This window comes from Pantoea sp. MHSD4 (assembly GCF_021043305.1).
GTDB lineage: Bacteria > Pseudomonadota > Gammaproteobacteria > Enterobacterales > Enterobacteriaceae > Pantoea > Pantoea eucalypti.
The window spans coordinates 1-230,686 of record NZ_JAJNDH010000003.1 but is presented as its reverse complement, the minus strand read 5'-3'; the positions used below and the strand labels follow the sequence as shown (position 1 = coordinate 230,686).

Genomic DNA, 230,686 nt, shown 5'->3' with positions numbered 1-230,686 from the left:
TAGACGGCAAACACCGGTTTAACAGGCAAAAATAGCGCCAGCAACATGCCGTCCAGAAACGACATATGGTTCGGTGTGATCAATACCTTCTGCTTATGCAGTTCGGCGACGTCGCCCCGCAGTTCGACCCGCCATAACAGGCGAAATATCAGGCGTAAAAGTGTGAAAGCCATGCCAGCTCCTTAGCATCGTGAAAAATAGCCCTCACGATGCAGGATTTGACGCGGTTCGACAACCGAATTATCGGCAATCTGATGCGGCTTCAGGGAGCCTGCCAGCCACCGCCCAGCGCGGCAATCAGCGCGACGCTGCTCACCCACTGCGTGGTCGCAAGCGTCAGCAAACTCTGCTGTGCGCTCAGGCTGCTGTTCTCAGTGGTCGCCACATCCAGGTAGTCAATCATGCCCGCCTCATACTGCAGGCGCGTCACCCGCGCCGAAGTCTGGGCCGCGTCGGTGGCGCGCTGCTGCGCGGCGATTTCGCCCTGCAGCGTGTTCAGCTCCACCAGCTTATCTTCCACCTCCTGCATCGCGGTCAGCACCGTCTGACGATAGGTGGCCACGCTGGCATCCCAGCTTGCCCGCGCCTGATCGACCTTCGCCGAGGTCGCACCCGCGTCGAGCAATGTACCGCTTAGCGCCGGTCCCAGTGACCAGACGCGGTCCGGCAGCGAGAAGAGCGAATGCAGCACGGAGGCGCTGACACCACCACTCGCGCTCAGAGTCAGGTCAGGATAGTAACCGGCTACCGCCACACCGATGGCGGCATTGGCGGCGGCCATATTACGTTCGGCATACGCGATATCGGGACGGCGCTGTAACAGCTCGCCCGGCAGGGCTGCCGGAATCGCGGGTAATGTGGCCGTCAGTGGCGCAGCGGGCAGACTGAAGTCGGCCGGAGCTTTGCCAATCAGCAGCGCAATGGCGTGCTCCATCTGCGCACGCTGCCACTGATAATCCTGCGCCGAGGCGCTGGCGCTCTCCCGTTGCAGCTGCGCCTGGGCCAGCGTGGCACGCGACGCGGTGCCCGCCTGATACTGGCTGGTGATCACGTTCAGATAGTGCTGATAAGCATCAACGCTCTGCTGATAGAGCGCGATTTTCTGATCCATGATGCGCAGCTGGAAATAGTCCTGCGCCAGCTCAGACTGGGCGCTCAGGGTGATGTTGGCCAGTTCTGCCGCGCTGGCCGAAGCACTGGCGCGGTTCTCCTCCAGCGTGCGCCGCAGTTTACCCCACAGATCCAGCTCCCAGTTGGCACTCAATTCCGCCTGATGGCTGCTGCTGGTGGTGCGAACGCTGCTGTTGGTGGCATGGCTGCCGCTGCGCGTTACGCTGCCATCATAGTCCAGCGAGGGAAACAGCGCTGCACGTGACTCAGCCGCCAGAGCCTGCGCCTGCCGGTACTGCGCGGCATAGGTTGCTACGTTCTGATTCGACACGCTGACCTGGCTCAACAGCCCGCTCAGCGTAGCGTCATGGTAAACCGTCCACCACTCGCCTTTGCTTTGCGCATCCAGCGGTGTCGCCGGCTGCCAGCCTCGGGCCTCTTTATAGTGAACCGGCATCGCTACAGACGGGCGCTGATAGTCAGGACCCACGCTACAGCCGCACAGCAGCATCACAACAAACGGGATGAGAGGTTTCATGGATCAGGATTCCGCAGGGCGCAAACGACGCCATTGACGTTGAGTGGCACGGCCCAGACGATCGAGCCAAAGATAAACAACCGGCGTGGTGAACAGTGTCAGCAGCTGGCTAAGCGCCAGCCCACCTGCAATCGCTATCCCCAGCGGACTGCGCAGGTCGGCATCACCGCCGCTGCCCAGCGCCAGCGGCAAGGCGCCAAAAAAGGCGGCCAGTGTGGTCATCATGATTGGCCGGAAGCGCATCAGGCACGCCTGGGTGATCGCCTGCTGCGGCGACATGCCCAACCGCCGCTCCGCATCAATGGCGAAATCAATCATCATGATGGCGTTCTTTTTCACGATGCCGATCAACAGGATGATGCCAATCAGCGCGATCACCGTGAGCTGCGTGTTGGTCAGCAGCAGCAGCAGCATCGCTCCGACGCCCGCTGACGGCAGCGTCGAGAGAATGGTCAGCGGATGGATATAGCTCTCATAGAGCACGCCGAGCACGATGTAGACCGCCGCCAGCGCCGCCAGAATCAGCCACGGCATGGTGGCGGTCAGCTGTGAAAAGGCCGCGGCGGTACCGGCAAAACCGGCATGAATGGTCGAGGGCAGGCCCAGCTTCGCCATCGCCTGTTTAATCAGTAACTGCGCCTGCTCCAGCGAAACGCCATCATTGAGGTTAAATGCCACCGTGCTGGTGGCAGACTGGCCCTGATGCGCTACCGACAGCGGCGCGTTGCCACCGCTGAAACGGACAAAGGCGGAGAGCGGCACGCGATCACCGCTGTCGTTAATCACATAGAGTTGATGTAGCGTCGCCGGATTCGCGGTGTCGCTGTCCTGCAGCGACATCACCACGTGATACTGATTCAGAGTGTGATAGAGCGTGGCGATCTGCCGCTGGCTGAAGGCATTATTCAGCAGTGTATCCAGCATTTTCACGTTGACGCCCAGTCGGGTGGCGCGGTCGCGGTCAATCGTCAGCTCCACCTCCTGACCGCCGGTCTGCGAGTCGGAATCTACGCTGTTAAGCTGGGGAATGGCTGCCAGCGCCGCCTGCACTTTCGGCGTCCAGACCCGCAGCAGCGCAAGATCGTCCGCCTGCAGGCTGTATTGATACGTCGCGTTAGCGCTACGTCCGCCAATGTGCAGATCCTGCGCCGCCATCAGGAACATCTGCGCCCCGGCGATATGGCTGGTTTTGCGCGTCAGTCGGTTAGCCACTTCAGTAGCCGTGGCATCGCGCTGGCTAAAATCCTTAAGCCGCACAAAGAAGTTGGCGCTGTTGCGGGAGCCAAACATCCCGCTGCCCATAGACGACATCACACTCTCGACCGCCGGATCTTTCTGAATGATCTTTGTAAACATCAGCATTTTCGGCTTCATCGCCTGGAATGAGATGTTCTGATCGGCACGCAGCGCGCCCATCAGCAGCCCGGTGTCCTGATTGGGGAAAAAGCCCTTTTGCACCACGGTAAAGAGAAAAACGTTCAGCAGCACGGTCAGCAGCAGGCTGAGCAGCGTCAGCTTCTGATGGCGCATCACCCAGGCCAGCCCGCGTCCGTAGGCAGCCAGCAGGCGGTTCAGCTGATTTTCAATAAACTGATAAAGCGGATGTGGTCGCTGGCTGACGGGCGGTTTGGGCTTTAGCAGGCGTGCGCAGAGCATCGGTGTCAGGCTGAGTGAGACGAACAGCGAGATCAGCAGCGACACGGTGAGCGTTACGGCGAATTCGCGGAACAGCCGTCCAACAATGCTGCCCATCAGCAGGATCGGGATAAACACCGCAATCAGCGACACGGTCATCGACAGCACGGTGAAGCTCACCTCCTGCGCCCCGCGCAGCGCCGCCCGCAGCGGACTCAGCCCACGCTCAATATGGCGAGTGATATTCTCCAGCACCACAATCGCATCATCCACCACGAAGCCAGTGGAGACGATCAGCGCCATCAGCGACAGGTTATCCAGGCTGTAACCCAGCAGGTACATCACCGCGCAGGTGCCGATCAGCGACACCGGCAGCGCCAGCGCCGGAATGATCACCGCCTGCAGATTGCGCAGGAAAATAAACACCACCGCAATCACCAGCAGCACCGCGATCAGCAGCGTCTCTTCGGTGTCATACAGTGAGGCGCGCACGCCGGGCGAACGGTCAACCACCACTTTCAGCTGGCTGTCAGCGGGCAGACTTTTTTCCAGCAGCGGCAATTGCGCTTTGATCGCGTCGATGGTTTCGAGCATGTTCGCGCCCGCCTGACGTTTAATGCCGATCATCACCGCAGGCGTGGCATTGAGGAATCCCGCCTGATAACGATCTTCCACCGAGTCATAGACCGTGGCGACGTCGCGCAGCCGCACCGCTTTGCCCTGCTGCCAGGTGATGATCAGATCGCGGTAGCTGGCGGCCTTTTCCAGCTGTCCGTTGCTGTCCACCAGCCACGACTGGTCACTGCTCTGCAAAATTCCTTTGGGCAGATTGGTGGTGCTGTTGGCGACAGCGGCGCGCACCGTCTCCAGCGAGATGCCGTAATGCGTCAGCTTCAGCGGCTGCAGATCGATGCGCACCGCGGGTAAAGCGCTGCCCATCAGCGAGACTTCGCCGACGCCCTGCACCTGCCCCATTACCTGTTCGATTTTGCTCTCTGCCAGGTCATAAAGCTCGCCGGGCGAGCGGGTGGCGGAGGTCAGCGCCAGCATGACAATTGGCGCATCTGACGGGTTGGCTTTGCGATAAGTGGGCAGCGAGGCCATCGCGCTCGGCAGCAGGCTGCGCGCCGCGTTGATCGCCGCCTGTACGTCGCGTGCCGCGCCATTGATATCGCGGTCCAGATCAAACTGCAGGATGACCGTGCTGGAGCCCTGCGAACTGCTGGAGGTCATCTCACTAATACCGGCAATCTGCCCCAGCGAACGCTCCAGCGGCGTCGCGACGGTGGCGGCCATCGTTTCCGGGCTGGCCCCCGCCAGGCTGGCGCTGACCATGATGGTCGGGAAATCGACCTGCGGCAGCGGTGCCACCGGCAGCAGCCGGTAGCCCAGCGCGCCGAGCAACAGTATCGCCAGCGTCAGCAACAGCGTCGCCACCGGACGAAAGATAAACAGCCGGGTCAGATTCATTGCCCGCTCCGCGCCTGCTGCTGACGGCGTTTCACCCAGGCATTGCCGCGCTGCGCCAGCCCATCAAACAGCAGGTAGATCACCGGCGTGGAGAAGAGCGTCAGCACCTGACTGACAATCAGCCCGCCGACAATCACCAGCCCCAGCGGCTGCCGCAGCTCTGCGCCCGAGCCGGAGGCCAGCATCAGCGGTAACGCGCCGAGCAACGCCGCCATGGTCGTCATCAGGATCGGGCGGAAGCGCAGCAGACAGGCCTGATGAATCGCGTCACGCGGGCTGAGATGCTGCTTGTGTTCTGCCTCCAGCGCGAAGTCGATCATCATGATGGCGTTCTTTTTCACGATACCGATGAGCAGGATGACCCCAATCAGCGCAATCAGGCTGAACTCCGTGCCTGCCAGCAACAGCGTCAGCAGCGCGCCCACCGCCGCCGACGGCAGCGTTGAGAGAATGGTGACCGGATGGATAAAGCTCTCGTAGAGGATGCCGAGTACCACATACATAGTGATCAGCGCCGCCAGAATCAGCCACAGCGTGTTGCCGGTGGCACTCTGGAACGCCGAGGTTTCGCCCTGGTAACGCAGCGTGGTGCTCTCTGGCAGGTGCAACTGCTGCCGCACGTCGGCGATCGCCCGCTGCCCATCCTCCAGCGAGTAGCCCGGATTAAGGTTGAAGGAGATCATCACCGCCGGAAACTGATTCAGCCGCATGTGCATCAGCGAGCCGGTGCGCTGATGAATAGTGGCGATAGCGGTAAGTTTCACCATGCCGCTGCTGGCCGTGTCGCTATCAGAAGCTGAGCTGGACGTCGACGTTGATGAAGACGTTGATGTTGATGACGAAGCCGTGGATGAAGCCGTGCTGGTAGATGATGACGAGCTGCTGCCGGAAGAGGGCTGCAGATAAACATCATCAAACGACGCCGGACCCTGCTGGTAAGCCGGAGCGACTTCCAGCACCACCCGATACTGATTCGACTGGGTGAAAATAGTCGAGACCAGACGCTGACCAAAAGCGTTATAGAGCGCGGTGTCCACGTCCGACGCAGTAATACCAAAGCGCGCCGCTTTATCGCGGTTCAGCTCAACGTATGAGACGCGCCCCTGATCCTGCAGGTTACTTACCACGCCATTAAATTCGGGCCGCTGCTGCAACGCTGCCACCATTTTTGACGACCCGCTGACCAGATTCTCACTGTCGGCGTCGTCCAGGGTGAACTGATACTGACTCGGCGAGACCTGGTCGTTGACGGTGAGATCCTGCGCCGGTTGCAGATAGAGCCGGATACCTGGCACATCGGCGGTCGCCTGTTGCAGTTGTTTAATCACCTCATCCGCTTTCACATCACGCGAGCCAAATGGCTTAAGGTTGATCTGTAACCGTCCGCTGTTGAGGCTGGTGTTGGTGCCGTCGATGCCAATCGTCGATGAGACGCTTTCCACCGCCGGGTTTTTCAGAATCAGAGCCGACAATGCCTGCTGCCGCGTGGCCATCGCTTTAAATGAGACATCCTGTGAGGCGACAGTAATGCCCTGAATCAGCCCGGTATCCTGGGTCGGAAAGAAGCCCTTCGGCACCATCATATAGAGCAGCGCGGTCAGCCCGAAGGTCGCCAGCGCCACCAGCAGCGTCAGTTTCTGATGGTTAAGTACCACGGTCAGCAGCCGGTCATAGCCGCGCACCAGCGCATCGAAAAGTTCGCCGCCCTTGCGGGAAAAAGTTGACTGCTGTTCGGGCGGAATGTGGCGCAGCAGATACGCACACAGCATTGGCGTCAGAGTCAGCGACACCAGCATCGACACCAGAATCGCCACCGCCAGCGTGATCGCGAACTCCCGAAACAGTCGCCCGACCACATCACCCATAAACAGCAGCGGGATCAGTACGGCAATCAGTGAAAAGGTGAGCGAGATGATGGTGAAGCCAATCTGCTGTGAGCCCTTCAGCGCAGCCTCCATCGGCGACTCGCCCTGCTCCAGCCGCCGGGAAATGTTCTCGACCACCACGATGGCGTCATCAATAACAAAACCGGTGGCGATAGTCAGCGCCATCAGCGACAGGTTATTCAGGCTGAAGCCTGCCAGATACATCACACCAAAGGTGCCGATCAGCGACAGCGGCACCGCCACGCTGGGGATCAGCGTAGCGGCCACGTTGCGCAGGAACAGGAAGGTCACCATCACCACCAGCGCAATCGACAGCATCAGCTCAAACTGCACATCACTGATCGAGGCGCGGATGGTCTGAGTGCGGTCGGAGAGAATCGTCATCTTCACCCCGTCCGGCAGCGCCGCCTGCAGCGCGGGGAGCTGCGCCTTGATGTTGTCCACCACCTGAATTACGTTTGCGCCCGGCTGGCGCTGCACGCTAATCACAATCGCCGGCTGGTTGTTGGCCCACGCTGACTGGAAGCTGTTCTCCGGGCCCTGTTCAATATGGGCGATATCTTTCAGGCGCAGCGCCGCGCCATTTTCATAGGTGAGAATCAGGTTGCCGTACGCGTCGGCGGTGCGCAGCTGGTCGTTGGCATCGATGGTGACCGAATGATATTTCCCGTCAAAGCCGCCTTTGGAGCCATTAACGTTGCTGTTGCCAATCAGCGTATTCACCGCCTCCAGCGTCAGATGATGCGCCGCCAGCGCCTGAGGATTCATCTGCGCCCGAATCGCGGGCTGATGTCCGCCTGCCAGCGTCACCATCCCGACACCGGAGATCTGCGACAGCTTCAGTGCTACCCGGGTATTGACCAGATCCTGCACCTCGGTCAGCGGCAGCGTGCTGGAGCTCGCCGCCAGCGTCACCACCGCACTGTCCGCCGGGTTAACCTTTTTATAGGTCGGCGGATTGGGCAGATTGTCGGGCAGCAGGTTATTCGCCGCATTGATCGCCGCCTGCACCTCCTGCTCGGCGACATCCAGCGACAGATCGAGGCTGAACTTCAGGGTAATGATCGACGCGCCGCTGGCGCTGGTGGAGCTCATCTGGCTCAGCCCGGCCATCTGCCCTAACTGGCGCTCCAGCGGCGACGTGACCGACGACGCCATGACATCCGGGCTGGCGCCCGGATAGAGCGTGGTGACCTGAATGGTCGGATAGTCGACCTGAGGCAGCGCCGAGGTCGACAGAAATTTATAGGCAAAAATGCCAGAGATCAGCACGCCGACCATCAGCAGAATGGTGGCGACCGGACGCAGGATAAACAGGCGAGACGGGTTCATTTCGACACGGCACCGGCAGCAGGTGTCTCATCGGCCAGCGTGACTTTGCTTCCGCCGGTGAGGCGATCGATCCCTTCTGTCACCAGCCGATCGCCTGGCGAAACGCCGCTGAGGATCGCCTGCTGATCGTCGCCGAACGTGGGGCCGGTGGTGACCGCTTTGCGCGTGACGGTGTGATCCTGATTGATCACAAAGACAAAGCTGCCGTCGCTGCTCAACTGCAGCGCCTGCGCCGGGATCACCGTCGCGCCTTTCAGCACCCGGAGCTGCAGCCGCAGATTGACAAACTGGTTAGCAAACAGCGACTCATCCTGGTTGGCGAACACCGCCTTCAGCGCCACGGTGCCGGTGGCGGTGTCGATCTGGTTGCTGATGAACTTTACTTCGCCGCTGGCGAGCTGATGCTGGTTGTCCTGATCAAACAGCGTGGCGGGCAGGCTCTGGCCCTGATGCAGGACGCTGACCAGCGCCGGGATATCGCTTTGCGGCACGCTAAAGGTCACGGCGGCGGGCTGCATCTGGGTGATCGTCACCAGGCCCGTGCTGCTGGCGCTCTGAACCATGTTGCCGGGGTCGATCTGACGCAAACCGACGCGCCCGCTGATCGGGGCGGTGATGCGGGCATATTCAATGCTCAGCTTCGCACTGGCGATCTGCGCCTGATCGGCGGCGACCGCACCGCGATACTGCCCGACGGTGGCAATCTGGCTGTCCAGATCCTGACGCGCCAGCGCGTCCTGTGCCGCCAGTTTGCGGTAGCGCGCCAGCGTCAGTTCGGCGCTGTTCAGCAGCGCCTGATTTTCGCTGAGTTCGCCCTGATACTGGTTCAGCGTCGCCTGATAGCTGCGCGGATCGATCTGCGCCAGCAACTGCCCGGCACTGACCTTCTGCCCTTCGGTAAAGAAAACCTGCTCCAGCTGGCCGTCAACGCGGCTGGTCACCGTCACGCTGGCGTTGGGGATCACCGTGCCGAGCGCATTGAGCCACACCGGCACATCCGCCGTGCTGGCCATACCGCTGTGAACCAGCGTCGCCCCGCCGCCCATCATGCCATGCGCGCCATGCCTGCCCGGCGGCATCCCCTCACCCGGCCCATGACCCGCCGTCAGCAGACGCCAGATAACGCCCGCGACAATCGCAACCACCAGCAACAGGAGCAGCCATTTGAGCCCAAAAGTACGCCCGGGGCGAGAAAGGTGAGTCATCGTCAAACTCTTCAGGTAAGCAGAAAAAGAAATCCCGGAACATGCGGAATGCGGCAGTGTGAACCGGCTGAGGCGAGCAAAAAAACGCCAGGGTTCACGGCGGCCATTATCGGTGAAAGCCGACGCGCCTTTCTATTGGCAAACTGTCAGGGTTTCGTTAAGAACGATGATGATTTAACGGCGGTTATACAGCGGGGAAGAGAGCGTCCGGCGAGCAGGCAAAAAAAACCCACGCATCTGCGTGGGTTGGTGTAATAACAGGAATCTCACTGCCGAAGCGGTGTTGTTTTCACACCCATCAATACCTCTGGGACTGCTATCCTCGCACTGATTGACCGCGCGGGGACAGCGAGAAAACGCAACCGAATTCGGGGAAGTGCAACGAGGTGTGAATATCTTTCACGTCTCGCTTACACTCTGATTACACTAAGATTTATCCGAAGTATTGGTCGCCGGTTTCGTGTAAATGGCATCTGGCGCAATGTTCATGTGTTTCAGCACCGGCCCCATAATATTACCGAACACCGGTGCGGCAACCGAGCCACCGAAGTGATCGCCTGCCGTTGGATGGTTGATCATCACCACCAGCGCCACTTCAGGATGGCTGGCTGGCGCAATACCGGCGGTGTAGTTGACGTAGCCGCCATCATACTTGCCGCTGGTGCCCATTTTTTCCGCCGTACCGGTTTTGGTCGCCAGACGATAACCCGGCACCGCGGCTTTCAGCCCGGTTCCGCCCGGCAGGACGTCACTCTCCAGCATATGCACCACCTCTTTCACCGTTTCCGGGTTGGCAACCTGCCGCCCCATGACCGGTGGCGTAACGCGGGTGATCGACAGCGGACGGTAAACGCCATAAGAGCCGAGCGTGGCGTATTCACGGGCAATCTGCAGCGGCGTGACACGCAGGCCGTAGCCAAAGGAGAAAGTGGCCCGCTCGATATCGGCCCAGCGGGTACGGTGCAGCGGGAAGTAGCCGACGCTTTCGCCGGTCAGCCCTAATCCGGTGGGTTTACCCAGGCCAAACGCCTGATAGGTATTCACCAGCGCTTCCGCAGGCATCGCCAGCGCGAGGTGTGATACGCCAATGTCACTCGATTTCTGCAGAATGCCCGTCATGGTCAGGCGCGGCCAGTGACCGACGTCGCGGATCAGGTGGCCGTTCACGCTATAAGGCGTGGTATCGATGACGGAATCCGGGCGCACCAGGTGGCGCTCCAGCGCCTCCATGACCACTAACGGCTTAACAGTCGATCCCGGCTCATAGCTGTCATTGATGGCCGAGTTACGCATCTGCGCCGGGGTCGCCCCTTCGTAGTTATTAGGGTTGAACGACGGATAGGAGGCCATCGCCAGAATCTCGCCGGTGTCAATTTTCACCAGCACGGCGGCGCCTGAATCCGCCTTGTTGATCAGCACGCCGTCACGCAGTTTGCTGTAAAGCGTGTACTGGTCATATTTGTCGATGCTGAGCTGCACCGTTGGCGGCTGAGTCGGCGGCTGATAGTTGATCATGGCGATGATATTGCCCGCCGCATCCTGACGATAGACCTCTTTGCCCGGTTCGCCCTGCAACACTTTATCAAAGCCTTTTTCCAGGCCATTAAGACCCACGTTATCCGCTCCCACAATGCCGAGCAGCGGCGCAGAGGCCTCGCTCATCGGATAGAAACGGCTGTCGTCGTAGACTTCGCTGATGCCTTTCAGCTTCAGTTCTTTAATATCTTTCGCGATGCCCAGTTCAACTTTACGGCCCAGATAGAGGAAGCGACGTTTCGGGTTAGCAGTGATCTGCGCCGCCAGCTCTTCAGGACGGGTGTTAAGCGCCGCCGCAAGATAGGCCCATTTAGCGCTGGTGAAATCGGGGTTACTCTCAAGCACACGCTGCGGATCGGCAATGACATCGCGCGATGGCACGCTAAGCGCCAGCGCTTCACCGTTACGATCCAGCAGGGTACCGCGGCTGGTCGGCAGCGTGACGGTACGCAGCGATCGCTGATCGGCTTCGTGCTCCAGCATCGGCTGATTCAGGAACTGCAGGTCCGCGACGCGCGCCAGCAGCACCACCAGACAGGTCGTGACACCCAGGCAGATCAGCCGAAAACGAAAAGGGTTAAATGGCGCTTTTATCTGGTCTTTTCCCAGTAGTTTTTTAATCCGGGGCATGGCATTCCGCTGCGCAAAATAAAGAGAAAGAGGCTGGTGCCAGCAGTTATAAAGAAAGCGCTGGCTGTATAACAGGAAAACTGTGTATCAGTTCGTTATCGGCCGCAGATTTTGGGCAAAAAAAACCTGCGCATCTGCGCAGGTTGGTGTAATCAAGAAAATCTATTGATGTTCACCCATCAATACCTCTGGGACCCTGAATGTAGCAAGAGGGATTAATCGGCTGCTATCTCTCAAACGCAACAGTTACCCGCAAAATGTAACCAGCCATGAGATCCTTACGCTATTGTGCAATCCTGATGTTTTTTGATTTCCACCAGGCAACTCATGGCGTTTGGTCCCTGCGTCAGCGACGAGGTTCCGATATCAAGCGTCAGCACATTGGGGTTACCCGCGCGATCGTGCGGCTGCCACGCCTTGCCAAAACCAGGGTCAAACCAGGCACCGGTGGAGATAATGACCACGCCCTGCGTCACACCCTCGGTGATCCGCACGCCCGCCAGCATCACGCCGCGTGCGTTGCTCACCTCAATCTCGTCGCCCTCCACCAGACCGCGCGCTGCGGCATCCTGCGGATGCATGTAGAGCGTTTCGTGTCCGGCGGTTTTATTGCCCTGCACCGTTTCGGTGGCATCCAGCTGGCTGTGTAACCGGTCCGAAGGCTGAATTGAGATCATGTGCAGCGGATAGTCGTGGCTGACCGGCGAGCCGAGCCACTCCTGCGGCTCACGCCACTCCGGATGACCGGCAAAATCGTCAAGCTGGTAGTCCGCAATGGTCTGGCTGAAAAGCTCGATTTTGCCGCTGGCGGTTTTAATCGGATTCGCCTGCGCATCGGCGCGGAACGCCTCCATAAACTGATAGGGCTTGCCGCCTTCCGGAATTTCCACAAAGCCGCGCTGCCAGAACGCATCAAATTCGGGGAAATCGATGCCTTTGCGCTGATGCGCGGTCGCACACTGCTGATAAAGATGGGCGATCCACTGCATCTCATTGCGCCCTTCGGTGAAGGTGTCGCGATAGCCGAGGCGCTCGGCCAGGTCCGCAAAAATATCGAAGTCGTTGCGCGCCTGGTGCTGCGGTTTGATCGCCTGATGCATCGCCAGCACAAAGCGATCGCGTGAGGAGCCACCGATATCATTGCGCTCCAGCGTGGTGGTGGCAGGCAGCACGATGTCCGCCATCTGCGCAGCAGGCGTCCAGACGATATCCTGCACCACCACCGTATCGGGCCGTTGCCACCCCTCCACCAGCCGGTTCAGCTGCTGGTGATGATGGAACGGATTGCCGCCCGCCCAGTGCACCATGTGAATGTCAGGATAGTGCAGCGTTTCGCCCTGGAAGCGGTACGGCTGGCCTGGATTGAGCAGCATATCGCTGATGCGCGCCACCGGAATCGACAGCCCGGACGGATTGGGGCCGGTGCTCATCATCGGGGCTGGCCCCTCCTGACGCGGGTTGCCAACGCTGTTCATTGAACCGTGACCAAAGGAGAAACCTGCGCCCGGCAGGCCTGGCTGGCCGAGCATCGACGACAGCGCAATCATCATCCAGTAAGGCTGTTCGCCGCGATGGGCGCGCTGAACGGAATAGGAGCAGGTCATAAAGCTGCGCTTGCCGGTCAGCTGCTGCGCCAGCTGCACAATTCTATCCGCTGGAATGCCGGTGATACGACTGGCCCAGCCAGCGGTTTTCGCCACGCCGTCGGTTTCACCCAGCAGATAGGCTCGCAACTGCGGCCAGCCGGTGCAGTGGCTGGCGAGAAACGCTTCGTCAACCGCGCCGCGCTGGGTGATTTCATAGCCCAGCGCCAGCATCAGCGCCACGTCGGTATTGGGGCGAATCGGGATCCACTCGGCGTTAACGAATTCCGGGCAGTCATCGCGCATCGGGCTGATGTTGATTACCGGCGTCCCTTTGGCCGCCAGCTGCATCAGCGCCGGTTTCAGGCTGTGCTGCCCTGCGCCACCCGAGGCAACCTGGGCGTTTTTCAGCGCCAGCCCACCAAAAGCGACAAAAATTTCGGCGTGTTCCACCACCTGCGGCCATTCGGTGACGCGCCCGGTCAGCGGCATATACGTGCCGATTACATAGGGCAGGAAGAACTGCGCGGCACCCCAGCTGTAGTTGCCCTGCTGATCGACGCCACCGCCACCCTGAAAGTAGAAACGACGAACCAGGGTGCGGGCGTGATTAACGCGTCCAGCCGATGACCAGCCGTAGGAGCCGTTGAAAATGCCCGATGCACCGTAACGCTCGCGCACGCGGCGATTCTCCTCCGCCACCAGGTCCAGCGCGGTTTCCCAGTCGACGGCGACAAAATCTTCCCGGCCACGCAGCGTGCGATCGCTCTTTTCGCGTGACTTTAGCCACGACCGACGCACCATCGGCTGGCGAATGCGTTTGTCGGAGTAGACCAGTTCAGGAATGGTGTGGATCATCGGTGACGGATCGGCATCGGCGAAGAAGGGTTCGCAGCCAATCAGGCGATCGTTTTCAGTGACGGCGGTAAAGGCGCCCCAGTGAGCCAGATGTGGCACTTTGGTTTTCATCGTTGTTTTTCACGGTAGCCAGGTGGGAGATTGAGCATAACACGGGGCGGCGGCTGAGCAGAAGATGTGCCTGAGTGCCCGATTTCGCCCCTTTTTGCGACGACGCTGACATTCTGTCGGGTTGATGTGTCCGCCCTTTTCCGTAACACTGATGTGATGTGTAAACGTTTTCCCCAAAGCAGGTCAACGCATGGCTACCATAAAGGATGTTGCGCGACTGGCGGGCGTTTCTGTCGCCACAGTCTCACGTGTAATCAATAATTCTCCCAAAGCCAGCGACAGCTCCCGACAGGCCGTAGGCCAGGCGATGGAGCAGCTTCAGTATCACCCGAATGCCAACGCACGCGCGCTGGCGCAACAATCGACCGAAACGCTCGGCCTGATTGTCGGTGACGTCTCCGATCCCTTTTTTGGCGCGATGGTTAAAGCCGTGGATGAGGTGGCAGGCGATACCGGTAACTTTTTGCTGATTGGTAACGGTTACCATAATGAGCAAAAAGAGCGGCAGGCGATTGAACAGCTGATGCGTCATCGCTGCGCGGCGCTGGTGGTTCACGCCAAGAAAATTCCCGACGCAGAGCTGGAAGTGCTGATGAAGCAGGTGCCCGGTATGGTGCTGCTGAACCGGCTGATAAAAGGCTTTGAAAAGCGCTGTATTGCGCTTGACGATCGCTACGGTGCCTGGCTTGCCACCCGTCATCTGATCCAGCTCGGCCATCAGAATATCGCCTTTATCTGTTCGACCCACACCATCTCTGATGCCGAAGATCGCCTGCAGGGTTACTACGATGCGCTGAAAGAGCACGGCCTGCCGTGCAGCGACCGGCTGGTCACCTGGGGCGAACCGGATGAAGTCGGCGGTGAGCAGGCGATGACGGAACTGCTGGGGCGCGGCAGGAACTTTACCGCTGTCGCCTGTTACAACGACTCCATGGCGGCAGGTGCACTGGCAGTGCTGAGCGATAACGGTGTTCGCGTGCCGGAAGAGATGTCACTGATCGGCTTTGATGATGTGCTGGTGTCGCGCTATGTGCGACCGCGCCTCACCACCGTCCGCTATCCGATTGTCACCATGGCGCAGCAGGCAGCCCAGCTTGCGCTGGCACTGGCTAACGATCTGCCGCTGCCAGAAGTCACCCACATGTTCAGCCCGACGCTGGTGCGTCGCCATTCAGTCAGCGGCCCGGCCTGATGCCACGGTGGCCGGTTCCGCACCGGCCACCGCATTTACTGAAAGGCGCGCAACAGCGTCTCCAGCGGCCTGACCAGCGCAATCACCGTTTCATCCTGCACCTGCGCAGCGGCATCGAGTGTCGCATGCATCTCCGCCACTTCGCTGGCACCAAACGCCTGATTGCGGACGTAAGCATTCACCAGCGCGAGGCCCATGGTGCTCAGCACCTCAATCTGCTGCACGCTGTGTGCCAGCGGCTTCAGCGTCGCGCTACCGTTGATGATCGGCATTACCGCAGTCGTGTTGGCCTGCCAGCGCTGCAGCGGCGCACGAACTGCGGAGGCAGCGGCCGGGTTATTACGGTTGGCGATTAACACGGCGACATGCTGCGCCAGCTGGCGCACCGCCTCACTCTCGGCAGGCAGCACATCCGCCAGCCGGTTTAACGGCTCGTGATAGTCGTAATGGCCCGCCTGAAACTTCAGATGCTGGCGGGTGTAGTACTGCGCCGGTTCCAGCACCTCAGCCAGTATTTGCAGTGGGGCAATATCGTGCCCGTTGGCCAGCCGCATCATCTGCTGCTCCGTCTGGGCTTGCTGCAGCGTTCCCACCGATACAGTGCTCCAGCGATCCATCGCTGACAGCCGCGAATACATTGAATCCATGTTCGTGACATCCTCTGCCGACCATAACCGCTCAGCCACCACAAAGGCGCGCGGCCACAATTTGGTATCAATAATCTGGCTGTTGATGTTTTCCGCCCACAGCGCTGCCTCACCACCCAGCAGATTGTGCTGCACCTGTTCTGGCGTGGGCAGCACGGGCGCGATGCCCGCCGGCGGCTGCATCAGGCGCTGACCGCTGGTGGGATAACGGACGTTGCCTACCAGCACATAGCCTTTGAGGGACGGCTGCTGCAGCGTGAACACCGGCTGGAACGGTCCCATCCAGCTATCCACGCTGAACTGCACCTGCTGCGTCGAGAGCCAGTTGATCTCACGAACCATCCGCCGGGACTTGCCGTCGAAGTCGATAAAACCGCGCCAGCCCGACTCGCCCTGAATGAGCGTAAAGCTGCCCTTCACCGGGCTGCCTTTGAGGCGCGGCATCGTGAATGACCAGCTCTGCGCCTGATCGCCGGGCCGCAGACGATCCAGGCCGTTGAGCCCGCGCGGCGTGACCTCATTGCGGTAGTGGTAGCTGGCAGGCTGGGGCTGATCGAGGTAGAACCCGGTGGAGAGAATGCCGCGCGTGTTCTCTTTTGCCAGCGCACTCAGCGTATCCTGGCCCTGCCACGACTGGATCAGAATGCTGCGCGGCAGATCGGGATGGGCGATCTCATCCCAGCCCACCATCTGACGGTGATGGGCTTCCAGGATCTTTTCCACCCGCTGATTGAAGTACGCCTGAAGCGCATGCGCATCTTTCAGATTGTGATCGCGCATGAACTGCTGAATCGCGGGTGAGTCGTTCCACTGGGTGGGATCGACTTCATCGCCGCCGATGTGCAGCCAGGGATCGGGGAAGATCGCCGCCATCTCACCCACCAGCGTGTCGATCACCTGATAAACCTGTTCGTTACTGGGATCGAGCAGCGGTTTAAAGACGCCCCAGCCGCGCTCCATCTGATAATTTCCCGGTCTGCTTATCAGCTCCGGCATCGCCACCGCCAGCGCTGAGGCGTGTCCCGGCATATCCAGCTCAGGCACCACACGCACCCCACGCTCGGTGGCATATTTCACAATCTCCCGCATCTGCTGCTGACTGTAGTAGTTGCCATCGCTGGCTTTCTGCTGCAGCTGGGGATAGTGGCTGGAGGCAAAGCGCCAGCCCTGATCGTCAGTGAGATGCCAGTGAAAGACGTTCATCCGCGCGGCGGCCAGGCCGTCGATCTGACGTTTAAGTGTCTCTACCGGCATAAAGTGGCGCGCTGTGTCGATCAGCACACCACGCCACGGAAAGCGGGGATGATCGTGGATGGTCACGTAAGGAATCGTCGTGCCCTGTGCACCGTTCTGGATAAGTTGCAGCAGGGTTTCCATACCGCGCATCGCGCCAAAACGGCTGGGTGAAGTTAACAGGACGCCGTCGCCATCGACCTGCAACTGATAGCTCTCATCGCTGTCGGGCAGTGGCAGCGGGTCCACCGCCTTTGCAATGACGATACGTATAGTCGGCGCGGCCACCGGCTGGGATGCAGGCAACAGCGGCCAGCCCGTCTGGTTACTGATTCGCGCCAGCCAGCGCGCTTCAGCACCTGCCAGATGATCACCTGAGATTTGCAGCGTCAGTTGCGGCGTCAGGGTAAGTGCACCGCCACTGGCGGGCTGCTCCACCTGCTGCGGCCAGGGCATCAGTGGCAGCGGACTGGCCAGGACGAGTGGACAAAAGGCTGAAAGCAGGAGCAGAGAACGGGGTAACCACATTGGCGGGCATCCTTGTGACGTCAACGTTTTAACAGGGCATAACGTTGATTAAAGTTGCTGCACGCCAATACGCCAGTTAATCACCCGGAAACCTGATCTCAAAACCTGATTCTTACCTCAGTCGGCATGCCCTGCCGCGTTGAATCTTCCTTGTTTCAGGTCAAAACAGAATGCAATAATTCGCAGCAATCACTACATGTAGGGGATAGAATCCATCAAACACCTATATGTAGTTTACGGAGAGAGAAATGGCGACGGTGGTCATCAAGCGTGATGGATGTCGGACGGGTTTTGATGCGCAGCGTATTGAGCAGGCCGTCGCGGCGGCGGCACAGGCAGCAGAGGTCGATGACCTGGCCTGGTGCACGCAGGTCGCTGAGCAGGTTGCCCTGCGGCTGGCCGATCGTCCGGAAGTGGATATCCGGGAGATTCAGTGTGCAGTGGAAGAAACGCTGATGGCGGGCCCATACCCGCAGCTGGCGCGCGCTTACATTGAATACCGGCACGATCGCGATGTCGCTCGCGATCGTCAGAGCCAGTTACATCACGCCATTCGCGGCCTGGTCGATCAGACCAACGCGGCGCTGCTGAATGAAAATGCCAACAAAGACAGCAAAGTGATCCCGACGCAGCGCGATCTGCTGGCCGGGATCGTGGCAAAGCACTACGCGCAGCAGCAGATCCTGCCGCGCGATGTGGTGCTGGCGCACGAGCGCGGCGAGATCCACTATCACGATCTCGACTACTCGCCCTTCTTCCCGATGTTCAACTGCATGCTGATCGATCTGAAAGGTATGCTGACCAACGGCTTCAAAATGGGCAATGCTGAGATCGAGCCGCCTAAATCGATCGCCACCGCCACCGCCGTCACGGCGCAGATCATCGCCCAGGTCGCCAGCCACATTTACGGTGGCACCACCATAAACCGCATTGATGAAGTGCTCGCTCCGTTTGTTGAGCAGAGCTATACCCGGCATCTGGCGATTGCTGAGCAGTGGCAGATTCCACAGGCAGAAGAGTATGCACGCCAGCGTACGGAGAAAGAGTGCTACGACGCTTTTCAGTCGCTGGAGTATGAGGTGAATACCCTGCACACCGCCAATGGCCAGACGCCGTTTGTCACCTTTGGTTTTGGTCTGGGGACTGACTGGGCAGCGCGGCTGATTCAGCAGTCAATTCTGCGCAACCGACTGGCGGGGTTGGGTAAAAATCGCAAAACAGCGGTGTTTCCAAAACTGGTGTTCAGCATTCGCGAGGGCGTTAACCGCCGGGCGGGCGACGTTAACTACGACATCAAGCAACTGGCGCTGGAGTGTGCCAGCAAGCGGATGTATCCCGACATCCTCAATTACGATCAGGTTGTGAAAGTGACCGGCTCATTTAAAACGCCAATGGGCTGCCGCAGCTTCCTGGGCGTTTATGAAGAGAATGGCGAGCAGATTCATGAAGGGCGCAATAATATCGGCGTGATCAGCCTGAATCTGCCGCGCATTGCGCTGGAAGCAGGCGGCGATGAGGCGCGTTTCTGGAGGCTGCTCGATGCGCGCCTGCTGCTGGCTAAGCGGGCGCTCATGACGCGGGTGGCGCGGCTGGAGAAAACCAAAGCACGCGTCGCGCCCATCCTCTACATGGAAGGCGCCTGTGGCGTCCGGCTGAATGCGGATGATGAAGTCGGTCCTATTTTCCGAAACGGCCGTGCATCGCTGTCGCTGGGCTATATCGGCCTGCACGAAACCCTGAATGCACTCAGCGGCGGTCATAAACACCCTTACGATGACGCGGCGCTGCGTGCTAAAGGTGTGGAGATTATCGCCTGTATGCGTGATGCCACCGAGCGCTGGAAAGAGGAAACCAGCTACGGTTTTAGCCTTTACAGCACGCCGAGCGAGAATCTGTGCGACCGCTTTTGCCGTCTTGATGCCGCGCAGTTTGGCCTGGTGCCGGGCGTCACCGACAAGGGCTACTACACCAACAGCTTCCATCTCGACGTTGAGAAGAAGGTCAATCCTTACGACAAAATCGACTTTGAAGCACCCTATCCGCCGCTGTCGAATGGCGGATTCATCTGTTACGGCGAATACCCGAATGTGCAGCACAATCTCAAAGCGCTGGAGGATGTCTGGGATTACAGCTATGACCGCGTGCCCTATTACGGCACTAACACACCGATTGATGAATGCTACGAGTGCGGCTTCAACGGCGAGTTCACCTGTACCAGCCGCGGCTTTACCTGCCCGAACTGCGGCAACCACGATCCGGCGCGCGTCTCTGTCACCCGACGGGTCTGTGGCTATCTGGGCAGTCCGGATGCACGGCCGTTTAACGCCGGTAAGCAGCAGGAAGTGCAGCGTCGGGTAAAACATCTTGAAGAGGGACCGCTGGGATGATGCATATCCATCGCTACTATGATGTCGATATTATTAATGGTCCCGGCACCCGCTGCACACTGTTTGTCGCCGGTTGCGAACATCAGTGTCGCGGCTGCTACAACCAGAGCACCTGGCGGCTCGACTCCGGCGTGCCCTTTACACTTGAGATGGAGGAGCAACTGCTGGCGGATTTGCAGGATACGCGCATTCCGCGCCAGGGATTGTCGCTGAGCGGCGGCGATCCGCTGCATCCGCAAAACGTGCCGCACATCCGCCGTCTGGTAAAACGGGTGCGGCAGGCGTGCCCCGATAAAGATATCTGGCTCTGGACCGGTTACCGGATGCAGGAGCTGAACAGCGCGCAGCGCGCTGTGCTGGACTATCTCGACGTACTGATCGATGGTCGCTTTGTCGAAGAAGAGAAAGATGCCACGCTGCAATGGCGCGGCAGTCGTAATCAGATTATCTGGCCGTTACGCTGAGTGACGCGGGATATCGCCTGACTCAATGACAGTGACACTCTCACCTCCCTGGGTGAAAGCCTGCTGGTGCAGACAGCGCGCGACGTCGCGCGCATGCACGGCGCGCCAGTTACCCGGCAGCAGCGCGAAAACCGGCCCCGCGAGGCTTTCACCGCCGCGCTTCTGCTTGCGCTCTCCCAGCAGCAGTGAAGGCCGCACCAGCGTCAGGCGCGGCCAGCCCTGATGACGCAGCGCATTCTCCATTTCACCTTTAACACGATTATATAAAAACGGTGAGTGACGACTGGCGCCGTGCGCGCTGACCACCATCATCTGCTTCGCCCCTAAGCGTAATCCGCACAATGCACTGTCCACGACCAGAGTGTAATCGACGTGGATGAATGCCTGTTTGCTGCCCGCCTGCTTACGCGTGGTGCCAAGACAGCAGAACACCGTATCCAGTGAACAGTCCAGCGGCCCCAGCACATCGGTGAGATCGGCTTCAACCGGGTTCACGACTTTCTGCATCACAGGCAGTGGCCGTCGGGTTGGCGCGATGATTTCATCGACGCGCGGATCCTGAATCAGTAAGCGCAGCAGATGCGACCCGACTAAGCCGGTTGCACCGGTCAGTAATACGCGATTCATCTCAGATTCGTCCTTATTTCACTGCGTATAGGTTAAAAGATAGCTGATCTTCACGGGCTGGCTTGCGTTCTGACTCTCAGCGACCAGACTTACAGCGTTATCCGGAAAGCGCGCCTCGCGCTCCACAAATTTCAGGAGGAAAAAGATGAGCAAGAAAGTTGCGGTTTTAATTACCGATGAATTTGAAGACTCAGAATTTACTTCACCTGCGGAAGTGTATAAACGCGCTGGTTTTGAGGTGGTTACCATTGAGAAACAAGCCGGTAATGTTGTTAAAGGCAAGCAAGGCGAAGCGGAAGTGACCATCGATCGCAGCATCGATGACGTCAGCCCGGCTGAATTTGACGCCCTGCTTCTGCCAGGCGGTCACTCGCCTGACGCCCTGCGCGGCGACGATCGTTTCGTGGCCTTTACCAAAGAGTTTGTTGCCAGCGGCAAGCCCATTTTTGCCATTTGCCACGGGCCACAGTTGCTGATCAGCGCGAATGGCGTTCGCGGTCGCAAGATGACCACGGTTAAAGCCGTTGCCATTGACCTGATCAATGCCGGTGCTGACTTCCATGATAAAGAAGTGGTGGTAGACGGCGATAAGCTGGTCACCAGCCGCACGCCGCACGATTTACCGGCCTTTAATCGTGAATCCCTGCGGATCCTCGAAGCGCTGTAAACCCGATACGCCCTTTTCAGCTGAAAGGGGCGTTTCTATTTTTCCCGCACCCAGGCAATTTTCTTGCCGAATCCCAGCGCATTATCCGTCATTTTCACCTCATCCAGCTCAATCTCCCACAGCGGTGCCGACACTTTGCGTGAGACCGGAAAACGTTTCTGGTAAGCGGCTCTGGCAATCTGCTCTGTGGCCTCCTCCAGCCTTTTAATCCGGCCACGATACTGCACCCCTTTTATCAGCAACACACTTCTGGGCTGACCATTAACGGTGCCCGCCACCTGCGGATTCTGCACCATCAACTCGCCATGGCGGGTATCGGGTTCGGTCATGATCCAGAAGACCATGCGCGTCTCATCAAAGACGTAATAGCAGTTAGCGCACCACAGCTGATCGTCGGCGGTACAGCAGAGTGAAAGCACATGCTGCTTTCTGAGGTAGCGAACCAGATGGGCGTGATCGGACAAGATAAACTCCTGGCGGTGCACCAGAGCGTGAAGCGCGCTACACTGCCCGGCACCTTTTTTTGGGAAATGATTGCGATGAGTCAGCAGTGGCAACTCTACATCGTCCGCACGGCGAAAGGGATTCTGTACACCGGCATCACCACGGATGTGGTGCGCCGGGTCGCTCAGCACCAGAGCGGGCGTGGCGCACGTGCGCTACGCGGCAAAGGTCCGCTGGACCTGGTGTTTCACTGTGCAGCGGGCGATCGTGCCAGCGCCTCCAGACTGGAGTATCAGGTTAAGCAACTGCCCCGCCAACAGAAATTACTGCTGGTGGCGGCTCAGCCGATCAGTCTGGAGAGCTGGCTGAGTATTACGGCTGGCGATTAAAGGGTTCGGCGTAGTCGATCTGCCCTTCCGCGCCGTCATAAGCATTCTCCGCCAGACGGTAGACCTGGAATGCGGCCTCTGTTCCCGGCCAGCGACTGCGCAGACCGTAACGTGCCGCCGGTTCAAAACCAAAACGGTTGAACAGCGCCGGATCGCCCAGCACGACGACCGCGCTGTAGCCAAATTCATTGAGCGTATCCAGCCCCTCATAAATCAGCTTGCTGGCCAGACCCTGGCCGCGTAGCGTCTCATCGACGGCCAGCGGTGCCAGAGCCACCCAGCCGCGATCTTCACCCTGAACGCTGACCGGACTGAATGCGGCATAACCCAGCACCTGTCCTTCCTCATCAGTGGCGACCACGCCGAGCGTCAGCAGACCATCTTCACGCAGCGCCTGAGTCAGTTCCGCTTCTGCCGGGGTGCTGAAGCAGCGTTTGAGCAATGCGTCGATGCCCGCGGCATCAACACCAATTTCGCTACGGATCAACATGCGGCACCCGCGCGCGCCCGTGCGGCCTTCGCGTCCTGTTTCATACCGGCATCGATAAATTTCGCCATCTGTTCAATTGCCGTGCGTAACGCGGTGGGCATAGCCTCAGGTTCAATAGCATCCATTACGTTCTTCACCTCAAGTCCCAGTTCAGTGTCACCTTCAATCACCAACCGGCGTTGAAAGAACAGCATATCGGGATCTGCTTTACGTGCTGCCACCAGCAACAGATCATTGGCATTGCCCCGAAACCAGACATCCGCTTCGGACTGTTGCAATACCGCCAGTCGGCCGTCCTGCAGCGTGGTGATCCAGTGCAGATTGAGATCGGCAATCTCGATACCCAGCAGGCGACCGTTCAGAAAGTCTAACTCACCTTCAGCCAAAGCATGGCGAAATTGCCAGTTTAAGAGTTGTTGCAGAATCAACTGTTTGACCGGAAATGGGGTGAGTGCTGCGGGTAACCCTAAGATTTTAGGGCCGTTTTTTACAAAATGGGCATGTATCCGCTCTAACACTTTCGTCACTCCCTTTAGAAAATTTTACGTATATTGCCATATCCTTTTCTGCGCGCCTCCTCTGAGATCAATAAAAACGGCTGCGGTGGCAAGGAAAAAAGTGCCGCAAGGGCCGATGAACTGGAATTTCACTGCCCCAAATCAAAACACTGCCCGGATCAGATGCCTAGACTCGACGCCCATCGCATGTTGAGAGGAACATCTATGGAACTGCTCTGTCCGGCAGGAAATTTACCCGCCGTCCGCACCGCCACAGAGAATGGGGCTGATGCAGTCTATGTGGGACTGAAAGATGACACCAATGCCCGTCACTTTGCGGGCCTGAATTTCACCGATAAAAAGCTGGCTGAAGCGGCGCGCTATCTGCATCAGCATCGGCGCAAACTGCATGTGGCAATTAACACGTTTGCCCATCCGGATGGTATGGGGCGCTGGCAGCGGGCAATCGATGTAGCGGCGCAAAACGGCGCCGATGCGCTGATCCTGGCCGATATCGCCACGCTGGAATATGCCGCGAAGCACTATCCGCAGGTTGAACGTCATCTCTCTGTCCAGGCTTCCGCGACCAATCTGGAGGCAATTCGCTTTTACCATCGCCACTTCAATCTGCAACGTGTCGTGCTGCCGCGCGTGCTGTCGATTCATCAGGTTAAACAGCTGGCGCGCAGCACGCCGGTGCCGCTGGAGGTGTTCGCCTTTGGCAGCCTGTGCATTATGGCCGAAGGCCGCTGCTACCTCTCCTCCTGGCTGACTGGCGAATCACCTAACAGCGCGGGCGCCTGTTCCCCGGCGAAATTTGTGCGCTGGCAGCAGACGCCAAAGGGCATGGAGTCACGTCTCAATGAAGTGCTGATTGATCGCTACGCGCCGGATGAAAGTGCAGGTTACCCGACGCTATGTAAAGGGCGTTATGAGGTTAACAATCAGCGTTATCACGTGCTGGAAGAACCCACCAGCCTCAACACTCTGGAGCTGCTGCCGGAACTGCTGCGGGCAGGCATCGCCTCAGTGAAAATCGAAGGCCGTCAGCGCAGTCCCGCCTATGTTGCTGACGTGGCGCGCGTCTGGCGTCAGGCCATCGATCGCTGCAAAGCGCAGCCGGAACAGTTTGACGTCGCGCCGCAGTGGATGCAGACGCTGGGCGACCTCTCCGAAGGCACGCAAACCACGCTGGGTGCTTATCACCGTGAATGGCAATAAGGAGTCATGATGCAATATGCCCTTGGGCCGGTGCTCTGGTACTGGCCAACCGATACGCTGGAAGATTTCTATCAACAGGCTGTCCGCAGTCGCGCAGATATTATCTATCTCGGCGAAGCGGTGTGCAGTAAACGCCGCGCCACGCCCTATGCGCGCTGGATGGATCTGGCCCGCGAAGTCGCGGCCAGCGGCAAACAGGTAGTGCTGAGCACGCTGGCATTGCTGCAGTCACCCTCTGAGCTGAAAGAGCTGCAGCGTTACGTTGAGAACGGCGAGTTTCTGATTGAAGCTAATGATATCGGCGCGGTCAATATGGCCGCTGAACGTCACCTGCCTTTTGTCGCGGGCCCGACGCTGAATGTCTATAACGCTGACACGCTACAACTGCTGGTCAAAGAGGGCATGACGCGCTGGTGTATGCCGGTGGAGATGTCCCGTGACTGGCTGCTACAGCTGCTGGAGCAGTGCGAGAGACGAGGTATCCGGCAGCAATTTGAGGTGGAGGTGCTGGGCTACGGTCATCTGCCGCTGGCGCTCTCGGCGCGCTGCTTCACCGCCCGCTCGGAAAACCGCGCGAAAGATGACTGCGAAACCTGCTGCATCAACTATCCAGCAGGCCGTCGCGTTAACTCTCAGGAGGGACAGCAGGTGTTCGTCCTCAATGGCATTCAGACCATGAGCGGCTACTGCTATAACCTGGGTAACGATCTGGCCGGTATGCGCGATCGGGTTGATTGTGTCCGGCTCTCGCCGCAGGGTGTCACGACGCTGGCGGAGATCGACCGTTTCCGCGCCAATGAAAACGGCCAGGCACCGTTAATGGTCGCGAAAGGCAGCGATTGTAACGGTTACTGGCGCAAACTGGCGGGTATGACGCTGGTCTCCTGAGTAAAAGCACATACCGGCTATATTGCTGCACAGGTTAGCAGTTTTAATAGAAGGAATGATGCGTAATACTTAATGGTGCAGGCCTTCACTTAATGCCTGCGCCATTCAACGGGAGTAGTCATGTCTGATAAAAAACCTCTTCGCCTGTCCGTACTGGATCTTGCGCCGATTCCACAGGGCGCGACCGCACGGGATGCGTTCCATAATTCACTGGCGCTGGCGCGTCAGGCGGAAAAACTGGGTTTCGAACGCTACTGGCTGGCTGAACATCACAACATGACAGGGATTGCCAGCGCCGCGACGTCAGTGCTGATTGGCTATCTGGCGGCGAATACCGAGACCCTGAGGCTGGGATCCGGCGGGATCATGCTGCCTAACCATGCGCCGCTGGTCATCGGCGAGCAGTTTGGCACGCTGGCTTCCCTTTATCCTGGGCGTATTGATCTCGGCTTAGGTCGTGCGCCAGGTTCTGACCAGCGCACCATGATGGCGCTGCGCCGTCATCAGGCCAACATGCACATCGACACCTTTCCCGAAGATGTCGCTGAACTGATTAACTGGTTCGATGCTGACGCGGATGCGCAGCTGCCAGTGCAACCCGTACCCGGTCTGGGTCTGAAAATTCCGGTCTGGCTGCTCGGCTCCAGTCTTTACAGCGCACAGTTGTCAGCAAAAATGGGCCTGCCGTTTGCGTTTGCCTCCCACTTTGCGCCTGACCAGCTGTTCCAGGCCCTGCACGTCTATCGCGAGAACTTCAAGCCATCGACGCGTCTCGATAAGCCTTACGCCATGGTCTGCATTAATGTGGTCGCCGCTGATAATGAGCGTGATGCGCGTTTCCTGTTTACCTCAATGCAGCAGCAGTTTATTAACCTGCGCCGCGGCAAACCGGGCCCGCTACCGGCACCGGTTGAAAACATGGATAACCTCTGGTCACCGTCAGAACAATATGGTGTTCAGCAGGCGCTCAGCATGTCACTGGTCGGCGATATTGATAAGGTGCGTCATGGGCTGGCCTCACTGATGCGTGAAACCCAGGCGGATGAGATTATGGTCAACGGCCAGATTTTTGACCGCGATGCGCGCCTCAAATCCTTTGCCATTGCGATGGAAGCGGCAAACAGCCTCTAATCAGTTTTGCGGTGGGCGGCGGGTCTCCGTGCTCACCGCCAGTTCACGGCTGTCCCTCGCCGGTGATTGCCCATACAGGCGGCGATACTCCCGGCTGAACTGTGACGCGCTCTGATACCCCACCCGATAACCTGCCGTACCGGCATCCAGCTTTTCTACCAACATTAAACGCCGTGCCTCATTCAGCCGAAGCTGTTTCTGGTATTGCATCGGCGTCATGGCAGTGACGGCTTTGAAGTGATGATGCAGTGAAGAGATACTCATGCCGACATTGCTGGCAAGCTGATCGATTTTCAGCGGCTGATGAAAATTCTCCCGCAGCCAGCGTGCAGCCTGTGCCACCCGACTGCCCGGCCGCTCAGCCAGCGCCATGTTTAAAATTCGCGAGCCTTCTGGCCCGGTCAGCAACCGGTAGAAAATCTCCTGCTCAATGAGCGGAGCCAGAGCATCAATATCTTCGGGATGGTCTAGCAGGCGTACCAGTCGAATGACCGCATCCACCAGCAAAGGTGAGACTTTATGTACGGTGACGCCGCGTTCATCAGGTGCGATCGCCAGCGGCAGCGCGGGAGGAAACTTTTCAAGATAGCGCCTCAGCCGGGATTCATTGATGGCAATACCAATCCCCAGATTCGGCTTTTCCGGCGTGGCGACAGTCACACAGGCGCGTACCGGCATATCGAGTGTCACCAGCAGCAGATCACCCGGCCCATAGTGCAGCACCTCATCACCCATATGCAGCGCTTTACTGCCCTGCGCCACCAGCGCAAAACTGGCCCATTGAGCAAAGTGCATGGGCTCAGTGGGCGCTGAAACCCGGCCAAAAAACAAGCAATCGATGGCACTGGAATGCCGGCCATCCTCCGGCGCATGACGGGCAATTAACTGTGCCAGCGCCTGCCACTTATCACTCTCTGTCACTCTGTTCTTCCCCCTCCTGCTCGCTGTGCTGATATTACCTGACCTCCGGCCAAATACCTGTTGCGATAAGGCACTTTTGCAGGATTGTGCAAAAAGCTTGCAGGATTGCGCTACCCGCTTCTCAGCACCAGCGCGCATAGTCTTTCGACGCAATCATTACGGCGGAGAATGACATAATGAAAGCACTGCAGAACAAAATCGCACTGGTGACCGGTGCCTCGAAAGGCATAGGTGCGGCGATTGCTATCGCCTTTGCCGCAGCGGGCGCACGCGTCGTGGTCAATTATCGTCAGGATGAAGTCGGGGCCGCTGACGTAGTCAGCGATATCATCACCCTGGGCAGTGAAGCCGTGGCAGTTCAGGCAGATATCTCTCGCCTGCGGGATGTGGAACGACTGTTCGCCACCACCGCAGACTGTTTCGGCGCACCTGATATTGTGGTGAACAATGCAGGCAGCTTTCATCACGGCGAGTTTGAGGCGCTGACACAGGAGGAGATGCAGCAGCAAATTAACGTTAACCTGCTCGGCACGCTGATGGTCTGTCAGCAGGCGATTCGCCACTTCCCCGCGCACGGCGGCAGCATTATTAACCTCAGCGCCCTTAACAGTAAAAACAGCACGCCGGGCTCCGTACTCTGGGCAGCCACCAAAGGTGCGGTGGATACCCTGACTCAGGGACTGGCGCGCGAGCTGGGTGCCAGGAACATACGGGTTAACGCCCTGGCGCCTGGCATGATCCTGACTGAGGGATTACTGGCAGCGAAGAGGATGAGTCCGCAGCTCAAAGCGCAGCTGCTGGCGGCTACGCCGTTGGGGCGTTTTGGTCTGCCAGAGGATGTCGCGCAGGTGGCGCTTTTTCTGGCCTCTGAGGAGTCCGCCTATGTCAGCGGAGAGCGCGTCATGATTAGCGGCGGTGCCTGACGGGCATAAAAAAAGGGAAGCCAGTGGCTTCCCTTTTTACTACGACGCTAAGTCGTTATGCATCACGACGACGTGGAGCGGCAGCTGCGCCTTCTTCACGACGTGGACCACGGCTACCTTCACGGTTAAATGTACGTCCACCGCCTTCACGACCACCTTCACGGCGTTCAGAAGAGAAGCGACGACCACCTTCACGGTTAGCTGCGCCCGGACCGCCAGCACCTGGACCACGACGCTCACCGCCAGCTGGACGACGATCACCACGGCCTTCGTTTGGCTGTGCATCACCCAGCAGCTGCATATTCATCGGTTTGTTCAGAATACGCGTACGGGTGAAGTGCTGCAGCACATCGCCTGGCATGCCTTTCGGCAGCTCGATAGTTGAGTGGGTGCCAAACAGCTTGATGTTACCGATATAGCGGCTGCTGATGTCGCCTTCGTTAGCGATAGCGCCAACAATGTGACGAACTTCAACACCATCATCGCGGCCTACTTCAATGCGGTACAGCTGCATTTCACCAACGTCACGACGTTCGCGACGTGGACGGTCGCCATCACGGCTTTCGCGGTTTTCACGCGGAGCACGATCGCCACGCGCTTCACGGCTGTCACGACGGCCATCACGCTCGTCACGATCGCGGTATTCGCGACGTGCAGGACGTGGTGCTTCTGGTGGCAGAATCAGAGGACGTTCGCCCTGTGCCATCTTCAGCAGTGCAGCTGCCAGAGTTTCCAGATCCATTTCATCTTCTGGCTGCATTTTAGCCAGCAGAGCACGGTACTGATCCAGATCGCTGCTTTCCAGCTGCTGCTGTACTTTCGCGGCAAATTTAGCCAGACGACGCTCACCCAGCAGTTCTGCGTTAGGCAGTTCAACTTCAGGAATGGTCAGCTTCATCGTACGTTCGATGTTACGCAGCAGACGACGCTCGCGGTTCTCAACGAACAGCAGCGCACGGCCAGCACGACCGGCACGACCGGTACGGCCGATACGGTGAACGTAAGACTCTGAATCCATCGGGATGTCGTAGTTCACAACCAGGCTGATGCGCTCAACGTCCAGGCCACGGGCCGCAACGTCGGTTGCAATCAGGATGTCGAGACGACCATTTTTCAGGCGTTCCAGCGTCTGCTCACGCAGTGCCTGGTTCATGTCACCGTTCAGCGCGGCGCTGTTATAGCCACTACGCTCCAGCGCTTCTGCCACTTCAAGCGTCGCGTTTTTAGTACGCACGAAGATAATAGCAGCATCAAAGTCTTCAGCTTCCAGGAAGCGAACCAGTGCATCGGTCTTACGACCATAAGCAGTCCAGTAGCTCTGGCTGATATCAGGACGCGTGGTCAGGCTTGACTGAATACGCACTTCCTGTGGATCTTTCATGAAGCGTTTAGTGATACGACGAATCGCTTCCGGCATAGTTGCAGAGAACAGCGCAGTCTGATGATCCGCTGGAATCTGTGCCATGATGGTTTCAACGTCTTCGATGAAGCCCATACGCAGCATTTCATCAGCTTCATCCAGCACCAGACCACGCAGGTTAGACAGGTCTAACGTACCGCGTTTCAGGTGGTCAAGCAGACGACCAGGCGTACCTACAACAACCTGTGGACCCTGACGCAGTGCGCGCAGCTGCACGTCATAACGCTGGCCGCCGTAAAGGGCGACGACGTTCAGGCCACGCATGTGTTTAGAGAATTCGGTAACTGCTTCAGCAACCTGTACCGCCAGTTCGCGGGTAGGTGCCAGCACCAGGATCTGTGGCGCTTTAACAGTAGGATCAATGTTGTGTAACAGCGGCAGAGAGAAAGCCGCAGTTTTACCACTCCCGGTCTGCGCCATGCCTAACACGTCACGGCCCGCCAGCAGGTGAGGAATACACTCAGCCTGGATTGGGGATGGCTTTACGTAGCCCATGCCATTCAGTGATTCAAGGATGTCGGCGTTCAGGCCAAGGTCAGCAAAAGTGGTTTGAATATCAGTCATGTAGTACACGTGCCTCTTAGATTGCGGCGGCCAGTCTACATAACTCGTCGTGAAAACTTTCAGTCATTTTCATCAAAAAGTGTGAACCGGCTCAAATTAAAAGTTTTGACGAACAGAAAAGCCTTCATCCTTTAAGATGATGACTTAACAGGTTTTACAGGCAAATTAAGTTCGTCAGCTATTGCTGGTCAGATTCTGATAAATCGTCTTGTGCCTGGCCGAGTTGCGCCAGTTCCAACAATGCGTATCGGTGTTCAACAAAGTTATTGACGTTGTTGGCCACCGCCAGTTTGAACAACGCTTTCGCGTCGTCCTTCTCCCCCAGACTTAGGTAGTACTTACCTAAATAGAAGTTGGTTTCACTGAGATGTTCAGCGAGCGAGGTGTTATCCGTTGCGTCCGCCTTGAGACTTTCCATCAACGTTTTCTCGTTGATATCTCCAAGGTAGAACTCGACAATATTCCATCCCCATTGATCTTTCGCCGCTTTGTCGTAACGCTGTTGAAGCGCCACTTTTGCCTTGTCAGCATCCATCTCACGTTCAACGAGATAGAGCCACAGACTGCGGAAAGGATCGTTAGGATCGTCTTGATAAAACGCCAGCAGATCATCTTGCGCTAACTTGTATCGACCGCCGTAATAGAGGGCGATACCACGGTTTAAATGCGCATAGTTGTAAGTTGGATCAAGCTCAAGTACAGAATCAAACGCGTCATAGGCGGCATCAAAGTTGCCCGCCTGCGTTAAATATATGCCTAAGTAGTTAAACACTTCGGGCATATCTGGTCTTATAGACAGCGCTTGCGAAAAATCGTTCCGCGCTAATGCCCGCAGACCTAAACTATCATACAACACTCCGCGCTCATATAACAGCTGTGCGCGTTCATCATCGGTGAGAGCGCGACTGGCAAGAATTTGTTCCATGCGCGCCAGTATCACTTCCTGCTGCAGTGTGGGCTGTAAAGGCACTGCAAGAACTTCGTTCTTACGCCAATTGGAGTTGCTGCATCCTGCCAGCGTCAAAGCTGTCGCAACAAAACACCAGCGCAGAAAAGGCTTCATTTCCCACTCCCGAATACAAACATTGGGATAACCATCCTGTCATCCGCCTGCTGTGCACAAGGATTCCCGCCCTCGCGATGATACAAACGCCCCTCTCTGCCAGGCAAAGAGGGGCAAACCAGCAACGTCTTATTCCGCGTCAGGTGTAATCACCGCTGCAGCTTCTTCAGTCTGCGGCTTAGATTCTGTCGCTTCTTTGATGCTCAGACGTACGCGGCCCTGGCGATCAACTTCCATCACCTTAACCGGCACTTCCTGACCCATCTGCAGATAATCAGTCACTTTCTCAACGCGCTTATCAGCGATTTGTGAAATGTGAACCAGACCTTCTTTACCACCACCGATAGCGACGAAGGCACCGAAGTCAACGATGCGGGTCACTTTACCACTGTAAACGCGGCCCACTTCGATTTCTGCAGTGATCTCTTCGATACGACGAATCGCTTCTTTCGCTTTCAGACCATCGGTCGCAGCAATTTTAACGGTGCCGTCATCTTCAATTTCAATCGTTGTGCCGGTCTCTTCGGTCAGTGCACGAATCACTGAGCCGCCTTTACCAATCACATCTTTGATCTTGTCAGAGCTGATTTTGATGGTGTAGATGCGTGGAGCAAATTCAGAAATCTCGGTACGCGGTGTGCTGATAGCCTGTTCCATAACGCCGAGGATGTGCAGACGCGCACCCTTAGCCTGGTTCAGCGCTTCCTGCATGATTTCACGCGTGATGCCTTCGATTTTGATGTCCATCTGCAGCGCGGTGATACCTTCACGGCTACCGGCTACTTTGAAGTCCATGTCGCCCAGGTGATCTTCATCGCCCAGGATGTCAGACAGAACCACAAACTTCTCATCTTCTTTCACCAGACCCATTGCGATACCCGCAACGGCGGCTTTGATTGGCACACCTGCATCCATCAGCGCCAGTGAAGCACCACAGACAGAGGCCATTGAAGAAGAACCGTTAGATTCGGTGATTTCAGACACTACACGCACGGTGTAAGGGAAATCTTCCGCTTTTGGCATAACGGCTAACACGCCACGTTTCGCCAGACGACCGTGACCAATTTCACGGCGCTTAGGCGAACCTACCATGCCGGTTTCGCCGACAGAGTACGGAGGGAAGTTGTAATGGAACAGGAAGCTGTCGGTACGCTCGCCCATCAGCTCATCCAGGTTCTGCGCATCGCGGGTTGTACCCAGCGTGGCCGTAACCAGCGCCTGCGTCTCACCACGGGTGAACAGTGATGAACCATGGGTACGTGGCAATACGCCAGTACGCACGTCCAGACCGCGGATCATATCTTTTTCACGGCCATCGATACGTGGCTCGCCATTCAGGATACGGGTACGAACGACGGTTTTTTCGAGGCTATGCACGATATCGCCGATTTCTGAACCATCCAGCGTTTCATCTTCAGCCAGCAGAGCAGCAATGGTTTCGTCTTTAATGACGCCAACCTGCGTGTAACGCTCCTGCTTGTCAGTGATGCGGTAAGCATCGCTGATGCGCGCTTCTGCCAGGGCAGCAACACGAGAAATCAGTGCGGTGTTAGCCGCTTCTGGCTGCCAGTCCCAGCGTGGTTTGCCAGCTTCTGCAACCAGGGCATTGATGTTTTCGATAACAATCTGCTGCTGATCGTGGCCAAAGACCACAGCGCCCAGCATCTGCTCTTCTGACAGGATCTCAGCTTCAGATTCAACCATCAGAACGGCATTCTGCGTACCCGCAACAACCAGATCCAGACGAGACTGTTTCAGCTCATCTGCAGTTGGGTTCAGAACATATTGATCGTTAATATACCCTACGCGCGCTGCACCGATTGGGCCATTGAACGGCAGACCTGACAGCGCCAGCGCGGCAGAAGCACCCATCATCGCAACGATGTCCGGGTGAACCTGTGGGTTAACAGAAACCACGGTTGCAATAACCTGGACTTCATTAACAAAGCCTTCCGGGAACAGTGGACGAATCGGGCGGTCAATCAGACGCGAAATCAGCGTTTCGCCTTCGCTTGGACGGCCTTCACGACGGAAGAAGCTGCCTGGGATACGACCAGCAGCGTAAGTACGCTCCTGATAGTTTACGGTCAGTGGAAAGAAGTCCTGACCTGGTTTAGATTTTTTCTGACCTACAACAGTGACGAACACTGCAGTATCGTCCATGCTCACCATTACAGCGGCAGTCGCCTGGCGAGCCATCATGCCGGTTTCCAGCGTGACGGTATGTTGACCATATTGGAATTTGCGTACGATCGGATTCAGCAAAGTCAAAGTCCTTAACTTCGGGGCATGGCTATCTGTAGCCCGCCATTGATTACCAATCTTCAGCTGCATCCTCGCGACTAATGACAACCCTCGACCGCCTCTGCGGTAAAGCCTCTCATTAGCCGCGCGAAATTCTGCAAACTAAAGATCACACTAAGCAACAATACATCAGTTTGGACCGGATTGCTGCCGATTGCTCGAAAAAAGGGGCCATAAAGGCCCCCTCTTCACGAAACTCGCACAAATCTGATCGTAAGCTGCACACAGTGCAAAAAACCACATAATGCCCCGACGATCAGATTTTTCAGACTTAGCGACGCAGACCGAGACTTTCGATCAGGCTGCTGTAGCGTGCAACGTCTTTACGCTTCAGGTAGTCCAGCAGCTTACGACGCTGAGATACCATGCGCAGCAGACCGCGGCGGCTGTGGTGGTCTTTTTTGTGCTCAGAGAAGTGACCCTGCAGATGGGTAATCTGCGCGGTCAACAGGGCAACCTGAACTTCGGTTGAACCGCTGTCGTTAGCACCACGGCCATATTTAGCAACGATCTCTGCTTTAGCTTCTACGCTTAGAGACATAATAAACTCCGGTAATAAATGAATGTATGGGTGCCGATCTCTAATTCAGCATCCCGCTTTAAAGCCGCACTATTCTACTCTGCGCCTGATAGCAACGCAAATGCCCCATCAGCGAAAAGTGGCCGCACGACTTAATCCTGATACTCAACCACTAAACGACGCGGCGCAAGACGCCCATCAGCGGCAATTTCTGCCATGCCGATAAACTTACGCGCTTCGCCTTCTGATACCCTGACCAGTCCCTGTGCAGGCGCATTACTCGCCTGTACTGGCTGTCCCAGACGGAACAAATCTGCCACGGCAGTCGGGATATTCACTTCAGGGAAATCAGAGGCCGGGCTGTCCATTGGCAGCAGCAGCGGATCAAGCTGCGATTCCAGTGAGATGCCAGCGTCAGTGGCTTCCGCCAGCAGGGTATTGAGCTGCTCCAGCGTCACCATCCTTTCATAGGGATAACGGGCAACCTGCACACGACGCAGCATGGTGACATGCGCACCGCATCCCAGCTTTTCACCCAGATCATCAATGATGGTGCGGATATAGGTGCCTTTGGAGCAGTGAATTTCCAGCTCCAGCTCATTATCCTGCCAGCGAATAAACTGCAGCTCATAGACCGTAATCGGACGCGGTTCACGCTCGATCACAATGCCCTGACGCGCATACTCATACAGCGGACGACCCTGATGCTTCAGCGCCGAAAACATTGAGGGCACCTGCAGCGTATCGCCGCGGAAGCTCTCCAGGGCGCTATCGAGTTCGGCCTGACTGAAGCTGACCGGACGCGTCTGCACGATGTTGCCATCGGCGTCTGACGTGTCAGTCCTCTCGCCCAGTCGGGCTATCACACGGTAGCGTTTGTCGGAATCCAGCAGATATTGAGAAAACTTGGTTGCTTCACCCAGGCAAATTGGCAACATGCCAGTGGCCAGGGGATCAAGCGCGCCGGTATGTCCTGCGCGATTAGCGTTGAAGATACGCTTTACTTTCTGCAGGACATCATTCGACGAGACGCCTTGTGGCTTATCCAGCAACAACACGCCATGGACGTCGCGACCGCGACGACGCGGACGACTCATTACGCCTCCTCGTCATCGCCAGTGGCGTCAGGACCACGACGTTCAGCATCATTCTTCACAACGCTGGTGACGAGATTGGACATACGCATCCCTTCAACTAACGAGTTATCGTAGAAGAAGGTCAGCTCAGGCACGATGCGCAGACGCATCGCTTTACCCAGCAGAATGCGAATATAACCTGACGCTTCTTTCAGCGCTTTCAGGCCATGTTTAATGGCATCTTCATCTTTGTCGTTGAGGAAAGTGACGAACACTTTTGCGTAGGCAAGATCGCGTGACACTTCAACGCCAGACACCGTGACCATCATGCCGAGACGTGGATCTTTAATCTCACGCTGCAGGATCATCGCAATCTCTTTTTGCAGCTCTTGTGAAACGCGCTGCGGGCGACCAAATTCTTTCGCCATCATTATTTCTCCCAAATAATTCGGGAGGCCAGAGGCCTCCCAAATTGCAACACATCAGCAGTCTATTACTCGATGGTGCGTTTAATTTCGATGATTTCAAACACTTCGATCATATCGCCAACGCGAACGTCGTTGTAGTTCTTCACGCCGATACCGCACTCCATGCCGTTACGCACTTCGTTGACGTCATCTTTAAAGCGACGCAGAGATTCCAGCTCGCCTTCGTAAATCACCACGTTGTCACGCAGGACACGGATTGGATTGTGACGTTTGATGTTACCTTCCGTCACCATACAACCGGCAATGGCGCCAAACTTCGGTGATTTGAATACGTCGCGGACCGCAGCCAGACCAATGATCTGCTGTTTGTACTCTGGTGCCAGCATACCGCTCATCGCCGCTTTAACTTCGTCAATCAGGTTATAGATGACAGAGTAGTAGCGCAGATCCAGGCTTTCTGCGTCAATGACGCGACGCGCAGAGGCATCGGCACGAACGTTGAAGCCAAGCAGAATGGCGTTAGAAGCAGCCGCCAGGGTCGCATCGGTTTCGGTAATCCCGCCGACGCCTGAACCCACAATCTTCACCTTCACTTCATCGGTGGAGAGTTTCTGCAGAGAATCAGAGATGGCTTCGACAGAACCCTGAACGTCAGCTTTCAGAACGATGTTCAGTTCAGATACTTCGCCTTCGGTCATGTTAGCAAACATGTTCTCGAGCTTAGATTTCTGCTGGCGAGCCAGTTTAACTTCGCGGAATTTGCCCTGACGATAGAGTGCAACTTCGCGTGCTTTCTTCTCGTCACGTACCACAGTCGCTTCATCACCCGCAGCCGGCACACCGGACAGGCCCAGAATCTCAACCGGGATAGACGGACCCGCTTCCATGACTTCGCGACCCAGCTCGTCACGCATTGCACGAACACGGCCATATTCGAAACCACAAAGAACGATGTCGCCTTTATTCAGCGTACCTTCACGTACCAGCACGGTGGCAACCGGACCACGACCTTTGTCGAGGAACGATTCAATCACCACGCCGCTCGCCATACCTTCACGGATAGCGGTCAGTTCCAGAACTTCCGCCTGCAGCAGGATAGCGTTTAACAGATCATCAATGCCGGTACCCGCTTTCGCAGAGACATTCACGAACATGTTTTCGCCGCCCCACTCTTCCGGAATGATACCGTACTGAGTCAGTTCGTTTTTAACACGATCCGGATCCGCTTCTGGCTTATCGCACTTGTTCACGGCAACCACAACCGGCACTTTCGCGGCTTTGGCGTGCTGAATAGCTTCAACAGTCTGTGGCATTACGCCATCGTCTGCTGCAACCACCAGGATAACGATGTCGGTAGCCTGCGCACCACGTGCACGCATCGCGGTAAACGCGGCGTGGCCCGGGGTATCCAGGAAGGTGACCATACCGTTGTCAGTTTCAACGTGGTAAGCACCGATGTGCTGTGTAATGCCGCCCGCTTCGCCAGAGGCGATTTTAGTGGAGCGGATATAGTCCAGCAGAGACGTTTTACCGTGGTCGACGTGGCCCATGATGGTGACAACCGGCGCACGAGACTCCTGCGCAGCATCGGTATCACGATCGTCCATTACCGCTTCTTCCAGCTCGTTTTCACGACGCAGGGTTACTTTGTGGCCCATCTCTTCGGCAACGAGCTGTGCAGTTTCCTGATCGATCACCTGGTTGATAGTCGCCATTGCGCCCATCTTCATCATCGCTTTGATGACCAGAGAACCTTTCACTGCCATTTTGTTAGCCAGTTCGGCTACGGTAATGGTTTCGCCAATCACAACATCACGGTTAACAGCCTGCGCTGGCTTGTTGAAGCCCTGCTGCAGTGCGCTAGGTTTGCGATGCTTGCCGCCTTTACCACCACGAACCTGCGCACGCGCTTCTTCACGGTCAGTTTTGGCTTCAGAGTGTTTGTTGCCTTTTTTCGCCGGACGCGCAGCTTTAGCAGTCGTCCGCGCACGCGCACGACCTGCTTCAACCTGACGGTCGTTTTCATCTTCCGCCTGACGGGCATGGGTAGAAGTGGTGACGTGATAGTCGCCTTTATCCTCTTCTTCCGGTTTTTCCCATTCAGCTGATTTCTCTTCAGCCAGACGGCGGGCTTCTTCGGCTACGAGGCGGGCAGCCTCTTCCAGCTTACGGCGCGCTTCTTCTTCAGCTTTACGCTTCAGTTCAGCAGCTTCTGCTTCGCGACGGGCTTTGTCTGATTGCGCAGCCTTTGTCACTTCGTCGGTAGGTTGATTTGTCACTTTGTCATTTTCCGCTGCTGCACGTTTGGCCTTATCAGCGGCTTCGCGCCTTGCTTTGTCTTCGGCTTCACGTTGCGCTTTCTGTTCAGCTTCGCGACGGGCTTTTTCTTCAGCCTCGCGTTGCGCCTGCTCTTCCGCTTCACGCTGCGCCTCGGCTTCAGCTTCTGCCTGAGCTTGCTCAGACTCTGCATCACCTTTCACATAGGTACGCTTTTTGCGGACTTCAATTTGCACCGACTTACTTTTACCCCCGGTGCCTGGAATATTCAAGGTGCTGCGCGTTTTACGCTGCAATGTCAGCTTAGCTGAACCGACCTGACCGTGTTCACGGTTCAGATGAGATAGTAAGGTTTCTTTCTCTTGCTGGCTCACCGCGTCATTTTCAGACTTAGGGATACCCGCATCAGCAAATTGCTGTACCAGGCGATCGACCGGAGTCTGAATTTCTGCGGCCAGCGATTTTACGGTTACATCTGTCATGCTGTTCCTTCCTGTTATTACGCGTCATCGCCGAACCAGCAGATATTACGTGCGGCCATAATCAGCGCGCCGGCTTGTTCATCAGACAGGCCTTCAATATCCGTCAGATCGTCAACACCTTGCTCAGCGAGATCTTCCAGCGTGCAAACGCCTTTCGACGCCAGGCGGAACGCCAGCGCACGATCGAGGCCTTCAAGATTCAGAAGATCCTCAGCGGGCTCCTGATTTCCAAGACTCTCTTCTTTCGCCAGTGCCAGGGTGGTTAACGCATTTTTTGCTCGTTCACGCAGGGCTTCAATGGTCTCTTCGTCGAGGCCGTCGACTTCCAGCAGCTCGTTGATTGGCACGTATGCCAGCTCTTCCAGCGAGGAGAAGCCCTCTTCCACCAGTACGGTGGCGAACTCTTCGTCGATGTCGAGATGTTTAGTGAACATATCGATCGCTGCATGTGCTTCAGCCTGATGCTTAGCCTGCAGATCATCGACGGTCATCACGTTCAGCTCCCAGCCACTCAGCTGCGAAGCGAGACGCACGTTTTGGCCGTTACGGCCGATCGCCTGAGCCAGATTGCCAGCTTCTACGGCGATATCCATGGTGTGATTATCTTCATCAACCACGATTGACGCCACATCGGCCGGAGCCATGGCGTTGATAACAAACTGTGCCGGGTTATCGTCCCACAGCACGATATCAATACGCTCGCCACCCAGTTCACTGGAAACTGCCTGAACACGCGCGCCGCGCATGCCCACACAGGCACCGACCGGATCGATACGTTTGTCGTTGGTTTTGACTGCAATTTTAGCGCGCGAACCCGGATCACGGGCGGCTGCTTTAATTTCAATCAGTTCTTCGCCAATTTCTGGCACCTCGATCCGGAACAGTTCAATCAGCATTTCGGGTTTGGAACGCGTGACGAACAGCTGCGCGCCACGCGCTTCCGGACGTACAGAGTAGAGTACGCCACGAATACGATCGCCCGGGCGGAAGTTTTCACGCGGCAGCATATCTTCGCGCAGAATGACTGCTTCGGCATTGCTGCCTAAATCGAGGGAAATGTTGTCGCGGTTAACTTTTTTCACCACACCGGTGATGATTTCGCCTTCCTGCTCACGGAACTGATCAACCACCATTGCGCGCTCAGCTTCGCGCACTTTTTGCACGATAACCTGCTTAGCAGTCTGGGTGGTGATACGGTCAAAGGTGACCGATTCAATCTGATCTTCGACATATTCGCCCAGATTGAATGCTTCATCTTCGAAGCGGGCCGCATCCAGCGTGATCTCGCGCGTCGGCTGTGTTACCTCTTCAACGATTTCCCAGCGGCGGAAAGTATCGAAATCGCCACTGCGGCGATCAATGCTGACGCGTACCTCAATTTCCTGCTCGTACTTTTTCTTGGTCGCAGTCGCCAGCGCGCTCTCCAGCGCTTCGAAGATTTTCTCACGCGGCAGGGCTTTTTCGTTAGAAACGGCTTCTACAACAGCTAAGATCTCTTTGTTCATCCTGGTTAGCCTCAATCCGGACTTTTAAAAGTGGGGGACCAGGTTCGCTTTCTGAATATTACTCAGCGCGAACACTTCATCGCTACCCTCAACGTGCACCGTGATCATCTCGCCATCAACTGACTTGATGGTTCCCTGCCATTTACGGCGGTTCTGAACGGCCATACGCAACACCAGGCTCACTTCTTCACCCATAAAGCGGGTGTAGTGTTCAGCGGTGAACAGAGGACGATCGAGTCCCGGTGAAGAGACTTCAAGGTTGTAAGGAACAGTAATAGGATCTTCAACATCCATTACCGCACTTACCTGGTGGCTGACATCGGCGCAATCATCGACATTGATGCCATCTTCACTATCAATATAGATGCGCAGGATAGATGTGCGACTACGAACGAATTCAATTCCAACCAGTTCGTAACCCAGCGCTTCTACGGGAGCCGATACCAACTCTGTCAATTTTTGCTCTAATGTGGACAAGCCCACCCCCAAGACATAAAAAAAGGGCCTATAGCCCAGTATTACGATTCGCTAATAACAAAAAACCCCGAATATTCGGGGCTTTTAATCACTGGACCCTGTATGCCGCAATGCGGCCCGGACTCCATCCAAAGAATTTTCTTTCAAAAAATAGCCGTGAATGCGTCCGTCGATGCATACAGTATATTTGAAAAAGAACTCAAAGGGAAAGTGGTTGCGGGGGCCGGATTTGAACCGACGACCTTCGGGTTATGAGCCCGACGAGCTACCAGGCTGCTCCACCCCGCGTCCGAAAACGTGGCGAATAATACGCCAGACCTGCAAAAAATGCAAGTGATACTACGATTTGGTACCGAGGACGGGACTTGAACCCGTAAGCCCAATCGGGCACTACCACCTCAAGGTAGCGTGTCTACCAATTCCACCACCACGGCACTGCACTGACCACAACGATTCGTTGTGCTGACGACCTTACTTAGGAATATCGCTGCCCGGTGTAACCGGTTGAGCTGGCTTTTCAGTCTGTTGAGAAGACTGCGCCGGCGCAGAAAGATTTTCCCACTCACTTCCTTTTGACGCTTTATTGCTGTTCAGATTACCCAGAACCAGGCTGATGATGAAGAACAATGCCGCTAAAATGCCAGTAGTACGGGTCATGAAATTACCTGAACCCGACGAACCAAACACTGTACCGGATGCGCCTGCACCGAATGAGGCTCCCATATCAGCGCCTTTGCCTTGCTGCAGCATGATCATACCCACGAGGGCGATAGCTACAATAAGGAAAACAACTAAAAGAGCTTCGTACATATTCAACCTGTTCCTTGCACGATAATCGTACAGTTAAAGCTTCACCAGTATTGATGGGGAGTCTCGTCATCACCCATCAGAAGCGGGTGTGAATACTAACCAAAGGCGCATATCTCTGCAAGTGCAATTTTTACTACCCGAACTGATTGCAGAAAAAAGCGCCATCCCGGTGATTTTACAGGCAGTTCCACACTCTGCAGACTGCCTGTTGCGGTTTTAAACGGCCTTGACCTGATCGGCGATGCGATTCGCCAGTTCGGTGACCTGCGCCTCATTTTCGCCTTCGACCATCACACGAATCAATGGCTCGGTGCCGGACTTACGCAGCAGAACACGTCCGCGACCTGCCAGCGCTTTTTCCACTTCCGCGGTCACGGTTTTGACGGCATCGCTTTGCAGCGGATCATGTTCACCTGAAAAGCGCACGTTGACCAGAACCTGCGGCAGCATTTTCATACCACTGCAGAGATCGTGCAGGCTCATGTGGTTGCGCACCATTGCAGTAAGTACTTGCAAACTTGCAACGATACCGTCGCCGGTCGTGGTTTTATCGAGCAGGATCACATGACCGGAGTTCTCAGCACCGAGACGCCAGCCCTTCTCCTGCATCTTCTCCAGCACATAACGGTCACCCACTTTGGCGCGGGTAAACGGAATGCCAAGCTGCTTCAGCGCTAACTCCAGTCCCATGTTACTCATCAGCGTACCCACTACACCGCCGCGTAACTGTCCCTGGCGCAATGCTTCACGTGCAATGATATAGAGGATCTGGTCACCATCCACTTTGTCGCCCAGATGGTCAATCATCATGATACGGTCGCCGTCGCCGTCGTAGGCCAGACCAATATCAGCTTTCTCGGCCAGCACACGCTGCTGCAGCAGTTTGAGATCGGTTGCACCGCACTCTTTATTAATGTTCATGCCATCTGGCTGGACACCAATAGCAATGACGGTCGCACCCAGTTCACGCAATACATTCGGCGCGATGTGGTAGGTGGCACCATTGGCACAGTCGACCACAATCTTCAGGCCATTCAGATTCAGTTCGCTGGGGAATGTCCCTTTGCAAAACTCAATGTAACGCCCTGCGGCATCCACGATGCGGCTGGCACGGCCTAACTGCGCTGATTCAACACAGGTAATCGGCTTTTCCATCTCCAGCTCAATCGCTTCTTCAACGTCATCAGGCAATTTGGTGCCTTCGGAGGAAAAGAACTTAATCCCGTTGTCGTCAAACGGGTTGTGCGACGCCGAAATCACAATGCCCGCCTCTGCGCGGAAGGTGCGGGTCAGATAGGCGATGGCGGGCGTCGGCATTGGGCCGGTAAACGCCGCTGTCAGGCCTGCCGCAGCGAGGCCTGCTTCCAGCGCGGACTCCAGCATGTAGCCAGAGATACGGGTATCTTTACCAATAATGATCTTCTTAGAACCATGGCGCGCCAGCACTTTACCTGCGGCCCAGCCGAGCTTCAGGACAAAATCGGGGGTAATGGGGGTTTCACCGACTTTGCCGCGAATGCCGTCTGTACCGAAATATTTACGATTACTCATGATACTCCTTTTGCTCTTCGGGTCGCTTCGACCACGCGCATCGCTTCGGCCGTCTCTTTTACGTCATGCGCGCGAATAATCTGCGCGCCCTGCATGGCAGCAATCACCGCGCAGCTCAGGCTGCCGGTTAAACGCTGTGATGGGCCGACATTTAACAGCTGACCAATCATTGATTTACGCGACATCCCAACCAGCAGCGGCAGACCGAAGTGGTGAAAATCGCCCAGATGAGCCAGCAGTTCATAATTGTGGCTGAGATTTTTACCGAAACCGAAGCCCGGGTCGAGTATCAGCCGCTTTTTTTTAATTCCCGCCGCTTCACAGCGTGCAATCTGCTGAGCGAAGTAAGTGTCCACTTCGCTTAAGATGTTTTCGTAAACCGGTGCCTGCTGCATGGTGCGCGGCTCGCCCTGCATATGCATTAAACAGACGGGAAGTCCGGTAGCGGCTGCAGCATCGAGCGCGCCTGGTTCAGTGAGTGAACGAACGTCATTAATGATGTGAGCACCCACTCGCGCAGCTTCCCGGATAACCTCGGCTTTAGAGGTGTCCACTGAGATCCAGACTTCGAAACGCTGGGCGATGGCTTCGACCACCGGAATCACCCGCTCCAGCTCTTCCTCCACACTCACTTCATCAGCGCCAGGACGGGTTGATTCACCGCCCACATCGATAATGGTGGCACCTGCATTAACCATCTCATTGGTATGCGTCAGCGCATCAACCAGCGCGTTATGTTTACCACCATCTGAAAAGGAGTCCGGCGTGACATTCAGAATGCCCATCACATGAGGAAAAGATAAATCGAGATGGGAATCACGGGCAAACAACTTCATGGTGAAAACTCCTTGCTGATCAATATCTGGATGTAAAAAACCCCGGACCAGCCGGGGTTTTGTCTGACGATGTTGCGTCTTATTTGTTGTACTGCTCTGACATGGTATTGCCTGGGTTTGGCGTACGCGGTTCATCAACCGGACGTGGCGCCTTTGGCGTACCGTTGCTGTCTGAGTTGCTGCCTGGATCTTCCCAGCCTGCTGGCGGACGCACTTCGCGGCGTGCCATCAGATCGTCGATCTGCGGTGCATCAATGGTTTCATACTTCATCAGCGCGTCTTTCATCGCGTGAAGGATGTCCATGTTCTCACCCAGAATGCGGCGAGCACGCTGGTAGTTGCTGTCGATCAGGTGTTTGACTTCCTGGTCGATGATGCGGGCAGTTTCATCAGACATGTGTTTCGCTTTCGCGACAGAACGTCCAAGGAACACTTCACCCTCTTCTTCTGCATACAGCAACGGACCCAGTTTTTCAGAGAAGCCCCACTGCGTCACCATGTTACGTGCCAGGTTAGTCGCGACTTTGATGTCGTTAGACGCACCGGTAGAAACACGTTCTGCACCGTAGATGATCTCTTCTGCCAGACGACCGCCGTAAAGCGTTGAAATCTGGCTTTCCAGTTTCTGACGGCTGGCGCTGATCGCGTCGCCTTCAGGCAGGAAGAAGGTCACACCCAGCGCACGGCCGCGCGGGATAATCGTAACTTTATGGACCGGATCATGCTCTGGTACCAGGCGACCAATAATCGCGTGGCCGGCTTCGTGGTAAGCCGTTGACTCTTTCTGCGATTCCGTCATCACCATGGAGCGACGTTCCGCACCCATCATGATTTTATCTTTCGCTTTCTCGAACTCAACCATCGACACCACACGCTTGTTTGAACGGGCGGCGAACAGCGCTGCTTCGTTGACAAGGTTGGCCAGATCGGCACCGGAGAAGCCTGGGGTACCACGTGCAATGATCGCTGCATCAATATCAGTAGCCAGTGGCACACGACGCATATGCACTTTCAGGATCTGCTCACGACCGCGTACATCGGGCAGGCCTACAACAACCTGACGGTCAAAGCGGCCCGGACGCAGCAGCGCAGGGTCCAGTACGTCAGGACGGTTAGTCGCGGCGATAACGATAATACCTTCGTTACCTTCGAAACCATCCATCTCAACCAGCATCTGGTTCAGCGTCTGCTCACGTTCATCATGACCACCGCCTAAACCGGCGCCACGCTGACGACCAACGGCATCGATTTCATCGATGAAGATGATGCACGGTGCCGCTTTCTTAGCCTGTTCGAACATGTCGCGCACACGGGATGCACCAACACCGACAAACATTTCCACAAAGTCAGAACCGGAGATAGTGAAGAAAGGCACCTTCGCTTCGCCAGCAATCGCTTTGGCGAGCAAGGTTTTACCGGTACCCGGTGGCCCCACCATCAGAACGCCTTTTGGAATTTTACCGCCCAGCTTCTGGAAACGGCTCGGCTCACGCAGATATTCCACCAGCTCAGCCACTTCATCTTTCGCTTCGTCACAACCTGCGACGTCAGCGAAAGTGGTTTTAATCTGGTCTTCCGTCAACATGCGGGCTTTGCTTTTGCCGAAGGACATCGCGCCCTTTCCGCCACCGCCCTGCATCTGACGCATAAAGAAGATCCACACACCGATCAGCAGCAGCATCGGGAACCACGAAATGAAGATTGAAGCCAGCAGGCTTGGTTCTTCCGGCGGTTCGCCAACCACTTTGACGTTTTTGGTCAAGAGGTTATCGAGCAACTTAGGATCATTGACAGGAATGTAGGTGGTATATTTATTGCTGTCTTTTTTGACAACGTTAATTTCACGCCCGTTAATGCGTGCCTCGCGGACCTGATCCTGGTTCACTTCCGACAGGAAGGTTGAATAATCAACCCGACGGCCATTCGACTCGCTGGGCCCAAAGCTCTGGAATACTGACATCAGCACGACCGCGATGACTAACCAGAGAATCAGGTTTTTCGCCATGTCACTCAAGGGATTAACCTCATATTACATCGGTGTTAACAGATAGCGTAGGGTACTATAGTTCCTGCATACATGGAATCGCAGCAACGCTGCGGACTTCTCCAGCAATTTGGTTATAGTTTGCGCCCAGTCGCCACAATGTACACTTCACGTGAACGAGAACGTGAAGCGTCCGGCTTACGAATTTTTACTTTCGTAAACAGGGAGCGAATTTCCCGCAGGTATTCATCGAAGCCATCTCCCTGAAACACTTTCACTACAAAACTGCCGCCAGGTGCCAGGATATCCCGACACATCTCCAGCGCCAGCTCCACTAAATACATCGACCGGGGAATATCTACGGCAGGTGTACCACTCATATTCGGCGCCATGTCGGACATGACAACCTGAACTTTCTGATCGCCAACGCGCTCAAGCAGCGCATTGATCACCGATTCTTCACGAAAATCGCCCTGAAGGAAATCGACACCGACTATTGGATCCATTGGCAGGATATCACAGGCAATGACGCGCCCTTTGTTCCCGATTTGCTGTACCACATATTGCGACCAGCCACCGGGTGCGGCACCCAGATCTACCACGGTCATACCGGGTTTGAACAGCTTGTCACCCTGTTGTATTTCATCAAGTTTAAACCAGGCGCGCGAGCGCAACCCTTTTTTATGCGCCTGGAGCACATATTTATCGCTAAAGTGTTCCTGAAGCCAGCGGCCGGAGCTGGCTGAACGCTTTTTACCCGTCATATTATTTCCAACTAAATCGTCATCGTAGCGATAAACCTGCACGCAATGGGTTGCGTCGATTTGGTGATATACCCGAGATGGCGGTAGAATGAACCGTTTTCAATCCCTGAGTAAGTAAAAAACTACGATGAATCTAAGTACCAAACAAAAACAGCACCTCAAGGGCCTCGCCCATCCACTCAAGCCAGTGGTTATGCTGGGTGGCAACGGCCTGACTGAAGGCGTGCTGGCCGAAATCGAGCAGGCTCTGGCGCATCACGAACTGATCAAGGTAAAAATCGCCTCAGAAGATCGTGAAACGAAACAGCTGATCGTTGAGGCTATCGTGCGTGAGACCGGTGCCAGCAACGTACAGGTGATCGGCAAAACGCTGGTGCTGTATCGCCCCTCTAAAGAGAGCAAAATTTCTCTGCCACGTTAAGTGGGCAAAGAAAGTGACATGCTCTTACCTCAGATAAAAGGCCGCGATGCGGCCTTTTTCTTTTCTTTACATTGTGCTTTAACGCTTTTCAAAGCGTAGCAACATCTTAAAGGTATTCCACCTTCAGGATTTCGTACTCAACGTCGCCGCCTGGGGTTTTAACAATAGCCACATCATCGGCCTCTTTTCCCACCAGGCCACGCGCCATTGGCGAATTGACCGAAATCAGATTTTGCTTAAAGTCCGCTTCGTCATCGCCCACGATACGATAAGTCGACTCTTCGTCGGTCTCGACATTCAGTACGGTCACCGTTGCGCCGAAAATTACGCGGCCAGTTTTAGGCATCTGGGTGACGTCGATCACCTGCGCATTGGAGAGTTTGGCTTCAATCTCCTGAATACGCCCTTCACAAAAACCCTGCTCTTCACGCGCAGCATGGTATTCCGCGTTCTCTTTTAAATCGCCGTGTTCGCGTGCGTCAGCGATAGAGGCGATAATGCGCGGGCGCTTCACGGTTTTCAGCTCGTTCAGCTCTTCGCGCAATCTTTCAGCGCCTCTTAACGTCATCGGAATCTGATTCATTTAAGCTCCTCGCCCTCTTTCCTGTTAACGATGTCATCCTGACCGGTGACTGCAGAAAAAAGCGTTCTGCGGCACATTAGCCCGTTTTTGCAAATAAAAGAATCCTGACCCGGAGATGCTTCCAGGCCAGAAAAGAGTTTTGCAATTTGATACGTATTTTACCCCAGAGTTCACTGCGGGTCATCGTTTACTTTGCACCGTCCGGCAACGTAGTATTGACGCCCTCACCTGCCAGTTACCGCGAGATTATGCGATTTTCACGACTTGTTACCGGATTAAGCTGTGCATTTATGCTGCAGGCACACGCAGCGCCAGTTGATGAATACATGCAGTACCTGCCAGATGGTGCCAATCTGGCGCTGATGGTCCAGAAAGTGGGTGCTTCAACACCGATCATTGATTATCACGGAAAACAGATGGCCCTGCCCGCCAGTACCATGAAAGTGGTGACGGCGCTGGCGGCATTACTGGAACTGGGTGGCGATTTCCGTTTTCAGACCACTTTTGAGACTCGCGGCGCCATTATAGATGGCACCCTGAACGGCGATTTAGTCGCACGTTTCGGCGGTGATCCCACTTTAACCCGTCAGGATCTGCGCAACATGGTCGCGGCGATTAAGAAGCAGGGTATTAACCATATCAAAGGCAATCTGGTTATCGACACGTCCGTGTTTGCCAGTCACGACATGGCGCCGGGCTGGCCGTGGAACGATATGACTCAGTGCTTCAGCGCCCCGCCGGGTGCAGCGATTGTTGATAAGAACTGTTTCTCGGTATCGCTCTACAGCGCGAATACGCCGGGTGAAAATGCCTTTGTTCGCATCGCCTCCTATTATCCGGCGCATATGTACAGCCAGGTCCGCACCATCGGCCGCAACAGCGGCGAAGGGCAATATTGTGAACTGGATGTGGTGCCGGGCGAGTTGAACCGCTACACGCTGACTGGCTGTATGCGTCAGCGTGCCGAACCGCTGCCGCTGGCCTTTGCCGTGCAGGATGGTGCGGCCTGGGCTGGCGAGATTCTCAAGGCGGAACTGCGGTCGTCAGAGATTGATTACAGCGGGCATCTGGTGCGTCAGACGCAGGTCACGGAGCCAGGCACCGTACTGGCATCGACCCAGTCCGCGCCGCTGCATACGCTGCTGCACACCATGCTGAAGAAGTCAGACAACATGATTGCCGACACGGTGTTCCGCACTATTGGTCATCACTACTTCAACGTACCAGGAACCTTCCGTGCCGGGCAGGATGCGGTTCGTCGTATCCTGAAAGCGAAAGCCAACGTCGATATGGGCAACAGCATCCAGGTCGATGGTTCCGGCCTGTCGCGCCACGACCTGATTTCGCCGCAAACCATGATGCAGGTGTTGCAGTTCATTGCGAAGAATGACAACACGCTGGATTATATTTCGATGCTGCCGCTGGCTGGCTATGATGGCACGCTGCAATATCGGGGCGGACTGCATGAAGCAGGACTGGATGGCAAAGTCTCGGCGAAAACCGGTTCACTGCAGGGCGTCTATAACCTGGCGGGCTTTATCACTACCTCCAGTGGCGCGCGGGTGGCGTTCGTTCAGTTCCTTTCCGGGTATGCGGTACCGCCGGAAGATCAACGTACCCGTCGTATTCCCCTGGTGCGTTTCGAGAGCCGACTCTACCGCGATATCAATCAGAACAACTGATTACGCAGTAATAAAAACGCAGCAGGTGATCAACCTGCTGCGTTTTTTTATGGCTGAACGCTTCAGAAGCAGATATCAGCGTCGCCCTGAAGAGCAGGCTCCAGAAAGAACAATGCCCCCTTTCATTCCTGAAAGGGGGCATCCTATATCACGCTGTAGCAGACGCGCGGTTAACGCTGATAGATGATTTCAACACCTTCGTCGTCTTCATCATCCCAGTCGTCATCCCACTCTTCATCTTCCACTTCGACCGTGTTTTCAATGGTTTCTTTGTGGTAATCGTCCCACATAAACTCCACTTTTTCCGGCTGTTTCTCTTCAAGCTCGGCTTCTTTCGGGTTGGCATTGATGAAGCTCATCACGTCCCAGCAGAGTTCGTTGACACCAGTACGGCTTGCGGCAGAGATCAGGTAATACTTATCTTCCCAGCCCAGCGCTTCAGCAACGGCTTTTGCCCGTGACTGCGCTTCTTCTTCGCTAATCAGATCAATCTTGTTGAAGACCAGCCAGCGTGGCTTGTTGAACAGCTTCTCGCTGTACTTTTCGAGCTCGCCGAGAATAATGCGGGCATTTTCAACCGGATCGCTTTCATCGATCGGATCGATGTCGATCAGGTGCAGCAATACGCGGCAACGCTCAAGGTGTTTCAGGAAGCGGATACCGAGGCCAGCACCGTCTGCTGCGCCTTCAATCAGGCCAGGAATATCAGCCACGACGAAGCTCTGCTCGCTGTCCATACGGACTACGCCCAGGCTCGGCACAAGCGTGGTAAATGGATAGTCCGCCACTTTTGGTTTGGCAGCTGAAACAGCACGGATAAAGGTTGATTTACCGGCGTTCGGTAAGCCCAGCATCCCAACATCTGCCAGCAGCATCAGCTCCAGCTGCAGGTCACGTTTTTCACCTGGAGTACCCATCGTTTTCTGACGAGGACTGCGGTTCACTGAGGATTTGAAGCGCGTGTTGCCCAGACCATGCCAGCCGCCCTTGCCGACCATCAGTTTCTGGCCGTGACGCGTCATGTCACCGAGTGTCTCACCGGTACCCTGATCGATAACCCGGGTGCCGACCGGCACTTTAACTTCGATATCTTTACCGCGTTTGCCTGTACAGTCGCGGCTCTGGCCGTTCTGTCCGCGCTCTGCCCGGAAAGATTTTTCGAAACGATAATCGATAAGGGTATTGAGGTTTTCATCAGCGATCAGATAAACATCACCGCCGTCACCGCCATCACCGCCATCAGGGCCGCCTCTCGGGATATATTTTTCGCGGCGGAAGCTCACGCAACCATTACCGCCATCACCGGCGACGACCAAAATTGTCGCTTCATCTACAAACTTCATTTTCTATCTCCGTCACACAATCGTCTGCAGCACTCTGCAGACGGGTCCGCCAGGGTCTTCTGCGCTGACCAGCGGCGGATAAATCAGGATTGGCTTTCGCCAGTGCGTACACAAAGTGTACAGCAAACTTTTGTGATGCGTCGCTTTTACCGCAACAGACCGCAGAATGTAAAAAGCCCCGCAGGAGCTGCGGGGCCTTCAATTCGTGCGTTCAGACGTTAAACGTCTGCGTCACGACAACCTTACTCAGCAACGATGCTGATGTATTTACGGTTGTTCGGACCTTTAACTTCGAACTGTACTTTACCGTCTGCGGTAGCAAACAGGGTGTGGTCACGACCACAACCTACATTGGTACCGGCGTGGAATTTGGTGCCACGCTGACGAACGATGATGCTACCTGCCAGAACAGATTCGCCACCGAAACGCTTTACACCCAGACGTTTTGCATTGGAGTCACGACCATTTCGAGTCGAACCACCAGCCTTTTTATGTGCCATTTGTCAGATCTCCTCTTACGCCGTGATACCAGTGATTTTCACATCAGTGAACCACTGGCGATGGCCTGCTTGCTTACGGTAGTGCTTACGACGACGAAACTTAACAATCTTAATTTTCTCGCCACGACCGTGAGCAACAACTTCTGCCTTGATCATTCCGCCTGAAACCAGTGGCGCGCCGATTTTCACGTCTTCGCCATTAGCAATCATCAGAACCTGGTCAAACTCAATCGTTTCACCGGTTGCGATGTCCAGCTTTTCCAGGCGAACGGTCTGACCTTCGCTAACTCGGTGTTGTTTACCACCACTTTGGAAAACCGCGTACATATAAAACTCCGCTTCTGCGCTTGCCTTTTAGTTCATCAGGCGGCGCGCTAAATATTCACAATAGGGCGCGAATTCTACGCAAAACTCCAGAAGAAGACAAGAGCACTTTGCACACTCTTGCAGAAAAAAAACACAGGCTGAATGCAACCGTTTCTCAGGCACAAAATTCAAGTACAATCAGTAACAGATTACCTGAACGCTGGCTGAGTAAACCACTTACCATGGCAGAGATAACGAGTCATAGCTGAAAAGACGAATGAACTTAGAACAGATTAATGAATTAACCGCACAGGATATGGCTGCCGTTAACCAGACCATCCTCGACCAGCTGAATTCAGATGTCTCGCTCATCAACCAGTTGGGCTATTACATCATCAGTGGTGGGGGCAAGCGTATCCGTCCCATGATTGCCGTGCTCTCCGCACGTGCCATGGGCTACAAGGGCGACCTGCACGTGACCAATGCGGCGCTGATCGAATTTATCCACACCGCCACGCTGCTGCATGACGATGTCGTGGATGAATCCGATATGCGTCGTGGCAAAGCGACCGCTAACGCGGCGTTTGGCAATGCGGCAAGCGTGCTGGTCGGTGACTTTATTTATACCCGCGCCTTCCAGATGATGACCAGCATGGGTTCGCTGCGTATCCTGGCGCTGATGTCAGAGGCAGTAAACGTCATTGCTGAAGGTGAAGTCCTGCAGCTGATGAACGTCAATGATCCCGACATCACTGAAGAGAGCTACATGCGCGTCATTTACAGCAAGACAGCGCGTCTGTTTGAAGCCGCCTCGCAGGCTTCTGCAATTCTGGCTGAAGCCACACCTGAAGAGGAAAAAGCCCTGCAGGATTATGGGCGCTATCTGGGTACGGCTTTCCAGTTAATTGACGACTTACTGGATTACAGTGCTGATGGTGAAACGCTGGGTAAAAATACTGGCGATGACCTGAGTGAAGGCAAACCCACCCTGCCACTGCTGCATGCGATGCAGCACGGCTCGCCTGAACAGGCGAAGATGATCCGTGAAGCCATTGAACAGGGAAATGGCCGCCATCTGCTGGAACCCGTACTGGAAGCGATGAATCAGTGTGGTTCTCTGGAGTGGACGCGCAGTCGTGCCGAACAGGAAGCGGATAAAGCCATTGAAGCCCTGAGAATTCTGCCGGAATCGCCATGGCGCAGTGCCCTGGAGTCGCTGGCGCACATGTCAGTTCAGCGCGATTTTTGATCCCTCACGGAGCCTTCCGGGCTCCGTTTTCATCTCATCCGTCCCCATTATTCTTATTTCCTGCAAGCATTTGCACACCTTTTGCGAGTCATCCCACAGACCCGGCGCTGGATCTAAAAATAACTGGAAATTAATGGAAACTTTTTGCTATAAAACCCCTGTTCTTTCCAGATGGCACTAAAAAGGAAAGCCAACGTCCTGCTGGACGACGCAATGACAAGGAAAAGGAGAACAGGTTATGGAAAAAATAAAGGAAGACTGGCATCCGGCTGACATTATCGCGGCGCTGCACAAACGCGGTATGACGCTGGCAGCACTATCACGCGCATCGGGTCTGAGTTCGTCAACACTGGCTAATGCGCTGACGCGCCCGTGGCCCAAAGGAGAATGGCTGATCGCCGACGCGCTAACGATTCACCCGAGTGAGATCTGGCCCAGTCGATATTATGATCCCCACACCCACCGCCTGCTGGATCGCAGAAAACGTATCCGGACGCCTGCAGCGCATTCCGACAGCAACTGAGACCGCAGGCTATTTTCAGGCGAAAAAAAAACCAGCCCTGAAGGGGGCTGGCTTTTTGAGTGCATCAGCAGACTTACTCTTCGCTGACACGCTCGATGTTCGCGCCCATTGCTTTCAGTTTATCTTCGATGTGCTCATAGCCACGATCGATGTGATAAATGCGATCAACGAACGTCGTGCCTTCCGCAATACAACCCGCCAGAACCAGGCTGGCAGAAGCACGCAGATCGGTCGCCATCACCTGCGCACCTGACAGGGTTTCAACCCCATGACAGATTGCCGTGTTGCTCTCAATCTCAGCATGTCCGCCCATGCGAATCAGTTCAGGGATATGCATAAAACGGTTTTCGAAAATGGTTTCGGTAATCAGACCCGTGCCTTCCGCAACCATGTTTAACAGGGTGAACTGTGCCTGCATATCTGTCGGGAACCCCGGATGCGGAGCGGTGCGCACGTTAACCGCTTTTGGTCGCTTGCCGTGCATGTCCAGACTGATCCAGTCTTCACCGGTTTCAATATCGGCACCCGCATCACGCAGCTTAGCCAATACAGCATCCATGGTATCTGGCTGGGTTTTGTGGCACATCACTTTGCCGCCTGAAATGGCAGCAGCCACCAGGAAGGTACCGGTTTCGATACGATCGGGCAGAACGCGATAAACACCGCCACCCAGACGCTCAACGCCTTCAATGGTGATTTTGTCGCTACCTGCGCCACTGATTTTGGCACCCAGGGTGTTAAGGAAGTTGGCGGTATCGACAATTTCCGGCTCACGTGCCGCATTCTCAATCACAGTGGTGCCCGTCGCCAGCGTCGCTGCACTCATGATAGTGACCGTTGCGCCAACGCTGATTTTGTCCATGACAATCAGCGCGCCTTTCAGGCGTCCATTGACTGAGGCTTTAACGTAGCCCTCTTCCAGTTTGATCTCAGCACCCAGCTGTTCCAGACCGGTGATATGCAGATCAACCGGACGCGCGCCGATAGCGCAGCCACCCGGCAGAGAAACCTGACCCTGACCAAAACGCGCCACCAGCGGACCCAGCGCCCAGATTGAGGCACGCATGGTTTTGACCAGGTCATAAGGCGCACAAAACACATCTACCGCACTGGCATCGACATGCACAGAACCGTTGCGTTCGACCTTCGCACCCAGCTGGCTCAGCAGTTTCATGGTGGTATCAATGTCGCGCAGCTTTGGCACGTTCTTAATCTCTACCGGCTCTTCAGCCAGCAGGGCAGCAAACAGAATAGGAAGTGCGGCGTTCTTTGCCCCGGAAATGGTGACTTCACCACTTAAACGGGTGGGGCCTTGCACACGAAATTTTTCCATCAACACGGCTCTCGATTAACTAGCTAAAAATTGGACTCGCTCACGGCGAGTTCACCACGCAGAAGGATCAGAAACCGTTGAGTTTACGGTCACGTGCCCATTCAGCGGGAGTATAAGTTTTGATAGAGACAGCATGCATGCGGTTATCCGCGATGAATTCCATCAGCGGCGCATAGACAGCCTGCTGCTTTTTCACGCGGCTCAGTTCGCCAAACAGTTCGCCTACGGCGATCACCTGAAAATGGCTGCCATCGTTGCTCATCACATGAACTTCGTCTAAAGGCAATGCGGCCATCAGCACGGCCTGAATTTCACTGTTTTCCATTGGGCTTAACTTCACTTAATAATAATAAGGCTGACATAGTAGAGGAAAGCGGCTGACTCTTAAATACGCAAAAGCCCCTGCTGGAAACAGGGGCTTAGCATAACAACCGGAAATCAGGCGCTTTTATCCGCAGAAACAATAATCTGTTGCAGATTGTAAAGGGTAATCAGCGAGCGCAGTTTGTCACTGATGCCTGTAAAGCATGGGGTTATACCCTGTGCACGCGCGATTTCCCGCAAGTGCACCAGCAGGGCGAGACCGGAAGAGTCCACCCGCTCCAGCCCCGCGACGTCGATAGTATCGACATCTTTGATCAGCGTCTCGCGTTGCTGCCACAGGCTCATCAGCGTGTCGCGATCCAGTTCGCCTTTAAGTAATAGCGTGCTGGCTTCCCGCTCCCAGCGTAACGATTCGTGCATTATTGTTGTTTATCCAGCGTGATCGGCTGTGCCGCAGAAGACTTCAGTTGTGCCGTCAGACCATCAATACCTTTGGTACGCAACAAATCGCTCCACTCATTTTGTTTCGTGGTGATCATGCTGACGCCTTCGGCGATCATGTCATAAGCCTGCCATTTCCCGCTCTGGCTATTTTTACGCCACTGGAAATCGAGGCGTACCGGCGGACGTCCATTTGGGTCAATAATGGTGACACGAATAGCGACAATCTGGGCGTCGCCTAACGGCTGTTCGGGCTGAATCTGGTAGCTCTGGCCGTTATAGAGTGCCAGTGCCTGACCATACGCCTGCGCCAGGTAATCACCAAAGGCGCTGAAATAGGCTTCACGCTGAGCAGGTGTTGAGTCACGATAGTAGCGTCCCAGCACTAACGCGCCTGCATATTTAATCTGCACATATGGCAGGAGCTCCTGACGCACAATCTCACGCAGGTAGTTGGGATCCTGCTTGATTTTCGGCTGCTCATTTTTCAGACGGGTGAATGTCTTCTGCGCCGCTTCGTTCATCAGCTTGTAAGGATTGCTCTGATCGGCTGCGGTCGCCGTCAGCGGTACCGCTACCACCAGCATGGCAATCATCAATAAACGTTTAAACATGGTAAACCCTCTTCTTTAAGGTTGAGCCGGTGCCGCAGGCGCAGCACTGTCGCCTTCCTGCGCGTCTTTGGAGTCAGTTTTTTGTTTGTTATCGCCGCTCTTATAAAGGAACTGGCCAATCAGGTCTTCGAGCACCATGGCTGACTTCGTATCACGCAGCGTATCGCCATCTTTCAGCATCGCCGAGCCGAGCTCAGGATCGTCAAAGCCTAAGTTCAGCGCCAGGAACTGCTCACCCAGCAGGCCCTGAGTACGGACAGCCAGCGAGCTGGTATCTGAAATTTTATTCGCATACTGATCGCTGATCTCCATGGTGACACGCGGCAGCAGCGTTTTCGGCTCAAGCGCTATTTCTGTCACCCGGCCAATGACCACACCACCAATTTTGACCGGCGAACTGGCTTTCAGGCCGCCGATATTGTCAAAGGTCGCGTAGAGTTTCCACGTCGGCTCTGTGCCCATCGACTTTAAATCGGCGACGCGCAGACAGAGAAACAATGCGGCGATCAACGCCATAATCATAAAAATGCCAACCCAGATTTCGCTTTTTTTGCTTTGCATTGCATCAATTCCCAAACATCAGTGCTGTCAGCACAAAATCCAACCCGAGCACCGCCAGTGAAGCATGTACTACGGTACGCGTTGTCGCGCGACTGATCCCTTCAGAAGTGGGAATCGCGTCATAGCCATTAAAAAGAGCAATCCAGGTGACCGTTACGGCAAAGACGGCGCTTTTGATGATGCAGTTAACGATATCGGTTCGGAAATCGACCGCGTTCTGCATAGCTGACCAGAAGAAACCGGGATCGATCCCCTTCCAGCTCACGCCAACCAGTGCACCGCCTGCAATACCGACCGCAGTGAAGATCATGGTCAGTAGCGGCATGCTGATAAAACCGGCCCAGAAGCGCGGCGAGACTACCCGGCGCAACGGATCCACCGCCATCATCTCCATACTGGAGAGCTGTTCAGTGGCTTTCATCAGGCCGATTTCAGCCGTCAGTGCCGATCCTGCCCGTCCGGCAAACAGCAGCGCGGTAACAACCGGCCCCAGTTCACGCAGCAAGGAGAGCGCCACCAGCATACCCAGACTGGTTTCTGCACCATAGGTGTTCAGCACCAGATAGCCCTGCAGTCCGAGTACCATGCCGATAAACAGACCTGAAACCACAATAATCAGTAACGACAGTACGCCAACACTATAGAGTTGTTTGATCAGTAGCGGCGTATGTCTGCGGAACGCGGGTTTTCCCACCAGCGCGTGAAACAGCATTAATCCTGCGCGTCCAAAACTGGCGCACGTTTCAATTCCCTGACGACCGAATGACGCCAGCGCCTTCAAGACCATCTGTTTAGTTACTCCCTGAGCCGGTTAAATCAGCGAGATAGTCGCCGGCAGGAAAACGGAAGGGAACCGGACCATCCGCATGGCCATCAATAAACTGGCGCACGCGCGGGTCATTATTCTCTCGCAGTTCCGGCGTGGTGCCGTGTGCGATAATTTTTTGTCCGGCCACGATATAGGCATAGTCCGCAATACTCAGTACTTCCGGTACGTCGTGCGAGACCACAATACAGGTCAGGCCCAGAGCATGGTTAAGTTCGTCGATTAATTTTACCAGCACGCCCATGGTAATGGGATCCTGTCCGACAAAAGGTTCGTCGAACATGATCAGCTCCGGCTCAAGCGCAATTGCACGCGCCAGTGCCACACGGCGTGCCATCCCGCCCGACAGCTCAGCTGGTTTCAGCTGGGCAGCACCGCGCAGACCCACCGCTTCCAGCTTCATTAATACGGTGCTGTGCAGAATCGGTGCAGGCAGACGGGTATGTTCACGCAGCGGCCAGGCCACATTTTCATAGACCGTTAAGTCAGTAAACAGGGCACCAGACTGGAACAGCATGCTCATTTTCTTGCGCGCTTCGTACAATTTAGCGCGTGACAATGACGGAATGTTTTCGCCACGGAAAAAGATTTCACCGCTGGTTGGCTGAAGTTGCCCCCCAATCAGGCGTAGCAGAGTGGTTTTTCCTATCCCCGATGGCCCCATTATCGCCGTGACTTTCCCTTTCGGCACGGTCAGCGAAATGTCGTCGAAGATAGTGCGATCTCCGCGCGAAAAACTCACGCCACGAACCTCAACCAGATTCGTTTGCTGCTGGATCATTATTACCTCTTGTAAGGATCGGGCGTAAACATGGGGTACGATGGTAGCCTGTTCGGTCCTGATTCACGATAGCTTTACAGAAACTTACCGCTAAGATTTGGCGAAAATGGTCATTAAATTTACTTTTGCCGTTCAGGCGGTCAAAATCAGCGCCTGTCTCGCCAAACAGAACCTTAAACCGGTCGGGAAAAGCATTGCCGGCCCGGGTTTTTACGCAAGGATTTTTCATGTTCTTAGCTTCTGCACTGCTGATTATCGGTTTGCTTTTACTGGCATATGGTGCCGATCGTCTGGTGTTTAGCGCCTCAATATTGTGTCGATCTTTTGGCATCCCGCCACTGATTATCGGCATGACCGTTGTCAGCATCGGCACCTCGCTGCCCGAGATGATCCTCTCCTTTTCAGCGGCGCAGCATGGCCAGATGGATCTTGCTGTGGGTACCGCGCTCGGCTCGAATATTACCAACATTTTACTGATCCTCGGTGCCGCTGCGCTCATGCACCCGCTTTACGTCCATTCTAATCTGATACGCCGCGAACTTCCGTTAATGTTGCTGGTTACCCTGCTCAGCGGATTCATGCTGTTTGACAATCAGCTTAGTCGACTGGATGGAATTGGCCTGATCGCCATAGCCGCTATTTATCTGATGGTGGTGATTCGCATTGCACGGAAAGCGGAACAGGACAATAACGACACCCTGACCCGCGAACAGCTGGCCGAACTGCCTCGCGAAGAGAGCGGAAATACAGTGGCCTTTCTCTGGCTGGCCGTCGCGCTGATTATACTGCCGATGTCGACGCGGATGGTGATCGATAATGCGACCGCTTTTGCCGACTACTTTGGCGTCAGTGAACTGGTCATGGGCCTGACGCTTATCGCCGTGGGAACCAGCCTGCCTGAGCTGGCAACGGTCATTGCTGGCGCGCTGAAAGGTGAAGATGATATCGCAATCGGCAATCTGATCGGCGCCAACATTTATAATATTGCCATCGTGCTGGGCCTGCCGGCGCTGATTCATCCTGGCAGCATCGACTATCACGCTTTTGCCCGTGATTATTGGGTGATGCTGGGCGTCAGCGTGCTGTTCGCCCTGCTTTGCCTGCTTCGTCGCCGTCGGGTTGGTCGCACGGCAGGCTTAATTTTACTCTGTGGTTTCTTCGTCTGGGTGACGCTGCTCTGGATGCAGCCGGCATTTATGGACGGTTAACAAGGACAGACTCACTATGTCATATCAGCAACCAACAGCATTTGATTTTCAGCAGGCGGGAAAAACTGTCCTGCGCATCGAGCGTGAAGGACTGGAACAACTCGATCAATATATCAATGACGATTTCGCCCGCGCCTGCGCCCTCATTTATGCCTGTCAGGGAAAAGTGGTGGTCATGGGCATGGGCAAGTCTGGCCATATCGGCAAAAAAATGGCGGCGACCTTTGCCAGTACCGGCACGCCCGCCTTTTTTGTGCATCCGGCTGAAGCCAGCCATGGCGATCTGGGGATGGTGAGCAAAAATGATGTGGTCATCGCCATCTCTAACAGCGGTGAGTCCAGCGAAATTCTTGCGCTGATCCCAGTGTTAAAACGTCAGCATATTTCGCTGATCTGCATCACCGGACGGCCTGACAGCGCGATGGGACGGGTTGCCGATGTGCATCTTTGTGTTCATGTTCCGCAGGAAGCGTGTCCGCTGGGTCTGGCGCCCACCTCCAGCACGACGGCCACGCTGGTGATGGGTGACGCGCTTGCGGTTTCGCTGCTGGAAGCGCGTGGATTCACGGCGGAAGACTTTGCCCTCTCCCATCCTGGCGGTGCGCTGGGCCGCAAGTTGCTGCTGCATGTGGCTGATATCATGCACAGCGGCGATGAGCTGCCGCACGTCACGCGGGATGCTTCACTGCGCGATGCGCTGCTGGAAATTACGCGCAAAAACCTGGGACTGACGGTGATCGTCGACGGTCTGATGAAAATTGAAGGCATCTTTACCGATGGCGACCTGCGCCGCATTTTTGATATGGGCATCGATTTTCAGCGCGCCACCATTGGCGAAGTGATGACGCCGGGTGGCATCCGCGTCCGGCCAAATATGCTGGCGGTTGAAGCCCTGAACCTGATGCAGACCAAAAACATTACCTCGATTCTGGTGGCCGATGACGACCGTCTGCTCGGTGTGGTACATATGCATGACATGCTGCGCGCTGGCGTAGTCTGAACAGGAAGAGAAAATGCAACAGGCAACTCCCCCGATTGAAACCTGCTATGGCCCGGTCAGCGCTGATGTTATGGCACGCGCCAGCAACATTCGTCTGCTGATCTGCGACGTCGACGGCGTGATGTCCGACGGGGTGATCTACATGGGAAATAATGGCGAAGAGCTGAAGGCATTCAACGTGCGGGACGGTTATGGTGTGCGGTGTTTGCTGACCTCTGATGTAGAAGTGGCTATTATTACCGGCCGTAATGCCCGTCTGATGGAAGATCGCTGCAAAACGCTCGGCATCCGTCATCTTTATCAGGGACAATCGGATAAGCTTTTGGCCTATCGTGAACTTCTGGATAAACTGTCTCTTTCCGACGACCAGGTCGCCTATATTGGTGACGATCTGATTGACTGGCCGGTTATGGCGAAGGTGGGATTAAGTGTGGCAGTGGCGGATGCACACCCGATCCTGTTGCCACGCGCCCACTACGTCACGCGGATCGCCGGTGGACGCGGCGCGGTACGCGAAGTATGTGACCTGATATTAATGGCGCAGAACAAATTTGAGGATGCCAAAGGGCAATCAGTATGAGTAAAAGCAGGCGTTGGATAACGCTGATTCTGACCTTGATTGCACTGGTTTTGATCGGCTGGAATCTTACTAACCAGGATGACAATGGCACGCCCGTCGGGCCCGACAGTCAGTCGCCGACCTACACCAGTGCTGATTCACACACTGTGGTTTATAACCCGCAGGGCGCGCTGTCATATAAACTGGTCTCAGACAAAGTGACCTATTTCTCGGATGACGAGCTGAGCTGGTTCGAAAATCCGGTGATGACCACTTATGATGAGAATAAAATCCCTACCTGGACGTTACGCGCCGATAAAGCAAAGCTCACCAAAGATCGTATGCTTTATCTGTATGGCCATGTTGAGCTGAATACGCTGACGCAGGATTCTCAGCTTGAGCGCATTAAAACTGATAACGCACAGATCAACCTTGTCACTCAGGATGTTACCTCTGATGATCAGGTAACATTGTATGGACGCAGTTTTAACTCCACCGGCATGAAAATGCGCGGCAATTTACGGACAAAAAACGCCGAGTTAATCGAGAAGGTCAAAACCTCATATGAAATTCAAAATGAACAAAAATAGCCTGAAGCTTTTACTGGCCAGCATGTTGCTGGCAACCAGCGTTCCGGCGCTTGCCCTGACCGGTGACTCGGATAAGCCCGTCAACATTGACTCGCAGAATCAGGCACTCGATTTGCAGGGCAATGTCGCGACCTTTACCGGCAATGTCATCGTGACGCAGGGTTCAATCAAAATCACGGCGGATAAAGTCGTGGTGACCCGTCCCGGTGGCGACAGCAAGAAAACCATCGTTGATGCCTACGGCAACCCCGCTACGTTCTATCAGATGCAGGACAGCGGCAAGCCGGTTCAGGGCCATGCCTCAAAGCTGCACTACGAACTGGCTAACGACTTCGTTGAACTGACCGGCAATGCGTTCATTGAGCAGCAGGACAGCAACATCAAAGGCGATCGTATTACCTATCTGGTAAAAGAGCAGAAAATGCAGGCTTACAGCCAGGGCCAGAACAAGCGCGTCACTACCGTCCTGGTGCCGTCGCAACTTCAGGATAAAGGTTCGTCCAACAGCGGAAAGAAGAGTAACTGATAGCTATGGCCACATTAATCGCAGAAAACCTGGCGAAGGCATATAAAGGCCGTCGCGTGGTAGAAGATGTCAGTCTGCAGGTAAAGTCCGGCGAGATTGTCGGCCTGCTGGGTCCGAACGGCGCCGGTAAGACCACCACCTTTTACATGGTGGTCGGTATTGTCCCGCGTGACGCTGGCCGTATCATTATTGATGATGAAGATATCAGTATCCTGCCGCTGCATGCCCGAGCGCGTCGTGGCATCGGCTATCTGCCGCAGGAGGCCTCCATTTTCCGTCGCCTCAGCGTCTACGATAACCTGATGGCGGTACTGCAGATTCGTGATGATCTGACAGAAGAGCAACGCCAGGATCGCGCCCGTGAGCTGATGGAAGAGTTTCACATCGAGCACCTGCGCGACAGCATGGGTCAGGCGCTGTCGGGTGGTGAGCGACGTCGTGTTGAGATCGCACGCGCACTGGCCGCTAATCCTAAATTTATCCTGCTGGATGAGCCTTTTGCCGGTGTTGACCCGATCTCCGTTATCGACATCAAGAAAATCATTGAGCATCTGCGTGACAGCGGCCTCGGCGTGCTGATTACCGACCATAACGTGCGTGAAACCTTAGCGGTCTGTGAGCGGGCTTATATTGTCAGCCAGGGACACCTGATTGCGCATGGCACACCCAATGAAATTCTTGCGGATGAGCAGGTTAAGCGGGTTTATTTGGGTGAAGAGTTCAGACTCTGATAAGGTGTCGTTAATACCGATGTTTACCTGGGAACTACCATCCTGTCTATGAAGCAAGGTCTACAACTCAGGTTCAGCCAACAGCTGGCAATGACTCCACAGTTGCAACAGGCGATTCGTCTGCTGCAACTCTCTACGCTTGAACTCCAGCAGGAGTTACAGCTTGCACTCGAAAGCAATCCGCTGCTTGAGCAGACTGATCTGCATGAAGAGATCGACTCCAGGGAATCGCCGGAGTCTGAGGCGCTGGATACACGCGAAGCGCTTGAGCAGAAAGAGATGCCCGATGAACTGCCGCTGGATGCCACCTGGGATGAGATCTACACGGCGGGCACGCCTTCCGGCACTGGCACCGATTATCAGGATGATGAATTACCGGTTTATCAGGGTGAAACGACACAGTCACTGCAGGACTACCTGATGTGGCAGGTTGGATTGACGCCTTTCAGTGATACCGATCGCGCTATTGCCACCTCTATCGTCGATGCTATCGATGACACCGGATATCTCACCGTTTCGCTTGAGGAGATCCTGGACAGTATCGGCAACGATGATCTCGAAGTGGATGAAGTTGAGGCGGTGCTGAAACGCATCCAGCGTTTTGACCCGATGGGTGTTGGTGCGCGCGACCTGCGTGACTGTCTGCTGGTGCAGCTGTCGCAATATGCGCCTGACACACCGATGCTGGCAGAAGCACGCCTGATCGTCAGCGAGCATCTCGACCTGCTGGCCAATCACGATTTCCGTAGCCTGATGCGAGTGACGCGCCTCAAAGAGGATGTACTGAAAGAAGCGATGGTGCTGATTCAGTCGCTGGACCCGCGTCCGGGTCAGTCGATCAATACCAGCGAGCCAGAATATGTCATTCCCGATGTCCTGGTGCGTAAAGTTGGCAGTCGCTGGACGGTTGAACTCAATGCCGACAGCTTGCCACGCCTCAAGATCAATCAGCACTATGCGGCAATGGGCAGTTCAGCGCGCAACGACAGCGACAGTCAGTTTATCCGCAGTAATCTGCAGGAAGCCCGCTGGCTGATTAAGAGTCTGGAAAGCCGCAATGATACGCTGCTGAAAGTAACGCGCTGCATTGTTGAACAACAGCAGGCGTTTTTCGAGCAGGGTGAAGAATTTATGCGTCCGATGGTGCTGGCAGATATCGCCCAGGCTGTTGAGATGCATGAATCGACCATTTCTCGCGTGACTACGCAGAAGTATCTGCACAGTCCCCGTGGCATTTTTGAACTAAAGTACTTTTTCTCCAGTCATGTGAATACGGAAGGTGGAGGCGAAGCCTCCTCAACCGCGATTCGTGCGCTGGTGAAAAAATTAATTTCGGCGGAAAATCCAGCCAAACCCTTGAGCGACAGTAAACTGACCTCAATGTTATCTGATCAGGGGATTATGGTGGCACGGCGTACCGTCGCCAAATATCGTGAGTCTTTATCCATCCCGCCATCGAACCAGCGTAAACAACTGGTTTGAAAGAAATGAGAAGGAAGACCTATGCAGCTGAACCTGACCGGGCAACATGTTGAAATCACACCGCCTCTGCGTGAGTTCGTCAACGGGAAATTTGCCAAACTGGAACACTATTTTGAACATATCAATCAGGTCTATATTGTCCTGAAAGTTGAGAAAGTCACTCAGGTGGCTGATGCAACACTTCACGTGAATGGTGGCGAGCTGCACGCTACATCGGAAGCGGAAGATATGTATGCGGCAATTGATGGGCTGATCGACAAGCTGGCCCGTCAGCTGACCAAACACAAAGATAAACTGAAAAAACACTAATCTTCACGCTAGCAACGCGCGCCTGGCGCGCAGAGCCGACAGGATGGGGCGGATAATCCGCCCCGTTTTGTCATCTGAGTAAGCGCAGCTTGTCTCAGAGGTAATGACGCGCTGGCGGCGAATGGCCTGGTGAACACGCAAGTGAAATGATAATGAACAACGATCTTACACTGGAATTGAGCACAGTGCTTTCGCCAGACTGCACCCGCAGCGGCGTACACTGCCAGAGCAAAAAACGTGCGCTGGAAATCATCAGCGAACTGGCCGCTAAGCAGCTCAACCTGCCGCACCAGACGCTTTTCGAAGCGATCCTGACCCGCGAACGCATGGGCAGTACCGGTATTGGCAATGGGATCGCAATCCCTCACGGCAAGCTGGAAGAGGATACGCTGCGCGCGGTTGGGGTCTTTATCAGCCTCGAACAGCCGATTGCATTTGATGCCGTCGACAACCAGCCGGTCGATCTGTTGTTTGCTTTACTGGTCCCGGCCGACCAGTGCAAAACACACCTGCACACCCTGTCACTGGTGGCGAAACGTCTGGCAGATAAAACGGTCTGCCGTCGTCTGCGCGCTGCCCAAAGTGATGAAGAGCTCTACGCCATTATTACGGAAATCCAGACAGAGCAGTAACACGTCTTTACCGGCCAGGTGCCGGTTTTAAAACGGGAGAAAAGGTCATGGTGCTGATGATCGTTAGCGGTCGTTCAGGCTCGGGGAAGTCAGTGGCGCTCCGTGCGCTGGAAGATATGGGGTTCTACTGTGTTGATAACCTGCCGGTCGTGCTACTGCCCGAGTTAGCTAACTCGCTGGCGGAGCGTAATATTTCGGCAGCAGTCAGCATTGATGTGCGTAACATGCCAGAATCTCCGGAAATTTTTGAAACCGCGCTGAATAACCTGCCTGACTCATTTTCACCTCAGCTGCTGTTCCTGGACGCCGATCGTAATACGCTGATTCGTCGGTACAGCGATACGCGCCGTCTGCATCCCCTTTCCAGCAAGAATCTGTCGCTGGAGAGCGCGATTGACGAAGAGAGCGATCTGCTGGAGCCATTGCGTTCGCGGGCCGATCTCATCATCGACACCTCAGAGATGTCAGTGCACGAGCTGGCCGAGATGCTGCGTACCCGCCTGCTGGGTAAACGTGAACGTGAGCTGACCATGGTGTTTGAATCCTTTGGCTTCAAACATGGCATCCCTATTGACGCTGACTATGTGTTTGACGTGCGCTTTCTGCCCAATCCCCATTGGGATCCCAAGCTGCGGCCGATGACTGGCCTCGATCGCCCGGTGGCGGCCTTTCTTGATCGCCATACAGAAGTGCATAACTTTATCTACCAGACGCGCAGCTACCTTGAACTCTGGTTGCCGATGCTGGAAACCAACAACCGTAGCTATCTTACCGTAGCGATTGGCTGCACTGGTGGCAAACACCGCTCAGTCTATATCGCTGAACAGCTTGCGGATTACTTCCGTTCGCGTGGTAAGAATGTACAGTCACGCCATCGTACGCTGGAAAAGCGCAAATCATGACCGTCAGACAAACTGTAGAAATTAAAAATAAGCTGGGCATGCACGCCCGTCCGGCAATGAAGTTATTTGAGCTGGTGCAGAGCTTTGATGCCGAAGTGTTGCTGCGCAATGAAGCGGGCACGGAAGCTGAAGCCAGCAGCGTGATTGCGCTGCTGATGCTCGACTCAGCCAAAGGCGGACACATCGAAATTGAAGCCAGCGGGCCGGAGGAAGTCCCGGCGCTGGCTGCGGTCATTGAGCTATTTGAAGCGGGTTTCGACGAAGATTAAGGCCTAGTCGAGTTTGTTACGCTGTAAAAAACCTTCTCCGCCAAGCTGGCGCATCTGACGCAGTATCCACTGTTGCCGTTCTCTGACATAACCTGAGGGGGCAGCAGCACGATAACGAATCGGATTGGGCAAAACCGCCGCCAGCAAAGCAGCATCTGCTGCCGTAAGCCGGCTGGCAGGTTTATGGAAATAGTGCTGTGAAGCCGCTTCAACGCCAAAGATACCCGGCCCGAACTCCGCGATATTGAGATAGACGGTCAGAATGCGTCGCTTAGTCCAGGCCGTCTCAATCCCGACTGTCAAACCCGCCTCCAGACCTTTGCGGATCCAGCTGCGGCCATCCCAGAGAAACAGATTTTTCGCCGTCTGTTGTGACAGCGTGGACGCTCCGCGCATCCGGCTGTCGCTGTTATCCAGTACAGATTCAATTGCCGCAACATCGAAGCCCCAATGCTCAGGAAACTTTTGATCTTCTGAGGCGATAACCGCCAGTCCCATCCAGGGCGACATTTCGTCATGGCCGACCCAGTCTGAATGGGCGACATAACTAAAATCACCGTATAACCAGGCACCTATCTGTCGTTCAGCCATCACGGCTGAAAACGGCACCGGCAGGAATGAAAAGAGTAAAATACCTGCCAGCCATGCGCCCAGCCATACCAATACGATTCGACCAACAATCCGTCTGATACGCTGTCCGACGCTTCCTTTATGCTTGTTCATGCAATCTTCCCACACTTGTTCCAGACGTTAATCAATCACTCATGTAATCACTGCCACTAACACAGGCTTTTTACGATTATCGCTGAAAACGGGACGACAGTTTCCAGACTTTATTCAATCATTTTGCATCAAAATGCTGCAACAGTTCGAAATAGTTCAAGGACTTCCGTAAAAAAGGAATCGGTTCCATTGCTTACCTTTGCTTAGGCGCTTTCCAGATAAACAGTTAATAAAGAGTAATAAGCGCCGGATTGAATCATTCGCTACATTTAACTATTATTTTTTTCTTAATCAGATGCAGTTTAAACCTTAATCAGAATCTTCGTTATAACGCTCAAATAAACAGCGCTTAACTGACTCCCTCCTGGCCATTATGGCACTGTTGGCTTCCTTTAAAGCCTCAGGTGTGCAGACGGGAAAAGGAGAAAGTTTTAGATTCTTTTTAATCATTCCAAATCGTTTTGGATAATTCGTATCATTTCAGGCTGTGTGCTTGCAATATCAGCGCGTTAGCCACACTGGAGAGGTGAATGTTAACGCGGCTTCACTTTACTGCAGCGCAGACTCTGCGTCCCAGTCTGACAGCCTTAAAACTACACGAAAAAGAGCAAATATGGTCAAAACACCATCAATACAGCGTGTAAAATGATTCCTTACTTGACTGTGTTGGCAAATTAATGTTTTCTGTATTTAAACGCTGCTCAATATCACAAATTTTAATGAATCTTGTCGCACGAGAAGATGAATTTGCTAAGGTGATAACAGTGTTAACCAATACCCTGCGGCTGCATTAATTATTCATATCATAGCGGTCGCAATGATTTCCCTGGTGTTGGCGCAGTATTCGCGCACCCCGGCCTCGGCTGGGGTCATTTTTTTCCGGGATATCACTTCTCCTGCTCTGATACCCAGTCACGCAGTACCTGCACATCATGTCGCCACTCCTGTTTCAACTCATCGATCCATTCAACAACATTGTCCCACCATGCCGGTAACTCCGGACTCTGAATCTGTTTCGCCAGCATCTGCAAACGCTGCAGCCCTACTGAACCCGCCGCACCTTTAATTTTGTGGCCTTCTTCAGCAATCCCTTTCTGATCTCGGGCCATCAGATTGGATTCCAGAACCGCAAGATAGTCTGGCATCATTTTTTCAAACATCGTCAGACTTTGGGTTATCAGACCGGGGCCGACCAGTTCGATATACTGTTCGAGCATGGCAACATCCAGCAGCATCCGACTTTTGTCGTCGCTGACATCAAGCGTTTCTTCTTCCGCTTCTGCCTGATAATTCCAGTACTTTTTAATCATCGCAGTCAGTGCTGGCACCGCAAGAGGCTTGCTAAGCACGTCATCCATGCCTGCGTCGAAGTACTCTTTTTTGTCTTTGAGAACATTGGCGGTAAGTGCAACCAGCGGTGGCAGATGTGTTCCCTGATACTGCTGGCGAATCGCACGCGAGACATCCAGCCCGGTCATATCAGGCAATTGAATATCCAGCAGCACCAGATCAAACTCCAGCGGGTCAAACATCGCCAGCGCCTCACTGCCGGTCATGGCGACCTCAACGCTACAGCCCAGCTTTTCCAGTACTGAGCGCGCCACAATCACGTTGAGCTCAATATCTTCGACTAACAGTACGTGCAGTGCAGGCAGTGGCAGGCTGTCATCCACACCTTCGTCCTCCACCTCTTCAGCAATACGCGGGGCTTTGATTTCAACGGTGAAGCATGAACCTTGTCCTGGTGCACTGTGAACCCGGATATCCCCGCCCATCGCCTGCGCCAGTCGGCGTGATACCGCCAGCCCGATACCGGTACCAGTTGCGGGTTTGCCGCCATGCTGGTCTTTAACCTGATAGTACATGGCAAAAATCTTGTCCTGCTCGTCCTGGCGAATCCCCATGCCGGAGTCCTGCACCTCGAAGCGCAGCGTCTCGTCCTGCTCATAGGTGACCCGCACGACAATTTCACCCTGTTGGGTAAATTTCACTGCGTTACCAATCAGGTTCCACAGAATCTGGCGCAAGCGGGTCCCGTCGGTGGAAATCATATGCGGCAGTGGCAGTTGCGGCGCGAGCACAAATTTCAGCCCTTTTGGCTGTGCCAGCAGGCCGGAAAGATTTTCCAAATCGGCCAGGAAGCCGGTGAAATCAAGCGGCTGATTATCCAGTTGCACTTTACGGCGTTCGATTTTGTCCACCTCAATGACATCATTAAAGATGTTGCCCAGCGTGATAGCAGAGACGTGGATGGTTTTCAGGTATTTCAGCTGTTCCTGATTAAGGTCGGTATCCAGCAGAATACGGCTCAGGCCAACAATGCCATTAAGCGGCGTACGAAGCTCGTGGCTGATCGTAGAGATAAAGGTGGTCTTCTCCCGGCTGGCGTTCTCTAACGCGTCCTGATAGCGCTTACGCTCGGTTATATCGCGGCCAAAACCCATTAGCCCGCTGCGCTTACCCACCCGGTCGTAATAAGGCACTTTACGGATCTCGAAACAGGCTTTGCGCCCGTCGGGATATTGCAGCCACTGTTCATAGGTCAGCGAGACGTTGTGGCGGAATACTTTTTCATCTGTTTCAAGCACCTTCGTTGCCGCTTCATCATCGTAGATATCACGTGGAGTCAGGCCGATCAGCTGCTTTTCGCTTTTGCCGGTCAGTAATTCCATTGCACGGTTACAGCCGGAGAACTGTTTATCGATGTTGCGATAGAAAACCAGGTCTGGCGAAGCATCCAGGAATGAGCGCAGGAAGGAAGATTGCTGCTCCAGCTCAATCTGTGCCTGCTCACGACGCGTCACCTCTTCACGCAACTTGTCCATCACCTGCTCACGAGCCAGCTCCGCCTTTTTACGGTCGCTGATCTCCTGATTCAGCTGCGTAATGGTCTCTTTCATCTGCTGATTGAGTTCCAGATCACGTGTGCGCATCTCTTCCAGCTTGTCCACCAGCCTGGCCAGTCGTTGTCGTGACTCTTCAAGCTGATCGACCACGACGGACAGGAAATAGACTGCCCAGGGCGTAATCAGCAGCCCGAAGAAGACCGAACGCACCACGTCAATACTCTCAACATGGCCCCGCAGCACCATCGTGACCGCCATCTGGACAATCATCGCCAGCACCACCAGCGCAGACGCCAGCAGCAGCGAAAACCTCACCAAACCCAGCTTGACCATTAAATCAACGTAGTACTGCGCCAACAGACGAATTTGTTTCATAACAACTCCCCGGATGAGAAACAGCCTCATAATAGCGCAGTTACCCTGCTGACGTCGCAGCACGTCGCAGGGAGAAGCGGGATAAAACGCCCTGTTATGGTGCATCCGCGCGGCCGATCGGCGACGTTAAGGACAAAGCGGTTAAAACCCTTGACTGACTGTGCCAAATGAATAATCTGTAAGGCCGCCAGCGAATCACCGATTTCTCTGTCCGGCCTTTTTTCAATATCCTGGCAGCCTCCTGCTGCGCAGGCACACCTTTCATATATGCATACTCATTCATCTTTAATGATGTTTTACGCACGCTCATCCTGATTAATTTTTCTTATAACCAATGGCTGTTTCATTCAAATAGTCGGACATAAGAAAAACAGATACATGCTATGCATCAACGGTGTTGAACAGCATTTAATGCTGTCTAACACCCCGTCACCAGCATGGTGCAGAGATCTGATGCCTGCACTACAGTGAGTCAGTTCACATTTATCGGCCGATCGACGGGTGCCAAAGTGATACATTTTAAACCATAAAAATCATTTAATTCATAAAGTTATATACATTAAACACCTGATTACCCCGTCTGACCACGCCATTTGACCTCATTACGCTTTCCCGATAAGTTGGAAATCCGCTGAAAGCTTTCCAGACGGGCCATTGTCTCGGCATATCTATGCAACAAGAAGACTCCCGCGTGGTTTAAGTCATCTCCTTTAAGAGACCGGAAATCAGAGAGCAGCTCAATTAAGGACGTTTTACCGATGTCTGGAGAGAAATGCTCAGGGCTATGACGCGCGCTCGACAGAGCATGGCGATGAAAATGATAGCGCCCCAGTGCGCCCAGACCCTGAATCAGTGCAGGTAATGTCAAAGCAGTTTAAGGAGACCCTCAATGTCCACTAAAAAACCTCAATCCTATGGCTTGTATGATCCGACAGCAGGCAGTGACAGCTGTGGTGTAGGTTTCATTACGCGTAAGGACGGCGAGCAGACCCACGAGATTCTGCAGATGGCACACAGCGCTCTGTGTACCGTGCCTCACCGCGGCGGTATGTCCGCGGAAGGCGTCGGCGATGGCGCGGGGGTCAACGTTGATCTGTCGCTGCACTTCTTCCGCAAAATTACCGGCCAGCCGCTGGAAGCGGGTCGCTTTGGTGTCGGCAACTTCTTCGTGCCAAAAGATGCCGGGCTGCGCGCGAATGCCGAACGTCTGGTGGATGAGGCACTCAGCAGCTTTGGCCTGCCGGTGATCATGAAACGCGACATGCCGCTCGACAGTAGCGTGACGCGCCCGGCCGCCGTGCAGTTTCAGCTACCGATTTTGCAGTGGATTTTCACTGCGCCAGAGGACGTGGTCGACCAGAACGACTTCGAAAAACGTATCTACCGCGCCCTGCTGACCATTGAAGCCCGTGCGTTTACCGAAAGCGAATTTGGCGGTCTTTATCCGCTGTCGCTGTCATCACGCACCCAGGTGTTTAAAGCCCGTCTGAATTCCAATGAAGTGATCCCTTACTTCAAAGATCTGACCGATCCGGACCATCAGGTACGCGGGCTGTTCTTCCATACCCGCTTCTCCACTAACACCGATCCGCATACCACCATGGCACAACCGTTCCGCCTGATGGCGCATAACGGTGAACTGAACACTGACCGCAAAAACCGCATCGCCGAGTCGGCGCTGGCGCTGGCGCGTGGCAAGAAAATCGTCCGGCCAAAAGGCCAGTCTGACAGTTCGCGTCTGGATCAGAGCATCCACAGCCGTCTGATGGAAGATAACCTCGATCTGATCACGGCCGTTGTCTCGATGATGCCGCCCGCCTGGGAAAACGACAGTTCACTGCCGACAGAAGTGCGCGACATGCTGGAGTATTTCTCGCTGTATGAAGAGAAGAACGACGGCCCTGCAGCATTAATCTTTGGCAATGGCGAAGTCATTGGTGCTCGTCTGGACCGTCTTGGCCTGCGTCCACTGCGTTCAGTCGAAACGGCTGAGTATATCGGTGCAATGTCAGAAGCCGGACAGATCGCGTTTCCACCTGAAAGCGTGTTGCGTCGTGGCCGAATCGAAGCGGGCGGCATGCTCTATTTCGATCATCGTGAAAAACGCAGCTACACCACGCTGCAGGCGCTGGAAAAACTGGCTGCAGAGAAAGATTATTCTGCGTTGCTTCGCGAAGCGCGCGTCGGTCTTGACGATCTGCCTGAGATCCCGGCAGAACAGCAGGGTTCACCGTTGCGTTATCGTGGCGACCTGAAAACCTATCAGCGCTTTGTTGCCTACTACTACAACCAGGAAAGCTTCAAGTTCATGATGGACCCGATGCTGAACACTGGCGCAGAGAAGATCTCTGCGATGGGTTACGGTAACGCCATCAATGGCTTATCCGATCATGAAGGCGGCATGGCGCACTACTTCTCTCAGCGCTTTGCTCAGGTGACCAACCCACCGCTGGACTCTATCCGCGAAGTGGACGGTATGACGCTGCGCGTCGCGCTGGGCGCAAAACCGCATCTGGGCCGCAGCAAAGGCCGTCAGATTGTGGTGCCGAGCCCCATCCTCAGCCACCTTGATATGCTGCGTTTACGTGAGCAGAAAATCGCGCCTTATGCCCGCTTTGAAATGCTCTATGAGCCCGTGATCGGTAAAGATTTGCTGAGCACCACGGCTAACGCGAATGCGCTGGAAAAAGCGATTGATGACCTGGCGCAACAGGTAGTGGATTTTGCCCGCTCTCAGGGTGGCATTGCCGTACTGACCGATCGCCACATCTCGTCGAAACACGCTGCAATCCCGATGTTGCTGGTGGTATCCGCCATTAACCAGCGTCTGGTGCAGGAAGGCCTGCGTCTGGATGTTTCTCTGGTGGTGGAGAGCGGCCAGAGCATCTCTTCGCACCACATTGCCGCCACACTTGGTTTCGGCGCTTCCGCTATCTACCCACTGGGCGTACAGATGCGCGCAGAGGAGAAATTTGGTGAAGGTGAAGAAGGCAACAAAGCCTTTAAACGCTATGCCAAAGCGGCTGAAAAAGCGCTGATGAAAACCATGGGCAAAGTGGGCCTCTGTACCGTTGAGAGCTACAGCAGCGGCGAGTTCTTTGAGCCAAACTTCCTCAACACCGATGATCCGGTGTTGAAAAAGTATTTCCCGAATATCAGAACACCGGTGGGTGGCGCAGGCTTCGCAGCAATCGCGGCGATGGCAGTAGACTGGCACCAGAGCGCACTGAAGATTCAGGGTGAATCTGAAGTGCCATTGCTGGGCCTGTTTAAAGAGCGTGCAGAAGGCGCGGGGCACTCTTACGGCACCATCGCCGTACGTACTTTCATCGACATGACTGAAGAGCCGATTCGCTTTGCCGACAAAGCGCGCGAAGAGGACAACTTTATCCGCCTGATGACGCTGGCAAAACTGGATAACGCGTTTGGCATCAAGCCCGAAACGTTCAAAGACAGCAGCTTCGAGCGCATCCCGGATGACGTCATCAACAATTTTGCCATTACTGCCGATTATCGTCAGTTCTCAAGCCTGATGTACGAAGAGCGTAAACGTCGTCCGGCGGCCCTGCGCGACATCCTGACCTTCCCGGCTGATTTGACACACATCGACAGCGAAGCGGAGTTCCGTCGCAAACTGGGACGCTACTCACTGACCAACAACGGCTTTGCGATTCGCGGCATGGTGTGTGAAGCGGTGGATGGCAGCCTGAATCACTTCATGCTGCGTCTGACCGATGCCATTGAAGGGCTGAAGCCAGAGAGTGAGCGCCTGCAGAACCTGTCACGCGCCCTGAAGTTCCGCTTCGGCGATGATATTGAGAGCAGCGAAGTGGTTGAAGGGGGTCTGAAAGTGACCGCGTACGGTAAAGCGGCTGATTATCTGTCACGTATCTTCACCACCCTGCCCTCACTGCCCCTGAGCGACGTACAGCCAGCCTGTGAAATTACCCGTACCTTTGCCTCCGGCGCGATGAGCCACGGTGCGCTGGTCGCGCCTGCTCATGAAGCGGTTGCACACGGCACAAATATGGTCGGCGGCATGAGTAACTGCGGTGAAGGCGGTGAGCACTACTCCCGCCATGGCACTATTCGTGCCTCCCGTATCAAACAGCTGGCTTCCGGTCGTTTCGGCGTCTGGGCTGCCTATCTGGCAGATCCAATGCTGGAAGAGCTGGAGATCAAAATTGGTCAGGGTGCGAAGCCTGGCGAAGGCGGACAGTTACCGGCAGCCAAAGTCACGGTAGAGATTGCGGCTGCGCGTGGCGGCACGCCTGGCGTTGAGCTGGTTTCTCCACCGCCACACCATGACACCTACTCCATCGAAGATCTGGCGCAGTTAATCCACGACTGTAAAGCCGCGCGGGTGCGCGTTATCGTCAAACTGGTCTCGTCTGAAGGCATCGGCACCATCGCGGTTGGCGTAGCCAAAGCCGGTGCAGATGTGATTAACGTGGCGGGTAACACCGGCGGTACCGGCGCAGCGTCTGTCACCAGTCTGAAATACACTGGACGTGTAGCCGAAATCGGCATCGCTGAAGTCCACCAGGCGCTGTGCGCCAATGGTCTGCGCGATAAAGTCCTGCTGCGCTGCTCTGGCGCGCAACAAACCGGCAGCGATGTCGTGAAATCTGCCCTGCTGGGCGGCGACAGTTTCGAGTTCGGCACGACCGCGCTGATGATGCTGAAATGCGTGATGGCGAAGAACTGTAATGTGAAGTGCCCGGCTGGCTTAACCACCAATGCCGAAGCCTTTGATGGCGATCCACGTCAGCTGGCGCAGTACTTCCTCAACGTGGCGCATGAAGTGCGTGAGATCCTGGCACGTATGGGTCTGCGTTCTTTGCGTGAAGCGCGCGGTCGCTCTGACCTGCTGCACCTGATGGATCACCCGCTGGAAGTGGGCAAACTCGACTTACGCGCCATGCTCACCGTGGTGCCTGAACTGAAAATCGACAAGCCGGTTTATCTGGAAAAAGATTTTGAACTGGATGATGGCTGGATTGAGCAGCTGAAACTGTCGCTGGTGGAGCAGGGAAATCCTGACGTCGCACTGGGCGATGGCATCGTGCTGAATAACCGCAACAAAAGTGTCGGTGGTCAGCTGGCTATCGATATCGAACGCATGCTGAACCATCAGTTGAGCGCGGAGCAGTTAAACCTGATGCCTGCTGTCATGACTGACGATCGCGGTCGCCGCTATCTGGCGCCTGAGAGCGTAAAAATTTCCACAACCGGCTCTGCCGGCCAGTCATTTGGCGCATTCTGCAACGATGGCATGCAGCTGGCCCACTATGGCACCTGTAATGATGGTGTCGGCAAAGGACAGTGTGGCGGCGAACTGATTGTGATGTCGCCGGGTGGCGGCGCGCAGGATGCTGATGGCAACGTGCTGATTGGTAACTTTGCGCTGTTCGGTGCAACCGGCGGACGTCTGTTCGTACAGGGCCAGGCCGGTGACCGCTTCGCGGTGCGTAACTCAGGTGCAACCGCCGTCGTTGAAGGCGTGGGTGACTTCTGCTGTGAATATATGACCAACGGCGCCATTCTTAACCTGGGCACCTTTGGTAAAGGATTTGGCAACGGCATGAGTGGCGGCTTTGCCTACCAGTACGATCCCTACGGATCGCTGGCAAGCCACGCTGCCGGGGACTCTGTGCGGTTTGGCTCCATTGCCGATCAGGATGAGATGGCGCAGGTGCACAAGCAGGCGGTACTGACCATGCTCAACTGGCATCTTGAGGCAACGAAATCGCCACGTGCTGCCTGGCTGCTGGAAAACTGGGAAACAGAGTGTCATCACTTTGTTTATGTGATGCCACGTTCGCTGCTGCTCTATCAGGATGGCGGTGAGATCCTGAAAGCCAAGAGCCGTAAAGATCTGCTCGAAGAGCTATCAACGGCGCTGGCAGGCCATCAGGTTGCCAAGTTTAAAGCCGCGTGGCGTCAGGGTAAAACCATCGCCAACGGTGCCGTACCAGCCTATGGCGCGACCGATACGCAGGAGATGTTTGTCCTGCTGAACAACTACACCGTGCTGAGCTTTGCCCAGCAACTGGCACTGGCAAAATTGCCGAAAGGCACGCCGGTTGAAGATCCGGCGGTAGAAAAAGCGGTGCGTAATCTGCTGATGACAGAAGACTTTTCGCTGGTCAGTAAGCTGCAGCGTCATGCCCGTTCCGCCATCGAGAGTTACAGCGATGACGAACTGGCGAGTCTGATTGGGACCAAACGCATGTCAGATTATAAAGCGGCGCTGACGCAACGTAACATCCGCTCCATGGACAGCCTGGCAACCTACGGCTGGATCATGTATCAGGATGCCTGTAACCGGGAAGTGCTGGGTCATCTGCCTGACTTTGAAGAGCTGTTTGCACGTGCGGCATTGCCGGAAATCGCTGCTGCGGTGGGTAAACTCTCCTGACAGTGATACTGATCAGGCTGAACTGAATATTATTAATTGATCATTGCCCGGATTAATCGTTGTACCGGACAGATGCCGAACCGCTCTCCCCTGCTGCAAAATCTGCGGCACGGGAAAGCGGAACGGCTGTCACACCGGACAACGCCACTGATATCGGGCGAGAACGGGATTGAGTAAACGTACCCATGAAAATTCCTTATATTCCAGAAGATGCACCTTTTAATGGCGATCAGAAGTACTGGCTGGCTGGCTTTCTTGCGGGGCTTCACTCCCGTTTGCTGGTGTTAGAAGACAAACAGCAACCTGCCGCAGGTACGGGTGCAGCCGCGACCACGCAACTGCACATTCTGTATGGCTCGCAGACCGGCAATGCCGAAGCGCTGGCGCAGACCGCAGCAAAATCTGCCCGCGCGAAAGGGCTGGTTCCGGTGGTTCAGGCGCTGGGCGATGTCGATCTTGATGTGTTCGCCACCATGCGCCATGTGCTGATTGTTACCTCGACCTATGGCGAAGGGGAAATGCCGGACAACGCACAGCTATTCTGGGATGCGATTTCTGCCAGTACCGCACCGCGTCTGGAGCAGATGCATTTTGCCGTGCTGGCGATTGGCGATACCGGTTACGACGGCTTCTGTCAGGCGGGCAAGTTCATTGATATGCGCCTTGAGCAGCTGGGCGCGAAACGCGTGGTTGATCGTATCGATTGTGATATTGATTATGAAGAGCCTTCCAGCGAATGGCTGAACAGCTCAATGCCACAGTTTGCTGCCAGCGCGGGCAGCAGCGGCACCGTGCTGGAGAGTGCACCTGAAGCGCCTGTGATTCCTGGCAGCAATAAATCGAATCCGTATGCCGCCGCACTGATCACCAACAAGCGTTTGTCAGGCGAGCAGTCAGCAAAAGATATCCGTCATTTCGAATTCGACCTGTCGGACAGCGGTCTGAAGTATGAAGCGGGCGATGCGCTGGGCGTGATTCCGGTCAATGAACCGTCGCTGGTCAGCCTGCTCCTGACTCAGCTTAATGCTGATTACCAGACACCGGTGCCCGGCTTCGACCGCAGCCTCGGCGACCTGCTGACCTACCAGTTTGAGATTTCAGAGCCGTCGCGCAAGTTGATCGAATGGGTCGGACAGAACACCACCAACCAGGAACTGCGTCATGTGTTACAGCATGATGATAAAGATGCGCTGGGCGTGTGGCTGTGGGGCAAAGATACGCTCGACCTGCTGCAACTTGAACTGACGCGCTCGCTGGCGGTACCTGAATTCGTCGCTCTGCTGCGTCCGTTGCAGCATCGTGCTTACTCCATTTCGTCCAGTTCTAAAGCCCATCCTAACCAGGTGCATCTGACTGTTGCCTCAGTGCGTTATCACAGCGGCGGCCGTAATCGCGGTGGCGTCTGCTCCACCTATCTGGCCGAGCGTGTGCGTCGTGGCGAGAAACCCGCCATTTTTATTTCACCCAATAAATCGTTCCGCGTGCCGGCTAACAACAGCGCACCGCTGATCATGGTGGGACCCGGTACCGGCATCGCCCCATTCCGGGCCTTCCTGCAGGAGCGTCAGGCAACCGGCGCGCAGGGAAAAAACTGGCTGTTCTTCGGCGATCAGCATCAGGAACATGACTTTATCTATCAGGATGAATTACTTGCCTGGCGGGATAATGGCTTGCTGACCCGCCTGGATCTGGCGTTCTCACGCGATCAGGAGAAGAAGATCTACGTGCAGAGCCGGATGCTTGAGCAGGGTGCAGAACTCTATGCCTGGCTGCAGGAAGGGGCTTACTTCTACGTCTGCGGCGATGCATCGCGCATGGCGAAGGATGTGGATAACGCGCTGTATGAAGTGGTTCGCCAGTTTGGTGGGCTCTCCACCGAGCGCGCTGCAGACTACGTGGATCAGCTGAAGAAAGAGAAACGCTACCTGCGCGACGTCTACTGATAGCAAAGGTGTGCTGAAAGAAATCCGGCTTGCGCAGGCAGCCGGATTTTTTTTATCTCTTTTTTATGAATAACAGGCAAAAAAATACCCGTCGGATGGACGGGTATTCACGGCTATTTCACTACACGGAGTGAAGGGCGTCCGCCACGAGGCGGTGGATCGTCGTCAGGCGGTGTCTCGTCATCGCGGGCATCGTCAGGACGATCGCCATCAATCACGGACATCATGGTCTCTTCCTGACCCTCTGACGTCTCCTGCGTACCCAGCTCGTAAGCAGGTTCAGGCTCAAACATCGTCCCGGCACCGTTTTCACGCGCGTAGATTGCCAGAATCGCCGCCATCGGCACATTAACCTGGCGAGGAACACCACCAAAGCGCGCATTGAACGACACCTGATCATTCGCCAAATCAAGGTTACCCACCGCGCGTGGCGCGATGTTCAGGACAATCTGACCATCACGCGCATACTCCAGCGGCACCTGCACACCGGGCAGATTAATATCGACCACGAGGTGCGGCGTCAGCTGATTGTCGAGCAACCAGTCATAGAAGGCGCGAAGCAGGTAGGGACGACGTGCAGTAAGTTGCGACATTTCCATACGTTAAGCCCGGGCTTGCAGGCGCATTTCACGTTCAGCTTCAGTTAATGAAGCAAGGAAAGAGTCACGCTCAAATACGCGGTTCATGTAGCCTTTCAGCTCTTTTGAACCTGAGCCAATCAAATCGATGCCCATTGACGGCAAACGCCATAACAGCGGTGCCAGGTAGCAATCGACCAGACTGAACTCTTCGCTCATGAAGTAAGGGGTACGACCAAACAGGGGTGCGATAGCCAGCAGCTCTTCACGCAGTTGCTTGCGTGCTGCTTCAGCTTCCTGACCCGTGCTGTTCTCAACTTTCCGCATCAGGCTATACCAGTCCTGCTCGATGCGATGCATCATCAGGCGGCTATCACCACGGGCAACCGGATAAACCGGCATCAGTGGCGGATGCGGGAAGCGCTCATCTAAGTATTCCATGATGATGCGTGATTCATACAGCGTCAGCTCACGATCTACCAGCGTCGGTACCGTGCGATACGGATTGAGGTCAATCAGATCCTGCGGCAGGTTATCCATTTCGACCTGCTCGATCTCTACGCTGACACCCTTCTCCGCCAGGACGATACGTACCTGATGGCTGAAAATGTCAGTAGGACCAGAAAACAGCGTCATTACCGAACGTTTGTTGGCAGCGACAGCCATGAAAACCTCCAAGTTTGTTCACAAAAAGATACTGCAAATAGCCAACCACACGGCGACTCACTTGCTTATCGAACTCGCACGCAACCTGGTTAGCCGCGCCGTAGATACTGACGCCCCGACAGTGGGAAGGCGCATAACGCACCGGCCTGCGGGCGCAAAGTGACACAGAGTTTACCAGATTTTAGGCTACTTGTGGGCGTGGAATGAATGTTTGCAGGTAAATTGAGCGCGACGTTACGGTTTTCGCCGGGAGTTGAGGGGACGGCAGCAAATAAAAAACCCGCCGAAGCGGGTTTTTTGAGCCAATTGTCGCAGCCGGAGCTGCAAACAATTAACGCTTGGAGAACTGAGGACGACGACGTGCTTTACGCAGGCCGACTTTCTTACGTTCAACCTGACGCGCATCACGAGTAACGAAGCCTGCTTTACGCAGTTCGCCACGCAGTGATTCGTCGTATTCCATCAGAGCGCGGGTGATACCGTGACGGATCGCACCAGCCTGACCAGAAATACCGCCACCTTTAACAGTGACATACAGATCGAATTTACCAACCAGGTCCAGCAGCTCAAGCGGCTGACGAACTACCATGCGGGCAGTTTCGCGACCGAAGTACTGTTCCAGAGAACGTTGGTTAATTACGATGTTACCGCTACCCGGCTTAATGAATACGCGAGCGGTAGAGCTTTTGCGGCGACCAGTGCCGTAGTTTTGAGTTTCAGCCATTGCCTTTAATCCCGATTAAATGTCAAGAACTTGCGGTTGCTGTGCCGCATGGGTGTGCTCGTTGCCTGCGTAAACTTTCAGTTTACGATACATAGCACGACCCAGCGGGCCCTTCGGCAGCATGCCTTTAACCGCGATCTCAATCACACGCTCAGGACGGCGAGCAATCATCTCTTCAAAGGTCGCCTGTTTGATACCACCGATGTGACCAGTGTGGTGATAGTAGATCTTGTCAGTACGCTTGTTGCCGGTTACAGCAACTTTTTCTGCGTTCAGAACGATGATGTAATCACCAGTATCAACGTGCGGAGTGTATTCCGCTTTATGCTTACCACGCAGACGGCGCGCCAGTTCAGTCGCCAGGCGACCCAAAGTTTTGCCCGTTGCGTCAACTACAAACCAGTCACGTTGGACGGTTTCTGGTTTAGCTGTAAAAGTTTTCATCGAAAAGCTTACCCAAATTAAGTTACACGTTGGTGAAATCCCAAACGCTTAAGTAAACGAATGAGGCTCACACGACCATTTTGACCAGCAAGCCACCCCTTCGGATAGAGTTACTGGAACACAGAGGATTTGGGAAAAAAATCCTTTGCTGTAACGTGGGGTCGCAAGATTATAGAGAAGTCGGTTACAAAAATCGAACCCTATTTCGGTATTTATCCTGTTTATTCTCACGGCAGGTGCGGCAAACGCAGATACTCTTCGCTCTGCATCTCCTGAAGCCGGGATAAACAGCGCTGATATTCGAATTTCAGCCGCGTGCCCTGATAAATCTCGGTCAGTGACGTCTCCGCCGCGACTACCAGCTTCACATGACGTTCATAGAACTCATCGACCAGCGCCAGGAAACGGCGCGCCTGATCTTCGGTTTTATAGATCATTACCGGCACGTCATACAGCAGCACGCTGTGAAAACGGCGCGACAGCGCAATATAGTCATGCTGACTACGCCCTTCACCGCACAGGGTCTTGAAGTTAATCGCCAGCACGCCTTCGCTGACACCCAGTGTCGGCATCTGGCGGTGATTAATCTCCAGCACCGGCGCCGCTTCTGGCTGGCTGCCCGACAGCGCTTTAAACATCCGCGTCATTTCAGCGTGCGTTTCCGGGTTCAGCGGATAGTTCCACAAGTGTGCGGAGGTCAGCGTGCGCAACCGATAGTCGATACCGGCATCCACGTTCATCACATCACAGTGGCGTTTTATCTGCTCAATGGCTGGCAGGAAGCGTGCACGCTGCAGACCATTGCGATAGAGATCGTCGGGCGGAATGTTCGAGGTGGCCACCAGTGCGATACCGCGTTCAAACAGCGCTTCCATCAGCGTGCCCAGCAGCATCGCATCTGTGATATCAGAGACAAAAAACTCATCAAAACAGAGGATGTCCGTTTCGGCTTTAAATTTGTCCGCGATAATCAGCAAGGGATCGCTCTGACCCTGGAGCTGCGTCAGCTCTTCATGCACCCGCAACATAAAGCGGTGAAAGTGCAGGCGCAGTTTTCGGTCGCCAGGAATAGACTGAAAAAAGAGATCCATGACCCAGGTCTTACCGCGCCCGACACCGCCCCACATATAGAGTCCACGTACCGGTTGCGGCGTCTCGTTTTTTTCTTTGCCGATCAATTTTGACAGGCGACCCAGCAGGCCAGATGCGGCTGGCGCGGCAGATTGTTGCCGGGCAACCAGCGCCTGCTGCAGCGCGTCTAAACGGGTAATTGCTTCGCGTTGTACGTCATCGGGCCTGAATTCGCCCTGCGACAGCGCCTGCTCATAGCGTGCAAGCGGAGTTGAGGTTTGCATTGTTGTTTCAAAGTCCCTGAATGGTGTCTGATTCATACCACGGTTGCTGAAAAAAAGGCCGTTCTACACTAAGCCATGCTGCTCCAGAGTTCCACATCCATAAGATTAACGGGTATAGTGACTATTATTGAAATGGTGCAATGCCCTACGGAACAATGGAAATAACACGGGAGTCATTATGACCTGGGAATACGGGCTAATTGGTTTAGTGGTAGGTATTATTGTCGGCGCAGTCGCCATGCGTTTTGGCAACAAAAAGCTGCGTGAGCAGCGCAGCATGCAGTATGAGCTGGAAAAATCGAAAGCGGAGCTGGCTGATTATCGCGAAGAACTGACCAACCACTTCGCGCAGAGCGCGGAGCTGCTGGACAACATGGCGCGTGATTATCGTCAGCTCTATCAGCACATGGCAAAAGGCTCCAATGACCTGCTGCCAAATCTGCCTGGGCAGAAAAATCCGTTTGCGTATCAGCTGACTGAAGCTGAAGCGGATAACGATCAGGTCCCGGTGCAGATGCCGCGCGACTACTCTGAAGGCGCATCGGGTTTACTGCGTGGCGAGCGCCCTGCCCGCGACTAATCTTTTTGGGGCGCAGCCTGTCTGCGCCCACTGAATTTGCGAACCCTGACCGCAAACGACTGTCACATTGATTAATTCCTCCCACCTTTTGCAGCGAGAGCGTTGTAGCAATGAAAAAACAAGCACGCCTGTTTAGCGCATTAGCCCTGAGTATTGGGATGAGTCTTGCCGCCGCGCCAGACGCGATGGCAACGCTGCCAGCACAAATTGCGGGCCAGCCGCTGCCGAGTCTGGCGCCGATGCTGGAGAAAGTGTTACCCGCCGTGGTCAGTGTTCACGTGGAAGGCACCGATTCAGGTGCACAGGCTCAGGATATTCCTGAACCGCTTAAGCGCTTTTTCGGCCAGATGCCTGGCGGGAATAGCCAGCCTCAACCGTTTGAAGGTCTGGGATCTGGCGTCATTATTGATGCCGCCAAAGGTTACGTACTGACCAACAATCATGTGGTTAACGGTGCTGATAAGATCAGCGTACAGCTTGGCGACGGCAGCGAATATGACGCCAAACTGATCGGCCATGATGAGCAGACCGATATCGCGCTGATTCAGATTCAGGGCGCGAAAAACCTTACGCAGGTGAAAGTTGCGGATTCTGATCAGCTGAAAGTGGGCGACTTCGCGGTGGCGATCGGTAACCCGTTTGGTCTGGGACAGACCGCCACGTCCGGGATTATCTCTGCGCTGGGCCGTAGCGGCCTGAACCTGGAAGGGCTGGAAAACTTTATTCAGACCGATGCTGCGATTAACCGCGGTAACTCAGGCGGTGCGCTGGTCAATCTTAACGGCGAGCTGATCGGTATCAATACCGCTATTCTCGCCTCCAGCGGCGGAAACATCGGTATCGGCTTCGCCATTCCCAGTGATATGGCGATGAACCTCGCGCAGCAGCTGATCAAGTTCGGTGAAGTGAAGCGTGGTCAGCTGGGTATTAAAGGCACTGAAATGACGGCCGATATGGCGAAGGCCTTTAATGTCGATGCGCAGCGCGGTGCCTTTGTTTCTGAAGTCTTACCGCAGTCTGCCGCACAGAAAGCGGGCGTGAAGTCAGGCGATATTATTACGTCCATCAACGATAAGCCGATTACCAGCTTCGCTGAGTTGCGCGTAAAAGTCGGCACCACACCGCCAGGCGAACAGGTCAAACTTGGCCTGCTGCGTGAAGGGAAACCGTTAACGGTTACCGTCACGCTGGAGCAGAGCGCCCAGACTACCGCGAGCGCACAGCTGATGTCCCCTGCGCTTCAGGGCGCAACCCTGAGTGATGGACAGACGAAAACCGGGGATAAAGGCGTGAAGGTCGATACCATCGAGAAAGGCACACCCGCTGAGCAGGTGGGTCTGCAGAAAGATGATGTGATTATCGGTGTTAACCGCAACCGGGTTCAGACCATTGCTGAAATGCGTAAAATACTGGAGGGTAAACCGCCGGTGCTGGCTCTGAATGTAGTGCGTGGCGATGAAAGTATCTATCTGTTGTTGAGATAAACCTCGCATTACGGCGGACACAAGCACGTGTGTGTCCGCCGCTCTCATGCTATTCTCCCCTGCGATCTCCCCTGGCGTGATTTAACACCATGTTTCTTAAACTCTTGCGTGCCGTGGTGCTGGGCCTGATTGTGGCGGGTATTTTGCTCGCAGCACTGCCTGCACTGCGTATGGGCAGCGACGCCCTTTATAACCACGAAAATATTACCGACGAAACGCCCTTTAGCTTCAATCAAGGGGTGCGACGCGCCGTGCCTGCTGTCGTGAATGTTTACAATCGCAGCGCCCACACCAACAACAATCGTGGGATCACTACCCTGGGTTCAGGGGTGATCATGAATGTTAAAGGCTACATCCTTACCAACAAGCATGTTATCAACAATGCTGATCAGATCATCGTGGCGCTGCAGGATGGCCGCTTCTTTGAAGCGACGCTGGTGGGTTCCGATGGAATGACCGACCTGGCGGTTCTCAAGATTACGGCCTCCGGCCTGCCGGTTATCCCGATTAATCCAAACCGTCAGCCGCACATTGGTGATGTGGTGATGGCGATCGGCAATCCTTACAACCTCGGTCAGACGGTGACGCAGGGCATTATCAGCGCCACGGGCCGCGTAGGTCTGAGTTCGTCAGGCCGACAGAACTTCCTGCAGACCGATGCCTCAATCAACCAGGGTAACTCCGGCGGTGCGCTGATTAACTCGCTCGGCGAGCTGATGGGTATTAATACCCTGACCTTTGATAAGAGCAATGATGGTGAAACACCGGAAGGAATTGGTTTCGCCATTCCAACGGTCTTAGCCTCAAAAATCATGGATAAGCTGATTCGTGATGGTCGGGTCATCCGCGGCTATATCGGCATTACCGGGCGTGAGTTACCGCCGCTGCATGGACAGGGCAGCAATCTGGATCGGGTTCAGGGCATCATTGTCAGTGTGGTCACACCAGACGGGCCCGCAGATAAAGCCGGGATTCAGGCCAACGATGTGCTGCTCAGTGTAAACGGCAAGCCGGCCATTTCCGCACAGGAGACGATGGATCAGGTGGCAGAAATTCGCCCGGGTTCAGTGATTGAGGTGCAGGTGCTGCGCAACGATCAGAAACTGACGCTGCCGGTGACCATTCAGGAATTCCCGGACAATAGTAACTAGCTAAAACCGGAGCCAGGTCAGGGATGGCCCAGCTGATCGCAAAGAAGGCCGCCATCCATGGCGGTCGGCCTCGCCATCCTGGCTCGGACGCTTTGCTCTTCATCCGGGCCAACCCTTCCCCACTATTCCGTCACCGTTTGTGAATAACCGATTAGCAGCGATCCACCGGAAACGCGATTACGTCACTCAATGACTCCGCTTTCAACGCCAGCATGATCAGGCGATCAATACCCAGCGCGACCCCCGAACAGGCTGGCATACCATGCGCCAGTGCATCCAGCAGATAAGTATCAATAGGATGTACAGGCAGGCCACGCGCCGCTCGACGCCGGTTATCCTGTTCGAAGCGCTGACGCTGCTCACGGCTATCGGTCAGTTCACGAAAACCGTTCGCCAGCTCAATGCCCTTGTAATAGACCTCGAAGCGCTCAGCCACACGGTGATCTTCAGTACTGATCTCCGCCAGTGCTGCCTGGCTGGCCGGGAAATGATAAACGAAGCAGGGTTTATCCTGACCAATCTTCGGTTCCACGCCCAGCATAAACAGCAGCATCAGTAAGGTATCGCGATCTTCTTCTGCGCGCGCCAGCTCGCCTTCACCCAGCTTCTCAGCCGCTTCACGTAACTGCGCTTTATCCGCAGACAGCGGGTCCAGCTCCAGATGACGGATAAACGCCTGCTGATAAGAGAGCGACTCTGCGCTGTCACACTCCAGCACCTGCTGCATCAGATCGTCGACTTCATTCATCAGGCGGTACATGTCGTAATGCGGACGATACCACTCCAGCATGGTGAATTCGGGGTTGTGGTGACGTCCCGCCTCTTCATTGCGGAAGCTGCGCGCCATCTGGTAAATCGGGCCACTGCCTGCCGCCAGCAGGCGCTTCATATGATATTCCGGGCTGGTCATCAGCCAGAGATCGCGCCCCTGCGCCGCGCCAGGCCCGACAAAACGCGTCTGGAATGGCACCAGATGGATATCGGTAATCGTTGCCTGACTCATCGCCGGCGTATCCACTTCCAGCACGCCGCGATCGGCAAAGAAACGACGCACTTCAGCTAAAATAGCGGCGCGTTTTAACAAATTGGCGATGGATGCGCTTGGTTGCCAGCTTGCCGTTTCGCTCATGGTGATGACTCCTGATACAAATTAGGGTGGGAAGTCTACCTGCAATGCATGTGGCAAACAATCTCGCGCCCATGCTGCCAATAACAGCGTTTCAGCTTCTATACTTAAGCGGTTAAATCACAAAGGAATCCCACTATGTCTCCATGGAAAACAGTTGTTGCCAGCCTGAGTGCTTTTCTCTCAGTCGCCTGCAGTACTACGCCGCCAAAAAACGTCACGGTCATAGATAACTTCGACAGCCAGCGCTACCTTGGTCAGTGGTATGAGATTGCCCGCCTTAATCACCCTTTTGAGCGCGGCCTTGAACAGGTAACGGCAAACTACAGCCCACGTGAAGATGGCGGTCTGAAAGTGATCAATCGTGGCTACAACGTTAAAAAGCAGCGCTGGCAGGAGAGCGTGGGCAAAGCCTATTTCACTGGTGAGCCACAGCGTGCATCCCTGAAGGTCTCTTTCTTTGGCCCCTTCTATGGCGGCTACAACGTTATCGCACTGGATCCCGATTATCGCTATGCGATGGTGTGCGGCCCGAATCGCCACTATCTCTGGATACTGTCACGCACACCGCAGCTGGAGCCGGGCGTTAAAGAGAAACTGGTTGAACAGGCACGTCAGAACGGTTTCCCGGTGGAAGAGTTAATCTGGGTAAAACAGAAATAGTGCAAAAGCTGGCAAGCCGGTACGAAAAGCATTTCGTACCGGTTGGAATAACAGGTTACTTCGTGCTGTTCTGAATCGCCTGGCCACCCGCTTCGACATCTTCACCGACGCCACGTGTTGTATTACACGCCGTCAGCAGAGAAGAGAGCACCAGTACAGAGAAGATTGCGGCAATACTTTTCTTTAACATAACAATGTCCTTTTTGATGGATGTAAAGTACAGCGCTTTAAGCATAGCCGGATTTACGGCAGTTGCTGCTGGCGCGACTCTAAAAAAGACAATCCGTTAGGTCATTTTGCCGCACGGGAAATAGCACCACCTAAGTGGGAGACGTCTTCGCCAAAACCGTGGAATGTGTTGCAGGCGCTTAACGCAGAAGAGACCAGCAACGCGAACGCGATTAATTTTGCCAGCTTGATCATTTTTTTCTCTCAGACAAGAAAAAGGCGCATCCGGAGATGCGCCTGCGAATCTTATTTCACGCGTGACACGTATTCGCCAGAGCGGGTGTCAACTTTGACCACTTCGCCCTCTTGCACGAACAATGGCACTTTCACCACGGCGCCGGTAGACAGCTTGGCTGGCTTGCCGCCAGTACCCGCAGTATCACCTTTCAGGCCGGGATCGGTTTCGATAACTTCAGCTTCGATAAAGTTCGGCGGCTGAACGGCGATCGGGCGACCGTTCCACAGCGTAACGATACACTCAGCGTTATCCTGCAGCCATTTCGCTGCATCGTTTACCGTTTTCTCTTCAACCTGGAACTGCTCAAAGCTTTCCGGGTGCATGAAGTGATAGAACTCACCGTCGTTGTACAGGTAGTTCAGGTTGGTATCTACAACGTCTGCGCCTTCGGCGGAGTCGGTAGATTTAAAAGTTTTCTCAACGCGAGAACCCGTCAGCAGGCGACGCATTTTAACGCGTGCGAATGCCTGACCTTTACCCGGTTTAACGAACTCACTGGATTCGATGGCATACGGCTCGCCTTCGAACATGATTTTAAGACCGGGACGGAAATCGTTGCTAGAATAAGTCGCCATGAAGGCCCTCTACGAAAATTGACACTGGTACTAAGCCAAAAAAATGGCACACATTGTAACCCTAAAAACACCTTCCAGAGAAGATTGGTTGCAGCAACTTGCGGATGTTGTCACCGAACCTGATGAATTACTGCGGATTTTAGCCCTGGATCAGCACACCGAGCTGGCTGAAGGTGCGGATGCGCGGCGTCTTTTCGCCTTACGGGTACCGCATGCGTTCATCCGCCGGATGAAAAAAGGCGATGCGCACGACCCACTGCTGCTTCAGGTACTGACCCGTCGCCAGGAATTCATCGATGCGCCAGGTTATAGCACCGATCCGCTCGATGAACAAAGCAACGTTGTGCCTGGATTGCTGCATAAATACCGAAACCGGGCATTATTGCTGGTAAAAGGCGGTTGTGCCGTTAACTGCCGCTACTGCTTCCGCCGTCATTTTCCCTATCAGGATAATCCCGGCAATAAGCGTAGCTGGCAGGCTGCACTGGACTATATCGCCGAACATCCCGAGCTGGATGAGATCATTTTTTCCGGCGGCGATCCTCTGATGGCCAAAGATCATGAGCTCGCCTGGCTGATCGCCGCGCTGGAACAGATCCCGCATCTCAAACGTCTGCGCATTCACAGCCGCTTACCGGTCGTTATACCAGCGCGTATTACCGATCAGCTCTGTCAGATGCTAAGCGATACCCGTCTGCAGGTGATTATGGTGACGCATATTAACCATGCGCAGGAGATTGATGAGGCGCTGCGTGAGTCGATGACCAGGCTGAAGCGTGCCGGTGTGACCCTGCTGAATCAGAGCGTGCTGCTGCGTGGCATCAATGATAATGCCCAGACGCTGGCTACTCTGAGCAATGCGCTGTTTGATGCCGGTATTCTGCCCTACTATCTGCACGTGCTGGACAAAGTCCAGGGCGCCGCGCATTTCTTTGTCTCAGACGACGAGGCACGCCAGCTGGTTCGGTCCCTGCTCTCACAGGTCTCCGGCTATCTGGTGCCAAAGCTGGCGCGTGAAATTGGCGGTGAGCCGAGTAAAACACCGTTAGATTTGCAGTTACGTCAGGAATAAAAACGGCCAGCACAAGGCTGGCCGGTTGAATACGGTAGGATGCCCGACTCACATTATGGGCACTTATAAACCTGGCCAGTCATTTTGCTGTCGAGTGGCGCGAACGCGGACAACAGATTCTGCGTCGGGCTGGTGGCACCATAAATCACGTTGCCGCCCATCTCGGCTGCACGATTGCGCAGATCATTGGCCGCACCACGCAGTGCGCTGGTTTCACCGCCTGCACCGCTCAGCCAGTTGCTCTGTGAGCCGGTGATATTGCCCAGAAGCTGACAGTTATTGCCAGGCTGCTGATCGGTAAACGTCACACGCTGCCCCGCTGAAGAGAGTTGCGTAGAGCTGCTGCAGCCCGCCAGCAATAACGCGCCAGCCGTCAGTCCGAGCAAGAGGTTAATCCGCATTGTAATCCCCATTTATTATCATCAGAGTCGGGTGGCAGCGTAGCAGAAAAAGATCTCTTTTTTCTGAACATTCATTGCCTTAATCCCGTTATATCATCTTCATATTTCATACTGTATTCAGGCCAGCAGAGTGGCGCGTCCCGGTAACTTACGATAATAAGTCCATCCGGCGAGGCGGCAGCAGTCAGCGTGCAGACAGCGGAAGATATCAAGAGGAAAGACGAACGATTGCGACATTACTTATACTATTTTCCCGCCCAAAAGAAAAACCCCCGACCGTTTCCGATCGGGGGTTCTGTGATGACTTAAGCAGTCAACGGCAATTACATCATGCCGCCCATACCGCCCATGCCACCCATACCGCCAGCGCCGCCGCCTAAATCAGGTGCGTCGCCTTTAGGCATGTCAGTGACCATACATTCGGTGGTGATCATCAGACCTGCAACTGAGGCCGCGTACTGCAGAGCAGAACGGGTCACTTTGGTTGGGTCCAGGATACCGAAGTCGATCATGTTGCCATACTCTTCAGTCTGCGCGTTGTAACCGTAGTTACCGTCGCCCGCTTTCACGTTGTTAGCAACAACAGATGGCTCTTCACCGGCGTTAGACACGATCTGACGCAGTGGAGATTCCATCGCGCGCAGCGCAACTTTGATACCGACGTTCTGATCTTCGTTCTGACCACGCAGATCCGCCAGCTGTGCTGCAACGCGAACCAGCGCCACACCACCACCTGCAACCACGCCTTCTTCTACAGCAGCACGGGTTGCGTGCAGCGCATCTTCAACGCGGGCTTTCTTCTCTTTCATTTCAACTTCAGTTGCTGCGCCTACTTTCAGAACGGCTACGCCGCCTGCCAGTTTCGCTACGCGCTCCTGCAGTTTTTCTTTGTCGTAGTCAGAGGTTGCTTCTTCGATCTGCTGACGAATCTGGGTGACACGGCCCTGGATTGTCGCTTCTTCACCCACACCGTCGATGATGGTGGTGGTGTCTTTGTTAATCACAACGCGTTTAGCCTGGCCCAGATCTTCCAGAGCCGCTTTTTCCAGCTCCATACCGATCTCTTCAGAGATCACGGTACCACCGGTCAGGATAGCGATATCCTGCAGCATCGCTTTACGACGGTCGCCGAAGCCTGGTGCTTTCACAGCAGCCACTTTCACGATGCCACGCATGGTGTTAACCACCAGCGTTGCCAGCGCTTCGCCTTCAACATCTTCCGCGATGATCAGCAGTGGTTTGCCTGCTTTCGCAACGGCTTCCAGCACTGGCAGCATTTCACGGATGTTAGAAATTTTCTTGTCAGCCAGCAGGATGAACGGAGATTCCAGTTCAATCGCACCGGTTTCTGGCTTGTTGATGAAGTAAGGAGAGAGGTAGCCGCGATCAAACTGCATACCTTCAACCACATCCAGCTCATCCTGCAGGCCGGTGCCTTCTTCAACGGTGATCACGCCTTCTTTACCGACTTTTTCCATCGCCTGAGCAATCAGCTGGCCTACAGTTTCATCGGAGTTAGCAGAGATGGTACCCACCTGCGCAATGGCTTTAGAGTCTGAGCAAGGCACAGACAGCGCTTTCAGTTTCTCAACTGCAGCGATAACCGCCTGGTCGATACCGCGCTTCAGATCCATCGGGTTCATACCCGCTGCGACCGCTTTCAGGCCTTCGGTGATGATAGACTGAGCCAGTACGGTTGCAGTGGTGGTACCGTCGCCTGCAGCGTCGTTCGCTTTAGAGGCCACTTCTTTCACCATCTGCGCGCCCATGTTCTCGAACTTGTCTTCCAGCTCGATTTCACGTGCCACAGAAACACCATCTTTAGTGATGGTCGGTGCACCAAAAGATTTATCCAGAACCACGTTACGGCCTTTCGGGCCCAGGGTAACTTTTACTGCATCTGCCAGTACGTTCACGCCACGCAGCATTTTTACGCGTGCGTCATTACCGAATTTTACGTCTTTAGCTGCCATCTTTAAATATCCCTTAAATTCGTTTCGTTCAGTGAATTACGCGTAAAAATTACGCTTCAACAACGGCCAGAATGTCGCTCTCAGAGATGATAAGCACCTCTTCGTTGTCGATTTTCTCGGTTTTAGCACCGTAACCTTCATTGAAGATCACGACGTCACCAACCTTCACGTCCAGCGGCTTAACGTCGCCACTCTCAAGGATGCGACCATTGCCGACAGCCAGAACTTCACCACGGGTGGATTTACCGGCTGCAGAACCGGTCAGCACGATGCCGCCAGCTGATTTAGCTTCAACTTCTTTACGCTTGACGATGACGCGATCGTGCAATGGACGAATTTTCATTTGATAGCTCTCCTTTGAGAAGTCCAATCATTCAGTTTTGGGGTTGAACACCGGGCTGCATGGCTTCCGGCCTCGTGACCAGAGAGATAGGGCCGCCACCACCCACTTTCAAGGGGGCGGACAACAAATTTTTTTATCCGGATGTGATAAGTGGTGACTTTTTAAACAGATGATGGGGTAAATAAAAAACGCAACCCGGAGGTTGCGCTTTCAGAGGCTTAAACTGCGGTTAACGATCCTTGTGATCGTCATGGTGCTCAAGGCGATCGCTATTTTTACGCTCGAACTCGCCATCCATGGTATAGCCGCTGTCAGGGCCAGCACCCGGTCCGCGCCAGACGCGCAGATGGGGCATCAGTTTCAGCGTCAGATGCTTCTGCACCGGTGGCAGCAACAGCAACAGACCCAGCAGATCAGTGAAGAAGCCAGGCAACAGCAGCAGGAAGCCCGCGATGATCAGTGACACGCTTTTGATCATCTCACTGGCCGGGCTTTCATTACGCGCCAGCTTCTCCTGCATCAGCATAAAGTTCTTCATGCCCTGATTTTTGACCAGCGACACTCCGATGCACGAGGTGAACACCACCAGAAGCATGGTAAGCAGCACGCCCATGACGTGTGCCACCTGAATGAAGAGTGAAATCTCAATCCAGGCCAGAATAAAAAAGACTAATAACGGTATCCAGCGCACCGTACTCTCCTGTAAGTAGGGGCTGAACGGCAGCGTGCCGGTCAGCAGAAAGCATTCATCCTGAGGATGATAAGAAAAGAGATGGGCACCCGCGCCGCCATTTTCAACCGATCGTATCAAATTTATCCTGCGGGGTTAATTTTGTAACCAACTTCACATATCGTTAACCAGACTGCAGCATTAAGTGATCTGCATGCGTGCTTTTCTTAAGCATCAGAATATGATCGCACACGCCCCTTTGAAGACGGATAATATGTCGGCACGGGCACACCACGACAAAATAAACACATCCTTTGTGATGGTTAGCGGCAACAATAAGAAGGTTATCATGGCGAACAACATTCGTATCGAAGAAGACCTGTTAGGCATGCGCGAAGTTCCGGCGGATGCCTACTATGGCGTTCATACTCTGCGTGCGATTGAGAACTTTTATATCAGCAACAGCAAAATCAGTGACATTCCTGAATTTGTCCGTGGCATGGTGATGGTCAAAAAAGCAGCGGCGATGGCCAATAAAGAGCTGCAGACTATTCCGCGCAACATTGCCGATACCATCATTAAAGCCTGCGACGAAGTGCTGAACAACGGCCGCTGTATGGACCAGTTCCCTGTTGATGTCTATCAGGGCGGTGCCGGAACCTCGGTCAACATGAACACCAATGAGGTGCTGGCGAACATCGGCCTGGAGCTGATGGGCCACCAGAAAGGGGAATATCAGTACCTCAACCCCAACGATCATGTGAACAAATGCCAGTCTACCAACGACGCCTATCCAACCGGTTTCCGCATCGCGGTCTACAGCTCGCTGCTGAAACTGCTTGATGGCATCAGCCAGCTGGCCGAAGGCTTCCAGCACAAAGCTGATGAATTCCAGACCATCCTGAAAATGGGCCGCACCCAGCTACAGGATGCCGTGCCGATGACTCTCGGTCAGGAGTTTCACGCGTTCAGCGTACTGCTGAACGAAGAAACCAAAAGTATTCTGCGCACCGCTGAACTGCTGCTGGAAGTGAACCTGGGCGCGACTGCCATCGGTACCCGTCTCAATACGCCGGATGGCTATCAGCATCTGGCTGTACAGCGTCTGGCGGAAGTCAGCAACCTGCCAGTAGTACCGGCGGAAGATCTGATTGAAGCCACCTCTGACTGCGGCGCTTATGTGATGGTCCATTCGTCACTCAAACGTCTGGCCGTGAAGCTCTCCAAAATCTGTAACGACCTGCGCCTGCTCTCATCCGGTCCGCGCGCGGGTCTGAACGAAATCAACCTGCCAGAGCTGCAGGCGGGCTCCTCCATCATGCCAGCCAAGGTCAATCCGGTGGTGCCGGAAGTGGTAAACCAGGTTTGCTTTAAAGTGATTGGCAATGACATCACCGTCACGATGGCCTCTGAAGCGGGCCAGCTGCAGCTCAACGTGATGGAGCCAGTTATTGGCCAGGCGCTGTTTGAGTCAATCAGCATCCTGACTAACGCCTGCTACAACCTGCTGGAGAAGTGCGTCAACGGCATTACCGCCAACCGCGCGGTGTGCGAAGCCTATGTCTTTAACTCGATTGGTATCGTCACTTACCTCAACCCTTACATCGGCCACCACAATGGCGACATCGTCGGCAAAATCTGTGCGGAAACCGGTAAAAGCGTGCGCGAGGTCGTGCTGGAGCGTGGTCTGCTGACGGAAAGTGAACTGGACGATATCTTCTCGGTACAGAACCTGATGTACCCGGTTTATAAAGCCAAACGTTATACCGATGAAAACGAACAGTAAGGCTTAACCGACGCTGGTTAACCAAAGGCACACCGCGATCAAAACGGTGTGCCTTTTTTTTTGGTACACAGCACACCCCGGTTTTACCGATTTAATGTTCAGGAGTGATTCATGTTTGTGGTTGAGCTGATTATCGTCTTGATGGCGATCTGGTTGGGCGCACGTCTTGGCGGCATTGGCATTGGCTTTGCTGGCGGGATGGGCGTGTTGATCCTGACGCTGGGATTTGGCATGGCACCCGGCGCTATCCCGTTCGATGTGATTGAAATCATCATGGCGGTGATCGCGGCTATCGCTGCGATGCAGGTGGCCGGCGGCATGGATTATCTCGTCAGCCTGGCTGAACGCCTGCTGCGGCGTCATCCGCGCCATGTCACGCTGCTGGCCCCGCTGGTCACCTACCTGATGACGCTGCTGGCCGGTACGGGTCATACTGCGTTCTCGACGCTGCCAGTGATTGCGGAAGTGGCGAAGGAGCAAGGCGTACGCCCTTCCCGGCCGCTGTCGATTGCAGTAGTGGCTTCACAAATAGCGATTACTGCGTCACCGATTTCAGCCGCCGTGGTCTTCTTCGCCACACTGCTTGAACCGCGCGGTATCGGCTATATCACCCTGCTGGCGATTGCCATCCCCTCAACCATGGTGGGTCTCTTCCTGGCCGCGCTGGTGACTAACTTCTTAGGCCGTGAGCTGAAAGATGATGAGGTTTATCAGGCCCGCCTCGCCAAAGGTGAAGTCACGCTGCGCGGCGCCAGCCGTTACCAGGCAAAACCGGGCGCGAAAAAATCGGTGCTGCTGTTTCTGACTGGCATTGTGGCTGTGGTGCTCTATGCCACCGCAACCAGCGCCAGCGTCGGGTTAATCGTCAATCCACCGCTGCCGCGCAATGAAGCGATTGTGGTGTTTATGCTGACCATCGCCACACTCATCAGCCTGACCTGCAAACTCGACACCAGTGAGATCCTCAGTGCCAGCACCTTTAAATCCGGCATGAGCGCCTGTATCTGCGTAATGGGCGTCGCCTGGCTGGGTGATACCTTTGTAAAAGCGCATCTGGCCGAGATTCAGATGCTGGCAGGTGATACGCTAAAAACCTATCCATGGATGCTGGCACTGGTGCTCTTCTTCGCTTCGATGCTGCTCTATTCGCAGGCCGCCACCACCAAAGCCCTGATGCCCGCCGCGCTGCTGCTGGGCGTGACGCCGCTGACGGCCATCGCCTCCTTCGCCGCCGTTTCGGCGCTGTTTGTGCTGCCGACCTACCCGACCCTGCTGGCCGCCGTTGAGATGGATGACACGGGCTCAACCCGGATTGGCAAGTTTGTCTTTAACCATGCCTTTATCATTCCAGGGGTAATTGCCATTGCGCTGTCGGTGCTCTCTGGCTTCGTCTTCGGTGGGTTGTTGTTATAGCCCGCTCATCGTGTTACGGATGGAGCGTGCTATCATCGCCGCTCTTTTAAACAGGAGTCTCAGGATGAATGCTGTCGTTATCCTCTGCACTGCGCCTGATCAGGCCACGGCAGACCATCTTGCCGCCTTAGCGCTGGAGGCCAGACTGGCAGCCTGCGTGACACTGCTGCCGGGTGCCACATCCTGGTATCTCTGGCAGGGCAAAATGGAGAAGAGCAGCGAAATCCAGATGCTGCTGAAGTGCGACAGCGATCATCAGCAGGCGCTGTGTGAATTGCTTAAAGAAGCACACCCTTACGATGTCCCCGAATTGCTGGCGCTGCCGGTTCAACATGGAGATAGTGAATACTTGTCATGGCTGCACGCATCTCTCGCTTAATTACGCTTCTGCTGACGCTGTTTATCTGTCTGCAGGCGCACGCATCCCTCTTTTCTAATCCGGCGACCAGCCGCTTTGTGCCCGTTGATCAGGCGTTTACGTTTGACTTCGACCAGCAGGGCGCTCAGCTTAATCTGCACTGGAAAGTGAAATCGGGCTATTACCTCTATCGCCAGCAAATCCACATCACGCCGCAGAACGCGACCCTCGCGCCGCTGACGCTACCGGCTGGTCAGCCGCATGAGGATGAATTCTTTGGCAAAAGTGAGATCTATCCGCAGGACCTGACGCTGCCTGTGATACTGCAACAGGCGGGCACCGGTGCCACACTCAGCGTGACATATCAGGGTTGTGCCGCCGCCGGGTTCTGTTATCCCCCCGAGACGCGCAGCGTACCGGTGAGTGCGGTAGCAGCCAGCAGCGCACCTGCGCCGGTCAGTGCACAGCCCACGCCCGCTAATCCGCTGCCCTTTTCCCCGCTCTGGGCGCTGCTGATCGGCATCGGCGTGGCATTTACGCCCTGTGTGCTGCCGATGTATCCGCTGATCTCCGGCATTATCCTGGGCGGAAATCGCCACTATTCGCTGGGCCGGCTATTTGCGCTGGCGATGGTTTATGTTCAGGGAATGGCGCTGACCTATACGCTGCTGGGCCTGGTGGTCGCGGCCGCGGGCCTGCGCTTCCAGGCCGCGTTGCAGCACCCATATGTGCTGTTGACGCTCTCCGTGCTGTTTATCGTGCTGGCCCTGTCGATGTTCGGCCTGTTTACGCTGCAACTGCCCTCGAGCCTGCAAACCCGTCTGACACTGTGGAGCAATCGTCAGCAGGGGGGATCGCTGCCCGGCGTCTTTCTGATGGGCGCGCTGGCCGGCTTGATCTGCTCGCCCTGCACCACTGCCCCGCTTAGCGCTATTTTGCTTTATATCGCGCAGAGCGGAAATCTTTGGGCCGGTGCCGGGACGCTGTGGCTCTACGCGGTCGGCATGGGATTACCGCTGATCGCTGTAACCCTGTCTGGAAATCGACTGCTGCCGAAAAGCGGTCCGTGGATGCAAACCGTCAAAGAGGGCTTTGGTTTTGTCATCCTGGCGTTGCCAGTCTTCCTGCTTGAGCGGGTACTGGGCGACGTGTGGGGATTGCGACTCTGGAGTCTGCTTGGCGTGGCGTTCTTTGGCTGGGCGTTCAGCGTCAGCCTGCGTGCCAGCAGCGGTAAGTGGCGCGTGGTGCAGATTGTCATGCTGGCTGCGGCGTTAATCAGCGCACGTCCGTTACAGGACTGGGCATTTGGCGGTCAGGCGGTACAGCATGCTGTGGCACCGCTGCCGTTCCAGTCCCTCCAGACGCCGCAACAACTCGATAGCGCGCTGCAGCAGGCACATGGTCGCATCACTATGGTCGATCTCTACGCAGACTGGTGCGTCGCCTGCAAGGAGTTTGAAAAATATACCTTTAGTGATAGCGCCGTGCGCGATAGCCTGAGCAAGGTACAGCTACTACAGGCTAACGTCACAGCCAACAGCGCCAGCGACAACGCGCTGTTGCAGCACCTTCGGGTGCTGGGCTTACCGACCATTTTGTTCTTTGATGCGCAGGGCCGTGAAATCCCCGACTCGCGCATCACCGGGTTTCTCAATGCCGCCGATTTCCAGGCGCATTTGCAGAAACTTACCCCATAAACAACACTGGACAGGTCATTGCCCGGCGAAATTGCCGGGCCTGCATACCAGAGGAGAGTCACTTGCAGCGTGAACAGATACTCGAGCATGCATTGAATGTGCTTGAACAGAACGGCCTCGCCGCCACCCTCTCATTGGAAACCCTGGCGGGAGAGACTGAATTAACGCTTGATCGGCTTCAGCAGTTCTGGCCCGATCGCGACGCGCTGCTTTATGATGCGCTCCGCTATCACGGCCAGCAGATTGAAACCTGGCGCCGTCAGATTCTGCTGGATGAATCTCTGTCGCCGGATCAGAAACTGATGGCACGCTATGAAGTCCTGAGTGAGCAGGTCAGCAAAGGCCGTTTCCCGGGCTGCCTGTTTATCGCCGCCTGTAGCTTCTACCCTCAGCCCGATCAGCCCATCCATCAACTGGCCGAGCAGCAAAAACGCGGCTCATGGCAGTTCACCCATGACATTCTGGTGCAACAGGAGCTGGATAACCCAGGTATGGTGGCCGATCAGATGGAACTGATCCTTGAAGGTTGTCTGAGCAGGCTACTGGTGAAGCGTAATGTGCAGGATGTCGCCACCGCTCAGCGGCTGGCGGAGGATGTCTACAGCATCGCGCTGTGCCGCAAAAATGGCGCGCTGGCCTGAGGTTTTACCCGCTTTGACTGAAATTCAGGCAATCAGTCACGTTTCCTGGGGTTTTTTAGTGAAAGCCGTTGACGACCCGCGGCCTTTACGGTTTAATGCGCCCCGTTGCCCGAATAGCTCAGTCGGTAGAGCAGGGGATTGAAAATCCCCGTGTCCCTGGTTCGATTCCGGGTTCGGGCACCACAATTTAAAGAAACCCGCCTCTGGCGGGTTTTTTGCGTTCTGGAGCGAACCCGTTATCGAAGGTTCGATACACTCGCCACATCCTGTGGCTCGCCCTACGGGTCGCGCAGGCGCGCGATGCAAAAATGCTCCGGGCATTTTTGTCCGGGTTCGGGCACCAAAATTTAAAGAAACCCGCCTCTGGCGGGTTTTTTGCGTTCTGAAGCGAACCCGTTATCGAAGGTTCGATATACTCGCCACATCCTGTGGCTCGCCCTACGGGTCGCGCAGGCGCGCGATGCAAAAATGCTCCCGGCATTTTTATCCGGGTTCGGGCACCAAAATTTAAAGAAACCCGCCTCTGGCGGGTTTTTTGCGTTCTGGAGCGCCAGATTCTACACCTCAGCAATACTTTTTTATGCCACTCATCTTCGCTAAAGCCGATCCGCATTTCGTGCCTGACTCCGTTTGATGGTCAGTGATCTCTGGTGGTGGGTCAGATCGCCCGCCATATTTCTTTGGGTAAACGGATGAATTAACGAGTTTCTCCCGCGCTTACTCTTTAGCGGTCTGTTTAATTGCCGCATAGCGGGCTATCAATTGTTTCAGGTGCATCTCCAGTTGAACTCTGGCTGTGACAGGCAAGGGTAAAACGGCAGGATTTGCGGACAACTCGCGCAGTTGCTCCTCAGCCGGTATGGATCGATTAAATGACTGCATTGAGGAAAAGACCACTGACTTCAGCTCACTCACCGTCATATATTTTCCCTTCTTCTCATCCAGCCCGTTTAGCCTGTCACTCAATTTCTGTAGCGTCGTCATGTTCGCTGAGTGCACTGACAAGTTTCTGGCGCTCCGGGTCACTCAGCGATCGGAAACTGCCGAGAAATCCCAGTATCATGACGCGCTGGAAGCAGGTCACGACAGCATGGTCAGGATCGGGCTCACGCAGCACATCCCGCATCCGATCACAGAGCGTATCGCCAGCGTCCATGGTGCCAAGGAAATGTCCCTGCAGGGGAATGTCATACCACTGCACACAGGCATCATCCTCCACACCGCGACCTTTGACTGCCTCATCAAGCAGCGCACACTGCGCAGTGAGAATATGCTGACAGCTGACTTCATCGAGTTCCTTCGCTTTCAGCGCCTGCTGCACCCGTTCGACATCAGCAATGCAGTACTCCCACAACAGGCGTCCCTCTCCCTCCTGGAATATCGGACCGTGACACAGGCTAATCACCTGCAACCAGGTATTCTGCAGCAGGGCATCAATATCAATGGACGCGGACACGCCACGTTTACGCTTACTCATGTTCTCAGTACCGCAAAGAGTTCAAGTTCAGGCTCGCCGAGCATGCCCGGAACGTAAAACATGCAGGTGCCGCCCTGAAGCATTTCAATAGCCAGAGGATGAGAGACATCAAGGCTGAAATACTGGTTTTCCAGACGCAGTGGAATGGCGGCAGGCACATGGCGCAGTGGCGTCAGCGGTACGCCTGTCCGTGATGAATTGACGATACTCCTGACGTGATCGGGACTGCCGGCCTTGCACTGGCGCGGGAACTGTTCCTGCAACCGGGCCACCGGCATGGGTGAACGCACGGAGAGATAGTAATCAGCCCCTTCGCGCAGCCGTGGGTCATGCAGCCGGGCCTGCCAGAAGTGAAGCCGGGCATCATGCTCAAGCTCAATAGCCACCACCCGCGACGGCAGACTGGCCTCAAGCAGATCGCCCAGTAAATCAAACAGTGGCGGGAAGACGTTATTCAGCTGCTCATGCTGCCAGACCGGAATGGCACTGACCTGGTGTTCCAGCGAGAAGGTCAGAAGACTTCCCGCAAGCCGCGCCAGCTCCGGATACAGACGTTCAGCCGGGCTTTGCGGGTGACGCTGAAACTGACCGAGTACCGGTTCAGCGCTGTTCAGGGCATTGAGCAGCCAGAAAAGGGAGACGTCAGCCACGGCAAAATCGGCCATGCGTTCGTTACTTTCACGACGCAAATTCATCAGGCGACTCAGACGAGCACGCAGTTGCGTCATCAGCTGCTCCAGCTGAGTCACCAGCCAGCGGCTGCCCTGCAGAGCCAGCAGGGGCGGAAGCCAGGTGTCATCAAGTGCCCAGCCTCCCTGCGAATCCTGCTGGAGACGGGCAACCGGACAGGTCAGGTAATCGCTGTTGTTCTGATGGGCGAAACGCAGCGTCAGCACTGGCTGCATCACCGCAATCTGACGGGTGTCTTCCCCGAATATATTCCGGACATCCCGCCAGCACTGGCGGTAGCGCACCGGACGCTCGGCCACCTCATCAGGTTTAAGGCAGTTACCGCCATTCGCGCGCATCAGCGGAAGAGCCAGAACGACCACCACGTCCTGTGATTCATCCTCAAGTGCCAGTACCGGTGGCAGATCGTCAGCATTATCCGTGTCGATAAGCGTGCCGTCCGGGAACCGAAGGTGCAGATGGCGGGCCTGCAGTCGGCCCAGCCTCAGCGTTTCTGATTCAAAAGCGACATTTATCACGCCCCAGGGGTGTGATAACCCCATTCGGGCGATACCTTCGGCAGACCAGGCCGCATACGCGACCTGTTGCTGGAAGTGCTGGGGAGAGACCATCACGCCTCTTCCCCATAACGGCTGTTCCGTTCTCATTGGCTTCCTGCCTTAGCTTACGATTTTGCCTTCGGCATCCGGGAAACCAGTGACAGGTTGACGTCCATCCCTTCCACCTGAAAATGCGGCACCGCATACAGCTTCACGCGGAAGAAGCCCGGGTTATCCTCAATGTCTTCCACCACCACTTTCGCATCGCGCAGCGGGTGTGAGGCCTGCAGCTCGTCGCCCGGATCGGTCATCTCCGTGACCAGACTGCGAACCCAGGTATTGAGCTCCAGCTCCAGCAGCCGGCGGTCTTTGGTGGTGCCGATGTTTTCGCGCTGGATCAGCTTCAGGTAGTGGGCAATACGCGACAGCAGGAAGATGTACGGCAGACGGGCATTGATGCGGCTGTTGGCCGTCGCATCGGCGGTGTCATACAGGGCCGGCTTCTGCGTGGAGTTTGCCGAGAAGAAGCAGGAGTAATCGCGGTTCTTATAGTAAGAGAGCGGAATGAAGCCCAGGTTTGCGAACTCAAATTCGCGGGTTTCCGGGATCATCACCTCTGACGGGATCTTCACCTGATTACCCGTACCCAGATCGTACAGATGAATCGGCAGGTCCTGAACGGCGCCCCCGGCCTGCGGGCCACGGATCTGCACACACCAGCCGTTGCTGATGAAGCTGCGCACCATGTTGGACGCAAAGGCAAACGCGGCGCTGGTCCACAGGTATTTGTCGTGATCCGGGCCTTTCACTTCCTCCACGTAGCTGAAGCTGCGCACCGGCACGGTGTCCGGGCCGTACGGCAGCCGGCCCAGCACGCGCGGCATCACCAGACCGATGTAGCGGGCATCGTCCGTCTCGCGGAACGATTTCCACTTGATGTATTCGGCGCGGTCAAAGTAGTTGCCGATGTCCCTGATGGACGCCACCTCCTCCATGCTCTCTTTCAGGAAGAATTTCGGGCCGGCAGAGCCGATAAACGGCATGTGCGCGGCGGCAGACACTTTGGAAATACTGCGCAGCAGGGCGACATCCTGCGCAGACGCATCAAATTCGTAAGCGGAAATCAGCGCGGCAACCGGCTCCCCGCCCGGCGTGTCATACTCATCGATATAGGTGTGTTTATAGAGGCCGCTCTGGATGATTTCCGGGCTGTCTTCGAAGTCCTGACGCAGGTCTTCTTTGGACATATCCAGCAGCTCAATCTTCACGTTCTGGCGAAAATCGGTTTTGTCGACAAGGGATTTGACGCCGCGCCACAGGCTCTCTGTTGCCTGAAAGGCCTCATGGTGCATGACGGCGTCAAGCTGGCGGCTAATCTGCCAGTCCAGCTCCGCGATATGGTGGTCAATCAGGTGTTTGTCGAGTTTTTCAACCTTTGAGCCCGCCTTGGTCAGGCACTCCAGAAAAACCTGCATGCCCGCCGTCAGCCGCTCGTCCGCCGTGGCCTCCGACATCGCCTGCGCGTCCTGCCAGGTGTCCAGCGCACTCAGCGCGGCGACCGGCGTCAGATTGATTTTTTCAAACAGCGAGGCATAAATCCCGCCGGCTGCAGGACGTTCCTGCACCACACCTTCGCCAGCCGCGGCACTGCCGTTTTGTACAGACATCAGCATCTTCCTTATTAATCCGTTAAATCGTTATGGCTGTTCAGGGGCCAGGGCTGAAAGTTCGGCTCTGAGCTCTGCGCTTAGCGTCGGGTCGAGCAGGATGTTTTCCAGTGCTTTGCGGAACGTCTGGTTGTCCAGCAGGTTCGCCTTTAAATCACGCAGTAAACTTCGCATGGAAAGCATGGCTTTCAGCTGGGGAATCTGGCAGGAGACCTGCTCCGGGGTGAAATCCTTCATGCTACGGAAGGTCAGGCTGATGTTGTCTTCGCTGCCGTCACCGGCCAGCGTGTTTTTAACCGTCAGGTTTACTTTCGGGGAATATTCAGAAAGCACGGCGTCAAAGTTATTTTTATTCAGGTTAATTTTTTTGCGCTCGGACAGGGGCGCAGACGCCTGACCGTTACTGAAGTCGCCCGCCACCAGTAATTTCAGCGGGAGCTCGGTTTTTTTGCCTGCGCCTCCCGTGTGCAAATCAAGTTTTAAATTAATGCGCGCTTTGGGTATTTCGGACTGAAAGGAAGAGTCAGACATGGTTGTCCCTGTTCTATGAATTGACAGAAGCGGTCAGTGCCAGTGAGAAATAAACGGAAAAGTAAGACCCGGCCAGAACAGCTTCACGTTTCACGTCATCCGACGTAAATCAGAAATCCGGAATTAAAAGCGGGCGTATTCCCTTCACCAGCATGTCGACACGGTATTTCTGAGTCATTTGTCTGAAATGAAAAAATTCAGATAAAACCCAGTAGACGGAGTGTAGGAACGTTGAATGCCTGAGCGTAAACGGAAATATGTAACAGAATATTACCGATGCTGATTTTAACAAGCCCGAATCATCATGATGATTTATAAGAATTTTCCTGCGAATCCCGATAAGGTCTTACAGAATAAGGGTGTGCAGTAAGCGGCTGATTTACATTAATCACTAAGCAGTACGATTTTCCATCAGTTGCGCGAAATATCTGATTTATGGCTTTATTCAATAAACGGGAAGCAGGAGAAGATAAATATTTAAAAAAACAAACAGCATTTACTGTGTTTCAATAAAAATTAATCGCTTGGTTAAATCGGTGTTATTTATTTTGCTGAACTAAAATGACAACGCTGGTTAACAGATTGTTTCCGGAATAGTGAAATGACGCGTGCAATGACACGATATGAATGAGGGGGAAATAGAAATCACGTCTGCGACCTGCACATGTTAGCCGCTGCTGAATAAACATGAGCAGGAACAACAATCGTTCGGATGCAGACAGAGTGAGTCAGACAATGATGAGATGTGCAGCGTTTAACAGAATTATTTAATGCTCCGGCGGTCATGCGTCCAGGTACTATATCTCTGCACAGGTAATCGGATTTCTGGAACTCCTCATGCTCTGCTGCTTACTTTTCCTGTCAGTCATCGTTCCGGGCTTTAAGTAAATTAACCGGCCAATACGGGCTGTCTGGCCCGGATCCAACCGGTTTATGCTCAGTCACAGGAGATAGCGCTTAACTTTATACCGCAGCCGTAAAGTCTGCTCGCTCACGTTATATTCGCTTCAGCACGCCACCCACACCGCTCCGGCATCCGCTGATTTCACGCATTGCGCCACCCAGCGCACGCCCGCTAATCCGGCATGCACATCGGGATACCAGAAATCCTCAAGGAAGGCAGAGTCGTGGCGATCGGTCGCATCCATAGCCAGTGCGAAGCGGCGATAAAGATTCGACCAGGCTTCAAATAATCCCTCGGAGTGCCCTCCGCCAATGCGGTCCTCTTCCAGCGCGCGCGGGCTGAGATAGCCCATGCCGCGCTCCAGAATCCGCACGGGTTCGCCCTGCACTTCGTATCGCAGCTGGTTTGGCTGCTCATCCCACCACTCCAGACTGGCTTTCGATCCAACCACGCGGATCTTCTGCCCATGCATCGATCCGGCATTTACCGCCGACGCCCAGAGCGTGCCGACCGCGCCGTTGTCATACTCCATCATCACAAAGGCGTTATCCTCCAGTGGTGCACGCGACGTGACAAAGCTCTGGCGGGAACAGAGCAGACGCGTCACTTTTAACTGCGGCAACATCGTTTCAGCGATAAATAGCGGATGCGTCGCCAGATCGCCTAACACGTAACTCGGGCCAACAAAACGCGGATCGACCCGCCAGCGGGTGCTTTCACTCTGTAGCTCCACCGCTTCATTATGGAAGCCATGAGCAAACTGCATATTCACGATGCGGATCTCTCCCAGGGCCCCTTCGGCAATCATCTCTCTGGCCTGATGAACCAACTGATGCCCGGCATAACCATAAGTGACGCCAATAATTTTCTGCTTCTCACGACTTAGCTGCTCCAGCTCATCGGCCTCTTCGACCGTAAAACAGAGCGGCTTCTCGCATACAACATGTAGCCCGGCATTGAGTGCCGCCCGACAGATGGCGAAATGGGTATTGTTAGGTGTGGCGATCGACACCGCTTCTATGCCATCTTCGCGCCCTGCTTCCCCGGCGAACAGGCTGGCATAATCAGGATAACAGCGTTCAGGTGCCACACCCAGCGCCTGACCGAACTCGCGCCCACGTACCGCATCAAGATCAAACGCGCCCGCCAGCAGCACAAAGTTACCGTCACGCTGTGCCGCCGAACGATGGATATAACCAATCTGACTGGTGCCGCCGCCACCGATCATGCCCCAGCGAAGTGAGCGATTAGCCGCTTTTTTACCGTTAATCATGCTGTTGTCCTCAGAATCCGGTTGATCGGAGATAGTCCAGGCTGGCTTTAACATCCCGCAGGCTGGTGTCGGCATGGCGCGGATCACGCTCCTGTTCGATGGTGATCCAGCCCTGATAATTACGCTCAGTCAGCAGCCTACGCACCGCCGGATAGTCGATTGCGCCCTGCCCGAGCGGACACATCACGCCCTGTGCGCAGGCGGTGAAAAAGTCGAGTCCGCGAGAGCGCGCGTCACGCCAGATCTGCTGATTGACGTCTTTAAAATGAAGGTAATCGATGCGCGACCAGTACTGTTCCAGCGACGCCACCGGATCCATGCCGGCGTAATAGAGATGGCCCGTATCCAGGCATAAACCAGCGACCTCATGCGGAATGTCAGAGACCAGCTGCGCCAGCTCATCGGCAAACTCTATGCAGCCACCCGCATGCGGATGGATCACTGGCCGCACGCCATACTCCTGCCAGGCAATCTCGCTCAGAATAGTGATGTGCTGCATCATGCACTGCCAGTCATCCGCGGAAAGGCGTGGCGCTTTTTCTGACTGACCCGCATATTTCGCCCGCTCCGGATTGCCGAAGTCGATGATCACCAGATAAGGCGCGCTGGCTCCAGGTGTTCTGGCGGCTGTCGGCACGCTGGCGAGCGTGCGACACAAATTGTGAGTCAGCGTCACCAGCGCCGGAAAATGCGCCTCACTGACTAAATCATCAAAAATCGTCCCCGCCACCAGCGAAAGCGAGTGGGCATTAAGCTGCCGGGTCAGCTCATCGGCATTCACTGGCAGATAACCCCAGGGGCCGAGTTCGATGCTGGGGTAGCCAGCCTGCGCGGCCTCGGTCAGGACTTTGTGAAACGGCGGTAGCCAGGGATTAGCGGGATCATCCACGCCCCAGCTACAGGGCGCATTAGCAATATGAAAGGTCATGATATCTGCCTGTGCAGTGAGAACTGCGGGCAGTATCAAATAAAAATTTCATCCTGGACAACAATGAAAGCTTCATTTTTTGATAGAGATCGCGTTTAAAAATTGCGATAAATGATAGATTACTATCAAATATAGGCTAACCTGCTCTTTTTACAGGTTTTCACGCGTCACGATCTCAAACGGCACGGTGACCTGCGCAAAATGGTCGTGCTGCTCCGATCGGCTGTGGAGACAAGTATGTATGACCGCCTCTGCCATGGCATCAAGGCGATGACGCAGCATCAGCGTGATGGTGCCGTCAATCAGCGCCAGTTCATCACCCGGCAGCGGACCGTGGCACAGCAGATCGATCTCCCGGCGCCCGCTCTCACGCAGCGCCCGCACCACACCCTCTATGCCGCCGCAGGGCGCATAAATCATCACCAGATCATCATGGGTCTCCAGCAGTTGGCGGGTTGCCTGATAGCCACCCTCTGACGACTCAAAAGTCTTTAACGGTTCCAGTACCCGCTGACTGATGCCCGACTCACGCAGATAGGAGCGAAAACTGATCTCGCTGCTCTCCTGGCAGGTAAAGCGGTGATCGCCCAGCAGTACTCCGACGCATCCCGGCTTACGCAGCAGATGCTGCGCCATCCATGCGGCAGTGCGCCCCGCTTTTTGATTATCAATGCCGATAAACCCCGCATGCTCACAGGGCGAGAAATCGGAGAATAGCGCGTAAACCCGAACACCCAGTCGTGACACATCCTGAATGGCATGACGAATCAGCGGATGATCCAGCGCCACCAGCGCAATCACATCACTGCACTGAGCCAGCTGACGCAGCGACTGCGCCACCGCGTCCACTTCGTGAATGTCATGCCAGCAGAATTCAGGCTCGCGGCCCTGTGGCTGATGCATCTTAAGCTGCTGTTTCAGCGCTTCGCCCAGTTGCTGATAAAATGAATAGCGGGCAGGCAGCAGGATAAAGCTCACGCGCAGTGGAGCCTCAGCCAGCGTCGGGATGGCCTGACTGTGTGCCTGCGTCAGGCGATAACCCAGCTCGCGCGCCGCCGCCAGCACCTTCTGCTCAGTCAAGCTGCGAACCGGCGCACGGCGGTTCAGCACCCGGTCTACCGTCGCCACACCCACGCCCGCCGCCTGCGCGATCGCGGTCATCGTCACTTTAGACATTATCCTTCTCCCTGCTGCTATCGGTAGCGTTAGCTGACGGCTACGCTTTTAGATTCTGTTAAATAAGCCATCAACACTTTATCGTGACACGGCCATTTCCTCTCATTTTTTTGATAGAAAATCAGTGCTAACCTTGATCACCCTCGCAAAATGAAACATTCATTTCTTTCTGCATTCTCTTCAAAACATCTATTTGCTAAAACGGATAAAAATCCCACACCGATTCGGTTGATGGGATCACATCATTAAAAGGTTAGAGCGACGACGGCGGGCTTTCTATAGTGGAGTCCTGAGCACCACCTGCCCGTACGTAAAAAAGGAAAAGCTATGTTCCCTTCAACGCTTCCGGCTCCACGCATAACGGATGCCAGCCAGGTTCCGCGTCTGCGCTGGGGCATTATCGGGCCGGGCTGGATAGCCGATCATTTTGCCCATGCTCTGCGTCGGCATACCCGGCAGCAGATCACGGCAGTCGCCGCACGTGACCCGGTAAAAGCACAGACCTTTGCTGCCAAATGGGCAATCGGCCATGCCACAGGCAGCCTGGATGCGCTGCTGGCGCGGGAGGATGTTGATGCGGTCTATATCGCTACGCCTCACAACCACCATTTCCCCGACGGTCTGCGCGCGATTGCCGCCGGAAAGTCTCTGCTGATTGAAAAGCCGCTGGCGCTGAATGCGCAGCAGGCAACGCAGCTTAAACAGGCCGCCGCTGCCGCGAACCTGCTCTGCATGGAGGCGATGTGGTGCAACTTCACGCCGAAGTATGACGTCATCCGTCAGTTGCTGGAGGATGGCGTACCCGGTGAGGTCCACACCCTGATTGCCGATCATGGTGAGTTTTTCACGCCGGATCATCGCATTTTCAATGCCGATCTGGCGGGCGGCCCAATGCTTGACCTCGGCAGTTATCTGGTGGCGCTGAGTGTGTTTGTGGGCGGCGGTGCGCCTGAAACGATCGTCGCCCGTGGTCAGCCCGTCCCGAATGGCCGCGTTAATGGTCAGACGTCGATGCTGTTTACCCATCGGCACGGCATGCAGTCGGTACTGAATACCACGCTGTTCAGCAACACGCCAGGCGGTGCGGTGATCGCCGGTCGCGACGCCACGCTGGAGCTGACGGGCCAGTTCTATGCGCCTGGTAACTTCACCCTGACCTCCAGCGACCGGCGTCACTGCCTGCAATGGCAGGAACCCACTAACCGCTATGAACAGCTCAGCCATGAAATTAACCACTTCGCCTGGTGTATCGGCCAGAACCTGACCGACTCCCCTGTCCATTCGCTTGACCAGGCGATTATCACCCTGGCTGCGATGGACAACGTCAGGCAGCAGATTGGCATCACCTTCAATGAAGAACAGCAACTTTAATGTGCCCGGAGCAGAAAGATGAAAATCGCTTTTGATGTGGATGTAATCAAAGATTTAGGCATCACCCGTATGGTTCATCAGGTAGCCGACTGGGGATACAAATATATCGAACAGTCGCCACATCCGCAGATCAACCCGTTTTATAAACATCCTAAAGCCAGCCGTGAAATCATCACCGAGTATAAAAATGCGTTAAGCGCCACCGGGCTGGAGATCTCCTCGTTTATCGTTGTTTACCGCTGGTCAGGTCCGGATGAGCTGCGCCGTCAGGCAGCGGTGAAGAACTGGAAGCGGATGATTGAGATTGCGGTTGAGATGGGTGTGCAGGTGATTAACACCGAACTCTCCGGCACCCCTAACGAACCGGAAATCTGTGAAGAGATGTTCTATCGCTCGATGGAAGAGCTGTTGCCGATCATCGAACGTGAAGGCATCCGCGTCGAAATTCAGGCGCATCCGTGGGATTTCTGCGAAGAGAACAACGAAACCGTGGATATCGTGAAGTCGTTCCGCAGCGATAACGTAAAGTATATCTACAGCGCGCCACACACTTTCTTCTATGACAAAGGCAAAGGGGATGTGAAACCGATGCTGGAGTACGCGGGTGACGATCTGTCGCACATGCTGATCGCCGATACCATGAACCATACAAAACACTGTCGCTATATCGTTAACCCGCCAGGCGTGGATGCCACCATCCACCAGCATGTTGGCGTGGGCGAAGGCGAAGTGGACTTCGATACCCTGTTCAAAACGCTGCGCGACACCGGCTTTGCTACCCGCACCCATAAAGTCGGCGGTGAACCGATCATCGCAGCGTCTCTGTTTGGCTATCCGGAAAAGATGAAAGTTCAGGCGATTGAAACCCGCGAACTGATTGAGCGCGAACTGCTGTAACCGACCTGCCGTGCAGTCATGGCTGGCTGCACGGTAATGTCTGTTCAGGACAACAAACGCCCCGCCTGACACACTTTTATTCACTTTTCTCTGATGCCGCGACCCGCCTGAGCTCGCCCCGTTTTAGCACACCCTCGCACAGCCAGCAGAGTTAAACCCCCTTTGCAGCACCTGCTACACTCCAGACCAATACCACACCATAAGGCGAACTTTCATTATGTCGGAAAATGCATATCAGCCCGCAAAAGTCTGGACCTGGGACCCTGAAGCCAAAGGTAACGGCGCGAAAACTAATCGTCCGTTTGCAGGTCCCACCCATGAAAAAGCGTTGCCGGTCGGTAAACATCCTTTACAGCTCTATTCGCTCGGCACGCCTAACGGCCAGAAAGTCACCATCCTGCTGGAAGAGCTGCTGGCACTTAACGTCAACGATGCTGAATATGATGCCTGGCTGATCCGTATCGGCGAAGGTGATCAGTTCTCCAGCGGTTTTGTCGATGTGAACCCGAACTCGAAAATCCCTGCGCTGAGCGACCACTCCGCAACGCCGCCGATTCGGGTATTTGAATCCGGCAATATCCTGCTCTATCTGGCGGAAAAGTTTGGCTACTTCCTGCCGAAAGATATCGCTGGCCGTACTGAAACCCTGAACTGGCTGTTCTGGCTGCAGGGCTCAGCGCCTTATCTCGGCGGCGGTTTCGGTCATTTCTATCACTACGCGCCAGAAAAAATTGAGTACGCCATCAACCGCTTCACACTGGAAGCGAAGCGTCAGTTTGATGTGCTGGATCGTCGGCTGGCTGATAACCGCTATCTGGCGGGTGATGACTACACCATCGCTGACATCGCCACCTGGCCGTGGTACGGCAACATGGTGCTGAATGACCAGTATGGCGCAGCCGAATTCCTGGATGTGCAGTCCTATAAAAATGTGGTTCGCTGGGCGAAAGAGATCGCACAGCGTCCTGCCGTTATTCGTGGCCGCAAGGTCAACCGCGTCATGGGCGACCCGGCCGATCAGCTGCATGAGCGTCATGATGCGGCTGACTTCGATACCAAAACCCAGGATAAAAAAGCGTAAGGAGAGACCTGTGAGTGCATACGTTGTATTTATTCGTGATAACACCCTGAACCAGGACGAAATGGCGATCTACGCCGAGAAAGCGGGCCAGGCGCGCGGCGATCATCAGATCAACCCTCTCGCCTTTTATGGCGAGCTGGAAACGCTGGAAGGTCAGGAAGCAGAAGGTGTGGTAATTCTGGAATTCGCGAGCCGTGAAGAAGCACATGCATGGTATGACAGCCCGGAATATCAGGCTGCCAAAGCGCACCGTCTGAAAGGCGCGAACTATCGCGTGGTGCTGGTCGAGGGTGTAGCTAAGTAAGACTTCAGGCGGCAGCGATGCCGCCTTTTTTATTGCAGCGTGATACGCGCCACGCCATCCAGAAGCTGATGGCTGTGGTCGTCATTGAAGCCCTGCTTCAGAGTCACATACAGTGTCTGGCCGTCCGGTGAGACCAGCAGGCTTTCTGGATGCCCCTCAAACGACCAGCTGTTTTTCACTTCATACGTGGTGCCATCCAGCTGCAGCACCTTCTTCGATTCGCGCTGGCTGATATAAATCTCATTGCGCTTACCGTTAAACTTAATCCCCACTGAATCGCCTGGATCAAGGCGCTGAATCACCTTGCCGCTGCGCTCATCAAACACCAGGGTATTTTTCTCTTTGGCGTTATCCGTGACAAACAGGCGACCGGTTGCCGGATCTTCTGCCATATTCAGGAACTGAGTGTCCTGCCCATCACCTGCCGTCAGGCGCTGCTCGATTTTGTGATTGCGCGGATTGATCACCAGGATTTCACCGCTGCCGTTCGCCGCATAAATGCGATCGCTGACTGGCGAGAAGATAATGCCTGTAACACCTTTGCCAGCATTTTTAATCCGGGCTTTCAGCGTCAGGGTTTTCGCATCAACGACCCAGATCACGCCAGGTTCGTCTGCGCCGCCGACATAGAGCAGCCCGTCATGCAGAAAGATCTCGCGGGTTTTCACCGGCGATCCTTTCTCATTCTTCTCGTCAAACATCAGGCGCTTCAGCACGTTGCCGGTATCGGGATCGATCTTAGCGATGCCACCATCCACTGATTGGGTGGTGTAAAGCGCGCTGCCATCCTGTCCACTGCTCAGACCCGCATTTTTCAGATCGTAATGCCCCGCCCCGGTGCTTTGCAGCGTGGTGCCATCAAGACGATAGATCATACCGCCACTGATATCCTTGCCCTCGGGCGCACTGGCCACATAGAGCGTATTTTTGGCGGGCAGATACGCCATCTCATATAATCCGTCGCCCAGCTCGCGCTGAATCAGATTGTCGGGGCTGGAGGGCTGCATCACCATCAGCGCATTGCCATCCACTTTTTTCGCTCTCATCTGGCACGCCGTCAGGCTGAAGGTGGTGACTATCGCCAGTGCGAGTGCCGCTTTACGCGAGCTGAACAACGCTTTCATAGTTAACTCCCCTATCCATCTGCTGCTCCCGGCAGGCCGCAACACAGCGGGCAGGCAGGGAAGAAAAAGAATGAGAATCATACGCATCACTAAAAAGGGTGTAAACGCAACGGCACCCTGAAGCAACCGAATCAGCTTAATGCGGTATATTTATTGTCCACAGGCGCTTTTCTGTGCCCGTCAATCAATTTATAACCTCGACTAATCAACAACCTGAAGATTATTCTGCAAAAACGCCACAAACGCGGTAATACGAGCCGGAAGCTGGCGTTGCGCCTGCCAGACCGCAAAGATATCACCATCAGGTGCCTGCCAGTCCGGTAGCACCGGCAACAATTCGCCCACAGCCAGGCTGTGTTGCGCATCCCACCAGGAACGCAGCAGAATGCCATGTCCATCCATCGCCAGCCGCATCGCTACTTCACCATCGTTGGTGATCAGGCTGCCGCGCACTTTCTGGCTGATGCTCTGTTCACCGCAGGTCAGCCGCCACAGGGTAAAATCGCTGTCGTGCTGACGCAGTAAAATGCAGTTGTGCTGCGCCAGATCGCGCACAGTGGCAGGCAGGCCGTGCCGGGCAGCATAGGCGGGCGAACAGCAGAGGATACGCGGATTGGTTCGCAGCTTACGTGCCACCAGCCGCGAGTCAGGCGGCTCCCCAACGCGGATATCGATATCCATGTGCGCATCAAGAAAATTTAGCGGCTGGCTGCTGAGTTGTAACGACAGTGAGAGCTGCGGATGCAGCGCGGCAAAAGCCGAGACGCAGGGCGCGATATGGCGACGGCCAAAACCAAAGGAGGCGTTGATGTTGAGGGTGCCGCGCAGCTGGGCTGTTTCACCGCTGACCGCCTCTTCCAGCGCCGCAAGCTGATCCAGCAGCGGACGCGCGCCCGCCAGATAACGGCGGCCTTCCGGCGTCAGTTCCAGCCGGCGTGTGGTGCGGCGCAGCAATTGCACACCAAGGCGCTGCTCCAGCTGGCTCAGACGTTTGCTTACCGCTGCCAGTGACAGGCCCAGTTCGCGCGCCGCCGCAGTCAGACTATCCAGCGCGGCCAGGCGAACAAAGAAGGCTAAGTCATCAGTGGAGGTGCGGGATTCTCTACTTTGATTCAACAATGGATTGCCTTTCAGGCTCATTATTTCCCCGGAATCGACAGTTATACTGCGTACACAATTCGAACATCAACCGGAAAGGTGCCCTGTGACTGATAAAATCTACTCTATTGCTGTGATCCCTGGCGATGGCATCGGCAAAGAAGTGATGCCGGAAGGCGTCCGTGTAATGAATGCGGCTGCTGAGAAATTTAACATTCCGCTGCGCTGGGAGTGGTTCGATTACGCCAGCGCTGACTACTGGCAGCAGCATGGCAAAATGCTGCCTGACGACTGGTTTCCGCAACTGAAAGCCTTTGACGCGATTTATTTTGGCGCGGTCGGCTGGCCCGATGTGGTGCCCGACCATGTTTCACTGTGGGGCTCGCTGCTACAGTTCCGCCGTGAGTTCGACCAGTACGTCAATCTGCGTCCGGTGCGACTGATGCCAGGGGTGAAAGCGCCGCTGGCAAACCGTCAGCCTGGCGACATCGACTTCTATGTGGTGCGTGAAAACACCGAAGGTGAATACTCCAGCGTGGGTGGCACCATGTTCCCTGGCACCGACCGTGAAGTGGTGATTCAGGAGACGGTGATGACGCGCACTGGTGTTGATCGCATCCTGAAGTTTGCTTATCAGCTGGCGCAGAGCCGGCCGAAGAAGCACCTGACCTCCGCCACCAAATCCAACGGCATCGCTATCACCATGCCTTACTGGGACAGCCGCGTCGAAGCGATGTCCGGCCAGTTCCCCGAGGTTCGCGTCGACAAGTATCATATTGATATTCTTACCGCCAACTTCGTGCTGCACCCGGACTGGTTTGATGTAGTGGTGGCCAGCAACCTGTTTGGGGATATCCTCTCCGATCTCGGCCCGGCCTGTACCGGCACCATTGGCATTGCGCCCTCCGCCAATATTAACCCGGAAGGCCTGTTTCCCAGCCTGTTTGAGCCGGTTCACGGTTCTGCGCCGGATATCGCAGGCAAAGGCATCGCCAATCCTATCGGGCAGATCTGGTGTGGGGCGATGATGCTGGAGCATCTCGGCTACAAAGCGGCGGGTGATGCGGTGTTAAATGCAATTGAACGTACGCTGGCGGCGGGAGAGCATCTGACGCGCGACCTCGGCGGCAACGCCAGCACCGAAGAGCTCGGCGCGGTCATCGCCGCCGCGCTGTAAATCAGTCCGGCAACTGCACCACGCATTCAGCATGCCAGCCTGGCGGTAACGGCGCGGGCCTGTTGATCACCAGGTTGTGCAGTTGCAGGTTCTCTACCCCGCGCGCAAACAGGCCCGGCAAACCGCCGGGATAGCGCTCTACGCCAAAGGCTTCACCGGTTTTCGGGTCAAGTTTGTAGGCGTTATCCAGCCCCATGCCGGTCGGTGAGTCGGGGTTACAGGGTGGTCGCACGTCATAGTGTCCCTGCGTCATCGGCGACACGGTCTGCCGCATCTGAAGCTGGCTGATAACCACATCGCGTATCCAGCCCGGTTCTGCCGCATGCAGATTAATCGCCCCTTCCGCCACGCCCGTCATGTTGCTGAACTGCACCTGCTCCACGACGCCAGGCGTGATGGCGGGATCGCGATGGCGCACAGAAATATGCAGCGGATCGGCTTTGCCCCAGTGACAGGGCGGCGCATGGTGACAGGCAAAGGTCAGGTTACTGAACAGCAGACGCCGCATTGCACCGCCGTCACGCGACAGAATGCCGATACCCCGGTTGGAATCAAAAATGGTGCAGCCGGTCACCGTGACATCTTCCACATCATCCCAGGTTTCGGTGCCGATTTTAAAGGCACAGCTGTAACTGCGAAGCAGGCAGTTGGTGATCATAATCTGCCGCGCCGGACGCCGCAGCGCAGCCGGTTTGTGGGTGGTTTTAATGCAGATAGCGTCATCAGCGGCACTGAGGTAGCTGTTGCTGACAAACACCGCCTCGCATCCGTCAATATCCAGCGCATCGGTATTCGGCATAGTCATCGCGTTGTCGATAGTGAGATGGTCGATATGCACATGGCGACAGCTCACCAGATGCACCGTCCACATTGGCGCCTGCACGATGGTAAAGGCGGTCAGCGTCACCTGCTCGCAATCTTCAAACACGATAATGCGCGGCCGGTCAGGACGCGGCAGGCGATAACCCTGCTCATCCCGCTCAGCGGCGAACCAGGCTTCACCCTCGCCATCGATGCGGCCAGTGCCGCTGATAGTGATATTGCGCTGGCCCAGCGCATAGAGCAGCACGTTATGGGACTTCTCAGCACAGCTGAGTGCCTGCACCGCCTGGTAGTCAGCCAGCCGCGGACTGGCGATCAGCACCGCACCCGCTTCCAGGTGCAGTTCAAAATCAGATGGCAGATTCAGGCAGCCGCTGCGATAACGCCCGGCAGGCAGGGTAAGACGCCCCCCGCCGGCCGCCGCAATCTGATCCATGGCGCGCTGCAGCACGGCCGTGTCCGGGGTTTCGCCATCGGCGACAGGATGAAAATCAGCAAGGGAAAGGTGCATCATGCGTCTCCCGCAGGATTGAGGAGGAGAAATTCCAGCACGACACGGCGCGGGAAACCTTTGTCTGGTCGCCAGTACGCCGTTTCGTGCGGGATATCACAAATTACTTCACGGCCCCTTCAGTGACGCCGCTGATAAACTTGCGCTGGAAAATCAGGAACACCACGATCAGCGGCATAATCACAATCATTGCGCCCGCCATCAGCACCGGAATGTCGATGGTGTTTTTGTTCTGGAAAAACATCATGCCAATCGGCAGCGTGCGCAGCTCATCCTTGTTGACCAGAATCAGTGGGATCAGAAACTCGTTCCAGGTCCAGATAAACAGCAGCAGCCCCAGCGTCGACAGCGTTGGCCAGATTGCCGGCACCAGAATGCCCCACAGAATTTTGACCCGCGACGCCCCATCCATCACCGCCGCTTCTACCAGCTCTTTCGGCACCTGCTGAAACGCGCTGGCGATCATCAGCGTGGTAAAGGGCAGCGACAGGGCAATCTGCGGCAGGATCAGCGCCAGATAGGTGTTGGTGAGCCCCATCCAGCGCAGCTCGTGATAGAGCGGAATGATAAAGGCTTCACTCGGCAGCACCATCCCCAGGGCCAGCATCGCCCCAATCACTTTTTTACCGGGGATCTTCAGCCAGGCGAAACCAAAACCAGCCAGAATACCCAGCAGCACGCTGAACAGTACGACCGGAATCACCACCAGCACCGAGTTGAGGAAGTAGACGTTAAAGTGTCCCTGCTGCCACGCGGTCACGTAGTTTTTGAAATTCAGCGAGGCTGGCAGCGTGAAGATGCCCTGAAACAGCTCCATCTGGGTTTTAAACGAGGTCATCAGCGCCATCAGAAACGGCAGAATCGTCATCAGCGCCACGATCCAGATCAGCGCGCGTGAAATCACCGGCGTGCTTCGCATCAGTAACGCTCCTTTAAGGCCAGATGAATCAGATAGTTGATCCCTAAAACAATAATCATGCTGAACACCGCCACCGACGAGGCGTAGCCAAAATAGTGCAGGTCAAAGCCCTGCTTATACATAAAGATGTTGGTGACCATGGTGGAGGTGCCAGGGCCGCCCTGCGTCATCACATAGACCAGGTCAAAGGCTTTCAGGCTGGCGATCACCGTCAGCAGCAGCGCAATCCGCAGCTCGGGCCGCAGGCCGGGCAACGTAATACGCATAAATTTCTGACGGCGCGATGAGCCATCCAGATCGGCGGCTTCCAGCAGTGAGGGATCCATACGCTGCAGGCCTGCCATAAACAGCACCAGACAGAAGCCGAAGAAGTACCAGGTCGCGACCAGACCGACAGCGGGCAGCGCCCAGGTAAAATCACCCAGCCAGGAGAGCGCCAGCTGGGGCAATCCGATCGCGCGTAATATCTGGTCGATGGGGCCAAACGCCGGGTTATAGAGCCAGCGCCATACTACACCCAGCACCGCCATTGGCATGATATAGGGCAGGAAGAAGAGAATGCGCAGCACGCTACGTTCGTTATTGTTGCGCGTGTCATACAGAAAGCTGCAGAGCAGCAGGCCGACGCCAATCGGCAACAGGGTATAGAACAGCATCAGGATGGCGTTATTGCCCAGCGCAATCCAGAACACCGGATCGCTGAACATCCGCATGTAGTTGCTGATGCCACTAAACACCGGCAGTGAGGTGCCGTCCCATTCGGTAAAACTGATGCCCAGCGAGGCCAGCAGCGGGAACAGCAGAAACACCGCATAGACCAGCACCGCAGGCAGAACATAGAGGAAATTACGCCAGCTGCTTAAATTCAACATAACCCTACTCGTGGTTCAGAACGATGCTCAGGCCCGGCTGTTCGCCGGGCCTCCGGCTTAATGCTTCAGGGTTTTCAGGTAACGCTGATAGTTGTTATCAAAATTCACCACCATCTGATCGGGGGTCTGACGACCCGCCAGCAGCAGCTGGACGTTCTGATTCAGCTCGGCGTTCATGGTCGGTGTTGCCCAGTCCACGTAGTGGCCTAAACCGTCGTAGTCGTTGAGCGTCAGCCAGACCTGATATGCTTCCGCCAGCAGCGGATTATCCGCTGGCATTTTGGCCGCTTTGTTCGTGCTGGCCGGCAGGAAGCCCACTTTCAGCCAGCGGTTCGCCATGGCATCAGAGACCATATAGTTGATGAACTTCGCTGCACCCTCCTGCTGATCTTTGCCTTTGGCGGTGCTGGTAATTGAGAACGCCAGATCGGTCCCGCCCACCATCAGCGGCTGTTTCACGCCTTCACCGGCAGGCATCGCGGCGAAGTGAATATCTTTGTTGTCTTTAAACTGGCCGAGATACCAGGTGCCGCTGACCAGGAACGCAGCCTGACCGTTCTGGAACAGCGTCGCCGCATCGTCGTGACCAATGCCCTGGAAGCCAGGGAAGAAGTAGCCTTTGTCGGTCCAGCTCTTCATCATCGTGGCGGCATTGACCAGCTTGCTGTCTTTGAAGGTGCCGCCCACATCGTAAATCAGATTATCCAGCGTCTTGCGGTCATGGCTTTCAATCTGCGCCTGCCATAGCGTGCTAAGCAGTTGCTGGCCCATGTTGCCATCCAGCAGGCCGAGCATCATCGGCGCGGTGCCCTGCTGTTTCAGCTTCGCCATGGCACTCTCCAGCTCAGCCAGCGTTTTCGGCACCGCAATGCCCGCTTTGTCCAGCACCGCTTTGTTGTAATAGAGCCCGACCATTTCGCCCAGGCTGGCGATGCCATACAGCTTGCCGCTACCAAACTCGCCGCTGTCTGACCAGCGGTTACGTTTCAGAATCGAGTCCGGGAAGCGGGTAGTCCAGCCGTCGCTGGCGGCATAGCTATCGAGCGGCAGCAACAGCTTATCTTTAACCAGCGAACCCATATCGCCGCCGCCCTGGTTGACCTGGGCGATCTGCGGGCCATCACCGGCAGTCAGTGCCAGCTTCAGCGGAATACGGGTATCTTCAAAGGAGTGAACCGAGCGGTTAATCACGATGCCGGGATTCTGCTGTGAGAACTCTTTAATCCCTTCATCCACCGCAGCGGTCTGCTCAGGGTAGTTGTAGATATCCCACTCATTCAGAGTGACAGCAGCGTGGGCGGCATGAGAGACGCTGCCCGCCAGCAGGCCCGCTACCAGCAGCCGACCCACATTGCGAATTCGGAACGAACGAACGGAAGAAACAGACATTATGCTCACCTTCTTCAGACCAGGGTCGGCATCCTTTCATCTCACCGCCTGACATCCTGCAGGCTGCAGCCGCACACAAACGCACTCACTCATACTTACTTTAATAAAAAAATAAAGTCAAACAGCCTGCCGACCGAATTGTCAGGCTGTGAGCACGCGCAAATAATCAGCGACATGGCGCGAAAATCAGCACGCCGCGCTGGCTTTTACGCCATTAACCGTGGCGGCACGTCGCCAGCCGCTTTTTCTGCAGCAGGAGATGCCAGAGGAATAATCGCAAAATAACGTCCTGATAAAACATATGAAAATCCTATCACGCTCACACTTTTCTCTTTTGACCGGCCGTGAATCTGCCGCCAGCCGCCCTGTTCCGGGCGTGTTGGCGATCACAGTTGTGCATCCCGATGCCGGTAAACATTGCCGAACCGCCTGCGTTAGTGCGATAAGGTAATTATTCTATCTTGAAAACTAAGTCCACTTTCATTAACGTAACTTTTACCTGCGGAGCTGTTCAATCCCTGACCGGTTCCCTCACTCACGAGAACTCACCATGGCGAATCAAGGTGTCATTCGTCCGGCCACACCGGCGGACTACCCGGCGCTCTACCGCATCTGCCTGGAAACAGCCGATGCGGGCGGCGATGCCCGCGCGCTCTACTCCGATCCTGACTATCCCGGCCAGCGTTTTGCCGTGCCCTATGCGCATTTTGCGCCGGACTTTGCTTTTGTACTGGAGCAGGACGGTGAGGTGCAGGGTTACGTGGTCGCCGCGCCGGATACCCGCGCGTTTGAAGCGCAGCTTCAGGCCGAATGGTGGCCGCAGTTGCAGGAGAAATATCGCGATCGCAGCGCCAGTGCCCCGCTCGACAGCAAAGTGCTCGATTCGATACGCCATCCCGACCAGGCCGCTGAGATCCTGGTGACGCAGTGGCCTGCTCATCTGCATATCAACCTGCTGCCGGCGGCACAGAAAGGCGGCTGGGGTCGCCGGATGATTGAGCATGAACTGGCGGCGCTCCGCGCTGCTGGCGTCAGTGGTGTTCATCTTGGCGTCAGCCTGCAGAACGAGCAGGTTTGTGCCTTCTATGCGCGCATGGGGTTTACCCCAATCATGCGCAGCAATGCCATCTACATGGGCCAGTTACTCTGAGTGAGGTAGCCGATGACCAGCCTGCGCTTGCAGAATGTGAAGAAGTCGTATGAACACGTCAATGTCATTCATGGCATCGATCTGACGATAAACAGTGGCGAATTTGTCGTGTTTGTTGGGCCATCTGGCTGCGGCAAGTCGACGCTGCTGCGGATGATCGCCGGGCTGGAGGAGATCAGCAGCGGGCAGTTGCTGATTGAGGAGCAGGACATGACACAGCAGCCCGCCACTGAGCGCGGCATTGCTATGGTGTTTCAGTCTTATGCGCTCTACCCCAACATGACGGTGCGCGGCAACCTGGCGTATCCGCTGGAGGTAATGAAAAAGTCCAAAGCGGAGATTAACGAGGCGATAGCCCAGACGGCCGCCCGCCTGCATCTCACCGAACTGCTCGACCGCCTGCCGCGTGCGCTCTCTGGCGGACAGCGGCAGCGCGTGGCAATTGGCCGGGCGATTATCCGTCATCCGCGCATCTTCCTGTTTGATGAGCCACTCTCTAACCTTGATGCAGAGCTGCGCCTGCAGATGCGCATTGAGATTGCCCGGCTGCACGCCTCGCTTGGCAACACCATGATTTATGTCACCCACGATCAGCTGGAGGCAATGACGCTGGCTGACCGCATCGTGGTGCTGCGTCAGGGCCGCATTGAGCAGGTCGGTGCACCGCTGACGCTTTATCACGACCCGGATAATCTGTTTGTCGCCGGTTTTATCGGCTCACCAAAAATGAACTTTCTGCGGGCGGAAATCAGCGCCACGGGTGCGGGGGAAGTGCAACTGCGGGTGCCGGAACTGAAGATTGAGGGGCTGGTGCTGAAAATCGCCGCCGACTGCCGCGAGGGACAAACCGTCACGCTGGGCATTCGTCCTGAACATTTCCAGCCTGCCGCGCAGACGCCGGACGCATTGCGCTTTCACGGCGAGCTGGCTTATGGCGAGATGCTGGGTCACACCAACTATCTCTACCTGGATATCGGGCGTGAACAGATGCTGGTCGTGGAAGAGCGCGAGGCGACGACGCGCGAGCTCGGAACCCAGGTTGAACTGGGCTTTTCTGCCGCGCACTGCCTGCTGTTTGATGAGCAGGGACTGCGCCTGCGCTAAGAACGCGTGGAAACAAAAACGGGCGCCGCAGTGTCCGTTTTTTTATTTGAGAGATCACTCAGGTGACCGGCTCTTCATCGGCCTGCGCTGCCAGCAGATCAAGCAGCCGGTTGACGGCAAAACCCGCCGCACCCAGCGCCCACATCCGGTTCGATTCCGTCAGGAACTGCAGCGGCGTCATCTGTGGCGTCAGTTTAAGCCGGTAGGCCTGGAAGCTCTGAGTGATGTGATCGAGCAGAATGCGCGACGCCATGTGCGGCTCCATCGCCAGATAAACCACATCCGGATCGTAGGCCACTGACAGGTTCGCCAGCGAAATGCCCAGCTCACGTCCTGCTTCTTCCAGCACCGCCAGTACCTCAGGCGCAGGACGCTGATCCAGCGCCTGCAACGTGAGGCCTTCCACCGGTTCCTGCGCTGCAAGCCGCTGCAGAATGGCACGCGATGAGGCGACATCCTCCAGCAGACGCAGCGAGCCGTCCCCCACCAGCCCATTGCCAATCTCGCCCGCTTTGCCGTGACGACCACGGTAGAGTTGACGATTCAGGATGATGCCCGCACCAATCCCTTTGCCATAGGTGGCGATCACCGCCGACTGTGCATTGCCAAGCTGACCAAACACCAGCGCCGCCATTGCCATCGCGTTGGCGTCGTTCTCGATAAATACCGGCAGTGAGAAACGTTCTTCCAACAGACGCGCAATCGGGACGTTGTCCCAGTCGAGCACTTTAGAGCGGATGCAGTAGCCATTTTCAGCATCCACCAGACCCGACAGTGCCAGACCAATCGCACCGACCCGCTTCTCCTCCACGCCGCGCAGGAATTTCGCCAGCGCATCGCCAAGCTGGCGGGGTGTCAGCGTGCCAGTGGGCATCTGCTGTTCGCCCAGCAGATTGCCGCTGAGATCGGTCATGACGATAAGATTACGTTCCGCATTGAGCTGAATGCCAATCACGCTGGCGCGATCGGGATTGAGGCCCAGCAGGGTTTTTGGCCGCCCCATCGATACGCGACGCAGCCCCAGCTCCTGCACAATCTCCTGCGCCAGCAGGCGATTAGTGGCCTGCGACACGGTCGACATGCTGAGTCCGCTTCGGACTTTCAGGTCTGACTGGCTGATCGGCGCATTTTCAACAATCAACCGCAGAATGCGCGCGGTTACGTTGGGAGCGGTCATAAGTTCCTCGGGTTATCTGGCGGAAGAGGCTCCGCCAGCGTCAGATCGGTAATCGGACAGGCGCCAGCTGCTGCGCCAGTATCAGCGCGCCGCTCAGGGCATCGCCCTGCGGCGTCACCAGCCGGGCCTGAATATCGTCGTCCAGCCAGCGCTGAATCGGCGTGGCCAGGCCACCCATCAGCGCCACCCGCCCGCTGCTCAGCGCAATCAGACGGCGCACCATCAGGCCGATATCGGCGGCAGTCTGATGCAGCAGATCCTGAGCGTGGCGGTCGCCCGCGTCGGCGGATGCAAAAATTCGCGGCACTACGCGGGCCCAGTCTGCAGGCGTCGCTGAGCGCGTCCAGAGCAGCATGGTTTCCGGGCTGTCGTCAAACTGCGTCATCAGCTGCTGTGTAAAGGCGCTCTGTGGAATGATCGCCTCATGGGCCAGCAGCGCCAGACGCAGCGCACGACGACCCAGCTCAGCACCCGATCCCTGATCAGAGAGAGCAAAGCCCCAGCCACCCAGCAATGTAAACTGCTCGCCATCCCACGCGGCTCCCTGACTGCCGGTGCCGATAATAAAGACAGCGCCCGGTGCGCCGGAATGTGCGCCCGCACAGGCGATTTCCACATCGCTGACCACCTGTAACGCCGCACAGGCAGGCTGCCAGCTGGCAAGCCTTGCCTGCACCGAGGCGACATTGGCCCCCGCTAATCCGGCAACCAGCGCGGTCTGCGCCAGAGCCTCCGGGGCTAATCCCGCCTGTGACAATATCCGGTCAATCAGTTGCCCGACGCAGGTCAGCGCCGCGTCGTAATCTGACCAGACGTTAGCTGGACCGCCAGTGGCTTCCGCCAGCACACGGCCCTGCAGGTCGGTTAACCGCGCACGACACTGTGTACCGCCGCCATCAATGCCAAGGAGATAGTGTGGTTGCACGCGCTTCCTTCCCTGATTAAGGGTTATAGCCATAATGAGCGAACGATAGGATAAAAAAACTTAAATCGCAATAACAAATAAATATGGCAAAAACATATCGACACTTTTCCCTTATCTTACATGGTTATAACAAAAATCACCCTCGCAAAATGCGCAGCACGTTATTGACATTAGTTTTTCTGTCGTAATAAGTTGGTGGTCAGATTATCAACAGGCGCGTCCGGACACAGGCGGGCTATGCATCATCCGATTTCAGGAGCAGGGGTTTAACATGAAAGTAGGCATTATCGGTCTCGGCTTTCGTCTGTCCCACGTGATCAAAGAGTTCAGCAAAGCCGACGACGCCTTCTCGGTAGTGGGTTATTACGATCCGGCACCCGCCGGACTGCCTAATCTGCACAGCTTTGGTATCGCGCCCGGCCAGTCCTTTGCGTCCATCGACGCGCTGCTTGAACACGGCGGAATGGATGTGGTGCTGGTTGGCTCACCCAACTTCCTGCATCTGGAACATGTGGGTCAGGCGCTGGCGGCGGGCTACACCGTGTTTACCGAAAAGCCGGTGGTGATTAATGAAGAGCAGACCATGGAGATGGCGAAACTGGTGCGCCAGTATGGCGAGGCACGCATTCTGGTTGGTCTGGTGCTGCGTTACTCCCCGCTCTATCACGATCTGCTGGCGGCACGCGATGCCGGTCAGTTGGGTGAGATCACCTCGATCGAGGCGACAGAACATATCAAGCCTTACCACGGCGCATTCTTCCAGCGCGACTGGCGACGTCTGGAGAAGTACGCCGGTCCCTACATTCTGGAAAAGTGTTGCCACGACATTGACCTCTACCAGGGGCTGTTACAGGAGCGCCCGATCCGCGTCGCCAGCTTTGGTGGCCGGAAATCCTTTACCCCCGCGCATGCGCCGCAGGGTGCGATCACCGCGGAGTCAGAGCTCTACCACGTGAAACCCAGCGGCTGGTCGAGCACCGATGCCGTCTTCGACAGCGACGCGGATATCGTCGACTACCAGACTGCCCTGATTGAGTACGAAGGCGGCGCAACACTCGCCTTCCACGCAAACCTGAACGTGCCGGATGAGTTCCGCCGTTTCTGTGTCATGGGCACTGACGGCATGGCGGAAGGCGACTTCGTACGAAACTACTTCCGTGTACATAACGCGCGCAGCGGTGAGAAAGAGGTCGACACCGCCTACAGCGGCAACGCTTATGATGGCCACTATGGCGCAGATGCGCTGATGGCCGAAGAGATTGTTAAACATATTAAACAGGGAACACCGCTGAAAGTTTCAGTCGTGGACGCGCTGGAAGCGGGCCTCACCGCCATAAAAATCGATGAGGCGCGTAAAACCCGCAGCGTAGTGGATATGCGTGAAAGCTGGCTAACATTTGACGCCAACCTGGGAAAAACCGGGGCCTGATAGCCCCATCCTGCGGGTCAGCCTCCCCCTCTGATCCCGGGATTTGAATGGCAGTATGACTGGTAACTTCCTGTACTGGCCTTCGGGCCAGTTACAACCTTTGTACTGAGCCAGCTAATAAAACCTGCGCCAGCGACCACGCACTCACCGCACAAATCCCCACAACCAGCCAAACAAACCGCTCCTCAGCCCGAGGAAACTTACGCACTTATAGTGATGGGAGCATACGCCTGTAGCAAAGCATCGCGCCGCCCGGATAAAAACGCCGGGAGCGTTTTTGAACAACGCAACGCGTTGGACCGGCAACGGGCGCACCTCAGGGATGTGGTGCGTAATCGCCCGCGCTGAGCCTGCAAGGGATGGCGCTTTTGCGTCTTTGCGAAAGGCGTATGTTCCCTGAGCGTGCACCGCAGACCATAACCGCACACATCTCCTCAGCCAACCCAACCCGCTACAACGCTAGTCCTGAACCGGATCCACCTCATTCTCAAGCTTCTGACGCCGCCGCAGATGCGGAAACAACTTCATCCACAACGCCACCACAATCAGCGTACCGATGCCGCCAATTGCTGCCGCAGGTGCTGCGCCCACCCAGGCGGCCAGCAACCCCGACTCAAATTCACCCAGCTGATTCGAGGTATTAATAAATATCGCGTTAACCGCATTCACCCGCCCGCGCATGGTATCCGGCGTATCCAGCTGCACCAGCGCACCGCGAATCACCATACTCACCATATCAAAGCCGCCGAGGGCGCAAAGCGCCAGCAGTGACAGCCAGAGTTGCGTGGAAAGCGCGAATAGCAGGGTCGCAACGCCAAAGCCTGCTACTGAGCCAAACATAATCATCCCGACATGTTTTTCCAGTTTATGACGGCTCAGCCAGATACCCACCAGCAACGCCCCCACCGATGGCGCACCGCGCAACATCCCCAGCCCCCAGGGCCCGGTGTGCAGAATATCTTTGGCAAAAATCGGCAGCAGCGCCGTCGCGCCGCCCAGTAACACCGCGAACAGATCGAGTGAAATCACCCCAAGCACATCTTTACGGTCACGGATAAAGTGAATACCGGCAAACAGATTCTTTAAATTCATTGGCAAACGGGCCTGCACCGGGCGCTCATAGCGCAGCAGACTCACCAGCGTCAGCGAAATCAGATAAAAGAGTCCGGAAACGCCATACACCACATGCGGGCCAGCAACATAAAGCAGCCCGCCAAGCGTTGGCCCGACAATCACAGCCGCCTGCCCGCCAACTGAATTCATCGCCATAGCACGTGCCAGAATCGAAGGAGGCACCAGTGAGGGCAACATCGAAGACATCGCCGGCCACTCCAGCGCTTTTGCCACCGCAATCATAAAGACCAGCCCCCAAAGCGCGGTCTTATCGGCAGTATGAAATAAGGTAAGCACCACTAATGCCAGCAGTGCGACAAATTCCACCAGTTGGCCGAACAGGACGATGCGCCGCCGGTCATACTGATCCGCCAGATGACCCGCTGGCAGCGCCAGCAACACCGACGGCAGAAACTGCATCAGGCCAATCATCCCTAACGCCATTGCGCTGTTGGTCAGCGCATAGATCTGCCAGCTGATCGCCACCGAGAACATCTGAAAACCAAATGATGAGCAGGTGCGCGCTAGCCAGAAGGCGACAAAAGTCCGATGTCGCCACAGCGACTCTTCCGCTGCGGATGCCATAAATCCCATGTCTTATCCCAAATCAGGTGAGAAAACCCGCGTCGTTGCGCGGTGTTATTGGTGTAAATGTTGACGATACCCGGTTAACAGACCCGGATGAGAGCGCAGGGTCTTCGGCTCCAGCCCTGTCTTACTGCGCAATACACTGCATTACTTTGCAGTAACGGTGTGTCAGCCCCATCCTGATTATTAACAACCTATTGATACCGACCATTGAATATATTCCAGCACATCATCAGATACCAAAGGAATTATCATCTCACTGTTAATAGGTATATTTACTTTCTAATCCAACAAAAGGGTGATTTGGATTATGCAGTTGATCTATATTTATTCACGCGTTTAAAAAAATGCGATTTTTTATATGCTTAATTATCAATAAATCCTTTTTATTGCATTTCGTAGAGATAATGAAAAACAGTTTATATAACCCTTATGTTACTGAACCTATTCATCACGTTAAGCGTAATGTCACAGGCATTTGCTATAGCGTGCCTTATCTTGAGCAAAACCAGGACCGCGGAAATATACTTAATACAAACAACATTGTTTCATTGCACAACAAAATTGCAAGTGAAGAAGCATTAATGATTGTTCCGGTTGGCGATATTCGTTTGCAGGAAATGATCGCGATTCCGGACGCCTATGCACATTTACAAAATGAGCGCGTCCGGATTGGAATAAATTATTCCAGCTTAGCTGCGAACAGTGCGTCACTGCTTGAATTAACAACGAAATTTGATTTCTGGCTTTATGATTTTGCACCGCCGGGAGCAGACTGGCGACTACTTGAATCCTTTCCTTTTTCAGGTATTGTTTTAACTGAATCGTTCTTCAGTGATAATTACGAAAAATTTACCTTTCCCTTTTTTATGGCGACATTCCGTGAAAAAGGTGCAGAGGTCATCGTGCGATGTCATACGCCGCCTTTAACCGCTGAACAGTTTACTGAGATAAACATCAGCGGCTGGCAACAGCAACGCTCGGATGGCGATCTTATTAGCGGCTGATTCATAAATCCTGCCTTCCGGCGTTAAGGGCACATGGCGGTGCGCTTAACGTCCTTTAATCCCTCATAAAATGTCGTATTACTCCAATTGTTAAGCGCTTTAAGCTAAAAAAATCAAACCTCGATCTAATTTTGCTATAACATTTAACACAAAGGGACCGTCTGTCTTATCGGAAGAGATACTCAAGAACACCTTTAATCATTTGTACTTGATAACTGGAAACAGCCTATCTGGTTGTTTTCGTGTGTTTTATGGCAACGAAACGAGGTCGATATTATGGGGAAAAACTCCTCATCTTTTGGCGTAATTCGTTTCCTGACAGTACTGTTCGCAGTGCTGACGGGCGCGTTTATGCTGATTGGCGGTGGCTGGTTAGCCGCCATTGGTGGTTCCTGGTATTACGTTTTCGGCGGTGTGATTATGCTTATCACCGCTTATCTGCTTTCCCGTCGCAAAAGCACCGCGCTGGTTCTTTATGCGCTGCTGCTGATCGGCACCCTGATTTGGGGCGTGTGGGAAGTGGGTACCGACTTCTGGGCACTGGCACCACGCACTGATGTGCTGGTGATCTTCGGTGTCTGGCTGATCCTGCCGTTTGTTTATCGCAGCTTCAATGCCGGCAGCAAAGCGGCACTGGGTTCGATGGCTGTCGCGCTGATTGCCAGTGCCATCGTGCTGGCTTATGCGGTATTCAACGATCCGCAGGTTATCAACGGGTCTGTACCAGAAACCGCTGACAACGCTCCGCAGGCTACGCCGCTGAGCAACATCCCGGATGCTGACTGGCCCGCGTATGCGCGCGATCAGCAGGGAACCCGTTTCTCGCCGCTGAAGCAGATTAATCACCAGAACGTGAAAGAGTTGCAGGTTGCCTGGCAGTTCCAGACAGGCGACATGAAAACCCCTAACGATCCGGGTGAAATCACCGACGAAGTGACCCCGATTAAAATCCGCGACACGCTTTATCTCTGTTCGCCACACCAGATTCTGTTTGCGCTGGATGCGGCAACCGGTAAGCAGAAGTGGAAGTTCGATCCGGGCATGAAGGTGAACCCGACCTTCCAGCACGTGACCTGTCGCGGTGTCTCTTACCACGAAGTGCCCGCAGCAGCCGATGCCGCGAACACTCAGCCTGCTATCTGCTCACGTCGTATTTATCTGCCTGTGAACGATGGCCGTCTGTTTGCGCTGGACGCAGAGACTGGCGAACGCTGCCCGTCCTTTGGTGTCAACGGCGAGCTGGATCTCCAGCATAAACAGCCTGTCACCACAGCGGGTATGTACGAGCCAACTTCTCCGCCGGTGATTACCAATACCACCATCGTGATGGCGGGTGCGGTTACCGATAACTTCTCGACTCGCGAGCCATCAGGCGTGATTCGTGGCTTTGATGTGAATACCGGCAAACTGCTGTGGGTATTTGATCCGGGCGCGAAAGACCCGAATGCTATTCCGGCTGATGAACACACCTTCACCATGAACTCTCCTAACTCATGGGCCCCGGCAGTTTACGATCCGAAACTGGATACCGTTTACCTGCCAATGGGTGTGACCACGCCGGATATCTGGGGCGGCAACCGCAAGCCAGAGCAGGAACGTTATGCGAGCAGCGTACTGGCCCTGAACGCCACGACCGGTAAGCTGGTCTGGTCTTATCAGACCGTGCATCACGACCTGTGGGATATGGATCTGCCGTCTCAGCCGACACTGGCTGATATCACCGATAAAGATGGCAACACCGTACCGGTTGTTTACGCGCCAGCGAAAACCGGCAATATCTTTGTGCTGGATCGTCGCACCGGCAAGCCAGTAGTTCCCGCGCCAGAAACGCCAGTGCCACAGGGTGCCGCTAAAGGCGACCACGTTGCTGCCACTCAGCCCTACTCTGAGCTGACCTTCCGTCCGAAACAGAACCTGACGGACAAGGACATGTGGGGCGCGACGATGTTCGACCAGCTGGTGTGCCGCGTGATCTTCAAGCGTCTGCGCTATGAAGGTCCGTTCACACCGCCATCTGAGCAGGGCACGCTGGTCTTCCCGGGTAACCTCGGTATGTTCGAATGGGGCGGCATCGCAGTCGATCCTAATCGTCAGATCGCAATTGCTAACCCAATGGCGCTGCCGTTTGTCTCTAAGCTGGTTCCACGTGGCCCGGGCAACCCGATTGAGCCGCCGAAAGGCGCTGAGGGTGGTTCAGGTACGGAAACCGGTATTCAGCCACAGTATGGCGTGCCGTATGGCGTCGAGCTGAACCCGTTCCTGTCACCGTTTGGTCTGCCTTGCAAACAGCCTGCCTGGGGTTATGTCTCCGCGGTGGATCTGAAGACCAACAACGTGGTCTGGAAACAGCGTATCGGTACCGTTCGCGACAGCGCACCGGTTCCGCTGCCGTTCAAAATGGGTATGCCAATGCTGGGTGGTCCTGTCACCACCGCAGGTAAGGTGTTCTTCATTGGTGCGACCGCAGATAACTACCTGCGTGCTTTCAGCACCGACACCGGCGAGCTGTTATGGCAGGCACGTCTTCCAGCAGGCGGTCAGGCGACGCCGATGACCTATGAAGTGAATGGCAAGCAGTACGTTGTCATCGCGGCGGGTGGTCATGGCTCATTTGGTACCAAGCTGGGTGACTATGTGATTGCCTACGCATTACCTGATCAGAAGTAATTCACTGGAAAGTGAATAACAAAAGGCGGACTCCGGTCCGCCTTTTTTGATCGCGCTATTTCTGCATTCCGCGCCAGTTAAGCCACGCGCAAAATAACATTACTCCGCAGGTTGCCAGAAACACGGGTCGCATCCCAAACGCACCGGCGATCACCCCACCAAACAGCGGGCCGCTCACCTGGCCGATATATTGCGCCGAGGTCGAAAACCCCAGCATCCGCCCCAGCTGTGAGGCCGGCACGTTATGGCGAATAATTGCCGTGATGCACGGCATCAATCCGCCCAGGGCCATCCCCATCAGAAAACGTAATAACACCAGTTGCCAGGCTGCCGTGATAAATGCCTGTGGAATCAGCAGCAGCCCGCTGATTACCAGACCGCCAGTCAGTACCCGCCAGTGCCCCACCCGATCGGCCAGACGACCCAGTCGGGGTGCCGCCAGGATCGTGCCCAGCGCCGCAGCAGACATCACCAGTCCGGCTACCACTGTGACCTGATGGTCACCCCGCACAAACTCGCCCACATAGAGCGTGATAATCGGCTCAATCGACATGCTGGCGAAAATCAGCAACATGCCGGAGAGCCACATCAGCCGCACCAGATTGTGGTTAACCGGCTGCTCTGCAGGCAGCTGTTGCGGATTGCCGCGCGACGTCGCCGCAGCACGTGGCAACTCTCTGAGTAAAAAGGTGGTGGCGAGGAAAGCGAGAAAAATTACCGCGCCCGTCAGCCAGAAAGTCTGACGGATGCCAATCAGCGGCGGCAAGACGCCCCCAAGCAGCGGCCCGACCACGTTGCCCGCCATAATGCCCGAGGAGAGGATGCCCAGCGCCCAGCCGGTCTGCGCTTTAGGGGTTTGCGCTGCCACCAGAATGGTCGATCCCGATGCGTAGCCGCCCAGCAGCCCCGCCAGCAGGCGCAGCGCCACCAGTTGCCACGGCGCCGTCGCCATGCCAATCAGCGACATCGCAATCGCCATTCCGAGACTGGCCCGAATCAGCATCAGTTTACGACCATAACGATCAGCCAGCCGGCCCCACAACGGTGCCGTCAGCGCGGCGCTGAAAAAGGTTGCGCCATAGGCCAGGCCGGACCAGCGGGCAATAGCCGCAGGCTGCTCAACACCCAGTTGCTGAATATAGAGCGGCAGAAACGGCAGCAGCAGCGTCATCGCCACGATAGTGGTAAAAGAGCCAGCGACGCAGACTGCTAAATTCCGTTTCCAGTGTTGAAACTCTGCCGTTTCGGGTAACTGTTGCATGGTGATATCCGTTGAATGATCAGGGATACAGGCTAACCGGAGTCGCACAGCAACAACAGTCCTGGCAGAATAGTTACTCTATGGCGCTGATTGTTGTCAGCAGGCAACAATCAACCTGGATTTAGGGCCTCAACCAGTGCATCACACAGTAGCGTCACCGGTGACACCGGGTCGGGATGGTCGTGAAGCAGGAGATAGCTTTGCAGGCGATCCATCTGCCACTCCGGCAGCAGCTGCTGGATATCCCCACGCGCCATCGCCTCCTGCGCCATGTAGGAAGGCAAATAGGCGATGCCACTGCCCGCCAGCGCGGCATTAAGCAGCGCCATGCTGTTGTTGGCGCGAAAACGACTGCGCACGTCCAGCGCCAGTCGCTGTTTATCCCGGCGGAACGGCAGCGCGGCGGTGTGTGCCGGACCATGGAACATCAGCAGGTCGTGGCGCGGCAGCATTTCGGGGTGGGTGATGGCGGGCCGCTGCGCCAGATAAGCGGGCGCGGCATAGAGTCCCCAGTCGATATCGCTCAATACCCGGAAATTGCCCTGCTGCGGGGATCGGGATCGGATCACAATCGCCAGATCCGTCTGATCGTCCAGCCGATCATGATTGCGATCGGTCAGATCAAGATCAACGTTGATATGCAGATGACGACGCAGAAAACGGTTCAGAACAGGAACGACACACTGGCAGCCGAAGGTGACGGGTGCCTGAAGTCGGATATGGCCGGCGGGCTGCTGATGCAACTGCTGCACAAAGGCTTCGGCACGCTGCACTTCAGCCAGCATTCGCACACAGTAGGGATAGTATGCCTGGCCCATCTCGGTGAGTGCCAGCCGCCGCGTAGTGCGCTGCAATAACCGGATACCGAGCCGCAACTCCAGCCGGGCGATCTCCCGACTGACATGGGATTTGGACCAGCCCAGTGCGCGGGCCGCTTCACTGAAACTCTGTAATTCTACTACCCGAGCAAATACCAGCATGGCGGTTAAATTCGCGCCGTTTTCCATGTTTCCCGACTCCGAAAATAAAGGGATGCTGGCAACAAACTAACACGTTCAGGCTGGGACGCTGTGGCGGGCGGGAAAAAAAGCGAGGCAGAGGCAGGAGGAGAATGGTGCAGAGCGCGGGCCGACCTTCCCGTCTGCTGGCTGTGACGGGAAGATCTTATCAGGCATCAGCTGGCCATCGCCAGGGGGAACAGCAGCCGATCCGGCTCGACGCGACGCTGACGGCGCAACTGGCCCGGCGTCATCATGAAATAGTTTTTAAAGGTGCGGGTGTAGGCCTGCTGGGTATCGAAGCCGTAGTTCATCGCCACCTGCAGTATCGCTTCGTTGCTGCTCAGCAACGTGAGCGCAGACTCGGTCAGGCGGCGCTGACGGATATATTCTGCCAGTGAAAAACCAGTATGCTGTCGAAACAGGCGTTGCAGATGCCAGCGCGAATAGCCTGAGCGGCGCGCCACTTCATCCAGGTGCAGATCGTGTCCTAAGTTATTCTCAATCCAGTCCAGCAAACTCCGAATAAACTCGCGCTGATTCATGGTTCCTCCTGTCGATTCTGATGTGCAGTGGAACCACTTTACTTGTTTAAATTTATCCCTTAATTAGCAGAAAATTAGCGCAGAATTAGCAAGGACGGAAACGGGTGCCGCATTGCGCGGCCAGACGCGACTCCAGCAAAACGTTAAGGCCGGCAGACTGCCAAAATAATTTGTGCTGAGGCAAGGGCGAATCCCCAAGAGCTGACATCAGTCAGTGAATGGGGTGAGCAAAAGCAGCCAGTGCCGCCACAGTGCGAAGTATGACGGCTGCGGTCCGCCAAAATAATTCGTGCTGTAGCAAGGCGGCCAGACGCAGCCGTCCCAGAGAGCTGACATCAGTCAGTGACCTGGGCGGTAAGTCGCAGCCAACGCCGCCATAGTGCGAAGTATGACGGCGGAAGGATAATTCTGGCCTAACAATTAGTGAGTAAACTCTCTCTTATCTTTATGAAGGAGATCAGCCATGCGCGTGTTACTGGTTGAAGATGATGAAATGATCGGCGCTAACCTGCAGCAGGCACTGCAGGGCGCGGGCTGGTCGGTGGATTGGGTGCGCGATGGCGTCTATGCCCAGAACGCCTGGAGCGAAGGCGGCTACAGCTGCGTGCTGCTCGATCTCGGCTTACCACGGGATGATGGCCTGCAGGTCCTGCGCCGGGCGCGCGGGCGCGGCGACGCGACGCCAGTACTCATTCTTACTGCACGCGACACGGTGGCGCAGCGGATTCAGGGACTCGACAGCGGTGCTGACGACTACCTGCTTAAACCGTTCGATTTACAGGAAGTCATGGCCCGGATGCGCGCCATTACCCGACGCAGCCACGGCGCGGCAGATTCCGTATTGGGCAGCGGCGATGTGCAGCTGGATATGATGACCCGTGAAGTGCTCTACAAAGGCCAGCGTGAGCAGCTTACGGCGCGCGAATATGCCCTGCTCTACGCCCTGCTGGAGCGGCCGGGCGCTATTCTGTCACGCGAGCAGCTGGAAAACCGTATCTATGGCTGGGGCGATGAAGTCAGCAGCAACGCGGTGGATGTGTTGATCCACGGGATGCGCCGCAAGCTGGATAACGACGTGATCCGCAACGTGCGCGGTCTGGGCTGGCGGGTGCCGGCAATATGAAACCTTTTCGCTTTATGCGCTCACTGCGCAACAAATTACTCTCTACGCTGCTGATTATTCATCTGCTGATGATCGGTGGCGTCACCTGGTATTTCTTCAGCTGCTACGGCGATATGGTCGGCACCATGAAGGACGATCAGCTGGCCAAAATCGCGGATGCCTGGTCCACCAATAAACAGATGCCCGCCCTGATGCCGATGCTTATTGCGCCTGACAAGGCGAAAAGCGCCTTTGTGGTGCAGCTATGGGACGATCAGGGCCAGTTGCGCGCCAGCTCATGGCCGGAGCTGCAGGCCCCGCTGCAAAACCAGCGTGGCTATCGCGACGTCCATATCGGTCAGTGCGACGACTGTGAATGGCGCATCTATACCCGGCCCGGCTTGCCTGGCAGTGAGATTAAAACCATTCAGGTGATGCACAATCTCAGCTACATGAAGGCATTGATGGTCAAACGGGCGCTGTCAGCGATCATTCCAATGATCCTGATGATGCCGCTGTCGCTGCTGGTGATCTGGCTGGTCGTACGCAAGATCACCCGTGATCTGCAGGTCGCTTCGCGTCAGATTGCCGCGCAGGAGACGCATCATCCGCACAACGTCTCACCGGAAGGTTTACCGGATGAGATCCTGCCGCTGGTGGCCGCCTATAACTCGCTGCTGAGTAAACTGCGTGAGGCCTGGTCGTCACAGCGTCAGTTTTTGGAAGATGCCGCTCATGAACTGCGCACGCCGGTAACGGCCGTGACGTTACAGCTGGAAAACCTGCGTCAGCATATTCAGCCAGGCGAAGCGAGCCGGCAGTTCAGCCAGCTGGAAGCGGGCGTGACACGTACCCGTCACCTGGTCACGCAATTACTCAATGTCTCACGCCAGGATGACCAGAGCGTGGTCGCCAGCGTTGAGCATATCGAACTGGAAGATCTGCTGAAAGAGAGCATTGAGCAGCTGATGGTCGTGGCGGATAAACGCGGCATCGATATCGGCTTTAATGGCTCCACGCAGTACCGTCTGCAGGCCAGCCGTTCCGAGCTGCGAAGCCTGTTCGATAATCTGATTGGTAACGCCATGCTACACACCCCGGAAGGTAGCCTGGTCGATGTACTGCTGCATCGGGTTGCCGGAAAGACCGTGGTCGATATTGTGGATAACGGGCCGGGCATGCCGGAATCCTTTATCGAGCGCGCATTTGATCGCTTTACCCGTTCGCCTGATGTTAAAGCTCAGGGTAGCGGCCTGGGATTATCCATTGTGCGCAACGTCGCTCAAAAGCATCAGATTCACGTCGCCCTTTCTAATTGCCTCTCGCCACAGGGTGCAATTTGTGGTTTGCAGGTTCGCGTTACACTTCCCTGATTCCCGCTGTTTGATCACGAACCAGACAACGTAAACGGTTGCCTGGTTCCGTTCGATCCACGCCGTTATTGTGAAGCTCATCACATTTTAGCTGAATTGTAATGCAACACTTTTTGACAAACGTGAGCAAAATCTATTTTCTATCGATCTGTTACAGGCACGCTACGCGGGCTGAAGAACTGGCTGTTATTTGCTGTGAAACCCTCATTCCCATCAAGGGACCGATTTTTCTCTGACTGCGTCTGCTGTGCGGCGGTCAAAAGCATGTGGCTGATAATAATGAAATATAAAACGTTGATAGCAGGTGCCGTGCTGGCATGTTCATTGAGTGGTGCTGCGCAGGCAGCGGAAAGCGATCCGCAGTATGTCTCCGACTGGTGGCATCAGAGCGTAAACGTGGTCGGTAGTTACCACACGCGTTTCGGACCGCAGTTTAACAACGACGTTTATCTGGAATATGAAGCGTTTGCCAGGAAAGACTGGTTTGATTTCTACGGCTATCTCGACGTGCCTAACTTCTTCGGCGTGGGCAACAGCAATGCCAATGGCGTGTTCGACCACGGTTCACCGATGTTTATGGAGATTGAACCACGCTTCTCTATCGACAAGCTGACCGGCACCAGCCTGGCCTTTGGCCCGTTCAAAGAGTGGTATTTCGCCAACAACTACATTTACGACATGGGCCGTAACAGCGATAACCGCCAGAACACCTGGTACATGGGTCTGGGCACCGATATCGATACGCACAGCGATGTCGGCCTGTCGCTGAACGTCTATGCCAAATATCAGTGGGAAAACTACGGCGCGGCGAACGAAAACAGCTGGGATGGCTATCGCTTTAAGGTGAAATACTTCGTGCCAATCACCACGCTGTGGGGTGGTAACCTGGGCTATGTGGGCTTCACCAACTTCGACTGGGGTTCCGATCTCAATGAGAAAGGCGGTTCATCACGCACCAGCAACTCTATTGCCTCCAGCCACATTCTGTCCCTGGGTTACGATCACTGGCACTTCTCTGCGGTGGCGCGTTACTTCCATAACGGCGGACAGTGGGCGGATGGCCAGGAGCTGAACTTCGGCAAGGGTCCGTTTGAAGTGAAATCGACCGGCTGGGGTTACTACCTGGTGGCGGGTTATAACTTCTGATAATAGCGGGCGGTTGCAACAACCGCCCGTTTAGTCGGTGAGCTGGCCCAGGACATCACGCATCAGGGCCAGCTTTTCAGCTGCAGGCTAATCTGATAAGCACTGCATCTGCTCTGCATTTAATTCTGCGGCTTCTCAACATTAATGCGCCATGGAATGTTGAATTTATCAATGAACATCGCGAATCCGTTCGACCAGAACGTCTCCTGCCATGGCGTCGTCACTTTGCCGCCTGCCGATAATTTCTCAAACCAGGCTTTGCCCTTTTCAACATCATGGGTAGAGAGGCTGACCGCGTAACCCGCATGCTCTGACGCTGGAGGCTGTTCGGTATTGCCATCGCTGAGCATCAGCTCACCGTCACCAATGCGTAATTGCGCATGCATGATCTTTTCTGGCGGCTGTGGCGCTGCGGACTCATCGCCGACCTGCTCACCCTGATCCGGCATATCACCGAATTTCATTTTAGAGAGTAACTCTCCACCGGTTGCCTGCAGGTAAAAGTCGATAGCCTCTTCACAACGGCCATAGAGAAACAGATAAGGACTAACTTGCATCGTAACCTCTATTTGTCGGTTGGATTTTTTCAGTACCTTAACAGTGTAGACGATCGACTTTACGTACTGATTTTACTGACAATAACGGCGAAAGAGTTGTGCCATATAACTGCTCATTGGGGTCAGCGTCGTGTCTTTGCGCTGAATCAGATAGAAGATCGCTTTCGGCAAAGGGTCATCGAGCGACAGTGCCACAAGCGAACGGCCCAGAATGGGATCGTCAATCACGTCGACCGACAGAATACTGATGAAATCACTTTGTGCCACCAGGCTGGTGCAGGCCATAAAGGTTTCACAGGTCACCACGATTTTAGGTGCCATGCCGCGCTCGCCAAACAGATCGTGCAGCAAGCGATAGTAACTGCCTTTCGGGGTTGGCATCGTCCAGTCTGCCTGCTGTAATTCTGCCAGAGAACGGGCTTTCTCCAGCGGATGGCCTTTGCGCACCACCACTTTGTACTCGCGTTCCATTACCCGCTCATACATCAGCTCCTGATCGAGATGGCTCTGGTCATACGTATTGATAGTGAAATCAAGCGCTCCCTGACGCAGCTCATGCACCATTGAGACCAGCTGGCCTTCAACAATGCGCACCTTCACGAGTGGGTATTCGCGATGAAACTGGTTTATCACCTGCGGCATGATGGTGCGGGCCACGCTGCCACCCACGCCAATATTCACCTGACCGCCGCCCAGCCCCAATCGCTGCTGGATATCCTCTTCGGCGACCCGCAGCTCTGCCAGTACCAGGCTGGCATGACGAAAAAAGTTATCACCGATATCGGTCAGCACGACACCCTGCTGACGGCGGATAAACAGCTTTGCCCCCAACTCGCGCTCCAGCTCCTGAATCGCTTTGGTTAACGCCGGTTGCGACAGCCCGGAAAGTCGGCTTGCCGCCCGGATACTGCCCTGTCGCGCCACGTCAGTGAAAGCGCGCAGCTGATGAAGTTTGAGATTGGCAGACATAGTTTTTCGATAACCGTTGTTTATCAGTCACAAGATATTCGCATCTTATGCCGCCCAACTCCATTGTGTAGATTCGATGCAGTGCATAAAAAATCAACAACGAGGAGAGAGCCGATGAGACCCCTTTCAGAGCACGTCTGCGCCCTGCTGCCAAAGCTGCAACAGTGGCGTCGCGACTTCCATCACTACGCCGAATCGGGCTGGCTGGAGTTCCGCACCGCGACGTTAGTCGCAGAAGAACTGCATAAGCTCGGTTATCAACTGAAGCTGGGCCGTGAAGTGATCGACGCCGATGCGCGGATGGGCTTACCTGACGAAGCCGTACTGAAGCAGCAGGAGGCGCGCGCGCTAAAGCAGGGCGCGCTACCGCAGTGGATCAGCCACTTCTCCGGCGGATTCTGCGGCATTGTGGCGACACTTGAGACCGGTCGCCCCGGTCCGGTGATGGGCTTTCGCGTCGATATGGATGCACTGGATCTCAATGAAAGCCAGGCCGGCGATCATCTGCCACAGCGTGAAGGGTTCGCCTCCTGCAACGCCGGCATGATGCACGCCTGCGCCCATGACGGTCACACCACCATTAGTCTGGGCCTCGCTTCCGTGCTGATGGCGATGAAAGATGAACTCAGCGGCACAATTAAACTGATCTTCCAGCCCGCCGAAGAGGGTGTGCGTGGTGCCAAAGCGATGGTCGCGGCGGGCGCAGTCGATGACGTTGATCGTTTCACCGCAATTCATATCGGTACCGGCGTGCCGGCAGGCGAAGTGGTATGCGGCAGCGACAGCTTCCTGGCTACTACCAAGCTGGATGTTCACTTCACCGGCGTCGGTGCTCATGCGGGCGGTCGCCCGGAAGAGGGGCGCAACGCCCTGCTGGCTGCCGCACAGGCGACGCTGGCGCTGCATGGCTTAACACAGCACAGCGGCGGCGTGGCGCGGGTTAACGTTGGCGTGCTACAGGCAGGAACCGGCCGCAATGTGGTGGCCGACTGCGCCCTGCTGAAAGTCGAAACCCGTGGCGTCACTAATCAGGTGAATGACGATATTTATCAGCAGGCGCTGCGAGTGATTGCCGGTGCAGCCGCGATGTATGGCGTTGAGCAGCAGGTTTCATTAATGGGTGCTGCACGCAGCTGTACCCCGACACAGCCGTGGGTCGATTTTATCCATCAGCAGGCAGATGCACTCGGCATATTCGACTCTGTGGTCGATCGTAAAGCGCAGGCGGCAGGTTCGGAGGATGCCACTTACATGATGGAGCGCGTAAAGCAGCGTGGCGGTCAGGCCTCTTACGTCATTTTTGGCTGTGAACTGGCGGCGGGTCACCACAATGCGAAATTCGACTTTGATGAGCGGGTCATGCCAGACGCCATCACGTTGCTGGCAACGCTGGCGCTGAATCAGGCACAGTTCGGAGGATCACAATGATTGAAGCATTTATTGCCGGGTATATCGATCGCCATCAGCTCCGCTTCAGCACGCTCAGTGACGCCATCTGGGACACGCCGGAAACCCGTTTTGCCGAAACCCGATCCTCTGCTCTGCTGGCTGACGCGCTGGAAAAAGAAGGATTCACTGTGGAACGCGGTGTGGGTGGCATCGACACCGCCTTTATCGCCAGCGTGGGCAGCGGCAAGCCGGTGCTCGCTATCCTCGGCGAGTTCGATGCGCTGGCTGGTCTGAGCCAGCAGTCGGGCTGTGCACGGCCGCAGCCGCTGGAGGCTAACGGCAACGGACACGGCTGCGGCCACAACCTGCTCGGTACAGCAGGTGTAGCCGCGGTGTGCGCCGTAAAAGCCTGGATGGAACAGCATCACACGGGCGGCACGGTTCGCTTTTACGGTTGCCCTGGCGAAGAAGGCGGATCGGGCAAAACTTTTATGGTGCGCGAAGGGCTGTTTGACGACGTTGATGCCGCGGTGACCTGGCATCCTGAAGGCTTCAGCGGCATGTTCAATTTGCGCACGCTCGCCAATATCCAGGCGGCGTTCAGCTTTAAAGGCATCGCGGCGCACGCGGCCAACTCTCCCCACCTGGGCCGCAGCGCGCTGGATGCCGTCACGCTGATGAATACCGGTGCCAACTTTCTGCGCGAGCATATCGTGCAGGAAGCGCGTCTGCACTACGCCATCACCAATAGCGGTGGCGTTTCACCGAATGTGGTGCAGGCCGATGCAGAGGTGCTTTACCTGATTCGCGCCCCGGAACTGCCGCAGGCGCAGGCGATCTACGAACGGGTGATTAACATCGCCAGGGGCGCTGCACTGATGACCGACACCACGCTGACCGTGCGTTTTGACAAAGCCTGTTCAGACTACGTGCCTAATCGTGCACTTGAAGCGGTCATGGAGCGCTATTTGCATCAGTTTGGTTTGCCCGACTACAGCGACGAAGAGCGCGCGTTTGCGGCGGAACTGCGTGCCACTCTGACCGATGACGATCTGCGCAACGCCCGGCTCAATGCCGCCCGTACGGGTGGCGAAGCCGGTCATGCCTGGGCTGCGCAACTGGGCAATAAGCTGTTCATGGATGAGGTCGCGCCCTATGCGGTTACGCGTGAGCTGCTGTATGGCTCCACCGATGTCGGCGATGTCAGCTGGGTGACGCCGACCGCACAGTGCTTTGCGCCCTGTTTTACCTTCGGCACGCCGCTGCACACCTGGCAACTGGTGGCGCAGGGCCGCACCACTATCGGGCATAAGGGGATGTTTCTGGCAGGCAAAGTGATGGCGGCCACGGTGTTAACACTGCTAACGGATCCGCAGGCGCTGGCTGGCTGCCGGGCCGAGTTTGAACGGGTGCGCGCCGCGCAGCCTTATATCTGTCCGATCCCGGCGGGGATCACACCAACAAAACTGGCCGAATGAGCCACCGGCCGTGTCTCTGACACGGACCACTATAAAAATAGTGCAAACACATCCCTGCTTCAGCGGAGCCGACTCTGAACTCACCGTCGGTCATATACCATGACCGACGCCAGACCGGGCCTGCGCCGATAAGGGAAACACAAGACGAGAACCCATACCATGGAAGCAACATCCGAGAACCGAAGCCCCGGCAGGCTCTTCAGCTGGATCGAGCGTGTGGGCAATAAAGTGCCCAACCCGTTCTTACTGTTTGTTTATTTGATCGTGGTGCTGATGGTGGCAACCGCCATTATCAGTGCACTGGATCTGGCGGTAAAGAACCCCAGTAACGGTGAAATGGTGCGGGTGAACAACCTGCTGAGCGTCGCAGGCATTCAGTGGATCCTGCCCAATATCATCAAAAACTTCAGCAGCTTCACCCCGCTGGGATCGATTCTGGCGCTGGTGATTGGTGCCGGTCTGGCGGAAAAAGTCGGCCTGCTACAGTCACTGATGGTGAAGATGGCGTCGCGCGTCAGCCGTCGTTACGCCAGCTATATGGTGCTGTTTATCGCCTTCTTCAGCCATATTTCCTCGGATGCTGCGCTGGTGGTGATGCCGCCACTCGGTGCGCTGATCTTCCTGGCAGTGGGCCGTCATCCGGTTGCAGGCCTGCTGGCGGCCATTGCCGGCGTCGCCTCTGGCTTTACCGCCAATCTGCTGATTGTCACCACCGATGTGCTGCTCTCGGGCATCAGCACCGAAGCGGCTAAAGCCGTCAGCGATACGGTGCATGTCAGCGTCATCGACAACTGGTTCTTTATGGCGACCTCGGTGATTGTGCTGACGATAGTGGGCGCGCTGCTCACTGATAAATTCGTCGAGCCGCGCCTGCCGCAGTGGCAGGGCAACGGTGAGAAGCTGGCGGCACTGACCCCTCTGGAGAACCGCGGTTTGCGGGCCGCCGGGATCGCCGCGCTGCTGTTTATCGCCCTGATGGCGTTGCTGGTGGTGCCCGAAAATGCACCGCTACGCAATCCCACCACCGGCGCCATCATTCCTTCGCCTTTTATTCAGGGCATTGTGCCCATCATCATTCTGTTCTTCTTTGTGGTGGCGATTGCTTACGGCGTGGTGACACGGCAGATCCGCCGTCCGGATGATATCCCGCAGCTGCTGGTCGATCCGATGAAGGGCATGGCGGGCTTTATTGTGATGGTGTTTCCGCTGTCGCAGTTCGTGGCGTTCTTCAACTGGAGCAACATGGGAAAATTCATGGCAATCGGGCTGACCGATGTGCTGGAAAGCGCAGGCGTCAGCGGCGCGCCCGCCTTTCTGGGCCTGATGTTCCTGTCGGCGTTTCTCTGTATGTTTATCGCCAGCGGCTCAGCAATCTGGTCAATTCTGGCGCCGGTCTTTGTGCCGATGTTTATGCTGCTCGGCTTTCATCCCGCCTTCGCTCAGATGATTTTCCGCATCGCTGACTCCGCCGTACTGCCGCTGGCACCCATGTCGCCCTTCCTGCCGCTGTTCCTGGCCTTTTTGCAGCGTTATCAGAAAGATGCGCAGCTCGGCACCTATTACGTGCTGATTTTCCCCTATCCGCTGGTGTTCTTTATCAGCTGGATAGCGCTGCTGATGGTGTGGTATCTGCTGGGTCTGCCAATTGGGCCGGGTGTCTGGCCGAAACTGCCTTAAGTCTCAGTGCCACCGATGCAGGCATTATCGGTGGCGCTTTCTCTCTTTTCCGGCTGGGGGATATCGGGGCATGGGTTGAGTGCCCGAATAGCCTTCACATCGGCCACCGTATAGCGCGTAACACGACCAGGCACCCGGACGCCGTTTTTGATCTCAACAGCTTCTTCCAGCGATGCTTTCAGCTCGTCAAAAAAACTCACGTTAACCTCATCTTTCCGTAATTGGGTCTGCTTCTTCAGCTCAGCTTTTTTCGCGTCCGTGAAGAAAGTGTCACAAAGCGGGACTATGCTAGCGCAAGGACGCCATTTGCATCCATGCGGACCTGCCCTCACGTGACCGGGCTGAGAGACAGCCCGGAATTTGCGGCATGCAGATCCTGCTCCAGTCGTCGCTGCCGGAGTACGTGCGCCACAGATGGCAAAACCTGCAACGTACATTGCTAAATCGTCAGCAACGCCCCGCTCGGCAACGGCGGATGAATTGATTATTCTGCTATTTCTTCGCTTGCTAACGGTTAACTCTGTTAATCCTTATCTGACCGGCTGCGAGTCGTCTCACACTGCCTGAGGTTCATGCTGAAATGACCACTACCTCCACCAGCCTGCCGCCACTGCACGCTTCACCGGCGGCCCGCAACAGCTTAGCCGCACGGGTTGATGCGCTGCCCTCCTCCACGGGTTTGTGGCGCTTTATTACGCTGCTGGCGCTGGGCGGTTTTTTTGAGCTTTATGACCTGTTTGAAACCGGCTATATCAGCACCGGCCTGCTATCCGCAGGCGTATTTCACACCGGCGCGGCAGGCGTGCTGGGCTTCTCCGATCAGGCGGCATTCGCCTCGGCCACTTTTCTCGGCCTGTTTTTCGGTGCCAGCCTGCTGGCGCCCTACGCTGACCGCTTTGGTCGCCGTCTGACCTTTATGTGTGCGCTGCTGTGGTATGGGCTGTTTTCACTGCTGATGGCGTTCCAGCAGAGTGCGGAGATGATTATTCTGTTCCGATTCCTGGTGGGGATCGGGCTGGGCGTCGAGCTGGTGACCATTGACACCTATCTGTCGGAGTGGGTGCCGACCCATCTTCGCAGCCGCGCCTTTGCCTTCTCTTTTTTCGTGCAGTTTTTGTCGGTACCCGCCGTGGCGCTGATGTCCTGGTGGCTGATTCCGCAAACGCTGCTCAGTCTTGAAGGCTGGCGCTGGGTGGTGATCGCAGGCGCGGTCTGTTCACTGGTGATCTGGCTGGTGCGCAGAAATCTGCCGGAGTCGGCACGCTGGCTGGCGCAGCAGGGCCGTCATCAGGAGGCGCATCAGGTATTGTCCACGATGGAGCAGCGCTGTGGTATCCCGGCTGGCCCCGCTGTTCAGCCCGATGACGCCGCAGGGCAGCTGCCAAAACGAGGGCGTTTCAGCGAGATATGGTCACCCGCTTACCGCAAGCGCACCCTGATGCTGGTGGTGATGAACTTTTTCCAGGCGATCGGCTTTTTCGGCTTTGGTAACTGGCTGCCTGCGCTGCTGTCAGGCAACGGTGCCACGGTGACGCACAGTTTGCTTTATGCCTTCTTCATCACGCTGGCCTATCCGCTCGGTTCGCTGATCTGCAGCCGCTACGCTGACAAGCTGGAGAATAAGTGGCAGATCGTCCTGTCGTCGCTGATGACGGTGGTGTTCGGCACGCTGTTCGCCTTCCAGACGCAGCCAGTATTGCTGATTCTCTGCGGCTTCCTGATCACCTGGTCCAACGCCTGGCTGACCTTCAGCTTCCACGCCTATCAGACCGAGATCTTCCCGACCCATATCCGCGCGCGGGCAGTCGGCTTCTGCTACTCCTTCAGTCGCCTTTCTACGGTCTTCAGCAGTATTCTGATTGGGGTGATATTGCAGTATGCCGGCACGCCAGGCGTAATCACCTTTATCGTGCTGAGCATGGTGATGGTGATGCTGTCGGTAGGGATTTACGGGCCGAAAACACGCGGAATCGATCTGGAGAATATTTAAAAAAAAGGCCGTCATCCTGTTGATGACGGCCTCTGTTACTGTCGGTTATTTACCTTCCAGTACGCTGATATCCGCACTGCCCAGCCGATCTTTCTCATCTTTACGCAGCTCAGCGACCTGTTTCGCGCTGACCTGTTTCGACGCCGTGTTGCCCCAGCTGTTGCGCACGAAGTTCACCACGTCCGCCACCTGCTGATCGTTCAGACGCCAGCCAAATGCTGGCATAGTAATGGTCGACGGCGCGCCATTCACGCCAGGCAACTGCCCGCCCACCAGCACGATATGGATCAGGGAGGTGGGATCGTCCGCCAGAACGACCGGATTACCGCGCAGCACTGGATAGAAGCGTTTATAGCCACTGCCATCGGTTTTATGACATGCCGCGCAGCTGTCAACGTAGGTTGCAGCACCCGTCTGGCTGTCATCACCACGCCACAGCGCTTTTGCCGTGGCATCATCCACGCTGAACGCTGCCTGATGGGGATCTTTCGCACCCAGTGACTTCAGATAGCGCGCAATTGCCGTGATATCAGACTCGCTCAGGTGCTGCAGACTGTGTTCCACCACATCGGTCATGCCACCGAACGCGGCAGTCTGGTCGTTGCGGCCATAACGCAGGAACTGACGCAGATCGTCTTCGCTCCAGCGCCCCAGCCCATCGCGGTTATCGCCGCGCAGGTTGCTGGCGGTCCAGCCATCAATAGGAGCACTGCTGCCCGCCAGATAGTCGCTGCCCTCTTCGTTAGTCAGCGCCTTCTCCTGCATGGTGATGCTACGCGGTGTATGACAGGCCCCGCAGTGGCCCAGTCCTTCAACCAGATAGCGACCGCGTGCCAGCACCGGATCTTCCTCTGCTGCAGGCTGGAATGCTTTCACGTCGGGCGCAAAAATCCCGCGCCAGACCGCCAGCGGCCAGCGCATCGATAGCGGCCAGGGAATGTCGCTCTCCCGGTTTGGCTGATTAACCGCCGCAACGCCATGCATGAAGTAAGCGTAAAGCGCCTTCATGTCTTCATCGCTGACCACGGCGTAAGAGGGATAGGGCATCGCCGGATAGAGCGTATCGCCGTTTTTCGCTACGCCGTGACGCACCGCTTTCTGGAAGTCGTCGTAGCTGTATTCACCAATGCCGGTGTCGCGATCGGGCGTAATGTTGGTGGAGTAGATGGTACCAATGGGTGTCGCCATCGGCAGACCACCGGCAAACGCCGCGCCGCCTTTGCTGGTGTGGCAGGCAACACAGTCCCCGGCACGCGCCAGATACTCACCCCGTTTAACCAGATCGTCCTGGTTGCTCTCCGCCAGTGCGGCAAACGTCAGGGAGCCAAGAATCAGAGCCAGAATGCTATTTTTCATCGCCATATCCTTATGCCTGCACCAGTGGGCCGGGGTTTTTCAGGTAGTGTTCGCGAATCGCTTTGGCTGACCAGTAAGTCAGCGCCGCCACCATGCCGGTCGGGTTGTAACCCAGTCCCTGCGGGAAGGCAGATGCGCCTGGAACAAAGACATTCGGCACATCCCAGCTTTGCAGATAACGGTTAACCGCACTGGTTTTGGGATCGTCGCCCATGATCGCCCCGCCGCTGATATGGGTGGTCTGATACACCGTGGAGTCAAAATGGGTGCCCGGCTTTTTCGCGCCGCCGATGATCATCTTTGGATTCATCGCTTCAGCAATATTGCGCATCTTACCGACCATAAACTGCGCCATTTTGATGTCGTTATCCTGCCAGTCAAAGGTCATGCGCAGCAGCGGCTGCCCATAGGCATCCTTGTAGTTAGGATCGAGATCGAGGTAATTGGCGCGATAGGACTGGTGAGCGCCATGCGCATCCATCGACAGGTGATGCGTGTAGGTGTCCGCTACCGCCGCTTTCCATTTGCTGCCCCAGTTAGGCGTACCCGCAGGCACTGGCAGGCCGGAGATCGGTTTGGTGCCCGCCTGATTGACCCAGAATGGCGAACCGCCGACAAAGCCCAGTGGCCCATGGTCGAAGTTATCCGCGTTGAAATCATCCACCGCGACGCCTGCACCACCCGCACCGATAAACGGATTGGTGGTGGTGTTTTTATCAAACAACGCCTTGAGCGTAGAGAGGTTCTGATAGGCGAAGTTACGGCCCACAGTGCCTTCGTTGGTCATCGGATTGTACGGTTTGCCGATGCCCGACAGCAGCATCAGATGCACATTGTGGAACTGGAAGGCGGAAAGTATGACCAGATCTGCGGGCTGAACCTGCTCACGGCCCTGTCCATCCACATAGGTCACGCCGGTGGCACGCGTTTTGTCATCGCTGAGATTGACCCGCAGTACATAGGAGTTGTTGCGCAGCTCAAACTTCGGCTCCTGACGCAGCGCGGGCAGGATATTGACGTTCGGCGACGCTTTGGAATACATGTAGCAGGCGTAGCCGCTGCAGTAACCGCAGAAGTTGCACGGCCCCATCTGCGCGCCATAGGTATTGGTGTACGGACCTGACGTATTGGCGGAGGGCAGATCATAAGGATGATAACCCACTGACTCTGCCGCCTGAGCAAACAACTGCGCCGAGTAAGTACGCTTCTGCGCGGGCAGCGGGAAGTTATCTGAGCGGTCGGGCGCAAACGGGTTACCACCTTTATCTTTGCCGACCACTTTACCTTTGATACTCCAGGCGCTGCCTGAGGTGCCAAAGACTTTTTCCGCCTTGTCGAAGAACGGCTCCAGTTCATCGTAGCTGACGCCAAAATCCTGAATCGTCATGCCTTCCGGAATGAAGTTTTTACCGTAGCGCTCTTCGTAATGGCTGCGCATCCGCAGCTCAACGGGATCAACACGGAAATGGACGCCTGACCAGTGCAGGCCTGCGCCACCGGTACCGGTGCCGGGCAAAAACGCGGCCAGCTGGCGATAAGGTACCGCCGTCTGAGAAGCGTCATGGCGAATCGTCACGGTGCTTTTGGAGAGGTCCTGGAAGAGCTTTTTGCGGACGTTATAGGTCAGCTCATCAATGGACTGCGGATAGGATCCATCGGGATAGGTATCACGATGCGGCCCGCGCTCCAGCGCCAGTACGTTAAGGCCCGCTTCAGTCAGCTCTTTCGCCATAATCGCGCCTGCCCAGCCGAAGCCGACAATGACCGCATCCACTTTTTTCATTTCGTTTGCCATGCTTAGCTTCTCTCTCCGCGAATCGACACTGACGGGAACGGATACCGTTCGCCGCGCTCTACCCAATCCATAAAGTCGGCGCGGGCGCCAGGGAAGTTGATCAGCTTCCAGCCGACCATGCCCTGATTCCCGCCGTGGATAGGATCGCTAAAGAAGCCTTCACGGGTGTTCTGCAGCAGGAAGCTGAAGAAGACTTTTGCCGGCAGCTGGCTGAATTCCGCGCTGCCACTCTCCATCGCCTGCAATAAGGCATCCTGCTGCTCACCGCTGAGCTGAGCAAAGACCTTGCCGTGCTGCTTTTTGCTGTAATTATCGGCATCGGCCAGACCAAGGCGGTAAATCTGCTGTGGCACCAGCGGCAGCTGATAGCCCAGCTCTTTCGGCAGGTCGGGATTAAACGGACCCTGCATATACCAGTTCGATCCCGTGGCATACGGCGTATTCATTTGACGATCGATAAATTCCGGCACGCCCGCTTCCAGCGCTCCCGGTCCGCGTTCATCGCTGGGAATCAGGCGTGCCACGGCGGCGGTAATAAAGGCAAACTCTTCGGCGGTAAACCAGTTCGGCTGGTAATCACGTGCCTGCTGCGGTGCGGCCGGGGTTTCAGCCGCCTGCGCGGCCAGCGGAAGGGAGAGCGCGCCCATTGCGGTGGAGCCTACCGCCATCGCAGGCGCCAGGGTAATTGTCTTCAGCAAAAAATCCCTGCGTGAATGACCCTTTTTTTGTTCTGACATGACATTGCCTCATTCCCGCACTCACTGGCGGTATGAAAAAGTGGTGGTTGCGTTGTAATGGTTTTTATCAGCAGATACAGGCGTGGCGCCTGCTTGTTACCGGTAACAAACATGCATATTGTATCACTGCCATTCACAAAGATTTAGTTCAAAGAAACAAAATCGCACAATTTCATTAACATCTATCTTCTTCCTGTCATGAGCAGAAACAACAGACTACAGACAGCGACACATCAAAAACGTTATAACAAGCAATACACAACAGCGGAGTACCTATGTTTAAGTCTTTTTTTCCGCGGCCAGCGCTGTTTTTCAGCTCTGCGGCTGTCTGGAGCTTATTAGCAATTTTTGCCTGGTTCGGCTTTGCCAGCGATTTGCCTGCCCATTTTTGGCCTGCGTTTGAGGCTGCGATAAAGCAGCCTTTGCCTACGACAGTGATGCGCTTCATTGCACCAGGGGAGGTATGGTTTTATTCCTATTACTGGATAATCGCTACCCTGTTCGCACTTGCCTGGCGAGTGATTGATAATCACCCGTGGCAGCGTTGGTCGGTGTGGGGCTCTGCGCTGATTATCTTTGTTACCTGGTTCGGGGTTCAGGTCGGCGTAGCAATTAACGCCTGGTATCAACCGTTTTACGACTTGATCCAAAAGGCACTGACAAAAGCCGGTGCTGTATCGATTAGCCAGCTCTATTCTGAAGTTGTAGGCGTAGCAGGCATTGTTATGGTTGCTGTGACTATTGGCGTCATTAACGCCTTTTTTATCAGCCACTGGGTATTCCGCTGGCGTACCGCAATGAATAATTATTATATGCACCACTGGCAGCGATTACGTCATATTGAAGGCGCAGCGCAGCGTGTGCAGGAAGATACGATGCGCTTTGCTCAAACACTGGAGGGCTGGGGAGTCAGTTTTATACAAGCTATTATGACGCTCATCGCTTTTTTGCCAGTACTTGTTCAGCTATCACACCACGTAAAAAGCGTACCTATTCTTGGGTCCATACCTTATGCATTAGTCATTGCCGCCATTGTCTGGTCTATACTGGGAACAGGATTGTTAGCAGTAGTAGGATTAAAATTACCGGGCCTGGAGTTTCGTAACCAGCGAGTAGAAGCAGCTTATCGTAAAGAACTGGTTTACGGCGAAGACAATGCTGACCGCGCTACGCCGCCGACGGTAAGAGTGCTTTTTGACAACGTCAGGCTGAATTACTTTCGTCTCTATTTTCATTATCTGTACTTCAATATCGCCAGAATGTTCTATTTGCAAATAGATAATCTCTTTGGCCTGGTCATGTTGTTCCCATCAATTGCCGCAGGAACGATAACGCTGGGTCTGCTCAACCAAATTAGCAACGTGTTCGATCAGGTTCGTGGTTCTTTTCAGTATCTGATCACCTCGTGGTCAACACTGGTTGAGCTGATGTCGATCTACAAACGTCTGCGCAGCTTTGAGCAGGTTCTGGATGATGTACCCCACCATGAGATGATGCGCGAGGCATCGGAAGAGGTGTAACGGGTGAGGATTGCCGTTTTTTGAAATAAAAAAGCCACTCGTCAGAGTGGCTTTTTCGTTTACAGGTTTTGGCTACATTAAACTCGTTCATCACCACACAACGCCGCCAGGACGCCCGAAGGCGTCCTGTCAACATCAGAGGGTAAATTGCAGCTTATTTCAGCAGCTCAGCAGTCATGTGAACGCCGTTGTTGGTGTAGGCTTCAGTGATTTTATATGAAGCACCAGCATCCTGAGCCTGCGCAGCGATTTTCGCTTCAGCACCGTCCAGCGTAGAGTCGACAGCGGTCACAGATTGGGCGAAGCTGGCGAATGGCAGAACAGAAAGGGCGATAACAGCTGCAAAAGTTTTGATAGATTTCATGGTCAATTCCTCGGTTAATTTTTATCAGGTAAGGCGTGCTGCCTTGTTGATAGATATATTAGCCCTGAAGTTGATCAGTAAAAAGCGGAGGGTTTTGCTTAACTCATTCAATAAAACTGATGATAAAAAGCACATTTCGCACAGTTATCACTCAAAAGGTTAATAATCCAGATTCAATAAAAAAGGCAGCATAACGCGCTGCCTTCAGAGAATTATCCGTGATGCCTTACCCGGCTGAAGATAGTTAGCGCAGCCAGCAGCATCAGTACGCCGCTGGCAACAAACACACCGCCTGCGCCGCGCAGGTCATACATCCAGCCGCCTGCCGCCGCACCAACGGTAATCGCCAGCTGGATAGTGGCAACCAGTAAACCGCCGCCCGATTCCGCATCATCCGGCACCGCGCGTGAAATCCACGTAGACCAGCCGGTTGGCATCGAACCAAACGCCATCCCCCAGATCGCCACGCCCGCGCCGACCAGCCAGCTGACATCACCAAAGCTCACCAGCAGCAGCGCGGTGATACTCATTAACAGCGCCATGCCACTCAGCGTCAGCGACACACTGCGGGTGACCAGATAACCGGCCAGCGAGGTGCCAAAGAAGTTCGCTACGCCAAAGGCCAGCAGCGCCAGCGACAGCTGATTGAGGTTGAGCTGCGCGACACCTTCCAGGAACGGACGCAGATAAGTAAAGAAGGCGAAGTGGCCGGTAAACATCATGATCACGGCCAGCATGCCCCACCGCATCACACCGATACGCAACAGTGCCAGCACCCCGCCGTTGCGGGCTTTGCTCTCTGCCGGCATGGCGGGCAGCGTAAAGAATTGCCACAGCAGCGCCACCGCGCCCAGCCCGGCGGTCAGCATAAAGATGTTGCGCCAGCCGACCAGTCCACCGAGATAGCTGCCAAGCGGCGTAGCGATAATTGTCGCCAGCGAGATACCACTAAACACAATAGAGAGTGCACGTGGCACCTGATCGCTGGGCACCAGACGCATTGTGATAGCGGTTGAAAGTGTCCAGAAGCCACCAATGGCCATACCCAGCAGCACCCGCGCCAGCAGGATTACCGTCAGGTCAGCCGCAAAGGCCACCATCAGCGCAGAGGCGATCAGCAACAGTGAAAAAACCAGCATCACAATACGGCGGTCAATTCGCCGCGTGACGCTGCCGGTCACCAGGCTGGTAAACAGCGCGACCAGTGCAGTAATGGTGACGGTCTGTCCCGCCTGCCCTTCGGACACACCGAGACTGTGCGCCATCGGCGTCAACAGACTCACAGGTAAAAATTCGGCGGTGATGAGGCTGAACACCCCAAATGCCATGGCAAATACCGCACCCCACGCGGGACGGGTCGGCGAGGAAACCTCATCAGCCACTTCGGTTGTCAGACTCATGCTGCTTCTCCGGAAGATAAAAAAAGTGAGTGTGAGCATAGAGTGTCGCATCAGGACGATCTATGATGCTTACACCTTCATTTTTGATAATTCGTCTGGAATCACATGAGCCACTATGGAGATCTGACCAGTGAACTGCTGATGGGGATGCGCCTGTATGGCGTGAACTACCAGCGCATCGCGGTAAGCGCGCCATTCGGGTTGCGCTACGAGCACGCACCGGGCCGGGCGCAGTTCCACTTTGTCGGGCGTGGCTCACTGCTGGTGCGCAGCGCCTCCGGCGAGGTGTTTCAGCTCAACAGCGGCGATGCGCTGCTGGTGCCACACGGTAAACCGCACAGCCTGATCTCCAGTGAAGAGGCGGACTGCCAGTGCATTAAAAACATGGCGAGCAAGCCGCTCTGCGACAGCGTCTGCGCCATCGCCGCCCCGGAAGATGCCGGTGAGGACGAGCACAGCGTACTGCTGTTCAGCGCCTGCATGGCGTTTGAGCTTGGCGGCATGCAGCCGCTGATCAATACCATGCCGGATGTGATGCTGGTGAGCACTCTGCTGTCGCAGTACCCGGAGATTCAGCCGATCCTGGCCGCAATGGAGCGGGAGTCACGCACGCGTCAGGCGGGGTTTGCCGGCATTCTGTCGCGTCTGGCGGATGTCGTTGCCGCGCTGATTGTGCGCGGCTGGGTAGAAAACGGCTGCGGCCAGAGTAGCGGGCTGGTGCAGGCAATGCGCGACCCGCGTCTGAGTCAGGCGATTGCCGCGATGCATCGGGAGCCGGGCGAAAACTGGACGGTAGCGCGACTGGCCAGCGTGGCAGGCTGTTCGCGCTCGGTGTTTGCCGGACGTTTTCTCAATGCCACCGGTATGACGCCGCTGCGTTATCTTACGGAGTTGCGGATGCGGCTGGCGGTGCAGCGGATTGTGAACAATGGGGAAGCGGTGGAAGCCGTGGCCTATCATCTCGGCTACGGCTCGATTGCGGCGTTCAGTCGCGCGTTTAAGCGGATCGTTGGTCAGTCGCCTGGCGCGCTGCGTGCCGGACGCGAAGGCACGCAGGCGCTGGCTTCTTAGCGAAAGACGCTGATCGCTTCCACCAGACGGTTAGCCTGATGGGTCATGCGACCAGACGCCTCAGCGCTTTCTGTCACGCGGGCAGCGTTCTGATGGGTGATATCATCGAGATCTTCTACTGCTGAGCTGACCTCGCTGAGCGCCGTCGCCTGTTCGGCCGTGGCGGCACTGATCTGGGCGATTAGCGCAGTGACATTCTGCACCTGCGACACGATATCCTGCATCGTCCGGCCCGCCGCGCTGGCATGCTCATTGCCCGATTTGACCCGGCTGCTGCTGGTTTCAACCAGCATTTTAATCTCGCTGGCGGCTTTAGCGCTGCGTTGCGCCAGGCTGCGAACTTCACCCGCGACCACGGCAAAGCCTTTACCCTGCTCACCTGCCCGCGCCGCTTCCACCGCAGCATTCAACGCCAGAATATTAGTCTGGAAGGCAATGCCGTCGATCACGCTGGTTATATTGGCGATACGCGTTGAGCTGTCGGCAATTTCGCCCATCATGCCCATCATATCCGTCATCACATCGCCGCCTTTGCTGGCGGCGTGACTGGTGCTGGCTGAGAGGCTATTCGCCTCATGTGCAGTTTCGGTGTTGCTCTTCACCGTCGCGGTCATTTCGTTCATGGTCGCCGCGGTTTGCTGCACGTTAGCCGCCGCCTGTTCAGTACGGCGACTCAGTTCGTTGTTACTGCGGGCGATGGCATCGCTGGCACTCAGCACATTGATCGCCTGGCCGCTGACATCATCCACCAGCCAGCGGAACATCAATCCGAGCTGGCCAATGGCGCGGAGTGTGACGCCGACCTCATCCACACGATCCATCTGTTCAACCTGATGGCTGGCACCGGTCGCTACGCGGAGCGCCTGTTTGCACATCCGCTCAATAGGACGTGAAATCTGCTGCTCCAGCCACACACTGCAGAGCAGAAGCAGCGCAGCCATTCCCGCAGAAAAGCCTGCCAGTGCAGTGTGGGTCATGCCCAGTGCCCAGACGCCCGCCACCGAGAGAGGCAGTAACGCCATCAGCGTGCTGCGAATCCGCCAGCGAAGAGGCAGCGTCTTCAGGATTGAGGCGGGACGACGCCAGCCGCTAAGCACCAGCAGGCCTTTGTGAAAACGTCGCCCTCTGGCGCGGCCTTCACGAAAATCCTGATAGAGCACTTCTGTCTGACGCACCTCTTCAGCCGTAGGTTTGGTGCGCACGGACATATAACCCTGCACTTTACCGTCGCGTACGACCGGAATGGCATTGGCACGCACCCAGTAGTGGTCGCCGTTTTTCCGGCGGTTTTTGACCAGCGCAGTCCAGGGTTCGCCCTGCTTCAGCGTCGCCCACATATCGGCAAAGGCTTCTGGCGGCATATCGGGGTGACGCACCATGTTATGCGGCTGCCCGTTGATCTCGTCAGCAGTGAATCCGCTTGCTTCGATAAACGCGTCGTTGGCGTAGGTAATGTGGCTGTTGAGATCGGTGGTCGACATCAGTGTCGCATGATCATCGAACAGATATTCACGCTGAGAGACAGGCTGGTTGTTACGCATCAAAAGTCCTTGGAGACCCGACGTCCTGCACGCAACAGTCTGAGGCGCAGCGTGAAAACGGCGGGCTGAGAAATAACGATTACCCTTTTTTATGTTTTCGGCATGCCCGCGCCTACTCTTTAGTAATACGCTTTAATTTCTGCCGCGAAAAAAGCCACTTTGCAGCGGCTTTCACACTTTTGATCTGTTTTTATCCGTTAGCCAGACTGGAGAATTCCGGCAGTGGCTTAACTGAGGTCAACATTACGGGTGCCAAACCACCAGGTGAGCAGAAAACCGCCGGTCCATGCGACGATCAGCCCGGCCAGGTAAACTGCCATCCCGGCGAAGATGCCCTGGCTGGAGGTCATCAGTGGCAGAGTGACCAGCCCGGACGGCCCGAATACCGTGTTCATCCCCACTGGCAAACCCAGCCACGCGACCAATCCAATAAAAAAGCCGCCCAGTGCTCCGCCGCCACAGGCGGTGATAAAGGGCTTGAGGCGGGGCAGCGTGACACCATAGATCAGCGGCTCGCCCACCCCAAGCAGGCCGGGGACAATTGCACCTTTGATCTGCGCCCGCAGCAGCGCGCCTTTTTCTGCTTTGCACCAGAGTGCCAGTGATGCGCCGACCTGGCCTGCGCCCGCCATTGCCAGAATCGGAAACAGCGAGTTAAATCCCTGGGTTTCCATCAGCGCAAAATAGACAGGAATAAAGCCCTGATGAATACCGAACATCACCGCAATCAGGAACAGTCCAGCCAGCAGCGCGCAGCCAAAGGGATTGTTATTGAGGTGGATAAACAGCCACGACATTCCCTTAAACAGTTCGCCGCCCAGCGGCATAATCAGCAGATAGGTGATGGCGCCCGTGATCACCAGCGTAAACAGCGAGGTGAGGATCATATCCAGGTTGTCAGGAATGATTTTGCGCAGCTGTTTCTCTATCCACGCCCCGATAATCGCCGCCATCAGCACACCGATAATGTTGCCGCGCGGATCGATCGTCAGACCAAAGAAGCTCTCCATACCGCTGTAGTAGCCGGTGGTGGCCGTGGGCACATAGCCGAGCACAAACAGCGAGGCGATGATGGCGCCGTTTACGCCGCTGCCGCCAAAGGCTTTCTGTGCGTTATAGCCGATCAGAATACTGAGAAAGGTGAACAGCCCTTTGCCGAACACCTTCATGTAGGCCACGGTGTGCAGCAGCCAGGGCGCGTGATCGCCGGGCGCATTAAGATGGAGACTCTGTTCAATCAGCGTGGCAAATCCCAGCAGCAGTCCCGCGCCGATAAAGCCTGGGATTAGCGGCGTGAAGATAGTGGCGAAGCGCGACAGGAACTGATGCACCCCACTGGTCTGTTTCGCCTTTAGCTGCTGCTTCTGCTGCGCTGCCAGCTGGCTAAGCGCCGCCGTTTCGCCCTGCGAAGCCATTGCAGTATCACCCTGCGACAGCAGGTTTTGCATTCCCTCGGCGGCGGTTTGCGCTTTTCCTGGCCCCACGACAATCTGTAACTGCGCATCGCTGTCGATGACCCCCAGCACGCCCGGCAGGCTTTTTAACCTGGAAAGATCAGCCTGTTCTGGCTGATTCAGCGTCAGGCGGAGCCGTGTCATGCAGTGACCGCAGGCCGCGATATTCTGCGCACCACCGACCGCCTGCAGGATGTCGCGTAACAGTGCCTCGGTGATTTTCGCCATCAGCGTGCCCCCGCTGCCTGTAGCGCCTGACGGATAAAGCCCTGATGCTGACCGAGCAGCGCTTTGGCCTCATCGGCGTTCAGGTCAGCCAGTACCATCAGGATGGCGGTTTTGCAGTGTCCGCCACAGCCGGTCAGCGCCGCACGAGCAGTCGCGTCATCACAATCCGTAGCCTGCATGACGATGTTGACCTGGCGCTGCACCAGTTTCTGGTTAGTGGCTTCCACATCGACCATCAGGTTGCCATAGACTTTTCCGCTGCGGATCATTGATCCGGTGGTGAGCATGTTGAGCACCAGTTTCTGCGCCGTGCCCGCTTTCATGCGGGAGGAGCCGGTGACCACTTCCGGACCGACCACGGGTGTGAGCGCAATGGCGGCAACCTGTGACATCGCGCTGTCCGGATTACAGCTAAGCGACACAGTGGTCGCGCCCAGTTCATTCGCGTAAGCCAGCGCACCCAGCACATAAGGTGTGCGACCACTGGCGGCGATACCGACCAGCACGTCATGGCGGCTAAAGTGGATATCTTTCAGATCCTGCGCGCCCTGTTCCCGGTTATCTTCGGCGTTTTCAACCGCCTGTAGTATTGCGGTGTGGCCGCCGGCAATCAGGCCAATCACCTGATCACGCGGCGTGCCAAAGGTAGGCGGGCATTCGCTGGCATCCAGGATGCCCAGCCGCCCGGAGGTGCCCGCACCGCAATAGATCAGTCGTCCACCTGCACGAAACGCGGCACAGATGGCGTCAACGGCGGTGGCGATTTGCGGCACGATGGCCTCAACCGCCAGCGCCACCTTTTTATCTTCGTCATTAATGACGCGCAGCATCGCTTCGGTGGAGAGTTCATCAATGTTCTGGCTGGCCGGGTTGCGGCCTTCGGTGAGCATCTGGCTGAGGTCGAGTTTCATGGCGGGCTCCGCTAAGGAATAAATTATTCGATTTACTCACTATCATAACGAATGATTAATTCATTGAGTGAGATCTTTTTTCAATGGCTGTGGGGTGGGTTATGTTGCGGGGGATTGGGCTGGTTAGCGTTGAGCTTAAGCAGGGTGCCTGGGATTCGGGGCTTAATGGCTTTGTGATCAGAGCCAGTCAGAAAAGGTTCACCTGATCGTAAAGACGCATTCGTCATCCATGACGCTCGGCCCACGCCATCCCTGGCGGTGGGACGCTTTACTCTTCAGGTGAACCTTTTCTTCCTTTAGGCTGTTTTATTGCTGTTTGTAAAGGGCTTGAGCTTGCCGATAAGATTTAAAAATCCGTGCTGTATCGCAAATAAATCCTTCGATACGATCTTTTGATTTTCTTAAAATACAGCGCATAGCTGGCATAAAGGCGGATACAAAGGGGGAGCGGAGTAAAGCGTCCGCCGCATGGATGCGGCGGCCGAGGCCCCAGGGATGGGTTTACGCCGACTTTACGTAGCCACCCTTTGTGTCCGACTGAAAGGCACAATGCGGTTTAAAAGCACGTTGATTTAATCAATATAAAGTTGTGACGTTCTGCAGTCATATAAGGCTGCCAGCTTCTCAAGCGTTTGTTTTTGAGGTTTCTTTCTCGACTCTAACTTCGAAACGCCAGCCTGCGTGATGCCTAATTTGTTCGCGACCTCTTCCTGCGACATTTGCCGATGTAAACGCCAGGCAACATGCAAAGGAACAGATTGCCTCCGGCTGATTTTCATTACGTCATGGGGAATCGTTTCGTCATCATCCGGTCCCGCTTTATAGGTGAGAGGCTCAAATACGTCGTCTAAGTGACGCCCGGCCATGAGCCGGTTAAACAACTCAATGGGGATGACGGCACCCGTGCGGTTCCCGCGCTCGTCTGTCAGAAACTGTATCGCATTCATGGTTAATCACTCCTTACTGCCGCAACAGTCCAGACCTGATCATCTGCTGGCGCGACTTAGCTATGTTCTTATCTGCTCTTAACTCAGTGGTGACGCAGGCTAACTCCAACCGCTTGCTAACGCTTTTTATACGTGGTCGATGTTCTTCTTACGACTTCTAGAATAGCGATAACCACTGGCTGACCTTTCTCTATCTTCCACAGCACGCGGTAGTGACCCACCACCAACTTCATTCGCTTCTCTTTATCATCCGTCAGCTTTTCGACCTTCAGATGGGAATATCAGGCCACTTAGCCAGCGCCTCTACAGCATCTTCGATGGCGTTACCTTCTTTCTGAGGCAGCCTATATAGCTGTTTCAATGCCCTTTTCGTCCAGTTAATTTCTGGCATCCGTCAACACTCCTTGTTGTCAAAGCACGCTTTCAATCCACCTTTAAAAATAACCAAATTCAGTCATAAAAGCAACGAAAAAGCTATCAAAAGCGTTATTTAGTTATATTTATATAACTAATTTTTTGAATGCTCATCCTGCTAAGAACGATGACAAAGCCACACAAACAAAAAGGGCCCAACTTTCGTTGAGCCCCTCTTTACGTTAACGCTGTTCTCAGCTTGCGGTCTGTGTACGCAACTGCAGCTCATACTCTTTTGCCTGTTCAGCGTCGAACTGGTTTTCCCAGCGGGCAATCACCAGCACCGCCAGCGCGTTACCGACCACGTTCAGCGCAGTACGCGCCATATCCATGATGCGGTCAACACCGGCGATAAACGCCAGACCTTCAAGAGGAATACCAACGCTGCCCAGCGTGGCCAGCAGCACCACGAACGACACGCCTGGCACACCCGCGATCCCTTTCGAGGTCACCATCAGCGTCAGGACCAGCACAATCTCATCGGTCAGCGACAGGTCAATGCCGTACAGCTGGGCAATAAAGATCGCCGCGATACTCTGATACAGCGTCGAACCATCCAGATTGAACGAATAACCGGTCGGCACCACGAAGCTGGTTATCGCTTTTGGTGCGCCGTAGGCTTCCATCTTCTCCATGATGCGTGGCAACACGGTTTCTGAGCTGGAGGTAGAGTAAGAGAGAATCAGCTCATCCTTCAGGATACGCATCAGCGTAGTAATCCGCAGCTTACAGAAGCGCGCGACTCCGCCCAGCACCACAAAAGCGAAGAACAGAATTGCCGCGTAAACCAGCAGCACCAGCTTAGCCAGCGGCCACAGCGAGGCAAATCCGAAGTTAGCGATGGTCACCGCAATCAGCGCAAACACACCGACCGGCGCATAACGCATGATCATGTGCGTCACTTTAAACATCGTTTCAGAAATGCCACGGAACAGGTTTACCAGCGGATCGCGCTGTTCCGACGGCAGTGACGACAGACCTAAGCCAAACAGCACCGAGAAAAAGATAATCGGCAGCATGTCGCCCTTCGCCATGGAAGCGAAGATATTCTGCGGGATCAGCGACAGAATGGTGGTGACCAGGCTGTGCGGACCGCCCTGTACCTCTGCCGTTGTCGCTTCATATTTAGAGATGTCCACCGTTGCCAGCGTTGACATATCAATGCCGGTGCCGGGTTGAAATACGTTGGCCAGCGTAATACCGACCACAATGGCAAGGGTGGTGATCACTTCAAAGTAGAGAATCGTTTTGACGCCGATGCGTCCCAGCTTTTTTGCATCACCCACGCCAGCGATGCCGACAACCAGGGATGAAATCACAATCGGTACCACAATCATCTTGATAAGATGAATAAAGATATCGCCTGCAGGATTGAGAATGTTAGCGACTAACCATTCACGATTGTCTGGCTGATTATGCAATACAGCACCCACAACGATGCCAAGCACCAGGGCTGTCAGAATCTGCCAGGCCAGGCTGATTTTAAAACCTTTCATAACGCGTAATTTCCTCAGTCAAAACCCGTTTCTCTCTACTGCGAAGGTGCAGAAGACAATACACACAGGGAGTGAGCAAAAAGCCCGGTAAATTAGAGGGTGTTTAGAAACAGCGCCTCGTATGAAAATCTGATGATTCCCATACCCATTTTCAGACGCGGTCTGAGTTGATACCTGCAGAACAGGGGCGAGATAAGTACCATTTTCACTGTGGTAAATGCAACCCCTGGCAGATCCGATTAAAAGTTAGCCACCTAAGCAGCATAAAGTGCTGCCGGAAGTAAAAATACCTAACCTGCTGTTATGAAAAGTAATACTTAGATGAATTTACGCATAGCTATTCACTACTGGTTAAAAAGGCTGCCGGCGCGTTTGCTTGCTTTTTATCCAGCCCATTCCCTTTTCATACCCCTTCTTAATTCCCCATCGCCGTCAGAGCGTTAAACGAAAGTAGCAATCCGGCTTCACGTTTTGCGGCGGAAGCGCTATCACGTGATCTGTGGCGCAAAAAAGAAACAAAGACTCAGGGCAGGCTTTAATTAACCATTGATTGACATATCATTAACATCTTCAAGGAGATCCGCCATGAGCCAAAATCACATTCATCCTGTTCCAGAGAATATTGCAGCAAACACCCTGATTACAGCAGAGCAGTATCAGGCGATGTATCAGCAATCTGTCGACGATCCAGACAGCTTCTGGGGCGAACAGGGCAAAATCCTTGACTGGATTAAGCCTTACAGCAAAGTGAAAAACTGCTCGTTTGCGCCAGGTAACATTAACATTCGCTGGTACGAAGATGGCACGCTCAACCTGGCGGCAAACTGCCTTGACCGTCATCTCGCCACGCGCGGCGATCACCCGGCGATTATCTGGGAAGGCGATGACGCCAGCGAAAGCAAAACCCTGACCTTCCGCCAGCTGCATGCTGAAGTCTGTCGCTTCGCCAACGTGCTGGAGCTGCTGGACGTGAAAAAAGGCGACGTGGTGGCGATCTATATGCCGATGGTGCCGGAAGCCGCGGTGGCAATGCTGGCCTGCGCGCGTATTGGTGCCGTCCACTCGGTGATTTTTGGCGGCTTCTCACCGGAAGCGGTCGCTGGCCGTATCGTCGATTCCAGCGCTTCGCTGGTGATTACGGCCGATGAAGGCATTCGCGCCGGCCGCAGCATTCCGCTGAAGAAAAATGTCGATGACGCATTAAAAAATCCCAACGTCACCAGCGTGAAAAACGTGGTGGTGTTCCAGCGCACCGGTAAAGATGTGGGCTGGGTTGAAGGCCGCGATCAGTGGTGGCATGACCTGATGCTCAACGCCAGCACCAACCATTCTGCAGCCGAAGTCGGCGCGGAAGATCCATTGTTTATCCTTTATACGTCGGGTTCAACCGGTAAACCTAAAGGTGTGCTGCATACCACTGGCGGGTATCTGGTCTATGCCGCCACCACCTTTAAGTTCGTCTTTGATTATCATCAGGATGATATCTACTGGTGCACCGCAGACGTCGGCTGGGTAACCGGTCACAGCTATCTGGTGTATGGTCCGCTGGCCTGTGGTGCCACCACCCTGATGTTTGAAGGGGTGCCGAACTGGCCAACACCGAGCCGCATGGCGGAAGTGGTTGATAAACACAAAGTCACCCTGCTTTACACCGCGCCGACCGCCATCCGTGCGCTGATGGCGGAAGGGGACAAAGCGATTGCCGGCACCGACCGCAGCAGCCTGCGCATTATGGGTTCGGTCGGCGAGCCGATTAACCCGGAAGCCTGGGAGTGGTACTACAAGAAAATTGGTAACAGCCGCTGTCCGATTGTGGATACCTGGTGGCAGACCGAAACCGGCGGCTTCATGATCACGCCGCTGCCGGGTGCGACCGAACTGAAAGCCGGTTCCGCCACCCGACCGTTCTTTGGCGTGCAACCGGCGCTGGTGGACAACGAAGGTCAGCCACAGGAAGGTGCCTGTGAAGGCAATCTGGTGATCACCGAGTCGTGGCCGGGACAGGCACGTACCCTCTTTGGCGATCACGACCGTTTTGAGCAGACTTACTTCTCTACCTTTAAAAATGTTTACTTCAGTGGAGACGGTGCCCGTCGCGATGAAGATGGCTACTACTGGATCACGGGACGCGTTGATGACGTGCTCAACGTCTCCGGTCACCGCCTGGGAACCGCTGAGATTGAATCGGCGCTGGTGTCGCACCCTAAAATTGCCGAAGCGGCCGTGGTGGGGATACCTCACAGCATCAAAGGCCAGGCGATTTATGCCTATATCACGCTGAATCACGGCGAAGAGCCTTCGCCAGAGCTGTACACCGAAGTGCGCCAGTGGGTCCGCAAAGAGATTGGCCCCATTGCCACGCCTGATGTGCTGCACTGGACCGACTCACTGCCGAAAACCCGCTCCGGCAAAATCATGCGCCGTATTCTGCGCAAAATTGCCACCGGTGATACCAGCAACCTGGGTGATACCTCTACCCTCGCCGATCCTGGCGTAGTTGAAAAACTGCTTGAGGAGAAACAGTCGATCAAAATGCCTTAAGCGCACGCTGTCCGGCGGGAAGATCGCTTCCCGCCACCCCCGCCCTACGCAGTCTGTTCCGGTAGTCACAAATATTATAACCAGCTGAATCCACGCCCTGTCGTGAGGTTCTTGCCTGCAAGCCCTCTGGAGAAAATGTGATGAATGACGCCCTTTCGAATCAGGATGCAATCAATCAGCAGATTGAACGTAATCCGCTTTTTCATGAGTTAGTCCATAAGCGCCAGGCGTTCGCGACGCTGCTGTCGCTGATTATGCTGGTGCTCTATGTCGGTTTTATCCTGCTGATTGCGTTTGCGCCCGGCTGGCTCGGTACGCCGCTGCATGCCGGAACCAATGTGACGCGCGGCATCCCGATTGGCGTCGGGCTGATTGTGATGTCATTTGTGCTGACCGGTGTCTATGTCTGGCGCGCCAACGGGGAATTTGACCGTTTAACCAAAGCGATCCTCCGCGAGGTGAAATCATGACCCGTCTCACCTTATGGCTACTGGCCCTGATGTTGCCGTTTTCAGCGCTGGCCGCCGATGCGATTACCGGTGCGGTCCAGCGCCAGGCGACCAACTATCAGGCGATTATCATGTTTACGATTTTCGTCGGCGCCACGCTGGGGATTACTTACTGGGCGTCAAAGCGCACCCGTTCGCGCAACGACTACTACACTGCGGGCGGCAATATCACCGGCTTTCAGAATGGCCTGGCGATGGCGGGTGACTTCATGTCAGCAGCCTCGTTCCTGGGCATTTCGGCGCTGGTTTACACCTCCGGCTATGACGGACTGATCTACTCGCTCGGCTTCCTGGTCGGCTGGCCGATGATTCTGTTTTTAATTGCCGAGCGCCTGCGCAACCTGGGTCGTTATACCTTTGCTGACGTCGCCTCCTATCGTCTGAAGCAGATGCCGATTCGCACCCTGTCAGCCTGCGGTTCGCTGGTGGTGGTGGCGCTCTACCTGATCGCGCAGATGGTGGGTGCCGGTAAGCTTATCCAGCTGCTGTTTGGCCTGAACTATCATGTGGCGGTGGTTCTGGTGGGCATTCTGATGGTGATGTACGTGCTGTTTGGCGGCATGCTGGCAACCACCTGGGTGCAGATCATCAAGGCGGTGCTGCTGCTGTTTGGTGCCTCTTTTATGGCCATCATGGTAATGAAAGCAGCCAATTTCAGCTTTAATACGCTGTTCACCGAAGCGATGGCAGTCCATCCAAAAGGCATCGCGATTATGCAGCCTGGCGGACTGGTGAAAGATCCTATCTCGGCGCTGTCGCTGGGGCTGGGCCTGATGTTTGGTACAGCCGGATTGCCGCACATTCTGATGCGCTTCTTCACCGTCGCGGATGCCAAAGAGGCCCGTAAAAGTGTCTTCTGGGCCACCGGCTTTATGGGTTACTTCTACTTCCTCACCTTTATTATCGGCTTCGGTGCCATCCTGCTGGTGGGCGCTAATCCGGCCTTTAAAGATGCCAGCGGCGCCTTGATTGGTGGGACCAATATGGCGGCGGTGCATCTGGCTAACGCCGTGGGCGGCAGCACCTTCCTGGGCTTTATCTCAGCGGTTGCCTTTGCCACCATTCTGGCCGTGGTCGCGGGCCTGACCCTGGCGGGTGCGTCGGCGGTTTCTCACGACCTCTATGCCAGCGTGTACCGCAAAGGTCAGGCGAGCGAGAAAGATGAGCTGCGGGTTTCTAAAATCACCGTGCTGGCGCTGGGCGTGGTCGCTATTGCGCTGGGTATTCTGTTTGAGAAGCAGAACATCGCCTTTATGGTCGGGCTGGCCTTCTCAATTGCGGCCAGCTGTAACTTCCCGATCATTCTGCTGTCGATGTACTGGTCAAAACTCACCACGCGCGGCGCGATGGTGGGCGGCTGGCTGGGTCTGCTGACTGCCGTCATTCTGATGATCCTTGGCCCAACCGTGTGGGTGCAGGTGCTGGGAAATGCGACACCGATTTTCCCGTATGAATATCCGGCGCTGTTCTCCATGGTAGTGGCATTTGTGGGCATCTGGCTCTTCTCTGTCACCGACCATTCGCAGCAGGGCGCAGAGGAACGTTCGCGCTTCCGCGCACAGTTTATTCGCTCGCAGACGGGCACCGGCATTGAACAGGGTAAGGCGCACTGATCGCCGTTTAACATTGATAACGAGCAGCCAATAAAAAAGGGCGACTACAGAAGTAGTCGCCCTTCTCTTTCACGCAACAGAATCAGAAGCGCAGAGATGCACCCACGTACGGGCCATCGACCAGCACGTTATCTTTGCGTCCATCTTTGTTGTTCAGTTCGATGTACTGATAACCCACACGCAGGTTAAGCAGTGAAACCGGCGTGAAGCTCAGGCCGCCAGCGGCTTCCTGATAGCTGTCGAGGTGATCGGTGAACGACTCTGGCGCGTAATAATACTCACCATACAGGCCCCACATGCTGTTGAAGCTGTAGTGTGCTGCACCACCCAGCGCCACCGCAAATCCATCTTTTCCATCTTCAGGATGGGTGAAAATCGCTTTTGCGGTCGGCGCCAGACGCAGCGGCCCGAAATCAACGTTGTAACCCAGACCGGCACCGTAGGTGCTGCCGTCATGGTCGCTACGCAGCCAGTTACCTTTCAGAAACAGACCGGGTGTTGTGGTGCCCAGACCCAGGTTCAGGTTGGTGTTGTGTTCGCTGACATCAACACTGCCTTCAATTGCCTGAGCGGCGCCGCTCAGTAAAACCAGCCCAAGGGCGCTCCCGGTAACAAGTTGCTTAAACATGATTCCACTCCGTGAAGGACAATTAATTCGGCCGCAAGGTTAACAGCCTGAAACGGAGAGACAACAAAATCCGGGAAACTTTACGTAAAAATACGTGTCGCGTTCAGAATTACCGCTGCCTCTGCGCTACGCAGTGTAGACTATATTGTCCACATCAGGTGTCCAATCAGCGGAGCCAGCACCACGGTCACTACGCCCGAGAGCATCATAACCAGGCTGGCGACCACGCCCTCCTGCTGCCCAAGCTGATAAGCACGCGCCGTTCCGGCACCGTGCGACGCAGCCCCAAACCCGGCCCCTTTCGCCACACCCTGCTTGATTGCGAGGCGCAGAAACAGCACGTCACCTACCGCCATGCCAAACACGCCAGTGATGACCACAAACAGCGCAACCAGATCGGGCTGACCGCCAATTGGTCCGGCTGCGGCCAGCGCAAACGGGGTAGTAATGGAGCGCACCGCCAGACTGCGCTGGATTGACTCTGGCAGCGTCAACAGCCGCGCCAGCCAGACCGAGCTGCAGACAGCGACCACCGTGGCGGTCAATACGCCCGCGCTCAGGGATAGCCAGTGCCGCTTAATAATCTCCACGTTCTCATAGACTGGCACTGCAAACGCCAGCGTAGCGGGTCCCAGCAACCAGAGCAGCCAGTGGTTTTCAGCAATGTAATCCTGCCAGCTGATGTGCGTCAGCAGCAGCAGTCCGACCAGCACCAGCGGCGTCATGACCAGTGGCATTAACAGCAGTGTCCGCCAGCGGCTATAAAGCCGTTTATTCAGCGCATACACCAGCAGCGTAACCGCGACACACAAGAGACTGATGATAAAATCACGCATCTGGATTCTGCTTACGCGCGGCGCGCGCGACTTCATACTGATAAAGCCGGTCCACGACCCAGGCGGTCGACGCCAGCACCAGCGTCGTACTGACACCAATCACCACACAGATGCGCCAGCCATCCACACGCAGCAGCGCGCCATAGTTCACGACCGCCACTACCGCCGGAATAAAAAACAGCAACATTTCGGCCAGCAGCCAGCGTGACCCGGCTTTTACCCAGTTCAGCGGCACAATCCGCGTTACGATCAACGCCAGCAGCACCAGCATCCCGACGATATTGGCAGGCAGTGGCAGGTGCAGCCAGCTCACCAGCTGTTGACTGGCGACAAACAGGCCAATATATAACCCTACCTGCAGTGGCAGGCTAAGCCATTGCACTGCGCGGTTGCTGAGTGGAGTGAGTGCTAACGCCATCGCCTGTCTCCCCGATTAAATTGATGTCGCCAGTATAAAACGCCAACAGAGTGTGAAAAAAATGAATTAAAATTATCGTAATCATGCCTGAAAGGAATAGTTATGAACGTGCGCGCCCTGCGTTACTTTACTGAAGTGGTTCGCCAGCAGAGTTTTACCCGCGCGGCACAAAAGCTGTTTGTGACGCAGCCAACCATCAGCAAAATGCTGCGCCAGCTGGAGGAGGAGCTGGGCTGTACGCTGATCCTGCGCGATGGCCGTCGTCTTCATCTTACCGACAGCGGTCAGGCGGTCTATCAGCGTGGCCTGGCGATCCTGCAGGAGTTTCATCAGCTGGAAGCGGAGATTGGTGACATCAACCAGCTTAAAACCGGCGAGCTGCGACTCGGCATTCCGCCGATGGTCGGTATGCAGATAGCCGGATCGATTTCCGCCTTTCGCCGCCGCTATCCCGGCGTTCAGCTGAAAATCTCTGAGTTCGGCGGTCTGACCGTTCAGCAGGCGGTGCTGGCGGGCAGTCTGGATATCGCCCTGACCGCACTGCCGGTCGACGCTGAGCTGCCGCTGAACACCCTGCCCCTGATGCATCATCCGCTTTGCGTGCTGCTGCCGCGTCGCCCGGAGTGGCTCAGCCGCCAGCAGATTGGACTGGCAGAACTGGCCGCGCATCCGCTGCTGATTTTCAATGAGGAGTTTTCGCTGAATCGTCAGCTAATGCAGGCGTTTCAGCGGCTTAACCTGACGCCCACGGTGGCAGTGCGGAGCGGTCAGTGGGATTTTCTGGCGGCGATGGTGCAGGCGGAAATGGGGCTGGCGATTCTGCCAGAGCCTATCTGTCAGCGGCTGGATAAGCAGTCGCTCTTGTGGCTGCCGCTGGAATCGGAACTGAAGTGGAGTCTGGGTTTAATCTGGCGGGAAGGGAGTTATCTGTCGCGCAGTGCGCAGGCGTGGATCAACTGTTGCCGGGAGCACTGGCCGGATGAGCCGCCGCGCCTGTCGGTGTGAAAGGCTGGCACGCCCGCATGAATGCGCAGGCGTGCCGGTCAGACTTACTCTTCTTTTTCGATCAGCAACGCTTCCAGTAGGTCCAAATCGTGCAGTAACGTCTGCATCGTCTCATTGGAAATTTGCTGGGTCGCGCGCAGATGATAGAGCTCCGCGCGCTCGGCACGCAATCCGGTCAGACGGAAGCGACGCTCAAGGTTCTCAGCATACAGCGCGTGTTCGAGGTCATTCTTTCCTTCGGCACGACGACGCAGGTTGCCAATCACTCGCAGACTCACCTCTTTGAGCAGTTCCGGATCGATGTTCTCTTCCGATCCGTTATCCAGTCGCTCTTCCATCTTGTGAAGGCTTTCAATCGCGGCGCCTGCCATTACCGCACGGGCATTCTGCAGCTCACGGCGGTGCGCACCTTTATCAATGGTATCCACGCCACGCAGGAGAATCGGCAGCAGCACTACGCCCACCAGCAATGAGAACAGAATCACACCGGTGGCGATAAACACCAGCTCATAACGCGCCGGGAAAGGCTCGCCATTGGTCAGGAACAGCGGAATCGACAGCACACCGGCCAGCGTAATGGCACCGCGCACTCCAGCAAAAGAGGCGATCAACAGCTCACGTAGCGAGTAGTTAGAGAACTCCATCGGCTTCTTCTTCAGCAGCCGTTTGCTGAAACGCTGCATAATCCACAGCCAGCCAAAACGCACGATCATCAGCGCGGCGTAGACCAGCCCGATATCGGCAAACAGCATCCAGAGTTCGACGTTCGGATCGGCCTGTGCCTGGTCGATTGAGGTCTGCAGAATATCCGGCAGCTGCAGGCCCAGCATCAGGAAGACCATGCCGTTGAACACGAACTCCAGCATCTGCCAGACGCTGTTTGCACGAAGACGCATCGCCAGCGGGGCCTGACGAATAATACCGGAACGGGTGATGGTCATACCGGCCGCCACCGCCGCCAGGATGCCTGAAACACCCAGATGTTCAGCAATCAGATAAGAGGCGAAAGGCAATAGCAGCAGCAGTACGGTCTGAGTGGCCGGATCGTCACCGCTCCAGCGGCTGAGCAGGCGCAACGACTTACCGTAGAGCCAGCAGATTGCCACACCCGCGACCAGGCCACCCACGGCGACCTTCAGAAACTCAATGCTGGCACCGCCCCAGGTAAACACCATCGTGCCCATGGCAACGGCCACGGCAAATTTCAGTGAAACCAGACCCGATGCATCATTCATCAGGGCTTCGCCCTGCACAATCGACATAATCTTTTTGGGAATACGGCCTTCACCCACAATGCCGGAAAGCGCCACGGCATCGGTAGGCGACAACACGGCCGCCAGCGCCAGCGCCGGAATCAACGGGATACCCGGCACCAGCCAGTAGATCAGATAGCCAATGCCGAACACCGTAATCAGCACCAGCGCCAGCGCTAAGCCAATTATCTCGCGGCCATGATGCAGGAACTCACTGATGGGCGTCTTCCAGCCATCCGCAAACAGCAACGGCGGAATGAACAGCACCAGAAACAGCTCTGGATCAAAGTCGACATGCAGACCAAACGTTGGCCAGGCCAGCATCGCACCCACGGCGATCTGAACGAGTGGCAAGGGGATCTGAAAAGGGAGAATACGAGCCGCGACGCCAGAGAGCGACACGACCAGCGTCATGATGAGAATTGTAAAAAAGATTTCCATGCTTTCCTTAGGCGTCGTTTCTTTCAATCATTGGTTAAGCATTAAAGTGTAAAACAAACTGCGGTGAAGGGTGTCAGCTACGCGTGCGCCGGGCGGGAAAAAAGTGACAAATACCGGGCGCACAAGCGCACGCCCGGTTGTGCCGTCAGATAGCCCAGCCACCGGCGTAAAATGCCACCAGCGCGACAGCAATAATGACCGTACCGACGTTGAGCTTACGCCATTCACCGGCAAAGAGGCGGCCCACCACCAGGCTGGCAAAACCGATCATGATGCCGGTTACGATGTTGCAGGTGAGCACAATGATCACGGCCGTTAGCAGGCCCGACATCGCATCGACAAAATCATTGAAGTCGACTTTTGCCACGTTGCTGAGCATCAGCAGCCCCACATACATTAAGGCGGGTGCGGTCGCGTAAGCCGGCACCAGATAAGCCAGCGGTGACATAAACAGAATAGCGAGAAACAGCAGGCCAACCACAATCGCAGTAAGACCCGTTTTGCCGCCTGCTGCGGTGCCTGCCGCCGATTCGATATAGACCGCAGCCGGTGATGCGCCCACCAGTCCCGCGAACAGGCTGCTGACAGAATCACTGGTCAGCGCACGGCCACCATTAATAATCTGCCCCTGTTTATCCAGCAGATTGGCCTGACCCGCGACCGCGCGAATCGTGCCGGTAGCGTCAAAGACCGCGGTCATCACGAGTGCCAGTACGCTGGGCAGCACCACCGGCTGCATCGCGCCCATAATGTCCAGGCTAAACAGCAGCGACTGACCGCTGGCATCACGCAGGCTTGGCAGTGCAAACAGTCCCTGCCAGGTCACCGCAGGGTCAAAGATCAGGCCCAGCAGTGAAATAGCGATAATCGTCAGCAGAATGCCGCCGGGCACCCGACGCTTCTCCAGTCCAATAATCGCGGCCAGTCCCAGCAGCGTCATCATCACCGGGAAACTGGTGAAGTGGCCCAGTGCCACCGGCAGGCCCGGTGCCGGATTTTTTACGACCAGCCCGACGCCGTCAGCCGCAATCAGCAGCAGAAAAAGGCCAATCCCGACGCCGGTTCCGTGCGCTACACCCATTGGCAGATTACGCAGGATCCAGGCGCGGATGCCGGTCACCGAGATCAGGGTAAACAGCAGGCCCATCAGAAACACTGCACCCAGCGCCACCGGCACGCTGATGTGCTGACCCAGCACCAGGCTGAAAGCGGTAAAGGCGGTTAAAGAGATCGCACAGCCAATCGCCATCGGTAGATTGGCCCATAGCCCCATAAGGAGGGAGCCAAAGCTGGCGACCAGGCAGGTGGCGACAAACACGGCGGAGGGGGAGAAACCGGCTTTGCCCAGCATTCCCGGCACCACGATGACGGAGTAGACCATCGCCAGGAAGGTGGTGAGTCCGGCCAGAATTTCCTGCCGCACGCTGCTGCCGCGCGCCGAGATCGAGAACCAGGCGTCCAGTTTTCCACTGGCCGGGCGTGATTCAGTTGACATAGTTGAGCCTCAAATTTCTTGTTGTGTGGATCGCTCTGCGACCATCGCTGTCCCTGGAATAAGCGGGTAGACGGCGTCACTGCCCGGTTTAACCTGGCAGGCAAACGTTTACCTTGCCGCAGATAGTTAGCCGCTAAAATCGGCCAGATAAAAAGGCAGGGGATTATCGGGCGTTTAGCGGCACATTTTCAACAGCAACAGGGAGATTCATCAGCATAAAAATCAGAGATAAAGAGGGGATAGGCGTCCGGTACAAGCCATGATCACTCGCTGACATCCTGAAGTTAAAGCGATTTTCCGGAGAAAAAGCGCACCGGCGCAGGCATGAGGAGATCCGACGCGCCGGTGGAAAAGAGAACTAACCTGGCAGTGAAAGCTCGCCGCCCTGATCAATCGCACGTTGCCAGGCAGCACGCTGCTGCACGGTCTGAAGCCATTTCTGCGTGGCAGGCATCTGATCGAGTCCGGCACGTTGCGCCAGCGCCAGCAGCGGAAAGCTCATCTGGATATCCGCAATCGAGAAACGCTGGCCGGCAAACCAGGGATGCGTAGCCAGATGCTGTTCGATCATCTGCATGTGCGGCTTCAGCTGTTTATCCAGGAAAGCTTTCTGCACGCCTTTGCCGAATGCTGCCCCAACCGGACGCAGCAGCCAGGGCACCGGTGCTTTGCCCATCTGACCAAAGATTAGCTTCATGACCAGCAGTGGCATCAGCGAGCCTTCGGCATAATGCAGCCAGTAGCGGCACTGTAGCCGTGATTCCTCATCACTGACTTTCAGCCGGAATGCGTGGTCATGTTTCTCTTCAAGATATTCGAGAATGGCACCGGATTCTGCCACCACCCGATTGCCATCGGTAATGACGGGCGATTTCCCCAGCGGATGCACTTTTCTTAACGCCTCCGGAGCCAGCATGGTCGGTTCGCGTTGATAGCGTTTAATCTGGTACGGCACTTCAAGCTCTTCCAGCAGCCACAGCACCCGATGTGAGCGCGATTTCTCGAGATGGTGAACGGTGATCATCATGATTCCCTGTGTTTTGACCTTCACCAAGTATAGACGTCACTCTGTATCGGTATGTTTATCATCCTGTTCCGGGTCGAGTAGCACGGCACCTGAGCCCTGCTGACCCAGCCGATCGCCGGGGTTGCGCAGCGGGCAGTCGCGCATCGACAGGCAGCCGCAGCCGATACAGCCATCGAGGTCATTGCGCAGGCGGGTCAGGGTTTCAATACGCTTATCCAGCTCTTCGCGCCAGTGCTGCGTCAGGGCATCCCACTCTGGTGTGGACATACGCTTGTTTGCGGGAATATGGTCCAGACTGTCACTCACGGTCGCCAGCGGAATACCGATGCGCTGCGCAATCTTGATAATCGCGACACGTCGCAGCACGTCACGGCTGTATCGCCGCTGATTGCCGCTATTTCGCGTGCTGGAGATCAATCCTTTTGTCTCATAGAAGTGCAGCGCCGAGACCGCCACACCGCTACGGCGCGCCACTTCACCCGGTGTTAAAACCGGTTTTGGATAGTTGCGTTCTTTTTTCATCAGGCTCTTTACCTCAAGTTAACTTGAGGAATTATACTTGCTCTCCATCGAAACCCCTAAACTCCCATTAGCGTTTATTAAACACCAGAAGGATGAGGCCATGATGCAAGAAGAGATCATTCATTCCCTGACGCACTGGATTGACCAGAACCTGGATAAGAGCTTGTCGATTGATGAAGTTGCGGCCAAATCGGGCTATTCGAAATGGCATCTGCAGCGTATGTTCCGTTCCGTAACGAAACAAACGCTGGGTGGCTATATTCGTGAGCGCCGCCTGACGCTGGCAGCTGAAGCTTTGTCACAGACACAGCGACCGGTGTTTGATATTGCGATGCAGTATGGCTATGACTCGCAGCAGACCTTTTCCCGCGTGTTTCGTCGTCAGTTTGCACAGACGCCAACCGCTTATCGGCACACCATGCGTCGTCAGGCGATTCAGCGCCCTCGCCTGCCAGGTTTTGGCTATAACGATCCAATCAATAGCTTTACCCAGCGCACCACCGGCGAGTGTTGCCCGGTTCGCTGATTCTCCGTTGCGCCCGCCCTGGGCGCATCTGACTGATTTTTCCGCCGTTCTTCTTCTGCTGCTTACCCTTCCTTCGTGTCACTGCCACACCCGTGTAAATTTTGTTCAAAATTTAAAATCGGGTGATATAATGTGACCCAAGTCACACTTTAAACCTGGTTTGACGGCAAAAAAGTCTTCCCTGACACACTTTTTTGTCGCCGGTGATGTCCGCAGATTGTCAGGATTACCTGTTGATATTGAGGTCCGGCCAATGGCTACGTTAACCACCAGTTTTCTTGTTATGCGTTGGGAATTGCTGAGCGCAGTCATGATGTTTTTTGCCAGCACCCTGAAAACCAAACTTCGTCAGGATAGCCGTCACGTAATGGCATTTATGTGTGGCGGGATTGGTTTAGGCATGACCTGCTGGTTTGTCACCGGTCTGATGGGCATTACCCTGAGTATGGATAACGTGCATAACTTCGTGGAAATCTCAAAGCATGCCTTTATTGAAGCAATGAGCCAGGCGCCTGCTGACTGGCCGATGCCCTGATTGATTGCCTGAATTTTGCGCATAAAAAACCCCGCTAAGCGGGGTTTTTTATATTGCTGTGTGTGCTTAAATTTTCTTCAACATGGCAGGAATATTAACATCCTGCACGGTAGCGCCCGGGCTCTGCGTTCCGCGGCGGTCCTGAATCCACATATCTCCCATCATCTGATTTAAACCACGATCTAAGCCGGTGACCAGTCCTGCACCTGGGGTGAAGGTCAGTTCGCCAAAGTAGATCCTTTCGTCATGGATATACCAGTCCACACGTACGTAGTCGAAATCACTGGCCAGTTTTTTACTCAGTTCGAGCGCATGTTCCAGTGACGGCATAATCGGTGACACATCCAGACCGGTATCGCGAATTTTGTGATAGGCCTCGTTGAGGTTGTTCACGTAGAAATTCATCGACAGCAGCGGCTGACAGCGGTTGTAGATCACCTGCAGCACATATTCGAACTTGCCATCCCGCTTGTTGAACATATGGAACTTGTAATCAATCGGCGCGCTCTTGCCATCACCAATGTACTTCTCAACCAGGATACGTGGCTTGATGTAGCGATAGTGAATCTCACGCGCTTCGTTGGCAAAGTCAGTCTTCAGCCAGCGATAGCAGTCATGAATGATCTGCTGCTTGCGCAGGGCATCCGGCTCTTCCAGCAAAATCTCAACCATGTTGGAGGCGTGGTTCGGCTTGATCACCGTCCCCTTCCAGCAGGGTAAGCTGTTCAGCGTTGTCGGGTCAGTGGTTTCGTGTACCAACGGAATCAGGTATTCATTACCGATTTTTTCAGCAATGAATTCGCGCACCGAGTACTTATCAGACAGACGACCGTAATTCTGGTAATCGCCGAAGATAAACTTACGGTACAGCACCTTCTCATTGAACACTTTTGGCTGACGCAGATTGGGCAGCTTTCTGAACTTGTGGAAGTAGTAAATGCGGTCCTGATAAGCCCAGGGCATCTTCTTAATAAAGTACTGCACACTTCTTCTGAGTTCTTCTTTCAACTTGAGCATATCTGACCTCATTTGTATGTTTTGTAGTTGAGTGAGGAAACCTGAATCTTTTGAATGACGCCGTTTTTAAAGAAGTAATTCATTACGGTCAGGGACAAAAGTTCTGAAAGGAAAACGCTCCACGCGGCCCCCATGATGCCGTGACCCTGGATCAACCACCAGGAGAGCGGCAGACTGATGACCATCAGGCAGATGATTTTCCTCAGTAAGTAGTTAAATCCTCCCTCTTTGACCATGTAGCGATACGCTACGGTCCCCATTGCCGAAAAGCTGGTCGCTATCGACAGCAACGTAATGAGACTTCCTGACTGTGTGTATGCCGGTCCGTACAACGCAATGATGATCCGCTCGCCATACAGCGAAATAACAAGCAGCATCAACAATGAAACACCCATAACGTAACCATTGAGCCGCGCAGCCAGCTTAATGGCGACCTCACCGCGCTCCCTGAAGATCTCAGTGAAGCAGGAGGTGATGAGCGCTACCGGGATAAAAATCCAGGAAGCGGAAATGGTATTCGCCGCCGCAAACAGACCCAGATCGCGGGCGGGAGCCGTGCCTGCCAGAAACATCTGTGCGGCTTTGACCTGCACCGAAATAAAGATGCTGGAGATGGCCAGCGGCAGTCCGGCATACATCAGATAGCGCAGATAAGCGGTACGCTTCTCGCGGGGCGGCATCTGATCCTGATGGTCCTGATAAAAGTTGCGACGCTTGATCAGGTAAGGCACCAGCGTGACGGCGACAATCGACAGCGTCAGCCAGAGTGGATTGAGACGCAGCCAGGCGACGATAAAGCTGATGCTGAAACTCAGCAGCATGCCCACGGCGTTAGCAATGGTGTTAAGACGCGAAGCAAGACGCGCGTTGTTATAAACGCTAAAGGTGTCCTGGGTGACAAAAACGGAGGCAACAAATGAGGCCAGTGCAAACGCCAGGAAATTTTCCTGCATGTTGTACCAGACCCAGATTAAGACTGGCACCGAAGTGACCAGCAATAACACCATTCGCAGCGTACGGGCAATGGTCATCAGGCGCAGGCCTTTTGACGCATTTTTGCTGACGCGCTTAAACAGAATGGTTTCGGTGCCAAAAATCGCAACGGTTTGCACCATCGCAAATAGTGAGGTTGAAAACGCCATCTGACCAAACACCGTTGGGCCAAAAGACTTCGCCACGTAAGACGTCACAAAAATGACGCCAAAAACGGAGATGATCTTCTCAGACATCATCCAGGCGGCATTAGACATTACGCTCAATTTCATCGACTCTTCCTTAGTATTACTCAACTACAACCGCTTCGGTACAACATCCCTGTAACGAATTAATAAGCGCTCAGTGGGCCTGGCGAAAATGTAAGACTTCAGACCAAACTGGTCCGAAAATTGAGATGCAAGTCATAATCCGGAGAGTGAATTCAGGATAATTCTTATTATAAATGGTGCGAATCACTTCAAATGGAAACGATTTCAGGCTGAAAATAAAACAACCCTAAAGCGCCTGACCGCCATATTAATCACATCGCTCAGGCTAAATATCCCGCATACGTTGTATTTATTTCGTATTTTGGATGCGATGAATTTATAACAAAAATGCCCCTCCAGGAAGGTACGCCCCCCCGATAAGAATAAAATAAGATTTATCCCATGATGATATTTCTTCTAAATATCTTAATTTAGGCTTCGCAATTCAATTCGCGCACTTTAATACTGCCTTAATAAAACCTTACAGTGCCAGAAATTATTAAAGTCATTCTCATCCATTAATCGATAAGAAAGGTAAGAGCATTTATGAGAAAGTCACGATACAGCGAAGATCAAATCACAAATGCCATTAAAGCTTCTGAATCGGGCGTGAAAGTCAGAGAGATCTGTGAAGAGTTAGGTATCTCTGAAGCCACGTTCTATAGCTGGAAAAAGAAGTTTTCTGGGTTGTCTTCGGAAGAAGGCAGAAAAATCAAGGAGCTGGAAGAAAAACTGCAAAACATCACGCGTGAGTTGCAGACGCTCAACTCCGATAAAGAGATGCTGCAGAGCGTTCTGAAGCACTTCTTTACGACAAATGAAAAACGTCAGGCTGTGGATTTCCTGCAGGCCACCTTCGACATCGGTACACGCCGTAGCTGCAGACTATTAGATATCAGTCGCAGTGTGTACCATTATCCGTCAGGCACGGAGAACCGCTAAACCCAATGCTACCGCGCTTTTTAGACTTAACGCTGAGATTTGTTCTTACCAGAAGAGATGAAGATCATTTAACAGGACAATTGCGGCACCCTTTTCCGCTCCATTTATAACTAATGAATGGCTTCACGGCTAAGCTTCTTTTTTTGCGGTAAAATTGATTCACAACAGCAAAAGTCTCGCATTCTACGCCTATTCTTCCCTTCCCAATCTCGTTGACACGGGATTGGGCCCTCTATTTCTTACGTAAGCCCAGCTAATCGTCGGAACTAATTCTGCTTAATACTATTAAGCTGCTTTAAACATCGTGCGAAAAACAGCCGTCGCCGTTTTAAGTTAACGGTGGCCCTGACTCAAATTCTGCGGCTGCGCTTTAATTTCCGATGATGGGTTTATTGCATAAACTTTCTCCAGGATTAATCCGGGATAAATAGTTTATTGCTCCTTATCACTAACGTTACGCGCTTCTCTTTTCACTCTCATCATTGCGCATCATTGATGCCAGAGATTAATCTTTAATTAATAACGCAAAGGCGGAATTCTCTTACTCATTTATCACTGAGTGAAGTTAATGGTGGTTTTTCGCCTCTCGTTCTCAGTGCCACCATGCAATAAAAAGCCGTGAGAGAAAGCATAACGTCCATAATGCTGCGCTATTTTTCCTGATTAATGACCGATATCTGAGCAATAAAACACTGTCAGACCCGAAAAGGCGTGTTCTCCGCAGACCGTAAGTACCGTTTTTTCACTTAAAAATGGGGGATGAGAGAGACAATTGCGGGAGACGGTACTATCACCTGGTGGAATGAAATCGATTTCGCGGCATAAATCTGTCGGAGAGCGTGCAAATCGGCATAGGGTTTAATCTTAAAAAGCCGCGCGACATGCTGTTCGCGCGGCAGAGCGATTTGGATGCACGTTGCGGTTTACTCGTTCAATGAGACCACAAGAGGTTGAGGTTTAATACGCATTGCCCACAGCACCCCAGCCAGCAGACAAACAATGCCGGTCACAGTGAGCTGCGGTGGCCAGCTTTGATACCAGAGAAAAGTCCACAACAGGCCAAAAAGAATCTCGAAAACGATCAGTGGCCCCATCAATACGGTCGGCAGACGCTGGCTGGCAGCGTTCCAGCATAAGGTGCCGAGCCAGGAGCAGAGCAGGCCAATGGTCAGCATCAGAGAGATAAACACGCCGGGACGCGGCCCAAATGGCAACGAAAAGTCGGGCTGTAGCCAGGTGAGCTGCACACTGACCAGCGCATACATGATCAACGCCATGGGCAATGTGACCAGACCCTGCGCGGTGGCCCAGGTCGACGGCCGCAGCTCGGGATGTGTGCGCAGCCAGCGGGCATTACGCAGCGGATACCAGGTCCAGCAGACTACGGCCAGTAGCGCCAGCACGATACCAGTGAGATAACGGCTCAGATCAAGCAACTGGCCCTGACTTTTTAGCTCCGCCGCGTTTACGCAGAGTAAGCCGGCCGCCATCATGACAAGCGCCGGAAACAGCCGCCGCCACGGCAATCTTCCTTCAAGATGGCCGTAACAGAGATTGGCCGTCACGGCGATCACCACCGGCAGTGTGCCAATAATCATGGTCGAGACCGGGCCGCCAGTGCGCTGAATGGCGTTCGCCAGAAACGCATAGTAGAAGAGGTTTCCCACCAGCGAGAGTTTTACGGCCTCAAGCCAGTCGGCGCGAGCCAGCTGACGCAGGCGATGACGACCATGCCAGGCCAGCGGCAGCGCAATCAATCCAAACGCCACATAGCGTCCCGCCGACTGCAGCGCGCCGGGGTAGTCAGGCACCAGCAGTGGCCCGACAAAGATCAGCCCCCACATCAGCCCGGCGGTGACGGCAAACATGACACCAGCAAACATGATTCCTTCCTTATATAGCTTTTTGACAGAGTGTGGCGGGTTCGGGCGGGGAATGCTTGTAGCAGATTGCGGTGATATCAGGATTGGCGCACCTGCTTCTGATAGCGGCCCGGCGTGATGCCGTACCGATTGGCAAAAGCGCGGGTGAGATGCGCCTGATCGGTTAATCCCACCGCCGCCGCGACGCTGGCGGCCGCTTCTCCCTGAGCCAGCCTTTGCTTGGCGTCATAGAGCCGGAAAGCCATCAGCATCTGATGGGGCGTCACGTGATAGTGCTGGCGAAAAGCGCGTAAAAAGTGCCATGGCGATAACGATGCCAGCGCTGCCAGCTCATCCAGCCGCACGGGTTCAGCAAGGTTGTCGCGCAGGAAATCTTTTACCTGATCAAAACGATGCCGGGTGTCGGGTCTGCCCTGTGAAGACATGCATGCCAGCGGACGGATCTGCAGCAGCAGTTCCGCGATCAGGCTCTGACGTGCCAGTTCAGACTCCGCCTGCCAGAGTGCGGCAAGTGTTCGGGAGAGCGGTTGCGCCACACGTGAATCGGTCAGCAGCGCCTCATTAAACCACCAGCCGCGATCGCCGGTCAGTTCGTCCATCAGCTGCGGCTGAATGTAGATCATCTGATAGCGCCAGCCCTCTTCGCAAGCGGACTCACCGGTGTGCAGCTCATCCGGATTCATCATGACCAGCGAGTTCTCCGGCGCCGTATATTCAGTGCCACGATAGCGAAAGCGCTGTGCACCCGCTTCGATAGTGCCAATTCCGAAAGCTTCATGGGTATGCGGTTCAAAGGCGTAGCGGGAGATGTGAGCCTGATAAAGCTCCACACCAGGCAGCTCTGCGAGTTGCTGAAAGCGGGCGCGATCTTTTTCATAGGGGAAACTCGCCGGAACACCGTCCACTTCTCTCTCCTTATTTAACCAGTGGGTTAAGCATGCCTGTGACCAGGGTGGAAATGCAAAAGATTGCTATCCATCACGCCGCAGGTAACACTGTTTTTTTAAACCAGATGGAGTTAAGCATGGCACAGCGGGTGGTATTGGTTGTCGATATGCAGAATGGCGTATTCAGCTCGCCACGCTTCGATAAAGCGGGACGAGTGGCGCAGATTAACCGGCTGACCGCACGCGCCGACATCACCCTCTTTATACAACATCGTGAAGGCACGATGTGTGAGGGGAATGAAGCGTTTGAGCTGCTGACGGAAATCGCTCAGCCTGCTGGCGCGCACTACATCACGAAAACCGCCTGCGACAGCTTCTGGCAAACCGAGCTGGGCGCGCTGTTAGAAAGGCTGGCGATTAAGGAATTTGTGGTGTGCGGCTGTGCCACAGACTACTGCCTGGATACCACAATAAAAGTCGGAGCCAGTGCGGGCTATGCCATCACCGTCGCTGCGGATGCACACACCACGGCAGATCGCCGCTGGGTCAGCGCCGATGCGCTGATTAACCAGCACAATGAGGTGTGGGCTTCACTGCTGATCCCCGGCAACGTGCCGCGTGTGCTGAGCACGGAGGCCATTCTGGCAGAATGGTCGTAACAGGCCGCAAAAGCCGCGCATAAAAAAAGCCCGCATAAGCGGGCTTTTTGCACTCTTTGCCAGAAGAATTCCAGCCAGCGAAATCAGAATGGAATATCGTCGTCGAAATCCATTGGGGGTTCGTTGTTGTTGCTGGCCGGCGCGCTCTGTGGCTGCTGCGGACGAGACTGCGCGCCGCCACTGAACTGGTTGTTATTGCCCTGCGGCTGCTGCGGCTGACCCCAGCCATTGTTGTTGCCACCCTGCGCGCCGCCACCTGCTGGCGCACCCGCGTTTCCACCCTGCTGACGTCCGCCCAGCATCTGCATGGTGCCGCCAACGTTAACCACGACTTCGGTGGTGTAACGTTCCTGGCCGCCCTGATCCTGCCATTTACGGGTACGCAGCTGGCCTTCGATGTAAACCTGCGAACCTTTTTTCAGGTATTCGCCTGCGACTTCAGCCAGTTTGCCAAACAGCACCACACGGTGCCACTCAGTGATCTCTTTGTTTTCACCGGTCTGCTTGTCGCGCCAGCTCTCCGATGTAGCCAGCGTAATGTTGGCAACAGCGCCACCATTTGGCATGTAACGTACTTCCGGATCCTGACCCAGATTCCCGACAAGAATCACTTTGTTAACGCCACGACTGGCCATGTTGCTGTCTCCCGATGAGTTAATGCATACAGTCTAATCTATCAATTCTAACACGTCCTGCGGACTGTTTCCCACTTTCGAGCGGGGTTCCAGTTTTAACGCTCTCTGTTCTGGCGCGCAAGAGTACTGGATATTTATTCAGTCTATTTTTTGTGCCATAATGACACGTTTATTCTGGCCGTGTCGGCAAGGCGCGGTGAGTGCTGCTAATCCGGGAAAGGTGAATGGATAAGATCGAAGTTCGTGGTGCCCGCACCCATAATTTGAAAAACATCAACCTGACCATCCCACGCGACAAACTCATTGTGGTGACCGGCCTGTCAGGTTCAGGTAAATCCTCACTGGCGTTTGATACGCTGTATGCGGAAGGTCAGCGCCGCTATGTAGAGTCGCTCTCTGCGTATGCGCGCCAGTTTCTTTCGTTGATGGAGAAGCCGGACGTCGATCATATCGAAGGTTTGTCGCCCGCCATTTCCATCGAACAGAAATCCACCTCGCATAACCCACGTTCAACCGTGGGAACCATCACTGAGATTCACGATTATCTGCGTCTGCTGTTTGCCCGCGTAGGCGAACCGCGCTGCCCGGATCATGATGTGCCGCTGGCGGCGCAGACCGTGAGCCAGATGGTGGATCAGGTGCTTTCCCAGCCGGAAGGCCGTCGCCTGATGCTGCTGGCACCGGTGGTGAAAGATCGCAAGGGTGAGCACACCAAGACGCTGGAGAATCTGGCGACGCAGGGCTACATCCGTGCGCGTATCGATGGCGAAGTGTGTGACCTCTCCGATCCGCCGAAACTTGAGCTGCAGAAGAAGCACACCATTGAAGTGGTGATTGACCGCTTTAAAGTGCGTGACGATCTGGCGACCCGTCTGGCGGAGTCGTTTGAAACCACGCTGGAGCTCTCCGGCGGCACGGCTATCGTGGCGGACATGGATGACAGCGCCGCAGAAGAGCTGCTCTTCTCGGCTAACTTCGCCTGCCCCATCTGTGGTTACAGCATGAGCGAGCTGGAGCCGCGCCTGTTCTCGTTTAACAACCCGGCAGGCGCCTGTCCAACCTGCGACGGCCTGGGCGTACAGCAATACTTCGATCCTGACCGCGTGGTGCAGAATCCTGAACTTTCTCTGGCAGGCGGCGCAATCCGTGGCTGGGATCGGCGCAATTTCTACTACTTCCAGATGCTGCGTTCGCTGGCGGAGCACCTCGATTTTGATATCGAAGCGTCGTTCGGCAGCCTGCCCGAGAACGTGCAGAAAGTAATTCTGTACGGATCAGGCAAAGAGAGCATCGAATTTAAGTACATCAACGATCGCGGCGATACGTCTGTTCGCCGTCATCCGTTTGAGGGCGTGCTCAATAACATGGAGCGCCGCTACAAAGAGACCGAGTCTTCAGCGGTACGCGAAGAGCTGGCGAAATTTATCAGCAACCGCGCCTGTGCCAGCTGTGAAGGCACCCGTCTGCGTCGTGAAGCGCGCCACGTCTTCGTCGAGAACACTACGCTGCCGACCATCTCTGAGATGAGCATCGGCCATGCGATGTCCTTCTTTGAAAACATGAAACTCAGCGGCCAGCGCGCGCAGATCGCCGAGAAGATTCTGAAAGAGATTGGCGATCGCCTGAGCTTCCTGGTCAACGTCGGCCTGAACTATCTCTCGATGTCCCGTTCCGCCGAGACCCTGTCCGGTGGAGAAGCGCAGCGTATCCGTCTGGCCAGCCAGATCGGTGCCGGCCTGGTCGGTGTCATGTATGTGCTGGATGAGCCTTCAATCGGCCTGCATCAGCGCGACAACGAACGTCTGCTTGGCACCCTGATTCATCTGCGAGACCTCGGTAACACCGTGATCGTGGTTGAGCATGATGAAGATGCGATTCGTGCCGCTGATCATGTCATCGACATCGGTCCGGGTGCAGGCGTACATGGCGGCCAGGTGGTGGCTGAAGGAACCGTCGATCAGATTATGGCGGAAGACGCGTCACTGACGGGCCAGTTCCTGAGCGGCAAGCGGGGTATTACGGTGCCAGAGGAACGCGTCAAAGGCGATCCGGCCAAAGTGCTGAAGATTACCGGCGCACGCGGCAACAACCTCAAAGATGTCACGCTGACGCTGCCGGTCGGGCTTTTCACCTGCATTACCGGTGTTTCCGGCTCGGGTAAATCGACCCTGATCAACGATACGCTGTTCCCGATTGCCCAGCGAGCGCTGAATGGTGCAACCATCGCCGAACCGGCACCTTACCGCGAAGTGGCGGGACTGGAGCACTTCGACAAAGTGATCGACATTGATCAGAGCCCGATTGGTCGTACACCGCGCTCTAACCCAGCCACCTACACCGGCATCTTCACGCCGGTGCGTGAACTGTTTGCGGGCGTGCCGGAAGCGCGTTCGCGTGGCTACAATCCGGGTCGCTTCAGCTTTAACGTTCGAGGCGGACGTTGTGAAGCCTGTCAGGGTGATGGTGTGCTGAAAGTCGAAATGCACTTCCTGCCGGACATTTATGTGCCGTGCGACCAGTGCAAAGGCAAACGCTATAACCGTGAAACGCTGGAAGTGAAGTATAAAGGCAAGAGCATTCACGAAGTGCTGGAGATGACTATCGAAGAAGCACGTGAGTTCTTCGATGCCGTGCCGGCGCTGGCGCGTAAGTTGCAGACGCTGATCGATGTGGGTCTTACCTATATCCGCCTCGGTCAGTCCGCCACGACCCTGTCCGGCGGTGAAGCCCAGCGTGTGAAGCTGGCGCGTGAACTGTCGAAGCGCGGCACCGGTCAGACACTCTATATTCTTGATGAGCCGACCACCGGTCTGCACTTTGCCGATATCCAGCAGCTGCTGGAAGTGCTGCATCAGCTGCGCAATCAGGGCAACACCATCGTGGTCATTGAGCACAATCTTGACGTGGTCAAAACCGCAGACTGGATTGTGGATCTCGGTCCGGAAGGCGGCAGCGGCGGCGGTGAAATCCTGGTTGCCGGCACGCCAGAAACCGTGGCGGAGTGTGAGAAATCCCATACTGCACGCTTCCTGAAGCCTCTGTTACAGAAGTAATTCCTGCAGGCCCGCCGCGTGCGGGCCTTTTCATGTCATCTGCTGATTCAGCCAGAAAAATGCAGAATCAGGCAAGATTCAGACATGTATAGGCATATACGCTTTTCCCCAGGCTGACTATCCTTAAGCAGTTCCTCTTTGGCACGTCCCTGGCGTCGCCCTGTTTTCGCAGCACATTAACGCTGCTGCACTTCATCGAATAACACTCACGACACATCGAAACTGGAGACACCATGAATATTACGCATGCGTATGCTGCTCAGGATGCAAAATCCAAACTGGCACCGTTCGATTTTAAGCCGCGTGAGCTGCGCGCCCATGACGTTCAGCTTGAAGTGCTGTTCTGTGGCGTTTGCCACTCAGACCTGCACCAGGCCCGTAATGAGTGGAAAAACACCATTTTCCCTGTGGTTCCGGGTCATGAAATTGTCGGTCGCGTGACCGCTGTTGGCCCGCAGACGCAGAAATATAAAGTCGGCGATCTGGTCGGCGTCGGCTGTATGGTCGATTCATGCCGCAGCTGTCCGAGCTGTCAGCAGGGTCTGGAGCAGTATTGTGAAAACGGCTTTGTCGGCACCTATAACGGCGAAGATCGTGAAACCGGCGCCATTACCTACGGCGGTTACTCAACGTCGATGGTGGTTGATGAGAGCTTTGTGCTGCGCATTCCGGAGAACCTGGAGCTGGCGGGCGTTGCACCGCTGCTGTGTGCCGGTATCACCACCTACTCACCGCTGCGTCACTGGAATGTCGGTCCTGGCAAGAAAGTGGGTATCGTCGGTTTAGGCGGCCTGGGTCATATGGGCGTGAAAATTGCCCATGCAATGGGCGCACATGTGGTGCTGTTCACCACCTCGCCGTCCAAAATTGAAGATGGCAAACGTCTGGGTGCCGATGAAGTGGTGATTTCTAAAGATCCAGAGCAGATGGCGCAGCACGCGAACAGCTTTGACTTCATTCTGAACACCGTGGCTGCTCAGCACGATCTCAACCCGTTCATCACCCTGCTGAAACTGGACGGCAACATGACGCTGGTCGGTGCACCGGAGCACGATCACCCGGCACCACAGGTGTTTAACCTGATCTTCAAGCGTCGCAGCATCGCCGGTTCACTGATTGGCGGCATCGCAGAAACCCAGGAGATGCTCGATTTCTGTGGTGAGCATGGCATTACGTCAGACATTGAACTGATCGCGATGGATCAGATTAACGAAGCCTATGAGCGCATGCTGAAAAGCGATGTGAAATACCGCTTTGTTATCGACATCAATACCCTGCGCGAGCAGCCTGCCGCGTAACCCGTCAGATCTGACACCCTCTTGCTCGGGTAAGAGGGTTTTTTTATTGCCGTTTATCGGGCAGCCGCAACCTGCTGGAATGAAGCATCGACCAGATAGTAAATCTGCGAATCTTTCAGCGAGCCGTCCAGAAACAGCGTGCTCCAGTGTGACTTGTTCAGATGCTCACTGGGAATGATGTCGCTATGCTCTTCGCGCAGTAATTCGGCCAGCGCAGGCGTCGATTTCAGCGAAACGGCTGGCCGCCCTTTTGCCTCATGCACCATTGCAAACAGCACACCGTTGCTTTTAATCTGCGTTGCCTTCCAGTCACTGTGGACGCTCTGCTCCGCGCCCGGCTTGCTCATGCAGTAGGTCAATAAATCTGAGTTATTCATTACGACTCCCCTTGTAACGTAGCGACAATCCGCCTGGCACCGCCCTCAATGCGATGCTCGCCCAGCCAGATACCCTGCCAGGTGCCCAGCACCAGACGCCCCCGCTGAACCGGCAATAACAGCGAAACGCCTACAATCGATGATTTGATATGCGCCGGCATATCGTCACGCCCTTCGTAGTCATGCTGATATGGTGCGTTCTCCGGCACATGCCGCATGAAATGCTGCTCCATGTCGCTGCGCACCGTCGGGTCACAATTCTCATTTAAGGTTAACGACGCCGAGGTGTGCTGTAACAGCAGATGCAGCAGACCGGTTTTGATATCACGCAGTCCGGAGAGCGAGTTGACGATCTCATCGGTGACCAGATGAAATCCACGCGGCTTCGCGCTCAGCGTAATAGTTTGTTGATGCCACATAGCGTATTCCTGAAACGGTTATCCCGTTTAAGTGTGCAGCATGACGCCGAAAGGTAAACCCTGACCCATAAAAAAACCGCCAGAGCGAACCCTGACGGTTTAATTTACAGCCAGACAGCCATTACATCACGGCGGCAAAGGCTTCAGCGACCTGATGCACGTTTTTGCTGTTCAGACCGGCCACACACATGCGGCCGCTGCCCACCAGATAGATGCCAAAATCGTTACGCAGACGATCGACCTGTTGCGCACTCAGGCCGGTATAGCTGAACATGCCACGCTGTTTCAGCAGGTAGTCAAAGTTTTTACCTGGCAGCGCGGTACTCAGCACATCCACCAGCGACTGACGCATCGCGAGAATACGCAGACGCATCGCTTCCACTTCAGCCAGCCAGCTGGCTTTCAGTGCCTCATCATTGAGAACGCGCGCAACCACCTGCGCACCAAAGTTAGGCGGGCTGGAGTAGTTGCGGCGAACGGTGGCTTTCAACTGGCCCAGTACGCGCGCTGACTCTTCGGCGCTGTCACAGACGATGGAGAGACCGCCTACGCGCTCGCCATAGAGCGAAAAGATTTTGGAGAAGGAGTTACTGACCAGCGCAGGCAGACCCGCCGCCGCGACCGCACGCAGTGCATAAGCGTCCTGCTGCATACCGGCACCAAAGCCCTGATAGGCGATATCAAGGAAAGGAATCAGCTGCTGTGCTTTCAGCACCTCAACGGTCTGATCCCACTGCGCATCAGTCAGGTCAGCGCCGGTCGGGTTATGGCAGCAGGGATGCAGCAGCACGATGCTCTGCGCAGGCAAGGTTTTCAGCGTGCTGATGAAGGCATCAAATCGCACACCGTGGGTCTCTGCGTCATACCAGGGATAGGTATTGACCTCAAAACCTGCGCCATTAAAGATCGCGATGTGGTTTTCCCAGGTCGGATCGCTGACCCAGACTGCAGATTGCGGGAAGTAGCGCCTCAGGAAATCCGCGCCCACTTTCAGCGCGCCAGAACCACCCAGCGTCTGAATCGATGCAATCCGGCCCGCGTTTAACACCGGATGATCGGCACCAAACAGCAGTGGTGCAATCGCACTGCGGTAACTGTTCAGCCCTTCCATCGGCAGATAGAGGGAAGCCTGATGCGGCTCAGCATAGATCTGCTCTTCGGCAGCGGCGACGGCCTTCAGCTGCGGGATGATATTCTGTTCGTCGTAATAGAGCCCGATACTCAGGTTAACTTTGTGTTCGCGTGGATCTTGTTTGAACGCTTCCATCAACGACAGAATCGGATCGCCAGCATAGGCATCAACGTTTTGAAACACGGTGTAGGTCTCCATGATTGGTCCAGAGGTCAGAGGCGGATTAAACCCGATAGCGTCCCGGACGATGGTTCATTGCAATTATCAGATTCAGGATCACCGCGCCCGCAATAGACGCAAGCAGGATGGGGCCGCTCACCACAAACAGTGAGGCCAGCACGACGCAGGTATCAACCGCCATTTGCAGTTTACCCGCGCGGATCCCAAAGCGATCCTGTAGCCACAGGGCCAGAATATTGATGCCGCCCAGGCTCGCCTTATGACGAAATAACACTATAAACCCGATTCCCATAATGACGTTACCGAACAGTGTCGCATAGAAGGGGTTAAGGTCAGAAAAGTGGACGAACAGCGGGTGCAGCTGGGTAAACAGCGACACCAGTCCGACGGCACAGAACGTTTTAAGGGTAAATTCCCAGCCCATGCGTTTTACCGCCAGCCAGTAAAAAGGGATGTTGATCAGGAAGAACGCGCTGCCAAACGAAAGCGGCGAGAGATAACTGATCAGAAAGGCGATGCCTGCGGTGCTGCCGGTCAGCGCGCCCGCCTGTTTCAGCATAATGACGCCGAACGAGACCATCAGGGTGCCGAGCACCATCGCCAGCGCATCTTCAATGCGCGAATGTGGGACGCGGGAGGGTTCTGCGATGTTATCCATGGAGGTTTTCTCAGTGCAAAAGATGCCGTTTCTATGCAAAAAACACACCAGCGTCACACCCCTTAACGGCTGTAAACGAAGTGCCCGCGATATCCTGTTGATATCTAAGGCGCTTTATAACGGAAAGTTGTGCACAAATTCTGGCCTGCACCATCAACCTATGCATTAAAGTCCGTCAACATGCGCGTTATTTGCATTTATTGCCGCAAGTGTGCACCAAAACCGCACATCACGCACCTTTTTAGCGCGCCTTCTCTCCGGGGATCATCATCAGCCCGTTCTCTTTCATTCGTCCCAGTACTACCGAGGTTTTCACATGGGAAACACTCTGGTGGCCCGCGACTAACTGGCTGATTAGTGCACTGAGGGAATTGAGATCGGCCACCGCCACTTTAAGCAGATAGTCAGCGTCACCGGTCGTTTTGTAAGCGTCCACGATCGCCTGCTCCTGCTCCACCATGCGGTGAAAGCTCTCGACATATTCTGCGGTGTGGTTAATTAAGCGCACCTCGATTAATCCCACCATGCCAAGTCCGATCGCATCGGGCGACAGCCGGGCGTGATAACCCAGGATGAGATTAGCCTGTTCCAGATTGATACGGCGGCGGGAACATTGTGAGGCGGAAAGGCCGACCAGATCGCTAAGTTCCTGATTGGTCAGACGGCCGTTAGATTGTAATAAAGTGAGGATTTTAAGGTCGTAATCGTCTACGTGAGTCATTCCGTTTCCACATCGGTCCAGGCGTCGCTTTATTACAGATAACCCGATTACCCGAGAGGTTGTCCAACACTATTTTCTGATGATGGGTGCTGTCATGCACAGATCGTGCATGACAGCACAAACCGGCGATTATTCGTCGTCGTATTGCGGGCCCGCGTAGTTATCAAAGCGCGACCACTGACCGTTAAAGGTCAGGCGCACCGTACCGATGGGACCATTACGCTGTTTACCCAGAATGATCTCGGCGATCCCTTTGAGATCGCTGTTTTCGTGGTAAACCTCATCGCGGTAGATAAACATGATCAAATCCGCATCCTGCTCGATCGAGCCCGATTCACGCAGATCCGAGTTGACCGGACGCTTGTCAGCACGCTGTTCCAGTGAGCGGTTGAGCTGCGACAGCGCCACCACCGGTACATTCAGCTCTTTGGCCAGCGCTTTCAGCGAGCGGGAGATCTCCGCAATTTCCAGCGTACGGTTGTCCGACAGCGCCGGCACACGCATCAGCTGTAAGTAGTCGATCATGATCATGCTTAAGCCACCGTTTTCACGGTAGATGCGCCGGGCGCGCGAACGCACTTCGGTAGGCGTCAGGCCAGAAGAGTCATCAATGTACATGTTCTTCTTCTCCAGCAGGATGCCCATGGTGCCGGAGATTCGCGCCCAGTCCTCATCATCCAGCTGTCCGGTTCGGATGCGGGTCTGATCGACGCGAGAGAGCGAGGCCAGCATACGCATCATGATCTGCTCGCTGGGCATCTCCAGACTGAATATCAGCACCGGCTTTTCCTGCAGCATGGCGGCGTTTTCGCACAGGTTCATCGCAAAGGTGGTTTTACCCATCGACGGACGTGCGGCGACAATAATCAGGTCAGAGCCCTGCAGGCCTGCGGTCTTTTTATTCAGATCCTGATAGCCGGTATCGACGCCGGTGACACCATCGTGCGGCGTCTGATAGAGCGATTCGATACGGGAGACGGTCGATTCCAGAATCTGCTCAATGTTTTTCGGGCCAGCATCTTTATCCGCGCGCGCTTCCGCAATTTTAAAGACGTTCGACTCGGCAAAATCGAGCAGCTCTTCGCTGTTACGTCCCTGCGGATCGTAACCGGCATCGGCAATCTGGTTGGCGACGGAGATCATCTCACGCACCACCGCACGTTCACGCACGATGTCAGCATACGCGCCAATGTTTGCCGCGCTCGGGGTGTTTTTCGCCAGTTCAGCCAGATAGGCGAATCCGCCCGCCATCTCCAGTTCACCACGGGTTTCCAGCGATTCGGAGAGCGTAATCAGGTCAATGGGTTTGCTGTTTTCCAGCAGCCGCTGCATCTCGGAAAAAATCAGCCGATGCGAGCGGTTGTAAAAGTCATTCGCGACGACGCGCTCAGAGACGTTATCCCAGCGCTCGTTATCCAGCATTAACCCACCGAGCACCGACTGCTCCGCTTCCAGAGAATGCGGGGGCATTTTCACGCCTGCGAGCTGGCGATCCTGCGTTTCGTTCGATTTGTTGGTGGGTTTATTTCCTGCCATAGTGAATGCATTACCGATCTTCTGTGGGGACGCGCAAGTATACCTTAGTTGGGGTGCGTGCCTCACCCTCATGATGAAACAATCACAGGAGTCAGAATGGCAAAGCGTATTCAGTTCAGCGCACATGGCGGTCCGGACGTTTTAGCGTGGACGGATTTTGAACCTGCTGACCCCGCTGAACATGAAGTGCAGGTTGAAAATCGCGCTATCGGGATTAATTACATCGATACTTATGTTCGCAGCGGGCTCTATCCGGTTGCCGATTTTCCCTCAGGCCTGGGGACAGAAGCCGCGGGCGTGGTGTCGCGCGTAGGCCATGGTGTGACCCTGTTTAAACCCGGCGATCGCGTGGTCTACTGCATGGCGGCTATGGGTGCTTACAGTGACGTGCACAACGTGGCGGAAGATCGCCTGATGCATCTTCCGGAAGCCATCAGCTTTGAGCAGGGCGCAGCCAGCTTTCTGAAAGGACTCACCACGCAATATCTGTTGCGCCAGACCTATAAAATCAGCGCCGGTGAGACCTTCCTGTTTCATGCTGCCGCCGGCGGCGTCGGGTTAATCGCCTGTCAGTGGGCAAAAGCGCTGGGTGCGCATTTGATCGGCACCGTGGGTTCAGCGGAAAAAGCCACCATGGCGAAAAATGCCGGCGCCTGGGCGACCATTAATTACCGCGAAGAGAACATTGCACAGCGCGTCAGCGAGCTGACTGAAGGGAAAAAAGTGGCCGTGGTGTATGACTCCGTGGGTAAAGATACCTGGGAGGCGTCGCTGGACTCGCTGCGCCGTCATGGCCTGATGGTGAGTTTTGGTAACGCATCGGGGCCGGTAACCGGCGTTGATCTCAGTATTCTGAATAAAAAAGGCTCACTGTTTGTGACACGCCCTTCACTCTTTGGCTATGTCACCAACCGTCAGGAGCTGGAAATCGCCAGCGCCGAACTGTTCTCTCTGCTGGCGAGTGGCGCAATTAAAGTGGATGTGCCGGAACAGCAGAAGTTTGCGCTGAAAGAGGCCAGCAAAGCGCACCAGTTGCTGGAGAGCCGCGCCACGCAGGGATCCTGTCTGTTAATCCCGTAATTGCAGGCAACAAAAAGGGCTTCCCATGGGAAGCCCTCTTCTGTTTTTTATTTTTTGTTCGCGCTGGTGTAGGGACAGCGGCGATGAATTCATGTCGAGTCGATGGCACATCGATTTGACCTCAGGCATCCTGCCAGAAAACATAAGTAAAAAGTATGGTTAATTGCAGTTCAGCGCTGAGCAATCTCTCACAGTGTGATCATCACCGCATTTAGCGCCAGCCTTTACGGTCCAGCCTGTCGATTTTACGTCTCAGCTTACGACGCGCTCGCGCATCGCTGTCGCCAAAAAAGGCCCGATGCAGCCATACAGCGATCACCGCCAGCACCAGCCACGGCAATACTTTGATCACGAGTGCGAACAGTCCACCGACAAACATCACGATGGTTGCGACAACCAGTGCCGCCAGCACACCAATCAGCGAAACACCGGTCAGCAACAGCATCAGGAAAAACCCTAATACGAATAATATTTCCACGTCAGCGCTCCTTTTTTGAAATCGATTGTTATCGCTATTACAAGAAGCATGCCAACCATTAATTCATTGATTTTTATATAATAAAAATCAAAAGCCGCATGACGCTTTGGCGAAAAAAACCATAAAGTGGCGTAAAAAAAACCAACCCTGATGGCTGGTTTTTCAGGACGGGATTGCAGATCAGGCTTCCTGCGGGATCTTATCCGCTACCAGCGCCAGCGCGGCTTCCAGCACACGGACATCAGCACCCGGTTTGTGGGCGTTTTCACTCAGGTGGCGTCGCCATTGACGGGCGCCGGGAATGCCCTGGAACAGTCCCAGCATATGGCGCGTGACGTGCCCCAGATAGGTGCCCTTCGCCAGTTCCGCTTCAATGTAGGGGTACATGGCGCGCACCACGTCCACCGGGTTAGCCGCCGGATGCTGACGACCAAACAACGTCTGATCGACCTGCGCCAGAATGCCGGGGTTTTGATAGGCTTCACGTCCCATCATCACACCATCGAGGTGTTGCAGATGAGTCTTTGCCTCTTCCAGCGTTTTCACGCCGCCATTCAGCGCGATCGTCAGATGCGGAAAATCGCGTTTCAGCTGATAGACGCGTGGATAATCCAGCGGGGGAATTTCGCGGTTCTCTTTAGGGCTGAGGCCAGAGAGCCAGGCTTTGCGCGCATGAATGATAAATGTCTCGCACTCGCCGCGTCCCGCCACCGTGCCGATGAAATCAGTCAGGAATTCATAGCTATCCAGCTCATCAATCCCGATGCGGGTTTTCACCGTGACCGGAATGGAGACCACGTCGCGCATCGCTTTAATGGCATCCGCAACCAGATTCGCTTCGGCCATCAGGCAGGCACCGAAACGACCATTTTGTACGCGATCGGAGGGACAGCCGACATTGAGGTTCACTTCATCGTAGCCACGCTGCTCTGCCAGCTTCGCGCACTGCGCCAGCGCCGCCGGATCGCTTCCACCGAGCTGCAATGCGACCGGATGTTCCGCCTCACTGTAAGCCAGGTAATCCCCTTTGCCATGAATGATCGCGCCCGTGGTCACCATTTCGGTGTAGAGCAGCGTATCGCCGGTCAGCTGACGATGAAAATAGCGACAGTGACGATCGGTCCAGTCGAGCATAGGGGCAATAGAGAAGCGTTGCGAAGAGAAATTAGACATGAAGCGCAGGCAATCCGGTAATTAAAGATGATGGAATTCTGTGCAAGGATAACACAAGGGCGGGCGATAGTGCATCGCCCGACCCCGACAGCCTGAATAACGCGGTTAGAAGTTAAAGCCGAGCTGCATCATCGCGCCCCAGGTGTTGTTAGCACCCACTGAGCCAGCCAGATCCAGATGGACGGCTTTGTTAAACGGTGACACACCAAAACCTGCTGTGGCGACATTCTCGTCGTGAGAACGCATGTCCGCACGATAACCGCCACGCAGCTGCAGCCAGTCAAATACGCGGTATTCCGCGCCCACCGCCGCATACTGGCTGTTATCCTGGCTTTTGAAGCGTTTGGTTTCAGTCAGATCCACATCGCCCGTCACGGTAAACGGACCTTTATCCCAGGAGAGACCGGTGGTGACCAGCGGGCGAATCTGGTAGGTGTCGCGGTAACCATTGACCTCTCTGGTCTGCAGATCGCGTGAAACCAGGTTCTGTCCGGTCACGCCCAGCGTCCAGTTTTCAGCAAAGGTGGTCGCCAGACCGGCATCAACGTTAAAGCCGGTGTCGGTGCTGCGATACTTACTATTGTTGATGTCGTTCTTGTCGTAGTTGTAGATGCTGGCGGTATAGTTATAGAGCCAGGTTTTCTGCACTTTTGGCGTCACACCAACAGATACTGGCTGACCGGCGATGGTGAACTCATGCGCCACCGCGACACCGTAATCGGTGGTCAGTGCCGCCAGGCCATTGGCGCTGGAGCGCAGGTTATTTTGATCGCCAGGACGTGGGAACCGCGTACCGTCAGCAACACCGCGCAGATAGTCGATATCACCCTGTACGACATTGGCGCGGACGTGCGCGGTTCCGTAGGCTTTGGTGATAAAGGCGAAAGGCAGGGTCTCATTGGGGATGGTCACGGCCACGGCCGCACCCGCACTGCCATCCGCTTTGTTGCCACGCAAATCGCTGAGTTTGTTAGCGACATCGCCGGAGGCGGCGCGTAATTCAGGGTAGCCGCGGAAGAAATCCGCTGGCGTAAAGTTATTCAGCACTGTGCGGTAACGATCCACGGTGTCCGAAATATCATCAACTTTATCAAGCAGCTTATCTTTGTCAGTAACCTGAATACCCGCTGAAGGAACAATAATGCTGACGTTATCGTCGGGTTTAGCACGCGTCATCAATGCCGGGTTCGCCAGCACTGCGGAACCATAAAGAGAAGATGCTACGCCGGTGCCACCCATGGCGTCATTACGTGCATCGTACCAGGTCCCTGCCGCCATGGCGGAAGAAGAAAGGAAAAGCGCGGTCACTACAGCGGAGTACTTCAGCGCTGAACGTTGAGCGGATTTTTTCACCATTTGCCTGCCATCACCTGAGAAATTGTCATTGAAACATTCAACGACTGAATAGTTTGTTAGCCCTATTGTGAACCCTGGCTAACGCGTTATTGCTGTGAATTCAAAGGAAACAGTGTCTTAATTCAAAGGATTGGACGTTTTCCAATCAAAAAACCGTTGTAATAGTTCAGACTGCATCGGTGCATTTCAAACAATGCCAGACTTTTCTTAAGTCTTTCTGAACATTACTTCTTAACTCAGTGAGATGCAAAGCAAAATGCCAACAAATTCCGCTTCAGACGGTTGCAGAATGGATCTGAATTATCGTCATATTTGAGATAAAAAGCGGGCTGAATTCTAAATATGCTGCTTTATCAGGCGAATAATGCTGTTTTATCAGACAAAAACCAACCTCAGCACCGCGAAACTATGTGTGATAAAATAACATCACTTATCCAGCGGAGAATTTTCATGACCAACATGACGTCGCAGCAAATTTTGATTCAGGCCGAAAAAATGTGCCTGCAGCGCGGTGTGCGTCTGACTTCGCAGCGTGCTGAGGTTTTGCGCCTGATGGCGGAACAGCCGGGCTCTATCAGCGCCTACGACCTGCTGGATCAACTTCGCGTCAGCGAACCACAGGCTAAGCCGCCCACGGTCTATCGGGCGCTGGACTTTCTGCTGGAACAGGGTTTCATTCATCGGGTGGAATCCAACAATAGCTACGTCATGTGTCACCACTTTGAAGCACCGGCACATACGTCAGTCATGCTGGTCTGCGACCGTTGTGCAGCCGTTACAGAGAAACAGGCACAGGGCGTAGAAAAGATTATCGCGACACTGGCGGGTGAAGCGCAGTTTGCATTACGCCACAGCGTGATTGAAGCACATGGTTTATGTGAAAGTTGTGCCGTCGTTGAAGCCTGCACGCACCATGAGAGTTGCGATCATAATCATCAGGATGAGGGTAAAAAGCGGGGAAAACGCGGCTGACGGGCACATCCTTGTGCGGTTCCGTCCCTGTACTGTTCCGGTGCAGGCGCGCCGGAACGATTTTAGCGGGCTATCGGGGAATGCGCTGATTACCAGCGGTAATCTTTATTGGTGCCTTCCCAGTCTGCTACTTCGCGCTCTGCTTCATCTTTTGCATAGCCGTAGCGTTCCTGGATTTTACCGACCAGCTGATCGCGTTTACCTTCGATAACCTGCATATCATCGTCGGTCAGCTTGCCCCATTTCTCTTTCATTTTGCCTTTGAACTGCTTCCAGTTACCGCTCGCTTCATCTTTGTTCATGGCAGACCTCCAATCCTCGGGTTAAATAATTATCTTGCTGCTTAACAAAATAACGATACAAAGCGCGGGTTAACTTCGCTTGTTAGAGTTAATTGTAGTAGCCAATTTCAAAAATGCAGAATAATACAGAATAATCCGTATCCTCCCGGGTCAGCGCTGCTGGATCACGCCTCAAACCAGCTGTTCTGACGCCAGTGCTTACGCCAGATGAGCCACAGTGACAGGCCGCGCAGCGCCAGGAATACCGTCACCGCCAGCCAGAGACCGTGGTTGCCCAGCAACGGTACGCTGAGCAGCGTCAGAAAGTAGCCAGCCGCCGCCACGACCATGCTGTTACGCATCTCGCGTCCACGTGTCGCCCCGATGAACATTCCATCCAGCAGATAACACCAGACGCCGATCAGCGGCATGATTATCTGCCAGACCAGATAGCGGTCAGCTGTCTGCTGCAGTGACTCAAGCGAGGTCAGCAGGGTAACAATCTGCGGGCCAAAAATGGCATAAACCAGCGAGAAGAAGAGCGCGACTACCACCGCCTGCCGACAGGCTGAGTGCCAGACGTGCTGCAATTTACTGCCATCTTTTGCGCCATGCGCTTCGCCGGCAAAAGCTTCAACCGCGTAGGCAAAACCATCCAGCGCGTAGGCAGTAAAGGTAATGAACATCAGTAATACCGCGTTAACCGCCACCACATCCGGACCCAGCCGCGCACCCAGCACGGTCAGCGAGGCGAAACAGAGCTGCAGCATCAGAGAGCGCAACATGATATCCCGGTTCAGTCGCAGCAGTCGGCCGCTGTCACCGCGCCAGCTCTGCTTCAGCAGATTAAACGTAATACCGCGCAGCTTTAACACCCGCCAGACCATGATGCCGCCGACGCCCAGCGTGATGTACTCCGCCAGCGCCGTGGCGGTTGCTGCTCCCGCGACACCCCAGTGCAGCCCCATCACCAGCCAGAGATCGAGCACGATGTTCACCAGATTGCCCACTATCAGCAGGATTACCGGCGCCCGCGCATATTGAACGCCCAACAGCCAGCCCAGGATGACCAGGTTTGCCAGCGTGGCAGGTGCACTGAGCCAGCGAATCTGAATAAACAGCGCCGCCTGTTCCAGTACATCAGGATTGCCACCTACCAGATGGGTCGCCAGCTGAATAATCGGATAACGCAATGCGATGAACAGCACGCCGGCCAGCAGCGCAATGATCAGCGGTTGCGTCAGCGCGCGTGCCAGAGCGGTTTTATCGCCCGCACCAAACGCCTGCGCCGTCAGGCCAGTGGTACTCATTCGAAGGAAAAGCAGCAGCATAAAGAGGAAGCTGGTCACTGTGGTCCCGACCGCAACCCCGCCAAGATAGACAGGGCTGTCGAGATGACCAATAACTGCAGTATCGACCACGCCCAGTAAGGGAACGGTGATATTTGAAAGGATCATCGGCAGCGCAAGCCGCCAGAGATTTTTATCCGTTGCCGTGATAAAGCGCATTCGCCGTTCCGTGCTCAGTGTCGCTGCAGCAAAGCAGGCAACAAAATTAGGGCAGACAGAATAGCATCAGAAAAGGCGAATGCACGCAGGCCTCAGAATCAAAGCCACTCGCCGTTACGCACCACGCCAACCGCAAGACCTTCAATGGTCAGTGACTGCGCACGGGTGTCGACCACGATAGGGTCAAAATCGCTGTTTTCAGGCAGAAGATGCACGATAGCACCCTGCTTTTTCCAGCGTTTAACGGTGACTTCATCATCAATGCGTGCAACGACAACCTGACCGTTGCGCACATCTTGGGTTTTATGTACCGCGAGCAGGTCGCCGTCCATAATCCCGATATCTTTCATCGACATTCCGCTGACGCGCAGCAGGAAGTCGGCAGAAGGCTTGAACAGGCCCGGATCCACTTTGTAGTGGGTTTCGATATGTTCCTGCGCCATGATCGGCTCACCGGCAGCAACCCGGCCAATCAGCGGTAGTCCTTCTGAAACTTCTTCTTCCATTAACAGACGAATGCCGCGTGATGCACCCGAAACGATCTCAATAACGCCTTTACGCGCCAGCGCTTTCAGATGCTCTTCAGCCGCATTTGGCGAACGGAAGCCCAGTTGCGCGGCGATCTCTGCACGCGTAGGCGGCATGCCCGTTGAAGATATATGGTCGCGAATCAGGTCATAGACCTGCTGCTGCCTGCTGGTTAATGCTTTCATCCCGCCCCCTGGTTGTTTATACAGTCGCTGTGAGTATATACAGGTATTGGCGAAATGGAAACCGATTGTCAGGGAAAACGCGCCCTCAGGCGCGTTATGGAAGGCTTATCGCAAATGTGTCCAGAGCAGCGCGACCCAGACAAACAGGGCCAGTAAGATGCTGATCAGTACCGCCGCCGAGCCCATGTCTTTGGCCCGGCCCGCCAGGGGATGATGTTCCTGACCAATCCGGTCAACCACCGCTTCAATGGCGCTATTGAGGATTTCGACAATGACGACCAGCACCACGGCGCCAATCATGAGGATGCGGGCGATCACATCGACATCCAGCCAGCACGCGATAATAATAGCGGCCAGCGCAGCCAGAGCTTCCTGCCGAAAGGCGGCTTCATGCTGCCAGGCGGCACGCAGTCCCTGCCAGGAGTAACCTGCGGCTTTTACTATTCTGATAAGTCCGGTGGCATTATTTGCCATGATGTGGGAACCCTTTCATTCAATTGACGTCAATGTCTGGGCTGCGTGCAATTGGCACCACCACAGATCTTCGCTGCGCTTTCTGGTATGCTTGCGGCGCTTTGCTAACAAGAGGCTTCATGTTGTCTATGTCAGGTTGGCGTAAACTCTATTACAAATTACTTAATTTACCACTCTCCTTTTTGGTAAAAAGTAAGGCCATTCCGGCCGATCCCGTGTCTGAACATGGTCTGGATCCGACCCGACCTATTATGTATGTTTTGCCTTACGATTCGAAGGCTGACTTACTGACTTTACGCGCACAGTGTCTGCGGCATCATCTGCCCGATCCGCTGATTCCGCTGGAGATTGATGGTTCGCTGCTGCCGCGCCACGTGTTTATTCATAATGGCCCACGCGTATTTCCCTATTTTGTGCCCAGCGTTGAATCGGTAAAAATCTTTCACGATTACCTCGACCTGCATCGCAATAATCCTGAGCTGGATATTCAGATGCTGCCGGTCACCGTGATGTTTGGTCGTGCGCCAGGACGTGAAGTCCAGGGCGAAGCGACGCCGCATCTGCGTGTGCTGAATGGGGTGCAGAAATTCTTTGCGGTCATCTGGCACGGACGTGACAGTTTTGTCCGCTTCTCGCCGACCGTCTCGCTGCGCCGCATGGCAACGGAACACGGTACGGACAAGTCGATTGCCCAGAAACTGGCTCGCGTGGCACGCATCCATTTTGCCCGTCAGCGACTGGCGGCGATCGGCCCGCGTTTACCGGCGCGTCAGGATCTGTTTAATCGTCTGCTGCAATCCAAAGCGATTGAAAAAGCCGTCGAAGATGAAGCGCGCAGCAAAAAAATCTCCCATGAGAAAGCCCAGCAGAATGCTGTTGAGATGATGGAAGAGATCGCTGCTAACTTCTCCTATGAAGCCATTCGCGTCACCGACCGTGTGATGGGCTGGCTCTGGAGTCGTCTCTATCAGGGCATCAACGTCAATGGCGGTGAAAAAGTTCGCCAGCTGGCGCAGGATGGCCACGAGATTGTCTATGTACCCTGCCATCGCAGTCACATGGATTATCTGCTGCTCTCCTATGTGCTCTATCATCAGGGGCTGGTGCCGCCGCACATTGCCGCGGGTATCAATCTCAACTTCTGGCCAGCCGGACCGATTTTCCGTCGTCTGGGCGCCTTCTTTATTCGTCGTACCTTTAAAGGCAATAAGCTTTACGCCACGGTATTCCGCGAATATCTCGGCGAGCTGTTCACCCGCGGCTATTCAGTTGAATACTTTGTCGAAGGAGGCCGTTCACGTACCGGTCGCCTGCTTGACCCTAAAACCGGCACCTTAGCCATGACCTTACAGGCGATGCTGCGCGGCGGAAATCGCCCCATCACGCTGGTGCCGATCTACATCGGTTATGAGCACGTGATGGAAGTAGGCACTTACGCCAAAGAACTACGCGGTGCAGCCAAAGAGAAAGAGGGCTTCATGCAGATGGTGCGCGGCTTACGCAAGCTGCGCAATCTCGGTCAGGGTTACGTTAACTTCGGCGAACCGCTGCCGCTGGTCAACTATCTCAATAAGCGGGTGCCGGAATGGCGCGACGCGATCGATCCGATTGAGCCGCAACGTCCGAGCTGGTTAACGCCGACCGTTAATGACATCGCGGCCAGTCTGATGGTGCGTATTAATGAAGCGGGCGCGGCTAACGCGATGAACCTCTGTGTCACGGCGCTGCTGGCGTCACGTCAGCGCTCACTAACCCGTGAACAGCTGATTGAACAGCTGGAGTGCTATACCCAGTTGCTGCGTAATGTGCCTTATTCGCCCAATGCGACCGTACCCGATCTTTCCGCAGAAGCGCTGCTGGATCACGCCCTGGGTATGAACAAATTTGAGAGTGAAAAAGACAGTATTGGCGACATCATCATTCTGCCACGTGAGCAGGCAGTGTTGATGACCTACTACCGTAACAACATTCATCACATGCTGGTGATGCCGTCGCTGATTGCCGCTATTGTTCAGCAACATCAGACGCTGAGTGAAGCGGAACTGCTGCGTCAGGTGAGCCTGGTCTATCCGATGCTGAAGAGTGAACTGTTCCTGCGCTGGCAGACCGATGAGCTGCCACAACTGCTGACTGACGTAAGTCAGGAGCTGGCACGTCAGGGCCTGATTACCGTCGAAGCGGGTGAGTTGCGCTTTACCGCAGCACGCTATCGCACGCTGCAACTGCTGGCTGCTGGTGTGCGCGAAACGCTGCAGCGTTATGCCATTACCTTCTCGATTCTCAGCGCCAAGCCGACGATTAACCGTGGCACGCTGGAGAAAGAGAGCCGGACGCTGGCACAGCGTCTGTCAGTGTTGCACGGAATCAATGCGCCGGAGTTCTTCGACAAAGCGGTCTTTACCTCACTGGTACTGACGTTGCGTGATGAAGGGTATATCAGCGACAGCGGTGATGCCGATGTCGCGCAGACCCTGGCGACCTGGCATATTCTGGCTGACCTGGTCACCAGTGATGTCCGCATGACCATTGAAACCGCGGTAGCGCACGACTGACCGCCGCGCGCATTGTAAAAAGGCGACCTCATGAGGTCGCCTTTTTTATGCCCAAAACTTTCAGAACAGCTGACTGAACGGCGGCGTATTCATCAGTACGCCCAGGAACAGCACCATCCCGACGTAGTTGTTATTCAGGAAAGCCTGGAAGCAGGGCTGACGTTCGCGCCCGGCGATCAGCTTCTGCTGATAAACAAACAGCGCAGCCGCCAGCAGCAGCGTCCAGTAGAAAGCACCATTCAGATGCAGCATCATGCCCACCAGCGCCATCAGCAGCAGGGTCGCCAGTTGCAGCAGGCCAATGATCAGCTTGTCGAAACGTCCAAATAAAATCGCTGTCGATTTCACACCAATCTTCAGATCATCATCCCGGTCCACCATCGCATACTGCGTGTCATAAGCCACCGTCCAGCAGATATTAGCGATAAATACCAGCCAGCAGACCTGAGGTAAGGACTCACTAACTGCGGACCACGCCATGGGAATTGCCCAGCCAAACGCGGCACCCAAAACGACCTGCGGCAGATGGGTATAGCGCTTCATAAAGGGATAGACCCAGGCCAGCGCCAGCCCCACGACGGAGAGCATAATCGTCATCAGATTCATGGTCAGCACCAGCGCAAACGCCACCAGCGCCAGAATCACAAACAGCAGCTTAGCCTCTTTTGCACTGACCGCGCCGCTGGCCAGTGGACGGTGCTTTGTGCGCTCAACGTGACCATCGACTTTCCGATCGGCGTAGTCATTGATCACACAACCGGCTGCTCGCATCACGAAAACCCCGGCCACAAACACCGCCAGCACCGGCAGCGGCGGAATCGACATATCCGCCAGCCATAACGCCCAGAGCGTTGGCCACATCAGCAGCAGCGTACCGATCGGTTTATCAATACGCATCAGGCGAGCATAGGCCCGCCACTTATTCATACTTAAGCTATTTTGCACCACAGAATCCTCAGACCAGATCGCGATAGAGCGGCGATGCCGGCAAAAACAGTTCAGTCAGCAGCAGCGGTTTGCCGGAAAGACGCAGGCGTGAACGCCGTCCCCACAATCCCTCTACCTGGCCCGGATCAATAAAATCGCGGGTCAGCGTCGACGAGGAGAAAAGATAGCGACCCAGAGGACGGGTGCCCAGCTGTTGCAGCATCGCCTCTGGCCCGTTGAGGGTACTTTCCGGCACCAGCGTGCGGCCAGCCAGCCAGGGCTGATCGTCGCCGAACAGCAGCACTTCACGCAGCCAGAAGCGTTCGTCGTCTGGCAATAACGCCCTTTCCTCACCCAACTCGCTGGCGTCGATAAAGCCTTCACGCAGCGGCTGAACCGTGACCCGCTGACAGTGCTGTTCAAAACGGCGCGTCATTGAATCCTCCTCCATCAGCCAGTCAAGCAATGGCGGCGCAAGGGTGGCCTGCGACGGAGAAAGCCAGTTGAGCGAACGTAATAAGCTGAGTGCGTCTTGCGACATAGCACCACTCCCGATAATTTTCAGGTCGCTAGTTTAGCGCAGAGAGGCGATGCGAACACCTGCCGTCGTGTCAGACGGCAGGAGGATTACTCGCGTTTCAGCTGGTTGCTGTTTGCCAGCCACAGGGTGACGACAAGAATCAGAATCGCCGCAGAGTAGCAGAGCGTATCGAAGGGATTTTTATGGTCGACGATGATCAGGCGGATAATCGCCGTGATCCCGATATAGACAAAATAGCGCAGGGGAAAATGATAGCCCGACTGAAAGTACTTAACAATCAGGGCGATAAATTCGAAATAGAGGAAATAGATGACGATTCCATCAATCAGCAGATAGGAGGAAGCCTGCTCGCTGGTGTTAAACAGCACGTTTGCCAGATGAATCGTTTCTTTGCCTAAAAAGACGATCAGGATAATCGCCAGACTCAGTAGCCCCAGATTCAGCACCCATTGCAGTACCGTTGCAAGGTGGCGGGCCAAAGGATTTTTGTCACTCATGTTGCGCCTTTAAAAAGGAGTTATTAGCGCAGCATCATGCGCGAGTGTGACGCAAATCACAATAACGCCTCAGGCCTCCACATCAACACAGAGCGCATCGTAACGCCAGTATTCACAATCGCAGTCAATCACCTCTTTTTGCTGATTGCGGTTGATGCGGGTGATCAGCAAGCCGGGGCTGCCCGGTGCCACATTCAGTGTGGGCGCTGCGACCTCGGGTAAAGGGCCTGGCATAATCGTAAAACGCGCGCCGCCATAACGAATACCGTAGCGCTGGTCATAGAGATCGGTCAGGGAACGGGTCAGGTCTTCATCAAGCAGGCCAGGGAAAAAACGGGGATTGAGGTAGTGCTCAACATAGAGCACCGCACGTCCATCAATGCGCCGCAGGCGGCGTATGCAGTAAACCGCCGAGCCGGGTGCCAGCCGTAACGCAGTGGCTACGCTCTCGTGCGCCGCGACCTGCTCAGCGGCGATCACCTCAGTGGTTGCCTGACGCCCCTGCTGCGTCGCCATGGCATGAAAGTGGCTGTGATGCAGCGGGTTGTAGATCAGACGCGGCGGTGCGATAAACCAGCCACGACGCAGTTCACGGTAGATCATCCCCTGCGCTTCCAGCTTGCCCAGCGCTTCCCGCAGAGTAATCCGCGTGGTGCTGAACGCCTCGCTTAAGGCACGCTCTGCCGGCAGGCGTCCGCCGCTGAACTCACCTGCCTGAATGCGTGTCAGCAGTGCGCTGGCTATCGCATCCGCCGTTTTGAGTGCTATCGACTCCACAACAGTAGCCTCATTTTGGTGCGACTTCGCACTTTTACTGGTCAGATAAACACGCCTGTGGCGGGCGAACGCGCCACGTCTTTCATCGCCCATTCCCCGCACAGCGCCGCTTTGTCATAAATCGTTCATATAGAGGGGCTACATTGGCTCGGTTCTTGCTGGACTAGACCAGCCAGGCCCATCAACTTACACCCGGAGCAACTGAGATGAAAGCGTTTATCGCCTCTGTAGTAGCCAGTGCTGTAGTCCTCACCCTGCCCGTTGCGCAGGCCGCCGATAACGACCTCGCCGCGCTGGAAAAAGCGGCGCGCAGTGAAGGTCAGGTCAACAGCGTCGGGATGCCAGACAGCTGGGCCAACTGGAAAGATACCTGGAACGACATCAGCACCAAATATGGCCTTAAGCACAGCGATACCGATATGTCATCGGCGCAGGAGCTGGCGAAATTTGATGCAGAGAAAGAGAACGCCAGCGCTGACATCGGCGATGTGGGCGCCGCCTTTGGTCCAATCGCTGTCGCGAAGGGTGTAACCCAGCCCTACAAACCGACGCACTGGGATCAGATTCCGGCCTGGGCCAAAGATAAAGAGGGTAACTGGGCACTGGCTTATACCGGCACCATCGCTTTTCTGATCGACAAGCAGCAGGTTAAAGATATCCCCCACAGCTGGGCCGATCTGAAGAAAGGTAAGTATGTGGTTACTATCGGTGACGTCGGCGTGGCAGCTCAGGCGGCCAACGGCGTCCTGGCTGCCAACTACGCCTTAGGCGGTGATGAGAAGAACCTGAAACCGGCGCTGGCCTTCTTTGCCGATCTGGCAAAACAGGGGCGTCTTGGCGTGACCGATCCGGTGATTGCCAACATTGAAAAAGGTGAAGTGCAGATGGCAGTAGTGTGGGACTTTAACGCCCTTAACTACCGCGACCAGATTGACAGAAATCGCTACGAAGTGGTGATTCCGTCTGATGGCTCAGTGACCTCCGGCTACACCACCATCATCAACAAATATGCGAAACACCCTAACGCCGCAAAATTGACGCGCGAATATATCTTCTCAGACCAGGGACAGATCAATCTGGCTAAAGGCTATGCCCGCCCGATTCGTGCTGAGCATCTGACGCTGCCAGCAGACGTTCAGGCTCGCCTGCTGCCGCAATCAGAATATAAAAATGCCCGTCCGGTTAAGGATCAGGCTGCCTGGGATAAATCGTCGAAAATGCTGCCGCGCCTGTGGCAGGAAAACGTCATCATCAACATGCAGCAGTAATTCGCGGCAGGGAGAACGGAATGAAGACCATCCTGGTAGTGCTGGACGGCCTGAGCAATCAGGTCGCACAACATGCAATGGGTTACCTGCATGCCGAATGTTCACAGGGCAACGGGTTCTATTACCGTATGACCTGTGAATTGCCGTCGCTGTCGCGCCCGCTTTATGAGTGCATTCTGACCGGGGTTCCGCCGGTCAGAAGCGGCATTATTCATAATGGCGTCAGCCGGTTAAGTCGCGAGCGCAGCGTGTTTCACTTTGCGCGTGCGGCGGGCCTGACTACGGCGGCGGCGGCCTACCACTGGGTGAGTGAGCTTTACAACCGCACTCCGTTCGTTCCGGCGCGCGATCGTCACACCGATGCGCCGGACCTGCCCATTCAGTTCGGCCACTTCTACTCTGACGATAGCTATCCTGACTCGCATCTGTTTGAAGATGCGGAGAGCCTGCGGCTGCGTCACGATCCCGATTTTCTGCTGATCCACCCGATGAATATCGACGATGCCGGTCATAAGTCGGGGCTCTCTTCGCCGCAGTACCGCAACCGGGCACGTATCGCCGACGGCCTGCTGTCGCAGTGGATGCCGCTGTGGCTGGCCGAGGGCTATCAGGTGATGGTGACCGCCGATCACGGCATGAATGACGATCGCTCCCACGGCGGGATTCTGCCGGAGGAGACCACGGTGCCGCTGTTTGTCTTTGGTCATGCTTTCTCGCTGCAGCCTGACCTTGCGCCGCAGCAAACCGACCTGTGTGGCACGCTGTGTGAACTGCTTGAGGTGGCGCATGACAAGCCGGTCTGCCGCGGCCTGCTGGCGGAGTCACAAAGATGAAGGGAAAAGGCGTCGCACTGCTGCTGCTGTTACCTTTCACCCTGTTCTGGGTCGCCTTCCAGCTGGCACCGCTGTTGTGGATCGCCATCAACAGCTTCTGGAGTGACATGAACAGCCAGTGGGGCTGGGATAACTATCACGACATCCTCACCTCACCCTTCTACCAGCAGGCATTTCGATTTTCGCTGGATATCTCGCTCTGGTCCAGCGTCTGGGGATTACTGATTGCGCTGGTCACCGGCTATTCGCTGCATCAGCTCGGCGGCGGACGACTGCAGCGCTTTCTTATCTCCTTTACCAACATGACCAGTAACTTTGCCGGTGTCCCGCTGGCGTTTGCCTTTGTGATTCTGCTGGGGCTGAACGGCTGCCTGACGCTGCTGCTGCGCCATTATGGTGTGATTGAGAGCTTCAGACTCTTCTCGCGCAACGGCATGGTACTGGTCTACACCTGGTTTCAGATTCCGCTGGGCGTGCTGCTGCTCTATCCCGCCTTCGACGGGCTGAAAAAAGAGTGGCAGGAGTCGGCCGCACTACTGGGCGCCAGCCGCTGGCGCTACTGGTGGCACATCGGACTGCCAATTCTTTTCCCGGCGCTGCTCGGAACCTTTGTGATTCTGCTGGCGAATGCCCTCGGCGCTTACGCCACGATTTACGCCCTGACCACCGGTAATTTCAACGTGGTTCCGGTGCGCATCGCTGCATTGGTTTCCGGTGATATCTCGCTGGATCCCAACACCGGCAGCGCGCTGGCAATGTTGCTGGTGGCTATCATGGCGCTGATTACCCTGGTACAGCAGTATCTGGTGCGCCGCAGCTATCTCAATGCGAAACAGCCATGAAAGGAGCCGTCATGTCACGTGCTGAGCACCTCTATCATCGAATCATGGTCGGGTTACTCTTTACTCTGCTGGCGCTGCCGTTGCTGGCCACGCTGCTTTATGCAATCTCCTCCGACTGGAGCAATACCATTCTGCCGCAGGGCTACAGCCTGAAGTGGTTCATCCAGCTCTGGAGCGACCCGCGATTTTTGACGGCGCTGGGCCATTCGCTGCTGATTTGCTTTGGTGCGCTGCTGTTCTCGCTAGCGCTGGTGCTGCCTGCCATGTTTGTAATTGCTTACTACTTTCCCCGGCTGGATTCAGTAATGAACATCCTGATCCTGATGCCGTTCGCCGTGCCGCCAGTGGTGTCATCCGTGGGATTACTCCAGCTCTACTCGTCGTCACCACTGATGCTGACCGGCACGCCGTGGATCCTGATTGGCTGTTATTTCACTATCGCACTCCCCTTTATCTACCGGGCACTGTCGAACAATATGCAGGCGATCAATCTCAAAGAGCTGATTGATGCGGCACAGCTGCTGGGGGCCAGTACCTGGCAGGCAGCGATCTGGGTGGTGCTCCCCAACCTGCGCAAAGGGATGCTGATTGCCGTACTGCTCTCTTTCTCCTTTCTGATTGGTGAGTTTGTCTTCGCTAACCTGCTGGTCGGCAACCGCTATGAAACCCTGCAGGTTTACCTCTTCAACATGCGTAACGGCAGCGGTCACTTCACCAGCGCGCTGGTGATCTCCTACTTCTTTGTGGTGCTGCTGGTCACCTGGCTGGCCAACGCCCTGAATCCCGAACGAGGCTGAATATGAGTTACCTTGAGGTCAGAGAGCTGAACAAGTCCTATGGACCGACGCCCATCTTCGAGCAGATCGATTTCAGCGCCGCTGAAGGGGAATTTGTCACCCTGCTTGGCCCCAGCGGCTGCGGTAAATCAACGCTGCTGCGCTGTCTGGCGGGACTAACCAGCGTCGACAGCGGTGAAATCCGGCTGGAAGGCAAAGATATTGTGCCGCTGGCCCCGCAGAAGCGCGCCATCGGCATGGTGTTCCAGAGTTATGCGCTGTTTCCCAACATGACGGTGGAGAAGAATGTCGCGTTTGGCCTGAAGATGCAGAAACTGCCCGAAGCACAAATCCGCCAGCGGGTGCTGGAGGTGCTGGAGCTGGTTGAACTCAGCGACTATGCGCGCCGTTATCCGCACCAGCTGTCGGGCGGGCAGTGTCAGCGCGTGGCGCTGGCGCGTTCACTGGTGACGCGTCCGCGACTGCTGCTACTGGATGAGCCGCTGTCGGCGCTGGATGCGCGTATCCGTCGTCATCTGCGCGATCAGATCCGGCGCATCCAGCGTGAGCTGAATCTCACCACCCTGTTCGTGACCCATGACCAGGAGGAGGCGCTGACGCTCTCCGATCGCATCGTGCTGATGAACCGGGGCAAAATCGTGCAGAACGGCGACGCCGAAGCACTCTATACCCAGCCGGTCGATCTGTTCGCCGCCGGATTTATTGGCAACTACAACCTGTTGAGTGCTGAACAGGCAACGCGACTGACCGGTCAGCCTTTTAATAGCCAGGTGGCCATTCGTCCGGAATCGATGCTGTTCACCGCGCCAGACCAGGGCATTCCTGCGGAAATTCTCAGCCACAGTCTGCTGGGCAACGTGATCCGCTATCGGATCCGCGCGCATGACGTCGAACTTTCAGTGGATGTGCTAAACCGCTCGGCGGCGGATTTGCACCCCGCAGGCAGGAAGATTGGTCTACAATTAGAGATGTCGACTTTGCGCCAGGTTGCTTAAAACACAGGAAAAAATCACGCATAGTACGGCAATCCCCTTTCACAGATTGCTCTCTCTGTCAGGCTGGCAGTCTGTGCTGCTTGCAGCCTGACACAAGGAGCGACACCACGTGTTAACCCTGCTTAATCTACTCTCTGCAGTGGCCCTGCTGGTCTGGGGCACGCATATTGTGCGAACCGGCATCATGCGGGTCTATGGTGCCGATCTGCGCCGCGTCCTGAGCCGCAGCATAGAAAAAAAACCGATGGCGTTTCTGGCGGGCATCGGTGTGACCACCCTGGTGCAGAGCAGCAACGCCACGACCTTGCTGGTCACCTCGTTTGTGGCGCAGAATCTGGTCAGCCTGACACCCGCGCTGGTAGTGATTCTGGGTGCGGATGTCGGTACCGCCATCATGGCGCGTATCCTGACCTTTGATCTCTCCTGGCTTTCACCGCTGTTTATCTTTTTTGGCGTGGTCTTTTTCCTCAGCCGCAAGCAGACCCGCGCCGGTCAGTTAGGCCGGGCCAGCATTGGTCTGGGCCTGATTTTGCTGGCATTGCAGCTGATTGTTGAAGCGGCTCGTCCGATTACCCAGGCCGCCGGTGTCCAGGTCCTCTTCTCCAGCCTGACCGGCGACGTGATGCTTGATGCACTGCTGGGTGCGGTATTCGCCATTATCAGTTACTCCAGTCTGGCCGCCGTGCTGATCACCGCAACGCTGACCGCCACCGGGGTCATTTCGTTCAAGGTCGCGCTCTGTCTGGTGATTGGTGCCAACCTTGGGAGTGGCCTGCTGGCAATGATCAACGCCAGCGGCTCGAATGCCGCCGGTAAACGCGTGGCGCTCGGCAGCCTGCTATTTAAGTTCGTTGGCTGCATCGTAATCCTGCCGTTTGTCGATATTGTGGCTACCTGGCTTGATAAGCTGCCGGTTAACGATGAAGAGTTAGTGATTTTCTTCCATGTGTTTTACAACCTGATTCGCTGCGTGGCGATGGTGCCGTTTGCTGACCTGATGGCGCGCCTTTGCCGTCGTATGATTGCCGACGACGTCGATAACGCACTGCACCTCAAGCCTAAGCATCTCGATCGCAGCGCGCTGGATACCCCGGCGCTGGCGCTGGTGAATGCCGCCCGCGAAGCGCTGCGCATCGGTGACGTGGTGGAACAGATGCTGGAGGCGTTTAATAAAGTCGTGCATGGCGAATCCCGCGAGGAGCGCACGGTGCGTCGGCTGGATGATGATGTCGATGTGCTCTATACCGCCATCAAGCTCTATCTGGCGCGGATGCCAAAAGAGGATCTCCCCGAAGAGGATTCGCGCCGCTGGGGCGAAATTATCGAGATGTCGCTGAATCTGGAGCAGGCCGGAGACATTATTGAACGGATGAGCGGCGATGTGGCTGACAAGTCGCTGGCAGCGGGCCGCGCGTTTTCTGCCGAGGGATTAAAAGAGCTGCAGGAGCTGCAGGAGCTGTTGATTGCCAACCTCAGAATGAGCCTGTCGGTGTTTCTGTCGCATGATGTCACCAGCGCCAAACGGCTGCGCCGCGCGAAACATCGCTTCCGCCTGATGATTCGCCGCTACTCTCACGCCCATGTTGATCGCCTGCACCAGCAGAACGTGCAGAGCATTGAGACCAGCTCACTGCACCTTGGTCTACTCGGCGACATGAAGCGTCTGAATTCGCTGTTCTGCAGCGTGGCCTATACCGTGCTGGAACAGCCCGACGATGAGCGGGATTACGAATAAGGCGTGTGAACAGACCATTGCGACAGGCTGAAAACACCCGGCGCAACAATAATGAGAAGCGGCGCATCATCATGCGCCGCCACAGTTACTTCTTCTTAATCGGCTTACCGGACCAGTAACCCGCCAGCAGTGAACCTGACAGGTTGTGCCACACCGAGAACAGCGCGCCCGGCAATGCCGCCAGCGGTGAGAAGTAGAGTTTGCCCAGCGTGGCCGCCAGCCCGGAGTTCTGCATGCCAACTTCCAGCGCCAGCGTACGGCAGGTCGACTCATCGAAACCAAACAGCTTGCCACCCCAGTAACCACCAAGCAGGCCAATCGCGTTATGCAGGATTACCGCCGCGATCACCATCAGACCCACCGATCCAATAAAGCCCTGACTGCCCGCCACCACCGCACTGATGATCAGCAGAATGCAGACCATGGAAAATGCAGGCAGCCAGGGTTCCACCCGGCGAACCACGCTGTTCATGCTGTGATGAATGATCAGCCCAAGGCTAATCGGGATCACCACGATCTTCACAATACTCAGCAGCATACCCACCACATCAACCTGAATGTGGGTATCAACGTAAAAGCGGGTTAACAACGGCGTGGCGAACACCCCCACCAGCGCAGAAACTGACGAGATCGTGACCGACAGCGCCACATCCCCTTTCGCCAGATAGATCATCACGTTGCTGGCGGTGCCGCTGGCCACGGAGCCGACCAGAATCATGCCGGCTGCCAGATCGGGCGGCATATGAAACAGTTTTGCCAGTCCCCAGGCGGCTAACGGCATCACCAGATAGTGCAGGAAAGTTCCGGCAATTACCGGCGCAGGTCGGGTCAGCACCCGTTTGAAATCGTCGATATTCAGCGTCACACCCATGCCGAACATAATCAGCATCAGCAGATAGGTGACCCAGGGGCCGATGCCGAGAAAGGTACCAGGAGAGTAATACGCGGCGACAGACAACAGCACGGCCCAGAGCGGGAACAGGCGGGTTAACGTGGCGAGCATAGCCAGACTTCCTTATAAGAATGTTATGTTTTATGCAGGTTTGCCATAGAGAATCGCCAGACAGGAACGACTGCCGTGACGAAGGCGGGATCATAACATTTCATTATCATGGCGTAAGGCGAAGATGGGGCGAGGCGGCAAAATGCGGATCGACTGCTGCCGATCCGCAGAATATTGGCGAAATTACGCTGCTTTTTCCTCTAAACCACGGTAGATCGAACCACCTGGCACGGCACCGATAATCGGCATTAACCAGAGGATTACTCGAACAGATTGCGATGCAGGGTACGTACCACGCTTTCCGCATCGTTGCCGGGCACCAGGAAGCAGAGATTGTAGCTGCTGGCACCGTAGCAAATCATCCGCAGGTTGAACGGATCGAGTACACCAAACACCTCTTTGCCGACACCGCATGCTTTTGACAGCTGGTTGCCGATAATCGCCACCAGCGCCAGATCTTCTTCCACCTCTACCCGGCACAGCGACGAGAGTTCAGTCAGCAAGGCCTGGGTCAGCAGACTGGCGCTGGTTGAGGTCGAGCCGGTGGTGTCGAGGGTCAGCGCCACGCTCACTTCGGAGGTGGTGATCAGGTCAACCGAGACGTTGTGACGTGCCAGAATGTTGAAGAGTTCGGCGAGGAAACCAAACGTATGCAGCATGTTAAGGCTATGCAGCGTTAACAGCGTCTGCTTGCGGCGTAAAGCCAGCGCCCGGAACAACGGCGGGTTACGGGTTTCGTTGCAGACGCGGGTTCCGCCCGCTGCCGGATCCTTGCTGGAACCGACGAAGACCGGAATACCCCGACGCACAGCAGGAAGCAGTGTCGCGGGATGCAGCACTTTCGCGCCAAACGTCGCCATTTCGGCGGCTTCTTCAAAAGTGATCTCGTCAATGCGCTTCGCCGTCGGCACCACGCGGGGATCGGTGGTGTAGATGCCTGGCACATCTGTCCAGATATCCACTCGTGCCGCATTCAGCGCTTCGCCCAGCAGCGCGGCGGTGTAATCACTGCCGCCACGCCCTAAGGTGGTGGTGCGCCCCTCACGTTCACTGCCAATGAAGCCCTGAGTAATGACCAATGCCTGCCCGATGCGCGGCTGTAACTGCGCCGTCGCCTGCTCCGCCAGCACCTCAACATCCGGTACAGCCCGGCCAAAATGATCGTCGGTGCGCATCACTTTACGGACATCGAACCACTCCGCGTTAACCTGACGTTCACGCAGAATTTCCACAAACAGCAGTGATGACATCAGCTCGCCGTGGCTGACCAGTTCATCAGTCAGGGCGTTAGAGGTGGCCAGTGAAGCCGCTTCAGAGAGCATGCTGATATTGTCGATCATCCGATCGATTTCATCGCGGATCACTTCCGGGTGCTGCAGGCGATCGACAATGGCATACTGGATACGGCGGATATCATCAAGCAGAACAGCGCGCTGCGGAGCCTGCTGGCCTTCAGCCAGCGCCACCAGCAGATTGGTAATGCCCGCCGAAGCAGAGAGCACAACCAGACGCGTACTGGCGTCCTGCAACACCACATCGGCGCTGCGGTTCATCGCTTCAAAATCGGCTACGCTGGTGCCGCCAAATTTTGCCACTATCAGAGTTTGAGACATGTAGGACCTCGTGTCAGGTTATCTTGTTCTCGCCGATGAAAGGGTCGAGAAACATTCTTTCAGCCAGGCACAAGGAAAGAGCAGAAACGGGCGGACAAGATCAGATAGACGAGTCACCCAGAAGCGCCCCACCTTGCGAAACGTCGACTGCAGACGTTTCTGGTGACAACCCAGAGGATTCAGCCCCTGTAGCCGACAGGCAGCACACCGCGTGCTGACCCACCTCGGCGTCGCTCCCCATTATGTGTTTTCACCGGATACGGTTCCTCCAACACACTACCTGGGCGACGCGCCTCTTCTGGCTTGCGCACAGGTGCGCAAGTAGGCGCATAGATTTAGCCTTTTCTGGACCTGCTGTCAATGTCAGCGATGGCTGGAGAGCCGCATCAGAAAACAAATTAACCCGCGCCGCAGCGGCTACAGTGCTTAATGGGTTCAGCACCTGCAGCAATCCCTGATACGGCACAACGTTTTGCGCAGACTTTTGCGCCACACTTTGTTGCGCGCGGGGTCTGTGCCCCGCAGGGTGTCCGCGCCAGTGAATGCTGACGATAAACCACAGCGTGCCGATCGCCTGTCCGGTGCGCGCTGACAAAATTTTTCCTTTCAGTTACAACTGTGGTCATACTGAAACGCTAAACGGGCATGATGTGCCTCCGATGGAATGACGGTTCTTAATATCAACAAGAGTGTTGCCATGAAAAATATCAATCCGACACAAACCGCAGCCTGGAAAGCGCTGCAACAGCATTTTGAGCAGATGAAATCGGTAGAAATTGCCGATCTGTTCGCCCAGGATGCCGATCGTTTTGCCAAATTCTCTGCCACCTTTGATGATCAGATGCTGGTGGATTTCTCCAAAAACCGCATCACCAAGGAAACGCTCGATAAGCTCCAGGCGCTGGCCAAAGAGACCGATCTCAGCGGTGCCATCAAGTCTATGTTCTCGGGTGAGAAGATTAACCGCACTGAAGATCGTGCGGTGTTGCATGTCGCACTGCGCAACCGGAGCAACACGCCGATTCTGGTGGATGGCAAAGATGTGATGCCAGACGTCAACGCGGTGCTGGACAAGATGAAAGGCTTCTCAGAGCGCATCATCAGCGGCGAATGGAAAGGCTATACCGGTAAAGCGATCACTGACGTGGTGAATATCGGCATCGGCGGCTCCGACCTCGGCCCATTTATGGTGACAGAGGCGCTGCGCCCGTATAAAAACCATCTGAACATGCATTTTGTCTCCAACGTTGACGGCACCCATATCGCCGAAACGCTGAAAGACCTCAGCCCGGAAACCACCCTGTTCCTGGTTGCCTCCAAGACCTTCACGACTCAGGAAACTATGACCAACGCCCACAGTGCGCGCGACTGGTTCCTGAAAACTGCTGGCGATCAGCAGCACGTAGCGAAACACTTTGCTGCGCTGTCGACCAATGCCAAAGCGGTGGGTGAATTCGGTATCGACACCAACAACATGTTTGAATTCTGGGACTGGGTTGGCGGCCGCTATTCACTGTGGTCAGCCATCGGTCTGTCGATCATTCTCTCAATTGGCTTCGAAAACTTCGAGCAGCTGCTGAGCGGCGCACATGCCATGGACCAGCATTTCGCAACGACCCCGGCTGAGCAGAACCTGCCGGTGCTGCTGGCGCTGATTGGCATCTGGTACAACAATTTCTTTGGTGCTGAAACCGAAGCGATTCTGCCTTATGACCAGTACATGCACCGCTTTGCCGCCTATTTCCAGCAGGGAAATATGGAGTCAAACGGCAAGTATGTGGATCGCGCCGGTCATCCGGTGGACTACCAGACTGGCCCCATCATCTGGGGTGAACCTGGCACTAACGGTCAGCACGCGTTTTATCAGCTGATCCATCAGGGCACCAAGCTGGTTCCGTGTGACTTTATTGCGCCGGCTATTACCCATAACGCGCTGACAGATCACCATCCGAAGCTGCTCTCTAACTTCTTTGCCCAGACCGAAGCGCTGGCGTTTGGTAAATCACGCGACGTTGTCGAGAAAGAGTTTACCGATGCCGGTAAATCTGCAGAGTCAGTGGCCCATATCGTGCCGTTCAAAGTGTTTGAAGGGAACCGCCCGACTAACTCCATCCTGCTGCGTGAGATCACCCCATACAGCCTGGGTGCGCTGATTGCCCTGTATGAGCACAAAATCTTCACTCAGGGCGCCATCCTGAATATCTACACTTTCGATCAGTGGGGTGTGGAATTAGGTAAGCAGCTGGCAAACCGTATTCTGCCGGAACTGGAAAATGAGGATGAAATTACCACTCACGACAGTTCCACCAATGCCTTAATTAATCGTTATAAATCCTGGCGTTAATCGGCATTAATTTTACCGGGCGGCAACCTTGTCGCCCTTTTTTTGTCTGTTTTAACATCTTATTGGGTAATTCATCAGGACAGAGATGCCTGCCAGCACGGGAAAAGTCTTAAAATACCCCAGGATAATTCTGAACATCACGCTCCGGAACAGCGTTTAATCCAGTATAAAGTGGATCTGATAATAGCGACTTTACGAGGTTAACTATTGATTCATAGCCATATTTAATTTAAGACCTTCTGAGTAAATTCTGATTATTCTTATTCCGTACCATTTATAAATAAAAAAGAACATTACGCTTTGCATTCCCCTTAGCAGCAGCGAAATATAGGGTATCAACCGGAAATACTCCGATATAAAAAGCAGTTATCCCCAATATTACTGATTAAATCACGCAATCATCCCGCCATTTGACCTGGTTTTTATAGCACTGAACTCTGATATTTTGTTGCCCTATAATGAACGCGCCCGCAATGGGACTGTCCGTCGCACTGGTCGCAGCCTGTCTGCATAGCCATTGTCGCTGGTCAGAGATCCTTCATTCACTCAATGCAGGAAACGTTGTTATGAAAAAAACTATGGTTGCCGGTGCAGCCTTGATCCTCGTTGCCGCCTCCTCAAGCGCATTTGCTGCGCCGCAGGAAGCAGGTGAAGCAGGTACGGCAGCAGGCGCGCAGGCGGGAGCAATCTCTGCTGGTGCTTCTACCGCTGTCGGTATCGGCGCACTTGGTGCGTTGGTCGGGCTCGGCATTGCCGCTTCTGGCGGTGGTGACGGTGCAAATACCGGTACAACAACCACAACCACGACGAGCACCACTCGTTGATGGATGCCCGAAACGCGTCTGATTACTGAACGGTAACAAACCGGCGAGGCTGAAAAACTGACTACGGTGAGGATTTCAGCGGAGCCACATTGTCTGCCGCTTTGCAGCCAGACGGGACGGGCAGAGCACCTTTAAACATAACCACACGCCTGTGTGGTTATTTTTACTTTGGCATGACTTATCAGGGACACACAGTGCGCCAACTTCCTCTGCTGCTCGCTTGCCTGCTGCTGCAGGCCTGTACACAAACGCAAAAAGGTCTTGAACAGACTTTGCTGCTCGCGGTTAACGGTCCGGATGACGTCACCGTTACCGATCAACAGGTCAACAATCTCCCCTATGCCAGTCTCTACGCTCGTCTGAATGACGGTCCGCGCATTTTTGTGGTGCTGGGCTACAGCGAGCAGGGACAGCAGAAATGGGTCACTCAGGATCAGGCGATGCTGGTAACACAGCATGGCCGTCTGGTTAAAACTCTGGGCTTACCCGATAACCTGCTGAGCGTCAGCAATCTGCAACAGGATCCGCTCGCTGACAGTCTGCATATCAGCAACGGCGCTGGCTGGACCCGCATCGTGCAGTGGACCGAGCAGGGTAAGGTTCGCGGCGCGACCGTGCGTTCAACCTTCCAGCGCGGCACCGACGAGGTGCTGACGGTTGCAGGCAACCGCATCCCGTGTCGTGTCTGGCATGAGCAGGTGAGCATCGACAGCAGTAACCGCGAGTGGGAAAACACCTTCTGGATCGATAACAGCAGCGGCGATGTGGTGCAGGCTCATCAGATGCTGGCGGCCGATGCCTTCCCTGTTGATATCACTATTCTGAAGCCGGCGAAATCATGAAAAAAATCACTATTTTGCTGGCCGGGCTGAGCCTGTTCAGCGTCGCAGGGGCGCAGGCTGCTGCGCAGGTTACTGTCCATACACCGCACAATGCCGGTCAGGCTGAGCTGAGCCAGATCACTGATCTCTCACAGCTGGTGACCCTGCCTCCACTGCAGGTCAACACGGACTGGCGCGGTACCTTTATTGCCGAGCGCGGCGCAACCGCAGTCGCCCGGCAGCAATATCAACAGACGCTGGGCGCGTTACGGGCCTGGCGTGCCGACAGCAGCGGCGATCGGGCGGTGGCCATTGATGAGGTGATTCGCCAGCTGAGCGCCATCAAAGTGACAGGTCGCCAGTTTACTTCGCTTGACCCGGACTGGATTCGTCTGCATCCGGCGGACAACCGTCGGCTGGAAGGCAGCTATGACCTCTATTTGCAGGCGCCCACCGATTCAGTGCTGCTGCTCGGCGCACTGAGCGGCGCAGGCAAGGTGAGCTGGCAGCCGGGTAAATCAGTACGCGACTATCTGGATGGTCATGACGCACTCTCCGGGGCAGAACGCAATTTTGTCACGGTGATTGCCCCTTCAGGCGCCACACAGCAGGTGCCGGTTGCTTACTGGAATCGCCGCCATGCGGAAGTGGAGCCAGGCAGCGTTATCTGGCTGGGCTTTTCGTCATGGAGCCTGCCAGGCAGTGATGAAGACCTGAACGATCGCATCCTTTCCGTACTGACTCACCGGATACCAGACTGATGAAAAAACGTTATCTCTTCAGCCTGTTGGCTGTTTCCGTGGCGGCAGCCTGTCAGGCGCAGGCTGACACTTTCCCCGCGCCGGTGGGTCCTTCACAATCCGATTTCGGTGGTGTTGGCCTGATGCAGGTGCCGACGGCGCGCATGTCCAGAGAGGGTGAATTCAGCCTCAACGCCCGCGACAACGATCAGTATCGTTACTACTCTGCCTCACTGCAGCTCTTCCCCTGGCTGGAAACTACGGTGCGTTATACCGACGTGCGGACCCGTCAATACAGTGCGGTATCAGAATTCAGCGGCACACAGAGCTACAAAGATAAAGCCTTCGATTTGAAACTGCGCCTGTGGCAGGAAGGTTTCTGGCTGCCAGAGGTGGCGGTGGGAACCCGCGATCTCGGCGGTACTGGCCTGTTCGACAGCGAATACTTGGTGGGAACCAAAGCCTGGGGGCCGTTCGACTTTACGCTGGGCGTCGGCTGGGGCTACCTCGGCAACAGCGGCACGCTGAAGAACCCCTTCTGCTCATACAGCGACAGCTATTGTCAGCGTCCGAAAGTGGGCGAAGCGGGTTCGATCAATGGCTCGCAGATGTTCCATGGTCCGACGGCGCTGTTTGGCGGCGTGGAGTATCAGACGCCCTGGCAGCCGCTGCGCCTTAAGATGGAATATGAAGGCAACGACTACCAGAATGACTTTGCTGGCCGCCTTGATCAGCGCAGCAAGCTCAACGTTGGGGCAATCTATCGTGTGACCGACTGGGCCGACATCAACGCCAGCTACGAACGCGGCAATACCTTTATGTTTGGTGTCACCATCCGAACCAACTTCAACGATCTGCGCCAGGCGCACATCGACAGCGAGAAGCCGGCCTACAATCCGCAGCCGCAGCCAAAACTGCTGGAGACGACGGTGGTGGGTTCTCAGCTGACCGATCTGAAATACAACGCCGGTCTCGACGGTCCGCGTATTCAGACTCAGGGCCATACGCTGTATGTGTCAGGCGAGCAGACGAAGTATCGCGATACCCGTGAAGGGGTGGATCGCGCTAACCGCATTATCATGAACCACCTGCCTGACGGCATCGACACGATCAATGTCACCGAGTCGCGCTTTAACATGCCGCAGGTAACCACGGAGACGAAAGTCGCCAGCCTGCGTAACGATCTGGAAGGCTATCCGCTGGGCCATGAGAAGCCGCTGCAACAGACACGCAAAGAACCGGTCGATCCGGGTACCACTGAGCAGGGGATGTTTATCCGTAAAGATCGCCTGAACTACAGCCTGTCGCCGGTGCTGAATCAGTCGGTGGGCGGCCCGGAAAGCTTCTATATGTATCAGGTCGGCGTGATGGCCAGCGCGGATTACTGGCTGACGGACCACCTGCTGGTGGGCGGCAGTCTGTTTGGTAACCTCGCCAACAACTATGACAAGTTCAACTACAACGGCGCACCGGCGGACTCTTCCCTGCCGCGCGTGCGTACCCATATCCGCGACTACGTTGAGAACAATGTCTACGTCAACGATCTGCAGGCGAACTATATGGGCCAGCTCGGTAATGGCTTCTATGGTCAGGTCTACGGCGGCTATCTGGAGACAATGTACGGCGGCGTGGGTGGCGAGGTGCTTTATCGTCCGGTCGATGCGAACTGGGCGGTGGGCGTCGATGCCAACTACGTTCGTCAGCGTGACTGGGACAATATGATGCAGTTTAACCGCTATAAAGCGGCAACCGGCAACCTGACGGGCTACTGGCGTCCATGGTTCATGCAGGATGTACTGGTGAAAACCAGCGTCGGTCAGTATCTGGCGAAAGATAAAGGCGTGACGGTTGATGTGTCGAAGCGCTTCGACAGCGGCGTGATGGTCGGTGTTTATGCTACCAAAACTAATGTGTCGTCTGAAGAGTATGGCGAAGGCGACTTCACCAAAGGCTTCTATATCTCCATCCCGATGGATCTGTTCACCGTGACACCAACGCGTGGTCGCGCGCAGGTGAACTGGGTGCCGCTGACGCGTGATGGTGGTCAGATGCTGGGCCGTAAGTACCAGCTGTATGATCTGACGTCGGATCGCGACGCGCGCTTCAACTAAGCAGAGGCGGCCTTCGGGCCGCTCAACGCTGTTTACAGAAGCAGGCTCAGGGAGCAAACGCCCTGCGTAAAGACGCAAAAAACGCCAGGAGCGTTTTTGAACAACGCAACGCGTTGGTCCGTTTACGGGCGCACCTCAGGAATGAGGTGCGTAATTGCGCGGGCCGAGCGGCCAAAGACTGGCTTTAGCGCCTTTCCGATCTGACCGTCTTTCCTGCGCCGCTCCGGTATCACAGCAGTGCGGACCAGGCTTTATCAACCACCTCGGGCCGCTTTTTTTATTTAGTCCGCATCGTAGCCGAGATTCGGCGCCAGCCAGCGCTCCACCTCCGTAACCGACATCCCTTTGCGTGCCGCATAATCTTCCACCTGATCACGCTGAATCTGCGCCACGGCAAAATAGCGGCTGTCAGGATGGCTGAAATACCAGCCAGACACCGCCGCACCCGGCCACATCGCATAAGATTCGGTGAGTTTCATGCCGGTCTGCGCTTCCACTGCCAGCAGACGCCAGATAGCGGCTTTTTCGGTATGCTCCGGGCAGGCCGGATAGCCTGGCGCCGGACGTATCCCCTGATAATTTTCGCGAATCAGCTCTTCGTTGCTGAGATTCTCGTTGGGCGCAAAGCCCCAGATCACCTTACGCACCCGCTCGTGCAGGTATTCGGCGAAGGCTTCCGCCAGACGGTCAGCCAACGCTTTCACCATGATCTTGTTGTAGTCGTCGTGCTGACGATCATAGGCCTCCGCCAGCGCATCCTCTTCCAGTCCGCCTGTCACCGCGAACGCGCCAAGATAATCCGCTTTTCCGGAGGTTTTCGGCGCGACAAAATCCGCCAGGCAGTAGTTGGCGAAGTCGGTTTTCTCGGTCTGTTGACGTAAGTGATGACTCACACACAACACTTCATCGCGCCGCTCATCACTGTAGAGATGAATATCATCGCCGACCCGGTTAGCCGGGAAAATACCGACCACACCACGCGGTTTCAGCAGTGACTGATCACTTAATCTGTCGAGCATCGCATTGGCATCGGCGAACAGACGCTGCGCCTCTTCACCGACCACCTCATCTTCAAGAATGCGGGGATATTTGCCCGCCAGCGACCAGGTCATAAAGAATGGCGTCCAGTCGATGTAGTGGCGCAGCGTGGCAATGCTGGCCTCCACCTGGCTGACACCGAGACGGTGTGGCACCGGCGGCGAGTAGCTTTCCCAGTCAATCGACGTGGCGTTATCGCGCGCCGTCTGCAGCGAGACCGGCGGCGTGCGCGGCTTTTTGCGCGCATGCTGGATGCGTACGGTTTCGTACTCTTTGCGCGTTCGGGCAACGAAATCGTCTTTTAAGGTGGCGGAGAGCAGTGATGAAACGACGCCAACAGTGCGTGAGGCGTTCTGCACGTAGACCGTCGGGCCGCTGTAGTGCTGCTCAATTTTGACGGCAGTATGTGCCTTTGAGGTGGTCGCGCCGCCAATCAGCAGCGGTAAGGTAAACCCCTGACGCTCCATCTCTTTCGCCATATTGACCATCTCATCCAGCGACGGCGTAATCAGACCGGATAAGCCAATGATGTCCGCATTCACTTCGCGCGCCGTTTTAAGGATTTTTTCGCCCGGCACCATCACGCCAAGGTCGACAATTTCGTAGTTATTACACTGCAGCACCACGCCGACAATGTTTTTGCCGATGTCATGTACGTCACCTTTAACGGTGGCCAGCACGATTTTACCGTTGCTGCGCCCCGCCTCTTTGCTGGCTTCGATAAAAGGCTCCAGATAAGCCACCGCCTGCTTCATTACGCGTGCCGATTTCACCACCTGCGGCAGGAACATTTTGCCTTCGCCGAACAGGTCACCGACCACGTTCATGCCGGACATCAGCGGACCTTCAATCACTTCTATCGGACGCGGCACCTGCTGGCGCGCCTCTTCGGTATCCTGCTCGATAAACTCCGTGATCCCCTTAACCAGCGAATACTCCAGTCGTTTCACCACGTCCCAGCTTCGCCACTCGGCGAGCTGCTTTTCCTGCGCACCATCGCTTTTGCCGCCACGGTATTTCTCCGCCAGCGCCAGCAGCCGCTCGGTGCCATCATCCCGGCGGTTAAGGATCACATCTTCTACCGCCTCGCGCAGTTCTGTCGGCAGATCGTCATAGATGGCCAGCTGACCTGCGTTAACGATGCCCATATCCATGCCGTTTCGGATGGCGTAGTAGAGGAACACCGCGTGTATTGCTTCACGAACCGGATCGTTGCCCCGGAATGAAAACGATACGTTGGAGACGCCGCCGGAGATCATGGCATGGGGCAGTTCACGCTTGATATCTTCACAGGCACCGATGAAATCAATGGCGTAGTTGTTGTGTTCGTCGATGCCGGTGGCGACTGCAAAAATGTTGGGATCGAAGATAATATCTTCCGGCGGGAAACCGACCTGCTCGGTGAGGATGTGGTAAGCACGGCGGCAGATCTCAATTTTACGGGCACGCGTATCCGCCTGGCCCACTTCGTCAAACGCCATGACTACCATCGCCGCCCCATAACGCCGGACCTGCCGCGCATGGTGGATAAAGGCGGCTTCACCCTCTTTCATCGAAATCGAGTTCACGATCCCTTTGCCCTGAATGCACTGCAGCCCTTTCTCAATGACCTCCCATTTGGAGGAGTCGATCATGATCGGCACGCGGGCAATATCGGGCTCGCCTGCAATCAGATTCAGGAAGCGCACCATCGCTGCTTCAGCATCGAGCATCCCTTCATCCATGTTGATGTCGATGATCTGTGCGCCGCTCTGCACCTGCTGCAGCGCCACTTCAAGCGCTTCGTTGTACTTCTCTTCTTTGATCAGCCGCTTAAATTTTGCGGAGCCAGTGACGTTGGTGCGCTCACCAACGTTAACAAACAGTGACTCTGCGGTGATGTTCAGCGGCTCAAGACCCGAGAGACGACAGGCCACTGGAATCGTCGGCAATGGACGCGGCGCAACACCTTCAACCGCCGCGACCATGGCAGCGATATGCTTCGGCGTCGTACCACAACAGCCGCCAATAATATTCAGGAAACCCGAGGTCGCCCATTCACCAATCTGCTGCGCCATCAACTCTGCATCAAGATCGTATTCGCCGAACGCGTTGGGCAGACCGGCGTTAGGATGGGCAGTCACGTAGCCTTCAGCAATGCGTGACAGCTCCGCCACATACTGACGCAGTTCATCCGGTCCCAGCGCGCAGTTCAGGCCAAAAGAGAGCGGTTCGGCATGGCGCAGCGAGTTGTAAAAGGCTTCCGTGGTCTGACCGGAGAGCGTCCGGCCTGACGCATCGGTGATGGTGCCGGAGATCATCAGCGGCAGCGTGACACCCAGCGCTTCCATCTCGGTCTGCACTGCATAGATGGCGGCTTTGGCATTCAGCGTATCGAACACCGTTTCGATCATAATGATGTCGGAACCGCCCTCCACCAGCGCACGGGTTGATTCGCGGTATGCCTCTACCAGCTGATTAAAGGTGACGTTTCGGTAAGCCGGATCGTTGACGTCGGGTGAGATCGAGCAGGTGCGGTTGGTCGGGCCGAGTACCCCCGCGACATAACGCGGGCGGTCCGGTGTTTTCGCCGTCCACGCATCTGCGCAGGCTCGTGCCAGCCGGGCCGCTTCATAATTGATCTCCGCCGACAGGCTTTCCATCTGGTAGTCCGCCATCGCAATCGACGTGGCGTTAAAGGTATTGGTTTCGAGGATATCTGCACCTGCAGCCAGATAAGCGTCGTGGATCTCGCGGATCACGTCCGGTTTACTCAGCACCAGCAGATCGTTGTTGCCTTTGAGATCGCAGGGCCAGTCAGCAAAACGGCTGCCGCGATAATCCTCTTCCTCCAGCCGGTAACTCTGGATCATGGTGCCCATGCCACCATCCAACACCATAATGCGTTGTGCGAGCTGCTGATGTAGCGCGTCGATTTTATTGCTCACTGTTGCCCCATTCACGTCAGTCTGCTGGCGGAAAACCCTGTTTTCCATTCTGGCACAACCCTGTCTGGCGACAAAGTAACCTCACCTGAGAGATTTTCAGATCATCGCCTCACAGGTCTGACCAGAAAACCAGCGTTTGCAAACCGCGCGATTAAAACGAAAATGATTTCCACAATGCAAAAGGAGAGACAACAATGGCCACGCCCGTTCCTGTTAAGCGCGGTAAGAAACCCCGCGGCACCCCTGTCGCCGCACCCGCGGGCGGTCAGGTTCAATCACTGACGCGCGGCCTCACGCTGCTGGAGCTGATTGCAGATTCACATGGCAGCGTGGCGCTGACCGAGCTCGCGCAGCAGGCGGGTTTGCCTAACTCCACCACGCATCGCCTGCTCAGCACCATGCAGCAGCAGGGCTTTGTCCGCCAGGTGGGCGATCTCGGGCTATGGACGATTGGCGCACACGCCTTTGTGGTTGGCAGCAGTTTCCTGCAAAGCCGTAATCTGCTGGCGCTGGTTCATCCGGTGTTGCGGAGCCTGATGGAGCAGTCCGGTGAAACAGTGAATCTGGCGGTGCTGGATCTCAGTGACTATCAGGCGGTGATCATTGATCAGGTGCAGTGCACCCAGCTGATGCGGATGTCAGCACCGATTGGCGGCAAGCTGCCGATGCATGCGTCAGGTGCAGGCAAAGCCTTTCTGGCCCATCTGGGTGAAGAACAGATTACTGCCCTGCTGCATCAGAAAGGATTGCACTACTACACGCCAAAAACCCTGATGTCGCCACAGAGTCTGAAAGAGAATCTGGCACAGGTGCGTAAAGCGGGCTTTTCGCTGGATGATGAAGAGCATGCACTCGGACTGCGCTGTGTCGCTGCACCCATCTATGATGAACATGGCGAGGCGTTTGCTGCCCTCTCCATCTCCGGCCCTATCGCCCGCATGACAGACGACAGGATCACGGAATTAGGTGCGCTGGTCATCCGCGAAGCGCGTCAGGTTACGCTGGCGTACAGCGGTCGCTAACCCTCTCTGGCGTATAGCAGACGCTGAAACGCTGCGTCTGCCGCCAGGCGATCACCTCTTCGACATGGCCCTGCGCGATGCGCTGCTGCTGTGTACGCCACCAGCTGGCGTCGAATATTTCCGGATGCAGTTCCAGCAGCAAAGCGCCGGTCGCGGTTTCGCTGCATAACGCATAGCGGAAGGTTTCGGGAAAGACATCGTCTGGCCCCACGCTGTACCACGGCTCGGCACTGAGTTCATCTTCCTCATAGCGTGCCGCGGGCACCTCCCGGAAGTTCAGCTCCTGCATCGGGCGGATCTCATCGTAATCGTAAAATATCACCCGCCCATGACGGGTTATGCCGAAGTTTTTAAACAGCATATCGCCGGGAAAGATATTGGCTGCCGCCAGCTGTCGAATGGCATTGCCATACTCTTCAATGGCATGACGTCGCTCGGCTGGGCTGGCCTGGGCAAGATAGAGATTCAGCGGCTGCATACGGCGCTCCAGCCACAGATGACGAATAATCAGGCGATCGCCTTCGATATACAGCTTCTCTGCCACACAGGCGTGGAGTTCCGCCAGCAGCGCCGATGAGATGCGCGCCAGCGGCAGTGCAAACTGTTCAAACTCCTGGGTATCTGCCATGCGCCCCACACGGTCGTGCTCTTTGACCTGCTGATAACAGGCGCGGACCTGTGCTTCCGTCACCTCTTTTTGTGGTGCGAAGCGATCCCTGATGACCTTGAATACCCAGTCAAAGCCCGGCAGCGTGAAGACCAGCATCACCATGCCGCGCACGCCAGGCGCGATCTCAAAGGCCGTTTCACTCTCTGCCAGCGCCTGAAGATATTCGCGATAGCTTTCTGTTTTACCGTGCTTCTGGCAGCCAATCGCCATATAGCGTTCGGCCAGCGTTTTGGCGGGCAGAATGGGTTGCAGCCAGGCGACCAGTGCCGCAGGTACCGGGGCATACACCATGAAATAGGCGCGGGCAAAACCAAAGACAATGCTGGCGTCATTCACATCCGTCAGACAGGTGTCGATCCACAGTTCGCCGGTTTCCGTCCGCTGGATCGGCAGCAGACAGGGAAAGATACTCGCTGGCAGATGCAGACGCGCCACCAGCCAGGCCGTTTTGTTGCGATAAAAGAGTTCACTGTTGACCTCGAGCCAGCCCTCGCTCAGCCGGGGAAAATGCGACTCCAGGTGGCGGACAATCCAGCCCACATCGCGCGCGCGGTGCTGCCACGGTAGCGTCAGCGGTAGATCCTCCAGTATCTGATCTACCAATGCCCGCCAGCCCCGCTCCGGCTGGTAACGCCGTGATAAGGGGCGCAGAGGTGTGACCGGCGCGGTCAGGGACTGAGAGCTGAAGATAAACAGCCGTTCAGGTTGCAGGTCGGCATGTCCGTGTAGCCGGCAATAGACGGAATTAAAGAAGCTTTCGGCAATTTCGTGCCGCGGATAGCCAGGTAGCAGGCTTTGATAGTGATCTTTAACCCTCAGCCAGAACATCGCATCCCAGCTTGCCGCACCGTTCAGCACGCGCAGTTGATCGGCAACCAGGCTGACGTGATGATCATAGAGATGAATGCGAGCCTTCATGGCATGCTGCACTGCCTGCCATTCTGCCTGCTCAAAGCGCTGCTGCGCGCCGGCAGTAATATCCAGAAAGCGTCCATACTGAGCATCAAATCCCTGCAGGATAGTGTGTGCAATCAGCGATTCGCGTGGCGGCATAGTCAGCTCCGGTCAATGCCCGCCCGCATGGTGCGGGCGGGGAACCCATCAGAGAAAAAGCGTCAGAACTGGTGCTCTTCGGTCGAGCCGGTGAGCGCGGTGACCGAGGATTTACCGCCCTGAATGATGTTGGTCACCTGATCGAAATAGCCGGTGCCCACTTCCTGCTGATGTGACGAGAAGCTATAACCGCGATCGCGGGCCGCGAACTCAGGCTGCTGAACCTTTTCCACATAGTGGCGCATCCCTTCACCCTGCGCATAGGCATGGGCCAGATCGAACATGTTGAACCACATGCTGTGGATGCCTGCCAGCGTGATGAACTGGAAGCGATACCCCATGTCGCTGAGCGCCTGCTGAAATTGCGCGATAGTGCGGTCGTCGAGGTTCTTTTTCCAGTTAAACGAGGGCGAGCAGTTGTAGGCCAGTAGTTTGCCGGGGAAACGCGCATGAATAGCGTCGGCAAAACGCTGCGCCATCGCCAGATCTGGTGTTGAGGTTTCACACCACAGGATGTCAGCATAAGGTGCATAGGCCAGTCCGCGACTGATCGCCTGTTCAATACCGGCATGAGTGCGGAAGAAGCCTTCTGCCGTCCTGTCGCCCCGGATAAAGGGACGATCGTATTCATCGCAGTCTGAGGTAATCAGGTCAGCGGCGTCGGCGTCGGTGCGAGCCAGCAGCACGGTTGGCACACCCATTACATCGGCCGCCAGTCGTGCCGCTACCAGTTTCTGAATCGCTTCCTGGGTCGGTACCAGCACTTTGCCACCCATGTGACCGCATTTTTTAACCGCCGCCAGCTGGTCTTCGAAGTGGACCGCCGCCGCCCCCGCCTGAATCATCGCCTTCATCAGCTCATAGGCATTGAGCACGCCGCCAAAACCGGCTTCAGCATCGGCAACAATCGGCAGGAAGAAATCAGTATGCCGGCTGTCGCCCTCTTCAATGCCGCTGGACCACTGAATCTGATCGGCACGCTGAAACGTCTGGTTAATGCGGGTCACCACTTCCGGTACGGAGTTCACCGGGTAGAGCGACTGATCGGGATACATCTGTCCTGCCACATTGGCATCCGCAGCCACCTGCCAGCCAGAGAGATAGATCGCTTCAATGCCCGCTTTGGCCTGTTGCAGTGCCTGCCCGCCACTGAGCGCACCCAGGCTGTTGATGTAACCTTTCTTCGCCTCGCCGTTCAGCAGCGCCCATAACTTTTCGGCACCTCGCTCTGCCAGCGTACAGGCAGGCAGAACCGAGCCGCGCAGATTAACCACCTCTGCTGCACTGTAAGGGCGGATAATGCCCTCCCAGCGTGCGGTCTGCCAGAGTTGTTCCAGTTGATCGATCTGTTGAGTACGTGTCATGGCAATAGCTCCTCTGTTCAGGGGATCAGGCGGTAGCCTGGCAGGGTAAGAAAGGAAACCAGTTCGCGTTCGGTGGTGATCTGCGCCATCAGTTGTGCCGCGTCGTCATAGCGACCGGCGCTGAACCGGGCTTCGCCCAGCGCGTTTTGCAGCAGGTGCAGCTCTTCGTTCAGCCAGCGCAGAAACAGTTCGGCCGTAACCTGCTGGCCGTTGTTCAGGATTTGCTGATGACGAATCCATTGCCAGATTGAGGTGCGTGCAATCTCAGCGGTGGCGGCATCCTCCATCAGCCCGTCAATCGGCACACAGCCGTTACCGCTGATCCAGGCTTCAAGGTATTGCAGCGCGACGCGGATATTGGCGCGCATCCCCGCTTCGGTGCGCTCACCCTGACAGGGCGCAAGTAACTGCTCCGCCGTGATTGGTGCATCCTCTTCCCGCATAACATGCAACTGGTTGGGTCGGTCGCCCAGCACGGCATTGAAGACCGCCATAGCGGTGTCTGCCAGGCCCGGATGCGCAATCCAGGTACCGTCATGCCCGTTGCCCGCCTCACGCTGTTTATCTTCCGTCACGCGCTGCAGTACCCAGGCATTACGTGTTGGGTCTTTAGCAGGAATCAGGGCTGACATTCCCCCCATCGCGAAGGCTCCCCGACGATGACAGGTTTTAATCAGCAGACGTGAGTAAGCATCCAGAAACGGCTGCGACATGGTGACTGACTGGCGATCCGGCAGAACGCGATCCGCATGCTGTTTCAGGGTTTTGATGTAGCTGAAGATGTAATCCCAGCGGCCGCAGTTGAGGCCCACAATATGATCGCGCAGATTCCACAGGATCTCATCCATCTGAAACACGGCGGGTAACGTTTCAATCAGGACGGTAGCCTTGATCGTACCGCGCGGCAGATCGAACTGATCCTCGCTGAAACTGAAGATCTCACGCCACCAGGCGATCTCCTGCCAGCTCTCTGTTTTCGGCAGATAGAAGTAAGGCCCGCTGCCTTTGGCCAGTAAAGGCCGGACGTTGTGGAAGAAATAGAGCGCGAAATCAAACAGCCCGCCCGGAATCGCCTCACCCTGCCAGCTGACATGTTTTTCTGACAGATGCAGACCGCGAACCCGGCACATCAGCACCGCTGGGTTTGCGCCGAGCTGATAAATTTTGCCTTTGTCGCTGGTGTAACTCAGCGTGCCCTGCACCGCCTCGCGCAGTGTGAGCTGCCCTTCCATCAGCTTTGACCACTCCGGTGACAGCGAATCCTCAAAGTCGGCCATAAAGACTTTTACGTTTGAGTTCAGGGCATTAATGACCATTTTTCGATCCGGTGGGCCGGTGATCTCAACCCGACGATCTTCTAAGTCGGCCGGAATGGATTGAATACGCCACGCACCTTCTCTTATGGAAGCAGTTTCCATATCGAAGTCTGGCAGATAGCCCTGGTCATAGCGTTGCTGACGCTGCTGGCGTGCCAACAACAGCTCGTTGCGTTGCGATGCAAAGCGTGCGACCAGCGCTTCCAGAAAAGAAACCGCTTCGGGCGTTAACAGCTGTTGTTCGGCATGGCTAAAGGGCTGGCTGAAATTCAGCGCAGGGCTGATCACTGAGTCTGTCATGCTGGCGTTCTCCTGTATTCAAAGGATCGAATGCAGCGGATCCACACGGTGTTTATTTTGTGAGCTACAGGATCAGAGCATAAGCATTTATTTTTCTAAATCAAAAACTATTTCCATTTTTATACATTAAACCAGCTATCCTGATGTTTTATATGTATTTAAAGTTTTATTTATTAAGGGAACGACTTTCATTGCTGTTTTTCAGGCGAAAAAAAACCGTGTTGCCATCGGCTAACACGGTTCAGTTGATCTTCGGGCGGGACTACTCCAGCGTTGGATTCATGCGACGCAGATCGAATGGCGTGATCTGGTAAACGTAGTAGTTGAGCCAGTTAGAGAACAGCAGATTACCGTGGCTACGCCAGGTCGCGCGCGGTGGCAGGGCCGGATTGTCCTGTGGGAAATAGTTATAGGGGACTTCCGGATTCACCCCGGCTTCATAATCGCGATGATACTCACCAGACAGCGTCAGCGCGTCATATTCCGGATGGCCAGTAACAAATACCAGGCGTTTGTCTTTACTCGCCATCAGATAGGCACCGGTCTGTTCCGATTCAGCAAACAGCTCAAGATCGGTGTAATCCGAGATCAGTTGAGTAGGAAAATCAGCATAACGAGAGTGTGGCGCGAGGAAATTATCATCAAAACCCCGGGTCAGTAACGCATGAGGATGCAATATCTGATGCTCATAGACGCCGGACAGTTTGTTATGCCGGGTTTGCTTGGGAATGCCATACAGAATATTAAGCGCCGCCTGCACGGCCCAGCAGACAAACAGCGTTGAGGTGACGTGCTCATTTGCCCAGTGCAGCACGCGCTGAATCTGAGGCCAGTAAGCAACATCATTAAAATCGACCAGCCCCAGTGGCGCACCTGTCACGATTAAGCCGTCATAGTTGTCATGCTGGATATCTTCAAAATTGCAGTAGAAGTTGTTGAGGTGCTCAGTGGGCGTATTGCGTGACTCGCGGCTGTCGATGCGCAGCAGCTGAATATCGATCTGTAAGGGCGAGTTGGAAAGCAGACGCAGAAACTGATTCTCTGTTTCGATCTTTTTCGGCATCAGATTCAGTATGAGCACTTTAAGCGGTCGGATCTCCTGAACACTGGCGCGCGACGACGTCATGACAAAGACGTTTTCGTCACGCAAAAAATTCACTGCCGGTAATTCGTCGGGAACCCTGATTGGCATAACCTGCTCACCTCTCGTAACCATATAAACGTTTAGACATCTGGATGCCCAACATTAGCCTGATCGTTGTGAGATGTCGAGGTTTCATGCGGAAAATGAAAATGTTTCAGCTTAAAGGGGGATAGTGTTAAAGGGACATAGCGCAGACGCAAAATAA

At 55.4% G+C, this 230,686-nt stretch carries 202 protein-coding genes, 3 tRNA genes, 3 pseudogenes and 1 riboswitch (1 of these 209 cut by a window edge); of the genes and pseudogenes, 81 read left to right on the top strand and 127 right to left on the bottom strand.

Features of this window, described 5'->3' with window-relative positions; all coding sequences use genetic code 11:
* From aas to LQK91_RS11530, 7 genes are all read right to left on the bottom strand, one after another.
* Nucleotides 1-173, bottom strand: partial view of a bifunctional acyl-ACP--phospholipid O-acyltransferase/long-chain-fatty-acid--ACP ligase gene (gene aas / locus LQK91_RS11560; RefSeq protein ID WP_003851019.1) — the 5' end (the start) only. The gene continues 1,978 nt to the left of window position 1, outside the view; only the first 173 of its 2,151 coding nucleotides appear in the window; its start codon is at nucleotides 171-173; the stop codon falls past the left edge of the window.
* A gap of 89 nt (nucleotides 174-262) precedes the next feature.
* Nucleotides 263-1,648, bottom strand: a complete 1,386-nt coding sequence (locus LQK91_RS11555; RefSeq protein ID WP_105099507.1) for an efflux transporter outer membrane subunit — start codon at nucleotides 1,646-1,648, stop codon at nucleotides 263-265.
* Between the two features lie 3 nt (nucleotides 1,649-1,651).
* Nucleotides 1,652-4,753: an efflux RND transporter permease subunit gene (locus LQK91_RS11550; RefSeq protein WP_105099506.1), complete on the bottom strand. Its 3,102-nt coding sequence runs from the start codon at nucleotides 4,751-4,753 to the stop codon at nucleotides 1,652-1,654.
* Nucleotides 4,750-7,971, bottom strand: a complete 3,222-nt coding sequence (locus tag LQK91_RS11545) for an efflux RND transporter permease subunit (protein WP_105099505.1) — start codon at nucleotides 7,969-7,971, stop codon at nucleotides 4,750-4,752. The genes LQK91_RS11550 and LQK91_RS11545 overlap by 4 nt, the downstream gene beginning before the upstream one ends.
* Nucleotides 7,968-9,176, bottom strand: coding sequence for an MdtA/MuxA family multidrug efflux RND transporter periplasmic adaptor subunit (locus LQK91_RS11540; protein WP_039658920.1), 1,209 nt, complete (start codon nucleotides 9,174-9,176; stop codon nucleotides 7,968-7,970). Before LQK91_RS11540 ends, LQK91_RS11545 begins: the two co-directional genes overlap by 4 nt.
* 426 nt (nucleotides 9,177-9,602) lie before the next feature.
* Complete coding sequence (locus tag LQK91_RS11535) at nucleotides 9,603-11,342, bottom strand: penicillin-binding transpeptidase domain-containing protein (protein WP_003851029.1); 1,740 nt, start codon at nucleotides 11,340-11,342, stop codon at nucleotides 9,603-9,605.
* A gap of 278 nt (nucleotides 11,343-11,620) precedes the next feature.
* On the bottom strand, nucleotides 11,621-13,894 hold the full coding sequence (locus tag LQK91_RS11530) for a molybdopterin guanine dinucleotide-containing S/N-oxide reductase (protein ID WP_039658925.1): 2,274 nt from the start codon (nucleotides 13,892-13,894) through the stop codon (nucleotides 11,621-11,623).
* A gap of 190 nt (nucleotides 13,895-14,084) precedes the next feature.
* Between LQK91_RS11530 and galR the strand changes: the two genes are divergently transcribed.
* On the top strand, nucleotides 14,085-15,086 hold the full coding sequence (gene galR, locus LQK91_RS11525; RefSeq protein WP_003851033.1) for an HTH-type transcriptional regulator GalR: 1,002 nt from the start codon (nucleotides 14,085-14,087) through the stop codon (nucleotides 15,084-15,086).
* A 35-nt stretch (nucleotides 15,087-15,121) separates the two neighbouring features.
* Here galR and LQK91_RS11520 read toward each other — a convergent pair whose 3' ends face one another.
* A complete protein-coding gene (locus LQK91_RS11520) occupies nucleotides 15,122-17,494 on the bottom strand; it encodes a beta-N-acetylhexosaminidase (RefSeq protein ID WP_003851035.1) in 2,373 nt (790 codons plus the stop codon).
* A gap of 248 nt (nucleotides 17,495-17,742) precedes the next feature.
* On the opposite strand from LQK91_RS11520, the gene nrdD reads away from it, so the two are divergent.
* Together nrdD and nrdG are read left to right on the top strand one after the other, a co-directional pair.
* Entirely contained in the window at nucleotides 17,743-19,881 is a 2,139-nt protein-coding gene (nrdD, locus tag LQK91_RS11515; RefSeq protein ID WP_008925433.1) for an anaerobic ribonucleoside-triphosphate reductase, read from the top strand.
* Nucleotides 19,881-20,345, top strand: a complete 465-nt coding sequence (nrdG, locus tag LQK91_RS11510; RefSeq protein WP_181162224.1) for an anaerobic ribonucleoside-triphosphate reductase-activating protein — start codon at nucleotides 19,881-19,883, stop codon at nucleotides 20,343-20,345. Before nrdD ends, nrdG begins: the two co-directional genes overlap by 1 nt.
* On the opposite strand, the gene LQK91_RS11505 is transcribed toward nrdG, so the two are convergent.
* On the bottom strand, nucleotides 20,337-20,972 hold the full coding sequence (locus LQK91_RS11505) for an NAD-dependent epimerase/dehydratase family protein (protein WP_039658929.1): 636 nt from the start codon (nucleotides 20,970-20,972) through the stop codon (nucleotides 20,337-20,339). The genes nrdG and LQK91_RS11505 overlap by 9 nt on opposite strands.
* Nucleotides 20,973-21,117: 145 nt before the next feature.
* Here LQK91_RS11505 and LQK91_RS11500 point away from each other — a divergent pair, with 145 nt between their 5' ends.
* Entirely contained in the window at nucleotides 21,118-21,639 is a 522-nt protein-coding gene (locus LQK91_RS11500; protein WP_003851045.1) for a type 1 glutamine amidotransferase domain-containing protein, read from the top strand.
* Nucleotides 21,640-21,674: 35 nt separating this feature from the next.
* Here the strand turns inward: LQK91_RS11500 and LQK91_RS11495 are convergent, their stop codons facing one another.
* Entirely contained in the window at nucleotides 21,675-22,103 is a 429-nt protein-coding gene (locus LQK91_RS11495) for a YhbP family protein (protein WP_039658932.1), read from the bottom strand.
* Nucleotides 22,104-22,178: 75 nt separating this feature from the next.
* On the opposite strand from LQK91_RS11495, the gene LQK91_RS11490 reads away from it, so the two are divergent.
* Nucleotides 22,179-22,472 carry a GIY-YIG nuclease family protein gene (locus LQK91_RS11490; protein ID WP_033743118.1) on the top strand — a complete coding sequence of 98 codons (294 nt, stop codon included), beginning with the start codon at nucleotides 22,179-22,181 and terminating at the stop codon, nucleotides 22,470-22,472.
* On the opposite strand, the gene LQK91_RS11485 is transcribed toward LQK91_RS11490, so the two are convergent.
* Nucleotides 22,456-22,962, bottom strand: coding sequence for a GNAT family N-acetyltransferase (locus LQK91_RS11485; RefSeq protein ID WP_008925429.1), 507 nt, complete (start codon nucleotides 22,960-22,962; stop codon nucleotides 22,456-22,458). The two genes, LQK91_RS11490 and LQK91_RS11485, sit on opposite strands and share 17 nt — an antisense overlap.
* Nucleotides 22,956-23,480, bottom strand: coding sequence for a ubiquinone anaerobic biosynthesis accessory factor UbiT (gene ubiT, locus LQK91_RS11480; RefSeq protein WP_003851052.1), 525 nt, complete (start codon nucleotides 23,478-23,480; stop codon nucleotides 22,956-22,958). The genes LQK91_RS11485 and ubiT overlap by 7 nt, the downstream gene beginning before the upstream one ends.
* Nucleotides 23,481-23,684: 204 nt before the next feature.
* On the opposite strand from ubiT, the gene ubiU reads away from it, so the two are divergent.
* From ubiU to LQK91_RS11465, 3 genes are all read left to right on the top strand, one after another.
* A complete protein-coding gene (ubiU, locus tag LQK91_RS11475; protein ID WP_008925428.1) occupies nucleotides 23,685-24,680 on the top strand; it encodes a ubiquinone anaerobic biosynthesis protein UbiU in 996 nt (331 codons plus the stop codon).
* A 9-nt stretch (nucleotides 24,681-24,689) separates the two neighbouring features.
* The gene (locus LQK91_RS11470; protein WP_008925427.1) at nucleotides 24,690-25,568 is read left to right on the top strand and encodes a U32 family peptidase; all 879 of its coding nucleotides are present in this window, start codon (nucleotides 24,690-24,692) and stop codon (nucleotides 25,566-25,568) included.
* Nucleotides 25,569-25,688: 120 nt separating this feature from the next.
* The gene (locus LQK91_RS11465; RefSeq protein ID WP_105099504.1) at nucleotides 25,689-26,699 is read left to right on the top strand and encodes a luciferase-like monooxygenase; all 1,011 of its coding nucleotides are present in this window, start codon (nucleotides 25,689-25,691) and stop codon (nucleotides 26,697-26,699) included.
* Here the strand turns inward: LQK91_RS11465 and LQK91_RS11460 are convergent, their stop codons facing one another.
* On the bottom strand, nucleotides 26,700-27,620 hold the full coding sequence (locus tag LQK91_RS11460; RefSeq protein WP_003851054.1) for an AraC family transcriptional regulator: 921 nt from the start codon (nucleotides 27,618-27,620) through the stop codon (nucleotides 26,700-26,702).
* 176 nt (nucleotides 27,621-27,796) lie between these two features.
* Between LQK91_RS11460 and LQK91_RS11455 the strand changes: the two genes are divergently transcribed.
* Nucleotides 27,797-28,543, top strand: coding sequence for an SDR family NAD(P)-dependent oxidoreductase (locus LQK91_RS11455; protein WP_008925425.1), 747 nt, complete (start codon nucleotides 27,797-27,799; stop codon nucleotides 28,541-28,543).
* Between the two features lie 55 nt (nucleotides 28,544-28,598).
* Here the strand turns inward: LQK91_RS11455 and LQK91_RS11450 are convergent, their stop codons facing one another.
* The 17 genes from LQK91_RS11450 to rlmE form a co-directional block, all read right to left on the bottom strand.
* On the bottom strand, nucleotides 28,599-30,527 hold the full coding sequence (locus LQK91_RS11450) for a DEAD/DEAH family ATP-dependent RNA helicase (RefSeq protein WP_105099503.1): 1,929 nt from the start codon (nucleotides 30,525-30,527) through the stop codon (nucleotides 28,599-28,601).
* Nucleotides 30,528-30,543: 16 nt separating this feature from the next.
* Nucleotides 30,544-30,600 carry a protein YrbN gene (yrbN, locus tag LQK91_RS22080; protein WP_098053093.1) on the bottom strand — a complete coding sequence of 19 codons (57 nt, stop codon included), beginning with the start codon at nucleotides 30,598-30,600 and terminating at the stop codon, nucleotides 30,544-30,546.
* Between the two features lie 105 nt (nucleotides 30,601-30,705).
* Nucleotides 30,706-31,590 carry a lipoprotein NlpI gene (gene nlpI, locus LQK91_RS11445; protein WP_003851059.1) on the bottom strand — a complete coding sequence of 295 codons (885 nt, stop codon included), beginning with the start codon at nucleotides 31,588-31,590 and terminating at the stop codon, nucleotides 30,706-30,708.
* A gap of 129 nt (nucleotides 31,591-31,719) precedes the next feature.
* Nucleotides 31,720-33,855 (bottom strand): polyribonucleotide nucleotidyltransferase, encoded by a 2,136-nt coding sequence (gene pnp / locus LQK91_RS11440; RefSeq protein ID WP_003851060.1) that lies wholly within the window; start codon nucleotides 33,853-33,855, stop codon nucleotides 31,720-31,722.
* A 310-nt stretch (nucleotides 33,856-34,165) separates the two neighbouring features.
* Nucleotides 34,166-34,435, bottom strand: a complete 270-nt coding sequence (rpsO, locus tag LQK91_RS11435) for a 30S ribosomal protein S15 (RefSeq protein WP_003851063.1) — start codon at nucleotides 34,433-34,435, stop codon at nucleotides 34,166-34,168.
* 131 nt (nucleotides 34,436-34,566) lie between these two features.
* On the bottom strand, nucleotides 34,567-35,511 hold the full coding sequence (truB, locus tag LQK91_RS11430; protein ID WP_003851064.1) for a tRNA pseudouridine(55) synthase TruB: 945 nt from the start codon (nucleotides 35,509-35,511) through the stop codon (nucleotides 34,567-34,569).
* Complete coding sequence (gene rbfA, locus LQK91_RS11425; protein WP_033731320.1) at nucleotides 35,511-35,918, bottom strand: 30S ribosome-binding factor RbfA; 408 nt, start codon at nucleotides 35,916-35,918, stop codon at nucleotides 35,511-35,513. Before rbfA ends, truB begins: the two co-directional genes overlap by 1 nt.
* A gap of 65 nt (nucleotides 35,919-35,983) precedes the next feature.
* The gene (infB, locus tag LQK91_RS11420) at nucleotides 35,984-38,677 is read right to left on the bottom strand and encodes a translation initiation factor IF-2 (RefSeq protein ID WP_003851068.1); all 2,694 of its coding nucleotides are present in this window, start codon (nucleotides 38,675-38,677) and stop codon (nucleotides 35,984-35,986) included.
* Nucleotides 38,678-38,694: 17 nt separating this feature from the next.
* On the bottom strand, nucleotides 38,695-40,182 hold the full coding sequence (gene nusA / locus LQK91_RS11415; protein WP_003851070.1) for a transcription termination factor NusA: 1,488 nt from the start codon (nucleotides 40,180-40,182) through the stop codon (nucleotides 38,695-38,697).
* Between the two features lie 24 nt (nucleotides 40,183-40,206).
* Entirely contained in the window at nucleotides 40,207-40,659 is a 453-nt protein-coding gene (gene rimP / locus LQK91_RS11410; protein WP_010251795.1) for a ribosome maturation factor RimP, read from the bottom strand.
* A gap of 211 nt (nucleotides 40,660-40,870) precedes the next feature.
* Nucleotides 40,871-40,947 (bottom strand) — tRNA-Met (locus tag LQK91_RS11405).
* A 59-nt stretch (nucleotides 40,948-41,006) separates the two neighbouring features.
* Nucleotides 41,007-41,093 (bottom strand) — tRNA-Leu (locus LQK91_RS11400).
* Nucleotides 41,094-41,130: 37 nt separating this feature from the next.
* Nucleotides 41,131-41,469, bottom strand: a complete 339-nt coding sequence (gene secG, locus LQK91_RS11395) for a preprotein translocase subunit SecG (RefSeq protein ID WP_003851074.1) — start codon at nucleotides 41,467-41,469, stop codon at nucleotides 41,131-41,133.
* Between the two features lie 216 nt (nucleotides 41,470-41,685).
* Entirely contained in the window at nucleotides 41,686-43,020 is a 1,335-nt protein-coding gene (glmM, locus tag LQK91_RS11390) for a phosphoglucosamine mutase (RefSeq protein ID WP_003851080.1), read from the bottom strand.
* Nucleotides 43,017-43,856: a dihydropteroate synthase gene (gene folP / locus LQK91_RS11385; RefSeq protein ID WP_039658941.1), complete on the bottom strand. Its 840-nt coding sequence runs from the start codon at nucleotides 43,854-43,856 to the stop codon at nucleotides 43,017-43,019. Before folP ends, glmM begins: the two co-directional genes overlap by 4 nt.
* A 79-nt stretch (nucleotides 43,857-43,935) precedes the next feature.
* On the bottom strand, nucleotides 43,936-45,861 hold the full coding sequence (gene ftsH / locus LQK91_RS11380; protein WP_033743100.1) for an ATP-dependent zinc metalloprotease FtsH: 1,926 nt from the start codon (nucleotides 45,859-45,861) through the stop codon (nucleotides 43,936-43,938).
* A gap of 113 nt (nucleotides 45,862-45,974) precedes the next feature.
* Nucleotides 45,975-46,604: a 23S rRNA (uridine(2552)-2'-O)-methyltransferase RlmE gene (gene rlmE / locus LQK91_RS11375; RefSeq protein WP_008925419.1), complete on the bottom strand. Its 630-nt coding sequence runs from the start codon at nucleotides 46,602-46,604 to the stop codon at nucleotides 45,975-45,977.
* Nucleotides 46,605-46,731: 127 nt separating this feature from the next.
* Between rlmE and yhbY the strand changes: the two genes are divergently transcribed.
* Entirely contained in the window at nucleotides 46,732-47,025 is a 294-nt protein-coding gene (gene yhbY, locus LQK91_RS11370; protein ID WP_008925418.1) for a ribosome assembly RNA-binding protein YhbY, read from the top strand.
* A 106-nt stretch (nucleotides 47,026-47,131) separates the two neighbouring features.
* Here the strand turns inward: yhbY and greA are convergent, their stop codons facing one another.
* Nucleotides 47,132-47,608 (bottom strand): transcription elongation factor GreA, encoded by a 477-nt coding sequence (gene greA / locus LQK91_RS11365; protein WP_003851087.1) that lies wholly within the window; start codon nucleotides 47,606-47,608, stop codon nucleotides 47,132-47,134.
* Between the two features lie 248 nt (nucleotides 47,609-47,856).
* Between greA and dacB the strand changes: the two genes are divergently transcribed.
* The gene (gene dacB / locus LQK91_RS11360) at nucleotides 47,857-49,290 is read left to right on the top strand and encodes a serine-type D-Ala-D-Ala carboxypeptidase (RefSeq protein ID WP_033743117.1); all 1,434 of its coding nucleotides are present in this window, start codon (nucleotides 47,857-47,859) and stop codon (nucleotides 49,288-49,290) included.
* A gap of 170 nt (nucleotides 49,291-49,460) precedes the next feature.
* Here dacB and cgtA read toward each other — a convergent pair whose 3' ends face one another.
* From cgtA to rplU, 3 genes are all read right to left on the bottom strand, one after another.
* Entirely contained in the window at nucleotides 49,461-50,633 is a 1,173-nt protein-coding gene (gene cgtA, locus LQK91_RS11355) for an Obg family GTPase CgtA (protein WP_003851092.1), read from the bottom strand.
* A gap of 242 nt (nucleotides 50,634-50,875) precedes the next feature.
* Nucleotides 50,876-51,133 carry a 50S ribosomal protein L27 gene (rpmA, locus tag LQK91_RS11350; RefSeq protein ID WP_003851093.1) on the bottom strand — a complete coding sequence of 86 codons (258 nt, stop codon included), beginning with the start codon at nucleotides 51,131-51,133 and terminating at the stop codon, nucleotides 50,876-50,878.
* A 15-nt stretch (nucleotides 51,134-51,148) separates the two neighbouring features.
* The gene (rplU, locus tag LQK91_RS11345; protein WP_008925416.1) at nucleotides 51,149-51,460 is read right to left on the bottom strand and encodes a 50S ribosomal protein L21; all 312 of its coding nucleotides are present in this window, start codon (nucleotides 51,458-51,460) and stop codon (nucleotides 51,149-51,151) included.
* Nucleotides 51,461-51,716: 256 nt separating this feature from the next.
* On the opposite strand from rplU, the gene ispB reads away from it, so the two are divergent.
* Together ispB and LQK91_RS11335 are read left to right on the top strand one after the other, a co-directional pair.
* Nucleotides 51,717-52,688 (top strand): octaprenyl diphosphate synthase, encoded by a 972-nt coding sequence (gene ispB, locus LQK91_RS11340; RefSeq protein WP_008925415.1) that lies wholly within the window; start codon nucleotides 51,717-51,719, stop codon nucleotides 52,686-52,688.
* A gap of 238 nt (nucleotides 52,689-52,926) precedes the next feature.
* Complete coding sequence (locus LQK91_RS11335; RefSeq protein ID WP_003851095.1) at nucleotides 52,927-53,211, top strand: helix-turn-helix domain-containing protein; 285 nt, start codon at nucleotides 52,927-52,929, stop codon at nucleotides 53,209-53,211.
* A gap of 73 nt (nucleotides 53,212-53,284) precedes the next feature.
* Here the strand turns inward: LQK91_RS11335 and murA are convergent, their stop codons facing one another.
* From murA to LQK91_RS11295, 8 genes are all read right to left on the bottom strand, one after another.
* Nucleotides 53,285-54,544 (bottom strand): UDP-N-acetylglucosamine 1-carboxyvinyltransferase, encoded by a 1,260-nt coding sequence (murA, locus tag LQK91_RS11330; protein ID WP_008925414.1) that lies wholly within the window; start codon nucleotides 54,542-54,544, stop codon nucleotides 53,285-53,287.
* 67 nt (nucleotides 54,545-54,611) lie between these two features.
* Nucleotides 54,612-54,869, bottom strand: coding sequence for a BolA family iron metabolism protein IbaG (gene ibaG / locus LQK91_RS11325; RefSeq protein WP_003851098.1), 258 nt, complete (start codon nucleotides 54,867-54,869; stop codon nucleotides 54,612-54,614).
* A 113-nt stretch (nucleotides 54,870-54,982) separates the two neighbouring features.
* Nucleotides 54,983-55,288 carry a lipid asymmetry maintenance protein MlaB gene (gene mlaB / locus LQK91_RS11320; protein WP_008925413.1) on the bottom strand — a complete coding sequence of 102 codons (306 nt, stop codon included), beginning with the start codon at nucleotides 55,286-55,288 and terminating at the stop codon, nucleotides 54,983-54,985.
* Nucleotides 55,288-55,923: a phospholipid-binding protein MlaC gene (gene mlaC / locus LQK91_RS11315; protein ID WP_008925412.1), complete on the bottom strand. Its 636-nt coding sequence runs from the start codon at nucleotides 55,921-55,923 to the stop codon at nucleotides 55,288-55,290. Before mlaC ends, mlaB begins: the two co-directional genes overlap by 1 nt.
* Before the next feature lie 15 nt (nucleotides 55,924-55,938).
* Nucleotides 55,939-56,484: an outer membrane lipid asymmetry maintenance protein MlaD gene (mlaD, locus tag LQK91_RS11310; protein WP_008925411.1), complete on the bottom strand. Its 546-nt coding sequence runs from the start codon at nucleotides 56,482-56,484 to the stop codon at nucleotides 55,939-55,941.
* A gap of 4 nt (nucleotides 56,485-56,488) precedes the next feature.
* Nucleotides 56,489-57,271, bottom strand: a complete 783-nt coding sequence (gene mlaE / locus LQK91_RS11305) for a lipid asymmetry maintenance ABC transporter permease subunit MlaE (protein ID WP_078804847.1) — start codon at nucleotides 57,269-57,271, stop codon at nucleotides 56,489-56,491.
* A 4-nt stretch (nucleotides 57,272-57,275) separates the two neighbouring features.
* Entirely contained in the window at nucleotides 57,276-58,091 is an 816-nt protein-coding gene (gene mlaF, locus LQK91_RS11300; RefSeq protein ID WP_008925409.1) for a phospholipid ABC transporter ATP-binding protein MlaF, read from the bottom strand.
* A complete protein-coding gene (locus tag LQK91_RS11295; RefSeq protein ID WP_128755139.1) occupies nucleotides 58,063-58,320 on the bottom strand; it encodes a hypothetical protein in 258 nt (85 codons plus the stop codon). The genes mlaF and LQK91_RS11295 overlap by 29 nt, the downstream gene beginning before the upstream one ends.
* On the opposite strand from LQK91_RS11295, the gene LQK91_RS11290 reads away from it, so the two are divergent.
* From LQK91_RS11290 to npr, 11 genes are all read left to right on the top strand, one after another.
* Nucleotides 58,319-59,299 carry a calcium/sodium antiporter gene (locus LQK91_RS11290; RefSeq protein ID WP_003851100.1) on the top strand — a complete coding sequence of 327 codons (981 nt, stop codon included), beginning with the start codon at nucleotides 58,319-58,321 and terminating at the stop codon, nucleotides 59,297-59,299. The genes LQK91_RS11295 and LQK91_RS11290 overlap by 2 nt on opposite strands.
* 16 nt (nucleotides 59,300-59,315) lie before the next feature.
* Nucleotides 59,316-60,299 (top strand): arabinose-5-phosphate isomerase KdsD, encoded by a 984-nt coding sequence (gene kdsD / locus LQK91_RS11285; protein WP_003851102.1) that lies wholly within the window; start codon nucleotides 59,316-59,318, stop codon nucleotides 60,297-60,299.
* Between the two features lie 13 nt (nucleotides 60,300-60,312).
* Entirely contained in the window at nucleotides 60,313-60,879 is a 567-nt protein-coding gene (gene kdsC, locus LQK91_RS11280) for a 3-deoxy-manno-octulosonate-8-phosphatase KdsC (protein ID WP_003851104.1), read from the top strand.
* Nucleotides 60,876-61,448 carry an LPS export ABC transporter periplasmic protein LptC gene (gene lptC / locus LQK91_RS11275; RefSeq protein WP_008925408.1) on the top strand — a complete coding sequence of 191 codons (573 nt, stop codon included), beginning with the start codon at nucleotides 60,876-60,878 and terminating at the stop codon, nucleotides 61,446-61,448. The genes kdsC and lptC overlap by 4 nt, the downstream gene beginning before the upstream one ends.
* On the top strand, nucleotides 61,423-61,974 hold the full coding sequence (lptA, locus tag LQK91_RS11270; protein WP_033762313.1) for a lipopolysaccharide ABC transporter substrate-binding protein LptA: 552 nt from the start codon (nucleotides 61,423-61,425) through the stop codon (nucleotides 61,972-61,974). The genes lptC and lptA overlap by 26 nt, the downstream gene beginning before the upstream one ends.
* Before the next feature lie 5 nt (nucleotides 61,975-61,979).
* Entirely contained in the window at nucleotides 61,980-62,705 is a 726-nt protein-coding gene (lptB, locus tag LQK91_RS11265) for an LPS export ABC transporter ATP-binding protein (RefSeq protein ID WP_003851107.1), read from the top strand.
* A gap of 48 nt (nucleotides 62,706-62,753) precedes the next feature.
* Nucleotides 62,754-64,187, top strand: a complete 1,434-nt coding sequence (gene rpoN / locus LQK91_RS11260; RefSeq protein ID WP_008925406.1) for an RNA polymerase factor sigma-54 — start codon at nucleotides 62,754-62,756, stop codon at nucleotides 64,185-64,187.
* A 21-nt stretch (nucleotides 64,188-64,208) separates the two neighbouring features.
* Complete coding sequence (gene hpf, locus LQK91_RS11255; RefSeq protein WP_003851111.1) at nucleotides 64,209-64,496, top strand: ribosome hibernation promoting factor; 288 nt, start codon at nucleotides 64,209-64,211, stop codon at nucleotides 64,494-64,496.
* 152 nt (nucleotides 64,497-64,648) lie between these two features.
* On the top strand, nucleotides 64,649-65,128 hold the full coding sequence (ptsN, locus tag LQK91_RS11250) for a PTS IIA-like nitrogen regulatory protein PtsN (RefSeq protein ID WP_008925405.1): 480 nt from the start codon (nucleotides 64,649-64,651) through the stop codon (nucleotides 65,126-65,128).
* A gap of 47 nt (nucleotides 65,129-65,175) precedes the next feature.
* Nucleotides 65,176-66,030: an RNase adapter RapZ gene (gene rapZ / locus LQK91_RS11245; protein WP_003851114.1), complete on the top strand. Its 855-nt coding sequence runs from the start codon at nucleotides 65,176-65,178 to the stop codon at nucleotides 66,028-66,030.
* Nucleotides 66,027-66,299 (top strand): PTS phosphocarrier protein NPr, encoded by a 273-nt coding sequence (npr, locus tag LQK91_RS11240; RefSeq protein ID WP_003851116.1) that lies wholly within the window; start codon nucleotides 66,027-66,029, stop codon nucleotides 66,297-66,299. The genes rapZ and npr overlap by 4 nt, the downstream gene beginning before the upstream one ends.
* Nucleotides 66,300-66,302: 3 nt before the next feature.
* On the opposite strand, the gene mtgA is transcribed toward npr, so the two are convergent.
* Complete coding sequence (gene mtgA, locus LQK91_RS11235) at nucleotides 66,303-67,022, bottom strand: monofunctional biosynthetic peptidoglycan transglycosylase (RefSeq protein ID WP_105099502.1); 720 nt, start codon at nucleotides 67,020-67,022, stop codon at nucleotides 66,303-66,305.
* 887 nt (nucleotides 67,023-67,909) lie between these two features.
* The gene (gene arcB, locus LQK91_RS11230) at nucleotides 67,910-70,243 is read right to left on the bottom strand and encodes an aerobic respiration two-component sensor histidine kinase ArcB (protein WP_105099501.1); all 2,334 of its coding nucleotides are present in this window, start codon (nucleotides 70,241-70,243) and stop codon (nucleotides 67,910-67,912) included.
* Between the two features lie 889 nt (nucleotides 70,244-71,132).
* Here arcB and LQK91_RS11225 point away from each other — a divergent pair.
* Nucleotides 71,133-76,664 (top strand): glutamate synthase-related protein, encoded by a 5,532-nt coding sequence (locus LQK91_RS11225; RefSeq protein ID WP_105099500.1) that lies wholly within the window; start codon nucleotides 71,133-71,135, stop codon nucleotides 76,662-76,664.
* Between the two features lie 185 nt (nucleotides 76,665-76,849).
* On the top strand, nucleotides 76,850-78,607 hold the full coding sequence (locus LQK91_RS11220; RefSeq protein WP_008925402.1) for a sulfite reductase subunit alpha: 1,758 nt from the start codon (nucleotides 76,850-76,852) through the stop codon (nucleotides 78,605-78,607).
* A 113-nt stretch (nucleotides 78,608-78,720) separates the two neighbouring features.
* On the opposite strand, the gene sspB is transcribed toward LQK91_RS11220, so the two are convergent.
* The 5 genes from sspB to zapE all read right to left on the bottom strand — a co-directional run bounded on the left by sspB (nucleotide 78,721) and on the right by zapE (nucleotide 82,374).
* Nucleotides 78,721-79,206, bottom strand: a complete 486-nt coding sequence (gene sspB / locus LQK91_RS11215) for a ClpXP protease specificity-enhancing factor (protein WP_003851133.1) — start codon at nucleotides 79,204-79,206, stop codon at nucleotides 78,721-78,723.
* Between the two features lie 3 nt (nucleotides 79,207-79,209).
* Nucleotides 79,210-79,851, bottom strand: coding sequence for a stringent starvation protein SspA (gene sspA / locus LQK91_RS11210; RefSeq protein WP_003851135.1), 642 nt, complete (start codon nucleotides 79,849-79,851; stop codon nucleotides 79,210-79,212).
* Nucleotides 79,852-80,182: 331 nt separating this feature from the next.
* Nucleotides 80,183-80,575 carry a 30S ribosomal protein S9 gene (gene rpsI / locus LQK91_RS11205; RefSeq protein WP_008925401.1) on the bottom strand — a complete coding sequence of 131 codons (393 nt, stop codon included), beginning with the start codon at nucleotides 80,573-80,575 and terminating at the stop codon, nucleotides 80,183-80,185.
* 15 nt (nucleotides 80,576-80,590) lie between these two features.
* Nucleotides 80,591-81,019, bottom strand: coding sequence for a 50S ribosomal protein L13 (gene rplM, locus LQK91_RS11200; protein ID WP_008925400.1), 429 nt, complete (start codon nucleotides 81,017-81,019; stop codon nucleotides 80,591-80,593).
* A gap of 227 nt (nucleotides 81,020-81,246) precedes the next feature.
* Complete coding sequence (zapE, locus tag LQK91_RS11195; protein WP_033743099.1) at nucleotides 81,247-82,374, bottom strand: cell division protein ZapE; 1,128 nt, start codon at nucleotides 82,372-82,374, stop codon at nucleotides 81,247-81,249.
* A 178-nt stretch (nucleotides 82,375-82,552) separates the two neighbouring features.
* Between zapE and zapG the strand changes: the two genes are divergently transcribed.
* The 3 genes from zapG (at nucleotide 82,553) to degS (ending at nucleotide 85,589) form a co-directional block, all read left to right on the top strand.
* Nucleotides 82,553-82,954 carry a Z-ring associated protein ZapG gene (zapG, locus tag LQK91_RS11190; RefSeq protein WP_003848291.1) on the top strand — a complete coding sequence of 134 codons (402 nt, stop codon included), beginning with the start codon at nucleotides 82,553-82,555 and terminating at the stop codon, nucleotides 82,952-82,954.
* A 110-nt stretch (nucleotides 82,955-83,064) separates the two neighbouring features.
* A complete protein-coding gene (degQ, locus tag LQK91_RS11185; RefSeq protein WP_008925399.1) occupies nucleotides 83,065-84,438 on the top strand; it encodes a serine endoprotease DegQ in 1,374 nt (457 codons plus the stop codon).
* Between the two features lie 89 nt (nucleotides 84,439-84,527).
* Nucleotides 84,528-85,589 (top strand): outer membrane-stress sensor serine endopeptidase DegS, encoded by a 1,062-nt coding sequence (gene degS / locus LQK91_RS11180; protein ID WP_003848295.1) that lies wholly within the window; start codon nucleotides 84,528-84,530, stop codon nucleotides 85,587-85,589.
* A gap of 151 nt (nucleotides 85,590-85,740) precedes the next feature.
* Here degS and epmA read toward each other — a convergent pair whose 3' ends face one another.
* Nucleotides 85,741-86,718 (bottom strand): elongation factor P--(R)-beta-lysine ligase, encoded by a 978-nt coding sequence (gene epmA / locus LQK91_RS11175; protein ID WP_003848297.1) that lies wholly within the window; start codon nucleotides 86,716-86,718, stop codon nucleotides 85,741-85,743.
* Nucleotides 86,719-86,853: 135 nt separating this feature from the next.
* On the opposite strand from epmA, the gene LQK91_RS11170 reads away from it, so the two are divergent.
* Entirely contained in the window at nucleotides 86,854-87,378 is a 525-nt protein-coding gene (locus LQK91_RS11170) for a lipocalin family protein (protein ID WP_003848298.1), read from the top strand.
* 55 nt (nucleotides 87,379-87,433) lie between these two features.
* Here LQK91_RS11170 and LQK91_RS11165 read toward each other — a convergent pair whose 3' ends face one another.
* The 3 genes from LQK91_RS11165 to efp all read right to left on the bottom strand — a co-directional run bounded on the left by LQK91_RS11165 (nucleotide 87,434) and on the right by efp (nucleotide 88,419).
* Complete coding sequence (locus tag LQK91_RS11165) at nucleotides 87,434-87,568, bottom strand: entericidin A/B family lipoprotein (protein ID WP_003848302.1); 135 nt, start codon at nucleotides 87,566-87,568, stop codon at nucleotides 87,434-87,436.
* A gap of 101 nt (nucleotides 87,569-87,669) precedes the next feature.
* Nucleotides 87,670-87,801, bottom strand: coding sequence for an entericidin A/B family lipoprotein (locus tag LQK91_RS11160; RefSeq protein WP_003848306.1), 132 nt, complete (start codon nucleotides 87,799-87,801; stop codon nucleotides 87,670-87,672).
* A 51-nt stretch (nucleotides 87,802-87,852) separates the two neighbouring features.
* Nucleotides 87,853-88,419 carry an elongation factor P gene (gene efp / locus LQK91_RS11155; protein ID WP_008925396.1) on the bottom strand — a complete coding sequence of 189 codons (567 nt, stop codon included), beginning with the start codon at nucleotides 88,417-88,419 and terminating at the stop codon, nucleotides 87,853-87,855.
* Between the two features lie 43 nt (nucleotides 88,420-88,462).
* Here efp and epmB point away from each other — a divergent pair, with 43 nt between their 5' ends.
* Entirely contained in the window at nucleotides 88,463-89,491 is a 1,029-nt protein-coding gene (gene epmB, locus LQK91_RS11150; protein WP_078804852.1) for an EF-P beta-lysylation protein EpmB, read from the top strand.
* A 53-nt stretch (nucleotides 89,492-89,544) separates the two neighbouring features.
* Here the strand turns inward: epmB and LQK91_RS11145 are convergent, their stop codons facing one another.
* The 4 genes from LQK91_RS11145 to LQK91_RS11130 form a co-directional block, all read right to left on the bottom strand.
* Nucleotides 89,545-89,892 carry a DUF4156 domain-containing protein gene (locus LQK91_RS11145; RefSeq protein ID WP_008925394.1) on the bottom strand — a complete coding sequence of 116 codons (348 nt, stop codon included), beginning with the start codon at nucleotides 89,890-89,892 and terminating at the stop codon, nucleotides 89,545-89,547.
* Nucleotides 89,893-90,215: 323 nt separating this feature from the next.
* Entirely contained in the window at nucleotides 90,216-91,865 is a 1,650-nt protein-coding gene (gene groL, locus LQK91_RS11140) for a chaperonin GroEL (protein ID WP_008925393.1), read from the bottom strand.
* Nucleotides 91,866-91,914: 49 nt separating this feature from the next.
* On the bottom strand, nucleotides 91,915-92,208 hold the full coding sequence (locus LQK91_RS11135) for a co-chaperone GroES (RefSeq protein ID WP_003848316.1): 294 nt from the start codon (nucleotides 92,206-92,208) through the stop codon (nucleotides 91,915-91,917).
* Between the two features lie 229 nt (nucleotides 92,209-92,437).
* Nucleotides 92,438-92,899 carry an FxsA family protein gene (locus LQK91_RS11130; RefSeq protein WP_181405311.1) on the bottom strand — a complete coding sequence of 154 codons (462 nt, stop codon included), beginning with the start codon at nucleotides 92,897-92,899 and terminating at the stop codon, nucleotides 92,438-92,440.
* 328 nt (nucleotides 92,900-93,227) lie between these two features.
* Here LQK91_RS11130 and aspA point away from each other — a divergent pair, with 328 nt between their 5' ends.
* The 6 genes from aspA to LQK91_RS11100 all read left to right on the top strand — a co-directional run bounded on the left by aspA (nucleotide 93,228) and on the right by LQK91_RS11100 (nucleotide 98,956).
* Nucleotides 93,228-94,664 (top strand): aspartate ammonia-lyase, encoded by a 1,437-nt coding sequence (aspA, locus tag LQK91_RS11125; RefSeq protein WP_003848319.1) that lies wholly within the window; start codon nucleotides 93,228-93,230, stop codon nucleotides 94,662-94,664.
* Between the two features lie 111 nt (nucleotides 94,665-94,775).
* Nucleotides 94,776-96,077, top strand: coding sequence for an anaerobic C4-dicarboxylate transporter (locus LQK91_RS11120; protein WP_008925391.1), 1,302 nt, complete (start codon nucleotides 94,776-94,778; stop codon nucleotides 96,075-96,077).
* A gap of 64 nt (nucleotides 96,078-96,141) precedes the next feature.
* A complete protein-coding gene (gene cutA / locus LQK91_RS11115; RefSeq protein WP_003848322.1) occupies nucleotides 96,142-96,456 on the top strand; it encodes a divalent cation tolerance protein CutA in 315 nt (104 codons plus the stop codon).
* Nucleotides 96,432-98,132: a protein-disulfide reductase DsbD gene (locus tag LQK91_RS11110; protein ID WP_039658960.1), complete on the top strand. Its 1,701-nt coding sequence runs from the start codon at nucleotides 96,432-96,434 to the stop codon at nucleotides 98,130-98,132. The genes cutA and LQK91_RS11110 overlap by 25 nt, the downstream gene beginning before the upstream one ends.
* 62 nt (nucleotides 98,133-98,194) lie before the next feature.
* Complete coding sequence (gene dicD, locus LQK91_RS11105) at nucleotides 98,195-98,773, top strand: division control transcriptional repressor DicD (protein ID WP_003848326.1); 579 nt, start codon at nucleotides 98,195-98,197, stop codon at nucleotides 98,771-98,773.
* 107 nt (nucleotides 98,774-98,880) lie between these two features.
* Nucleotides 98,881-98,956, top strand: a tRNA-Phe gene (locus tag LQK91_RS11100).
* A gap of 534 nt (nucleotides 98,957-99,490) precedes the next feature.
* Here the strand turns inward: LQK91_RS11100 and LQK91_RS11095 are convergent.
* The 8 genes and pseudogenes from LQK91_RS11095 to LQK91_RS11060 form a co-directional block, all read right to left on the bottom strand.
* Nucleotides 99,491-99,757, bottom strand: a pseudogene (locus tag LQK91_RS11095) (VasL domain-containing protein); the annotation flags it as partial.
* Nucleotides 99,756-100,250, bottom strand: a pseudogene (tssL, locus tag LQK91_RS11090) (type VI secretion system protein TssL, short form); the annotation flags it as partial. The pseudogenes tssL and LQK91_RS11095, both read right to left, overlap by 2 nt.
* Nucleotides 100,247-101,587, bottom strand: a complete 1,341-nt coding sequence (tssK, locus tag LQK91_RS11085; protein WP_003855636.1) for a type VI secretion system baseplate subunit TssK — start codon at nucleotides 101,585-101,587, stop codon at nucleotides 100,247-100,249. The gene tssK and the pseudogene tssL, both read right to left, overlap by 4 nt.
* Nucleotides 101,588-101,604: 17 nt before the next feature.
* The gene (gene tssC / locus LQK91_RS11080) at nucleotides 101,605-103,152 is read right to left on the bottom strand and encodes a type VI secretion system contractile sheath large subunit (RefSeq protein ID WP_105099499.1); all 1,548 of its coding nucleotides are present in this window, start codon (nucleotides 103,150-103,152) and stop codon (nucleotides 101,605-101,607) included.
* Between the two features lie 24 nt (nucleotides 103,153-103,176).
* Nucleotides 103,177-103,677, bottom strand: a complete 501-nt coding sequence (gene tssB, locus LQK91_RS11075; RefSeq protein WP_105099498.1) for a type VI secretion system contractile sheath small subunit — start codon at nucleotides 103,675-103,677, stop codon at nucleotides 103,177-103,179.
* 1,007 nt (nucleotides 103,678-104,684) lie between these two features.
* Nucleotides 104,685-105,854 carry a Gfo/Idh/MocA family protein gene (locus tag LQK91_RS11070; protein WP_003855639.1) on the bottom strand — a complete coding sequence of 390 codons (1,170 nt, stop codon included), beginning with the start codon at nucleotides 105,852-105,854 and terminating at the stop codon, nucleotides 104,685-104,687.
* A gap of 10 nt (nucleotides 105,855-105,864) precedes the next feature.
* Nucleotides 105,865-106,782 (bottom strand): TIM barrel protein, encoded by a 918-nt coding sequence (locus LQK91_RS11065; RefSeq protein ID WP_003855640.1) that lies wholly within the window; start codon nucleotides 106,780-106,782, stop codon nucleotides 105,865-105,867.
* 150 nt (nucleotides 106,783-106,932) lie between these two features.
* Nucleotides 106,933-107,958: a LacI family DNA-binding transcriptional regulator gene (locus LQK91_RS11060; RefSeq protein WP_033763387.1), complete on the bottom strand. Its 1,026-nt coding sequence runs from the start codon at nucleotides 107,956-107,958 to the stop codon at nucleotides 106,933-106,935.
* A 327-nt stretch (nucleotides 107,959-108,285) separates the two neighbouring features.
* On the opposite strand from LQK91_RS11060, the gene LQK91_RS11055 reads away from it, so the two are divergent.
* From LQK91_RS11055 to LQK91_RS11040, 4 genes are all read left to right on the top strand, one after another.
* Nucleotides 108,286-109,329 (top strand): Gfo/Idh/MocA family protein, encoded by a 1,044-nt coding sequence (locus LQK91_RS11055; RefSeq protein WP_003855642.1) that lies wholly within the window; start codon nucleotides 108,286-108,288, stop codon nucleotides 109,327-109,329.
* An 18-nt stretch (nucleotides 109,330-109,347) separates the two neighbouring features.
* Complete coding sequence (locus LQK91_RS11050) at nucleotides 109,348-110,226, top strand: sugar phosphate isomerase/epimerase family protein (protein WP_003855643.1); 879 nt, start codon at nucleotides 109,348-109,350, stop codon at nucleotides 110,224-110,226.
* A 217-nt stretch (nucleotides 110,227-110,443) separates the two neighbouring features.
* Entirely contained in the window at nucleotides 110,444-111,307 is an 864-nt protein-coding gene (yghU, locus tag LQK91_RS11045) for a glutathione-dependent disulfide-bond oxidoreductase (RefSeq protein WP_003855644.1), read from the top strand.
* 10 nt (nucleotides 111,308-111,317) lie between these two features.
* Nucleotides 111,318-111,611: a DUF1330 domain-containing protein gene (locus tag LQK91_RS11040; protein WP_003855645.1), complete on the top strand. Its 294-nt coding sequence runs from the start codon at nucleotides 111,318-111,320 to the stop codon at nucleotides 111,609-111,611.
* Between the two features lie 29 nt (nucleotides 111,612-111,640).
* On the opposite strand, the gene LQK91_RS11035 is transcribed toward LQK91_RS11040, so the two are convergent.
* Together LQK91_RS11035 and LQK91_RS11030 are read right to left on the bottom strand one after the other, a co-directional pair.
* A complete protein-coding gene (locus tag LQK91_RS11035) occupies nucleotides 111,641-112,735 on the bottom strand; it encodes a YncE family protein (RefSeq protein WP_105099497.1) in 1,095 nt (364 codons plus the stop codon).
* Between the two features lie 201 nt (nucleotides 112,736-112,936).
* Entirely contained in the window at nucleotides 112,937-113,875 is a 939-nt protein-coding gene (locus LQK91_RS11030) for a LysR family transcriptional regulator (protein WP_105099496.1), read from the bottom strand.
* Between the two features lie 64 nt (nucleotides 113,876-113,939).
* Between LQK91_RS11030 and LQK91_RS11025 the strand changes: the two genes are divergently transcribed.
* On the top strand, nucleotides 113,940-115,010 hold the full coding sequence (locus LQK91_RS11025; RefSeq protein ID WP_105099495.1) for a tartrate dehydrogenase: 1,071 nt from the start codon (nucleotides 113,940-113,942) through the stop codon (nucleotides 115,008-115,010).
* Between the two features lies 1 nt (nucleotide 115,011).
* On the opposite strand, the gene LQK91_RS11020 is transcribed toward LQK91_RS11025, so the two are convergent.
* The 4 genes from LQK91_RS11020 to LQK91_RS11005 all read right to left on the bottom strand — a co-directional run bounded on the left by LQK91_RS11020 (nucleotide 115,012) and on the right by LQK91_RS11005 (nucleotide 119,523).
* Complete coding sequence (locus LQK91_RS11020; RefSeq protein WP_008926641.1) at nucleotides 115,012-116,343, bottom strand: glycoside hydrolase family 28 protein; 1,332 nt, start codon at nucleotides 116,341-116,343, stop codon at nucleotides 115,012-115,014.
* A gap of 103 nt (nucleotides 116,344-116,446) precedes the next feature.
* Entirely contained in the window at nucleotides 116,447-117,262 is an 816-nt protein-coding gene (locus LQK91_RS11015; protein ID WP_003855657.1) for a carbohydrate ABC transporter permease, read from the bottom strand.
* Entirely contained in the window at nucleotides 117,262-118,134 is an 873-nt protein-coding gene (locus LQK91_RS11010) for a carbohydrate ABC transporter permease (RefSeq protein WP_003855659.1), read from the bottom strand. The genes LQK91_RS11015 and LQK91_RS11010 overlap by 1 nt, the downstream gene beginning before the upstream one ends.
* Before the next feature lie 57 nt (nucleotides 118,135-118,191).
* Nucleotides 118,192-119,523, bottom strand: coding sequence for an extracellular solute-binding protein (locus LQK91_RS11005; protein ID WP_003855662.1), 1,332 nt, complete (start codon nucleotides 119,521-119,523; stop codon nucleotides 118,192-118,194).
* Nucleotides 119,524-120,073: 550 nt separating this feature from the next.
* On the opposite strand from LQK91_RS11005, the gene LQK91_RS11000 reads away from it, so the two are divergent.
* Nucleotides 120,074-120,673: a GNAT family N-acetyltransferase gene (locus LQK91_RS11000; protein ID WP_039660638.1), complete on the top strand. Its 600-nt coding sequence runs from the start codon at nucleotides 120,074-120,076 to the stop codon at nucleotides 120,671-120,673.
* A gap of 12 nt (nucleotides 120,674-120,685) precedes the next feature.
* Complete coding sequence (locus LQK91_RS10995) at nucleotides 120,686-121,777, top strand: ABC transporter ATP-binding protein (RefSeq protein WP_003855669.1); 1,092 nt, start codon at nucleotides 120,686-120,688, stop codon at nucleotides 121,775-121,777.
* 58 nt (nucleotides 121,778-121,835) lie between these two features.
* Here LQK91_RS10995 and LQK91_RS10990 read toward each other — a convergent pair whose 3' ends face one another.
* Nucleotides 121,836-122,954 (bottom strand): ROK family transcriptional regulator, encoded by a 1,119-nt coding sequence (locus LQK91_RS10990; RefSeq protein ID WP_003855670.1) that lies wholly within the window; start codon nucleotides 122,952-122,954, stop codon nucleotides 121,836-121,838.
* A gap of 40 nt (nucleotides 122,955-122,994) precedes the next feature.
* On the bottom strand, nucleotides 122,995-123,879 hold the full coding sequence (locus tag LQK91_RS10985; protein ID WP_105099494.1) for a BadF/BadG/BcrA/BcrD ATPase family protein: 885 nt from the start codon (nucleotides 123,877-123,879) through the stop codon (nucleotides 122,995-122,997).
* 271 nt (nucleotides 123,880-124,150) lie between these two features.
* Between LQK91_RS10985 and LQK91_RS10980 the strand changes: the two genes are divergently transcribed.
* Nucleotides 124,151-125,308, top strand: a complete 1,158-nt coding sequence (locus LQK91_RS10980; protein WP_105099493.1) for a Gfo/Idh/MocA family protein — start codon at nucleotides 124,151-124,153, stop codon at nucleotides 125,306-125,308.
* Nucleotides 125,309-125,767: 459 nt separating this feature from the next.
* On the opposite strand, the gene LQK91_RS10975 is transcribed toward LQK91_RS10980, so the two are convergent.
* Nucleotides 125,768-127,015 (bottom strand): MFS transporter, encoded by a 1,248-nt coding sequence (locus LQK91_RS10975; protein WP_003855675.1) that lies wholly within the window; start codon nucleotides 127,013-127,015, stop codon nucleotides 125,768-125,770.
* Between the two features lie 401 nt (nucleotides 127,016-127,416).
* On the opposite strand from LQK91_RS10975, the gene LQK91_RS10970 reads away from it, so the two are divergent.
* Nucleotides 127,417-128,016: a hypothetical protein gene (locus LQK91_RS10970; protein WP_033763389.1), complete on the top strand. Its 600-nt coding sequence runs from the start codon at nucleotides 127,417-127,419 to the stop codon at nucleotides 128,014-128,016.
* Between the two features lie 276 nt (nucleotides 128,017-128,292).
* Nucleotides 128,293-130,683, top strand: a complete 2,391-nt coding sequence (locus LQK91_RS10965) for a glucose/quinate/shikimate family membrane-bound PQQ-dependent dehydrogenase (RefSeq protein ID WP_105099492.1) — start codon at nucleotides 128,293-128,295, stop codon at nucleotides 130,681-130,683.
* A 55-nt stretch (nucleotides 130,684-130,738) separates the two neighbouring features.
* On the opposite strand, the gene LQK91_RS10960 is transcribed toward LQK91_RS10965, so the two are convergent.
* The 3 genes from LQK91_RS10960 to LQK91_RS10950 form a co-directional block, all read right to left on the bottom strand.
* A complete protein-coding gene (locus LQK91_RS10960) occupies nucleotides 130,739-131,944 on the bottom strand; it encodes an MFS transporter (protein ID WP_105099491.1) in 1,206 nt (401 codons plus the stop codon).
* Between the two features lie 110 nt (nucleotides 131,945-132,054).
* Entirely contained in the window at nucleotides 132,055-132,951 is an 897-nt protein-coding gene (locus LQK91_RS10955) for a LysR family transcriptional regulator (RefSeq protein ID WP_039660644.1), read from the bottom strand.
* A gap of 167 nt (nucleotides 132,952-133,118) precedes the next feature.
* Nucleotides 133,119-133,487, bottom strand: a complete 369-nt coding sequence (locus tag LQK91_RS10950; RefSeq protein ID WP_003855685.1) for a helix-turn-helix domain-containing protein — start codon at nucleotides 133,485-133,487, stop codon at nucleotides 133,119-133,121.
* Between the two features lie 463 nt (nucleotides 133,488-133,950).
* On the opposite strand from LQK91_RS10950, the gene LQK91_RS10945 reads away from it, so the two are divergent.
* From LQK91_RS10945 to LQK91_RS10935, 3 genes are all read left to right on the top strand, one after another.
* Nucleotides 133,951-134,610 carry a response regulator gene (locus LQK91_RS10945; protein ID WP_003855687.1) on the top strand — a complete coding sequence of 220 codons (660 nt, stop codon included), beginning with the start codon at nucleotides 133,951-133,953 and terminating at the stop codon, nucleotides 134,608-134,610.
* Nucleotides 134,607-135,962, top strand: coding sequence for a sensor histidine kinase (locus LQK91_RS10940; protein ID WP_003855688.1), 1,356 nt, complete (start codon nucleotides 134,607-134,609; stop codon nucleotides 135,960-135,962). Before LQK91_RS10945 ends, LQK91_RS10940 begins: the two co-directional genes overlap by 4 nt.
* 279 nt (nucleotides 135,963-136,241) lie before the next feature.
* Nucleotides 136,242-137,108, top strand: a complete 867-nt coding sequence (locus LQK91_RS10935; protein WP_033743432.1) for a nucleoside-specific channel-forming protein Tsx — start codon at nucleotides 136,242-136,244, stop codon at nucleotides 137,106-137,108.
* Nucleotides 137,109-137,227: 119 nt separating this feature from the next.
* Here the strand turns inward: LQK91_RS10935 and yjdN are convergent, their stop codons facing one another.
* Together yjdN and LQK91_RS10925 are read right to left on the bottom strand one after the other, a co-directional pair.
* Nucleotides 137,228-137,665, bottom strand: coding sequence for a VOC family metalloprotein YjdN (gene yjdN, locus LQK91_RS10930; RefSeq protein ID WP_003855690.1), 438 nt, complete (start codon nucleotides 137,663-137,665; stop codon nucleotides 137,228-137,230).
* A 72-nt stretch (nucleotides 137,666-137,737) separates the two neighbouring features.
* On the bottom strand, nucleotides 137,738-138,634 hold the full coding sequence (locus tag LQK91_RS10925; RefSeq protein ID WP_003855692.1) for a LysR family transcriptional regulator: 897 nt from the start codon (nucleotides 138,632-138,634) through the stop codon (nucleotides 137,738-137,740).
* A gap of 114 nt (nucleotides 138,635-138,748) precedes the next feature.
* On the opposite strand from LQK91_RS10925, the gene LQK91_RS10920 reads away from it, so the two are divergent.
* The 3 genes from LQK91_RS10920 (at nucleotide 138,749) to abgT (ending at nucleotide 143,178) form a co-directional block, all read left to right on the top strand.
* Nucleotides 138,749-140,062 carry an amidohydrolase gene (locus LQK91_RS10920; protein ID WP_105099490.1) on the top strand — a complete coding sequence of 438 codons (1,314 nt, stop codon included), beginning with the start codon at nucleotides 138,749-138,751 and terminating at the stop codon, nucleotides 140,060-140,062.
* Nucleotides 140,059-141,501, top strand: a complete 1,443-nt coding sequence (locus LQK91_RS10915; protein WP_003855696.1) for a M20 family metallopeptidase — start codon at nucleotides 140,059-140,061, stop codon at nucleotides 141,499-141,501. Before LQK91_RS10920 ends, LQK91_RS10915 begins: the two co-directional genes overlap by 4 nt.
* A gap of 159 nt (nucleotides 141,502-141,660) precedes the next feature.
* Nucleotides 141,661-143,178, top strand: coding sequence for a p-aminobenzoyl-glutamate transporter (gene abgT, locus LQK91_RS10910; RefSeq protein WP_008926630.1), 1,518 nt, complete (start codon nucleotides 141,661-141,663; stop codon nucleotides 143,176-143,178).
* 80 nt (nucleotides 143,179-143,258) lie between these two features.
* On the opposite strand, the pseudogene nadS reads toward abgT, so the two are convergent.
* Nucleotides 143,259-143,378: pseudogene (gene nadS / locus LQK91_RS22030) on the bottom strand (NadS family protein); the annotation flags it as partial.
* 380 nt (nucleotides 143,379-143,758) lie between these two features.
* On the opposite strand from nadS, the gene LQK91_RS10900 reads away from it, so the two are divergent.
* On the top strand, nucleotides 143,759-145,168 hold the full coding sequence (locus tag LQK91_RS10900; protein ID WP_003855702.1) for an MFS transporter: 1,410 nt from the start codon (nucleotides 143,759-143,761) through the stop codon (nucleotides 145,166-145,168).
* Nucleotides 145,169-145,213: 45 nt separating this feature from the next.
* Here LQK91_RS10900 and LQK91_RS10895 read toward each other — a convergent pair whose 3' ends face one another.
* The 3 genes from LQK91_RS10895 to LQK91_RS10885 are packed head-to-tail and all read right to left on the bottom strand — an operon-like array spanning nucleotide 145,214 to nucleotide 149,056.
* Nucleotides 145,214-146,524 carry a c-type cytochrome gene (locus LQK91_RS10895; protein ID WP_105099585.1) on the bottom strand — a complete coding sequence of 437 codons (1,311 nt, stop codon included), beginning with the start codon at nucleotides 146,522-146,524 and terminating at the stop codon, nucleotides 145,214-145,216.
* A 10-nt stretch (nucleotides 146,525-146,534) separates the two neighbouring features.
* Nucleotides 146,535-148,319: a GMC family oxidoreductase gene (locus tag LQK91_RS10890; protein WP_039660652.1), complete on the bottom strand. Its 1,785-nt coding sequence runs from the start codon at nucleotides 148,317-148,319 to the stop codon at nucleotides 146,535-146,537.
* Between the two features lie 2 nt (nucleotides 148,320-148,321).
* Entirely contained in the window at nucleotides 148,322-149,056 is a 735-nt protein-coding gene (locus LQK91_RS10885) for a gluconate 2-dehydrogenase subunit 3 family protein (protein WP_008926626.1), read from the bottom strand.
* Between the two features lie 275 nt (nucleotides 149,057-149,331).
* On the opposite strand from LQK91_RS10885, the gene sbmA reads away from it, so the two are divergent.
* Nucleotides 149,332-150,576 (top strand): peptide antibiotic transporter SbmA, encoded by a 1,245-nt coding sequence (gene sbmA / locus LQK91_RS10880; protein WP_003855704.1) that lies wholly within the window; start codon nucleotides 149,332-149,334, stop codon nucleotides 150,574-150,576.
* 154 nt (nucleotides 150,577-150,730) lie between these two features.
* Here sbmA and LQK91_RS10875 read toward each other — a convergent pair whose 3' ends face one another.
* Nucleotides 150,731-150,940 carry a DUF1471 domain-containing protein gene (locus LQK91_RS10875; protein ID WP_003855705.1) on the bottom strand — a complete coding sequence of 70 codons (210 nt, stop codon included), beginning with the start codon at nucleotides 150,938-150,940 and terminating at the stop codon, nucleotides 150,731-150,733.
* 212 nt (nucleotides 150,941-151,152) lie between these two features.
* Entirely contained in the window at nucleotides 151,153-152,340 is a 1,188-nt protein-coding gene (locus tag LQK91_RS10870; protein WP_105099489.1) for an MFS transporter, read from the bottom strand.
* 105 nt (nucleotides 152,341-152,445) lie between these two features.
* On the opposite strand from LQK91_RS10870, the gene LQK91_RS10865 reads away from it, so the two are divergent.
* Nucleotides 152,446-153,411: an AraC family transcriptional regulator gene (locus LQK91_RS10865; RefSeq protein WP_008926623.1), complete on the top strand. Its 966-nt coding sequence runs from the start codon at nucleotides 152,446-152,448 to the stop codon at nucleotides 153,409-153,411.
* Here the strand turns inward: LQK91_RS10865 and LQK91_RS10860 are convergent.
* The 6 genes from LQK91_RS10860 to gltP form a co-directional block, all read right to left on the bottom strand.
* The gene (locus LQK91_RS10860; protein WP_105099488.1) at nucleotides 153,408-154,952 is read right to left on the bottom strand and encodes a methyl-accepting chemotaxis protein; all 1,545 of its coding nucleotides are present in this window, start codon (nucleotides 154,950-154,952) and stop codon (nucleotides 153,408-153,410) included. The genes LQK91_RS10865 and LQK91_RS10860 overlap by 4 nt on opposite strands.
* Before the next feature lie 227 nt (nucleotides 154,953-155,179).
* Nucleotides 155,180-156,634 carry a PTS N-acetylmuramic acid transporter subunit IIBC gene (gene murP / locus LQK91_RS10855; RefSeq protein ID WP_105099487.1) on the bottom strand — a complete coding sequence of 485 codons (1,455 nt, stop codon included), beginning with the start codon at nucleotides 156,632-156,634 and terminating at the stop codon, nucleotides 155,180-155,182.
* Nucleotides 156,634-157,545: an N-acetylmuramic acid 6-phosphate etherase gene (murQ, locus tag LQK91_RS10850; RefSeq protein WP_105099486.1), complete on the bottom strand. Its 912-nt coding sequence runs from the start codon at nucleotides 157,543-157,545 to the stop codon at nucleotides 156,634-156,636. The genes murP and murQ overlap by 1 nt, the downstream gene beginning before the upstream one ends.
* A 572-nt stretch (nucleotides 157,546-158,117) precedes the next feature.
* A complete protein-coding gene (locus tag LQK91_RS10845) occupies nucleotides 158,118-158,492 on the bottom strand; it encodes a helix-turn-helix domain-containing protein (RefSeq protein ID WP_003855711.1) in 375 nt (124 codons plus the stop codon).
* A 268-nt stretch (nucleotides 158,493-158,760) separates the two neighbouring features.
* Nucleotides 158,761-158,883, bottom strand: a complete 123-nt coding sequence (locus tag LQK91_RS22000) for a type II toxin-antitoxin system RelE family toxin (RefSeq protein ID WP_255694188.1) — start codon at nucleotides 158,881-158,883, stop codon at nucleotides 158,761-158,763.
* A gap of 217 nt (nucleotides 158,884-159,100) precedes the next feature.
* Nucleotides 159,101-160,402 (bottom strand): glutamate/aspartate:proton symporter GltP, encoded by a 1,302-nt coding sequence (gene gltP, locus LQK91_RS10840; RefSeq protein WP_105099485.1) that lies wholly within the window; start codon nucleotides 160,400-160,402, stop codon nucleotides 159,101-159,103.
* A 585-nt stretch (nucleotides 160,403-160,987) separates the two neighbouring features.
* Here gltP and acs point away from each other — a divergent pair.
* From acs to LQK91_RS10825, 3 genes are all read left to right on the top strand, one after another.
* Nucleotides 160,988-162,943: an acetate--CoA ligase gene (gene acs / locus LQK91_RS10835; protein ID WP_008926618.1), complete on the top strand. Its 1,956-nt coding sequence runs from the start codon at nucleotides 160,988-160,990 to the stop codon at nucleotides 162,941-162,943.
* 140 nt (nucleotides 162,944-163,083) lie between these two features.
* Complete coding sequence (locus LQK91_RS10830; RefSeq protein WP_003855715.1) at nucleotides 163,084-163,413, top strand: DUF485 domain-containing protein; 330 nt, start codon at nucleotides 163,084-163,086, stop codon at nucleotides 163,411-163,413.
* Nucleotides 163,410-165,065, top strand: coding sequence for a cation acetate symporter (locus tag LQK91_RS10825; RefSeq protein ID WP_003855716.1), 1,656 nt, complete (start codon nucleotides 163,410-163,412; stop codon nucleotides 165,063-165,065). The genes LQK91_RS10830 and LQK91_RS10825 overlap by 4 nt, the downstream gene beginning before the upstream one ends.
* A gap of 82 nt (nucleotides 165,066-165,147) precedes the next feature.
* Here the strand turns inward: LQK91_RS10825 and LQK91_RS10820 are convergent, their stop codons facing one another.
* The 3 genes from LQK91_RS10820 to LQK91_RS10810 all read right to left on the bottom strand — a co-directional run bounded on the left by LQK91_RS10820 (nucleotide 165,148) and on the right by LQK91_RS10810 (nucleotide 166,947).
* On the bottom strand, nucleotides 165,148-165,693 hold the full coding sequence (locus tag LQK91_RS10820; protein WP_003855717.1) for a YfaZ family outer membrane protein: 546 nt from the start codon (nucleotides 165,691-165,693) through the stop codon (nucleotides 165,148-165,150).
* A gap of 140 nt (nucleotides 165,694-165,833) precedes the next feature.
* Nucleotides 165,834-166,529 (bottom strand): LrgB family protein, encoded by a 696-nt coding sequence (locus tag LQK91_RS10815; protein WP_039660666.1) that lies wholly within the window; start codon nucleotides 166,527-166,529, stop codon nucleotides 165,834-165,836.
* Nucleotides 166,522-166,947 carry a CidA/LrgA family protein gene (locus LQK91_RS10810; RefSeq protein ID WP_033763398.1) on the bottom strand — a complete coding sequence of 142 codons (426 nt, stop codon included), beginning with the start codon at nucleotides 166,945-166,947 and terminating at the stop codon, nucleotides 166,522-166,524. Before LQK91_RS10810 ends, LQK91_RS10815 begins: the two co-directional genes overlap by 8 nt.
* A 102-nt stretch (nucleotides 166,948-167,049) precedes the next feature.
* On the opposite strand from LQK91_RS10810, the gene LQK91_RS10805 reads away from it, so the two are divergent.
* On the top strand, nucleotides 167,050-167,952 hold the full coding sequence (locus LQK91_RS10805) for a LysR family transcriptional regulator (protein ID WP_105099484.1): 903 nt from the start codon (nucleotides 167,050-167,052) through the stop codon (nucleotides 167,950-167,952).
* 44 nt (nucleotides 167,953-167,996) lie between these two features.
* Here LQK91_RS10805 and LQK91_RS10800 read toward each other — a convergent pair whose 3' ends face one another.
* The 4 genes from LQK91_RS10800 to soxR all read right to left on the bottom strand — a co-directional run bounded on the left by LQK91_RS10800 (nucleotide 167,997) and on the right by soxR (nucleotide 172,690).
* Nucleotides 167,997-169,646, bottom strand: coding sequence for a Na+/H+ antiporter (locus LQK91_RS10800; RefSeq protein ID WP_003855721.1), 1,650 nt, complete (start codon nucleotides 169,644-169,646; stop codon nucleotides 167,997-167,999).
* A 145-nt stretch (nucleotides 169,647-169,791) separates the two neighbouring features.
* Nucleotides 169,792-171,141: an NCS2 family permease gene (locus tag LQK91_RS10795; RefSeq protein WP_008926615.1), complete on the bottom strand. Its 1,350-nt coding sequence runs from the start codon at nucleotides 171,139-171,141 to the stop codon at nucleotides 169,792-169,794.
* 358 nt (nucleotides 171,142-171,499) lie between these two features.
* Nucleotides 171,500-172,165, bottom strand: a complete 666-nt coding sequence (locus LQK91_RS10790; RefSeq protein WP_033743428.1) for a glutathione S-transferase family protein — start codon at nucleotides 172,163-172,165, stop codon at nucleotides 171,500-171,502.
* Between the two features lie 39 nt (nucleotides 172,166-172,204).
* Nucleotides 172,205-172,690, bottom strand: coding sequence for a redox-sensitive transcriptional activator SoxR (soxR, locus tag LQK91_RS10785; RefSeq protein ID WP_003855725.1), 486 nt, complete (start codon nucleotides 172,688-172,690; stop codon nucleotides 172,205-172,207).
* A gap of 100 nt (nucleotides 172,691-172,790) precedes the next feature.
* On the opposite strand from soxR, the gene soxS reads away from it, so the two are divergent.
* Nucleotides 172,791-173,216: a superoxide response transcriptional regulator SoxS gene (gene soxS, locus LQK91_RS10780; protein ID WP_003855727.1), complete on the top strand. Its 426-nt coding sequence runs from the start codon at nucleotides 172,791-172,793 to the stop codon at nucleotides 173,214-173,216.
* Nucleotides 173,217-173,469: 253 nt separating this feature from the next.
* Nucleotides 173,470-173,751: a YjcB family protein gene (locus LQK91_RS10775; protein ID WP_008926612.1), complete on the top strand. Its 282-nt coding sequence runs from the start codon at nucleotides 173,470-173,472 to the stop codon at nucleotides 173,749-173,751.
* 66 nt (nucleotides 173,752-173,817) lie between these two features.
* Here LQK91_RS10775 and LQK91_RS10770 read toward each other — a convergent pair whose 3' ends face one another.
* Entirely contained in the window at nucleotides 173,818-174,768 is a 951-nt protein-coding gene (locus LQK91_RS10770; RefSeq protein ID WP_008926611.1) for an ATP-grasp fold amidoligase family protein, read from the bottom strand.
* A gap of 8 nt (nucleotides 174,769-174,776) precedes the next feature.
* On the bottom strand, nucleotides 174,777-176,033 hold the full coding sequence (locus LQK91_RS10765) for an oligosaccharide flippase family protein (protein WP_003855732.1): 1,257 nt from the start codon (nucleotides 176,031-176,033) through the stop codon (nucleotides 174,777-174,779).
* 525 nt (nucleotides 176,034-176,558) lie between these two features.
* Here LQK91_RS10765 and LQK91_RS10760 point away from each other — a divergent pair.
* The gene (locus LQK91_RS10760; RefSeq protein WP_003855733.1) at nucleotides 176,559-176,954 is read left to right on the top strand and encodes a transposase; all 396 of its coding nucleotides are present in this window, start codon (nucleotides 176,559-176,561) and stop codon (nucleotides 176,952-176,954) included.
* A 923-nt stretch (nucleotides 176,955-177,877) separates the two neighbouring features.
* Here LQK91_RS10760 and LQK91_RS10755 read toward each other — a convergent pair.
* Complete coding sequence (locus LQK91_RS10755) at nucleotides 177,878-178,837, bottom strand: DMT family transporter (protein WP_003855735.1); 960 nt, start codon at nucleotides 178,835-178,837, stop codon at nucleotides 177,878-177,880.
* Nucleotides 178,838-178,914: 77 nt separating this feature from the next.
* Entirely contained in the window at nucleotides 178,915-179,742 is an 828-nt protein-coding gene (locus LQK91_RS10750; RefSeq protein WP_003855737.1) for an AraC family transcriptional regulator, read from the bottom strand.
* Nucleotides 179,743-179,861: 119 nt separating this feature from the next.
* On the opposite strand from LQK91_RS10750, the gene LQK91_RS10745 reads away from it, so the two are divergent.
* A complete protein-coding gene (locus tag LQK91_RS10745; RefSeq protein ID WP_105099584.1) occupies nucleotides 179,862-180,383 on the top strand; it encodes an isochorismatase family protein in 522 nt (173 codons plus the stop codon).
* Nucleotides 180,384-180,466: 83 nt separating this feature from the next.
* Here LQK91_RS10745 and ssb1 read toward each other — a convergent pair whose 3' ends face one another.
* On the bottom strand, nucleotides 180,467-181,018 hold the full coding sequence (gene ssb1 / locus LQK91_RS10740; protein WP_003855743.1) for a single-stranded DNA-binding protein SSB1: 552 nt from the start codon (nucleotides 181,016-181,018) through the stop codon (nucleotides 180,467-180,469).
* 224 nt (nucleotides 181,019-181,242) lie between these two features.
* Here ssb1 and uvrA point away from each other — a divergent pair, with 224 nt between their 5' ends.
* Both uvrA and LQK91_RS10730 read left to right on the top strand, forming a co-directional pair.
* Nucleotides 181,243-184,071 (top strand): excinuclease ABC subunit UvrA, encoded by a 2,829-nt coding sequence (gene uvrA / locus LQK91_RS10735; protein WP_003855745.1) that lies wholly within the window; start codon nucleotides 181,243-181,245, stop codon nucleotides 184,069-184,071.
* 233 nt (nucleotides 184,072-184,304) lie between these two features.
* Entirely contained in the window at nucleotides 184,305-185,369 is a 1,065-nt protein-coding gene (locus LQK91_RS10730; protein ID WP_003855747.1) for an NAD(P)-dependent alcohol dehydrogenase, read from the top strand.
* Between the two features lie 53 nt (nucleotides 185,370-185,422).
* Here the strand turns inward: LQK91_RS10730 and LQK91_RS10725 are convergent, their stop codons facing one another.
* The 6 genes from LQK91_RS10725 to dnaB form a co-directional block, all read right to left on the bottom strand.
* A complete protein-coding gene (locus LQK91_RS10725; RefSeq protein ID WP_003855748.1) occupies nucleotides 185,423-185,746 on the bottom strand; it encodes an MmcQ/YjbR family DNA-binding protein in 324 nt (107 codons plus the stop codon).
* The gene (locus LQK91_RS10720) at nucleotides 185,746-186,165 is read right to left on the bottom strand and encodes a secondary thiamine-phosphate synthase enzyme YjbQ (RefSeq protein WP_003855749.1); all 420 of its coding nucleotides are present in this window, start codon (nucleotides 186,163-186,165) and stop codon (nucleotides 185,746-185,748) included. The genes LQK91_RS10725 and LQK91_RS10720 overlap by 1 nt, the downstream gene beginning before the upstream one ends.
* A 121-nt stretch (nucleotides 186,166-186,286) precedes the next feature.
* Complete coding sequence (locus tag LQK91_RS10715) at nucleotides 186,287-187,480, bottom strand: aromatic amino acid transaminase (RefSeq protein ID WP_105099583.1); 1,194 nt, start codon at nucleotides 187,478-187,480, stop codon at nucleotides 186,287-186,289.
* A 40-nt stretch (nucleotides 187,481-187,520) separates the two neighbouring features.
* Nucleotides 187,521-188,135, bottom strand: a complete 615-nt coding sequence (locus LQK91_RS10710) for a YitT family protein (RefSeq protein WP_003855751.1) — start codon at nucleotides 188,133-188,135, stop codon at nucleotides 187,521-187,523.
* Nucleotides 188,136-188,376: 241 nt separating this feature from the next.
* Nucleotides 188,377-188,856, bottom strand: coding sequence for an Lrp/AsnC family transcriptional regulator (locus LQK91_RS10705; protein WP_105099483.1), 480 nt, complete (start codon nucleotides 188,854-188,856; stop codon nucleotides 188,377-188,379).
* Between the two features lie 129 nt (nucleotides 188,857-188,985).
* Complete coding sequence (gene dnaB, locus LQK91_RS10700) at nucleotides 188,986-190,392, bottom strand: replicative DNA helicase (RefSeq protein WP_003855755.1); 1,407 nt, start codon at nucleotides 190,390-190,392, stop codon at nucleotides 188,986-188,988.
* A 96-nt stretch (nucleotides 190,393-190,488) separates the two neighbouring features.
* Between dnaB and LQK91_RS10695 the strand changes: the two genes are divergently transcribed.
* Nucleotides 190,489-191,472 (top strand): quinone oxidoreductase, encoded by a 984-nt coding sequence (locus LQK91_RS10695; protein ID WP_003855757.1) that lies wholly within the window; start codon nucleotides 190,489-190,491, stop codon nucleotides 191,470-191,472.
* Nucleotides 191,473-191,683: 211 nt separating this feature from the next.
* Here the strand turns inward: LQK91_RS10695 and pspG are convergent, their stop codons facing one another.
* From pspG to LQK91_RS10680, 3 genes are all read right to left on the bottom strand, one after another.
* Entirely contained in the window at nucleotides 191,684-191,950 is a 267-nt protein-coding gene (pspG, locus tag LQK91_RS10690; RefSeq protein WP_003855759.1) for an envelope stress response protein PspG, read from the bottom strand.
* 180 nt (nucleotides 191,951-192,130) lie between these two features.
* A complete protein-coding gene (dusA, locus tag LQK91_RS10685) occupies nucleotides 192,131-193,123 on the bottom strand; it encodes a tRNA dihydrouridine(20/20a) synthase DusA (protein WP_008926606.1) in 993 nt (330 codons plus the stop codon).
* A 105-nt stretch (nucleotides 193,124-193,228) separates the two neighbouring features.
* Entirely contained in the window at nucleotides 193,229-194,479 is a 1,251-nt protein-coding gene (locus LQK91_RS10680; protein ID WP_003855763.1) for a conjugal transfer protein TraF, read from the bottom strand.
* 450 nt (nucleotides 194,480-194,929) lie between these two features.
* Here LQK91_RS10680 and zur point away from each other — a divergent pair, with 450 nt between their 5' ends.
* The gene (gene zur, locus LQK91_RS10675) at nucleotides 194,930-195,451 is read left to right on the top strand and encodes a zinc uptake transcriptional repressor Zur (protein ID WP_033763401.1); all 522 of its coding nucleotides are present in this window, start codon (nucleotides 194,930-194,932) and stop codon (nucleotides 195,449-195,451) included.
* A gap of 89 nt (nucleotides 195,452-195,540) precedes the next feature.
* Here zur and LQK91_RS10670 read toward each other — a convergent pair whose 3' ends face one another.
* The 4 genes from LQK91_RS10670 to LQK91_RS10655 form a co-directional block, all read right to left on the bottom strand.
* Nucleotides 195,541-195,753 (bottom strand): CsbD family protein, encoded by a 213-nt coding sequence (locus tag LQK91_RS10670; protein ID WP_003855774.1) that lies wholly within the window; start codon nucleotides 195,751-195,753, stop codon nucleotides 195,541-195,543.
* A 164-nt stretch (nucleotides 195,754-195,917) separates the two neighbouring features.
* Nucleotides 195,918-197,240, bottom strand: coding sequence for an MATE family efflux transporter DinF (gene dinF / locus LQK91_RS10665; RefSeq protein WP_039660678.1), 1,323 nt, complete (start codon nucleotides 197,238-197,240; stop codon nucleotides 195,918-195,920).
* A 98-nt stretch (nucleotides 197,241-197,338) separates the two neighbouring features.
* The gene (lexA, locus tag LQK91_RS10660; protein WP_003855777.1) at nucleotides 197,339-197,953 is read right to left on the bottom strand and encodes a transcriptional repressor LexA; all 615 of its coding nucleotides are present in this window, start codon (nucleotides 197,951-197,953) and stop codon (nucleotides 197,339-197,341) included.
* Between the two features lie 105 nt (nucleotides 197,954-198,058).
* Nucleotides 198,059-198,427 carry a diacylglycerol kinase gene (locus tag LQK91_RS10655; protein WP_003855779.1) on the bottom strand — a complete coding sequence of 123 codons (369 nt, stop codon included), beginning with the start codon at nucleotides 198,425-198,427 and terminating at the stop codon, nucleotides 198,059-198,061.
* Between the two features lie 128 nt (nucleotides 198,428-198,555).
* On the opposite strand from LQK91_RS10655, the gene plsB reads away from it, so the two are divergent.
* Nucleotides 198,556-200,979: a glycerol-3-phosphate 1-O-acyltransferase PlsB gene (gene plsB, locus LQK91_RS10650; RefSeq protein ID WP_105099482.1), complete on the top strand. Its 2,424-nt coding sequence runs from the start codon at nucleotides 198,556-198,558 to the stop codon at nucleotides 200,977-200,979.
* A gap of 60 nt (nucleotides 200,980-201,039) precedes the next feature.
* Here plsB and ubiA read toward each other — a convergent pair whose 3' ends face one another.
* From ubiA to LQK91_RS10630, 4 genes are all read right to left on the bottom strand, one after another.
* Nucleotides 201,040-201,924, bottom strand: coding sequence for a 4-hydroxybenzoate octaprenyltransferase (ubiA, locus tag LQK91_RS10645; RefSeq protein ID WP_105099481.1), 885 nt, complete (start codon nucleotides 201,922-201,924; stop codon nucleotides 201,040-201,042).
* A gap of 10 nt (nucleotides 201,925-201,934) precedes the next feature.
* A complete protein-coding gene (ubiC, locus tag LQK91_RS10640) occupies nucleotides 201,935-202,447 on the bottom strand; it encodes a chorismate lyase (RefSeq protein ID WP_003855790.1) in 513 nt (170 codons plus the stop codon).
* A gap of 86 nt (nucleotides 202,448-202,533) precedes the next feature.
* Complete coding sequence (gene psiE, locus LQK91_RS10635; RefSeq protein ID WP_105099480.1) at nucleotides 202,534-202,944, bottom strand: phosphate-starvation-inducible protein PsiE; 411 nt, start codon at nucleotides 202,942-202,944, stop codon at nucleotides 202,534-202,536.
* 69 nt (nucleotides 202,945-203,013) lie between these two features.
* Nucleotides 203,014-203,721 carry a UTRA domain-containing protein gene (locus tag LQK91_RS10630; RefSeq protein ID WP_008926601.1) on the bottom strand — a complete coding sequence of 236 codons (708 nt, stop codon included), beginning with the start codon at nucleotides 203,719-203,721 and terminating at the stop codon, nucleotides 203,014-203,016.
* Between the two features lie 206 nt (nucleotides 203,722-203,927).
* Here LQK91_RS10630 and LQK91_RS10625 point away from each other — a divergent pair, with 206 nt between their 5' ends.
* The 6 genes from LQK91_RS10625 (at nucleotide 203,928) to LQK91_RS10600 (ending at nucleotide 210,191) form a co-directional block, all read left to right on the top strand.
* Entirely contained in the window at nucleotides 203,928-204,989 is a 1,062-nt protein-coding gene (locus tag LQK91_RS10625; RefSeq protein ID WP_008926600.1) for an ABC transporter substrate-binding protein, read from the top strand.
* A gap of 20 nt (nucleotides 204,990-205,009) precedes the next feature.
* The gene (locus LQK91_RS10620) at nucleotides 205,010-205,822 is read left to right on the top strand and encodes an alkaline phosphatase family protein (RefSeq protein WP_003855799.1); all 813 of its coding nucleotides are present in this window, start codon (nucleotides 205,010-205,012) and stop codon (nucleotides 205,820-205,822) included.
* Entirely contained in the window at nucleotides 205,819-206,664 is an 846-nt protein-coding gene (locus tag LQK91_RS10615) for an ABC transporter permease (protein ID WP_003855801.1), read from the top strand. Before LQK91_RS10620 ends, LQK91_RS10615 begins: the two co-directional genes overlap by 4 nt.
* A gap of 11 nt (nucleotides 206,665-206,675) precedes the next feature.
* On the top strand, nucleotides 206,676-207,461 hold the full coding sequence (locus LQK91_RS10610; RefSeq protein ID WP_003855803.1) for an ABC transporter permease: 786 nt from the start codon (nucleotides 206,676-206,678) through the stop codon (nucleotides 207,459-207,461).
* A gap of 2 nt (nucleotides 207,462-207,463) precedes the next feature.
* On the top strand, nucleotides 207,464-208,456 hold the full coding sequence (locus tag LQK91_RS10605; RefSeq protein WP_003855804.1) for an ABC transporter ATP-binding protein: 993 nt from the start codon (nucleotides 207,464-207,466) through the stop codon (nucleotides 208,454-208,456).
* Between the two features lie 109 nt (nucleotides 208,457-208,565).
* Nucleotides 208,566-210,191, top strand: coding sequence for a Na/Pi cotransporter family protein (locus LQK91_RS10600; protein ID WP_003855807.1), 1,626 nt, complete (start codon nucleotides 208,566-208,568; stop codon nucleotides 210,189-210,191).
* Between the two features lie 85 nt (nucleotides 210,192-210,276).
* Here the strand turns inward: LQK91_RS10600 and panS are convergent, their stop codons facing one another.
* Complete coding sequence (gene panS / locus LQK91_RS10595) at nucleotides 210,277-211,194, bottom strand: ketopantoate/pantoate/pantothenate transporter PanS (RefSeq protein WP_003855809.1); 918 nt, start codon at nucleotides 211,192-211,194, stop codon at nucleotides 210,277-210,279.
* A 260-nt stretch (nucleotides 211,195-211,454) separates the two neighbouring features.
* Entirely contained in the window at nucleotides 211,455-212,807 is a 1,353-nt protein-coding gene (gene lysC, locus LQK91_RS10590) for a lysine-sensitive aspartokinase 3 (protein WP_003855819.1), read from the bottom strand.
* A gap of 113 nt (nucleotides 212,808-212,920) precedes the next feature.
* A riboswitch (Lysine riboswitch) is annotated at nucleotides 212,921-213,113 on the bottom strand.
* 391 nt (nucleotides 213,114-213,504) lie between these two features.
* Between lysC and pgi the strand changes: the two genes are divergently transcribed.
* The 5 genes from pgi (at nucleotide 213,505) to LQK91_RS10565 (ending at nucleotide 219,647) form a co-directional block, all read left to right on the top strand.
* Nucleotides 213,505-215,151 (top strand): glucose-6-phosphate isomerase, encoded by a 1,647-nt coding sequence (gene pgi / locus LQK91_RS10585; protein WP_105099582.1) that lies wholly within the window; start codon nucleotides 213,505-213,507, stop codon nucleotides 215,149-215,151.
* A 566-nt stretch (nucleotides 215,152-215,717) separates the two neighbouring features.
* Nucleotides 215,718-215,975, top strand: coding sequence for an exopolysaccharide production protein YjbE (yjbE, locus tag LQK91_RS10580; RefSeq protein WP_008926598.1), 258 nt, complete (start codon nucleotides 215,718-215,720; stop codon nucleotides 215,973-215,975).
* A gap of 194 nt (nucleotides 215,976-216,169) precedes the next feature.
* The gene (locus LQK91_RS10575; RefSeq protein WP_003852764.1) at nucleotides 216,170-216,817 is read left to right on the top strand and encodes a YjbF family lipoprotein; all 648 of its coding nucleotides are present in this window, start codon (nucleotides 216,170-216,172) and stop codon (nucleotides 216,815-216,817) included.
* Complete coding sequence (locus tag LQK91_RS10570; RefSeq protein ID WP_105099479.1) at nucleotides 216,814-217,557, top strand: capsule biosynthesis GfcC family protein; 744 nt, start codon at nucleotides 216,814-216,816, stop codon at nucleotides 217,555-217,557. Before LQK91_RS10575 ends, LQK91_RS10570 begins: the two co-directional genes overlap by 4 nt.
* Nucleotides 217,557-219,647 (top strand): YjbH domain-containing protein, encoded by a 2,091-nt coding sequence (locus tag LQK91_RS10565; RefSeq protein WP_039660686.1) that lies wholly within the window; start codon nucleotides 217,557-217,559, stop codon nucleotides 219,645-219,647. The genes LQK91_RS10570 and LQK91_RS10565 overlap by 1 nt, the downstream gene beginning before the upstream one ends.
* A gap of 281 nt (nucleotides 219,648-219,928) precedes the next feature.
* On the opposite strand, the gene metH is transcribed toward LQK91_RS10565, so the two are convergent.
* Nucleotides 219,929-223,564 carry a methionine synthase gene (gene metH, locus LQK91_RS10560; protein WP_420372168.1) on the bottom strand — a complete coding sequence of 1,212 codons (3,636 nt, stop codon included), beginning with the start codon at nucleotides 223,562-223,564 and terminating at the stop codon, nucleotides 219,929-219,931.
* Nucleotides 223,565-223,806: 242 nt separating this feature from the next.
* Between metH and iclR the strand changes: the two genes are divergently transcribed.
* On the top strand, nucleotides 223,807-224,634 hold the full coding sequence (gene iclR, locus LQK91_RS10555) for a glyoxylate bypass operon transcriptional repressor IclR (RefSeq protein ID WP_003852768.1): 828 nt from the start codon (nucleotides 223,807-223,809) through the stop codon (nucleotides 224,632-224,634).
* Here the strand turns inward: iclR and aceK are convergent.
* The 4 genes from aceK to metA form a co-directional block, all read right to left on the bottom strand.
* Nucleotides 224,609-226,357, bottom strand: coding sequence for a bifunctional isocitrate dehydrogenase kinase/phosphatase (aceK, locus tag LQK91_RS10550; RefSeq protein WP_105099478.1), 1,749 nt, complete (start codon nucleotides 226,355-226,357; stop codon nucleotides 224,609-224,611). The genes iclR and aceK overlap by 26 nt on opposite strands.
* A 62-nt stretch (nucleotides 226,358-226,419) precedes the next feature.
* Nucleotides 226,420-227,721, bottom strand: a complete 1,302-nt coding sequence (gene aceA / locus LQK91_RS10545) for an isocitrate lyase (RefSeq protein ID WP_003852771.1) — start codon at nucleotides 227,719-227,721, stop codon at nucleotides 226,420-226,422.
* A 17-nt stretch (nucleotides 227,722-227,738) separates the two neighbouring features.
* On the bottom strand, nucleotides 227,739-229,337 hold the full coding sequence (gene aceB / locus LQK91_RS10540) for a malate synthase A (RefSeq protein WP_105099477.1): 1,599 nt from the start codon (nucleotides 229,335-229,337) through the stop codon (nucleotides 227,739-227,741).
* Nucleotides 229,338-229,599: 262 nt separating this feature from the next.
* The gene (metA, locus tag LQK91_RS10535; protein WP_003852776.1) at nucleotides 229,600-230,529 is read right to left on the bottom strand and encodes a homoserine O-acetyltransferase MetA; all 930 of its coding nucleotides are present in this window, start codon (nucleotides 230,527-230,529) and stop codon (nucleotides 229,600-229,602) included.
* Nucleotides 230,530-230,686: the final 157 nt, after the last annotated feature.

Coding starts and splice junctions, on each gene's coding strand:
- LQK91_RS11555 (WP_105099507.1), bottom strand. CDS start 1,648: ATGAAACCTCTCATCCCGTTTGTTGTGATGCTGCTGTGCGGCTGTAGC.
- LQK91_RS11550 (WP_105099506.1), bottom strand. CDS start 4,753: ATGAATCTGACCCGGCTGTTTATCTTTCGTCCGGTGGCGACGCTGTTG.
- LQK91_RS11545 (WP_105099505.1), bottom strand. CDS start 7,971: ATGAACCCGTCTCGCCTGTTTATCCTGCGTCCGGTCGCCACCATTCTG.
- LQK91_RS11540 (WP_039658920.1), bottom strand. CDS start 9,176: ATGACTCACCTTTCTCGCCCCGGGCGTACTTTTGGGCTCAAATGGCTG.
- LQK91_RS11535 (WP_003851029.1), bottom strand. CDS start 11,342: ATGCCCCGGATTAAAAAACTACTGGGAAAAGACCAGATAAAAGCGCCA.
- LQK91_RS11530 (WP_039658925.1), bottom strand. CDS start 13,894: ATGAAAACCAAAGTGCCACATCTGGCTCACTGGGGCGCCTTTACCGCC.
- galR (WP_003851033.1), top strand. CDS start 14,085: ATGGCTACCATAAAGGATGTTGCGCGACTGGCGGGCGTTTCTGTCGCC.
- LQK91_RS11520 (WP_003851035.1), bottom strand. CDS start 17,494: ATGTGGTTACCCCGTTCTCTGCTCCTGCTTTCAGCCTTTTGTCCACTC.
- nrdD (WP_008925433.1), top strand. CDS start 17,743: ATGGCGACGGTGGTCATCAAGCGTGATGGATGTCGGACGGGTTTTGAT.
- nrdG (WP_181162224.1), top strand. CDS start 19,881: ATGCATATCCATCGCTACTATGATGTCGATATTATTAATGGTCCCGGC.
- LQK91_RS11505 (WP_039658929.1), bottom strand. CDS start 20,972: ATGAATCGCGTATTACTGACCGGTGCAACCGGCTTAGTCGGGTCGCAT.
- LQK91_RS11500 (WP_003851045.1), top strand. CDS start 21,118: ATGAGCAAGAAAGTTGCGGTTTTAATTACCGATGAATTTGAAGACTCA.
- LQK91_RS11490 (WP_033743118.1), top strand. CDS start 22,179: ATGAGTCAGCAGTGGCAACTCTACATCGTCCGCACGGCGAAAGGGATT.
- LQK91_RS11485 (WP_008925429.1), bottom strand. CDS start 22,962: ATGTTGATCCGTAGCGAAATTGGTGTTGATGCCGCGGGCATCGACGCA.
- ubiU (WP_008925428.1), top strand. CDS start 23,685: ATGGAACTGCTCTGTCCGGCAGGAAATTTACCCGCCGTCCGCACCGCC.
- LQK91_RS11470 (WP_008925427.1), top strand. CDS start 24,690: ATGCAATATGCCCTTGGGCCGGTGCTCTGGTACTGGCCAACCGATACG.
- LQK91_RS11465 (WP_105099504.1), top strand. CDS start 25,689: ATGTCTGATAAAAAACCTCTTCGCCTGTCCGTACTGGATCTTGCGCCG.
- LQK91_RS11455 (WP_008925425.1), top strand. CDS start 27,797: ATGAAAGCACTGCAGAACAAAATCGCACTGGTGACCGGTGCCTCGAAA.
- LQK91_RS11450 (WP_105099503.1), bottom strand. CDS start 30,527: ATGACTGATATTCAAACCACTTTTGCTGACCTTGGCCTGAACGCCGAC.
- nlpI (WP_003851059.1), bottom strand. CDS start 31,590: ATGAAGCCTTTTCTGCGCTGGTGTTTTGTTGCGACAGCTTTGACGCTG.
- rpsO (WP_003851063.1), bottom strand. CDS start 34,435: ATGTCTCTAAGCGTAGAAGCTAAAGCAGAGATCGTTGCTAAATATGGC.
- truB (WP_003851064.1), bottom strand. CDS start 35,511: ATGAGTCGTCCGCGTCGTCGCGGTCGCGACGTCCATGGCGTGTTGTTG.
- rbfA (WP_033731320.1), bottom strand. CDS start 35,918: ATGGCGAAAGAATTTGGTCGCCCGCAGCGCGTTTCACAAGAGCTGCAA.
- infB (WP_003851068.1), bottom strand. CDS start 38,677: ATGACAGATGTAACCGTAAAATCGCTGGCCGCAGAAATTCAGACTCCG.
- nusA (WP_003851070.1), bottom strand. CDS start 40,182: ATGAACAAAGAGATCTTAGCTGTTGTAGAAGCCGTTTCTAACGAAAAA.
- secG (WP_003851074.1), bottom strand. CDS start 41,469: ATGTACGAAGCTCTTTTAGTTGTTTTCCTTATTGTAGCTATCGCCCTC.
- glmM (WP_003851080.1), bottom strand. CDS start 43,020: ATGAGTAATCGTAAATATTTCGGTACAGACGGCATTCGCGGCAAAGTC.
- folP (WP_039658941.1), bottom strand. CDS start 43,856: ATGAAGTTGTTTGCCCGTGATTCCCATCTCGATTTATCTTTTCCTCAT.
- ftsH (WP_033743100.1), bottom strand. CDS start 45,861: ATGGCGAAAAACCTGATTCTCTGGTTAGTCATCGCGGTCGTGCTGATG.
- rlmE (WP_008925419.1), bottom strand. CDS start 46,604: ATGACGGGTAAAAAGCGTTCAGCCAGCTCCGGCCGCTGGCTTCAGGAA.
- yhbY (WP_008925418.1), top strand. CDS start 46,732: ATGAATCTAAGTACCAAACAAAAACAGCACCTCAAGGGCCTCGCCCAT.
- greA (WP_003851087.1), bottom strand. CDS start 47,608: ATGAATCAGATTCCGATGACGTTAAGAGGCGCTGAAAGATTGCGCGAA.
- dacB (WP_033743117.1), top strand. CDS start 47,857: ATGCGATTTTCACGACTTGTTACCGGATTAAGCTGTGCATTTATGCTG.
- cgtA (WP_003851092.1), bottom strand. CDS start 50,633: ATGAAGTTTGTAGATGAAGCGACAATTTTGGTCGTCGCCGGTGATGGC.
- rpmA (WP_003851093.1), bottom strand. CDS start 51,133: ATGGCACATAAAAAGGCTGGTGGTTCGACTCGAAATGGTCGTGACTCC.
- rplU (WP_008925416.1), bottom strand. CDS start 51,460: ATGTACGCGGTTTTCCAAAGTGGTGGTAAACAACACCGAGTTAGCGAA.
- ispB (WP_008925415.1), top strand. CDS start 51,717: ATGAACTTAGAACAGATTAATGAATTAACCGCACAGGATATGGCTGCC.
- LQK91_RS11335 (WP_003851095.1), top strand. CDS start 52,927: ATGGAAAAAATAAAGGAAGACTGGCATCCGGCTGACATTATCGCGGCG.
- murA (WP_008925414.1), bottom strand. CDS start 54,544: ATGGAAAAATTTCGTGTGCAAGGCCCCACCCGTTTAAGTGGTGAAGTC.
- ibaG (WP_003851098.1), bottom strand. CDS start 54,869: ATGGAAAACAGTGAAATTCAGGCCGTGCTGATGGCCGCATTGCCTTTA.
- mlaB (WP_008925413.1), bottom strand. CDS start 55,288: ATGCACGAATCGTTACGCTGGGAGCGGGAAGCCAGCACGCTATTACTT.
- mlaC (WP_008925412.1), bottom strand. CDS start 55,923: ATGTTTAAACGTTTATTGATGATTGCCATGCTGGTGGTAGCGGTACCG.
- mlaD (WP_008925411.1), bottom strand. CDS start 56,484: ATGCAAAGCAAAAAAAGCGAAATCTGGGTTGGCATTTTTATGATTATG.
- mlaE (WP_078804847.1), bottom strand. CDS start 57,271: ATGGTCTTGAAGGCGCTGGCGTCATTCGGTCGTCAGGGAATTGAAACG.
- mlaF (WP_008925409.1), bottom strand. CDS start 58,091: ATGATCCAGCAGCAAACGAATCTGGTTGAGGTTCGTGGCGTGAGTTTT.
- LQK91_RS11290 (WP_003851100.1), top strand. CDS start 58,319: ATGTTCTTAGCTTCTGCACTGCTGATTATCGGTTTGCTTTTACTGGCA.
- LQK91_RS11295 (WP_128755139.1), bottom strand. CDS start 58,320: ATGAAAAATCCTTGCGTAAAAACCCGGGCCGGCAATGCTTTTCCCGAC.
- kdsD (WP_003851102.1), top strand. CDS start 59,316: ATGTCATATCAGCAACCAACAGCATTTGATTTTCAGCAGGCGGGAAAA.
- kdsC (WP_003851104.1), top strand. CDS start 60,313: ATGCAACAGGCAACTCCCCCGATTGAAACCTGCTATGGCCCGGTCAGC.
- lptC (WP_008925408.1), top strand. CDS start 60,876: ATGAGTAAAAGCAGGCGTTGGATAACGCTGATTCTGACCTTGATTGCA.
- lptA (WP_033762313.1), top strand. CDS start 61,423: ATGAAATTCAAAATGAACAAAAATAGCCTGAAGCTTTTACTGGCCAGC.
- lptB (WP_003851107.1), top strand. CDS start 61,980: ATGGCCACATTAATCGCAGAAAACCTGGCGAAGGCATATAAAGGCCGT.
- rpoN (WP_008925406.1), top strand. CDS start 62,754: ATGAAGCAAGGTCTACAACTCAGGTTCAGCCAACAGCTGGCAATGACT.
- hpf (WP_003851111.1), top strand. CDS start 64,209: ATGCAGCTGAACCTGACCGGGCAACATGTTGAAATCACACCGCCTCTG.
- ptsN (WP_008925405.1), top strand. CDS start 64,649: ATGAACAACGATCTTACACTGGAATTGAGCACAGTGCTTTCGCCAGAC.
- rapZ (WP_003851114.1), top strand. CDS start 65,176: ATGGTGCTGATGATCGTTAGCGGTCGTTCAGGCTCGGGGAAGTCAGTG.
- npr (WP_003851116.1), top strand. CDS start 66,027: ATGACCGTCAGACAAACTGTAGAAATTAAAAATAAGCTGGGCATGCAC.
- mtgA (WP_105099502.1), bottom strand. CDS start 67,022: ATGAACAAGCATAAAGGAAGCGTCGGACAGCGTATCAGACGGATTGTT.
- arcB (WP_105099501.1), bottom strand. CDS start 70,243: ATGAAACAAATTCGTCTGTTGGCGCAGTACTACGTTGATTTAATGGTC.
- LQK91_RS11225 (WP_105099500.1), top strand. CDS start 71,133: ATGTCCACTAAAAAACCTCAATCCTATGGCTTGTATGATCCGACAGCA.
- LQK91_RS11220 (WP_008925402.1), top strand. CDS start 76,850: ATGAAAATTCCTTATATTCCAGAAGATGCACCTTTTAATGGCGATCAG.
- sspB (WP_003851133.1), bottom strand. CDS start 79,206: ATGGAAATGTCGCAACTTACTGCACGTCGTCCCTACCTGCTTCGCGCC.
- sspA (WP_003851135.1), bottom strand. CDS start 79,851: ATGGCTGTCGCTGCCAACAAACGTTCGGTAATGACGCTGTTTTCTGGT.
- rpsI (WP_008925401.1), bottom strand. CDS start 80,575: ATGGCTGAAACTCAAAACTACGGCACTGGTCGCCGCAAAAGCTCTACC.
- rplM (WP_008925400.1), bottom strand. CDS start 81,019: ATGAAAACTTTTACAGCTAAACCAGAAACCGTCCAACGTGACTGGTTT.
- zapE (WP_033743099.1), bottom strand. CDS start 82,374: ATGCAAACCTCAACTCCGCTTGCACGCTATGAGCAGGCGCTGTCGCAG.
- zapG (WP_003848291.1), top strand. CDS start 82,553: ATGACCTGGGAATACGGGCTAATTGGTTTAGTGGTAGGTATTATTGTC.
- degQ (WP_008925399.1), top strand. CDS start 83,065: ATGAAAAAACAAGCACGCCTGTTTAGCGCATTAGCCCTGAGTATTGGG.
- degS (WP_003848295.1), top strand. CDS start 84,528: ATGTTTCTTAAACTCTTGCGTGCCGTGGTGCTGGGCCTGATTGTGGCG.
- epmA (WP_003848297.1), bottom strand. CDS start 86,718: ATGAGCGAAACGGCAAGCTGGCAACCAAGCGCATCCATCGCCAATTTG.
- LQK91_RS11170 (WP_003848298.1), top strand. CDS start 86,854: ATGTCTCCATGGAAAACAGTTGTTGCCAGCCTGAGTGCTTTTCTCTCA.
- LQK91_RS11165 (WP_003848302.1), bottom strand. CDS start 87,568: ATGTTAAAGAAAAGTATTGCCGCAATCTTCTCTGTACTGGTGCTCTCT.
- LQK91_RS11160 (WP_003848306.1), bottom strand. CDS start 87,801: ATGATCAAGCTGGCAAAATTAATCGCGTTCGCGTTGCTGGTCTCTTCT.
- efp (WP_008925396.1), bottom strand. CDS start 88,419: ATGGCGACTTATTCTAGCAACGATTTCCGTCCCGGTCTTAAAATCATG.
- epmB (WP_078804852.1), top strand. CDS start 88,463: ATGGCACACATTGTAACCCTAAAAACACCTTCCAGAGAAGATTGGTTG.
- LQK91_RS11145 (WP_008925394.1), bottom strand. CDS start 89,892: ATGCGGATTAACCTCTTGCTCGGACTGACGGCTGGCGCGTTATTGCTG.
- groL (WP_008925393.1), bottom strand. CDS start 91,865: ATGGCAGCTAAAGACGTAAAATTCGGTAATGACGCACGCGTAAAAATG.
- LQK91_RS11135 (WP_003848316.1), bottom strand. CDS start 92,208: ATGAAAATTCGTCCATTGCACGATCGCGTCATCGTCAAGCGTAAAGAA.
- aspA (WP_003848319.1), top strand. CDS start 93,228: ATGGCGAACAACATTCGTATCGAAGAAGACCTGTTAGGCATGCGCGAA.
- LQK91_RS11120 (WP_008925391.1), top strand. CDS start 94,776: ATGTTTGTGGTTGAGCTGATTATCGTCTTGATGGCGATCTGGTTGGGC.
- cutA (WP_003848322.1), top strand. CDS start 96,142: ATGAATGCTGTCGTTATCCTCTGCACTGCGCCTGATCAGGCCACGGCA.
- LQK91_RS11110 (WP_039658960.1), top strand. CDS start 96,432: ATGGCTGCACGCATCTCTCGCTTAATTACGCTTCTGCTGACGCTGTTT.
- tssK (WP_003855636.1), bottom strand. CDS start 101,587: ATGAGAACGGAACAGCCGTTATGGGGAAGAGGCGTGATGGTCTCTCCC.
- tssC (WP_105099499.1), bottom strand. CDS start 103,152: ATGCTGATGTCTGTACAAAACGGCAGTGCCGCGGCTGGCGAAGGTGTG.
- tssB (WP_105099498.1), bottom strand. CDS start 103,677: ATGTCTGACTCTTCCTTTCAGTCCGAAATACCCAAAGCGCGCATTAAT.
- LQK91_RS11070 (WP_003855639.1), bottom strand. CDS start 105,854: ATGATTAACGGTAAAAAAGCGGCTAATCGCTCACTTCGCTGGGGCATG.
- LQK91_RS11065 (WP_003855640.1), bottom strand. CDS start 106,782: ATGACCTTTCATATTGCTAATGCGCCCTGTAGCTGGGGCGTGGATGAT.
- LQK91_RS11060 (WP_033763387.1), bottom strand. CDS start 107,958: ATGTCTAAAGTGACGATGACCGCGATCGCGCAGGCGGCGGGCGTGGGT.
- LQK91_RS11055 (WP_003855642.1), top strand. CDS start 108,286: ATGTTCCCTTCAACGCTTCCGGCTCCACGCATAACGGATGCCAGCCAG.
- LQK91_RS11050 (WP_003855643.1), top strand. CDS start 109,348: ATGAAAATCGCTTTTGATGTGGATGTAATCAAAGATTTAGGCATCACC.
- yghU (WP_003855644.1), top strand. CDS start 110,444: ATGTCGGAAAATGCATATCAGCCCGCAAAAGTCTGGACCTGGGACCCT.
- LQK91_RS11035 (WP_105099497.1), bottom strand. CDS start 112,735: ATGAAAGCGTTGTTCAGCTCGCGTAAAGCGGCACTCGCACTGGCGATA.
- LQK91_RS11030 (WP_105099496.1), bottom strand. CDS start 113,875: ATGAGCCTGAAAGGCAATCCATTGTTGAATCAAAGTAGAGAATCCCGC.
- LQK91_RS11020 (WP_008926641.1), bottom strand. CDS start 116,343: ATGCACCTTTCCCTTGCTGATTTTCATCCTGTCGCCGATGGCGAAACC.
- LQK91_RS11015 (WP_003855657.1), bottom strand. CDS start 117,262: ATGCGAAGCACGCCGGTGATTTCACGCGCGCTGATCTGGATCGTGGCG.
- LQK91_RS11010 (WP_003855659.1), bottom strand. CDS start 118,134: ATGTTGAATTTAAGCAGCTGGCGTAATTTCCTCTATGTTCTGCCTGCG.
- LQK91_RS11005 (WP_003855662.1), bottom strand. CDS start 119,523: ATGTCTGTTTCTTCCGTTCGTTCGTTCCGAATTCGCAATGTGGGTCGG.
- LQK91_RS11000 (WP_039660638.1), top strand. CDS start 120,074: ATGGCGAATCAAGGTGTCATTCGTCCGGCCACACCGGCGGACTACCCG.
- LQK91_RS10995 (WP_003855669.1), top strand. CDS start 120,686: ATGACCAGCCTGCGCTTGCAGAATGTGAAGAAGTCGTATGAACACGTC.
- LQK91_RS10990 (WP_003855670.1), bottom strand. CDS start 122,954: ATGACCGCTCCCAACGTAACCGCGCGCATTCTGCGGTTGATTGTTGAA.
- LQK91_RS10980 (WP_105099493.1), top strand. CDS start 124,151: ATGAAAGTAGGCATTATCGGTCTCGGCTTTCGTCTGTCCCACGTGATC.
- LQK91_RS10975 (WP_003855675.1), bottom strand. CDS start 127,015: ATGGGATTTATGGCATCCGCAGCGGAAGAGTCGCTGTGGCGACATCGG.
- LQK91_RS10970 (WP_033763389.1), top strand. CDS start 127,417: ATGAAAAACAGTTTATATAACCCTTATGTTACTGAACCTATTCATCAC.
- LQK91_RS10965 (WP_105099492.1), top strand. CDS start 128,293: ATGGGGAAAAACTCCTCATCTTTTGGCGTAATTCGTTTCCTGACAGTA.
- LQK91_RS10960 (WP_105099491.1), bottom strand. CDS start 131,944: ATGCAACAGTTACCCGAAACGGCAGAGTTTCAACACTGGAAACGGAAT.
- LQK91_RS10955 (WP_039660644.1), bottom strand. CDS start 132,951: ATGGAAAACGGCGCGAATTTAACCGCCATGCTGGTATTTGCTCGGGTA.
- LQK91_RS10950 (WP_003855685.1), bottom strand. CDS start 133,487: ATGAATCAGCGCGAGTTTATTCGGAGTTTGCTGGACTGGATTGAGAAT.
- LQK91_RS10945 (WP_003855687.1), top strand. CDS start 133,951: ATGCGCGTGTTACTGGTTGAAGATGATGAAATGATCGGCGCTAACCTG.
- LQK91_RS10940 (WP_003855688.1), top strand. CDS start 134,607: ATGAAACCTTTTCGCTTTATGCGCTCACTGCGCAACAAATTACTCTCT.
- LQK91_RS10935 (WP_033743432.1), top strand. CDS start 136,242: ATGAAATATAAAACGTTGATAGCAGGTGCCGTGCTGGCATGTTCATTG.
- yjdN (WP_003855690.1), bottom strand. CDS start 137,665: ATGCAAGTTAGTCCTTATCTGTTTCTCTATGGCCGTTGTGAAGAGGCT.
- LQK91_RS10925 (WP_003855692.1), bottom strand. CDS start 138,634: ATGTCTGCCAATCTCAAACTTCATCAGCTGCGCGCTTTCACTGACGTG.
- LQK91_RS10920 (WP_105099490.1), top strand. CDS start 138,749: ATGAGACCCCTTTCAGAGCACGTCTGCGCCCTGCTGCCAAAGCTGCAA.
- LQK91_RS10915 (WP_003855696.1), top strand. CDS start 140,059: ATGATTGAAGCATTTATTGCCGGGTATATCGATCGCCATCAGCTCCGC.
- abgT (WP_008926630.1), top strand. CDS start 141,661: ATGGAAGCAACATCCGAGAACCGAAGCCCCGGCAGGCTCTTCAGCTGG.
- LQK91_RS10900 (WP_003855702.1), top strand. CDS start 143,759: ATGACCACTACCTCCACCAGCCTGCCGCCACTGCACGCTTCACCGGCG.
- LQK91_RS10895 (WP_105099585.1), bottom strand. CDS start 146,524: ATGAAAAATAGCATTCTGGCTCTGATTCTTGGCTCCCTGACGTTTGCC.
- LQK91_RS10890 (WP_039660652.1), bottom strand. CDS start 148,319: ATGGCAAACGAAATGAAAAAAGTGGATGCGGTCATTGTCGGCTTCGGC.
- LQK91_RS10885 (WP_008926626.1), bottom strand. CDS start 149,056: ATGTCAGAACAAAAAAAGGGTCATTCACGCAGGGATTTTTTGCTGAAG.
- sbmA (WP_003855704.1), top strand. CDS start 149,332: ATGTTTAAGTCTTTTTTTCCGCGGCCAGCGCTGTTTTTCAGCTCTGCG.
- LQK91_RS10875 (WP_003855705.1), bottom strand. CDS start 150,940: ATGAAATCTATCAAAACTTTTGCAGCTGTTATCGCCCTTTCTGTTCTG.
- LQK91_RS10870 (WP_105099489.1), bottom strand. CDS start 152,340: ATGAGTCTGACAACCGAAGTGGCTGATGAGGTTTCCTCGCCGACCCGT.
- LQK91_RS10865 (WP_008926623.1), top strand. CDS start 152,446: ATGAGCCACTATGGAGATCTGACCAGTGAACTGCTGATGGGGATGCGC.
- LQK91_RS10860 (WP_105099488.1), bottom strand. CDS start 154,952: ATGCGTAACAACCAGCCTGTCTCTCAGCGTGAATATCTGTTCGATGAT.
- murP (WP_105099487.1), bottom strand. CDS start 156,634: ATGGCGAAAATCACCGAGGCACTGTTACGCGACATCCTGCAGGCGGTC.
- murQ (WP_105099486.1), bottom strand. CDS start 157,545: ATGAAACTCGACCTCAGCCAGATGCTCACCGAAGGCCGCAACCCGGCC.
- LQK91_RS10845 (WP_003855711.1), bottom strand. CDS start 158,492: ATGAATGCGATACAGTTTCTGACAGACGAGCGCGGGAACCGCACGGGT.
- LQK91_RS22000 (WP_255694188.1), bottom strand. CDS start 158,883: ATGCCAGAAATTAACTGGACGAAAAGGGCATTGAAACAGCTATATAGG.
- gltP (WP_105099485.1), bottom strand. CDS start 160,402: ATGAAAGGTTTTAAAATCAGCCTGGCCTGGCAGATTCTGACAGCCCTG.
- acs (WP_008926618.1), top strand. CDS start 160,988: ATGAGCCAAAATCACATTCATCCTGTTCCAGAGAATATTGCAGCAAAC.
- LQK91_RS10830 (WP_003855715.1), top strand. CDS start 163,084: ATGAATGACGCCCTTTCGAATCAGGATGCAATCAATCAGCAGATTGAA.
- LQK91_RS10825 (WP_003855716.1), top strand. CDS start 163,410: ATGACCCGTCTCACCTTATGGCTACTGGCCCTGATGTTGCCGTTTTCA.
- LQK91_RS10820 (WP_003855717.1), bottom strand. CDS start 165,693: ATGTTTAAGCAACTTGTTACCGGGAGCGCCCTTGGGCTGGTTTTACTG.
- LQK91_RS10815 (WP_039660666.1), bottom strand. CDS start 166,529: ATGCGTGATTTTATCATCAGTCTCTTGTGTGTCGCGGTTACGCTGCTG.
- LQK91_RS10810 (WP_033763398.1), bottom strand. CDS start 166,947: ATGGCGTTAGCACTCACTCCACTCAGCAACCGCGCAGTGCAATGGCTT.
- LQK91_RS10805 (WP_105099484.1), top strand. CDS start 167,050: ATGAACGTGCGCGCCCTGCGTTACTTTACTGAAGTGGTTCGCCAGCAG.
- LQK91_RS10800 (WP_003855721.1), bottom strand. CDS start 169,646: ATGGAAATCTTTTTTACAATTCTCATCATGACGCTGGTCGTGTCGCTC.
- LQK91_RS10795 (WP_008926615.1), bottom strand. CDS start 171,141: ATGTCAACTGAATCACGCCCGGCCAGTGGAAAACTGGACGCCTGGTTC.
- LQK91_RS10790 (WP_033743428.1), bottom strand. CDS start 172,165: ATGATCACCGTTCACCATCTCGAGAAATCGCGCTCACATCGGGTGCTG.
- soxR (WP_003855725.1), bottom strand. CDS start 172,690: ATGAAAAAAGAACGCAACTATCCAAAACCGGTTTTAACACCGGGTGAA.
- soxS (WP_003855727.1), top strand. CDS start 172,791: ATGATGCAAGAAGAGATCATTCATTCCCTGACGCACTGGATTGACCAG.
- LQK91_RS10775 (WP_008926612.1), top strand. CDS start 173,470: ATGGCTACGTTAACCACCAGTTTTCTTGTTATGCGTTGGGAATTGCTG.
- LQK91_RS10770 (WP_008926611.1), bottom strand. CDS start 174,768: ATGCTCAAGTTGAAAGAAGAACTCAGAAGAAGTGTGCAGTACTTTATT.
- LQK91_RS10765 (WP_003855732.1), bottom strand. CDS start 176,033: ATGAAATTGAGCGTAATGTCTAATGCCGCCTGGATGATGTCTGAGAAG.
- LQK91_RS10760 (WP_003855733.1), top strand. CDS start 176,559: ATGAGAAAGTCACGATACAGCGAAGATCAAATCACAAATGCCATTAAA.
- LQK91_RS10755 (WP_003855735.1), bottom strand. CDS start 178,837: ATGTTTGCTGGTGTCATGTTTGCCGTCACCGCCGGGCTGATGTGGGGG.
- LQK91_RS10745 (WP_105099584.1), top strand. CDS start 179,862: ATGGCACAGCGGGTGGTATTGGTTGTCGATATGCAGAATGGCGTATTC.
- ssb1 (WP_003855743.1), bottom strand. CDS start 181,018: ATGGCCAGTCGTGGCGTTAACAAAGTGATTCTTGTCGGGAATCTGGGT.
- uvrA (WP_003855745.1), top strand. CDS start 181,243: ATGGATAAGATCGAAGTTCGTGGTGCCCGCACCCATAATTTGAAAAAC.
- LQK91_RS10730 (WP_003855747.1), top strand. CDS start 184,305: ATGAATATTACGCATGCGTATGCTGCTCAGGATGCAAAATCCAAACTG.
- LQK91_RS10725 (WP_003855748.1), bottom strand. CDS start 185,746: ATGAATAACTCAGATTTATTGACCTACTGCATGAGCAAGCCGGGCGCG.
- LQK91_RS10720 (WP_003855749.1), bottom strand. CDS start 186,165: ATGTGGCATCAACAAACTATTACGCTGAGCGCGAAGCCGCGTGGATTT.
- LQK91_RS10710 (WP_003855751.1), bottom strand. CDS start 188,135: ATGGATAACATCGCAGAACCCTCCCGCGTCCCACATTCGCGCATTGAA.
- LQK91_RS10705 (WP_105099483.1), bottom strand. CDS start 188,856: ATGACTCACGTAGACGATTACGACCTTAAAATCCTCACTTTATTACAA.
- dnaB (WP_003855755.1), bottom strand. CDS start 190,392: ATGGCAGGAAATAAACCCACCAACAAATCGAACGAAACGCAGGATCGC.
- LQK91_RS10695 (WP_003855757.1), top strand. CDS start 190,489: ATGGCAAAGCGTATTCAGTTCAGCGCACATGGCGGTCCGGACGTTTTA.
- dusA (WP_008926606.1), bottom strand. CDS start 193,123: ATGTCTAATTTCTCTTCGCAACGCTTCTCTATTGCCCCTATGCTCGAC.
- LQK91_RS10680 (WP_003855763.1), bottom strand. CDS start 194,479: ATGGTGAAAAAATCCGCTCAACGTTCAGCGCTGAAGTACTCCGCTGTA.
- zur (WP_033763401.1), top strand. CDS start 194,930: ATGACCAACATGACGTCGCAGCAAATTTTGATTCAGGCCGAAAAAATG.
- LQK91_RS10670 (WP_003855774.1), bottom strand. CDS start 195,753: ATGAACAAAGATGAAGCGAGCGGTAACTGGAAGCAGTTCAAAGGCAAA.
- dinF (WP_039660678.1), bottom strand. CDS start 197,240: ATGCGCTTTATCACGGCAACGGATAAAAATCTCTGGCGGCTTGCGCTG.
- lexA (WP_003855777.1), bottom strand. CDS start 197,953: ATGAAAGCATTAACCAGCAGGCAGCAGCAGGTCTATGACCTGATTCGC.
- LQK91_RS10655 (WP_003855779.1), bottom strand. CDS start 198,427: ATGGCAAATAATGCCACCGGACTTATCAGAATAGTAAAAGCCGCAGGT.
- plsB (WP_105099482.1), top strand. CDS start 198,556: ATGTCAGGTTGGCGTAAACTCTATTACAAATTACTTAATTTACCACTC.
- ubiC (WP_003855790.1), bottom strand. CDS start 202,447: ATGTCGCAAGACGCACTCAGCTTATTACGTTCGCTCAACTGGCTTTCT.
- psiE (WP_105099480.1), bottom strand. CDS start 202,944: ATGAGTGACAAAAATCCTTTGGCCCGCCACCTTGCAACGGTACTGCAA.
- LQK91_RS10625 (WP_008926600.1), top strand. CDS start 203,928: ATGAAAGCGTTTATCGCCTCTGTAGTAGCCAGTGCTGTAGTCCTCACC.
- LQK91_RS10620 (WP_003855799.1), top strand. CDS start 205,010: ATGAAGACCATCCTGGTAGTGCTGGACGGCCTGAGCAATCAGGTCGCA.
- LQK91_RS10615 (WP_003855801.1), top strand. CDS start 205,819: ATGAAGGGAAAAGGCGTCGCACTGCTGCTGCTGTTACCTTTCACCCTG.
- LQK91_RS10610 (WP_003855803.1), top strand. CDS start 206,676: ATGTCACGTGCTGAGCACCTCTATCATCGAATCATGGTCGGGTTACTC.
- LQK91_RS10605 (WP_003855804.1), top strand. CDS start 207,464: ATGAGTTACCTTGAGGTCAGAGAGCTGAACAAGTCCTATGGACCGACG.
- panS (WP_003855809.1), bottom strand. CDS start 211,194: ATGCTCGCCACGTTAACCCGCCTGTTCCCGCTCTGGGCCGTGCTGTTG.
- lysC (WP_003855819.1), bottom strand. CDS start 212,807: ATGTCTCAAACTCTGATAGTGGCAAAATTTGGCGGCACCAGCGTAGCC.
- pgi (WP_105099582.1), top strand. CDS start 213,505: ATGAAAAATATCAATCCGACACAAACCGCAGCCTGGAAAGCGCTGCAA.
- yjbE (WP_008926598.1), top strand. CDS start 215,718: ATGAAAAAAACTATGGTTGCCGGTGCAGCCTTGATCCTCGTTGCCGCC.
- LQK91_RS10570 (WP_105099479.1), top strand. CDS start 216,814: ATGAAAAAAATCACTATTTTGCTGGCCGGGCTGAGCCTGTTCAGCGTC.
- LQK91_RS10565 (WP_039660686.1), top strand. CDS start 217,557: ATGAAAAAACGTTATCTCTTCAGCCTGTTGGCTGTTTCCGTGGCGGCA.
- metH (WP_420372168.1), bottom strand. CDS start 223,564: ATGGTGTTGGATGGTGGCATGGGCACCATGATCCAGAGTTACCGGCTG.
- iclR (WP_003852768.1), top strand. CDS start 223,807: ATGGCCACGCCCGTTCCTGTTAAGCGCGGTAAGAAACCCCGCGGCACC.
- aceK (WP_105099478.1), bottom strand. CDS start 226,357: ATGCCGCCACGCGAATCGCTGATTGCACACACTATCCTGCAGGGATTT.
- aceA (WP_003852771.1), bottom strand. CDS start 227,721: ATGACACGTACTCAACAGATCGATCAACTGGAACAACTCTGGCAGACC.
- aceB (WP_105099477.1), bottom strand. CDS start 229,337: ATGACAGACTCAGTGATCAGCCCTGCGCTGAATTTCAGCCAGCCCTTT.
- metA (WP_003852776.1), bottom strand. CDS start 230,529: ATGCCAATCAGGGTTCCCGACGAATTACCGGCAGTGAATTTTTTGCGT.